We start from the raw sequence: 228,541 nt of genomic DNA on the forward strand, positions 1-228,541 counted from the left end.
CGTTCTTGACGTACTGCTGGGTGATCGTCGAACCACCCTGGGTCTGACCGCCGCGCGCCATGTTGAAGACCGCGCGGGCGATGCCGTTCGGGTCCACACCGCTGTCGGTCTCGAAGGTCTTGTTCTCCTGGGAGATGACGGCATAGCGCATCTCCGAGGGAATGTCCTCGTAATTGATGATCTGACGGTTGATCTCACCGCCGGTCGCGACCATCACCGATCCGTCGGACCAGTAGTAGACGTTGTTCTGCGCCCTCGCGGTCTTGGCCACGATAGGGACGCTCACCATCGCGTACCCGATGCCGGCGACGGCCACCAGACAGCCGATGAAGCCGATGAACATGCCTGACACGAGCTTCCAGGACGGCACCCATCGGCGCCACCCGTACTTGGCCGTGCGGGGATAGTCGATGATCCGCTTCTTGCCGGGCGGGGAGGTGTGCCCCCTGCCGCGTCCGGGTCCGGACGGGCCGCCCGGACCGCCGCGGCGGCCCGCGGGTTCGGATCTGCGGCGTCCGCCACCGCTTCTCTGAGCCGCGCGCCGGGCCTCGGCGCGGCCGCCGTACGTCCGCCCCTCGTCTCCCGGAGAGTCGGCAGGCGATCCGCTGGCGCCTCGCGGTGCCGCGCGGCGGCCGGGGGACGAACCGGGCTGGCCGCGTCGGGCCGCGGCACGTCCGCCTCCCTGCGGCTGCGGCGGTTTGCGACGGTGCTCGCTCATCGAACGATTACTCCTCGGGCAGGCGCACCCTTGCGCGCCTGGACTGGCGGCTGGTTTCCGGTCCCCCCGACGTACGGATGTGGTCGGTCACGCATTTCACCCGTACTGCACCGGGGACGACGACGCTCCCCGGGCGTCGCATGGTTCCCGGTGGTCTGCATGCCGCACAGACTACGCACCGCCAAAACCCGCCGAGCCCCGAAGTTCACCGCAAACCAGGCAAGTTGCCTCCTAGGAATCGGTTATGTGATCCCGTTCACCACCGTCCCTCTTGTCGCATGCGAGACACCGTTCTATCGTCGTGATGTATCGAGTCGATACATCAGCGCGAGATAAAGACGCTGAGAAGGCACTGGGAGACCTGCGGTGGGAGCCGCGGGCCGGGAGGAGGCGATGATGAGCCGGCGCTCCGGCATCCTCGAGTTCGCCGTGCTCGGCCTGCTGCGCGAGTCCCCTATGCACGGTTACGAGCTGCGTAAACGACTCAACACGTCCCTGGGTGTATTCCGCGCATTCAGCTACGGGACCCTGTATCCCTGCCTCAAGACGCTGGTCATGAACGGCTGGTTGACGGAGGAACCGGGCAACACCCACGAGGACGCCCTCGCCGCTCCCCTCGCCGGACGCCGCGCCAAGATCGTCTACCGGTTGACGGCGGAAGGTAAGGAGCACTTCGAGGAACTGCTCTCGCAGACCGGTCCCGACGCGTACGAGGACGAGCACTTCGCCGCACGGTTCGCCTTCTTCGGGCAGACCTCCCGCGATGTGCGCATGCGCGTGCTGGAGGGCCGGCGCAGCCGGCTGGAGGAGCGCCTGGAGAAAATGCGCGCCTCCCTGACCCGGACGCGGGAGCGCCTGGACGACTACACACTCGAGCTCCAGCGCCACGGGATGGAGTCCGTGGAGCGCGAAGTGCGCTGGCTGAACGAGCTCATCGAGAGCGAGCGAGCCGGACGCGACCTGAGAAGTTCCGCGTCCGGGGGGCCCGCTCAACAGGACAACACCACTGGATCGACGGGCGGCCTGCCCCGTCGCGGGAGCACCTCCCGGACGGATACGCCCGGCGACACCGCCACGTGAGTCCCAGTCAGGGCCTCACTCGTACACACAGGGAGCAACCGGAATGGGTTCGGTTCGCGTAGCCATCGTCGGCGTGGGCAACTGCGCCGCGTCGCTGGTGCAGGGAGTCGAGTACTACAAGGACGCCGACCCGGCGGCCAAGGTCCCCGGCCTGATGCACGTGCAGTTCGGTGACTACCACGTGCGCGACATCGAGTTCGTGGCCGCGTTCGACGTGGACGCCAAGAAGGTCGGCCTCGACCTCGCGGACGCGATCGGCGCCTCCGAGAACAACACCATCAAGATCTGCGACGTGCCGAACAGCGGCGTCACCGTGCAGCGCGGCCACACCCTCGACGGTCTGGGCAAGTACTACCGCCAGACCATCGAGGAGTCGGAGGCCGAGCCGGTCGACGTCGTCCAGGTCCTGAAGGACAAGCAGGTCGACGTTCTGGTCTGCTACCTGCCGGTCGGCTCCGAGGACGCGGCGAAGTTCTACGCCCAGTGCGCCATCGACGCCAAGGTCGCCTTCGTCAACGCCCTTCCGGTCTTCATCGCCGGTACCAAGGAGTGGGCGGACAAGTTCACCGAGGCCGGTGTGCCCATCGTCGGTGACGACATCAAGTCCCAGGTCGGCGCCACCATCACGCACCGCGTCATGGCGAAGCTGTTCGAGGACCGCGGTGTCATCCTGGACCGCACGATGCAGCTGAACGTCGGCGGCAACATGGACTTCAAGAACATGCTCGAGCGCGAGCGCCTGGAGTCCAAGAAGATCTCCAAGACGCAGGCCGTCACCTCCCAGATCCCCGACCGGGACCTCGGTGAGAAGAACGTCCACATCGGCCCGTCCGACTACGTGGCCTGGCTGGACGACCGCAAGTGGGCCTACGTCCGCCTCGAGGGCCGCGCCTTCGGTGACGTCCCGCTGAACCTGGAGTACAAGCTCGAGGTCTGGGACTCCCCGAACTCCGCGGGTGTCATCATCGACGCCCTGCGCGCCGCGAAGATCGCCAAGGACCGCGGCATCGGCGGCCCGATCCTCTCCGCGTCCTCGTACTTCATGAAGTCCCCGCCGGTGCAGTACTTCGACGACGAGGCCCGCGAGAACGTCGAGAAGTTCATCCGCGGCGACGTCGAGCGCTAGTCCGGCACGGTGCAGGGCGCTCAAGCCCTGCACGGCGCGGGCGCTGAAGCTCGGCACCGCCTGACGGCGTGGCGCGCCGGCTCCTCGGAGCAGGGCGCGCCACGGGGAACGGCTCGTACAAAATCGCTCCTGCCAGGGCTGTGAAGGTCCCCGGGTCCCGGTCCGGGGACCTTCCGCATGTGTGAGGCTGTGCCCCATGCCCGTCGTCCGTGATCTGCGCGTCCTGTTGCGCCTGCGGCACTTCCGGCGCCTGCTGTACGTCCGTCTGCTGTCCCAGGGCGCCGACGGCGTCTACCAGGTCGCGCTCGCCGCCTACGTCGTCTTCTCCCCGGAGAAGCAGACCTCGGCGGCCGCGATCGCCTCGGCGATGGCGGTACTGCTGCTCCCCTACTCGCTCGTCGGCCCCTTCGCGGGTGTCCTGTTGGACCGCTGGCGGCGCCGCCAGGTGTTCGTCCACGGCAATCTGCTGCGCGCCCTGCTGGCCGCCGGCACCGCCGCACTGATGGCGGGCGATGTCCCGGCCTGGCTCTTTTACGCCTCCGCGCTGTGTGTCACGGCCGTCAACCGCTTCATCCTCGCCGGGCTGTCCGCGGCCCTGCCCCGCGTGGTCGACGCCGAGCGGCTGGTGATAGCCAACTCCCTGTCCCCGACGGCCGGCACCCTCGCCGCGACCGCCGGAGGCGGGCTCGCCTTCGGGGTACGCCTGCTGTCCTCGGGCTCCGACACCGCGGTGGTGCTGCTGGGCGCCCTGCTGTATCTGTGCGCGGGCCTGGTCTCCCTGAGCATGGCACCCGCCCTGCTCGGCCCCGACCAGCGGCAACTGCAACCGCACCTCATGACCGCGCTCGCCGACACGGCACGCGATCTGCTCGCCGCCCTCCGGCACCTGGCCGCTCCGCGGCGCAGGGAGGCGGCCTGGGCGCTGGCATCGATGACGCTGATGCGCTTCTCCTACGGCGCTCTGCTCGTCCTGCTGCTCATGCTGTGCCGCTACACCCTCGCGTCCGGCCCCGAAGAGGGGCTGCGGCTGCTCGGTCTGGCGCTGGCCCTGTCCGGTGCCGGGTTCTTCGTGGCGGCCGCGGTCACGCCCTGGGCGGCGGGAAGACTGGGGCCGATCCGCTGGATCGTGGTGTGCTCGGCGGCTGCCGCGGTACTGGAGCCCGTACTCGGTCTGCCGTTCAGCACCGCACCGCTGCTCGTCGCCGCCTTCGTGCTGGGCCTGATCACCCAGGGCGCCAAGATCGCCACCGACACCATCGTCCAGTCCTGCGTGGACGACGGCTTTCGCGGACGGATCTTCTCCGTCTACGACGTCCTCTTCAACGTAGCCTTCGTCGGTGCGGCCGGTGTGGCCGCTCTGATGCTTCCGCCGGACGGAAGATCGCCGCTGCTGGTTGTGCTCGTCGCCGTGCTCTACGCGTGCGTCGCCGCACTGCTGGCGTACTTCGAGCGGCTGCTCCGGGGAGCAGGGGGACGAAAAGAGGATCGATGTTTCACGTGAAACATCGATCCTCGGTGCGGTCGGCCCAGCGCATGTTTCACGTGAAACATCGGCCGGGCCGATCCCCTCACTCCTGTCCGGCCCACCACTCCTTCAGCGCGGCCACCGCGGCGTCATGCTCCATCGGGCCGTTCTCCAGCCGCAGCTCCAGCAGGTGCTTGTACGCCTTGCCGATCACCGGGCCGGGAGCGACGCCCAGGATCTCCATGATCTGGTTGCCGTCGAGGTCCGGGCGGATCGAGTCCAGCTCCTCCTGCTCCTGGAGCTGGGCAATGCGCTCCTCCAGGCCGTCGTAGGCCCGCGACAGCGCGGCCGCCTTCCGCTTGTTGCGGGTGGTGCAGTCGGAGCGGGTCAGCTTGTGCAGGCGGTCCAGCAGCGGTCCCGCGTCACGGACGTACCGGCGGACCGCCGAGTCCGTCCACTCCCCGGTGCCGTAGCCGTGGAAGCGCAGATGCAGCTCGACCAGCCGGGAGACGTCCTTCACCAGCTCGTTGGAGTACTTCAGGGCGGTCATGCGCTTCTTGGTCATCTTGGCGCCGACCACCTCGTGGTGGTGGAAGGAGACCCGGCCGTCCTTCTCGAAGCGGCGCGTGCGCGGCTTGCCGATGTCGTGCAGCAGCGCCGCCAGCCGCAGCGTCAGGTCGGGGCCGTTCTCCTCCAGCGCGATCGCCTGCTCCAGAACGATCAGCGTGTGCTCGTAGACGTCCTTGTGCCGGTGGTGCTCGTCGCTCTCCAGGCGCAGCGCCGGCAGCTCGGGCAGCACCCGGGCGGCGAGCCCGGTGTCGACAAGCAGGGTCAGCCCCTTGCGGGGGTGGTCGGAGAGGATCAGCTTGTTCAGCTCGTCCCGGACCCGCTCCGCGGAGACGATCTCGATACGCCCGGCCATGTCCGTCATGGCGGCGACGACCTCGGGGGCGACCTCGAAGTCCAGCTGGGCGGCGAACCGGGCGGCCCGCATCATCCGCAGCGGGTCGTCCGAGAAGGACTCCTCCGGCGTGCCCGGCGTCCGCAGCACACGGGCCGCGAGGTCAGCCAGGCCGCCGTGCGGATCGATGAACTCCTTCTCCGGCAGGGCCACGGCCATCGCGTTGACCGTGAAGTCCCGGCGGACCAGATCCTGCTCGATGGAGTCGCCGTAGGACACCTCGGGCTTGCGCGAGGTGCGGTCGTACGCCTCCGACCGGTAGGTCGTGATCTCGATCTGGAAGGTCATGTCGGTGTCCCCGACCCGTGCGCTCTTGTGCGCGCCCACGGTGCCGAAGGCGATCCCCACCTCCCAGACCGCGTCGGCCCAGGGCCGGACGATCTTCAGCACGTCCGCGGGACGGGCATCGGTGGTGAAGTCCAGGTCATTGCCGAGCCGGCCGAGCAGTGCGTCGCGCACCGACCCGCCGACCAGGGCGAGGGAGAACCCCGCCTCCCGGAATCGGCGGGCGAGGTCGTCGGCGACCGGCGCCACCCGCAGCAGCTCGGTGACCGCGCGCTGCTGCGCCTGGCTCAGGGCGGAGGGAGTGTCTTCGTTGGGATTCGGCACAACAGAAGAGGGTACGTGCCCCGGACGCCGCGAGGCGCCCCCATTCGGGCCGGGGCCCGGCCGCAGCGGTCCCCGGACGACTTCCGGCATACCCGTGCAAGCGCAGCTCTTGCGGCGTACGGACCCTCTCCCCTCGATACTGGATATAGAGGACGGGCCGTCGCCACCTGGCGATCTTGTGACCTGGACCGCGGCACTTCCGCTCAGCGCGTCTCGTTACCATGCGGGGACGCACATTCCGACGACCACTGAAACGACGAGGGACGGGCGAGCGCGTGGCCGAGGCGGCTGACTTCCAGGGGACCAGTGCCTCACCCGCGCGCCGGTGGCTGCGGCGCACCGGAGCGCTGCTCGCCGGGGCGCCCCTGCTGGCCGGGTTGCTCCAGTTGCCCGCCGCCGCGCCCGCCGCGGCCGCGTCCGATGAGCCGGTATCCGTGGCCCTGGACTCGCTGACCCCCAACGCCCCCACGGACGGCGACACCCTGACCGTCGCCGGCACGGTGACCAACAACGGCAAGCAGACCGTCACCGGCGCCCATGTGGGCCTGCGGGTCGGCCCGATGCTGAACACCCGCTCGGGGATCGACGACGTGGCCCGGCATCCCGACGACATCCGGGGCGTCAGCGGCTCCGAGGTCGGCGGCAAGTACGAGCAGAAGTTCGCCAAGCTGGCGCCGGGCGTCGCCGAGCACTTCAGCATCTCCGTGCCGGTGGACAAGCTCGACCTCGGCGGGAACGGTGTCTACGAGTTCGGGGTCGCCCTGTCCGGGCAGACCTCCGCCCAGCCCTGGCAGCAGGTGCTCGGCGGCCAGCGGACGTTCCTGCCGTGGCAGCCGTCCGACGCCGACCCCCGGACCAGGACGACGGTCCTGTGGCCGCTGCTGTCCTCCGTCCACATGACGGCCAAGACGGGCGCCGGCGAGCTTCAGACTCCGGTGTTCCTCGACGACGAGCTGGCCAAGGAGCTGGCGCCGGGCGGCCGGCTGGACCAGATGGTCAGCCTGGGCAAGGACCTGGACGTCACCTGGGTGATCGACCCGGACCTGCTGGCCTCCGTGGACGCCATGGCATCGGGCAACTACCGGCTGCAAGGCGACGGCGACACCACGGTCGCGGGGCCCAGGGAGCACCAGGCGCTGGCCAAGCAGTGGCTGGCGAACCTCCAGAAGGCGGTGGTCGGCAAGGAGGTCGTCGCCCTGCCCTTCGCCGACCCCGACCTGGCCTCCCTCGCCCACCGCGGCACCAGCGTCACCGGCTCCCTCAGCCATCTCAAGGACGCGACCGACGTCGCCGCCACCACTGTGAAGACCGTGCTCCACGTCACGCCGAGCACGGACTACGCGTGGCCGGTGGACGGTGCCGTGGATCCGTCGATCATGCGGGTCGCGACCTCCGCCGGGGCGGACCGGGTGATCGCCCGCAGCGACAGCCTCCAGGAGACGGCCGGGCTGTCGTACACGCCCTCCGCCGCCCGCCCGGTCGGCGGCGGCACCACGGCGGTCGTCGCGGACGCCAAGCTGTCCACGGCCTTCGAGGGCGATCTGACGAAGGCGGACTCCGCCACGCTCGCCGTGCAGGAGTTCCTGGCCCAGAGCCTTGAGATCAACGCGCAGACGGATCAGCAGCGCAGCATCGTGGTCGCCCCGCAGCGGCTGCCCTCGGCGGCCCAGGCGAAGGCGATGGCCGCGGCCGTACGGGCGCTCCAGGGCGGTACCTGGTCGCAGGCGCAGGATCTGACGGCGGCGGCCAAGGCCAAGCCCGATCCGGACGCCACCACGCGCATCCCGTCGACCTCCGCCTATCCCTCGTACCTGCGCCGGCAGGAGCTGCCGGCCTCGGCCTTCCAGCAGATCGCCCGGACCCAGGACAAGCTCGACGACTTCCAGGTGATCCTCTCCGACCAGTCCCGCGTGGTCACCCCCTTCGGGCGGGCCATAAACCGCGGGATGTCCACCTCGTGGCGCGGCCAGTCCGAGGCCGGGGACAGCTTCCGCAGCGGTGTCGAGTCCTGGCTGGACGACCTGGCCGGACAGGTCCGGCTGATCGACAAGTCCGAGACCAAGCTCTCCGGACGCAGCGCGACCATCCCGGTGACCGTCCAGAACAACCTGGTCCAGCCGGTCGGCCACCTGGTGCTGCGCCTCACCTCGACCCAGCCGACCCGACTGAAGATCGGCGGAAAGGCGTACTACGAGCAGCCCGTCGACATCGCCGGCGGCCACGCCCAGTCCGTGAAGTTCACCACCTCGGCCAACGCCAACGGCCGGGCCACGGTGATCGCCCAGCTGTACACCGAGGACGGCCAGGAGTACGGCGCCCCCGTCAGCTTCGATGTGAAGGTCACCGAGGTCACCCCCACGGTGATGCTGGTCATCGGCGGCGGTGTGCTGCTCCTCGTTCTCGCCGGCTTCCGCATGTACACCCAGCGCAAGCGCGCCGCCGCCCGCCAGGCCGGAGACGACGGCGACGGCACGGCCGGGGAACCCTCCGACGAGCCGGGGAACCCCGGCACACCCGGAGAACGTCTCCCGGAAGAGTCCGACTCCGCCGCCGGGGCAGACGACCCGGAGCAGCCGAGTGACCCTGCGCCGGACACCGCACCGGAAAACACCGACCCGTCCGGGACGGGTGAGAGAGTGGACCGTTGAGCGATGTCGTGGCCGGTGGGCCCGGGACGATGAGGTGGGGTAAGGCATGAACGCGCCGTACGACGGTGACCGCGGCCAGGGCGCGGCCGGCTCGGGCTACCCCGAGACGCCGCCCGAGCCCGGCCAGGTACCGCCGCAGCAAGCGGCGGACATGTACCTCCAGGACGCTTACGACCAGGATCCCTACCGGGCACACGACCTGACCGCCCAGGACCCGGTCGCCGAGGCGCTCTACGACCGCGCCGCGCACCCACCGCCGCCTCCGGGTGCCCACGAGCAGCCGCTGTACGGGCAGCCCGCCCAGTCGCCGTACGCACCCGACCCGCGGGTGTGGGCGCAGACCCCGCCGCCCGAGCCGGAGGGCGCGGCACCCTACCTGCCCTACGGCGACGACCCGCGCACCACCCAGTTCGTGGGCGTGGACGACCTGGTGTCGAACTCCGGCGAGGAGTACCACGAGCCGGACGCCTTCGCGCATCTCTTCAAGGACCAGCAGCACAGCGGCGGGCACGCGCCGCTGGACCCGCCGGGCGTTCCGGGCCCGGCCGCCGCGCCGGGCATGGGAGGGGCGCCCGCCGACCCGTACCCGCCCGCCTACGACCGGCACCCGCAGCAGCAGAATCCGTACGCCGGGCAGGGATACCCGGCCGCGTCCGCCGCGCCCTACGCCTCCGCCCAGAACCCGGTGCAGCCCCCGGCGCCCGCACCGGCTCCGGCTCCTGGTGCCCCGTCCGGGTCCGGGCCGGCCGAGACGGTCATGGCGCCCGCGGTCTCCGTGGCGACCGCCGCGCCCGCCAAGAAGGGCGGCAAGGTCGGCGGACTGATGAAGTCCAGCGCCGTGATGGCGGCGGGCACCCTCGTCTCCCGGCTCACCGGCTTCGTCCGCTCCGCGCTGATCGTCTCCGCGCTCGGGCTCGGCTTCCTCGGCGACTCCTTCCAGGTCGCCTACCAGCTGCCCACCATGATCTACATCCTCACCGTCGGCGGCGGCCTCAACTCGGTCTTCGTGCCGCAACTGGTCCGCTCGATGAAGGAGGACGAGGACGGCGGCGAGGCCTTCGCCAACCGGCTGCTGACCCTCGTGATGGTCGCACTGGCCGCGCTGACCGCCCTCGCGATGTTCGCGGCCCCCCTGCTGGTCCGCTTGATCTCCAACCCGGTCGCCAGCAACCCGGCGGCCAACGAGGTCGCCGTCACCTTCACCCGCTACTTCCTGCCCTCGATCTTCTTCATGGGCATCCATGTGGTGATGGGGCAGGTGCTCAACGCGCGCGGCAAGTTCGGCGCGATGATGTGGACCCCGGTCCTGAACAACATCGTCATCATCGTGACGCTGGGCATGTTCATCTGGGTCTACGGCACCGCGGCCCACTCCCACATGACGGTCACGAACATCCCGCCGCAGGGCCAGCGCCTGCTCGGCGTCGGTGTGCTGCTCGGCCTGGTCGTACAGGCGCTGGCGATGATCCCCTATCTGCGCGAGACCGGGTTCCGGATCCGGCCTCGGTTCGACTGGCGCGGCCACGGTCTGGGCAAGGCGGCGGCGCTCGCCAAGTGGACGTTCCTGTTCGTCCTCGCCAACCAGGCCGGCGCCATGATCGTCACCCAGCTGTCCACCGCGGCCGGCAAGGACTCCGGTGTCTCGGGCACCGGCTTCGCCGCCTACGCCAACGCCCAGCTGATCTGGGGCCTGCCGCAGGCCATCATCACGGTCTCCCTGATGGCCGCGCTGCTGCCGCGCATCTCCCGCTCGGCCTCCGAGGGCGACGGCGGCGCCGTACGCGACGACATCTCCCAGGGCCTGCGGACCACCGCGGTCGCCATCGTCCCGGTCGCCTTCGGCTTCGTGTCGCTGGGCATCCCGATGTGCACCCTGATCTTCGGCAGCTCCGGCGTCGGCTCGGCCACCAACATGGGCTACATGCTGATGGCCTTCGGCCTCGGCCTGATCCCGTTCTCGGTGCAGTACGTCGTCCTGCGCGCCTTCTACGCCTATGAAGACACCCGCACCCCCTTCTACAACACCGTCATCGTCGCCGCGGTCAACGCGGGCGCCTCGGCGCTGTGCTTCTTCCTGCTGCCGGCCCGCTGGGCGGTCGCCGGCATGGCGGCCGCGTACGGCATCGCCTACGCGATCGGCGTCATCGTCGCCTGGCGGCGGCTGCGCAAGCGCCTCGGCGGCGACCTGGACGGCGCGCGGGTGCTGCGCACGTACGCCCGGCTGTGCATCGCCTCGGTACCGGCGGCCCTGCTCAGCGGCGCGGCCTGCTACGGCATCGGGCATACCCTCGGCCAGGGCGTCATCGGCTCCTTCGCGGCGCTGGTCGCCGGCGGGGCCGTACTGCTCGGTGTCTTCTTCGTCGCCGCCCGCCGGATGCGGATCGACGAACTGAACTCGCTCGTGGGCATGGTGCGCGGGCGGCTGGGCCGCTGAGGCGGGGGTAAGCGCACAACCATCGTCCGCCGCCGTGTGTCGTGCATAGCGGCCGACTGTGGGCACAATTGGTTTCGGCGTCGGACAGCGCGCAACGGATGGGGAGGCAGGGACGACGGTGGCGGAACGGAGCACGGCTGCCGTCGACGTGGCAGACAACAGCGGCGAGCAGCCGCTGACCGCGAAGGCGGACCAGTCCACGGCCGACGGGGTGGCCAAGAACCCGCAGCGGGACACGGACGGCGACGGGGGGCGGGGGAGCGACGCGAAGGGTTCTCTCCAGCAGACCTCGCCGCCCGAACTGCACAGCGGTCACAAGCTCGCCAGACGCTACCGGCTGGAGGAGTGCGTCACCCGACTGGACGGATTCAGCAGCTGGCGTGCGGTCGACGAGAAGCTGCGCCGCGCCGTCGGCGTCCACGTCCTGCCGGCGGACCACACGCGGGCCCGTTCGGTCCTCGCCGCGGCCCGTGCCTCCGCACTGCTCGGCGACCCGCGCTTCGTCCAGGTCCTCGACGCGGTCGAGGAGAACGATCTCGTCTACGTCGTCCACGAATGGCTGCCCGACGCGACCGAACTGACCACGCTGCTCACGGCCGGACCGCTGGAGCCGCACGACGCGTACCAGATGGTCAGTCAGGTCGCCTCCGCCATGGCCGCCGCACACCGCGAGGGCCTCGCCCATCTGCGGCTGAACCCCAACGCCGTGCTGCGCGCCTCGACCGGCCAGTGGCGCATCCGCGGCCTCGCGGTGAACGCCGCGCTGCGCGGCATCAGCTCCGACACCCCGCAGCGCACCGACACCGAGGCGATCGGCGCCCTGCTGTACGCGGCGCTGACCCAGCGCTGGCCCTACGAGGACGACGCCTACGGTCTGTCGGGCCTCCCCAAGGACATCGGCCTCATCGCGCCGGACCAGGTGCGGGCCGGAGTCCACCGCGGTCTGTCCGAACTGGCCATGCGGGCGCTCGTCAACGACGGGGCCACCGCCTCCCGGCACGAGGCGCCGTGCACCACGCCGGAGGAGCTGGTGAAGGCGATCGGCGAGATGCCGCGCATCCGCCCGCCGGAGCCGGCGTTCACCGCACCGCCCGAGTACCAGCGCACGACCTACCAGCAGGGCACCTACGGCCGTCCGGCGCCGCACTCCGGCGCCCCCCAGCCGGTCGCCGCTCCGCCGCCCCCGCTCCAGAGCCGTACCGGCAAGGCCCTGAAGTGGGCGGTCTCCGCCCTCCTCATCGCCGCTCTGGGCCTGGGCAGCTGGCAGTTGGCGGATGCCCTGATGGACCGGGGCGGCAAGTCGAACGAGACCAACAAGAGCCACACCACGGACGGCGGCGACAAGACCGCCAATCAGCCGCCGGCGCCGATAAAGATCCAGGGCAGCCAGGAGTTCGTCGCCGAGGGCGATGCGCAGAGCGCCGCCAACGTCGACAAGACGTACGACGGCAATCCCTCGACCTACTGGAAGACCAAGTCATTCAACGACGGTCCGTCCATCGCGCCGCTGAAGCCGGGCGTCGGCATCGTCTACGACCTCGGTTCGGCCACCCAGCTCGACGCGGCCACGCTCAGCCTGCGCTACGGCGGCGACCACACCACGGTCGAGCTGTACGCCGCGGACTCGCTGAACCCGTCGTCGCTGGACTCGATGACCAAGATCGGCAGTGTCACCACCACCGGCACCACCGCCGATGTGAAGGTCACCAAGCAGCTGAAGACGCGGTACGTCCTCGTCTGGCTGACTGCCCTGCCGAAGTCCGACTATGACTCCGAGCTCTACTCCAGAGCGGGTTACAAGCAGGCCATCGGCGAAGTGAAGTTCACGGGCTGACGTCTCACCCGGACCGGAGGGGCAGATGGCGGAGGGCGCCGGATACGACGGGGTGAGCGACCAGGAGTTGCTCGCCCGCCATGTGCGGGGCGAGCCCGATGCCTTCGGCGAGATCGTCCGACGGCACCGGGACCGGCTCTGGGCGGTCGCGTTGCGCACGCTGGGGGACCGCGAGGAGGCCGCCGACGCGGTGCAGGACGCCCTGGTGTCGGCCTACCGGGCCGCGGGCACCTTCCGGGGCCAGTCGGCGGTGACGACCTGGCTGCACCGGATCACGGTCAACGCCTGCCTGGACCGTGCCCGCAAGGCGGCCACGCGCAAGACCGCACCGGTGGACGACACCGAGCGGCTGGAGCAGCTGCTGGAGCCGCACGAGTCCGCGTCCGCTCCGGCCGAGCGCAATGATCTGCACCGCCAGCTCATCGAGGCGATGGGCACCCTGGCGCCGGAGCAGCGGGCCGCGCTGGTCCTGGTGGACATGCAGGGCTACCCGGTCGCCGAAGCGGCCCGGATCCTCGATGTGCCGACGGGCACGGTGAAGAGTCGGTGCGCCCGTGGCAGGGCCCGGTTGCTGCCCCTGCTCGCCCATCTGCGTCCCGGCGGGAACCGGGTGCAAGGGACATCCGTCCCATCCGCGACGGGGGCTTGTGACACGAGCCTCCCGGAGACGGGACCGACCGATTCAGCCGTAGCGAAGGGCGGAGGTGGGCGAGCGTGACATCGACGACGGACACGGCCGGGCACCCGGACGTCACCGAGATCTCCGACCTCGCCGAGGGTCTTCTCCCGCCCGACCGCAGCACGGACGTGCGGCGCCATCTGGACGCCTGCGAGCCCTGCGCGGACGTCTACGCCTCCCTGGAGGAGATCCGCGGGCTGCTGGGCTCCGCGCGGGCGACGGAGCCCATGCCGGTCGAAGTGGCCCAGCGCATCGATGCCGCCCTGGCCGCCGAGGCGCCGCTCAACGCTTCCCGGCCGGAGACCGCAGTCGATGTTTCACGTGAAACATCGACCACCGCCGCACACGGAGCAACCGCTCCCGCCGACCGACTCACTGACCGGCCCGCCGACCGCTCCACCGACCGCCCCGTGGGCCGCCCGCAGGCCGCGACCGGGCCGGGCCGGAAGAAGAACGGGCCCGGCCGCCGCCGCAGGACCGCCGTGCTGGGCGGTGTGCTGGCCGCCGCCGTCCTGGGAGCCGGCGCGCTGGTGCTCCAGTCGTTCGGCGGCGGTACGTCCTCCCCGGCGGCCCACGGCAGGCCGAGCGCGTCCACTGACGCGTTTTCGGGCAGCAGCGTCCAGAACCAGGTACGGGAGCTGCTGACCGCGAAGAAGAGTCCCCAGCGGGAGGGAGGTCAGCAGCCGGGAGCCGGCCAGAACACCCCGCAGACGGGCGAGAGCGCGAACACCCTCCTCCAGCCCCAGGTCGCCGTTCCCGACTGCGTCCGGCTCGCGGTCCCGCGGGGCGGACAGGCCCTGGCCGCGAAGGCCGGTACCTACGACGGGAAGCGTGCCTATCTGGTCGTCCTCCCCGACACTCAGGACAGCGCGCGCGTCACGGCCTACGTGGTCGACGCCGCCTGCCTCGGACAGCGGTCCGTCTCCGCCGGCAAGGTTCTGCTGAAACAGCCCGTCGCCCGTCCCTGACCCGCGTCGACCCGCGTCTCGGTCGGGCATCTCGCGCACGCGTGTGCGCGGACACAGCGGGAATGCGCGCCCCGTAGGATCCGTTGGGTGGGGTGAGAGCCCCGAAAGGGACTTCCACCGGTCGACTGACGCAGACCAGAGACGAGGAATAAAGCCGTGAGCGATGTCCGTAACGTGATCATCATCGGCTCCGGGCCCGCAGGCTACACGTCGGCGCTCTACACCGCCCGTGCGTCGCTGAAGCCCCTGGTGTTCGAGGGCGCCGTCACCGCCGGTGGCGCGCTGATGAACACCACCGAGGTGGAGAACTTCCCGGGCTTCCGTGACGGCATCATGGGCCCCGACCTCATGGACAACATGCGGGCGCAGGCCGAGCGCTTCGGTGCCGAGCTGATCCCGGACGACATCGTCTCGGTCGACCTCACCGGGGAGATCAAGACCGTCACCGACACCGCGGGCACGGTCCACAAGGCGAAGGCGGTCATCGTCACCACCGGCTCCCAGCACCGCAAGCTCGGCCTCCCGAACGAGGACGCGCTGTCCGGCCGCGGTGTCTCCTGGTGCGCCACCTGCGACGGGTTCTTCTTCAAGGACCAGGACATCGCCGTGATCGGCGGCGGCGACACCGCGATGGAGGAGGCCACCTTCCTCTCGCGCTTCGCCAAGTCCGTGACGATCGTCCACCGCCGGGACACCCTGCGCGCCTCCAAGGCGATGCAGGAGCGCGCCTTCGGCGACCCGAAGATCAAGTTTGTGTGGGACAGCGAGGTCGCCGAGATCCAGGGCGAGCAGAAGCTCTCCGGCCTGAAGCTGCGCAACCTCAAGACCGGTGAGCTGTCCGAGCTGCCCGTGACGGGCCTGTTCATCGCGATCGGCCACGACCCGCGCACCGAGCTGTTCAAGGGCCAGCTGGACCTCGACGAGGAGGGCTACCTGAAGGTCGCCTCTCCGTCCACCCGCACCAATGTGACCGGTGTCTTCGCCGCCGGTGACGTGGTCGACCACACCTACCGCCAGGCGATCACGGCGGCCGGCACCGGCTGCTCCGCCGCCCTGGACGCCGAGCGCTACCTCGCCGCCCTGGCGGACGAGGACCAGGCCGAGCCCGAGAAGACCGCCGCGGTCTGACACTCCTCTCAGCTTCCTTCCCTCTCCCCACCCCACGATCAAGTTAAGGAGCCCAGCGTGGCCGCCCTGAAGAACGTGACCGACGCCTCCTTCGACGAGGATGTCCTCAAGAACGACAAGCCCGTCCTGGTGGACTTCTGGGCCGCCTGGTGCGGTCCCTGCCGCCAGATCGCCCCCTCCCTGGAGGCGATCGCGGCCGAACACGGCGACAAGATCGAGATCGTCAAGCTCAACATCGACGAGAACCCGGCCACGGCCGCCAAGTACGGCGTCATGTCCATCCCGACCCTGAACGTCTACCAGGGTGGCGAGGTCGCCAAGACCATCGTCGGCGCCAAGCCCAAGGCCGCGATCGTTCGCGACCTCGAGGACTTCATCGCCGAGTGATGTTTCACGTGAAACACGAAGGGGCCGACCTCCAGGGGTCGGCCCCTTCGTTTTGTGTCCGTCCAGGAATGGCCACTACAACGGCCGCAGCGCCGGCTCCTTCTGCACCGCGCCCAGCAGCCGGTCGATCGCCATCTCGACGTCTTCCTTCCAGGAGAGCGTCGACCGCAGCTCCAGCCGCAGCCGGGGATGCGCCGGATGCTGCCGTACCGTCTTGAAACCCACGGCCAGCAGATGGTCCGCCGGCAGCAGACAGGCGGGCTCCTTCCAGCGGGCGTCACCGAATGCCTCTATGGCCTTAAAGCCCCGGCGCAGCAGATCCTTGGCCACCGTCTGCACCAGCACCCGGCCGAGCCCCTGGCCCTGATAGCCGGGCTTGATGAAAGCCGTGATCAGCTGAACGGCGTCCGGTGAGACCGGGCTCGTCGGGAAGGCGGACGAACGCGGGACATAGGCGGGAGGGGCGTAGAGCACATAGCCCACCGGTGCGTCATCGACGTAGACCACGCGGCCGCAGGAGCCCCAGTCGAGCAGAACGGCGGAGATCCAGGATTCCTTCTCCTCGTCGGCCGTACCGGACTTGACCGCCGCCTCCCCGCTGACGGGGTCCAGCTCCCAGAAGACACAGGAGCGGCAGCGCTGCGGAAGATCCTGAAGGTTGTCCAGTGTGAGCGGCACCAGCCGACGCCCCATGAAGGCCCTTTCTCGCTTCCCTCACCGGCCGCCGCGGTGCGAACGGCCGTCCGAGCACTGCGCTCCCTGAACACTCGCATCGTATCCATGATGCGATTCACTCGATACTGCCGCACAGCAAAGAGCGGGCCGTGTTCCGGTACCCACCGGACACGCCCGCTCGTCGCATGATCCCCGTGGATCGAAGCGTCCAGGGATCAGTCGTCCTGGTCGTCCTCGGCGCTCCCCTGGAGATCGTTCGGCAGGACCCGGCCCTCGCCGGGGGCGAGGGTGCCCAGGATCCTCTGGAGGTCCTCCATGGAGGCGAACTCCACGGTGATCTTGCCCTTCTTCTGCCCCAGGTCGACCTTCACGCGGGTCTCGAAGCGGTCCGAGAGCCGGGTCGCCAGCTCGTTCAGCGCCGGGGAGAGCCGGGAGCCGGCTCGCGGCCCCTTGGGACGCTGCGGCTTCTGCGGCCGGGAGCCCATGAGGGTGACGATCTCCTCGACGGCCCGCACCGACAGCCCCTCGGCCACGATCCGATGGGCCAGCCGGTCCTGCTCCTCCGAGTCCGCCACGGACAGCAGCGCCCGTGCGTGCCCGGCGGAGAGCACTCCGGCGGCGACCCTCTTCTGCACCGTCGGGGAGAGCTTCAGCAGCCGCAGGGTGTTGGAGACCTGGGGGCGGGAGCGCCCGATCCGGTCGGCCAGCTGGTCGTGCGTGCAGTTGAAGTCCTTCAGCAACTGGTCGTAGGCGGCGGCCTCTTCCAGCGGGTTCAGCTGCGCGCGGTGCAGGTTCTCCAGCAGCGCGTCCAGGAGGAGCTTCTCGTCCTCCGTGGCCCGGACGATCGCCGGAATGGCCTCAAGGCCCGCCTCACGGCAGGCGCGCCAGCGGCGCTCGCCCATGATCAGCTCGTAGCGGCCGGGACCCAGCTGCCGTACGACGACCGGCTGGAGCAGACCGACCTCCCGGATGGAGGTGATCAGCTCGTGCAGGGCGTCCTCGTCGAAGACCTCGCGGGGCTGGCGCGGGTTCGGCGTGATCGCGTCCAGGGGGATCTCGGCGAAGTGGGCGCCCAGCGGAGGCGTCGGCGTCTCCGCATCCGGGCCGGCCGGTCGCTCCTCGTCTTCCTGGGCAGGCGACGGCAGCGTGGCCACCTTCGCCGCGGCCACTCCGCGCTCCGCCGTCAGGACCGGGACGCCCGCGGGAGAGGCGGACGCACCGCCGCCCAACGCGGCCGGCACCGGGTTCTTCTCGACCGGGGCAGCAGGGATCAACGCGCCCAGACCTCGGCCCAACCCCCTCCGTCGCTCACTCACTGGATCCCCTCCACCATGCTCGGGTCGCTCTGGGCGCCGACATGGGCCTGGCTCGCGTCATAGCTGATGCCAACGCCCCTCAGCGCGATTTCTCGGGCCGCCTCAAGATACGAGAGGGCGCCGCTCGATCCAGGATCGTAAGTCAGCACCGTCTGTCCGTAGCTCGGCGCCTCGGAGATACGGACCGAGCGGGGAATGCTCGTCCGCAGCACCTCTTCGCCGAAGTGGCTGCGCACCTCTTCCGCGACCTGGGAGGCGAGACGCGTCCGGCCGTCGTACATGGTGAGCAGGATGGTCGATACATGCAGGGCGGGGTTGAGGTGCCCCCGCACCAGATCGACGTTGCGCAGCAGCTGGCCCAGGCCCTCCAGCGCGTAGTACTCGCACTGGATCGGGATGAGGACCTCTTGGCCCGCGACCAGCGCATTGACCGTCAGCAGGCCGAGCGAGGGCGGGCAGTCGATGAGGATGTAGTCCAACGGCTGCTCATACGCCTGGATCGCGCGGTCCAGGCGGCTTTCGCGGGCCACCAGGGACACCAGCTCGATCTCCGCACCGGCGAGATCGATGGTGGCCGGGGCGCAGAAGAGTCCTTCGACGTCCGGTACCGGCTGGACGACCTCGGCGAGCGGTTTGCTCTCCACCAACACGTCGTAGATCGACGGAACTTCGGCGTGGTGGTCGATCCCGAGGGCCGTGGATGCGTTGCCCTGCGGGTCCAGGTCGATCACCAGCACACGGGCACCGTGCAGAGCCAGCGAGGCGGCAAGGTTGACGGTCGTCGTCGTCTTGCCCACGCCACCCTTCTGGTTGGCGACCACCATGACCCGCGTCTGCTCCGGTCGCGGCAGACCTTCGCCGGCGCGGCCGAGAGCCTCGACGGCCAGTTGGGCCGCACGACCGATGGGGGTGTCGTCCATCGGGGGCGGTGTTTCACGTGAAACATCCGTCCCCATCGACTCGGTTCGGGGACCGGGGACCGGATCGGTCATCGGTCCCGCGATGTTGGCGTCGGACCGCAAGGATTCACTCTCCTCGACTTCAGGCTCGCAATGAACAGAGCCTCCCATGCCTCCGGGGTCATGAACCAGTGAGGCCGGGTCTTCTGTGGAGAAATCCACCTCTGTGGACAACTCCGTGCCCTCTGCGGGGGACGGAGCCGACTTGGCAGAGGGGCCCGAGCCTCCTCCGAGAGAACCGAGGGGTTTCCGGTCGCGGGGTTCGGCCGCGCGGCCGCGACTGATGATGCCGTGCAACAGTGAGCGACGTTTCACGTGAAACAACGATGCACAGCACCGGCGACCGGGACCCCGCGACACTCCGTCGTGCGTGGGCGGGCAGCTTGTGTGGAGTACGTCCGGTCGGCTCAGCGACGCCGGCGGGCCCGGCCCGTGCGCGCAGCCTTCGCCCGCTTGGCGGCGAAGCGCACACCGCCGGGGCTCTCCCCGACCTCGACCCGGACCACCGTGGAAAGGGGGTCCACGATGCCCTCGCCCACATGGAGGATCGAGGTCTCCACCGCACCGAGCTTGCTCAGCGCAGTGGCCGATGCCTTCAGCTCCTCCTCGGCGGTGTCACCCTTGAGAGCCAGCATCTCGCCGTACGGGCGCAGCAGCGGAATCCCCCAGGTGGCCAGGCGGTCCAGCGGGGCCACGGCGCGGGCGGTCACCACGTGGACCGGCGCCAGCTTGCCCAGGACCTCCTCGGCGCGTCCCCGCACGACGGTGACATGGTCCAGGCCGAGCAGTTCGACGACCTCGGTGAGGAAGTTGGTGCGCCGCAGCAGAGGCTCCAGCAGGGTGATGTTGAGGTCCTCGCGGACCAGGGCCAGCGGGATGCCCGGCAGCCCGGCGCCGGAGCCCACATCGCAGACCGTCACTCCCTCGGGGACGGCCTCGGAGAGCACCGCGCAGTTCAGGATGTGCCGCTCCCACAGGCGGGGCACTTCCCGCGGGCCGATCAGACCTCGCTGCACGCCCGCCTCCGCGAGCAGCTCCGCGTAGCGCACGGCATCGGCGAAGCGATCGCCGAATACTTCGCGCGCCTGCTCGGGCGCGGGGGGAAGCTCCGCTGCCTCCGTCACGGGGACCGTCCTTCCGTACAGCGCCGGTGCTTCGCGCACCGGCCACCAGAACTACCAGGCTGACAAAGTTCGGCCCCGCCTGCTCAACAGACGGGGCCGGTGTAACAAGGGGGACCGATCAGGCGGGCAGCACGACGACGAACCGCTGCGGTTCCTCGCCCTCGGACTCGCTGCGCAGCCCGGCGGCCTTGACCGCGTCGTGCACGACCTTGCGCTCGAACGGGGTCATGGGCCGCAGCTTCACGGGCTCACCGGAACTCTTCACGTCGGCGGCGGCCTGGGCGCCCAGTTCGGACAGCTCGGCCCGCTTGGTGGCCCGGTACTCGGCGATGTCCAGCATCAGCCGGCTGCGGTCACCGGTCTCCCGGTGCACGGCCAGACGCGTCAGCTCCTGAAGGGCCTCCAGCACCTCGCCGTCCCGGCCGACCAGCTTCTGCAGATCCCGGCTGCCGCTGTCGCTGATGATCGACACGGAGGCCCGGTCGGCCTCGACGTCCATGTCGATGTCGCCGTCGAGGTCGGCGATGTCCAGCAGACCCTCCAGGTAGTCCGCCGCGATCTCACCCTCCTGCTCCAGGCGGGAGAGGGTGTCTGCACCCTCGGCAGCGGCGGAGGTGGTGCCTTCCGTCACGGGCTGGGCTCCTTCTTACTTCTTGGACGGGGACTTGGGCCGCTGCGGACCGCCCTTGCGCTGGCCGCTCTGGGCCTTGCTGCGGGCGCCCGTGCCGGGCTTCGATGCCTGCTGGGCAGCGGCGGGCTTGCTGTCCTGCGGCTCGTCGGACTTCTCCGACGAGTCGGGCTGACCGGCGGAGTCGGGCTTCTCCAGGGACGGGGAGTCGCCCGCCTGCTTGGTCGCGCCGGACTGGCGCTGGGCCTTGCTCTGGCGCTTGGGCTGCTGGCGCCGCTGGGCGGCACCGGCGGTGGTGATCGCGCCGTCCTCGGTCCCCGCCTCGGTCTCGGCCGCCACGCTCTTGACCACGGTGCCGTCCGCCTGGGCGGCGAGGCCGGCCTTGTTCAGGGCGTTGATGAACTTGCGCTCGAACTCGTTGCGCTCGCGGCCCTTGGCGACGATCGCCTTGATGATCGCCTTCTCGCTGCGGCGGCCGACCTTGCCGTGGTGCGTGACGTGCTTGGTCAGGCGCTCCAGGTACGCGGCCTGGGCCTTGGAGCCCGGAGTCGGGTTGTTGCGGATGACGTACATCTGCTGGCCCATGGTCCACACGTTGGTGGTCAGCCAGTAGACGAGGACACCGACGGGGAAGCGGATACCGAAGAAGGCGAACATGATCGGGAAGACGTACATCAGCATCTTCTGCTGCTGCATGAACGGCGTCTTCACCGTGGTGTCGACGTTCTTCGTCATCAGCTGGCGCTGCGTGTAGAACTGCGACGCCGACATCAGGACGATCATGATCGCGGTGACGACGCGGACGTCGGTCAGCGAGGCGCCGAGCTTCTGCACCGTGTCGGCGCCGTCCAGGAACTTCGCGGCCAGCGGGGCCCCGAAGATGTGCGCCTGGCGGGCGCTGGCGAGCAGGTCCGAGTTGATGTAACCGATCTTGGTGCCCGACGCGATGCCGTTGAGCACGTGGTACAGGGCGAAGAAGAACGGCGACTGCGCCAGGATGGGAAGGCACGAGGAGAGCGGGTTGGTACCCGCCTCCTTGTACAGCTTCATCATCTCTTCGGACTGACGCTGCTTGTCGTTCTTGTAGCGCTCCTGGATCTTCTTCATCTCCGGCTGGAGCGTCTGCATCGCGCGAGTCGCCTTGATCTGCTTCACGAAAAGCGGGATCAGGCAGATGCGGATCAGGATCACCAGGGACACGATGGACAGGCCCCAGGCCCACCCGGTGTCAGGTCCGAAGATCGCCCCGTACACCGTGTGGAACTGGACGATGACCCAGGAGACGGGCCAGGTGATGAAACTGAAGAGGCTGGCAATCGTGTCCACTAATCATGCTCCTTGGGCATGGGACGAGGTCTCTGCGGCCGGGCTCGGAGGAAGCTCGGAGACAAAGTCCTCGGGCTTCGCTTCGGTGGCCGGTTCGGCGGCGGAGGGCCCGCCCCGGCGTGCGCGCCAGGCGTCGCGCAGCAATTCGTGCCACCGCGGACGCTTGCGCGGCGGGACATGGTCCACGCCGCCCAGCGACCACGGATTGCACCGGAGGATGCGCCAGGCGGTGAGTGCCGTGCCCTTGATCGCACCATGCCGGTCGATGGCCGTGTAGCCGTAATGGGAGCACGACGGGTAGTACTTGCACACCGGCCCGAGCAGCGGACTGATCGTCCACTGGTACAGCTTGATCAGAGCCAGCAGCGGGTACTTCATCGCGTGCCCCCTCCCAGCAGCCGCCGTAGGGCGGCATCCAGGTCTTGGGCCAGCTGTGCATGGTCGGCGTCGCCCGCTCCGGGCAGCGCTCGTACCACTACCAGGCTACCGGGAGGGAAAAGTGCGACTCGGTCACGCATCAGATGACGCAGTCTGCGCTTCACTTTGTTGCGCACGACCGCGCCACCCACGGCCTTGCTGACGACGAAACCCGCACGCGTCGGAGGAGCGCTCTCCCCAGGCGCGTGCGGGTCCGTGGCACCGCTACGAAGGTGGACGACGAGCGTCGGGCGACCAGCCCGGCGACCTCGTCGTACAGCGGTCGCGAAGTCCTCGCGCCGCCTCAGCCGGTTCTCGGTGGGCAGCACGATGTCATGACCTGACCGGGATCAGGCGGACAGACGGGCGCGACCCTTGCTACGGCGGGACGCGAGAATCGCGCGGCCGGCACGGGTGCGCATACGCAGCCGGAAGCCGTGGGTCTTCGCGCGACGACGGTTGTTCGGCTGGAAGGTGCGCTTGCTCACTCGGGGGCTCCAGAAAGAATCGGTAGTGGCGGGGTGCCGTCCTGGCTGTCACCGTGCGCCCACGAGTAGCTCGCGTCACGCCCGATTGCACCGCTTCCCGATCACCTGACGCGATCTGTGCCCATCGGAGGCAGGCGGCAGCAGCCATCGACAACTCGACCTGGTTACGGTACGCGGGGCTACGCCATCCGGTCAAACCGAGTGCCGCTGGGAGACACTGTCCACAGGCTGGGGACAACAACTTGAATGCTACCGGCCGCGCTGACTACCGTGGCTGGACCCCGATTCGTTCTTTTGTCCCCCGCCCCGGCGGGTTTGCCCCGCCGACCACCCGAAATTCACCCCGTGAGAGAGCGTGCCCTGTGGCTGACGTACCTGCCGATCTTGCCGCAGTGTGGCCACGCGTACTGGAGCAGCTCCTCGGGGAGGGCCGCGGACAGGGTGTCGAGGTCAAGGACGAACACTGGATCCGCCGCTGCCAGCCGCTCGCGCTGGTCGCGGACACCGCCCTGCTCGCCGTACCGAACGAATTCGCGAAGGGCGTACTGGAGGGCCGTCTCGCGCCGATCGTCAGCGAGACGCTGAGCCGGGAGTGCGGCCGCCCCATCCGCATCGCGATCACCGTCGACGACTCCGCGGGCGAGCCCCCGGCGCCGAGCACGCCGCAGCCGGCCGCCCCTGCCCGCTACGAGGAGCCTGAGCTGCCGTCCGGGCCGTCGTACGAGAGCTACGGCCGCCACCGCGCGGAGCAGCAGCCGGGCGGCGAACCGTCCTCGCGCGGCGACCAGTTGCCCACCGCGCGCCCCGCCTACCCCGCCGAGTACCAGCGTCCGGAGCCCGGCGCCTGGCCGCGCGGCGGGCAGGACGACTACGGCTGGCAGCAGCAGCGGCTCGGCTTCCCCGAGCGTGACCCGTACGCCTCGCCGTCCTCCCGCTCCCACCCGCAGGACCCCTACGGGCCGCCGGTCCACGACTACCGGGACCGCCCCTCCTACGAGCAGCAGCGCGGTGAGTACGACGGCCCGCGCGAGCGCGGGGAGCGGGGCGAGCGCCAGGAGTACGAGCCGTCGCGCCCGGACTACGACAAGCCGCGCGCCGAGTACGAACGGCCGGACTACGACCGCTCCGACTACGGGTCCTCGCGCACCGAGTACGACCAGCGCGATCCCGTCCGCCGCGAGCTGCCCGAGCAGCCGATGGGCGGCGGGCCCGCGCACCGGGGCGGGACCGGGCGGCCGGACGGCTCCTCCGCGGGGGCGTCCGGGCCGATGGCCGCCAAGCCGTCGCCCGCGGGCGGCCCCGGCGAGCCGACGGCGCGGCTGAACCCGAAGTACCTCTTCGACACCTTCGTCATCGGTGCGTCCAACCGGTTCGCGCACGCGGCCGCGGTGGCGGTCGCGGAGGCACCGGCGAAGGCGTACAACCCCCTGTTCATCTATGGGGAGTCGGGGCTCGGCAAGACCCACCTGCTGCACGCCATCGGGCACTACGCGCGCAGTCTCTATCCGGGCACGCGGGTGCGGTACGTCAGCTCGGAGGAGTTCACCAACGAGTTCATCAACTCCATCCGCGACGGCAAGGGCGACAGTTTCCGCAAGCGCTACCGCGAGATGGACATCCTGCTCGTCGACGACATCCAGTTCCTCGCGGACAAGGAGTCGACGCAGGAGGAGTTCTTCCACACCTTCAACACGCTCCACAACGCCAACAAGCAGATCGTGCTCTCCAGCGACCGGCCGCCCAAGCAGCTGGTCACGCTGGAGGACCGGCTGCGCAACCGCTTCGAGTGGGGCCTGATCACCGACGTCCAGCCGCCCGAGCTGGAGACGCGGATCGCGATCCTGCGCAAGAAGGCGGTGCAGGAGCAGCTCAACGCGCCGCCGGAGGTGCTCGAGTTCATCGCGTCCCGGATCTCGCGGAACATCCGTGAGCTGGAGGGCGCGCTGATCCGGGTGACGGCGTTCGCCTCGCTCAACCGGCAGCCGGTGGACCTGGGGCTCACCGAGATCGTGCTCAAGGACCTGATTCCGGGCGGGGAGGACTCCGCTCCGGAGATCACGGCGACGGCGATCATGGCGGCGACCGCGGACTACTTCGGGCTGACCGTCGAGGATCTGTGCGGGACGTCGCGGGGGCGGGCGCTGGTGACGGCCCGGCAGATCGCGATGTATCTGTGCCGGGAGCTCACGGATCTGTCGCTGCCGAAGATCGGCGCGCAGTTCGGGGGGCGGGACCATACGACGGTCATGCACGCCGACCGGAAGATCCGGGCGCTGATGGCCGAGCGGCGGTCGATCTACAACCAGGTGACGGAGCTGACGAACCGGATCAAGAACGGGTAGCTTGCCGCCGGCTTCCGAGCGGACCGACACCCATGGGGCCGGCCGGGAGCGGGACGCTTACCGGCGCTGGCTGGATGCCCGCCCCCGTGGGAGGGGAGCCTCTGCGGCGCGCGACCATCGGGAACCGCCAGTAGAGGCCCCTGTCGTCAGTAGAGGCCCCTGTCGTCAGTAGAGGCCCCTGTCGCCTCTTTCCCAGATGCCATCGTGCCGGACGTATCCGCCGTCGGTGACAAGGCGGCCTTCGCCGGTGACCGGGGCCGGTCACCGGGTCCGTCGTCACCTTCCACCCCCGCCCGGACCACCGCCCGACGGAGTCCGGGCCCCAGGAGACCGCCGGCTGGTCCCGGCTGATGCCGTCGCCGTCGGCTCCGAGGTCGCCCGCGCAGGACGCGCTGATGGCGGGCGGACCGGTCTGCTCCGAGGCGGAGTTCCTGGAGCACGTACGCGAGCCACCCCAACGCCGCCGCCATCGGGACCGTCGGCACCGTCGCTCTCCTCGGTTTCCGTACTCAGAACGGCCGGAGAGCAGCCTCCTGACAGCCCGGAGCGGCGGTCCGCTCGCCACCGCGGTCATCCGCGGTCGTCGCCGGCTGTTCGATTTCTCGGCGGGTTACGGCCTCCCTCCACAGATTCGGGGACTTTCTTTCTTCCACACGGTGGGGATGGTGAAGTTGTCCCGAGGCGTGTCCACAGGGAAGGCGGAGAGATCGCGTCGGTGCAGCTCAGATGGCTGTGGAATCGTGGACGACGGTGATCCACAGGCTGTGGACGGAGAGATCGTCCACAGGGTGTGCATGAAGTTGTCCACCGGCAACCCACAGGCTGGGGGCGGTTGTCCCCAGTGTGGCGTGGCTTCTCCACATGGCTGTCCACTGTTCGGCAATGCGACGCACCCTCTCACCGCGTCGAGTGAAAGGCGTCACACAAAGGTGCCGGGTTGGGGTGTGGGAAACCCGGGTATTCCTGGGGACACAGCTGGGGAGAACTGCCCTCGTCCTGTGGGCGAGGTGTGCAGAACTTTCCGTTCTCCACAGACACCCGCAGTTGTCCACCGCCTCCACCCACAGGCCCGGTGGACAAAAAACCTGCGCTGAGCTGGGCAAACGTGGTTATCCACGGTATCCACAGGCCCTACTACTACTCCCGACTAGAGAGAGTTCGGCAATCGCTTTGAAGCGGGGGCTGTGCACAACTCGCTGTTTCGAGCCCGGCTGCCGCCCGGCCCGACTTGACCCCGACGGGCACCTACTGTCAGTGCGGTGCGTCAGACTGGTCCCCGGTGTCCTTCCCTTCGCAGTGGGCGGTGACACCGAGTCGGAGGACTCAGAAGCAACAGCAGGAGGCGGCTTACGGTGAAGATCCGGGTGGAACGCGACGTACTGGCGGAGGCAGTGGCCTGGGCGGCACGCAGCCTGCCTGCCCGTCCGCCGGCGCCTGTGCTCGCCGGCCTGCTGCTGAAGGCCGAGGACGGCCAGCTGAGCCTGTCGAGCTTCGACTACGAGGTCTCCGCGCGGGTGAGCGTCGACGCCGAGGTCGAGGAAGAGGGCACCGTCCTGGTCTCCGGCCGGCTGCTCGCCGACATCTCCCGTGCGCTGCCCAACCGCCCGGTGGAGATTTCCACAGACGGTGTACGGGCGACCGTGGTCTGTGGATCGTCCCGCTTCACGCTGCACACCCTCCCGGTGGAGGAGTACCCGGCGCTGCCGCAGATGCCGAACGCGACCGGCACCGTGCCCGGCGAGGTCTTCGCCGCCGCCGTGTCCCAGGTGGCCATCGCCGCCGGCCGTGACGACACGCTGCCCGTGCTCACCGGTGTCCGCATCGAGATCGAGGGCGACACGGTGACCCTGGCGTCCACCGACCGCTACCGGTTCGCGGTCCGCGAGTTCCTGTGGAAGCCGGAGAACCCGGAGGCCTCCGCGGTCGCCCTGGTGCCCGCCAAGACGCTGCTGGACACCGCGAAGTCGCTCGGCGCCGGGGACAGCGTGACGCTGGCCCTGTCGGGCTCCGGCGCGGGCGAGGGCCTCATCGGCTTCGAGGGCGCGGGGCGGCGTACGACCACCCGCCTGCTGGAAGGCGACCTGCCCAAGTACCGGACGCTGTTCCCGACGGAGTTCAACTCGGTCGCGGTGATCGAGACGGCGCCGTTCGTGGAGGCCGTCAAGCGTGTGGCGCTGGTGGCCGAGCGCAACACCCCGGTGCGGCTGAGTTTCGAGCAGGGTGTGCTGATCCTGGAGGCCGGTTCCAGCGACGACGCACAGGCTGTGGAGCGGGTCGACGCGCAGCTGGAGGGCGACGACATCTCGATCGCCTTCAACCCGACCTTCCTGCTGGACGGCCTGAGCGCGATCGACTCGCCGGTCGCGCAGCTGTCGTTCACCACGTCCACCAAGCCCGCGCTGCTCAGCGGCAAGCCGGCGCTGGACGCGGAGGCCGACGAGGCCTACAAGTACCTGATCATGCCGGTGCGGCTCAGCGGCTGACCGCTGCCGGCCGCCGTCCACAGGTGTGCACGGAGCCGGGCGTCCCCGAGGGCGCCCGGCACCCCGCCGGATGAGCGCCGGAGCCCACAACTGTGCGTGAACGGGGCCGTTTAGGCTCGGGGCGGCACTCTCGTGCCCCAGACGCCAGCAGCGACCCTAAGGAACACAACAGATGGAGCTCGGTCTCGTCGGCCTCGGCAAGATGGGCGGCAACATGCGCGAGCGGATCCGCCGCGCGGGCCACACCGTCGTCGGATACGACCGCAACCCCGACGTCGCGGATGTCCACAGCCTGGAAGAACTCGTGGACAAGCTCAGCGCTCCGCGGGTGGTGTGGGTGATGGTCCCGGCGGGCGAGGCCACCCAGTCCACCGTCGACCGGCTCGCCGAGCTGCTGGAGCCCGGCGACGTCGTCGTGGACGGCGGCAACTCCCGCTGGACGGACGACGAGAAGCACGCCGGGGAGCTGGCCGCCAAGGGCATAGGCTTCGTGGACTGCGGTGTCTCCGGCGGCGTCTGGGGCCTGGAGAACGGGTACGCGCTGATGTACGGCGGCGACGCCGAGCACGTCGCGCGGGTGCAGCCCGTCTTCGACGCGCTCAAGCCGGAGGGCGACTTCGGCGCGGTGCACGCCGGCAAGGTCGGCGCGGGCCATTTCGCGAAGATGGTCCACAACGGCATCGAGTACGCCATGATGCAGGCCTACGCCGAGGGCTGGGAGCTGCTGGAGAAGGTCGACTCCGTCACGGACGTCCGTGAGGTCTTCCGCTCCTGGCAGGAGGGCACCGTCATCCGCTCCTGGCTGCTCGACCTCGCGGTCAACGCCCTGGACGAGGACGAGCACCTGGACGGCCTGCGCGGTTACGCACAGGACTCCGGCGAGGGACGCTGGACGGTGGAGGCCGCGATCGACAACGCGGTGCCGCTGCCCGCGATCACCGCGTCGCTGTTCGCCCGGTTCGCCTCCCGCCAGGAGGACTCGCCGCAGATGAAGATGATCGCCGCGCTGCGCAACCAGTTCGGCGGCCACGCCGTAGAGAAGAAGTAGTCCACAGGGTCGCCCGGCGATCCACAGCCCGTTCGTCAGCCCGTACGCCTCATCGGCTCGTACGTCGCGCGGAAGGAGGTCGGCGCACCGACCATGCACGTCACGCATCTCTCGCTGGCCGACTTCCGCTCGTACGCGCGGGCCGAGGTGCCGCTCGGGCAGGGCGTCACGGCCTTCGTCGGGCCCAACGGCCAGGGCAAGACCAACCTGGTGGAGGCGGTCGGCTACCTGGCGACCCTGGGCAGCCACCGGGTCGCCACCGACGCGCCGCTGGTGCGCATGGGCGCCGAGCGCGCCGTCATCCGGGCGCAGGTCCGCCAGGGCGACCGGCAGCAGCTGATCGAGCTGGAGCTGAACCCCGGCCGCGCCAACCGCGCCCGCGTCAACCGGTCCCCGCAGGGCAGACCCCGTGACGTGCTGGGCATCGTACGGACCGTGCTGTTCGCGCCCGAGGACCTCGCCCTGGTGAAGGGGGACCCCGGAGAGCGGCGCCGGTTCCTGGACGAGCTGATCACCGCGCGGTCCCCGCGGATGGCCGGGGTGCGCTCCGACTACGAGCGGGTGCTCAAGCAGCGCAACACGCTCCTGAAGACCGCGGCCCTCGCGCGCAGGCACGGCGGCCGGTCCATGGACCTGTCCACCCTCGACATCTGGGACCAGCACCTCGCGCGCGCCGGTGCCGAGCTGCTCGCCCAGCGGCTCGACCTGATCGCCGCGCTGCGTCCGCTGGCCGACAAGGCGTACGAGCAACTGGCCCCCGGCGGCGGCCCGCTCGCGCTGGAGTACAAGCCGTCCGCGCCCGGCGAGGCCCAAAGCCGCGAGGACCTGTACGCGCAGCTGCTGGCCGCCCTGGCCGAGGCGCGCAAGCAGGAGATCGAGCGGGGCGTCACCCTCGTGGGCCCGCACCGCGACGATCTGGTGCTGAAACTCGGCCGGCTGCCCGCCAAGGGGTACGCCTCGCACGGCGAGTCCTGGTCGTACGCCCTCGCCCTGCGCCTCGCCTCGTACGAGCTGCTGCGCACCGAGGGCAACGAGCCCGTCCTCGTCCTGGACGACGTCTTCGCCGAGCTGGACGCGCGCCGCCGCGAGCGGCTGGCCGAGCTGGTGGCGCCCGGCGAGCAGGTGCTGGTCACCGCCGCCGTGGCCGACGACGTCCCCCAGGTGCTGGCCGGGGCGCGGTACGCGGTCTCCGGCGGGACGGTGGAACCCGTATGAGCGGCGAGCAGGACATCCCCGCGAAGAACGCCGGGCCCTCCGGTGTGGACCTCGCGCGCGTGGCGCTGCGCGCGGCGAAGGAGCAGGCCCGCGCGCGCGGCGACGCGGCCCGGCAGAAGAAGCAGGCCCGGCGGGGCGGCGGGCTGCGCTCCGGGGCGCGGGCCGACGGCCGCGACCCGATGGCGCTCGGTTCGGCGATCAACCGGCTGATCACCGAACGCGGCTGGGAGACCCCGGCGGCCGTGGGCGGGGTGATGGGCCGCTGGCCGCAGATCGTCGGCGAGGACCTGGCCAAGCACTGTGTGCCGCAGCGCTACGACGAGGACGAGCGGGTGCTCGTGGTGGCCTGCGACTCCACGGCCTGGGCGACCCAGCTGCGGCTGCTCGCGCCGGCCCTGGTCGCGCGGCTCAACGAGGATCTCGGCCATGGCACGGTCCGGCTGATCAAGGTGCTCGGCCCCGGCGGCCCGGTCCGCCGCTACGGCCCGCTGCGGGCGCCGGGAAGCACGGGTCCGGGCGACACCTACGGGTGACGTACCTCACGTGCCGGCGCCTCGCCCTCCCCCTCTGTCCTGCGGTTTCGCCCCTCGCGCACCCTGGCGCGCAGGGGGCCGGGAGGCGTACCGACCCCGGAGTAGCCAAGGGTTGACGGCTCGAAGCTCTGAGTGCCGCTGTGAGGCTCTTGGAGCCCCCTTCCGCATATCGGTACCCGCCCGAGACCGGTTCAGGGCGGCACATGGGGACTCAGGTACCGGCAAACCCCCATCGATGTCAGCGCTACCGGTAGACTGGAAGACAATCCCGCCCCAACGTGGGGACCGCCCGGGAAAAGCTGAGCAACGCTGATCAAGGCTTACCAACGCAACATGCCGCAGCCGCTCCGGCAGCCTTCCCCCCGCAGGGGGTGCCCCCAGGAGCCCGGCTCGTGCTGTGCCAGTGCCAGAAAGGGCGCTTCGTGGCCGATTCCGGCAACCCCAACGAGAACATCCCGTCCACCGACGCCGGCGTGCACGCCGAGGCCCCGGCGGCCTCGTACGACGCCAGCGCCATTACCGTGCTCGAAGGGCTGGACGCGGTCCGCAAGCGGCCCGGCATGTACATCGGCTCCACGGGCGAGCGCGGACTGCACCACCTGGTGTACGAGGTCGTCGACAACTCGGTCGACGAGGCGCTGGCGGGTTACGCGACCTTCATCGACGTGACGATCCTCGCCGACGGCGGCGTCCGTGTCGTCGACAACGGCCGCGGCATCCCGGTCGGCATCGTGCCCTCCGAGGGCAAGCCGGCCCTGGAGGTCGTGCTGACCGTGCTGCACGCGGGCGGCAAGTTCGGCGGCGGCGGCTACGCCGTCTCCGGCGGTCTGCACGGCGTCGGCGTATCCGTCGTGAACGCCCTGTCCGGCAAGGTCTCCGTCGAGGTCAAGACCGACGGGTACCGGTGGACGCAGGACTACAAGATGGGCGTGCCCACCGCCCCGCTGGCCCGGCACGAGGCCACCGAGGAGACCGGTACGTCGGTCACCTTCTGGGCCGACCCGGAGATCTTCGAGACCACCGAGTACTCCTTCGAGACGCTGTCCCGGCGCTTCCAGGAGATGGCCTTCCTCAACAAGGGCCTGAACATCAGGCTCACCGACGAGCGCGAGTCGGCGAAGGCCACCAGCGGCGCGGACGAGGCGGGCGCGGACGAGAAGGCCGAGGTCAAGTCGGTCACGTACCACTACGAGGGCGGCATCGTCGACTTCGTGAAGTACCTCAACTCCCGCAAGGGAGAGGTGGTGCACCCCACCATCATCGACCTGGAGGCGGAGGACAAGGACAAGAGCCTGTCCCTCGAGGTCGCGATGCAGTGGAACAGCGGCTACAGCGAGGGCGTGTACTCCTTCGCCAACATCATCCACACGCATGAGGGCGGCACCCACGAGGAGGGCTTCCGCGCCGCGCTGACGTCGCTGATCAACAAGTACGCGCGCGACAAGAAGCTGCTGCGGGAGAAGGACGACAACCTCACCGGCGACGACATCCGCGAGGGTCTGACCGCGATCATCTCGGTCAAGCTCAGCGAGCCGCAGTTCGAGGGCCAGACCAAGACCAAGCTGGGCAACACGGAGGCCAAGACCTTCGTGCAGAAGGCGGTCTACGAGCACCTGAACGACTGGCTGGACCGCAACCCGAACGAGGCCGCGGACATCATCCGCAAGGGCATCCAGGCCGCCACCGCGCGGGTCGCCGCCCGCAAGGCCCGCGACCTCACCCGCCGCAAGGGCCTGCTGGAGTCGGCGTCCCTGCCGGGCAAGCTGTCCGACTGCCAGTCGAACGACCCCACCAAGTGCGAGATCTTCATCGTCGAGGGCGACTCCGCCGGCGGCTCGGCCAAGTCCGGCCGCAACCCGCAGTACCAGGCGATCCTCCCGATCCGCGGCAAGATCCTCAACGTCGAGAAGGCCCGGATCGACAAGATCCTGCAGAACCAGGAGATCCAGGCGCTGATCTCCGCCTTCGGCACCGGTGTGCACGAGGACTTCGACATCGAGAAGCTCCGCTATCACAAGATCATCTTGATGGCGGACGCCGACGTCGACGGCCAGCACATCAGCACCCTGCTGCTGACCTTCCTGTTCCGCTTCATGCGGCCGCTGGTCGAGGCCGGGCACGTGTACCTCTCCCGTCCGCCGCTCTACAAGATCAAGTGGGGCCGGGACGACGTCGAGTACGCGTACTCGGACCGCGAGCGCGACGCGCTGATCGAGATGGGGCGCCAGCGCGGCAAGCGCGTCCGCGAGGACTCCATCCAGCGCTTCAAGGGTCTCGGCGAGATGAACGCCGAGGAACTGCGCGTGACCACCATGGACCAGGAGCACCGCGTGCTCGGCCAGGTCACCCTGGACGACGCCGCCCAGGCCGACGACCTCTTCTCGGTACTGATGGGCGAGGACGTCGAGGCACGCCGCCAGTTCATCCAGCGCAACGCCAAGGACGTCCGCTTCCTCGACATCTGAGTCGGTCTCAGCTGACCGCACAGGGAAGGATCTTCACCAGCAATGGCCGACGAGAACACTCCAGTCACCCCCGAAGAGGGCGGCGAACTCGCCATGCGTGTCGAGCCCGTCGGGCTCGAGACCGAGATGCAGCGCTCGTACCTGGACTACGCGATGTCCGTCATCGTGTCCCGTGCGCTGCCCGACGTCCGGGACGGCCTCAAGCCCGTCCACCGGCGCGTGCTCTACGCGATGTACGACGGCGGCTACCGCCCCGAGCGCGGCTTCTACAAGTGCGCCCGTGTCGTCGGCGATGTCATGGGCAACTACCACCCGCACGGCGACTCCTCCATCTACGACGCCCTGGTGCGCCTCGCCCAGCCGTGGTCGATGCGGATGCCGCTGGTGGACTCCAACGGCAACTTCGGCTCGCCGGGCAACGACCCGGCGGCGGCCATGCGGTACACCGAGTGCAAGCTCGCGCCGCTGTCGATGGAGATGGTCCGCGACATCGACGAGGAGACCGTCGACTTCACGGACAACTACGACGGCCGCTCCCAGGAGCCGACCGTCCTGCCCGCCCGCTTCCCGAACCTGCTGATCAACGGCTCGGCCGGCATCGCGGTCGGCATGGCGACCAACATCCCGCCGCACAACCTGCGCGAGGTCGCGGCCGGCGCCCAGTGGTACCTGGAGAACCCCGACGCCTCGCACGAGGAGCTGCTGGACGCGCTCATGGAGCGCATCAAGGGCCCCGACTTCCCGACCGGCGCCCTGGTGGTGGGCCGCAAGGGCATCGAGGAGGCGTACCGCACCGGGCGCGGCTCGATCACGATGCGCGCGGTGGTCGAGGTCGAGGAGATCCAGGGCCGGCAGTGCCTGGTGGTGACCGAGCTGCCGTACCAGGTGAACCCGGACAACCTGGCGCAGAAGATCGCCGACCTGGTGAAGGACGGCAAGATCGGCGGCATCGCGGACGTCCGCGACGAGACGTCGTCCCGTACCGGCCAGCGACTGGTGATCGTCCTGAAGCGGGACGCGGTCGCCAAGGTCGTGCTGAACAACCTGTACAAGCACACCGACCTGCAGACGAACTTCGGCGCCAACATGCTGGCGCTGGTCGACGGCGTGCCGCGCACGCTGTCCCTGGACGCGTTCATCCGGCACTGGGTGACGCACCAGATCGAGGTCATCGTGCGCCGGACCCGGTTCCGGCTGCGCAAGGCGGAGGAGCGCGCGCACATCCTGCGCGGTCTGCTGAAGGCGCTGGACGCGATCGACGAGGTCATCGCGCTGATCCGGCGCAGCGACACCGTCGACGTCGCGCGCACCGGCCTGATGGGCCTGCTGGAGATCGACGAGATCCAGGCGAACGCGATCCTGGAGATGCAGCTGCGGCGCCTGGCGGCCCTGGAGCGGCAGAAGATCGTCCAGGAGCACGACGAGCTCCAGGCGAAGATCAACGAGTACAACGAGATCCTGGCCTCCCCGGTGCGCCAGCGCGGCATCGTCAGCGAGGAGCTGGCCGCGATCGTCGAGAAGTACGGCGACGACCGCAAGACCAAGCTGATCCCGTACGAGGGCGACATGTCCATCGAGGACCTGATCGCCGAGGAGGACATCGTCGTCACCGTCACGCGCGGCGGTTACGTCAAGCGGACCAAGACGGACGACTACCGGGCGCAGAAGCGCGGCGGCAAGGGCGTGCGGGGCACGAAGCTGAAGGAAGACGACATCGTCGACCACTTCTTCGTCTCCACCACGCACCACTGGCTGCTGTTCTTCACCAACAAGGGCCGGGTGTACCGGGCGAAGGCGTACGAGCTGCCCGAGGCGGGCCGGGAGGCGCGCGGCCAGCACGTGGCGAACCTGCTGGCCTTCCAGCCGGACGAGGCGATCGCCGAGATCCTCGCCATCCGGGACTACGAGGCGGCGCCGTACCTGGTGCTGGCCACCAAGTCCGGCCTGGTCAAGAAGACGCCTCTGAAGGATTACGATTCGCCCCGCTCCGGCGGCGTGATCGCGATCAATCTGCGGGAGCGGGAGGACGGCAGCGACGACGAGCTGATCGGCGCCGAGCTGGTCTCCGCCGACGACGACCTGCTGCTGATCAGCAGGAAGGCGCAGTCGATCCGGTTCACCGCCACTGACGAGTCCCTTCGCCCGATGGGCCGCGCCACCTCCGGCGTCAAGGGGATGAGTTTCCGCGAGGGCGACGAGCTTCTCTCGATGAATGTGGTGCGACCCGGTACGTTCGTGTTCACTGCCACCGACGGCGGGTACGCGAAGCGGACCCTCGTCGACGAGTACCGCGTCCAGGGCCGCGGCGGCCTCGGCATCAAGGCCGCCAAGATCGTGGAGGACCGCGGTTCGCTCGTCGGGGCGCTGGTCGTGGAGGAGACCGACGAGATCCTCGCGATCACTTTGTCCGGTGGTGTGATTCGCACGCGAGTCAACGAGGTCAGGGAGACGGGCCGTGACACCATGGGCGTCCAACTGATCAACCTGGGCAAGCGCGATGCCGTGGTGGGTATCGCACGTAACGCCGAGGCGGGGCGCGAGGCGGAGGAGGTCGACGGCGAGGATGCCGACGACATCGCCGCCGAGGCCGCTCAGGCCACCGGCACGGACGAGGGTGAGGCGCCCTCGGCCGAGTAGCACGAGGAGTGAGTCATCGTGAGCGGAGCCACGGGCGCCGGATCGGCCGGTACCTCCACGGGTACGGAGACGGACGGCGGCGGCCGTGGCTCCGCCGCGCATGCGGGGGCGGCCGGCGACCCGCAGACGACCAATCTGAAGCCGGTGCGGGCGTCCGCGGCGGACGCCTCCGGCACGTCTGCACCCCAGGGGGGAACTGTGACGGACACCCGAGGCCCGGCCGCGGCCGGCGAGGCGCAGTCGTCGTCTCCGCTCCCCGGCGAGCGGCGCCCGGAGCAGCCGGCCGGGCCGTACCACCCGCCGCAGGCCTACCCGGCGCAGCCGACGGCCGGCGGGGTACGGCGCCCGCGCACCGGGGTGCGTACGGCGCCGCGCACCCGCAAGGCGCGGCTGCGGGTGGCCAAGGCCGACCCGTGGTCGGTGATGAAGGTCAGCTTCCTGCTCTCCATCGCGCTCGGCATCTGCACGATCGTGGCCGCGGCGGTGCTGTGGATGGTCATGGACGCGATGGGCGTGTTCTCCACGGTCGGCGGGACGATCTCGGAGGCGACGGGCGCGACCGAGGCGAGCGGCTTCGACCTCCAGTCCTTCCTCTCGCTCCCGCACGTCCTGATGTTCACGACGATCATCGCGGCCATCGACGTCGTCCTGGCCACCGCGCTCGCCACCCTCGGGGCCTTCATCTACAACCTCTCCGCGGGCTTCGCGGGGGGCATCGAACTGACCCTGGCCGAGGACGAGTGACGCCCGCCGGGAACCGATTTTGGGACTGACGTGGTCGTGCGCTAATCTTCAGGAGTCAGCGCGCGGGACACACACCGCAAAGCGCGGCGGGGCTATAGCTCAGTTGGTTAGAGCGCATCCCTGATAAGGATGAGGCCACAGGTTCAAATCCTGTTAGCCCCACCAGCGAGAAGACCCCCAGTCGATACCGGCTGGGGGTCTTCTGCATGTGCGGCTGATTCCCCGGCCGGCATTCGAGTGCCGGCGCGGACGGGAACGCGAAAGGCCCGATCGCTGGCGACGGGGGATGCACCAGCGATCGGGCTATGGCCAAGGGTAACAAGGTTGTCGCCGCTGTGGTGCCAAGTCAGCGGGAAAAAGCGGAAGTTGGCCGATCAGTTGTCACACGGAGGGTCGTAGGACAGGCGGGGGAGGTACTCGTGCCACTTGTCGGGGGTGAGGACGCCGCGGGTGACCGAGCAGATGTGGTCGATGGCCGGGCCGGCGTCCAGGTTCCACAGCCGGACCGTGTCGGGGCCGCTGGAGACGCCGAGGACGCGGCTGCCGGGGCTGAAGGACAGGAAGGTGCCGGTCTTGGCGTTGGGCGTCATGGACTGGCCGATGGGCCGGGCCGCGGCGGGGTCGGTGACGTTCCACAGCCGGACCGTGTTGTCGTCGCCGCCGCTGGCCAGCGTGTTGCCGTCCGCGTCGAAGGTCAGTGAGGTGACCGCCTCGGTGTGGCCGGTGAGCGGATCGCCGATGGGCCGGGCCGCGGCGGGGTCGGTGACGTTCCACAGCCGGACGGTGTCGTCGTCGCTGCCGCTGGCCAGCGTCCGCCCGTCCGGGGTGAAGACGAGCGCGTTGACCGGGCCGGTGTGCCCGGTGAGCGGGGCGCCGAGGGGTTTCACCGCACCCGGCCGGGACACGTCCCACAGCCGTATGGTGCTGTCCGCGCTGCCGCTGGCCAGGGTGTGCCCGTCCGGGCTGAAGGCGAGCGCGTTGATGTAGCCGTGGTGGCCGGTGAGCGGGTCGCCCAGCGGGGCCGGGCGAGCCGGGTCGGACACGTTCCACAGCCGTATGGTCCGGTCGTCGTTGGCCGTGGCCAGGGTGTGCCCGTCGGCGCTGAAGGCGAGCGCGTCGGGGCCCATGAAGCGGGTCCGCAGCGGCAGGGCCGGGCCGGGCCGGAAGGGGTGGGCCGGGTCGGCGACGTTCCACAGGTACACCTTCTGCTCGGCCGTGAGCACGGCGAGGGTGCGGCCGTCCGGCGAGAAGACCATGGTGTCGGCGCCCTCGCCGCTGCGGAACGGCGGGCCCAGCGCCACCGGCCGCCCCGGACGCGCCACGTTCCACAGCCGCAGCCGCCCGTCGCGCGCGGTGGTGGCCAGCAGCCGCCCGTTCGGGCTGAAAGCCCCGCTGCGGCCGATCATGTCCGAGGTCGGGATCGACCACAGCCGCACCTTGGCGTCCCCGCTGCCGGTGGCGAGGGTACGGCCGTCGGGGCTGAAGCCCAGCGCGTACATCTCGCCGCTGCTGCCCGCGAGGGGCTCGCCGATCTGCGAGGGGGAGTCCGGGTCGCTGACGTTCCACAGGCTGGCCGTGCTGTCCGCGCTCGCGGCGGCGAGCCGCCCGCCGTCGGGGCTGAACGCCACCGACCAGACGGGCCCGGTGTGCCCGGTCAGGGGCGCGGCGAGCGGTCTCGCGGCGGCCGGGTCAGCGATGTTCCACAGCCGTACGGTGTCGTCCGCGCTGCCGCTGGCCAGGGTGCGCCCGTCCGGGCTGAAGGCGACCGAGTGCACGATGTCCGTGTGGCCGCGCAGCACGCCCAGCGCGGCCGGCCGGCGCGGCTCGGTCACCTTCCACAGCCGGATCTTGCGGTCGTCGCCGCCCGCCGCCAGAGTGCGCCCGTCGGGGCTGAAGGCGACGCTGCGCACGGCCGCGGTGGGCCCGTGCAGCACGGCGAGCGCGCTGGGGTGCGCCGGGTCGGTGACGTTCCACAGCCGTACCGTGCCGTCCTCCCCGGCGGAGGCGAGGGTGCGCCCGTCGGGACTGAAGGCGACCAGGTAGATGGTGCCCGAGTGGCCGGCCAGCGGGGCGCCGAGCGCGGCCGGGCGGGCCGGGTCGCGCACGTTCCACAGCCGGATCATGCCGTCGTCGCCCGCGCTGGCCAGCACCCGCCCGTCGGGACGGAACACCGCGCTGCTCACCCAACTGGCGTGCCCCGTCAGGGGCTTGCCGAGGGAGCGGGGCCGGGTCGGGTCGGACACGTTCCACAGCCGTACGGTCCGGTCGTAGCTGGCCGTGGCCAGGGTGCGGCCGTCGGGGCTGAAAGAGGTCAGGTAGACGGCCCCGGTGTGGCCGGACAGCGGGGTGGCCAGCGGCGCGTTCACGATGGAGATCAGACGGCTGTAGGTGCCCTCGTCACCGGGGCGCAGTTCGTGGGCGACCAGGTCCAGCTGGGCGGCGAGGGACGGGTCGGTGTGCTGCACCCGGTCCGCCTCGGCGAGCACCTGTTCGAACACGGCGTCGTCGCGCTGCTGCCAGGCGATCACCGCGGAGCCGCCCGCGACCAGCGCGAGCACCACCAGGGCCGCCACCGCCGCCCGGCTCAGCCACACCGTGCGCTTGCGCAACCGTACCGAGGCGGCCAGGAACTCCACCGCGCTGCGGGTCAGATAGGTGTCCCCCGCCGAGCGCGCCCAGGCGCGGGCCTGTTCCAGCCGGGAGCCCCGGTAGAGCAGTGAGCTGTCCCGCTCCGAGTCCTCCCAGGCCCGGCCGTCCTCCTCCAGGCGCTGGCGCAGCAGATGGTCGTTGCGGTTGTCGTCGATCCAGTGCCGCAGCCGGGGCCAGGCGTGCAGCAGCGCCTCGTGGGTGATCTCCACGGTCTCCGCGTCCAGCGTCACCAGCCGGGCCCGGACCAGCGCCTCCAGGGACTCCTCGGTCTTGCCGGGGTCCGCCGACTCCTGGGACAGCTGCCGCCGGGTGCCGCGCCGCCGGGTGGCCACGGTGTCCTCGCCGAGCCGCACCAGGCGCAGCAGGAGCAGCCGGGCCGCCGTACGGGCGGCGGGGTCCAGGCGCGACCAGGCGCGTTCGGCGGTCGCGGCGACGGCGCCCTGGATGCCGCCCGCCGCGCGGTAGCCGGCCAGCGTCAGCTTGCCGGCCTTGCGGCGCTGCCAGGTGGCCAGCAGGGCGTGCGAGAGCAGCGGGAGCACGCCCGCGTCGTGCGCCCCGCGCGGGCCGTCGGCGCTCACCTCGCGCACGATCAGCTCGGCGAGGCCCGGTTCCAGCTCCAGGCCCACCGCCTTGGCCGGCCCGGTCACCGCGTCGCGCAGTTCGCCGCTGGTCAGCGGGGGGAGCACCATGTGCCGGTGCTGGAGCGCGTCGGCCAGCTCCGGATAGCCGAGGCACTGCTCGTAGAAGTCGGCCCGGATGCCGAGCACGACCAGCACGGGCGCGGGCCCGGACGCGCCGAAGGGCGGCGTGCAGGAGGCGTGCAGCAGTTGGATGAAGGTACGGCGGTCCGCCTCGTCCGGGCAGAGGGTGAAGGCCTCCTCGAACTGGTCCACGATGACCACCGGCCGGACCCCCGGCGGTGCCTCCCGGCGCGCCCACTCCGCGACCGCCGCGCGGGCGCCGCGCACGATCCGGGGCGCCTCGGCGCCCGTCACCGCGGCGGCGCCTTCCTCGCGGGCCGCCGCCCGCTCGGCCGCCCGCGCCTCGGCGGCCACGGGCGCGAGGTCGGGGATACGGCGGACCAGTTCGGCGAGCGGGTCGGCGCCGGGCACGAGCTGGACGACGGTGGGCCGCAGCCCGGTGCCGTCGTCCGGCTGCGCGGCGAGCCCCGCGCCGGCCAGGGCACCGCCCGCGATCGCCGGGACCAGGCCGGCGTTCAGCAGCGAGGACTTGCCCGCGCCCGAAGCGCCGACGAGCATCACCAGGCCGCCGGTACGGCCCGCGGTGCGCAGTTGGGCGATGATCGCCTCGGTGCTGCGCTCCCGGCCGAAGAACCAGCGCGCGTCCTCCTCCCGGTACGGCGCGAGACCCCGGTAGGGGCACACACCGCCGGTGATCGGCGGGGCCTGGCCGGGCGGCCGGCCGCTCTCCTCGGCCGGTGCGGCGGAGGGCGCCACCCGGTCGCCCACCGGGTCGGCCAGCGCGCGCTCCCACTGCCGCTGCCAGTGGGCGAGGTCGTACAGGCCCGTGGAGACCGGCTGCGGGCGGGTGCGGCGCGCCTCCGGGATCAGGATCTGGAGCACCGCCGCGAGGGCGGTGAACTGGGCCGGCACGTTCTTGGCCCGCCGCCAGTCGCTGATCCGCTGCGCGGAGACCCGCACCGGACGGCCGCGCTCGTCGACGCGCTGGAGCCGGGCGACCGCCTCGGCGACGCTTTTCAGGGGAGGATTTCCGGCCTCCTTGTAGAGCAGCGCGAGGCGCTCGGCGAAAGCTGTGCGTGCCCCTGAGTCGGAACCCAAGGTCCCACCCCTCACTTCCCCCTGCCTGCGGACGTCCGGACCGGAAAACTCACCTTATACGGCTGACCTGCGGATAAGCCCTGCGCCGGAGACCGGGGCCTCCTCCCCGGCGGTGCCACATGGCAGGATCGCAACCCCGGTAGCGGAACCGTCACACACCGTCCGGACAGGCCAACGGCCCGGCGCTCGGAGAGAGACCTCATGGCGTTGCACATTTTCGGTCGACTTTCACCGGAGAACGCGAGCGGCCGGCGATCCGTCATCTAGCCGGGCCCGCCCGGACGACCCCCCACCCCCACCCCCACTTCCCGCCCCCACTACTTCCCATGCTTCGATCCGCGCCGCTACGCCGACGAGGCGCGGATCGACGTCCCGCACCGCCCGGCACCGGTCCCCACGAGGGGAGGGACCGGTGCCGGCGGGCAGGGGACATGTCCGGCGCCCATCACCTCTTTACCTGACGGTATGTCAGCTGCGGGGTGGTGGCGGCTTGGAGACGGCGCGGCGGCCGGTTGAGCGGCGGTCCGGCCGGGCAGTGACGTCCTGGAACCCGAACTGCCCACGGCTGGAGGACGTATGAAGGTCACCGTCGACCGCGCCGCGTGTTACGGCTCCGCGGAGTGCGCGTTCCGGGCGCCGGACGTGTTCGCCTTCGAGGACGGTTACGGCGTGGTGCTCCCCGGCAAGGAGGAGGCCGCCGGCGAACCGGGGGTCCGGGAGGCGGCGGAGCGGTGTCCCTCGCAGGCGATCGTGCTCGGGGACTAGAAGCGCCGGTACGGCCCTCATCGTGCCGGATACGTCCAGCCGAGGTCGGCCAGCGCGCGGGCCCGCGCCTCCGCGACCGCCGCGCGGGCCGTGCGCTCGGCGGGGTCGGCGTGGGAGGACTGGCCGGTGGCCTGCCCTTCCCACTTGCGGTAGAGCAGTCCGGCCTCGGCCGAGAACCAGCCGCGGCTCACCGCGTCCAGCGCCAGCAGCAGCCCGGTGTCCTCGGAGGCGGGCAGCGCCATCCAGCCGCCCAGCGCGGTCAGCAGCTCCCGGCGCACACAGAGGGTCGCCGGATGGACCGGCGGCCGGAAATCGTTCGCCTTCCAGTGCCGCAGCACGGTGCCGCGGTCCAGCGGGCCCTCGTCCGGGTCGCCGGGAAAACCGGCCGTGGAGCCGTCGGGCAGCAGGTCCAGGACCCGGCAGGTCGTCCAGCCGAGGCTCGGGTCGGCCTCCAGGACGGCGAGGTCGCGGGCGAGCGCGCCCGGCGTGAGCCGGTCGTCGGCGTCCAGGACCTTCACATACGCGCCCCGCGCGTGCGCCAGCGCGATCGTGCGGGCGACCCCCGGACCACCGGGTCTGCCCTGGTGGAAGACGACCCGCGGGTCCTCGGGGACGTACGGGCGGACCTCGTCCGTCGTGCCGTCCTCCTGGATCACCCACTCCCAGCTCGCGCCGCCGGGCAGTTCCTGCGCGCACAGCGACGCCCAGGCGTCCGGCAGGAACCGGGCCGACGGGGCGTGGACGGCGGTGATGACGGTGACAACGGTGGCGCGCCGGGTCACGGCAGCACTCACCACCTCTCAAAGACCTCTCCGGGATGTCGCGGCCATCGTCTCAGGCTCCGCCCGGGCGGTTCGTGCCCCCGTGGAACGCGCGGAACCCCCGGCCGTGGGGCCGGGGGTTCTTTCCGTGTCGACCGTGCGTACGCAAGTCGCCGAGTTGTCGAGACGTCGCGGTGCCGAAGGGGAGGAGGGGCGGTTCAGCAGTCGAGCGAGGTGGCGGAGCGCTGGCCCTCGGTCTCCTGGCCCGTCCGTTCCGTCTCCTGCGCCTCGCGGTTCTTCTGCGCCTCGCGCTCCTCCGGTGTCAGCTGGGTGTCGTCGAGGGGGCGGTGCCGGCAGCTGGGGGACTTCCCGTGGGCCTCGGCCCTGATCCGCTGCTTCATCGTGGGGGGCAGGGCCTTGGTCGCGGACCAGGTCCCATGGCGTGGTGCCGGGATCGCCGGGACCGTGCGGGGCGCGGTCTCGGAACGCGGGCTCTCGGTGTGCGGCGCGGCGGTCGCCGGGGCGGTGGCGGCGCTCATGAATCCGAGCGTCGTGCACAGTGCGAGAAAGGCGGTGACGATGGCAGTCCACAGCTTCATGACCTTGTTCCGGTCCATGGCCCCTCACTTTCGGGTTGGGCGATTTGCGTACTTTCCTCATGATGTGTATGTGGACCGCGAAGTGGTGGACCGACGCCCGTGGCGCGGCGTTGTTCTGATGAACACCACCCGGATGGCCGTAAGAAGGTCGGAAAACCCCTAAATCCCGGTCAGTACGCGCGAAGAGGCAGCAAAGTGACCGTCCGTGGAGGCACGCTCACCCTCTGGTCGGGAGCGCTCCCGACCTGGGCTATTGCGCTGGCAGGAGCCGGAGTTGGGGCCGGACGCAGGTCACCGATCGATATCGGCCGGTGTGTATAGTCGGGCGCCAGAGGTCCCCTACGTCAAGGAAAGACGAGGTCGCGCGGTGAAGAAGCTGCTCCTGGTCGCACTGGCCGCCATCGGCGGACTCCTCGTGTACCGCCAGATTCAGGCGGATCGCGCCGAGCAGGACCTGTGGACGGAGGCGACTGACTCCGTGCCCACGGGTTCGTGAGTCCGATTCGAGATTTCAGCAGGCCCCGGTCGCAGCAAGCGGCCGGGGTCTTTGCATGGGGTTGCGGCTCCCCGCGGGGTGCGGTAGGCGTGGCCGCACCGGGCGGACGCCGGGCGATGCCTTTCGGACGGCTGCGCGCATCGCCCTGATGGCGCTGCGGCCGCCGGGGCAGGATGGGCCGCGAGGAACATGACGTCACAGGGGGTGGGCGCGTGCGGGGCCGCAGGGATGGGGCGTGGGGACGCCGGAGTAAAGCGGAGCGGCACCGGCATACGGCGAGGCGGCGGCATACGGCGGGGCGGCGGCATACGGCGGGGCGGTGGGACCGCGGGCGCCCGGCCGCCGTGCTGCTGGCCGTGGGGCTGTGCGGTACGGGCCTGCTGCCGGCCGGTGCCGCGTCCGCCGCCACCGGCCCCGGCACCTACGCCTTCGCCCCCGGCGCCCGGCCCGTCCGGGGCACGGCCGCCGCGGACGGCGCCCCGCGCCTCGACCCCGGCCGCGTCTACCGCGGTTCCCTGCCCGCGCACGGCCGGCTCACCTACCGCCTCGACCTCGCCGACGCCGCGGCCACGGCGTACGTCCCCGTCACCGCCGTACCGCCCGCGGGCGCCGATGTCACCTCCACCGACGGCATCCGGGTCACCGTCCGGGACGCGCGCGGCACGGCCTGCTCCTTCGCCACCGCCCGTTTCGGCGCCGGGCTCAGCCCGCGTCCGGTCACCGCCCTCGGCAAGCGCGAGGCGGGCAGGGCGCTGTGCCAGGGCGCGGGAACGTACTCCGTGCTGGTCGAACGCCTCGACAATGGGGGCACGTCCGCCCCCTGGGAACTGGAGCTGGCCCCCGCGACGGAACCCCGGCTCGCCTCTCCCGGCCCCACCGGCGCGCCCCGCACCGGGGACTCCGCCTCGCCCGAGCCGGTCACCGGCGAGGCCCGCGAGCGCTCCGGCGGGGCGGGCTTCGCGGCGGCCCGGCCGCTGGGGCAGGGGGTCTGGCGGACCACCCTCGTGCCCGGCCAGACCGTGTTCTACAAGGTGCCGCTCGACTGGGGCCGCCGGCTCTCCGCCGCCGCCGAACTGGGCGGCGCGGCGGGGCACGGATACATCGGCGGCGCCCTCGACCTCTCCCTGTACGACCCCGTGCGCGGCCTGGCCGACGACGTCTCCCTCGGCTACACCGGCGTCCGCAAGCCGGTCGCCCTCGCCCCGCTGCCGCCCGTCGAGTACGCCAACCGCTACGCCGCCCCCGCCGCCGTCAGCGCCCTGCGCTTCGCCGGGGACTATTACCTGGTGCTGCACCTGAGCGATCAGGTGACCTCGGCGTTCGGGCAGGGGCCGTACGACGTGACGCTGCGGGTCCGGGTGGACGGCCGGGCGCACGCCGGTCCCGGCTATGCCGGGCGCCCGGAGCCGGCCGGTGTCTTCACGCCGACGGCACGGGACGACGGGGTGCTGCCGGTGGGCGGCGACGGCGATGGCGGTGACGGGGGCACCGGGGGCGGTGGCTCGCGGGCGATGAAGGCCGTCGCGGCCGGCGGGATCGGCCTGGGGACCGCGCTGCTGCTGGTGCTCGGCGGCTGGACCCTGGCGGCCCGGCGGGCTCAGACGCGGCTCAGCGCCCAGAAGCCCACGGCGTAACAGGCCAGCGCCAGCAGCAGGATCGGGACGACGGCCCTGGCCGGGGGGCCGGTCCTGCGCCGGGCGCGGCGGCCGTGCGGGGCCGGGGTCCGCGGCGTGCCGGGCGGGGGAGCCTGGAGGACCGGCGCCTGTGTGGCCGGGGGCGTGTAGGCGGCGGTGACGCTGTCGCCGGGGCGCACGGGGTGCGGGGGCCAGGAGCCGTGGCCGGGCGTGGGGGCGGTGGCGGGCAGCGGGGGTGTGGTGGGTCGGGGCGGAGTGGGATCGGCGAGCGGGGGCGGCGGGAGGCGGAAGCTTCCGGTGTCCGGGAGGGAGCCGCCGGGGCCGGAGGGGGCGGCCGGGGGCGGGGCGGTGCCGGGGAAGGGGGCGGTGGTGGCGCCGGGTGCCGGGGGTTTCTTCAGGGGGCCGTGCGGGCCGAAGCCCGGCGGGAGGGGCGGGAGTTGGTCGAAGATCTCGATCGGCTCGTCGTCCAGGGTCGGCTCCGGCAGGAGTTCGATGACACCGGCGAGTGACTTGCGGGCCCCGGTGGCGGAGCGGTACCGCGCCTGCGGATCGGGCTGGAGCAGCGTGGCGACGACCTCCCACAGCGGTCCGGGGATGCCCTTGGGCGGACCCGGCGTGCCGTGCTCCGTGAAGTACCGGACGAGTTCCCCGGCGTCGGGCCTGGCTCCCTCCAGGAGATAGAGGGCGACGAGGCCGACGGCGAACAGGTCGGCGGCGAAGTCCGGTTCGGCCCCCGCCAGTTGTTCCGGGGCGAGGTATCCGGGTGTTCCCACCACGAGGTTGGTGTCGGTCAGGCGCGGCTCGCCGAACCGCATGGCGATGCCGAAGTCCCCGAGCCGCAGCCGGGGCCTCGCGGTACCGGTCGCCTCCAGCAGGATGTTGGCGGGCTTGATGTCCCGGTGCACGACACCCTCGGCGTGCACGGCGGCGAGCCCGGACAGCAACTGGTCGAGCAGCACGCACACGAACGCCGGCGGCAGGGGGCCGTAGTCGTTGACGAGGCGGACGAGGGAACCGCCCGCGACCAGGTCCATGGTGAACAGCACCTGGTCGTCGTCGGCGGCCCAGCTGGCCGGGGCGAGCACATGGGGGTGGTCGATCCGCAGGGCCTGCTCGCGCACGAAGCGCAGCAGGGAGTGGGCGTCGCGCTGCTGGAGCACCTTGGCGGCCACATAGCGCCGCCGCCGGTGGTCCCACACCCGCCATACGTCGCCCGCGCCGCCGCGCCCGATCGGGTCGGCCAGTTCGTACCGGCCGTTGAACACCTCGCCCATGACTGCCGCAGCTCCTCCCCCTCGGGCCCGCCCCGCCCGGCTCCCCCCGGTGCCGGGCGGGCTTTCAGTTCTGGTGCGACTGGTAGTGCGCGACCGCGTCGGAGGTGCGGCCGGCGCCGTAGACCCGCAGGAATTCGGCGAGTTCGGGCTGGGTCGGGGCGAGCGCGTCCGCGGCCTCGATGATGTCGCTCGCGGCGGCCACCGAGCGCAGCAGCGACTGGATCTCGCGGACGACCCGCTTGACGGTGGGAGCTCCCGAACCGTTCGTCGACTGCGTGGTGTTGTTCAGCACCGAGCCCCCCTGGGACTTCTTGATCTCGTCCATCCGCTCGGTCGCCTCGGCGGCGCTGACGCTGCCGTCCGCCACCTGTGCCGCCAGCTCCTGGAGCAGCTGCACGCGCTGGACCACCGCGGGGTTGCCGATCTTGGCCCGCTGACCGCTCATCAGCTGCGAGAGCATCGGAGCGGACAGCCCCAGGACCGCCGCGAGCCGGGCCTGGTTGAGCCCGAGATCGTCGATCAGCTTACGGAAAAGCGCCCCCAGCGGCTCCCCGTACCAGTTCCGCTGAAGCTCTCTCGCTCTTGCGGTGGCTTCCTGCTGTGCGGCGTCCATTGCGTCTCCCCATCGCTTCCCCTGAATACCGCGGTTCGCTGTAGCGAACCACGGTTGAGCATCTTACGGAGCGTGGTCATGCGCGGGGACCCCCAATCTTTTTGCGGGATACGGGGGGTGACCCGCTACTCTGGTCCCCGGCACCCGGCCGGGACATCCCCACCGGAGGCCACCCCCATCCTCGGGGCCTTAGCTCAGTTGGTAGAGCGCCGTCTTTGCATGGCGGATGTCAGGGGTTCGACTCCCCTAGGCTCCACTCAAGAAAATGCCCTCTGAACTGCGGAAACGCGGTTTCAGAGGGCATTTTCGCGATCTCGTCTCCCCGCGGGCCCCTGGTACCTCTCCTGTGTGTACCGCCTTTTCGTCGTCCTGCCGTCGGGCAGGTAGGCCAGCAGATGGCGCGCCGGCTCGTCCACCGCGGCGAGCTTCCCGCGCTGCTCGGCGTCCCGCTGACCGCGGACGCCGCCGTGGGCCGTGCCCGCTATCAGAGGTGACCGGCCCGCGCACGCCGGGTTCCGCCGACCGGGGGGCTTTGCCGGGGCGGCGCGGGGTGTCGGGGGGAGGGCGGCGCGGGAAATCCCCTAGCAATGGGGTCGTGAGATTTTCTTCGGATGCGATGAGACCACGACCGCGGGGCCGGGTCCGCGCCGTGCTGACGGCGCTGCTGGCGGCCCTGTTCGCGGTCCTCTGCCCGGCCGGTCTCGCCGCCCTCTCCCCGCGTACCGTCGCCCCGGCCCGGAACACCGGCGGCCGGGCGCGGCGGGGGAACGCCCCCAAGAGCGGCGGCTCCCCGGTGGCCGGGGCTCCCGTGCCCGGCCACCGCGCCCTCGCCTCGCCGCCCCGGTCACGGTCGCCGTCAGGGGCGCCGGCCCGGCAGCGCGCCGCCGCACCGCACGCCACCGGAGTGCCCCGTCACCGGCCGGTCCGCACGAGCGGGCGCCCGGTCGCAGGGCGGCCGCATTGCGGAGATCCTGTCAGGGACAGCGTGGCTGGCTCCGCACGGCCGCTGTGCGTGGCCGGCCCTGCCGCACAGGAAGGCGACGCCCATGACGGTGGCATCCGACAAGACACACCGCGGACACGGGGGCCGTACGGTCGACAGCGCTTCACTGGCAGCCGGGATCATGCTGATGCTCAGCGGGCCGCTCAGCATCCTCATGGGCGCGGCGGGCATCGCGAACGACGGACTGTTCGCCACGTCGACCGGATACGCCTACAACTTCGGCCTGACACCCTGGGGCATCATCCACCTCGTCATCGGCATGGTCCTCGTCGTGGCGGGCTTCGGCCTGCTCGCGGGCATGAGCTGGGGCCGCGGGGCCGGCGTGGTGGCGGCCGGGATCAGCCTGATCACCCAGTTCATGTTCGTGCCGTACTACCCGGCGTGGGCGATCCCCGTCATGGCCCTGGACCTGCTGATCCTGTTCGCCCTGACCAGGTCGCACATCGAACGCGCCCGGTAGGACCGCGGCCTGCCGCAGCGGACGTTTCACGTGAAACGGGCCCCTCCGGCGGAAGGAGCCCGTTTCCGGGGAGATGCTCAGGGCTGCTCCTCGCCGCCGCTCCCGTCCACCGAACCGAGGCCGCCGCCCGGCTCCGGGACCTCCGTCGCGGCGGGCGGTTCGACCAGCCACTCGGGGTTGGCCTGGCGCTCCCACCACTTCCACGCCGCGAAGGCACCGCCCGCCACCAGGGTGGCCAGCGCCAGCATCTTCGCGGCGCGGCCGGCCCGGCACCTGCGCGCGTTGCGCCGGGCCAGCTTCTGGATGTCCTGCGCGGAGACCTGGCCGCGCAGCGCGGCCAGCGCGGCGGCGCCCCGTGCCGCGGCCTCGTCCGCCACCGGCGCGGCAGCGGCCACGGCCTGTTCGATCCGGGGGCGCGAGTACTCGGCCGCCTGCCGGGCGGCCTTTCGGGTACGGCAGGCGGCCTCCTGTGCGGCGAGGTCCACCTTCGGTGGCACATAGGTGCGCCGGGCCTGTTCCAGACGCGGGGCGAGCTGGGCGTTGTACTGCGCGCGGGCCTGCTCTGCGGCCTGCGACACCACGGGCGCGAGCCGTACGCGTGCCTCCTGCGCGTAGAGCGCGGCACGCTCCTTGGCCGTGTCGGCGTAGGGCGCCACCACTTCCGCGGCGTGCAGCACGCTGTCCTTCGCCGAGCCGGTCGCGGCGCGCACGCTGTCAATGCGGGTCACGGTTTCCTCCTCCTCGGTGGCGTACGGAATTCGACTTTCCACCCTTTTACGGATCATGCCTGTCGACGCGGCATGCGGCATGCGGGACAGGCATACGGGTGCCGCTCGCTCCTTCGGTTGGCCGACTGGCGTCGCGAGCACTCACCCATGCGAGGATCGGAGCGTCACAGGAAGACGACAGAAGACGACGGAAGGCAGGATCGTGGCTGAGCAGCTTTACGCCACCCTGAAGACCAACCACGGCGACATCGAGGTCCGGCTGTTCCCGGACCACGCGCCCAAGACGGTCAAGAACTTTGTCGAGCTGGCCAAGGGCGAGCGCGAGTGGACCCACCCGAAGTCCGGCAAGACGAGCAAGGACAAGCTGTACGACGGCACGATCTTCCACCGTGTCATCAGCGGCTTCATGATCCAGGGCGGCGACCCGCTGGGCAGCGGCATCGGCGGTCCGGGCTACAAGTTCGAGGACGAGTTCCACCCGGACCTGTCCTTCAACAAGCCCTACCTGCTGGCCATGGCCAACGCCGGTCCGGGCACCAACGGCTCGCAGTTCTTCATCACCGTCGCGCCGACCACCTGGCTGACCCGCAAGCACACCATCTTCGGCGAGGTCACCGACCCCGCCAGCCAGAAGGTCGTGGACGAGATCGCGGCCGTGAAGACCGGCCGCAACGACCGTCCCGAGCAGGACGTCGTGATCGAGTCCGTCGTGGTCGAGACCCGCGAGGGCTGACCCGGACGCCCCACGGGGAACCAAACGCCCCGCTCGTCCGTAAGGATGGGCGGGGCGGGGTATGTGCCGGGGGAATGCCAGAGGAGCGAGGGGATCATGGACCACGTCGCAAGCAGCGCACCGGACGCCCGGAGCGCGCCCGTGTGCTACCGGCACCCGGACCGTGAGACCGGGGTGCGCTGCACCCGCTGCGAGCGTCCCATCTGCCCCGAGTGCATGGTCAGCGCCTCGGTCGGTTTCCAGTGCCCCGAGTGCGTCCACGGAGGGGGCCCCGGCCAGCCGCACCCGCCGGGCGGCGGCACCGCACGCACCATGGCCGCCACCCGCCCGCGCACCCTGGCCGGCGGCACCATGACGGCGGACCCCCGGCTGTGCACCAAGGTGCTGATCGGGGTGAACATCGCCCTGTTCCTGGTGCAGCTCGCCGTCGGCGAGAGCTTCACCCAGCGCTTCGAGGTGATCGGACAGGCGTACACCCCCCTGATCCCGGGGGTGCAGGGCATCGCCGAGGGGCAGTACTACCGGCTGCTGACCGCGATGTTCCTGCATGCCGGGTTCACGCATCTGCTGTTCAACATGCTCAGCCTGTGGTGGATCGGCGGTCCCCTGGAGGCGGCGCTCGGCCGCGCCCGCTATCTCGCCCTGTACTTCGTCTCGGGCCTCGCGGGCAGTGCCCTCACCTATCTGCTCGCCGCCCCGAACGCGCCCTCGCTCGGCGCCTCCGGAGCGGTCTTCGGCCTCTTCGGCGCCACCGGCGTGCTGATGCGGCGGCTCAACTACGACATGCGGCCGCTGTTCGCGCTGCTGGTGGTCAATTTGATCATCACCTTCACCCCGAGCTTCAACATCGCCTGGCAGGCACATGTCGGCGGCCTGGTGGCGGGGCTCGTCACCGGATACGCCATGGTGCACGCCCCGCGCCGCAACCGGGCGCTCGTGCAGTACGGCACCTGTGCGCTGGTGCTCGTGGTGGTGGCCGTTCTCACCCTGGTCAGAACCGCTCAGCTCACCTGATACCGAACCGTTGTCCACAGCGGGTGCCGGATCTTGTGCACGCCGTGCGGCCTCAGCTGCGCCTAGGGCCGCTCGGATGTGTTTTCGCAGGTAGCGAGGGGTGCGAACGCCTGTGTGGCCACCAGTAGTGCAGTCGTACCGGCGTCAACGCTCGATGAGTTATCCACAGATCGTAGTGTTTTCCCCAGGGGGATGTGGAAATCCTCAGGCCTGTGGATAACTCAGCGGGTGCGGGTTACTTCCACTGCGTGGAGACACCGAATCCGGCGGCGATGAAGCCGAAGCCGACCACGATGTTCCAGTTGTCCAGCGCGTCGATGGGCAGTGAGCCGCCGGTCACGTAGAAGACGACGATCCAGGCCAGGCCGATGACGAACATGGCCAGCATGACCGGGGCGACCCAGCCGTGGTTGTTCATCTTGATCGCCGCGGCCTGCTTCGCCGGCGGCGGCGTGAAGTCGGCCTTCTTGCGGATACGTGACTTCGGCACGAGGGTCTCTCCTGTCGATGCGCTGCGTGGCCGCGCAGGTAACTGGTCGGGCTCGGGCAGCGTACAAGTGGCCAACATGACGACTCTGTGTGCTCCTCCGGGCGTCCGTTAGCGTAGTGCTTCCGTGGCGCCGAAGGAGAGCAAGGGTACGTTGAGCAATTCTGCCGACTCCCCCGGTACGGGAGCAATGGGTTCCGGCCCCCGCCGCGGGCCGCGGGTGCGCCCGGTGCGGGTGCTCACCGCGGCCGTCTTCGCGCTCGCCGGCCTGATCTTCTTCACCAGCTTCGACACCGCCAAGGGCACCGACATCCGCCAGGACGGCTCGCTGCTGAAGCTGTCCGACCTCATCCAGCAGCGCAGCCGCAAGAACAAGGAGCTGGACGAGTCCAACGCCTCCCTGCGCGACGGCGTGGAGTCCCTGGCCAAGAGCGACGGCGGCAGCACCAAGGCCCAGGACCGGCGGCTGACCGGCCTGGAGAAAAGCGCGGGCACCCGGAAGCTCACCGGCAGGGCCGTCACCGTCACCCTGAACGACGCCCCGCCCAACGCCACCGCCAAGCTCCCCGGCTACCCCCCGCCGCAGCCCGACTACCTGGTCATCCACCAGCAGGACCTCCAGGCCGTGGTGAACGCCCTGTGGCAGGGCGGCGCGAAGGGCATCAAGGTCATGGACCAGCGGCTGATCTCCACCAGCGCGGTCCGCTGCGTCGGCAACACCCTGATCCTCCAGGGCCGCGTCTACTCACCGCCGTACAAGATCACGGCGATCGGGGACCCGGACCGGCTGCAGAAGTCGCTCGCGGACAGCAAGGCGATCCAGACCTACATGGTGTACGTCAACGTCTACGGCCTCGGCTGGAACGTCACCGACGACGGCACGGTGACGCTTCCCGGTTACTCCGGCGCGGTGGACCTGCACTACGCGAAGCCCGTGCAGTAGCCCTTGCCCGCGTATCGGATCGACAAAGGGCCCCACAAATCCGCCCCTGCCGGTGCCGGAGTCACCGACCCTGTGGAGTCGGGCGAACCGGACGGGCCGCGCCGCTAGTCTGGTGACGTACGGCGGATGTCTGGTGCCGTAGGGATACGGAAGGGACGGCAAGGACGGCATGTACGGCTGGATCTGGCGGCATCTGCCGGGAAACGCATGGGTGAAGTTGCTGATCTCCGTCGTCCTGGTCCTGGCCGTGGTGTACGTCCTGTTCCAGTACGTCTTCCCGTGGGCCGAGCCGCTGCTGCCCTTCAACGATGTGACGGTGGACAACCAGTGAGCGCGCGCATTCTCGTCGTGGACAACTACGACAGCTTCGTCTTCAACCTCGTCCAGTACCTGTACCAGCTGGGTGCCGAGTGCGAGGTGCTGCGCAACGACGAGGTGAGCACCGCCCATGCCCAGGACGGCTTCGACGGCGTCCTGCTCTCGCCCGGCCCCGGCACTCCCGAGCAGGCCGGCGTCTGCGTGGACATGGTCCGCCACTGCGCGGCCACCGGGGTCCCGGTCTTCGGCGTGTGCCTGGGCATGCAGTCCATGCAGGTGGCCTACGGCGGGGTGGTGGACCGGGCGCCCGAGCTGCTGCACGGCAAGACCTCCCCGGTCGAGCACGAGGGCAAGGGCGTCTTCGCCGGGCTGCCCTCCCCCTTCACCGCGACCCGCTACCACTCCCTGGCCGCCGAGCCCGCGACGGTCCCGGCCGAGCTGGAGGTCACGGCCCGTACGCACGACGGCATCATCATGGGCCTGCGCCACCGTGAACTGCCCGTCGAAGGAGTGCAGTTCCACCCGGAGTCGGTGCTGACCGAGCACGGCCACCGGATGCTGGCCAACTGGCTGGCGGAGTGCGGCGACCAGGGTGCCGTGGCGAGGTCGGCGGGGCTCGCCCCGGTGGTGGGCAGGGCCACGGCGTGACCGCCCTGCGCCCCGAACGCGAGGACGTGTACGGCGGCGGGGAACCGTACGAGTCCCACGGCGGTGCGCCCCGGCAGGCCCCCTTCGACGCGGAGACGATGGTGCTGCGGGCCGTCGGCCCGGCCTCCACAGGGCCCGGGGGGGCCTCTGGAGCCCCTGCGGCCCCTCCCGCCCCCGCGCCCGCGCCAGGTGGCCGTGCGGCCCGCAGAAGGGCGGCCAGGCGGCACGGCGGGCGCCGGGACCCGGTGGCCGCGGGCGCGTCCTCCGGTGTGCCCGCCGCCACGGCCGCCCCCGCACGGGCGGAGGACGATCCGGACCGCCCGCTGACACGGGTCGAGGCCCGGCGGCGGGCACGGCTGGCCAGACCGGGACCCGGCGTGATCGCCAGCCGGGCGATCGGCGAGGTGTTCATCACCACCGGCGTGCTGATGCTGCTGTTCGTCACCTACCAGCTGTGGTGGACCAACGTCCGCGCGCACGCGCAGGCCGGCAGCGCGACCCATCAGCTCCAGGACGACTGGGCGACCGGCAAGCGGGCCCCCGGTGTGTTCGCGCCCGGCCAGGGCTTCGCCATCCTGCACATCCCCAAGCTGGACGTGGTGGCGCCGATCGCGGAGGGCGTCAGCACCACCAGGGTCCTCGACAAGGGCATGGTCGGGCACTACGGCGAGGCGCCGCTGAAGACGGCGATGCCGGACGCCAAGACCGGCAACTTCGGGCTCGCGGCGCACCGCAACACCCACGGCGAGCCGTTCCGGTACATCAACAAGCTCACCCCCGGCGACCCCGTGGTGGTCGAGACCCAGGACACGTACTACGTCTACAAGGTGACGTCGACCCTCCCGGTCACCTCCCCGTCCAACACCAGCGTGCTGGACCCGATCCCGAAGGGCTCGGGCTTCACCAAGCCCGGCCGCTACATCACCCTGACCACCTGTACACCGGAGTTCACCAGCAAGTACCGGCTGATCGTCTGGGGCAAGATGGTCGAGGTGCGCCCCCGCAGCAAGGGCAAGCCGGACGCGCTCATCGAGTAAGGGCTAGGACACTGTGGCAGCGACCGCCGACGAGAACGAAGCGACCGAGGAAATCACTGCCGCGTCCGACCCGGAACCCGCCGAGCCGCGCCGGCGTCCGGGCCGGATCGCGCAGGCCGTCAGCGTCTTCGGTGAACTGCTCATCACCGTGGGCGTGTTGCTCGGCCTCTTCGTCGTCTACTCGCTGTGGTGGACGAACGTGCTGGCGGACCGCAAGGCCGACAAGCAGGCCGACAAGGTGCGCGAGCACTGGGCGCAGAGCGCGGGCGGCGGGCCGGGCGCGCTGGACACCAAGGACGGCATCGGCTTCCTGCACGTGCCCGCGATGAAGAACGGCTCGGTCCTGGTCGAGAAGGGCACCAGCACCGACGTCCTCAACAACGGGGTCGCCGGCTACTACACCGACCCGGTCAAGGCGATGCTCCCCATGACCGGCAAGAAGGGGAACTTCACCCTGGCCGCCCACCGCGACGGCCACGGCGCGAAGTTCCACAACATCGACAAGCTCGAGAAGGGCGACCCGATCGTCTTCGAGACACGGGACGACTGGTACGTCTACAAGGTCGCCTCGATCCTCCCGGAGACCTCGAAGTACGACGTCGGCGTCGTCGACGCGGTCCCCAAGGAGTCCGGCTGGAAGAAGCCCGGCCACTACATCACGCTGACCACCTGCACCCCCGTCTACACCTCGCGCTACCGCTACATCGTGTGGGGCGAACTGGTCCGGGTGCAGAAGGTCGACGGCAAGCGGACGCCCCCGCCGGAGCTGCGCTGAGCGTTCGCCGGGAACACGCCAGGGCCCCTGCCGGAGGATTCCGGCAGGGGCCCTGGCGTTCGTACGACGGGGGGTCAGCCGTTCATGCCGCCGAAGAGGTTCGGCCCGCCGTTGTCACCGTTGTTGCCCTGGCCGCCTCCGCCGATGGCGGTCACGTCGACGGACTGGCCCTTGTTGACCATGGTGCCGGGCGCCGGGTTCGAGTTGACGACCAGCGCGTTGTCGTCGTTGGCGCCCGTGACGTTGCCGAGCGAGAGACCCGCCTGGGCGAGCATCTGCTTCACGTCGCCGAGCTTCTTGCCCTGGATGCCCGGCACCTGGACCTGGTCGTTCTGCGCCTTGCCCACGTTGATCGCGACGGGCGTGTTCTTGGCGACCTGCTGGCCGGCCGGCGGGTTGACCGACAGGACCTTGCCGTCGTCGTCGGGGTTGTCGGTCGGCTGGTCGTTGCAGGTCGGCACCAGGCCCATGCCCTGGAGCTCGGCCTTGGCGTCGTCGCAGGACTTGCCGATGACATCGCCCGGAATGGTCACCTTCTCCTCGGCCTTGGCGACGGTGAGGGTGATCGTGGCGCCCTTCTCGACCTCCGTGCCGAGGTCCGGGTTCTGCTTGATGACGGTGCCGGCCGGCTGGGTGGAGACCTCGTCCTTGCGGTCGACCTTGAACTGGTACTTGTCCCCGGTCAGGGCCGTCTGGGCGGCATCGAAGGTCTGGCCCAGGACGTTCGGCACGGCGACCTTGGGCGCGCCCGTGGAGATCACCAGGTCGACGGTGGTGTTCTTGTCGACCTTCGTGCCCTTCGCCGGGTCCTGCGAGCACACCATGCCCTTGGGCTCGTTCTCGCAGGGCTTGCGGTCGGAGACGGCGACCTTCAGGTCCACGTTCGCCGCGGTGCTGCGGGCGTCCTTCTCGGACATGCCGACGAAATTGGGCACCGAGGGCTTGTCGTCGACACCGTGCCCGCCGAACGCGTACTTCCCGATCAGGATGGCGCCGATCAGCACCAGGACACCGGCGACGATCAGCAGGATCGTGGAGGTGTTCGACTTCTTCGGCTGCTGGCGGCGCCGGTCGGGGCGGTCGTCGTAGCCGAAGCCGCCGTCGTCCGCGTTCATCGGCGGGAGCATGGCCGTGGCGGCCGCGGGCGACTCCTGGCGCAGCGCGGTGGTCGCCTGGTCGTCGCCGTAGCCGGCGTAACCGACCGCGCCCATCGCGGCGGTGGCGCCGACCGGCTGGCCGTCCAGGCACGCCTCGATGTCGGCGCGCATCTCGTCGGCCGACTGGTAGCGGTAGTCGGGGTCCTTGACCAGCGCCTTGAGGACGATCGCGTCCATCTCGGGGGTGATCTCGGGGTCGAAGACGGAGGGCGCCTGCGGCTCCTCGCGGACGTGCTGGTAGGCCACGGCCACCGGGGAGTCGCCGACGAAGGGGGGCCGGACGGTCAGCAGCTCGTACAGCAGGCAGCCCGTGGAGTACAGGTCGGAGCGGGCGTCGACCTGTTCGCCCTTGGCCTGCTCGGGGGAGAGGTACTGGGCCGTGCCGATGACCGCCGCGGTCTGCGTCATCGTCATGCCGGAGTCGCCCATCGCACGGGCGATGCCGAAGTCCATCACCTTGACCTGGCCGCCCCGCGTCAGCATGACGTTGGCCGGCTTGATGTCGCGGTGGACGATGCCGTTGCGGTGGGCGTACTCCAGGCCCTGGAGGATGCCGATGGTCATCTCCATGGCGCGCTCCGGCAGCAGCTTGCGGCCGGAGTGGAGCAGCTCGCGCAGGGTGGAACCGTCGACGTACTCCATCACGATGTACGGGATGGAGACCCCGTCGATGTAGTCCTCGCCCGTGTCGTAGACCGCGACGATCGCGGGATGGTTGAGCGAGGCGGCCGACTGGGCCTCCCGGCGGAACCGGGCCTGGAAGGACGGATCGCGCGCGAGGTCCGCGCGCAGCGTCTTCACCGCCACGGTGCGGCCGAGCCGGGTGTCATGCGCGAGGTAGACCTCGGCCATGCCACCACGGCCGAGCACGTGGCCCAGCTCGTACCGGCCGCCGAGGCGACGCGGCTCATCCATAGCTACCTACCAGCCCTCTCCGTCGGTCCCGGCCGTCACATCGCTGTGCGCCGAGGCTGCCGTCCGGGCCTACGGTACCCGGCTCGCTTTGTATGACCTGGCCAAGCTCGGATCCCGATACCGGACCGGTACCGCAACGTGCGTCGTTGGGAAAGCGATGTGATGCTCGTCACTTCTTGGAGTCGATGACCGCCTTCATCACGTTCTTCGCGATGGGCGCCGCCAGACCGCCGCCGGAGATGTCGTCGCGGTTGGCGTGCTCGTCCTCGACGACCACGGCCACGGCCACCGGGGAGCTGCCGTCGGGGAGCTTGGCGTAGGAGATGAACCACGCGTACGGGTTGGCGCTGTTGGCCACACCGTGCTGGGCGGTACCGGTCTTGCCGCCGACCTTGACGCCGGGAATCCGGGCGTTGGTGCCGGTGCCCTTGTCGACCACGGTCTCCATCATCGACTGGAGGATCTGCGCGTTCTGCGGCGACAGCGGCCGGCTCATCTCCTGCGGCTTCGTCTTCTCCACCGGGTCGAGGTTGGAGGCCTCCAGCTCGTCCACCATGTACGGCTTCATCAGCTTGCCGTCGTCGGCGACCGCCGAGGCGACCATGGCCATCTGGAGCGGGGTCGCGGCGGTGTTGTACTGGCCGATGGAGGACAGCGCGGTCTGCGAGGGGTTCATGTTGTCCGAGAACACCGAGGCGTTGGAGCGGACCGGGGTGAACTGCTCCGCGTCGAAGCCGAACTTCTTCGCCTCGGCCAGCATCTTGGCGTTGCCGAGGTCGGCGCCGATCTTGCCGAAGACGGTGTTGCAGGAGTACTGGAGCGCGATCCGCATCGTGGCGTTCTTGCAGGGCAGGTTGCCCTCGTTGGGCAGCGGCGTCGTGGTGCCCGGCATGATGTACGGCAGCGGCGAGTCGGTCGGCTGGTCGGCCGAGGTGTACTTGCCGTTCTCCAGCGCGGCCGCCGCGGTGACCACCTTGAAGGTGGAGCCCGGCGGGTAGGTCTCGCGCAGCGCCCGGTTGAGCGTCGGGTCGGCCGGGTCGTTCTTCTTCTGGAGCTTGTTCCAGGCCTTGGCGTCCTCGTCGGTGTTCCCCGCGAACGTCGAGGGGTCGTACGACGGGTACGAGGCCAGCGCCAGGATCTTGCCGGTGGCCGGGTCGAGCGCGGCGACCGCGCCCTTGCCGCCGACGGACTTCAGCCCGTTGTACGCGGCCTTCTGCGCGGCGGCGTTGAGGGTGGTGACGACGTTGCCGCCCTGCTTCGGCTTGCCCGTGATCATGTCCAGGGTGTTGCGGAAGAACAGCCGGTCGTCGTTGCCGGTGAGGATGCCGTCCTCCAGCTTCTCCAGCTGGCTGCCGTCGAAGGCCTGGGAGGAGTAGCCGGTCACCGGGGCCCACATGGGCCCGTTCTTGTAGGTGCGCTTGTACTTGAAGTCGCCGTGCTCGACCTCGGCCGAGCCGGTGATCGGGTTGCCGTCCACGATGATGTCGCCGCGCGGCGCGGAGTAGCGCTCGATGGCGACCCGGCGGTTGTTCGGGTCGCTGCGCAGGCTGTCGGCCTTGACGTACTGGAGGTAGTTGTCGCGGACGAGCAGGGCCAGCACGAGCAGGCCGCAGAAGATCGCGATCCGGCGCAGGGGCTTGTTCATGACGGGCGGACCACCTGGGTCATCTCGGCGTCGGGGTTGGCCGCGGGGGCGGGTGCGGGGCGGCGGGCGGTGTCGCTGATGCGGATCAGGATGCCGATGAGCGCCCAGTTGGCGATCACGGACGAACCACCGTACGCGAGGAACGGCATGGTCATACCGGTCAGCGGGATGAGGCCCATCACACCGCCGGCCACGACGAACACCTGGAGCGCGAAGGCACCGGAGAGGCCGACGGCGAGCAGCTTGCCGAACGGGTCGCGGGCGGCGAGGGCGGTGCGCACGCCGCGTTCCGCGATCAGGCCGTAGATCAGCAGGATCGCCATGAGGCCGGCCAGGCCCAGCTCCTCGCCGAAGGTGGCGAGGATGAAGTCGGAGTTGGCGGCGAACTTGATCAGCTCGGAGTGGCCCTGGCCCCAGCCGGTGCCGAGGGTGCCGCCGGAGCCGAACGCCCACAGCGCCTGCTGGAGCTGGTCGGAGTGGGCGATGCCGTCGTGGGTCACCATCCGGCTGAGCCGGTACTCGCGCATCGGGTTCAGCCAGGCCTGCACACGGGTCTGGATGTGCGGCTCGAAGCTCGCCACGCCGACCGCGCCGACCGCGGACATCAGCAGACCGAAGACGATCCAGCTGGTCCGCTCGGTGGCGACGTACAGCATGATCACGAACATGCCGAAGAACAGCAGCGACGTACCGAGGTCGGTCTCGAAGACCAGGATCAGGATGGACATCGCCCAGACCACGAGGATCGGACCGAGGTCCCGGCCGCGCGGCAGGTAGAGGCCCATGACACGGCGGCTGGCGAGGGCCAGCGCGTCGCGCTTCACCATCAGGTAGCCGGCGAAGAAGATCGCCAGCACGATCTTGGCGAACTCGCCGGGCTGGATGCTGAAGCTGCCGACGTGGATCCAGATCTTGGCGCCGAAGACGTTGGTGCCCAGGCCCGGCACCAGCGGCAGCAGCAGCAGGACCAGCGCGGACACCATGGAGATGTACGTGTAGCGCTGGAGCGTGCGGTGGTCCTTGAGGAAGTACAGCACCGCGACGAACAGGGCGATGCCCATCGCCGTGTACATCAGCTGGTTGGTCGCCTTGCCGCCCGCGACATGGATCTGCTGGAGCGCCTTGGACTGGTCGAGCCGCCAGATGGCGACGAGCCCGAGCCCGTTGAGCAGGGTGGCCAGCGGCAGCAGCAGCGGGTCGGCGTACGGGGCGAACTTCCGTACGACGAGATGGGCCACGCCGGCCAGCAGGCCGAGGCCCAGGCCGTAGCTGAGCAGGCCGGCGGGTACGTGGTCGTCGATGGCCAGGCCCACGTTGGCGTAGGCGAACACCGGGATCAGCACCGCGAAGACCAGCAGGGCCAGCTCGGTGTTGCGGCGGCTCGGCGCGCCGATCGCGCCGATGGTGGACGTGTGGTGTGTCGGCGAGTTAGTCGTACTGCTCATCGTGTGACAGGGCCTCTCACGGCTTGCCTACTGCTTACCGCACAGCGAGACGACCTTCTGCTCATCCTCCGAGAGGGTGGGGCCGGGGCTGGGGGTCGCGGACTGGGTCGTGGACGGAGACTTCGAAGGTCCCGGTGTACCCGCGGACGGGCCCGACGTGGGGTTCGCGGTCGCGGTCGTCCGGGTGAAGGCGGCGGTGGACATGGTGCCGGTGGCGCCGTTCGCGGTGGACTTGCTCCCGCTGGACTTGCCGGTGTGCGGCTTGTCCTGCTGGGTGCGCTCGGCGTCCTGGCGCTCCGCCTCCTTCTTGCAGGCGGAGGCCTGCACGGCCAGCTCCTGGATCTTCGACTGGGCGTCCTTGAGGCCGTCCTCGGCGATCGTGGCCCTGACCTGCTTCTGCTGGTACGACGGCAGGTACTTGAGTTCGATCTCCGGGTGGTCCTGCTGCATCTTCGACAGCGACACCCAGGCCAGGTCCTGGCTGATCCCGCGGTACAGCGCGACGTGCTCCTCGCTGGCGCCGACGTAGTACTGCGTCTGCGTCCAGCGGTAGCCGCCGTACAGGCCGCCGCCGATGACCGCGAGGGCGAGGGCGCTGTACAGCGACGCCTTCAGCCATCTGCGGCTCTTTCGCTTGGTGAAGTCGCCGTCGGCGTAGTCGTCGAAGCTGCCCGCCGGGATGTATCCGGTGGTGTCACCGGAGCCGGGCGGGCCGAACTCGCCGCCGCCGTGTCCCTGGCGGCCCAGGTGGGAGGCGCGGCCGGCCGGGGTCTGCATGATCCCGTTGTCGTGCAGGTGGCTCTGGTTCTCGGCGACCGCGCCGACCACGACCGGCTGGTCGGACAGCCGGCCCGCGAGGGTGTCGCCGGTGTCCAGGTCGAGGACGTCGGCCACGATGACGGTGATGTTGTCCGGGCCGCCGCCGCGCAGCGCGAGCTGGATCAGCTCCTGCACGGTCTCCTGCGGGCCCTGGTAGCTGGCGAGGGTCTCCTCCATCGTCTGGTGGGAGACGACGCCGGACAGGCCGTCGGAGCAGATCAGGTACCGGTCGCCGGCGCGGACCTCGCGGATGGACAGGTCGGGCTCGACGTGGTCGCCGCTGCCGAGGGCGCGCATCAGCAGCGAGCGCTGCGGGTGGGTGGTGGCCTCTTCCTCGGTGATCCGGCCCTCGTCCACGAGCCGCTGCACCCAGGTGTGGTCCTGGGTGATCTGGGTGAGTACCCCGTCGCGCAGCAGGTAGGCGCGCGAGTCGCCGACGTGCACCATGCCGAGCCGCTGCCCCGTCCACAGCAGCGCGGTGAGCGTGGTGCCCATGCCCTCCAGCTGGGGGTCGTCCTCGACCATGGAGCGCAGCTGGTCGTTGGCGCGCTGCACGGCCACGCCGAGGGAGGTGAGGATGTCGGAGCCGGGCACGTCGTCGTCGAGGGTGACCAGCGTGGAGATGACCTCGGAGGAGGCGACCTCGCCGGCCGCCTGGCCGCCCATGCCGTCGGCGATCGCGAGCAGGCGGGGGCCGGCGTAACCGGAGTCCTCGTTGCCCTCGCGGATCATGCCCTTGTGCGAACCGGCGGCAAAGCGCAGTGACAGACTCATGCGCACCTCGCCCGTCGGCTCCGAATGCAGCCGGTCGTGTCGAGCCACACTGCCCACCCTCCGGTCGGGAGCGCGCCGGGGACCGGAAGACGGTCCCCCGCCGCGTGCTCGCTCCGCTCGCGCTCACTCATGATGTAGCACTACTTCCGCAGCTCGATGACGGTCTTGCCGATGCGGATCGGCGCGCCCAGCGAGATCGGCGTGGGGGTCGTCAGCCGGGACCGGTCCAGGTAGGTGCCGTTCGTCGACCCCAGGTCCTCGACGATCCACTGGCCGTCGCGGTCGGGGTAGATCCTGGCATGGCGGCTGGAGGCGTAGTCGTCGTCCAGCACGATGGTGGAGTCGTGTGCCCGGCCCAGCGTGATGGTCTGGCCCTGGAGCGCGACGGTGGTGCCGGCCAGTGTGCCCTCGGTCACGACGAGCTTGCTGGGGGCGTTGCGCCCGCGCCGGCCGCCGCCGGTGGCCTGCTGGCCGCGCTGCTGCGGGGGCGCGGCCTGCTGCCGGGCCTGGCGGCCGCCCGCGGGCTGGGCCCGCCCGGCCTCCCTACGCGATCCGCGCTGAGTGACGCGCGTACCGAACAGGTCGCTGCGGATGACCTGCACGGCCACGATCACGAACAGCCACAGTACGGCCAGGAAACCCAGCCGCATGACCGTGAGGGTCAGCTCTGACATTGCCCCCGCTTCACCCTTCGGCTTGCCTATAGATAACGGTGGTGCTGCCCACGACGATCCGCGAGCCGTCGCGGAGCGTAGCGCGGGTGGTGTGCTGCCCGTCCACCACGATGCCGTTGGTGGAACCGAGGTCCTGGATCGTGGAGGGCGAACCGGTGCGGATCTCGCAGTGCCGGCGGGAGACGCCGGGGTCGTCGATCCGTACGTCGGCCTCGGTGCTGCGGCCCAGCACCAGGGTGGCGCGGGAGATCTGGTGGCGGGTGCCGTTGATCTCGATCCAGTAGCGGGTGCGTCCGCCGCTCATCGGGGCGGCCGCGGGGCGCTGGGTGGCGGGCTGCGGGTAGCCGTAGCCGCCGGGGCGGGTGCCGGGCGGCGGGGCGGCGGGCATGGGGGGCGCGCCCGCGGGCATGGCGGGCGGATAGCCGTAACCGCCCTGGCCCGGTGCGCCGGATCCGGCGCCGCCCGGCCGGCCCGAGGCCGCGGAGGGGCCCGGTCCGTGCGCGGGGGCCTGCTGGTCGCTGGAGGAGGCGAGGGTGCGCGAACGCACCCGGTAGAGCCCCGTGTCCAGGTCCTCGGCCTTCTCCAGGTTCACCTTGATCGGGCCCATGAAGGTGTAGCGCTGCTGCTTCGCGTAGTCGCGCACCATGCCGGCCAGTTCGTCGCCGAGCTGGCCGGAGTAGGGGCTGAGGCGCTCGTAGTCGGGCGCGCTGAGCTCCACGATGAAGTCGTTGGGTACGACGGTGCGGTCGCGGTTCCAGATCGTCGCGTTGTTGTCGCACTCGCGCTGGAGCGCGCCGGCGATCTCCACGGGCTGGACCTCGGACTTGAAGACCTTGGCGAAGGTGCCGTTCACCAGACCTTCGAGACGCTGCTCGAACTTCTTCAGGACTCCCATGGGGCACCTCCTCCGTCCCTTGTCGGTTCCTTGCCCTGCTCTGTGTGCGTGTGGTGCGTGTGGTGCTCTGTGCGTTGCCTTGCCGGTACCGCCGGTACTGCTTACTGATCGTATCCACGCCCCCGGCAAACAGCCGGTTCCCCCAGCGGCCCCGCTCGGAACTCCTCCCCGGCATGGATCGTAGAGCCGGGCGAAGACCAGTGTCCCGCACCCGGCCCCGCCCCCGCCCCTCTCCTGGGGAGATGACCGGGACCGGTACGAGGTTGATACGTGAACCAGGACTCCTTGATACGCGGTGAAGCGGCCGTGCGCTGTGCGGATGGTCACGGGTGTGGGGACGGTCACGGTGCGGAGGGGTGGGCGCGGCGGGACGGGGACGGTGCGGTCCGGGTCCGGGGCCGGATGCGGGTAGGGGGTCGCGGGGCCGGTTCCGGATGCGGCTCGGGGTTCGCGGGGCCGGGGGTTCGGTGGGCGTGCGGTGGTGGGTTGGGGCGCGTGGTGGGGGGTGGGGCGCGGCGGGGTCGTGCGGTGAGGTGCGGTGGGGCGCGGGGAGGTGCGGTGGGTTGTGCGGTGGGGCGCGGTGGGTTGCGCGGTGAGGGCGGGCGTGGCGTCGGGCGGCCGGAGCGCGCGCGGCGGCCGGAGGCGGACCGGGGCCGACCGGTCAGGGGCTGGTCAGGGGCCCTGGGGAAGGGATGTGAACCCACCCCGTACGACGTGCTAATGTTCTGCATGTCGGAAGGGGCCAGCCCGAAAGGGCCGAAGCCGGAAGACACACCCAATGCGCGGGTGGCGGAATAGGCAGACGCGCTGGATTCAGGTTCCAGTGCCCGCAAGGGCGTGGGGGTTCAACTCCCCCCTCGCGCACAGAGGCAATGGGCGGCATCGCGATGGCGATGTCGCCCATTGCCGTTTTCCGCGTTCTTGTGTGCGCCCCCTCGGCATGGCGAACGAAGCCCGGTTGGCGGTGAGTCACCGCCGGGCGGGCCGTGTGAGGAAGCTCTCAGGGGTTGATGGCGGCGGGCTCCCGGTCGCGCGCCGCCCTCCGGTTCCATCCTGTGGATGAGGCTGCTGGATTCGCCGGGGAAGACCTGGCGGTGGCGCATGGACTCGCGCCTGCCCTCCTCGGCCGGGGCGCGGCCTGGGCCTTGGAGCTCGGCAATGTCGTCGGCTCCTGGCCCGGCTCCCAACTGTCGTCCGGAGGGACCCCGTTGTATGCGTCGGCCCGGATCGGTGCGGCGTGGCCGCGGTGGCTTTCCGCCGGGGGGGGGTGCAGGGAGACGGTTCCCGGTGCGTTCGGCGGACGAGACGCGCGCTCCCGCTGTCATGATCGAGATAGGACGCTAGCCAAGTATTTCGGTGACCGATGTAATCTGGGGGCATGGGCACCGACACGCGACCGCACCCGTCCCCACGCCGTGGTCTCGCCCTGCTCGCCTCCGAGCGCCCCCGCCCCGAGGCGGTCCGCAGACGTCCGAACAGCTGGTGGCTGGCCGTGGCCGCGGTGTGCTTCGGCGCCTTCATGGGCCAGCTCGACGCCAGCATCGTCACGCTCACCTACGGCGGTCTGCGCACCGACTTCCATGCCTCACTCGCGGCCGTCGAATGGGTCTCGCTGGCCTACCTGCTGGCCCTCGTCGCGCTACTGGTGCCCGCGGGACGACTGGCCGACGCCCACGGCCGCAAACTGCTCTATCTCTACGGCTTCGCCGTCTTCACCCTCGCCTCCGCCGCCGCCGGCTTCGCGCCCTCGCTGGCGGCCCTCGTGGCGTTCCGCGCGGTCCAGGCGGCCGGCGCGGCCATGATGCAGGCCAACAGCGTGGCGCTGGTGACCACCAGCGCGCCCCGCGAGCGGATGCGCGGCGCGCTCGGGGTGCAGGCCGCCGCGCAGGCCCTGGGGCTGGCCCTGGGACCGACGGTCGGCGGCGCCCTGGTGTCGACCCTGGGCTGGCGCTGGGTGTTCTGGGTGAACGTGCCCGTCGGCGTCGTCGCGCTGCTCGGCGGCCACTATCTGCTGCCCCGCACCCGCGCCCGCACCAAGGTCACCCGCTTCGACTGGCCGGGACTCCTGCTGCTCGCCACGGCCACCACCGGCACCCTGATGGGCGTCTCCGCCGCCTCCGGACTGCCGGTGCCCGACTGGGGCGTGGCGGCGCTGTTCATGGTCGCCGCCGGCGCGGGATGGGCCTTCGTACGGCGCCAGCGGCGGGCCGCCGCGCCCCTGCTCGACCTCGCCCTGCTGCGGGTACGGGCGGTGGCGTACGGCCTGGTGGGCGCCCTCAGCGGCTACCTGGTGCTCTTCGGGCCGCTGGTGCTGGTACCGGTCGTACTCACCGCGCGCGGCGCCTCCGAGCTGACCGCCGGGCTGGTGCTCACCGCGCTCCCGGCCGGGTTCGCACTGGCCGCGACCGGGGGCGACCGGGTGCTGCCGCGCGGCTTCTCGGACCGGGGGCGGTGCCTGGCCGGGGCGGGAGTCTTCACCGCGGCGATGGCCGCGCTGCTGGTCGTGCCGCCGGGGATCGGCGAGCTGGTGCCGCTGCTCGCGGTGACCGGGCTGGGGTTGGGGATGTTCACCCCGGCCAACAACGCACTGATCATGGGCGCGATACCCGCGCGGTGCTCCGGGACGGGCGGCGGGCTCGTGAACATGACACGGGGACTGGGCACGGCGCTCGGGGTCGCGCTGGTCACGCTCGCGGTTCAGGCGGGCGGCGGGGCGGCGGCCGGGCGGGACGGCAGCCAGGTGGCCGCCGGGGCGGTCCTGGTGGCGGCATCGATGGTGGCGGTCGGGGCGGCGTGGCTCGGGGCGGGGGAGGGAACGCGCCCTGAGAAGCCTCTCCATGAACGACCCCGGAGCGCCTTGACCCCAGGTGGCCCCGAAGACCTCCGATGAGAGGCCTCTCTTACGCCCCCCGGTGAGCCCCCGCCCCTTCGTGGCCGGCGGCGGGGGTGTCCGAGCCCCGGACGGACCGGCCGTCTCCGGATGCCGCCCGGCTACGCTTTCCGCATGTCCGCGCAGCCACGCCCCGACGCCTCCGCGCCCGGCCCCGCCGCCCAGACGCGGCCCGGCCCGGCCGGTGGCATGCGGCCCGGTTCGGCCGGGGAGACGCGGCCCGGTTCGGCCGCACAGGCCCCCGAAGCCCGTCTGCTCACCGAGGCCGTCACCCGGCTGCGCCGCGCGCTGCGCTCCTCGATCCGCACCGACTACCCGTGGGAGACCCTCCCCATGGCGCAGGTCGAACTGCTCCAGGTACTCGGGGAGCACTCCCCCGCACGGATCAGCGACCTCGCCGCCCGCCGGCGCCTGGCGCCGAGCACGGTCAGCGGGCTGATCGGTCAGATGATCAGCGCGGGACTGGTGGCGCGGGACGTCGACGCCGCCGACCGCCGGGCCTCCGTCGTCACCCTCACCGACGCCGGCCGCGAGAAGCTCGCGGCCTGGACCACCGCGCACGAACGCCGCATCGACGCCGCACTCGGCGCGCTGGACGACGACGCACGCGAAGCCATCGGAAACGCCCTGCCCGCGCTGTTCCAACTCGCGGAGAACCTGGGCGGGGAGACGGGAGCGGGACCGGCGGAACAGTGAACCGGCCGCCGCGGCACCGGACTTCCCCGTGACGGGCGGGCAGGCCGGCGCGCGCGAGTTATCCACAGCCGCCGGGTTGTCCACAGGTCCCGACGCGGTTTCCCCACCGGTTGTACGGTCGTGCCGAGTCGATGTTCGTCTCGATGCGTACGGGGGAGGCGGTCACTGTGGCCGGGAGCGGTGCGGGCGTGATGGGTAAGCCGTGTCAGGAGGAGCGCGGCGAGCGGCCGAAGCAGCCCGAGGACGGGGCACGCAGGCTGCCGCGGGTGCGCGGGTTCGCCGCGTGGCCCCGGCAGGGCTCGCCCAAGGAAGAGGGCAAGGCGCTGCGGACGAGCGTGCCGCGCCGCGCCCACGGCACCTTCGAACCGGACGCCGCCCGCCCGGACGCGGTGCGCGCCGTCGTCGAGTCCAACGCCGGCCGGATAGCGGAGCTGACCCCGATCCGCGTCGGCCGGATGGCGGCCACCCCCTTCGCCTTCCTGCGGGGTTCCGCCGGACTCATGGCGTACGACCTGGCGCGCACCCCCGTGACCGGGATAGGCGCACAGCTCTGCGGCGACGCGCACGCCGCCAACTTCGGGCTGTACGGTGACGCCCGCGGCGGCCTCGTCATCGACCTCAACGACTTCGACGAGACCGTGCACGGCCCCTGGGAGTGGGACCTGAAACGGCTCGCCACCTCCCTGGTGCTGGCCGGCCGCGAAGCCGGTGCCGACGAGGACACCTGCCGCGCCGCGGCACGGGACACGGCCGGCGCCTACCGCCGCACCATGCGGCTGCTGGCGAAGCTCCCGGCGCTGGACGCGTGGAACGCCATCGCGGACGAGGAACTGGTCTCCCACGCCGACGCCCACGACCTGCTCGGCACCCTGCAACGGGTCTCGGAGAAGGCGCGGGCCAACACCAGCGGCCGGTTCGCGGCGAAGTCGACCGAACCGCATCCGGACGGCGGCCGGCGCTTCACCGACGCCCCGCCGGTGCTGCGCCGGATACCGGACGCCGAGGCCGCCGCGGTCGCCGCGTCCCTGGAGCAGTACCTGACGACCCTGCCCGAGGACCGCCGCCCCCTGCTCGCCCGGCACACGGTGCACGACGTGGCCTTCCGCGTGGTCGGCACCGGCAGCGTCGGCACCCGCTCGTACGTGGTCCTGCTCCTCGACCACCGCGAGCATCCGCTGGTCCTCCAGGTGAAGGAGGCCCGCCCCTCCGCGCTGCTCCCGCACCTTGCCGCCGCCGGCTTCGCGACCCCGCCGGTCGCGCACGAAGGACGCCGGGTCGTGCGCGGGCAGCAGCGGATGCAGGTGGTCAGCGACACCCTGCTCGGCTGGACCACGGTCAGCGGGCTGCCCTTCCAGGTACGGCAGTTCCGCAACCGCAAGGGCAGCGTCGACCCGGCCGCCCTCGCCGCCGACCAGCTCGACGACTACGCCCGCATGACCGGCGCCCTGCTGGCCCGCGCCCACTCCCACAGCGCGGACCCCCGCCTGATCGCCGGCTACTGCGGCAAGAACGAGGACCTGGACAACGCCATCGCCACCTTCGCCCTGACCTACGCCGACCTCACGGAATCCGACCACGCGACCCTGCTCACGGCGATACGGGCGGGCCGGATAGCGGCGGAGGTGGGGGTGTAGGAGGGGGTGGGGGTGAGGGGTGGGGTGGGGGTGCGTGGGGAGAGGGGAGGGAGGGGGGAGGGGGGAGGGGGCGCCCCCCGAAGCGCCGGGAATGGAGCGACCAGCCGCCACGAACCTGAACCCGTCAACCTGGCCACCCCCCGACGGTCCGCCCCGGCCCCCTCCGCGACGTCCGCCCCCGCACCCCGCCCACCCCCGCAGATCCGGCTCCGATCCGGCCGCCCCCTCTCCGTCCCCCTTTCACGCCGAGCGCAGCGACTACGCTGGCCGGGTGAGCACCCCGGAAGCCGAACAACCCCACGCCCCCCGCCCCGAGGCGCGGCTCGAGAAGGCCGTACGGGCCGCCGAGCAGGCGTTGATCGAGTACGAGATCGCCGTGGAGACCTTCCGCGTCGAGGTCGAGAACTTCTCCCGGCTGCACGAACAGCGTCTCGGCCCGCTCTACCTGCGCCTCGAGGAGCTGGATGCCGAGATCGCCGAGGCGAAGGCCGCCCGCACCGGTGACCCGGAGGATGTGCGCCGCGCCGCGGAGGCCCGTGCCAACGTCCTGCCGATTCCCGGCGTCGAGGAGCTGATGCACGGCTGGATGGACGGCCACGGCCTCTATCCCGAGGCCGCCGCCATGCTCACCGACCAGGCGGTACGCCCCCCGGAGCGGGTTCGGCCCAGCGAGGAGGCCCGCAAGCTGTACCGCGACCTCGCCCGCAAGGCCCACCCCGACCTGGCGCAGGAGGAGGACGAGCGCACCCGCCGCGAGGAGTTCCTCACCCGCGTCAACGCCGCCTACGCCCGCGGTGACGAGGCCCTGCTGAGGGAACTGGCCGAGGAATGGGCGGCCGGGCCGGTACCGCCCGAGCGGCGCCCGAGCCCCGCCGAGGAGCTGTACGCCCGCCTCGAATGGCTCTCCCAGCGCAAGGAGCTGCTCAACCTGGTCGCCCGCGAACTGGAGGACGGCGCCATCGCCGGCATGCTCCGCCTCGCCCCGGACGACCCCGACGCGCTGCTGGACGAGATCGCCGACAAGCTCCGCGCCGACATCGCCCGGCGCGAGGAGGAACTGGCGGCCCTGCTGGCGCAGGAGTGATCCGCGCCCGTCGTCGGGTAGCGTCGGAGGCATGAATTTCGGAGCTGGTGTGCCCACCGTCGGTGTCACGGACCTCAAGGACGACGACTTCCTGCTGGACGTCCGTGAGGACGACGAATGGCAGGCGGGCCACGCCGAGGGAGCGCTGCACATCCCGACCAGTGAGTTCGTGGCCCGGTACGGCGAGCTGACCGAGGCCGCCCCGCAGGACGGCCGTGTCCACGTGATCTGCCGCTCCGGCGGCCGGTCCGCCCAGGTCACCATGTATCTGGTGCAGCAGGGCATCGACGCGGTGAACATCGACGGCGGCATGCAGTCCTGGGCCGCCGCGGGCCGCCCGGTGATCACCGACGACGGCCGCCCCGGCCACGTCCTCTAGCACCGCTCGCCCCTCGCCCGCAGACCGCTCGCGTGCGGCCCGAGCAGCCGGTTGCAGGTGCTCGGGTCCGGGCGTCGTAGCGGTGCAGGAGGCGGCCGGTGTACGCGCCGAAACCCCGGTGCGTTCCGTGGCGCATCCTCAGCGGTCGAAGTCCAGCTCCACCTGTTCGGTCAGCGGATGGGACTGGCAGGCCAGTACGTACCCGGCGTCCGTCTCCTCCTCTTCCAGGGCGAAGTTGCGGTCCATGCGGACCTCGCCGGAGACCAGGAAGGCCCGGCAGGTGCCGCAGACGCCGCCCTTGCACGCATAGGGCGCGTCGGGTCGGTTGCGCAGGACGGTGTCGAGCAGGGACTCGCCCTCCTGCGCCGGCCAGCTGCCGCCGCGTCCGTCGAGCCGTGCGGTGACCCTGCTGTGCGCGGCTCCCGGCGCGGTGCCCGCCGCGGCCGGTCCCGAGTCCACGTGGAAGATCTCCTGGTGGATCCGGGCGCGGTCCGCACCCAGCCCGCGCAGCGCGCTCTCGGCGCCTTGCACCAGCCCGTAGGGGCCGCACAGGAACCATCCCGCCACCCGCTCCAACGGGAGCAGTGCGGGCAGGAGTTGGGTGAGACGCGCCTGGTCGAGCCGGCCGGACGGCAGACCCGCCTGCTGCTCCTCGCGGGAGAGCACGGTCACCAGCTGAAGCCGCTCGGGATAGCGGTCCTTCAGGTCGGCGACCTCCTCCAGGAACATCGTGGACGCCGCCGTACGGTCGCTCCGGATCAGACAGAACCGGGCCTCCGGCTCCCGCGCCAGCAGGGTGGAGACGATGGACAGCACCGGGGTGATGCCGCTGCCGCCGACGATCGCCGCGTACAGGCCGGGCGCGGGTTCCAGGGTGAAGCGGCCGGCCGGGGTCATCACCTCCAGTTCGTCCCCGAGGTTGATCTCCTTCAGTGCGTAGGTGGAGAAGGCGCCGCCCTCCACCAGCCGCACCCCCACGCGCAGGCTGCTCGGTCCCTCGCCGTCCGGGGCGGGCGCGGGGGAGCAGATCGAGTAGGTGCGCCGCACCTCCGTGCCGCCCACCCGGCGGCGCAGCGCGAGGTGCTGGCCGGGTGCGTGCCGGTACTCGGCGCGCAGCTCGGGGGGGACGGTGAGGGTGAGGGCGACGGAGTCGTCGGTGAGCCGGTCCACCGCGGCCACCTGGAGCGGGTGGAAGCGCGCCATCACAACTCCTTGAAGTGGTCGAACGGTTCGCGGCAGGACAGGCAGCGGCGCAGCGCCTTGCACGCGGTGGAGGAGAACCTGCTCAGCAGTTCGGTGTCGGCCGAGCCGCAGTGCGGGCAGTGGACGGGCTCGGCCTCGGTGGTGCCGACGGTCCCGGTGGTCGCGGTGTCGCCGGTGCGGGTCGGGCCGAGGGTCAGCGGTATCGGTCCGGAGGTCTTGCTGGTCCTCGGGGGAGCTATGCCGAACTCCCGGAGTTTGCGGCGGCCTTCGGGGGTGATGTCGTCGGTCGACCAGGCGGGCGTCAGTACCGTGCGTACCGAGACCTCGCGCAGGCCGTGCTCCCGCAGGACCCGTTCGATGTCGAGGGACATCGCCTCGATGGCCGGGCAGCCGGTGTAGGTCGGGGTCAGGTCGACCTCGGCGGCATCGGGGCCGTGCAGTCGCAGCGCGCGCACCACGCCCAGCTCATGGAGTGTGAGGACCGGGAGCTCGGGGTCGGGGACCGAACCGGCCAGCTCCAGGAGTTCGGCCTCCAGGGCGGTGGCGGTCACCATGACGCCCCCGGATGGCTGCGGTGCAGATGCTGCATCTCGGCGAGCATCCGGCCGAAGGACTCGGTGTGGATGCCCTGGCGGCCGGCGCCCGCCGACCAGGCTCCGGTGCGGGGCCCCTCGGGGACGGTGAGGGTGGCCCGGCCGAGTACGCGGGTGACCGATTCCAGCCAGCGGGGCTCCAGGTCCGCCCAGTCGACGTCGACTCCCTCGACGGGCTGGAACATCTCCCCGGTGAATCGCCACAGGGCGTCACAGGCGCGGCGCATCCGCTCATGGCTGGTCTCGGTGCCGTCGCCGAGGCGCAGGGTCCACTGTTCGGCGTGGTCGCGGTGGTAGGCGACCTCCTTGACCGCCTTCGCGGCCAGCGGCGCGAACGGGCCGTCACCGGCGGCGAGTTCGGTGTGCAGCAGGTGCTGGTAGGTGGAGAAGTACAGCTGGCGGGCGATGGTGTGGGCGAAGTCGCCGTTCGGCTGCTCGACCAGCTGGAGGTTGCGGAAGGACCGCTCCTCGCGCAGGAAGGCGAGTTCGTCCTCGTCGCCGGCCAGGGACAGCAGCACGCGGGCCTGGCCGAGCAGGTCGAGGGCGATGTTGGCGAGGGCGACCTCCTCCTCCAGGGCGGGGGCGTGCCCGGCCCACTCCCCCAGGCGGTGGGAGAGCACCAGGGCGTCGTCGCCGAGTGCGAGCGCGGCGGTCACCGGGACGGTGGCGGGGCCGGTGGCGGTCACAGGTGCTTCACTCCTTCCGGGATCTCGTAGAAGGTCGGGTGCCGGTACGGCTTGTCGGCGGCCGGCTCGAAGAAGGGGTCCTTCTCGTCGGGCGAGGACGCGGTGATCGCGGTGGCCGGGACGACCCAGATGGAGACGCCTTCGCCGCGGCGGGTGTACAGGTCGCGGGCATTGCGCAGCGCCAGTTCGGCGTCGGGCGCGTGCAGGCTGCCGGCGTGGGTGTGGGAGAGGCCGCGCCGCGAGCGCACGAAGACCTCCCACAGGGGCCAGTCGGTGGTGCTCATGCTCGCTCCGCTCCCGTCGTCAGGTGTTCGGTGGCCTTGGTGCCGCCGCTGTGTTTGGCCGCGTGGGCGGCGGCCGCTTCGCGTACCCACGCGCCCTCGTCGTGGGCGCGTTTGCGCTGGGTCAGGCGTTGTTCGTTGCAGGGGCCGTTGCCCTTGAGGACGTCCCAGAACTCCGCCCAGTCGATCGGGCCGAAGTCGTGGTGCCCCCGCTCCTCGTTCCACTTCAGGTCCGGGTCGGGGAGGGTGAGGCCCAGGGATTCGGCCTGGGGGACGCAGATGTCGACGAAGCGCTGGCGCAGCTCGTCGTTCGAATGGCGCTTGATCTTCCAGGCCATCGACTGGGCGGAGTGCTGGGATTCGTCGTCGGGCGGGCCGAACATCATCAGCGAGGGCCACCACCAGCGGTCCACCGCGTCCTGGGCCATGGCGTGCTGCTCCGGGGTGCCCCGACTCAGGGCGAGCAGCAGTTCGTACCCCTGGCGCTGGTGGAAGGACTCCTCTTTGCAGATCCGCACCATGGCACGGGCGTACGGGCCGTAGGAGCAGCGGCACAGCGGTACCTGGTTGGTGATCGCGGCGCCGTCCACGAGCCAGCCGATCGCGCCGACGTCGGCCCAGGTCAGCGTGGGGTAGTTGAAGATCGAGGAGTACTTCTGGCGGCCGCTGTGCAGTTTGTCGAGCAGTTCGTCCCGGCCGGTGCCGAGGGTTTCCGCGGCGCTGTACAGATACAGGCCGTGTCCCGCCTCGTCCTGGACCTTGGCCATCAGGATCGCCTTGCGGCGCAGGGAGGGCGCGCGGGTGATCCAGTTGGCCTCCGGCTGCATCCCGATGATTTCGGAGTGTGCGTGCTGGGCGATCTGGCGGACGAGGGTCGCGCGGTAGGCGTCGGGCATCCAGTCGCGTGGCTCGATGCGCTCGTCGGCGGCTACGGCCGCGTCGAAGACGCGCTGGTATTCCGCCTCGTCCCCGGCGGTGTTCCGGGCGCCGTCCGCTTCCGGGCGGGCCGTGCCCTGCGCGGCTGCTGTGGCCATGCGATCCCCCTGACCTCGGGCTCTGCGGTGGGACTCTCCCGACCGATCGTTCGGTCCGTGCGAATCAATGGTGTGCCGGGCCGCCGGACAGTGTCAACCGCTGTGGAAAACTCCGCGCGGAACCTGTGGATGGTGTCTGCGGACGAAGCGTGCGGGGTCGGGAGGGTCCGGGCCCCCTGGGGCTGCGCTCGGCGGCAGGGGCTGAGTACCGTTCCGTGCATGTGCCGCGATGGGCGCTCGTGCACCGTGCGGCGCCTGTGCCGGGCGGCCGTATCGGATGGGGCGGCTCCGCGGGGCCGGTCCGGTGGGCCGACCCACGACTGAGCCGGAATTGGGGAACGGGGCGGAATGGACGCGTACGACGAGGACTCGGGGGCCGCGCACGGCCCGGACGGGTCGGCCGGGGCGCCTCCCCCGGAGAACCCTGAGAACCGGGAGGCCCCGGAAGACCAGGCGGGACCTGAGGAACCGGCGGACTCCGAAAAGCCGGAGCGTCCGAAGCACGAGGAGCGTCTAGAGCACCCGGAACGCCCGGAGCGCGAGGAGCGTCTAGAGCACTCGGAACACCCGGAGCGCGAGGAGCACCCGCAGAGCGCGGTTCCGTGCCACGACCCGGCCCGCCGTGGTCTCGCCGCCCTCTCCCGCCGTTACCAGGTCGGCGCCGCGCTGGCGGTCGCCGTCGTCGCCGTCGGCGCCGGGGTGCATCTGCTGATGGTGTTTCTGAGCCTCGCCCCGCAGAACACGGTGTCGAAGCAGCACGGCAAGGCCGTCGAGGCGTGGGTGTTCCCGGAGTTCGAGCAGAACTGGAAGCTGTTCGCCCCCAATCCGCTGCAGCAGAACATCGCGGTGCAGGTGCGTGCCGAGGTGCGGATGAAGGACGGCAGCGTGCGTACCACCGGCTGGACCGACCTGTCCGCCCAGGACGGCGCCGCCATCGAGCACAACCCGGCGCCCAGCCACACCCAGCAGAACGAACTGCGCCGCGCCTGGGACTTCCTCACCGCGACCCACACCGCGGACAACCGGCCCGTCGGCATGCGCGGTGCCCTGTCGGAGCAGTACCTGCGCCGGATCGCGGTGATGCGCCTGTATGACACCGATCCGACCAGCCGGATCGGTGTCATACAGCGGGTGCAGGTGCGCTCCTGCACCATCAATGTGCAGCCCCCCTCATGGAGCGGTGAACAGGTGTCCGACAAGCCCTTCTACCGCGTGCTGCCCTGGTGGACGGTGAGCGCCGACGAGGCCGCCGGAGGTGTGCGGTGAACCAGCTCTCCCAGGCCCTGTCGCGCGGGCTCGCCCGTGGCACCGAGGCCGCGCTCGGGCCGTACCAGAGCGCCGTGATCCGGATCGGCTTCGCCGGCACCTGGCTGTTGTTCCTGCTGCGCGAGTTCCCCCACCGCCAGGAGCTGTACGGCCCGGACGGCCCCTGGGGCTGGAACATGGGCCGGCAGCTGATCATGGACAACCACGCCTTCACGGCCCTCATGTGGTCGAGCGGGCAGCTGTGGTTCGAGTGCTTCTACCTGCTTGCGCTCCTCGCCAGTGCCGCGTTGCTGGTGGGCTGGCGCACCCGTACGGCCTCGGTGCTGTTCATGGTGGGCGTCCTGTCGCTCCAGAACCGCAGCGTCTTCGTCGGTGACGGCGGCGACAACGTGCTGCACTTGATGGCCATCTACCTCGTGTTCACGCGCTGCGGGCAGGTGTGGTCCCTCGACGCGCGGCGCCGGGCGCGCGCCGGGCGGACCACCGCCGGCCCGATTCCCGCCGGCCGGACGGCCGCCGACGTCCGGTCCGCCCCCGATCCGGCCGCCCCCGGCCTGGCCGTCCCCGACCGGACCCCCACCGACTGGACCGGTCTCATCCTGTGGACGGTCCTCGGGATCGCGCTGGTCACGGTGACCGCGGCCGGACTGCTGTTCGAGAACTCCTGGCTGATCCCGGTCCTGCTGTGGACGGCGTGGGCGGGGCTCGGACTGTGGTGGCTGGTCCAGCGCCTGGCGCGGTCGGCCGAGCCGCGGATCCTGCTGGACGTGATCGCCAACGTCCTGCACAACGGCGCCCTCGTGGTGATCATGGCCGAGGCGTGCCTGATCTACGCCACGGCCGGCTGGTACAAGATCCAGGGCTCGCGCTGGCAGGACGGCACCGCCGTCTACTACCCGCTGCACCTCGACTACTTCTCGCCCTGGCCCGCCCTCGCCGATCTGATGTCCGTCAGCGGCACCATGCTCACGATCGTGGCGTACGGCACCGTCATCGTGCAGGTCGCCTTCCCCTTCACCCTGCTCAACCGCCGGGTCAAGAACGTGCTGCTGGTCTTCCTGATGCTGGAGCACTTCGTCATCGCGGTCGTACTCGGCCTGCCGTTCTTCTCGCTGGCGATGATCACCGCGGACGCGGTCTTCCTGCCGACCTCCTTCCTGCGCCGGATCGGCGCCCTCGCCGCTCGCGCGCGGGGACGGTTCGCCGGGAACGGCGGCGCGGACGGTACGGTGCCCGCACCCCGCTCCCCGGAGGACAGCACGCCCGGACGCGTAGGGTTCACGGCATGACCGACCCGTTGATCCGCTGGCGCGAGCACGCCGGCGGTGCCGTACTGCTCGACGGTTTCCACGCCCTCAAGCACGCCCTGCGCTTCGGCGCCGAGGTGCCGGTGGCGGTCACCACCGACCGGCGGGCCGCGCTCGCCCTGGCCGGGGAACTGGCCGGGGACGTACGGGAGGCCCTGGACGCGCTGCTCACCGAGGTGCCCGAACAGACGTACGCCGCACTCGTGGCCCGCCCCCATCCGACAGGGGTCGCCGCGCTCGCCGTACGGCCCTCACGCGAGGCCCATCTGGCCGCGCTCGCCCGGATGCCGCGCACCGCCCCCGTGGTGGTCCTCGACAACCCGCGCAACCTCGGCAACGCGGGCGCCGTGATCCGGCTGGCCGCCGGTTTCGGGGCGACCGGCGTGGTCACCACCGGCACGCTCGACCCCTGGCATCCGACGGTGGTGCGCGGCGGCGCGGGCCTGCACTTCGCGACCGCCGTGGAGCGCCTTGGCGTCGGCGAACTGCCGCCCGGCCCGCTGTTCGCCCTGGACCCGGAGGGCGAGGACATCCGGGGCATCGAACTGCCCGACGACGCCGTCCTCGCGTTCGGTTCGGAGCGCACCGGTCTCTCGGCGGAGGTACGCGCGCGTGCCGACCAGCTGCTGCGGCTGCCGATGCGCCCCCAGGTCTCCAGCTACAACCTCGCCACCAGCGTGGCGATGACGCTGTACCACTGGAGCGCCACCGCGGGCGCACCCGCCGCCTAGCCTTCGCCGCCGTCGGGAGAGGAAACCCGACGGGGAGAAACCCGAAACGGAATCCCGGCCGGGAGACGGCAGGAGAGGGACGATGCCGTCGGGGGACGCGCGCCCCCGACGGCCCTCACCCACTAGCCCTGCCGGCGCACCTCGACCACCCGGAACCGGTTGGCCACGAAGGCGCCGTCGCACAGGGCCGCGTTGGCCGCCGGGTTGCCGCCCGAGCCGTGGAAGTCGGAGAAGGCGGCCGTCTGGTTCACGAACACCCCGCCCGTGAGGTTGAAGGACAGCTGGGCGGCCTCCTCCAGGCACACCTCCTCGACGGCCCGCTCCACCTCGCCGTCGGTGGTGTACGCGCCGACCGTCATCGCGCCCTTCTCGCGGACCGTGCGCCGCAGCAGCTCCACCGCGTCGGTCACCGAGTCGACGGCGACCGCGAAGGAGACGGGGCCGAAGCACTCGCTCATGTAGGCCGCCTCGGCGTCCGGCTTGGCGCCGTCCAGCTTGACGATCACGGGGGTGCGCACCACCGCGTCCGGGAACTCCGGGTTGGTGATCTCCCGCGAGGCGAGGGCGACCTCGCCGAGACCCGCCGCGGCCTCCAGGCGCGCCTTGACGTCCGGGTTGACGATCGCGCCCAGCAGCCCGTTGGCCCGCGCGTCGTCGCCGAGCAGGCCGTCGACCGCGCGGGCGAGGTCGGCGGTGACCTCGTCGAAGGTCTTCGGGCCCTGGTCCGTGTGGATGCCCTCCCGCGGGATCAGCAGGTTCTGCGGGGTGGTGCACATCTGGCCGCTGTACAGGGACAGCGAGAACGCCAGGTTGGAGAGCATGCCCTTGTAGTCGTCCGTGGAGTGCACGATCACCGTGTTGACGCCGGCCTTCTCCGTGTAGACCTGCGCCTGGCGGGCGTTGGCCTCCAGCCAGTCGCCGAAGGACGTCGAACCGGTGTAGTCGATGATCCGGATCTCCGGGCGGGTCGCGAGCGCCTTGGCGATGCCCTCGCCGGGCCGCTCGGCGGCCAGCGCGACCAGCTCGGCGTCGAAACCGGCCTCGGAGAGCACCTCGCGGGCGATCCGCACGGTCAGCGCGAGCGGCAGCACCGCGCGCGGGTGCGGCTTGACCAGGACCGCGTTGCCGGTCGCCAGGGAGGCGAACAGGCCCGGATAGCCGTTCCACGTCGGGAAGGTGTTGCAGCCGATGACCAGACCGATGCCGCGTGGCACCGGCGTGAAGTTCTTGGCCAGCACCAGCGGATCGCGTTTGCCCTGCGGCTTGGTCCACTCGGCGGACTCGGGGGTGCGGACCTGCTCCGCGTACGCGTACGCCACCGCCTCCAGGCCGCGGTCCTGGGCGTGCGGGCCGCCCGCCTGGAACGCCATCATGAAGGCCTGGCCGCTGGTGTGCATGACCGCGTGCGCGAACTCGTGCGTCCGGTCGCTGATCCGCTTGAGGATCTCCAGGCAGACCACGGCGCGCGCCTCGGGGCCCGCGTCCCGCCAGGCCGGCTGTCCGGCCTTCATCGCGGGCAGCAGGACGTCCAGGTCCGCGTGCGGGTAGCTCACGCCCAGCTCGATGCCGTACGGCGAGATCTCACCGCCCACCCAGTCGTCCGTGCCCGCCTGGCCGAGGTCCAGGCGGGTGCCCAGCAGCGCGTCGAAGGCGGCCTTGCCCGCGGCCGCGTCCAGGCCGCCGTGTTCGCCGTACGCCTTGGGGTGTTCGGGGTGGGGGGACCAGTACGCGCGCGTGCGGATCGCTTCCAGGGCCTGGTCGAGAGTGGGCCGGTGCTTCGCGATCAGCTCGGGGACGGTCAGTTCGGCGGCCATACGGGACCAACTCCTCGTCTGGAGAACTCGCCTTCGAGTTCAGGACCTGGCGGAAAGAGCAGCGGGATGGGACGGTCAGGGCTAGAGTAACCGAACGATCGGTCGGTTCAAGGGGGTCCGCCGCATCTGTGGAAAACCCCGTGCGGGAGGATCGCGCACATGACAGCACTCGACCTCAGCAGCCCCGTGGCAGTCGTCGGCACCGGCACCATGGGCCAGGGCATCGCCCAGGTCGCACTGGTCGCCGGCCATCCGGTGCGGCTCTACGACACCGCGCCCGGCCGGGCCCGTGAGGCGGCCGCGGCGATCGGCGCCCGCCTGGACCGGCTGGTGGAGAAGGGCCGGCTCGACACCGCCGTCCGGGACGCGGCCCGTGCCCGGCTCGAACCCGCCGACGCCCTCGCGGAGCTGGACGGCTGCGGCCTCGTCGTGGAGGCCGTGCTGGAGCGGCTGGACGTCAAGCAGCAGCTGTTCGGCGAGCTGGAGGACATCGTCGCCGAGGACTGCCTGCTCGCCACCAACACCTCCTCGCTGTCGGTGACGGCGATCGGCGGCGCCCTGCGCCATCCGGGCCGCTTCCTCGGCCTGCACTTCTTCAACCCCGCGCCGCTGCTGCCGCTGGTCGAGGTCGTCTCCGGGTTCGCCACCGACGTCACCTCGGCCACGCGCGCGTACGAGACCGCCCGCGCCTGGGGCAAGACCCCGGTGGCCTGCGCGGACACCCCCGGCTTCATCGTCAACCGCATCGCCCGGCCCTTCTACGCCGAGGCGTTCGCCGTGTACGAGGCCCAGGGCGCCGACCCGGCCACCATCGACGCGATCCTGCGCGAGTCGGGCGGCTTCCGTATGGGCGCGTTCGAACTCACCGACCTGATCGGCCAGGACGTCAACGAGGCGGTGACGCAGTCGGTGTGGCAGTCCTTCTTCCAGGACGTGCGGTTCACCCCCTCGCTGGCCCAGCGCCGCCTGGTGGAGTCCGGCCGCCTGGGCCGCAAGGCCGGCCACGGCTGGTACGACTACGGGGAGGGCGCCGAGAAGCCCGAGCCGCAGACCGCCGACAAGGAGCAGCCGCCCGCCTATGTGCTCGCCGGGGGCGATCTCGGCCCCGCCGCCGAACTGCTCACGCTGATCCGCGAGGCGGGCATCGAGGTCCGCGAGGAGGACGGTGACGAGGACGGCCACCTGGAGCTGCCCGGCGGCGGCCAGCTGGTCCTCGCCGACGGCCAGACCTCGGTGGAGTTCCACGACGTCGTCTACTTCGACCTCGCCCTCGACTACCGCAAGGCCACCCGTATCGCCCTGTCCGCCTCCCAGGACACCGCGCCGGCCACCCTCGCCGAGGCCGTCGGCCTCTTCCAGGCGCTCGGCAAGGACGTCAGCGTGATCGGCGACGTGCCCGGCATGATCGTGGCGCGCACGGTCGCCCGGATCATCGACCTCGCCCATGACGCGGTCGCCAAGGGCGTCGCCACCGAGGAGGACGTCGACACCGCGATGCGCCTGGGCGTCAACTACCCGCTCGGCCCCTTCGAATGGGACCGCAGGCTGGGCGACGCGTTCGCCTACGACGTCCTGGACGCGATGCACGAACGCGACCCCTCCGGACGCTACGCACCCTCCCTCGCGCTCTACCGCCACGCCTACGCCGACGACAAGCGGGAGGGCACCTCATGACCACGCCCAGGCGCGACACGTACACCCCCGAGACACTGCTCACCGTCGCCGTCCAGGTCTTCAACCAGCGTGGCTACGACGGCACCTCCATGGAGCATCTGTCCAAGGCGGCCGGCATCTCCAAGTCGTCGATCTACCACCATGTCAGCGGCAAGGAGGAGCTGCTGAAGCGGGCCGTCAGCCGCGCCCTGGACGGCCTTTTCGCCATCCTGGAGGAGCCGGCGGCGCGGGAGGGGCGGGCGGTCGAGCGCCTGGAGCACGTCGTGCGGCGCATGGTCGAGGTGCTCATAGCCGAACTGCCCTATGTGACGCTGCTGCTGCGGGTGCGCGGCAACACCGCCACCGAGCGCTGGGCCCTGGACCGCCGCCGCGACTTCGACCACCGGGTCGCCGAGCTGCTCAAGGCGGCCGCCGCCGACGGGGACGTACGCCCCGACATGGAGGTGCGGCTGGCCACCCGGCTGGTCTTCGGCATGATCAACTCCCTGGTGGAGTGGTACCGGCCGGAGGCCCGCGGCGCCTCGGGCCGCGAGGTGGCCGACGCGGTCGTCCAGCTGGTCTTCACCGGCCTGCGCAAGGCCTGACCGGCCCCCGGCCCGCGCACCCGACCGGCCACCGGTGTGCGCGAGACGCGTTCGCCCCCCGGCCGTGCGGAACGGCGCGATCTTGCGATGATCCGCAAAAACGGCCCAGTCGAGCCGGCCTAGGCGTCCGGCTCCAGGTCCTCCTCCTCGAACACCAGCAGCGTGCGGGTGCTCAGCACCTCCGGGATCGCCTGGAGGCGGGTGAGCACCAGCTCGCGCAGCGCCCGGTTGTCGGGCGTGTGCACCAGCAGCAGGACGTCGAAGTCACCGCCCACCAGCGCGATGTGCGAGGCACCGGGCAACTGGCGCAGCTGCTCGCGCACGGTGCGCCAGGTGTTCTGGACGATCTTCAACGTGATGTACGCCGAGGTGCTGTGCCCGGCCCGCTCGTGGTCCACGCGGGCGCCGAAGCCCCGGATCACCCCGTCCTCGACCAGCCGGTTGATGCGCGCGTAGGCGTTGGCCCGCGAGACGTGGACGCGTTCGGCGACCGACCGTATCGAGGCGCGGCCGTCCGCCTGGAGGATGCGCAGGATGTCCTGATCGATGGCGTCCAGCGGCCGGGCCGGCGGCGGCAGCGCGTCCTGCGCCGCCTCGGCCATTTGTTCAGGTGCCATGTCCCCCCGCTTCATCGCCGTGGACGTCCTGCGTTCATTGCAGGCTGTGGAGAACCGTTTGTCCACAGCCTGGAGGCGCCTGTAGCCAAAATGTGCCGACGACCGAACAATCGGTAGGTGAGGCGGGTCACAGCCGACACGCCTCCCGTAGCCGCTCCCACGAGGAGGTGCCGTCATGACGGTTCTGGAGCAGCGGGGCGCGTACCGGCCATCGCCGCCGCCCGCCTGGCAGCCCCGTATGGACCCCGCGCCGCTGCTGCCCGACGCCGAGCCGTACCGCGTCCTCGGCACCGAGGCGGCCGCCAAGGCCGATCCCGATCTGCTCCGCAGGCTCCACGCCCAGCTGGTGCGCGGCCGCCGCTACAACACGCAGGCCACCGCGCTCACCAAGCAGGGCCGCCTCGCCGTCTACCCGTCCAGCACCGGTCAGGAGGCCTGCGAGGTCGCCGCCGCCCTGGCCCTCGAAGACCGCGACTGGCTCTTTCCCAGCTACCGCGACACCCTGGCCGTCGTCGCCCGCGGCGTGGACCCGGTCGAGGCCCTCACCCTGCTGCGCGGCGACTGGCACACCGGCTACGACCCCTACGCACACCGGGTCGCCCCCCTCTCCACCCCGCTGGCCACCCAGCTGCCGCACGCCGTCGGCCTCGCCCACGCCGCCCGCCTCAAGGGCGACGACGTGGTCGCGCTCGCCATGGTCGGCGACGGCGGCACCAGCGAGGGCGACTTCCACGAGGCGCTGAACTTCGCCGCCGTCTGGCAGGCACCCGTCGTTTTCCTGGTGCAGAACAACGGCTTCGCCATCTCCGTCCCGCTCGCCAAGCAGACCGCCGCGCCCTCCCTGGCCCACAAGGCCGTCGGCTACGGCATGCCCGGCCGCCTGGTCGACGGAAACGACGCGGCCGCGGTGCACGAGGTGCTCACCGACGCCGTCCGGCACGCCCGCGCGGGCGGCGGACCCACGCTGATCGAGGCGGTCACCTACCGCATCGACGCGCACACCAACGCCGACGACGCCACCCGCTACCGGGGCGACGCCGAGGTCGAGGCCTGGCGCGCGCACGACCCGGTGCGCCTGCTGGAGACCGAGCTGACCGAACGCGGCCTGCTCGACGAGGCCGGCCTGGAGGCCGTACGGGAGGACGCCGAGGCGATGGCCGCCGACCTGCGCGAGCGCATGAACCAGGACCCCGAGCTCGACCCGATGGACCTCTTCGACCACGTCTACGCCGAGACCACCGCCCAACTGCGCGAGCAGCGAGACCTGTTGCGGGCAGAGCTGGCGGCCGAGCAGGACGGGCCCGACCAGCAGGAAGGCGACCGCCGATGACCACCGTGGCCGTCAAGCCCGCCACCATGGCCCAGGCCCTCACCCGCGCGATGCGCGACGCGATGGCCGCCGACCCGTCCGTCCACGTGCTCGGCGAGGACGTCGGCACCCTCGGCGGCGTCTTCCGCGTCACCGACGGGCTCGCCAAGGAGTTCGGCGAGGACCGCTGCACCGACACCCCGCTCGCCGAGGCCGGCATCCTCGGCGCCGCCGTCGGCATGGCCATGTACGGACTGCGCCCGGTCGTGGAGATGCAGTTCGACGCGTTCGCCTACCCGGCGTTCGAGCAACTGGTCAGCCACGTCTCCCGGATGCGCAACCGCACCCGCGGCCGGATGCCCCTGCCGATCACCGTCCGCATCCCCTACGGCGGCGGCATCGGCGGCGTAGAACACCACAGCGACTCCTCCGAGGCGTACTACATGGCCACCCCCGGCCTGCACGTGGTCACGCCCGCGACCGTCGCCGACGCCTACGGCCTGCTGCGCCAGGCCATCGCCTGTGACGATCCGGTCGTCTTCCTGGAGCCCAAGCGGCTCTACTGGTCCAAGGACACCTGGAACCCCGAGGAGCCGGCCGAGGTCGAGCCGATCGGGCGCGCGGTGGTCCGGCGCACCGGCCGCAGCGCCACGCTGATCACCTACGGCCCCTCCGTGCCCGTCTGCCTGGAGGCCGCCGAAGCCGCGCGGGCCGAGGGCTGGGATCTGGAGGTGGTCGACCTGCGCTCCCTGGTGCCGTTCGACGACGAGACGGTCTGCGCCTCCGTGCGGCGCACCGGCCGCGCGGTCGTGGTGCACGAGTCGACCGGATTCGGCGGGCCGGGCGGCGAGATCGCGGCCCGCGTCACCGAGCGCTGCTTCCACCACCTGGAGGCCCCCGTGCTGCGCGTGGCCGGGTTCGACCTCCCCTACCCGCCGCCCATGCTGGAGCGGCACCATCTGCCCGGCGTGGACCGCGTCCTGGACGCCGTGGCCCGGCTCCAGTGGGAGGCCGAGGGCTGATGGCACAGGTGCTGGAGTTCAAGCTGCCCGACCTCGGCGAGGGGCTGACCGAGGCGGAGATCGTGCGCTGGCTGGTCCAGGTCGGTGACGTGGTCGCCGTCGACCAGCCGGTCGTCGAGGTCGAGACGGCCAAGGCGTCGGTGGAGGTCCCCTGCCCCTACGGCGGCGTGGTCACCGCCCGCTACGGCGACGAGGGAACCGAACTCCCGGTCGGCGCCCCCCTCCTGACGGTCGCGGTCGGCGAGCCGGACGCGGAGCCCGCGGCCGGATCGGGCAACGTCCTGGTCGGGTACGGCACGTCCGAGGCCCCCGGCCGGCGCCGCAGGGTACGGCCCGCGGCCCTGACCGGCGGTGGCGCGCGCGGAAACGGAGCCACGGACGCGAAGCCCGCGGTGAACGGCACCAGAGGCGCGAGGCCGGGCGTGAACGGCAGCGCCGCCGCGCCGGCGTCGGGACTGCCCGTCGCAGCGGTGCCGCAGGGCGGCCCCGTGCCCGTGATCTCCCCGCTGGTCCGCAGGCTCGCCCGCGAGGGCGGACTGGATCTGCGGCGCCTGGCGGGCTCGGGCCCGGACGGACTGATCCTGCGCGCCGACGTGGAGCGCGCCCTGCGGGCCGGCGCGGACCAGGACGGCGGTCGCCAGGACGGCGGTCGTACGGCCGGGGCCCCCGCCGCGGCCGCGGTCGACCGGGACGAGACGACGGTCGCGGTGACGGTCCGCAGCGAGGAGCGCATCCCCCTCAGAGGCATCCGCGGTGCCGTCGCCGACAAGCTGTCCCGCAGCCGCCGGGAGATCCCGGACGCGACCTGCTGGGTGGACGCCGACGCCACGGAACTGCTGCGCGCACGGGCCGCGATGAACGCGGCGGGAGGCACGAAGATCTCGCTCGTCGCGCTGCTCGCCCGGCTCTGCACCGCGGCCCTCGCGCGGTTCCCGGAGCTGAACTCCTCGGTCGACACCGAGGCCCGCGAGATCGTCCGGTACCCGTATGTCCACCTCGGGTTCGCGGCGCAGACCGAGCGCGGCCTGGTCGTGCCGGTCGTCCGGAACGCCCATGCCCGCGACGCGGAGTCGCTGACCGAGGAGTTCGCCCGGCTCACCGAGGCGGCCCGCGCCGGGACGCTGACCCCGGCGGAACTGACCGGCGGCACCTTCACGCTGAACAACTACGGCGTCTTCGGCGTCGACGGCTCCACGCCGATCGTCAACCACCCCGAGGCCGCCATGCTCGGCGTCGGCCGGATCATCCCCAAGCCGTGGGTGCACGAGGGCGAGCTGGCGGTGCGCCAGGTCGTCCAGCTCTCGCTCACCTTCGACCACCGGGTGTGCGACGGCGGCACGGCGGGCGGCTTCCTGCGGTACGTGGCGGACTGCGTGGAACAACCGGCGGTGCTGCTGCGCACCCTGTGACCCGCCGGGCCCCTGTACCCACCGGGCTCCCGTGAGCCCTCGGTTCCCCGCGATCGGCCCGGCCCGCATACTCGGACCGTGACCGACAACGCCGCCGCCGGGCCGACGGCCGCCACCACGGCCGGGCCGGCTGCCGCCGCCCGGACCGCGGCCGACTCCGGGATGCGCGCGGCGCCCCCGCCGTACGACGCCGTCGTGCTGGCCGGCGGTGCCGCGCGGCGGCTCGGTGGGGCCGACAAGCCCGGAGTGCGGGTCGGCGGCCGGGCCCTGCTCGACCGGGTGCTCACGGCCTGCGCGGACGCTCGGACGACCGTCGTCGTGGCCGCGCCCCGGACCACCGCCCGCCCGGTGCGCTGGGCCCGCGAGGAGCCGCCCGGCGCCGGGCCGGTCGCCGCGCTGGCGGCCGGGCTGCGGGGCACCACGGCCGAGCGCGCCGTCGTCCTCTCCGCCGACCTGCCCTTCCTGCGAGCCGCTACGCTGCACCGCCTGCTGACCGCCCTGGACGACAGCGGGGCCGACGGTGCGCTGCTCACCGACGCGGACGGCCGCGACCAACCGCTCGTCGCCGCGTACCGCACCGCCGCGCTGCGCCGCGAACTGGACGCCCTCGCCGCGCACGGCGGCCTCGCCGGGCTGCCGCTGCGCCGGCTCACCGGCGCCCTCCGCCTCACCCGCGTCCCGGACCCGCACGCGTCCTTCGACTGCGACACCTGGGACGACATCGCCGACGCCAGGGCACGCATCAGGGAGCATGGGCACGTGTTGGATGAATGGATCTCCGCAGTCAAGGACGAGCTGGGCATCGACCTGGACGTCGACACGAACGTCCTGCTCGACCTGGCCCGTGACGCCGCGCACGGCGTCGCCCGGCCTGCCGCCCCGCTGACCACCTTCCTCGTCGGCTACGCCGCGGCTCGGGGCGAGGGCGGCCCCGAAGCCGTCGCCGAGGCCGCCCGCAAGGCCGCCGCGCTGGCCCTGCGCTGGGAGGAAGAGGCGGCGGCCGGGAAAGGCGGGGGTCCGAGCGCCCCGGACGCCGGATGACCGCGCCCGGACTCCGGAACGGGGCACCCGTCGGGGACAGCGACGATCTCGACGTCGAGGAGGCCCTGGCCCTCGTGAGGGAAGCCAAGGACGACGGCACCGGCTCCGCACGGGACACGCGGCACGCCGAGACGCACCCGCACGCCCCGGCGGAACGGCACCGCGCCACCCCCTGGCCGCAGGCCCGCGAGACCGCCGCCCGAGCCGCCCGGACCGCCCGGTCCAGCCGCGTGGCCCAGCCCGCCGGGACCACCTCCGCGACCGGCCCCGCCCCCCGCCGCACCCCCGTCTCCGTCCCCCTCGGCGACGCCCTCGGCCTCGTCCTCGCCGCGCCCCTCGACGCGCTCACCGACCTGCCCTCCTTCGACACCTCCGCGATGGACGGCTGGGCGGTCGCCGGTCCCGGACCCTGGGCGGTGCGCGAGGAGGGCGTGCTCGCCGGGCATGCCCAGCCCGCGCCGCTCACCGACGGCGAGGCCGCCCGCATCGCGACCGGCGCCCGCGTCCCCGCCGACACCACCGCCGTGCTGCGCACCGAGCACGGCCGCACGGACGCCCAGGGCCGGCTGCACGCCACCCGCGAGATGGTCCACGGCCAGGACATCCGCCCGCGCGGCCAGGAGTGCCGCAGCGGCGACCAGTTGCTGCCCGTCGGCACCCAGATCACCCCGGCCGTCCTCGGTCTGGCCGCGGCCGCGGGCTATGACACCGTCACCGTCGTCCCCCGCCCCCGCGCCGAAGTCCTCGTCCTCGGGGACGAATTGCTGACCGAGGGGCTGCCGAGCGAGGGGCTGATCCGGGACGCGCTCGGCCCCATGCTGCCGCCCTGGCTGCGGGCGCTCGGCGCCGAGGTCGTCGCGGTGCGCCGGATCCGCGACGACGCCAGAGCCCTGCACAAGGCGATCACCGCCTCCGCCGCCGACCTGATCGTCACCACCGGAGGCACCGCCGCCGGGCCGCACGACCACGTCCACCCCACCCTGGAACGCATCGGCGCCGAACTCCTCGTCGACGGCGTGAAGGTGCGCCCCGGTCACCCCATGCTGCTGGCCCGCACCAGGGACGACCAGCACCTCGTCGGCCTCCCCGGCAACCCCCTCGCGGCCGTCTCCGGCCTCATCACGCTCGCCGAACCGCTGCTGCGCACCCTGGCCGCCCGCCCCGCCCCGGAGCCGTACACACTGCCGCTGACGGAGGCGGTGCACGGGCACCCGTACGACACCCGGCTCGTCCCCGTGGTGCTGCGCGGCGACCGCGCCGTACCGCTGCACTACAACGGTCCGGCCATGCTGCGCGGCATCGCCGCCGCCGACGCGCTGGCCGTCGTACCGCCGGGCGGGGCCCGGCAGGGTGAGGAGACGGAGCTGCTGGACCTGCCCTGGGCCACCGCGGGGATCGGGGTATGTTTCACGTGAAACGTGCGGACGGCGACGCACCCGACCACGCCGGGTTTCCGCAGGACGACACCCGCACGGCGGACGAACGCCCGGTCACCCACCAGGTGAAGCTGCCGGTGAAGGTGGTGGAGCGCCCGCTGCGCCAGGTCGCCAAACGGCTGCTCATCGCCCTGCTGGTGCTGGTCGTCACCGCGCTGGTCGTCTACGCCGACCGCGCGGGCTACCGCGACACCGCCGACGACTCCGTGGACCTGCTCGACTCCTTCTACTACGCCACCGTCACCCTCTCCACCACGGGATACGGCGACATCACCCCGGTCAGCGACAGCGCCCGGCTGACCAACATCTTCGTCATCACGCCCCTGCGTGTGCTGTTCCTGATCATCCTGGTCGGCACCACGCTGGAGGTCCTCACCGAGCGCACCCGCGAGGAATGGCGCCTGAAACGCTGGAGGTCCGCCTTGCGCGAGCACACCGTCGTCGTCGGCTTCGGCACGAAGGGGCGCTCGGCCGTGCAGACGGTCTGCGCGACCGGGCTGCGGAAGGAGCAGGTGGTCGTGGTCGACCCCAGCGCCAAGGTGATCGACGCGGCGACCGCCGACGGGTACGCCGGTGTCATGGGCGACGCCACCCGCAGCGACGTCCTCAAGCGGGCCGAGGTGCACAAGGCCCGGCAGATCATCGTGGCCCCGCAGCGCGACGACACCGCCGTGCTGGTCACCCTGACCGCGCGTCAGCTCAACCGCAGCGCGAAGATCGTGGCCGCGGTGCGCGAGGAGGAGAACGCCCCGCTGCTGCGGCAGTCCGGCGCCGACGCCGTCATCACCAGCGCCAGCGCCGCCGGACGGCTGCTCGGCCTGTCCGTCCTCAGCCCCGCCGCCGGCATGGTCATAGAGGACCTCATCCAGCAGGGCAGCGGCCTGGACCTCGTGGAACGGCCGGTGGTGCGGGCCGAGGCGGGCAAGGGGCCGCGCGAGATCGACGACCTCGTGGTGAGCGTCGTACGCGGCCACCGGGTGCTCGGTTACGACGACCGGTCCATCGGCACCCTCCAGCTGACCGACCGGCTCATCACCATCGTGCGGGTCAGCCCCGGCAGCCAGATCACCCCGCACCCCCGCCCCCGGCCCGGAGACTGAGGCGAGCCGTCGAGCGCCGCGATCGCCCGGCGCGCCGGGGGGAGTAGCGTCGCGCACATGCATGCGATCACGATTCCCGAACCTGGTGGTCCCGAGGCGCTGGTGTGGGACGAGGTCCCCGATCCGGTGCCCGGCGAGGGCGAGGTCCTGGTGGAGGTGGCGGCCAGCGCCGTCAACCGTGCCGACATCCTGCAACGGCAGGGCTTCTACAACCCGCCGCCCGGCGCCTCCCCCTACCCCGGCCTTGAGTGCTCCGGCCGGATCGCCGCGATCGGCCCCGGAGTGTCCGGCTGGGCCGTCGGCGACGAGGTGTGCGCGCTGCTCGCGGGCGGCGGCTACGCCCAGAAGGTCGTCGTACCGGCCGGACAGCTGCTGCCCGTGCCGGAGGGCGTCGACCTCGTACAGGCCGCCGCGCTGCCCGAGGTGGCCTGCACGGTCTGGTCCAACGTGTTCATGATCTCCCATCTGCGGCCGGGCGAGACCCTGCTGGTGCACGGCGGCTCCAGCGGCATCGGCACGATGGCGATCCAGCTGGCCAAGGCCGTCGGCGCCAAGGTCGCGGTGACCGCCGGGAGCAAGGAGAAGCTGGAGCGGTGCGCCGAACTGGGCGCGGACATCCTGGTCAACTACCGGGAGCAGGACTTCGTCGCCGTGGTCAAGGAGGCCACCGGCGGCGCGGGCGCCGACGTCATCCTCGACAACATGGGCGCCAAGTACCTCGACCGCAATGTGCAGACCCTGGCGGTCAACGGGCGTCTGGCGATCATCGGGCTCCAGGGCGGTGCCAAGGGCGAGCTGAACATCGGCACGCTGCTGCACAAGCGGGCCGCCGTCACCGCCACCTCGCTGCGGGCGCGGCCTGTGGAGGAGAAGACGGCCATCGTCGCCGCGGTGCGCGAACACGTCTGGCCGCTGCTCGCCGGGGGGCAGGTGCGCCCGGTGGTGGACCGTGAGCTGCCGATGCCGCGGGCCGCCGACGCGCACCGGGTGCTGGAGGAGAGCGGCCACATCGGCAAGGTGCTGCTGGTGGCCCCGTAGGACCGCGCCGGGGGTTTCAGCTCCTGCGCAGCCGCAGCCCCAGGAAGGCCAGGCCCAGGCCCAGGCCGATGAGGACGAGCCCGCTGCCGAGCGGCAGGATCCGCAGGGTCGGTTCGCTCGCGTCCTCGCTCGGCCGGGCGGCGTTCTGCCCGTCCGGCCGGCCCGGCGTCCCCGTGGGGTCGAGGCCCGCCTCCTGGGGCGCCGGCGAGGCCGCCGGGGTCTCCGCGGTCTCCGGCTCCGCCGGCTGCGCCGCGGCGGAGCGGGGGACGGCGTCCTCGTCGCCCTCGACCTGGGCCCAGGGCCCGTCGTCCCGCCCCGGACGCAGCTTCCCCTCCCCGGCTCCGCTCCCCGCGCGGGACGGCTCGCCGGACGGCGCGTCGTACGAGGCGGAGGCGGAGCCCGAGGGCAGGGGGACCGGTGCCGGGTGCTGGGGGCCGCTGCCGTCGTGGCCGTGGGCGGGGCGGTCCTGGTGATCGTGTCCGGGGTGGCCGGAGCCTTCGGTGTTCCCGGCCCCCGGTGCGCCCCCGGCGCCGCCCGAGCCGCCCGGGTGACCGGAGGGTGAGGGGGAGGCCGGGGACGCGGCGACGGCGGGGTGGCCCGCGGCGGGGGAGCGCGGGGGGCCGGCCTCGGCGGCGTACGCGGCGGCGGTGCCATAGGTGGGCAGGGCCGCCGTCAGCACGAACAGCAGTCGAAGACAGCGGTGGACGAGTCGCAGCCATGGAGTCACGTCGGTGACCTCCCGGAGCCCAGCTGGCGTGAGCGCGTGATCGATGATGAACCGACGCGAACAGCCTCACATCGCCGGACTCTCGGGGCATTCCGGATTGGGCCGACGGGTCTAAGCGGCGGATCCGCCCCGGCGGGGGGCACCACGATGGTGAGGTGGGCGGATGCGAGAGAATGACGGCATGGAGATGCCGAGGAACGAACGGTCGCCGGAGAATCCCCAGATCCTCGTCGTGGGCCAGGACGGGCTGGCGCTCGGCGGCAAAGGCGGCGGGGACGACGAACCCCGCGAGATTCCGGTCACCGAGCAGGTCGAGCAGCCCGCCAAGGTCATGCGGATCGGCAGCATGATCAAGCAGCTCCTGGAGGAGGTGCGCGCCGCTCCCCTCGACGAGGCCAGCCGGGTCCGGCTGAAGGAGATCCACGCCAGCTCGGTGAAGGAGCTGGAGGACGGCCTGGCGCCGGAGCTGGTCGCGGAGCTGGAGCGGCTGTCCCTGCCGTTCACCGACGACGCCACCCCGAGCGACGCCGAACTGCGGATCGCACAGGCACAGCTGGTGGGCTGGCTGGAGGGCCTCTTCCACGGCATCCAGACCACGCTGTTCGCCCAGCAGATGGCCGCGCGCGCCCAGCTGGAGCAGATGCGCCGGGCGCTCCCGCCGGGTGTGTCGGGCCCCGAGGGCGACGACCAGCACGCGGGCGGGCACGCGGGCGGCCCGTACCTGTAGGCCCGCGTACCCGTAGATCGCGAACACGCGGAAGGGGCCCGGCGGTCGGTGACCGCCGGGCCCCTTCTCATGCGCGTGTCACTGCTGCGGCGGATTGCCCGTCGACACGCTCAGCTCGATGGTGCCCGGATCCTTCGCGTTCACATCCGTGCCCTCGGACGGGAACTGGTCCAGGACGGTCCCGTCGCCCCAGGTGTTGTCGTCCACCTTCTTGACCTGCAGGGTCCAGCCCGCGGCCTGGAAGCAGGCCTTCACGGAGTTGATGTCCTTGTAGCGGAAATCGGGGAGCTGGATCTTGTGGGGGTCGTCGTAGGACTCCTCCGGCTCCGTGCACTTGGTCTTGTCGATCACTCTGCTGGTGTCCGGGCCGCGGTAGCCCGCCTGGTGGGTGGGGGCCGTCGAGGCGCCGCCGCCCCCGCCCCCGCCCGCGTGGTCGTCGCCGCCGCCGCTGTTCATGGTCAGCGCGACGACCAGGCCGACGACGGCGACGAGCGACACCCCGATCGCCCCGGTGATCACCGCTCTGCTGCTCTTGCCGCCGCCCGAGCCGGACCCCTGCACGGCCGTCTGCGACGGCTGCGCGTACGGCGGCGGGGTTCCGGGTCCGTAGCCCACCGGGGGCGTCTGGTAGCCCGCCTGCTGCGGATAACCGTAGGCCGGCGCGGGTGTGGCCGGCGCCGGGGTCTGGGGGCCGTACGGTCCCGGCTGGTACGGCGTCTGCACCGGTCCGGGGGGCGCCTGCCGGGCCTGGTCGACCGGCGGGAACACCGCGGAGCCGACGCCCGCGCCGCTCTGCCGCGGACCGGCGTCCGGCACGATGCTCGGCGCGGCCGCCTGGAGGGAGGCGGCGACCCGCAGGCATTCCTCGCGCATGGAGTCGGCGCTCGGGAAGCGCTCGTTCGGGTTCTTCCGCAGCGCGCGGGCGACCAGGGCGTCCACCGCCGGGGGCAGCGAGCGGTTGATGGAGGACGGAGCCACCGGCTCCTCCTGCACATGCGCGTACGCGATCGCCAGCGGGGAGTCCGCGTCGAACGGCAGCCGCCCGGTCACCAGCTGGAACAGCATGATGCCGACCGAATACAGGTCGGAGCGGGCGTCCACCGCGCGGCCGAGGGCCTGCTCCGGGGAGAGGTACTGCGGGGTGCCGACGACCATGCCGGTCTGCGTCATCGACGTCACCCCGGACTGCATGGCGCGCGCGATGCCGAAGTCCATGACCTTGACCACACCGCGCTTGGTCACCATCACGTTGCCAGGCTTGATGTCGCGGTGGACCAGGCCCATCTCATGGCTGATGTCCAGCGCCGCCAGCACGTCCGCGGTGACCTTCAGCGCCTTGTCGGCGGGCATGGCGCCGTGCTGCCGTATGTCCTCTTCGAGGACCGAGCCCAGCGGGCGGCCCTCGACGTACTCCATGACGATGTACGGCGTCGCCAGGCCGCCCAGGTCGTCCTCGCCGGTGTCGAAGACGGAGACGATGTTGGTGTGCGTGAGCTTCGCCACGGCCTGGGCCTCGCGGCGGAAGCGCTCGCGGAAGGCCTGCTCCCGGCCCAGCTCGGTGTGGAGTGTCTTGATCGCGACCTGGCGGTCCAGCACGGCGTCGTACGCGAGGTGCACCGAGGCCATGCCGCCCTCGCCGAGCAAGTCGCGCAGCTGGTAGCGGCCACCGGCCAGACCCTGCCCCGCATATCGGCCGTGTGTGCCGTCCTGGCTCATCTCTCCGCGTCCCCCATCGGCCGTCCGGCACCCTGACGCGTCGCACAGGCCTTGATCGAATGTGTCATTCCCGGCCAAGTCTGCCCGAGGGCACCGACACGTCAAGCTCGGTGCCCGTTCCGTGACCGTACGGGCAGGAAGCGTCGCGCAAGCGTTACAGGGGGCGCGCGACCAGCACACAGAATTTGCACGACGGCCCGTGCTGAGGGTTTCATGGCCGGTCCGGCGCAGAGTCGGTCCCGGTTCCGGTTCCGAACCGGTGGCCCCCACGGAGGCTGTAGCGTGGCCGACGGAGACCGTGACAACACCGCGCGCACCGCGGGCAGAAACGACGGCGAGGACTGATGGCACAGACGCAGCGCGCCCAGGGCCCGTCCGACCCGGAGGCGTCTGGCGGCGGCGGCATGTCGGACGGACCGGAGAACTGGGGCAACGCAGGGCTGGTCGGCGACGGCCGGTACCGGCTCACGCACCGCCTCGGCCGGGGCGGCATGGCCGAGGTCTTCGCGGCCGAGGACGTCCGTCTGGGCCGTACGGTCGCGGTCAAGCTGCTCCGCGCCGACCTGGCCGAGGACCCCGTCTCCAAGGCGCGTTTCACGCGTGAGGCACAGTCGGTCGCCGGGCTCAACCACCACGCGATCGTCGCCGTGTACGACTCCGGCGAGGACGTCGTGGGCGGCCAGTCGGTGCCGTACATCGTGATGGAGCTGGTCGAGGGCCGCACCATCCGCGATCTGCTGATGAACGCGGAGGCGCCCGGCCCCGAGCAGGCGCTGATCATCGTCTCCGGCGTCCTGGAGGCGCTCGCCTACTCGCACCAGCACGGCATCGTGCACCGCGACATCAAGCCCGCGAACGTGATCATCACCGACAGTGGCGCCGTCAAGGTGATGGACTTCGGCATCGCCCGCGCCCTGCACGGCGCGCAGTCCACGATGACCCAGACCGGCATGGTCATGGGCACGCCCCAGTACCTCTCCCCGGAGCAGGCGCTCGGCAAGGCCGTCGACCACCGCTCCGACCTGTACGCGACCGGCTGCCTGCTGTACGAGCTGCTCGCGCTGCGGCCCCCCTTCACCGGCGAGACCCCGCTGTCCGTGGTCTACCAGCACGTCCAGGACACGCCGATCGCGCCGTCCCAGGTCCTCGAGAGCTGCCCGCCGGAGCTGGACGGCCTGGTCATGCGCTCGCTCGCCAAGGAGCCGGACGACCGGTTCCAGACGGCGGAGGAGATGCGCGGCCTGGTCCAGTACGGCCTCCAGATGCTGTACGACCAGGGCGGCCACACCGGCACCTGGAACACCGGCCCGGTGGCCGCGCACGACGGCCGGCACACCCCGGCGGGCGGCTTCGCGAGCACGACCGCCATGGCGCACCCGATGGCCGGCTCCGGCACCACGCAGATCCCGCAGCCGCTGCTGCCGCAGGGCTACGGCCACGGCGACGACGGCGGCTTCGAGGGGCACGGCAACAAGGGCAGCGGGCGCGGCAAGCTGTGGATCCTCGCCGTGCTCGCGGTCATCGCCATCGCGGCGGGCGTGGCGCTGGCACTGAAGGGCGCGTCGGGGGGCGGCGGCACCGGCGGTGACACCAAGCCGCCGGCCACGCACACCAAGAGCACCCACGACGACTCCGCCAGTTCGAGCCCGAGCGACGAAAGCACCGGGCCGTCCACGGACACCTCGTCCGACAACGGGTCGAGCACCGGTTCCGGGTCCCAGTGGCCGCCGTCGTACTCGACTCCGCCGTCCACCGGCCCCACCGACCGGTCGACGGGGCCGAAGCCCTCGTCGTCGCAGTCCACGGACACGACGACCGGCGGCGACACGACCGGCGGTAACACGAACGGCGGCACCGGCAGCACGGGCGGCGGTGGCACGAACGGCGGCACCGGCACCACGGGCAGCGGCGGCACGAACGGCGGCGACACCGGCACCACGGACGGCGGCGGCACGGACGCGGGCAACACCGGCGGCACCACCACCGACGGCAACGCGGCGTCCGGCGGGGCGGCGGGACTGCCCACCGGGTGACGGGTGGCCGCCGCCTTTTGCCGGTGAGAACCCGGTAAACCCGCACACCCGCCCGCTCACCGGGTGAACGCGTCGCACACCGCGTCGTACTCCCGTGTCCACCACACCACGAGCGCCGAGGCGGCCGGGAACTGGCAGTCCGCGCGGGTGTCACCGCGCTCGTAGTGCCAGCGCAGCATCCAGAAGTCGTTCAGGCGCTCCCACCACACCCGGCGCACGGCCGCGGCCAGCTCGGTGGGCGTGACGTCGGCCGCGCGCCGGTACGCGCGGGCGTACGCCCGCACCTTCGGTAAGTCCAGGGCGCCCGCGGGGCGCAGGAAGAAGATCGCGGCGGCGCGTACGGCCTCCTCGGCGCGGGGCTGCACGCCGAGCCGGTCCCAGTCCACGATGGCCGCCGGAGCGCCGTCCTTGTAGAGCAGGTTGAACGGGTGGAAGTCGCCGTGCACCCAGCCGACCGGGCCGCCGGGCGGCGGGCGCCGGTCCGCGTGCCGCTCCAGCAGCAGCCGCCGCTCCCGCAACCGGTGCCGGGCCAGCGCGTCGAAGGCGTCGGCCGGGCGGTGCCGGCGCACCCGCAGGAGCAGCTGGTCGATGAGCGTGAACGTGTCGGCCGGGTCGGCGCTCTCCACGGGGTGCGGGCCGGCGGCCGGGCGGGTGCCTCCCTTGGGCGGCATCACGCGCTCCAGACAGGCGTGCACGGCGCCCAGCAGCGCTCCGAGGCGTGCGCTCTCCGAGCGGGTGAGCTGGCCGCCGTGGCGGTGCCCGCCGTCGATCCAGGGATGCAGGGCGTAGGCATGGCCGCCGACGACGGCGACGGTACGGCCCTCGCGGTGCGCTAGCGGCACGGCGACCGGCACGCCGAGGGCGGCCAGGCGCAGGGTGGCCCGGTGCCGGCACTCGATGGCGGCCGGGTCGGCGGTGTCGGGGTCGAAGTGGTGCTTGAGGAAGTACCGGCCGCGCGTGGTGCACAGCCGGTAGCCGCGATTGAGGAGCCCTTGGTCCACCGGTTCGCAGGCAAGGGGCGCACCGGCGGCGTCGTACAGGCGGAGCAGGGCGCTCACAGGGGGCGCGTGAGGGGTGGGGGGTGGTACACAAGGGCGCGGCACGCCGCAGATGTTAAGCCACGGGAAATACCCTGTGAGCTGGGCCTTTCACAGTCAGTCGTCGACGGTCGCAATTGGTCACAGGGTGAACCGGGCCGAACGGTGGGCATTCGCCTTGTTCGTCTCGGCCATGAAGCCTTTCCGGGGTTTCGGAGTCTTTCTCCCGCAAAAGAACGCGAGGCCGGTCTTCCCCCGGAGAACCCTTCCCGTCACCTGGGTGACCGGGATAACGTTCGGGTGCTCCGGCCTTGCCACAAGGCTGTGACCAGCGCGCTTCCGCATCACCTCGATTTACTTGGAAATCCAAGCAAAATCGCAGGTCAAGCGGGGTTTCACAGAAATGTGGAGCACTGGGTAACGTAATGGTCGCAGGGCGCTCGCCGGGGCACCTGTCACGCCTGTTCCCGGCCGAGTGGCACCCACCCCGTGCCCCGTGGTCGAAACAGGTGAGCCGCACTGGCCTACCGGCAACCCCGGGGGCCGGAACGACGGAGGAGCACACGTGACCGTGGACAGCAGTGCCGCGCGCAAGCGCAGCGCCGCAGGCAAGGCCGGCACGACCGGCAGCAAGACCGGCTCGGCCGGGACCAAGTCCGGAGCCACCGGCACCAAGCGCACCACCAGCACGACCCGAGCCCCGCGCGCCGCGCGCGCCGGCGCGCAGAAGGGCACCGAGCCCGCGCTCGTGCAGCTTCTGACGCCGGAGGGCAAGCGGGTCAAGAACGCCGAGTACGACTCCTACGTCGCCGGCATCACCCCCGACGACCTGCGCGGCCTCTACCGCGACATGGTGCTCACCCGTCGCTTCGACGCCGAGGCCACCGCCCTCCAGCGCCAGGGCGAGCTGGGCCTGTGGGCGTCCCTGCTGGGCCAGGAGGCCGCCCAGATCGGCTCCGGCCGGGCCACGCGCGAGGACGACTACGTCTTCCCGACCTACCGCGAGCACGGCGTCGCCTGGTGCCGCGGCGTCGACCCGACCAACCTGCTCGGCATGTTCCGCGGCGTGAACAACGGCGGCTGGGACCCCAACAGCAACAACTTCCACCTGTACACGATCGTCATCGGCTCCCAGGCGCTGCACGCCACCGGCTACGCGATGGGCGTGGCCAAGGACGGCGCGGACTCTGCGGTCATCGCCTACTTCGGCGACGGCGCCTCCAGCCAGGGCGACGTGGCCGAGTCGTTCACGTTCTCCGCGGTCTACAACGCGCCCGTGGTGTTCTTCTGCCAGAACAACCAGTGGGCGATCTCCGAGCCGACCGAGAAGCAGACGCGGGTGCCCCTCTACCAGCGCGCCCAGGGCTACGGTTTTCCGGGCGTGCGCGTGGACGGCAACGACGTGCTGGCCTGCCTCGCGGTCACCCGTTGGGCCCTGGAGCGCGCCCGCAACGGCGAGGGCCCCACCCTGGTCGAGGCGTTCACCTACCGCATGGGCGCCCACACCACCTCCGACGACCCCAGCCGCTACCGGGGCGACGAGGAGCGCCAGGCATGGGAGGCCAAGGACCCGATCCTGCGCCTTCGCCGGCACCTGGAGGCGTCGAACCACGCGGACGAGGGGTTCTTCGAGGAACTCGAGGCCGAGTCCGAGGCGTTGGGCAAGCGAGTGCGCGAAGCGGTCCGCGCCATGCCCGACCCGGACCACTTCGCCATCTTCGAGAACGTGTACGCGGACGGGCACGCGCTCGTCGACGAGGAGCGGGCCCAGTTCGCCGCCTACCAGGCGTCGTTCGCGGACGCAGAAGGGGGTCACTGAGATGGCCGAGAAGATGGCGATGGCCAAGGCCATCAACGAGTCGCTGCGCCGCGCCCTGGAGGCCGACCCCAAGGTCCTGGTCATGGGCGAGGACGTCGGCAAGCTCGGTGGCGTCTTCCGTGTCACGGACGGCCTCCAGAAGGACTTCGGCGACAGCCGGGTCATCGACACCCCGCTCGCCGAGTCCGGCATCGTCGGCACCGCGATCGGCCTGGCCCTGCGCGGCTACCGGCCGGTGGTGGAGATCCAGTTCGACGGCTTCGTCTTCCCGGCCTACGACCAGATCGTCACCCAGCTCGCCAAGATGCACGCGCGCTCGCTCGGCAAGGTCAAGATGCCGGTCGTCGTGCGCATCCCCTACGGCGGCGGCATCGGCGCGGTCGAGCACCACTCCGAGTCCCCCGAGGCCCTGTTCGCGCACGTCGCCGGCCTGAAGGTGGTCAGCCCGTCGAACGCGTCGGACGCCTACTGGATGATGCAGCAGGCCATCCAGAGCGACGACCCGGTGATCTACTTCGAGCCCAAGCGCCGCTACTGGGACAAGGCCGAGGTGGACGTCGAGGCGATCCCCGCGCCGTTGCACAAGGCCCAGGTGGTCCGCGAGGGCACCGACCTGACCCTCGCGGCCTACGGTCCGATGGTGAAGCTGTGTCAGGAGGTCGCCGCCGCGGCAGCCGAGGAGGGCAAGAACTTGGAGGTCCTGGACCTGCGCTCGGTCTCCCCCCTCGACTTCGACGCCATCCAGTCCTCGGTCGAGAAGACCCGCCGCCTGGTCGTGGTCCACGAGGCGCCGGTGTTCTTCGGCTCCGGCGCGGAGATCGCCGCCCGGATCACCGAGCGCTGCTTCTACCACCTGGAGGCCCCGGTGCTCCGGGTCGGCGGCTACCACGCCCCGTACCCGCCGGCCCGCCTGGAGGAGGAGTACCTGCCGGACCTGGACCGCGTGCTCGACGCCGTCGACCGCTCGCTGGCGTACTGAGGGAGAGGGTCGTGACGACGATGACGGACGCGTCCGTACGCGAGTTCAAGATGCCCGACGTGGGCGAGGGCCTGACCGAGGCCGAGATCCTCAAGTGGTACGTCCAGCCGGGTGACACGGTGACCGACGGCCAGGTGGTGTGCGAGGTCGAGACCGCCAAGGCGGCCGTCGAACTGCCCATCCCCTACGACGGCGTGGTCCGCGAGCTGCGGTTCCCCGAGGGGACCACGGTCGACGTGGGTACGGCGATCATCGCGGTGCAGGTGGCGGGCGGGGCCCCGGCTCCGGCCCCCGCGCAGCCCGAGGCGGCGCCCGCGGCACCGGAGGCTCCGGCGCCGGATGCGGAGGCTCAGGCCGGGGAAGCGAAGCCCGCGGCCCGTCAGCCGGTCCTGGTGGGCTACGGCGTGGCGACCTCCGCCACCCGGCGCCGCCCCCGCAAGAGCGCCGAGGCCACCGTCCCGGCCCCGGCCGCCGAGCCCGAGCTGAACGGCCACGCCCCGGCGGCGGACAGCCCCCGCCCGCTGGCCAAGCCCCCGGTGCGCAAGCTGGCCAAGGACCTCGGCGTCGACCTGGCCGCGATCACCCCGTCCGGCCCGGACGGGATCATCACCCGCGAGGACGTCCACGCGGCGGCCGCGCCCGCGGCCACCCCCGCCGCCGCGCCCGCGCAAACGGCGGCCCCGGCGGCTCCCGCCCCCGTGGCCACGTACGACGGCGCTCGGGAGACCCGCATTCCCGTCAAGGGTGTGCGCAAGGCGACCGCGGCGGCGATGGTCGGCTCGGCGTTCACGGCCCCGCACGTCACGGAGTTCGTGACGGTGGACGTGACCCGCACCATGAAGCTGGTCGAGGAGCTGAAGCAGGACAAGGAGATGCAGGGCCGGCGGGTCAACCCGCTGCTGCTGATCGCCAAGGCCCTGCTGGTCGCCATCAAGCGCAACCCGGACATCAACGCGGCCTGGGACGAGGCGAACCAGGAGATCGTGGTCAAGCACTACGTCAACCTGGGCATCGCGGCGGCCACCCCGCGCGGTCTGATCGTCCCGAACATCAAGGACGCGCAGGCCAAGACGCTGCCGCAACTGGCCGACGCGCTCGCCGAGCTGGTGTCCACCGCGCGCGAGGGCAAGACCTCCCCGTCCGCCATGCAGGGCGGCACGGTGACGATCACCAATGTCGGCGTCTTCGGCGTCGACACCGGCACGCCGATCATCAATCCGGGCGAGTCGGCGATCCTCGCCATCGGCGCGATCAAGCTCCAGCCGTGGGTCCACAAGGGCAAGGTCAAGCCGCGCCAGGTGACCACCCTCGCCCTGAGCTTCGACCACCGCCTGGTCGACGGCGAGCTCGGCTCCAAGGTCCTGGCCGACGTGGCCGCGATCCTGGAGCAGCCGAAGCGGCTGATCACCTGGGCGTGACCCGCCCTCGCGCGTGAACCGGAGGCCCTGTGGAGCGATCCACAGGGCCTCGGTCATGTCATGCCGCCGTCTTCGGCGACATGTCAGCGCACGTCGACGTTGTCGTAGGCGTCCGCGACGGAGGAGGTGCTGTTACCGGCGTAGTGGAAGCGCCAGGTGCCGTCCACCGAAGCGGTGACGGTGGTCTTCAGGTAGCCGGTGGACGAGCTCTTGATCGTCTTCACCGTGCTGTAGGTGCTGCTGTTCGCCGGCTTGAACTGGAGCTGCACGGACTGGCTGCCGTAGCCGTAGTACTTCAGGTACGACCAGCTGGCGCGGTTCAGGGTGCCGCTGACCGTGATGGTCTTGCCCTTGGTGACGGGCTCCGGAGCGGCGTTGAAACCGCTGAAGCTGGCGGCGCGCTTGACCCAGCGGCTCTTGTAGAAGTCCTTCTCGACGTAGTCGCCGTTGTTGGCCTCGGCGTATACGGCCACGTTCCACCGGCCGTTCAGGGCGCTGTCGTAGAGGTCGGTGCCCGCCGTGGCCGTGATGGTGATCTTGCACGTGGCGGACGTGGCGCTCCAGTTGTCGCACGTGGCGGCGTTGTCCGTGTAGAGCGCGCCGTCGAAGCCGCCCTGGTCCAGGCTGTCGCCGTGCCACAGGATCGCGTCCGCGGTGAGAATCCCGGACTGGTCGGTGGCCGTGACGTAGATGTTGAAGGTCTTCTTGCCGACGCCGACGACGACGTCCTGGTTGGCGTTGTCGGTGACCTTGGTGATGGTGATGTCGCCGTTGGTCTCGTCGGCCGGCGCGTTGCGTCCGACGGACGGCTTCGAGGTGAAGCCCTGCGGGATCTTCGGGCTGTCCGCCGCCTGCGCGGCGGGAGCGAGAAGCGCGGTGAGCGCCACGGCGCCGGACACCGTCGCGGCAGCCAGGCTGGCACGAATACGCATCTGTTTTCCCCACTGGAGAGAGCCGCGCGCAGGACGCATGGGGGGTATGCGGGCTCTGAACGATGTAGTGAGCCTGTTGGCTCGCAAGAAAGACACGTGACACTTACGAACGGTTGTACGCCTCGCAGACTCTTTCTGAACCGGATGCGGCCATCACGTCGACAGCCCTTCGGGACGTGGCCGGAGGCGGCCGGTGGTCGGGCTGCGCTGACCCCGACTCGCAGCGGGGTATGGAGCCTGATGCTTCGTCAGGGATGGCTCAGGGGTCCGCCAGGGGTGTCACGGATGGTGAGTGTGTGGTCGCGGGCGGCACGCTGGTGGCATGACGCAATCCACTGCCACCGGGACCCGCCGGACAGCGGAGCGGGCCCGCCGCTGGTTGCGACGGGCCCGGTGTGCGCGGTGGGTGTGCCGGCGTCAGTCGTCAGCCGAGCTTGGCGAAGCCGTAGTTGAGGAGCTTCGTGGCGTCCGACTCGCGATTCGGGATGGAGGTGGAGGACAGGACGGTGCCGATGACGGTCTTGCCGTGCCGGGTGGCGGCGAAGACCAGGCAGTACCCGGCCTCGGGGCCGGAGCCGGTCTTCACGCCGATGGTGCCGCTGTAGCTCTTGAGGAGCCCGTTGGTGTTGGTCCAGGGAGCCATCGTGCGGGTGCCGCCGGACTTGGTCTTCGTCTTGGCGGTGTACGACTTGGTCTTGACGACGGCGCGGAACGTGGCGTTCTTCATCGCGCTGTTGGCGATCTTCGTCAGGTCGCGCGGCGTCGAGTAGTTCTTGCCGTTGCCGATGCCGTCGAAGGAATCGAAGTGCGTGTTCTTCAGGCCCAGGCTCTTGGCGGCGCTGTTCATCTTGCCGATGAAGTTCGACACGCGGGCGGCGCGGGTGGAGCCGGAGCCGTACTTGTCGGCGAGGGCGTAGGCGGCGTCGCAGCCGGACGGCAGCATCAGGCCGTACAGCAGCTGGCGGACGGTCACCTTGTCGCCCACGATCAGGTGAGCCTGGGAGGCGTTGTTCTTGACGACGTAGTCGCTGTACGCCTTCTGGATCGTCACCGTGGAGTCGAGGTTCAGGTTTTTCTGCGCCAGCACGACCTTGGCCGTCATGATCTTGGTCGTGGAACCGGTGGACCGCTTGGTGTCCGCGGCCTTGTTGTAGAGCGTCGAGCCGGTCGCGCTGTTCATCACGTAGCCGCCCTTGGCCACGATCGAGGGCGCGGTGACGGCCTGCGCGGGCGCCGCGGTGAGGGCGCCGGTGGCGATCAGCGCACCTGAGGTGATCGCGACGGCGGTGGCTCGGCGGAGGCGGATGCCCATGATGCCGGTAATCAAAGTGAATACCCCGATTGTCTGGAATGCCCCTGGATACGGCCGAGTTGACGTAGTCAAGAGAGAAGGGCCGCATCTGTCAGACACGTAGGTAGCACAGAAGGTTGTGCGGCCATTCGCGGGAGGGGGATGTCATGTCCGCATGGTGGACGCCGGAGCGCGTTGCGTACCTGTTGTATCTATCCTGTAGGCATGAAGACGGCTACCGCCCCGCCCGCCAAGCAGCCACCCGCCGCCGACCGGGTGTACGCCCACGTCAAACAGAGCGTTCTCGACCGGAGCTACGAGGGCGGCACCCTCCTCACCGAGGGCGAGCTGGCCGACGCCGTGGGGGTGTCGCGCACGCCCGTGCGGGAGGCACTGCTGCGCCTGGAGGTCGAGGGCCTGATCCGGCTCTACCCCAAGAAGGGCGCCCTGGTCCTGCCGGTGTCCGCGCAGGAGATCTCCGACGTGGTGGAGACCCGGCTGCTGGTGGAGGAGCACGCCGCCCGCAAGGCCGTGCCCGCCCCGCCGGGTCTGGTGGAGCGGCTGGCCGAGCTGCTGGAGCGGCAGAAGGCGCAGGTCGCCGCCGGGGAGCTGGCCGAGGCCGCGGTGACCGACCGCTGCTTCCACGCCGAGATCGTCCGCAGCGGGGGCAACGAGATCCTGGCGCGCCTCTACGACCAGCTGCGCGACCGCCAGCTGCGGATGGGCGTCGCCGTCATGTACTCGCACCCCGACCGGGTGGCCACGACGCTCGCCGAGCACGAGGAGATCCTCCAGGCGCTGCGGGCCGGGGACGCGGAGGCGGCCGTCGGGGTCGTGCACCGGCACGTGAGCCGGGTCTCGCTTCTCGCGCGAGGTGAGGTGCGATGAGCAAGCCCACCCTTCCGGGTGACCCGCCGGGCGGCGTCCGGGCCGTCGGCGTGTGGTCCATAGGCGTCGCGGTCTACTTCGTCGCCGTCATCTTCCGTACCTCGCTGGGCGTGGCGGGCCTCGACGCGGCCGACCGCTTCCACGTGAACGCTTCGGCGCTGTCCACCTTCTCCATACTCCAGCTGCTGGTCTACGCCGGCATGCAGATACCCGTCGGCCTGATGGTCGACCGCCTCGGCACCAAAAAGGTGCTGACGCTGGGCGCCGTCCTGTTCACGATCGGGCAGCTGGGCTTCGCCTTCTCGCCGTCGTACGGCACCGCGCTCGCCTCACGGGCGCTGCTGGGCTGCGGTGACGCGATGACGTTCATCAGCGTCCTGCGGCTGGGCACCCGCTGGTTCCCGGCCCGGCGCGGACCGCTGGTCGCGCAGCTCGCGGCCCTGGTCGGCATGGCGGGCAACCTCGTCTCCACTCTCGTCCTGGCCCGGCTGCTGCACAGCATCGGCTGGACGCAGGCGTTCGCCGGCAGCGCGCTGGCCGGCGTGGTCGTCCTCGTCCTGACCCTGCTGTTGCTGAAGGACCACCCCGAAGGCCACGAGCCCGCGCCGTCCCGGCACCAGGGTTCCGCTTCCGTCCGCCGGCAGATCGCCGAGGCCTGGCGGGAGCCCGGCACCCGGCTCGGCATGTGGGTGCACTTCACCACCCAGTTCCCGGCGATGGTCTTCCTGCTGCTGTGGGGCCTGCCGTTCCTGGTCGAGGCGGAAGGGCTCAGCCGGGCCACGGCCGGTGAGCTGCTGACCCTCGTGGTGCTCTCCAACATGGTGGTGGGACTGGTCTACGGCCAGGTCATCGCCCGGCACCACGCCGCCCGGCTGCCGCTCGCGCTGTGCACGGTGGCGGCGACCGCGCTGCTGTGGGCGGTGACGCTGGCCTACCCCGCCCCGCACGCGCCGATGTGGCTGCTGATCGTCCTGTGCGCGGTGCTCGGCGCCTGCGGGCCCGCCTCGATGATCGGGTTCGACTTCGCCCGTCCGGCCAACCCGCCCGAGCGTCAGGGCACCGCCTCCGGCATCACCAACATGGGCGGTTTCATCGCCTCGATGACCACTCTGCTCGCGATCGGCGTGCTCCTGGACGCGACGGGCGACGACTACCGGGTGGCGTTCAGCGCGGTGTTCGTGCTCCAGGCGCTCGGTCTCAGCCAGATCCTGCGCCTGCGCGCCCGCGCCGCCCGCCGCGAACGCGAACGGCTGGTGGCCAGCCGGGTGGAGACGGTGCACGTACCGGCGTGAGCCCGGCCGCCCGTCTCAGCGCAGGTCCGGTACGAGGGTGAGGTACGCGATGCCGAGGACACCCCGGTAGCTCATCCACTGGGCGCGGTGCCGGTCCAGCCGCGCGCGGGTCTCGGCTGCCAGCGGGTGGTCCGGGTTGCCGGCGAGCCAGACCTCCAGGTCCGCCTGGTAGCCCGACTCGAACTCCTCCCATTCCCGGGGGCTCGCCGTCTCGGTCCACTCCGGGCGGAAGCCGGCCTCGACCGCGAGGTCGAGCAGCGTACCGAGGTCGTCGTGGTCGTCGAGGGCGGCGCCCGGCCACATGCCGGACAACTCGGCCCCGGTGGGCGGCCGCTGCCAGAAACCCTCGCCGACCAGCACCCGGCCCCGGTCGGTCACCAGGCGCCGCAGCGCGCGCAGGGCCTCGGCGGTCGGCGGCTGGGCCTCGCTGAGGGCATGGGTTGCGCCGAGGCAGAGCACCAGGTCGGCCGGGCCCCGCTCGGTGCCCACGGCGGACTCCTCGGCGAACTCCACCCGGTGGCCGAGCCCGCGTTCCTCCGCGTTCTTCCGGGCGCGGGCGAGATCTCGGGCGTTCAGGTCGACGCCGGTTCCCGTGGCGTCCGGTACGGCGTCCAGCACCCGGAGCAGCAACTCGGCCCAGCCGCAGCCGATGTCCAGCACGGTGCGGGGGCGGTTCGCCGCGAGCCGCTGGACCATGGCGGTCGCGCGGGCCTCGGAGAGGGGGCCGTGGAAGGTGAGCCGGGTGAGCCGGGGCAGGTCGGCGGTCATGTCGGGCAACGCTAGAAGGTCGCCCCGGCCGCGGCCACCGAATTGCCGGTGCCCTGAATTCCCCTCGGCGGAAAGGACGGCACGGCATCACAGGTTCGACGGCGTCACGGCATCACGACGTCATGGCGTCACGGTGAAGTTGCGCAGAATGGCCTCCGCCAGGTCCTGATCGCCGTCCGTCTTGACGCGGTCGGCCACCGCCTCGGGGGTCACCCGGCCGCAGGCCAGCCGGACGTAGGTCTCCCAGTCCAGGGCGAGGGAGGCCACCGGACCCAGCGCCGGGGCGGTCTCCAGGGTGCCGCGGCCCTGGATGTCGACGCGGATGGTGCGCAGGAACTCCACGGGGCCGTGCACATCGAAGACGACGGCCGAACTGCGCGGCGCGTCCGCGTCCTTCGCGACGATCTTCGGCAGCGCCCCCAGCAGGATGTCCCGCGTGACGTACGCGCCGGGTGAGTCGAGGTTGCCGGGGCGGCCGAGGGCCGTGCGCAGATCCTGCTCGTGCACCCAGACGTCGAAGGCGCGCATCCGGTAGGCGTGTTCGAGGGTGATCTCCGTGCCCAGCGGCCCGCGCACCATGTGGTCCGGCCCGCGGTTCTCGTTGCGCATCTGGCGGTTGCGGCGGATGACGGTGTACTCCAGTTCGGCCGTCATCTCCGGCGCGGTGTGGTGGCGGCGGACGTCGACCTGCATCTCCATGTAGCGCTGGTGCTCGTTGGTGACGTGGAAGAGGTCGCGCGGCAGGGAGTGGATGGGGCGCGGGTCGCCCAGCAGCTCGCAGTCCAGGCCGATGACGTGCGAGACGACATCACGTACCGACCAACCGGGGCACGGTGTACGCCGGTTCCACTCGGACTCGGCCAGTGGCTGCACCATCTCGGATATCGCGTCGACGGAGTGCGTCCAGGCGTCGGCGTAGGGCTGGAGGGTGGGATGCAGACTCACGGAACGGGACCCCTCGGCGGTCGGTACACGGGCAGGTTGCGGCGGCGGTGCCAGCGGGCGGCGGCTGCACGTCGGCGGGTGTCTGGGAAGCTAAGTTACGCTGCTGGCAGGCACCCCGGCAGTGCTTTCGCGTGACGATCGTAGGCCCGTATGGACGACTCGAATGCCAGGACGGTGGTAGTGTGCGCGCCTCTCTGATCCAGATCGCCGTCGACGAGGGTGAATCGCCCGCCTCGCGCCGACAGCGCGCGGCCGCGCTGGTCCGGGCCCAGGCCGGTGCCGATCTGGTGGTGCTGCCCGAGCTGTGGACGACCGGCGCCTTCGCCTACGAGGATTTCGGCCGCGAGGCCGAGCCGCTCGACGGGCCGACCAGCGAGACGATGGCCAAGGCGGCGGCCGACGCGGGCGTGTGGCTGCACGCCGGGTCGGTCCCCGAGCGCGCGGCGTCCGCCGACGGCGGCGGGCCGGACGACGGGACCCTCTACAACACCTCCCTCGTCTTCTCCCCCTCCGGTGAGCTGGCCGCCGCCTACCGCAAGATCCACCGCTTCGGCTTCGACCAGGGCGAGGCCGTGCTGATGGGCGCGGGGCGGGAGCCGGTCACGGTCCCGCTGCCCGGCACCACGCTCGGCCTCGGCACCTGCTACGACCTGCGCTTCCCCGAACTCTTCCGCGCCCTCGTGGATGCCGGCGCCGAGGTGCTGGTGCTCCCGGCCGGCTGGCCCGAACGGCGGCGCGCGCACTGGACGCTGCTGGCTCGGGCGCGGGCGGTGGAGAACCAGGCGTTCGTGCTCGCCTGCGGAACGGCCGGGACGCACGCCGGAGTTCCCCAGGCGGGCCACTCGATCGTGGTGGACCCCTGGGGCGAGGTGCTGGCCGAGGCCGGCGCCGGCGAGGAGGTCCTCACGGTCGACTTCGACCCGGCGAAGGTGGCGGCGACGCGCGAGCAGTTCCCCGCGCTGAAGGACCGTGTCCTGGGACTGGCCCCACCCCGTCACTAGCCGAAGCCACCCTGGGCGCTGCCGACCGCTCACGCACCGCCGACCGTCCACCCGCCCGTCGACCGCGAACGCACCGCCGACGGCCCACGCGCCGCCGACCGGGAACGCGCCGGCACCACCCGCGCGCCGCGGCCCGCCCCTGAGTCCCCCTCCCCTCAGTCCCCCTCCCGCTCCTTCTCCGCGAGATGGATCACGCACACCGCTACCGCGATGAGCAGCGCCGGGTCCGCGTCCTCGCGGACGATGTCCACACCGTAGGTCTCCCGCAGATGCATCCAGCGCCGGGAGATCACGGCCAGCACCTCCCCGTCGTACTCGACCACGAACTCGCGGTCGAGGATCTTGCCGCTGACGTCCAGTTCGGAGCCCTCGGCGAGTGCCACGCGGTAGTGGTTGCGCAGCAGGGAAAGCCGCTTGCGCCGGATGGTGGCCAGGCCCTCGCCGTCCCGTTCGATCACCATCGTGTCGCGCAGGGCGAACATCTTCTGGTGGATGTCGATCAGGACCCGGCCGCGGGCGTCCTTCAGCTCGAAGGTGTCCCGCAGCCGCATGGCCTTGCCGTCGACGAGGAACACCTTGCGGCCGTGCTCGTCCTCGATCCAATAGTCTTCGCCGATGCCGAGGATCCGGTCGCGTACCAGGAATCTCATGCCCTGAGCCCTTCCCGGATCCGGCGGATTCATCACGGCGGGCGCGGGGGTATTCGCCGTGCGCGGACCGTTTTTCCACAGGCGTTGCGAGCGGGTCGTCCAGGGTTGTCCACAGGTCGAGCGGGATGCCGGGGGCCGGTGGCACTCTTGGGCCATGACCGATTCCGCACCACCCCGACGCCCCCGCGTCCGTGCCCCCGAACTGATCGGCAAGGGCGGCTGGCTGAACACGGGCGACCGCCGGTACACCCTGGCCGACCTGCGCGGCCGCATCGTCGTCCTGGACTTCTGGACCTTCTGCTGCATCAACTGCCTGCATGTCCTGGACGAGCTGCGCGAGCTGGAGCACCGGCACCGGGACACGGTGGTGGTGATCGGCGTGCATTCCCCCAAGTTCGCGCACGAGGCGGACCACACCGCGGTCGCGGACGCGGTGGAGCGGTACGGCGTCGAACACCCCGTGCTGGACGACCCCGAGCTGGCCACCTGGAAGCAGTACGCGGTGCGCGCCTGGCCGACGCTCGTGGTGATCGACCCGGAGGGGTATGTCGTCGCCCAGCACGCGGGCGAGGGCCATGTGCACGCGATCGAGCGGCTGGTGACGGAGCTGGAGGCCGAGCACGCGGCGAAGGGCACCCTGCGCCGCGGTGACGGCCCGTACGTCCCGCCGGAGCCGGAGCCGACGACACTGCGCTTTCCGGGCAAGGCATTGGCGCTGCCCTCCGGGAATCTGCTGGTCAGCGACACCACCCGGCACCAACTGGTGGAGCTCGCGCCGGACGGGGAGACGGTCGTACGGCGCATCGGCCAGGGCGGCCGCGGAGCGACCGACGGTCTGGAGGACCGCGCCCGGTTCCAGGAGCCGCAGGGGCTCGCCCTGCTGCCCGACGGCACCGTGGTGGTGGCGGACACCGTCAATCACGCCCTGCGCCGCTTCGATCCGGAGACGGGCCGCACCACGACCCTCGCGGGCACCGGGCACCAGTGGATGCAGGGCTCCGCCACCTCCGGCCCGGCCCGCGAGGTGGACCTCTCCTCCCCCTGGGACGTCGCCTGGTGGCGGGGCAAGGTGTGGATCGCCATGGCGGGCGTCCACCAGCTGTGGACGTACGACCCCGAGGACGGCACCGTCGCCGTCGCGGCCGGCACCACCAACGAGGGCCTGGTCGACGGCCCCGCCGCCGAGGCGTGGTTCGCCCAGCCCTCCGGGCTCGCGGCCACCGCCGACCGGCTGTGGCTCGCCGACTCCGAGACCAGCGCCCTGCGCTGGGTGGACCCCGGCGGCGCGGTGCACACCGCGGTCGGCACCGGTCTGTTCGACTTCGGGCACCGGGACGGCGTGGCGGAACAGGCCCTGTTCCAGCACCCCTTGGGCGTCACCGCCCTGCCGGACGGCTCGGTCGCGGTCGCCGACACCTACAACCACGCGCTGCGCCGGTACGATCCCGCGACCGGCGAGGTGACCACGCTCGCCACCGATCTGCGCGAGCCCAGTGACGCGGTGCTGGTCGGCGAGGACGTCGTGGTGGTGGAGTCGGCCCGGCACCGGCTGACCCGGCTGCGGCTGCCGGAGGAGGCGGTGCGCGTGGAGTCGGTGGCCCACCGCACCCAGCGCGCCGCCACCGAGGTCGCCCCCGGCCGGCTGCGGCTGGACGTCATCTTCCAGGCCCCGCCCGGCCAGAAGCTGGACACCCGGTACGGCCCCTCCACCCGCCTGCTGGTCTCCTCGACCCCGCCCGAGCTGCTGCTCGAGGGCGAGGGCGCGGATACCGGTCTGAGCCGCGAGCTGGAGCTCGACGCGACCGTTCAGGAAGGGGTGTTGCACATATCCGCGATGGCCGCGTCCTGCGACGACGACCCGGCCAACCAGTACCCCGCGTGCCACGTCCACCAGCAGGACTGGGGTGTCCCGGTCCGCCTTGCCGAGGGGGCGACGGACCGTCTGCCGCTCGTCCTGGCGGGCATGGACGAGCAGGAGAGCGGGTCTCAGACGCCGTAGCCGTCGGTGTAGCCGTCACCGGTGTGGTGGTGATGGTGGTGGGGTTCCTCCTCCACGATCGGCGTCGTCGGCGGTACGACGACCCGCCTGCGCCGGGCGATACCGCTGAACGTGGCGACGCCGATCAGTCCGACGGCCATCAGGATCAGGCCGACGACCGTGAGATTGACGCCGTGCATGTGCCAGTCGGTCGCGAACGTGAGTATGGCCCCCACGGCGATGAGGATGATGCATCCGCCGAGCCCCATGAGGCTTCGCCTCCCCTTTCGGTTCCGGAATCTCCGGTCCCGTCCGGGTACCCGGCGCCGCCCCGCATAGCCCTGCGCGAGGCGGCCGTCCGAAAGACGCCTTCGCGGCAGGCCGTTCGCGACCGGCCGGAGACCGCGGGGACTAGTCCACGAGGAAGGCCGTCAGGGCGTTGGCGAGGAGGAACGGGTCGTCGGCGCCGCACAGTTCGCGGGCGCTGTGCATGGACAGGATCGCCACGCCGATGTCGACCGTGCGGATGCCGTGCCGGGCCGCGGTGATCGGGCCGATGGTGGTGCCGCAGGGCATGGAGTTGTGGGAGACGAACGACTGGAAGGGGACACCGGCCCTCTCGCAGGCGGCGGTGAACACCGCGCGGCCCGAACCGTCCGTGGCGTAGCGGTTGTTGACGTTCACCTTGAGGATCGGGCCGCCGTTGACCCGCGGGTGGTGCGTCGGGTCGTGCCGCTCCGCGTAGTTGGGGTGCACGGCGTGGCCGGTGTCGGAGGAGAGGCACACACTGCCGGCGAGGGCGCGGGCGCGGTCCTCGTAGGTGCCGCCGCGGGCGAACACCGAGCGCTCCAGGACGGAGCCGAGCAGCGGGCCGTCCGCGCCGGTGTCGGACTGCGAGCCGTTCTCCTCGTGGTCGAAGGCGGCCAGCACCGGGATGCGGCTGAGCGGGGCGCCGGACGTCACGGCGGCGGCCAGCGCGGCGGCGCCCGCGTGCACGGACAGCAGGTTGTCCATGCGCGGCCCGGCGACCAGTTCGCGGTCCCGGCCGAGATAGGCCGGCGGCTCCACCGGGTGCGTCATCAGGTCCCAGCCGGCCACCGAGTGCGGTTCCAGGCCGGCCTCCTGCTCCAGGAAGGAGATCAGATCGCCGTCGAGCACCTCGTCGCCGAGACCCCACACGGGCTGGAGGTGGCGCTGCTTGTCCAGCTTGAGGCCCTCGCTGCTGACCGAGCGGTCCAGGTGGATGGCGAGCTGCGGCACCCGCAGCAGCGGCCGGTCCACGTCGACCAGGACGCTGGAGCCGTCGCGCAGGGTCAGCCGGCCGGCCAGGCCCAGATCGCGGTCGAGCCAGGAGTTCATCAGCGGGCCGCCGTAGACCTCCACGGCGACCTGCCGCCAGCCGTGCGCTCCGCTGTCCGGGCGCGGCTTGACCCGCAGGTTCGGGGAGTCGGTGTGCGCGCCGATGATGTGGAACGGCGTGTGCGGCGCGGCGCCCTCGGGGACGTACCAGGCGATGATCGCGCCGCCGCGCAGTACGTACCGGCCCCCACTGGTGCCGTCCCACGCGTCCGTCTCGGCGACCTGCCTGAATCCGGCCTTCTCCAGCCGCTCGGCGACGTTCGCCACGGCGTGGTACGGCGACGGGCCGGCCGCCAGGAAGGTCATCAGGTCGTCGGTGTGGCCGCGGTCGAAGCGGACGGGTGCGCTCATGGGATTCACCTTAACGACGGGCACGGGCCCACTCCCGGTAAGGGGAGCGGGCCCGTGCACGGAAACGGCGGGGACGTCCGGAACGTCCGGGAGCGGCGCCGCGCGGCGACGCCGGTCCGGGTCCTAGAACGCGGCCTCGTCCAGCTCCATCAGGTCCAGCTCGACGCCCGAGGCGACCTTGCGGGCGAGGGTGACGCCCGGCAGGACGTTCGCCGCGAAGAACTTCGCCGCGGCGATCTTGCCGGTGTAGAACGCCTTGTCCTTCGCGGAGGCCGTGGCGAGCTTCTCGGCGGCGATGGCGGCGCCCTTGAGCAGCAGGTAGCCGACGATGACATCGCCGGAGGCGAGCAGCAGGCGGGTGGTGTTCAGGCCGACCTTGTAGATGTTCTTGGCGTCGTCCTGGGTGGCGGCCAGGTCGGTCAGCATCAGGCCGACGATCGCCTCCAGCTCCACGGCTGCCTTGGCCAGGTGCTCGCGGGCGCCGGCCAGCTCCTCACCGCCGGTGCCGAGCGCCAGGAACTTCTTGATGTCCTCGGCGAGCGAGTTCAGCGCGGCGCCCTGGTTGCGGACGATCTTGCGGAAGAAGAAGTCCTGGCCCTGGATCGCGGTGGTGCCCTCGTAGAGGGTGTCGATCTTGGAGTCCCGGATGTACTGCTCGATCGGGTACTCCTGGAGGAAGCCGGAGCCGCCGAAGGTCTGCAGCGACTGGGCCAGCTGCTCGTAGGCCTTCTCGGAGCCGTAGCCCTTGACGACGGGCAGCAGCAGGTCGTTGAGGGCGTGCTCGGTGGAGGCGTCCTCGCCGTTCGCCTCCTTGATCTGGATCGCGTCCTGGATCGAGGCGGTGTACATCACCAGGGCGCGCATGCCCTCCGCGTACGCCTTCTGCGTCATCAGCGAGCGGCGCACGTCGGGGTGGTGGGTGATGGTGACCTTGGGCGCGGCCTTGTCCATGAAGTTGGCCAGGTCCGGACCCTGGACGCGCTCCTTGGCGTACTCCAGGGCGTTCAGGTAGCCGGTGGACAGCGTGGAGATCGCCTTCGTGCCGACCATCATGCGGGCGAACTCGATGATGCGGAACATCTGGCGGATGCCGTCGTGCTTGTCGCCGATCAGCCAGCCCTTGGCGGGGTGCCGGTCGCCGAAGGTCATCTCGCACGTGTTGGAGGCCTTCAGGCCCATCTTGTGCTCGACGTTGGTGGCGTAGACGCCGTTGCGCTCGCCCAGCTCGCCGGTCTCGAAGTCGAACAGGTACTTCGGCACCAGGAAGAGGGACAGGCCCTTGGTGCCGGGTCCGGCGCCCTCGGGACGCGCGAGCACGTAGTGGAGGATGTTCTCCGACATGTCGTGCTCACCGGAGGTGATGAAGCGCTTCACGCCCTCGATGTGCCAGGAGCCGTCCTCCTGCTGGACCGCCTTGGTGCGGCCGGCGCCCACGTCGGAGCCCGCGTCGGGCTCGGTGAGCACCATCGTGGAGCCCCACTGCTTCTCCACGGCGATCGAGGCGATGTGCTTCTGGACCTCGTTGCCCTCCTCGAAGAGGATGCCGGCGAACGCCGGGCCCGAGGAGTACATCCACACGGCCGGGTTGGCGCCCAGGATCAGCTCGGCGTAGGCCCAGATCAGGGAGCGCGGCGAGGTGGTGCCGCCGATCTCCTCGGGCAGCCCGAGACGCCAGTACTCGGACTCCATGAAGGCCTGGTAGCTCTTTTTGAAGGAGGCCGGGACCGGCGCGGTGTTGGTCTCCGGGTCGAAGACCGGCGGGTTGCGGTCGGCGTCGGCGAAGGACTCGGCCAGCTCGTTCTCCGAGAGGCGGGTCATCTCCTCCAGGATGCTCTTGGCGGTCTCGACGTCCATCTCCTCGAACGGGCCGGTGCCGTACACCTTGTCGCGCCCGAGTACTTCGAAGAGGTTGAACTCGATGTCGCGGAGATTCGACTTGTAGTGCCCCATGGCGACGGCTCCGTTGAGGGATCGGCGAGGCACTGACTCCTCGCAGCTGTTTCACGTACCAATAAGTAGCTACGATGATGCTACCCGCCGGTAATAAGGCGCAACCCCAGCCCGGCCAAGTGTGAGATGGGTCTACTCCTGTGGGCCGTTCGGGTCCATCCCTGCGGCGGCCCGGATCTCGGTACGCTTGCGCCCATGTACGGATACGGCCAGCCCATGGACGGCGGCGCCGCGCAGCAGCAGTACACGTCGGGGCAGCAGCAGATGGCGGGCGGGGCCGGCGGATACGGCCAGCAGCCGCCGCTCTATCCGGAGCCGTCCCCGCCCTCGCTCGCGGACGCCGTGCGCGCGTTCACCACCGGTCAGATGTCCCCCGAGGACTTCCAGCAGATCTTCGCCACGTCGAAGGTGTACTGCCCGCGCGGTGACACCCCCGGCTTCCTCGCCCTGCACAACACCCAGCAGCCGGTGATCCCGATGTTCACCTCGCTCAAGGAGCTGCGGCGGTACGCGGGCAAGGAGTCCAAGTACTTCGTGATCACCGGTGCGGAGGTGATCGACCTGCTGCCGACCGGCTACGGCTTCGTCCTGGACATGGAGGGCGAGCACCGGATGGTGTTCGACGCGAAGGCGGTCGAGCAGATGGTCGATTACGCGATGCGCCGCATGTACGGCTGACAGGGCCGTACCGCTGCCGGCCGGCGCTCGTACGGCTGATCGGCTGAGAGGCGCCGCTGTGCGGGCCCGGAGGGAATTCCTTCCGGGCCCGCCCTGTTGTGGGTGGCAAGAAGTTCAACGCTCAACTAAAGTGAGCGCACGAAGGAGGCCACCATGCCCGCAGTGACCGTCGAGAACCCGTTGACGCTGCCCCGTGTGACCGCCCCCGCCGACGCGGTGGCGCGCAAGGTCCTCACCGTCACCACCGCGCCGAGCGGCTACGAGGGTGAGGGCTTCCCGGTGCGCCGGGCGTTCGCGGGGATCAATTACCGCCATCTCGACCCGTTCATCATGATGGACCAGATGGGCGAGGTGGAGTACGCGCCGGGCGAGCCCAAGGGCACCCCCTGGCATCCGCACCGCGGCTTCGAGACCGTCACCTACATCATCGACGGGATCTTCGACCACCAGGACAGCCAGGGCGGCGGCGGCACCATCACCGACGGCGACACCCAGTGGATGACCGCGGGCGCCGGGCTGCTGCACATCGAGGCGCCGCCGGAGCACCTCGTCGTCTCGGGCGGACTCTTCCACGGGCTCCAGCTGTGGGTGAACCTGCCGGCCAAGGACAAGATGATGGCCCCGCGCTACCAGGACATCCGGGCCCGCAGCGTCCAGCTGCTGACCTCGCCGGACGGCGGCGCGCTGCTGCGGGTGATCGCCGGCGAGCTGGACGGCCACGAGGGTCCCGGCATCACGCACACCCCGATCACCATGGTCCACGCGACGCTCGCGCCGGGCGCGGAGATCACGCTGCCCTGGCGGGAGGACTTCAACGGGCTCGCGTACGTGCTGGCCGGCCGTGGCAGCGCCGGTGCCGAGCGCCGACCCGTCCACACGGGCCAGACGGCCGTCTTCGGTGCCGGATCCTCGCTGACCGTGCGCGCGGACGAGCGGCAGGACGGCAACACGCCGGACCTGGAGGTCGTCCTCCTCGGCGGCCGCCCGATCCGGGAGCCGATGGCCCACTACGGCCCCTTCGTCATGAACACCAAGGACGAACTGATGCAGGCCTTCGAGGACTTCCAGAAGGGCCGCCTGGGCACGGTCCCGGCCGTCCACGGCATGACCGACGAGGGTCCCGAGGCCTGACCCGACCGGAACGGGGCGCCTTTGTGGCAGGCGAAGCCCGCGGGGGCGCCCCTGAGGCACGACGGCACTCACCCGCCCGGACCCGCGGGGCGGGACACCCGGCGGCCGGCGTGATCGGCTGGGGAACGTGCCTCTGTTGCCCGAGCCCGTCCGGCGGTTCGCCGCGTGGTGTGCCGTGCTGCTGCTGGCCGCCGGGGTCGGATGGGTCGGGGTGCGGCTGTGCGCGGAGTTCCGCACCGCCGTCACCGCGGTGCTGCTCGCCCTCCTCGGCACCGCCCTGCTCGGCCCGCTGCACCGCCGCCTGGTGCGGGCCGGCGTGCGGCGCTCGGTGTCGGCCGGGCTGACCTGCGTGGCGGTGGTGGCCGTCGTCGGCGGCGCCGTCTACATCGTCGCCGCCGCCCTCGTGGACAGCGGCGACGAGATCATGACCTCCCTGCGCAACGCCGCCAAGAGCGTCTCCCGGCACTTCGGAGCCGCCGGAACCGGCCTGGAGGACCTCACCACCAACTCCGGGGAACTGCTGCGGCGTTTCGGCGGCACGGCCGTGACCAACGTGATCAGCGGGGTGAGCGTCGTCGGCGAGAGCATCGCCCTGGCCGTCCTCGCCCTCGTCCTGGTCTTCTTCTTCCTGCGCGACTCCCACCTGGTGGCGGGCGCCCTGCGCTCCCTCGCGCCCCAGGGCACCGCCGACACCCTGGAGGCCGTCGCGCGGCGCGCCTACCAGGCAGTCGAGGGCTTCATGCGCGGCACCACCCTGATCGCCCTGATCGACGCCGCCTGCATCACCGCCGGCCTGCTCGTCCTCCGGGTGCCCGGCGCCCTCGGGCTCGGCGCGCTGGTCTTCGTCGGCGCCTACATTCCCTACCTCGGCGCGTTCATCTCCGGCGCGGTCTCGGTGCTCGTCGCCCTCGCCGACCGGGGCTTCGTCATCGCGCTGTGGACGCTCGGGGTGGTGCTGGCCGTGCAGGTACTGGAGGGGCACGTGCTCCAGCCGGTGATCCAGAGCCGTACCGTGCAGATGCATCCCGCGGTGGTCATGGTCACCATCACGGCCGGCGCCTCCGTGGCGGGCATCCTCGGCATGCTCCTGGCCGTCCCGCTGACCGCGGCCGCCTTCGGTGTCGTACAGGAACTGCGCGACCGCTACCCGCCCGCACCCGCCGGGGGCTCCCCGCCACCCGGCTCCGACGCCCCCTCGTAGAGCTCGAACCAGATGCTCTTGCCCTCGCCCTGCGGGTCCACCCCCCAGGCGTGCGCGAGGAGCCCGATCAGCAGCAACCCGCGCCCGGAGGACGCCAGTTCGCCGGGCCGGCGCTTGTGCGGCAGGTCGTCGCCGCTGTCGAACACCTCCACCCGCAGCCGCCGCCGGCCGTCCTCCTCGACGACCTCGACCAGCAGCAGCGCGTCCGCGTCGGTGTGCACCAGGACGTTGGTGACCATCTCCGAGACCAGTAGCTCCGCCGAGTCGACCTGGTCGGGACAGGACCAGTCGTGCAGCACATCGCGCACATGCCGGCGCGCCACGGCGATCCGCTCCGGCTCGTCCTGGCCCACCGACAGCAGCATGCGCCGCACCCGCGAGCGCGCCGTCGCGGTGTCGTCGCGGCCGCAGCCCGGCCCCGGCCGGCACAGGAGCAGCAGCGCGATGTCGTCCTCGCGCCGGTCGGCCAGCGGTCCCGTCGTGTGGTGCGAGGACGGTCCGTGCACGCCCTGCACCAGCGCGTCGGCCAGCGCCTCCAGATCGCCCTCGTGCTTCTCCAGGATCGCCCGCAGCCGCTGCCAGCCGCTGTCCAGGTCGTGCCCGCCGGTCTCGATCAGCCCGTCGGTGCACAGCGTCAGCGTCTCTCCGGGCTGGAGCGCGAACCGGGTCGTCGGATAGTCCGCGTCCGGGTCGATGCCCAGCGGCAGCCCGCCCGCCGTCGGCCGCAGCATCACCGTGCCGTCGGCCATCCGGATCACCGGGTCCGGATGGCCCGCGCGGGCGATCTCCAGCCGCCCGCTCACCGGGTCGACCGCCACGTACAGGCAGGTCGCGAAGCGCGGGTCGGAGATCTCCGCGTCCTGCGTCATCCCGTGCAGGAAGCGGGAGGCGCGCGAGAGCACGGCGTCCGGGCGGTGTCCCTCGGAGGCGTAGGCGCGCAGCGCGATCCGCAGCTGCCCCATCAGCCCGGCCGCCCGCACATCGTGGCCCTGCACATCCCCGATGACCAGCGCGAACCGGCCGGCGGGCAGCGGGATCATGTCGTACCAGTCGCCGCCCACCTGGAGCCCGCCGCCGGTCGGGATGTAGCGGGCGGCGATCCGCACCCCCGGTACCTCCGGGCCCAGCGAGGGCAGCATGGAGCGCTGGAGGCCCTCGGTCAGCTCCCGCTCCGACTCGGCGGTCTCCGCACGGGACAGGGCCTGCGCGAGCATCCGGGCCACCGTCGTCAGCACCGCCCGCTCGTCCGGGGTGAACGCCACCGGATAGGCGAAGCCCGCCATCCAGGCGCCCATGGTGCGCCCGCCCACGGTCAGCGGCAGGAACGCCCACGAGCTGCGCCCGAAGGGCCGGGCCAGCGGCCAGGTCACCGGATAGCGCTCCCGGTACTCCTCCGGCGACGAGAGGTAGACCGCCCGCCCGGTGCGCACCACCTCGGCCGCCGGATAGTCCAGGGCCAGCGGCATGCTGGTGAACGGGCCCATCTCCTCGGACTCGTGCCCGTGGTGGCCGATCATCGTCAGCCGGTCGCCCTCCACCCCGAACACCACCAGGCCGTTCGGCGAGAACCCCGGCATCGACAGGCCCGCCGCGACCCGCAGCACCTCCGCGGTGGACCGCGCCTCGGCCAGCGCCCGGCCCGCGTCCAGCAGGAACGCCTCCCGCGAACGCCGCCAGGGCCCCGTGACCGCGGTACGGCCGCCCACCGGGTCGGGTCCGTCCGGCCCCGGCTCGGCGACCTCCTGGAGGGTCCCGGTCAGGACATAGGCGTGCCGCCCGGCGTCGTACGACGGCTTCGAGCGGCTGCGGGCGACGCGCAGGACGGTGCCCTCCTCGTCCATGATCCGCACCCGCACCTCGGCGAGCGTGCCCTCGGCGACCGCGCGCTGCACCACCGCGGTGATCTCGTTCCAGTCGGCCGGATGCAGCCGGGCGCGGGTCTGGTCCTCGGTGAGGGTGGCCGGCGCCGCGGGCAGCCCGAGCAGCCGCGCCGCCTCCGCGTCCACGGTGACCAGCTTGTCCGCGGTGTCCCAGTGCCACAGCCCGGTCGCGAGTGCGGCGAGGACGTCTCCGACGGCCGGGAGCGGCTCACCTGTACGCATTGCCCTAATTTAAGGAGTTGCGACCGGTGTGTGCCACCGTACGGCCGGGGAGGGCTCCGGGGCCGCGAATCACGGGGAGCCGACCGTGGGGTGGCCGGTACCCTTGGACCAGCCAGGGTCGGCAACCCCGGCGGTCATCACCCGAAACCCACGAAGGACGATGAACGACGATGCATCGGTACAGGTCCCACACCTGCGGCCAGCTCCGCGCCTCTGACGTCGGCACCGACGTCCGGCTCAGCGGCTGGCTGCACAATCGGCGCGACCTGGGCGGCATCCTCTTCATCGATCTGCGCGACCACTACGGCATCACGCAGCTGGTCGCCCGCCCCGGCACCCCCGCCTACGAGGCCCTGGACAAGCTCTCCAAGGAGTCCACGGTCCGCGTCGACGGCTCCGTTGTTTCACGTGGAACCGAGAACGTGAACCCGGACCTGCCGACCGGCGAGATCGAGGTCGAGGTGACCGAGGTCGAGCTGCTCGGCGCGGCCCAGCCGCTGCCCTTCACCATCAACGCCGAGGACGGGGTCAACGAGGAGCGGCGCCTGGAGTACCGCTTCCTCGACCTGCGCCGCGAGCGCATGCACCGCAACATCATGCTGCGTACGGCGGTCATCTCCGCGATTCGCCACAAGATGACCGCGCTCGGCTTCAACGAGATGGCGACGCCGATCCTGTCCGCGACCTCCCCCGAGGGCGCCCGCGACTTCGTCGTCCCCTCCCGGCTGAACCCCGGCAAGTTCTACGCGCTGCCGCAGGCCCCGCAGCAGTTCAAGCAACTGCTGATGATCTCCGGCTTCGACCGCTACTTCCAGATCGCGCCCTGCTTCCGCGACGAGGACGCCCGCGCCGACCGTTCGCCGGGCGAGTTCTACCAGCTCGACGTCGAGATGAGCTTCGTCGAGCAGGAGGACGTCTTCCAGCCGATCGAGAAGCTCATGACCGAGCTGTTCGAGGAGTTCGGCGGCGGCCGGCACGTCACCTCCCCCTTCCCGCGGATCCCGTTCCGCGAGGCGATGCTGAAGTACGGCTCCGACAAGCCGGACCTGCGCGCCAAGCTGGAGCTGGTGGACATCACCGATGTCTTCGAGGGCTCGGAGTTCAAGGCGTTCGCGGGCAAGCACGTGCGCGCGCTGCCGGTGCCGGCGGTGCAGGACCAGCCGCGCAAGTTCTTCGACCAGCTCGGCGACTTCGCGGTGACGCTGGGCGCCAAGGGCCTGGCCTGGGTCCGCGTCGGCGAGGACGGCACGCTGACCGGCCCGATCGCGAAGTTCCTCACCGAGGAGAACGTCGCCGAGCTGACCAAGCGCCTCTCCCTCGCCCCCGGCCACGCGATCTTCTTCGGTGCCGGCGAGTACGACGAGGTCTCCAAGATCATGGGCGCGGTCCGCGTCGAGGCCGCCAAGCGCGCCGGCCAGTTCGAGGAGAACGTCTTCCGCTTCTGCTGGATCGTCGACTTCCCGATGTACGAGAAGGACGAGGAGACCGGCAAGATCGACTTCTCGCACAACCCCTTCTCGATGCCGCAGGGCGGCCTGCAGGCACTGGAGACGCAGGACCCGCTGGACATCCTGGGCTGGCAGTACGACATCGTCTGCAACGGCGTCGAGCTGTCCTCCGGCGCGATCCGGAACCACGAGCCGGAGATCATGCTGAAGGCGTTCGAGATCGCGGGCTACGACCGGGAGACCGTCGAGGAGAAGTTCGCCGGCATGCTGCGCGCGTTCCGCTTCGGCGCCCCGCCGCACGGCGGCATCGCCCCCGGTGTGGACCGTATCGTCATGCTCCTCGCGGACGAGCCCAGCATCCGCGAGACGATCGCCTTCCCGCTCAACGGCAACGCCCAGGACCTGATGATGGGCGCCCCGACCGAGCTGGAGGAGTCCCGGCTGCGCGAGCTGCACCTGAGCATCAGGAAGCCGCAGCCGAAGTAGTCCCCCCGCAGGCGCGAGACGCCCGGACCCCCTCGGGGTGCCGGGCGTCTTCGCGTCACTCGCCCTCTTCCCGCTCGGTCTCCTCCAGGTCGGGGAAGGCGCCGTCCTCCAGCAGCCGCTCGGCGATGTCGTCCGACCACCGCTGGGCCCAGGCCCGCAGCCCGGCGATCTCCGCCTCGTCGAGGCCGTACCGGGTGAAGTGGGTGTCGGGGTAGAAGTCGGTGCCGGTCAGCCGGGACTGGAGGGTGGGCAGGTCGAAGGCGTCATGGGCGTGCCGGCGGCCCAGTTCCTCCAGGTCGGGCAGGGAGAACCGGCTCGCCGCGGCCCGCGCGTCGATCAGGTCGACGGCGGCGCCCCGGTCGTAGAGCGCGCGGATCTTCGTACCGACGGCGTCCTCCAGGCACAGCGCGGGCCCGTACGCGGTGAGCTCCGGCGGCCCCCACAGGCTCTCCTTGTGCAGGCCGAGGACGCCGGGCTCGCCGGTCGGCGGGTCGGTGACGGTGAGCCGCGCGGTGCGCGCGGTCACGTCCCCGGCGCGGACGGTACGACCCCTCGCCTCCAGGGCGGCCGTGACCGCGCAGGCGATGCGCGGCATGTCCTCGGCGCTCTCGGTGGCGAGGTCGACGTCGCCGTGCGGGCGCCGCAGGAGCGCGTGCGCCTCCAGCGCGTATCCGCCGGCGAGGACCAGACCATGCGGTCCGCCCGCCGTGACGGCGTCCGCGATCAGCCGCCGGTGGGGTTCGGGAAGGTTCACGAGATCCGATCTCTGCCAGAGGAAGCGGACCCGCAGGACACGAACAGGGCCCGGAAGCCATGATGACGTTCCGGGCCCTGCGGTGCCGCACGACGACTCAGGCGGTCGGCTCCGCCTTGTCCTCGCCGCCGAAGCGCTCCTTGTAGGCGGCCAGATCGTCGTCCGTCAGCTTGGCGAACAGGACCGGCGGGACCGTGAAGGGGGTGCCGGCCGGCACCGAGGTGAGGGACTTGGCCTCGTCCCCACTCACCCAGGTGGCGGTGTCCGAGGCGAGGGCGAAGGCACCGCGCATGGCCGCTGCCGTGGCCGGGATCAGGGGCTCGGAGACGACCGCGTAGAGGTGGATGAGGTTCATCGCCGTGCGCAGGGTGAGGGCCGCGCCGTCCTTGTCGGTCTTGATCTCCAGCCAGGGGGCCTTCTCCTCCAGGTAGGAGTTGCCGGCCGACCACAGTGCGCGCAGGGCCGCCGCGGCCTTGCGGAACTGGAGGGACTCCATCTGCGACTCGTACTCCGCGAGGAGCCTCGCGATCTCCTCGCCGAGCCTCGCCTCCGCCTCGCCCGGCTCGCCGCCGGCCGGGACGTCGTCGCCGAAGCGCTTGCGGGAGAAGGACAGGACGCGGTTGACGAAGTTGCCGAGCGTGTCGGCCAGGTCCTTGTTCACCGTGGCGGTGAAGTGCTCCCAGGTGAAGGACGAGTCGTCCGACTCCGGGGCGTTGGCGATCAGGAAGTAGCGCCAGTAGTCGGCGGGCAGGATGGACAGGGCCTGGTCGGTGAACACACCCCGCTTCTGCGAGGTGGAGAACTTGCCGCCGTAGTACGTCAGCCAGTTGAAGGCCTTGACGTAGTCGACCTTCTTCCACGGCTCGCGCACGCCCAGTTCCGTGGCCGGGAACATCACCGTGTGGAACGGGACGTTGTCCTTGGCCATGAACTCCGTGTAGCGGACTTCGGTGTCGACGTCGTACCACCAGGACTTCCAGTCCCGGTTGGCCTGGTCCTGGTCCGCCCATTCCTTCGTCGCGCCGATGTACTCGATCGGGGCGTCGAACCAGACGTAGAAGACCTTGCCCTCGGCCGCCAGCTCGGGCCAGGTGTCCGCCGGGACCGGGACACCCCAGTCCAGGTCGCGGGTGATCGCCCGGTCGTGCAGACCCTCGGTCAGCCACTTGCGGGCGATGGAGGAGGCCAGCTGCGGCCAGTCGGCCTCATGCCGGGCGACCCACTCCTCGACCTCGTGCTGGAGCTTGGACTGGAGCAGGAAGAGGTGCTTGGTCTCGCGGACCTCCAGGTCGGTGGAGCCGGAGATCGCGCTGCGCGGGTTGATCAGGTCGGTCGGGTCCAGCACGCGGGTGCAGTTCTCGCACTGGTCGCCGCGGGCCTTGTCGTAGCCGCAGTGCGGGCAGGTGCCCTCGACGTAGCGGTCCGGGAGGAACCGGCCGTCGGCGGGGCTGTAGACCTGGCGGATCGCCCGCTCCTCGATGAAGCCGTTCTCGTTCAGCTTGCGGGCGAAGTGCTGGGTGATCTCGCGGTTCTCGGCGGAGGAGCTGCGGCCGAAGTAGTCGAAGGCCAGCGCGAAGCCGTCGTAGACCGCCTTCTGGGCGTCGTGCGCCTGCGCGCAGAACGCGTCCACGGGAAGGCCCTGCTCCTTGGCGGCCAGCTCGGCGGGGGTGCCGTGCTCGTCGGTGGCGCAGATGTAGAGGACGTCGTGGCCGCGCTGGCGGAGGTAGCGGGAGTAGACGTCGGCCGGGAGCATGGACCCCACCATGTTGCCCAGGTGCTTGATCCCGTTGATGTACGGAAGGGCGCTGGTGATGAGGTGTCGAGCCATCGCGGGCTGCTCCCAGGTCGGGTTGTTTTACGAACCTTGAAATGGTAGCCGAGACGGGTGGGCCGCCCGCTTCCCGTTTTACAGGGTGGGAAGGGGCGGCCGGTGACCGGGCGGGACGTCCCGCGGTTACGGGCGCCAGGTGGCGAGGACGCCCTCGTAGAGTTCCGTGTCCGTCAGTTCGCGGGGGGTGGGGCCCGCGTGGAAGAAGGCGGTGTTGGGGGTCTTCAGCTTGCGGAGGTAGTCGAAGGCCTTGTTGTCCGTGTCACCGAACGCGACGAAGGAGAAGAACACCGTGGGGTGGGACGTCGCGGCGGCGGTCAGGGCCTGGGTCGCGGGGGTCTTGGCGTCGGGGGCGCCGTCGGTCTGGAAGACGACGAGGGCCGGGGTGCCGGGGGCGACGTTGGCGTCGTAGTGGGCCAGTACGGCTTCCACGGCGGCGTGGTAGCTGGTACGGCCCATCCGGCCCAGGCCCGCGTGGGTGTCGTCGATCCGCGTCGCGTGGTCCGGGGTGAGGGTGAGGTCGGTGGTGCCGTCCACTTCGGTGGAGAAGAAGACGGTGTGGACCGTGGCCTCGGGGTCCAGGTGCGCGGCGAGGGCGAGCGTCTGGTCGGCGAGGGCCTGGGCGGAGCCGTCCTTGTAGTAGGGCCGCATGCTCGCGGAGCGGTCCAGCACCAGGTAGAGCTTGGCACGGGTGCCGGTGAGGTCGGTCTTCGCGAGGGGGTCGGTGGCGGCGGTGTAGGCGGTGGCGAGCGTGGGGGCGTTCTTCTTGAGCGCGGCGAGGGGGGTCGCGGGGGTGCGGGCGTGGTCCGCGTCTTCGCCGTCGGCGGCGTGCGGGTCGTCGGGGCCCTCGGCGAGGGCGGTGGGCGCCGCCGCCGTTGCCTCCGGCTCGGGTCCGGTGGGCTCGGTGGCCGGTGCGGGGGACTGCTCGGCGGTCTCCGTGGACGCGGCCGGGGCCGGGAGGTCCGAGGGCTCCTCGTCCGCGGGCGCGGCTGCCGGCTGCCCGTCGGTGGCCTCGTGCGTCCCTACGGCGACCGGCACAGGCTCCGGCTCCGCCGCGGGCTCAGGAGAGTCGGACTCGGTCTCCGCCGCCGGCTCCGCCTGCGCGGTGGGCTCAGCGCCGGTGTCGGTCTCCGGCTGGACATCCGCCTCGGTCTCGACCGCGGGTTCACCCCCGGCCGCTACCGCCTCGGCCCCGATCCCAGGCTCGGGTTCCGGCTCGGTCTCCGGCTGGAGGCGCGCCTCGGCCGCCGCTTCGGGCTCGGCCTCAGCCGCTGCACGCTCGGCTTCGGGTTCCGTCTCGGCTTCGCCCTCTGCCGTCGTCTCGGCGCTGGTCCCGGTTTCCAGCTCTGGCTCGGCCACGACCTCGGCCGCCACCCGCTCAGTCTCGGGTTCCGGCTCGGGCTCCGTGTCCGCCTCGGTCTCGGCCTGCACCTCGGCCACGACATCGGCGTCGGCCGCTGCCTGCTCGGCTTCGGGCTCCGGCTCGGTGGCCGGCTCGGCCTGGCCTCGCACCGTCGTCTCGTTGCCGGTCTCGGGTTCCGGCTCGGGCTCCGTGTCCGCCTCGGTCTCGGCCTGCACCTCAGCCACGGCCTCAGCCACAGCCACGGCCTCGGCCTCGGCCTCGGCCTCAGCCCCAGCCTCGATCTCCGCCTCGGCCTCAGCCGCAGCCTCGGCCTCGGTCTCCGCCACGACCTCGGGCTCCGCCCGTTCAGCCTCGGGCTCCGGGTCGGTGGTCGGTTCGGGGGCAGTCGTCGCCGGGGGCTCGGCCTCGGTTGCCGGGGGCGCCGCAGCCTCGGTCCCGGTCTCGTGTCCAGGGTTGCCGTCGGCCTCGGGCTCCCCCGCCTGCTTCGGGACCCGTACCTTGTCGAACGCGGCCGCCACCAAGTCGTGTTCCCCGGCGGTCGGGGACTCGCGGGGCTCGGGGATCACCGGGGCCGGCTCGCGGGTGTCCGGTGTGGCCGGGGCCGGTCGGGGCGTCGCACCCTCCGCCTCGGCGGCCCGGAGTTTGCGTGAGCGGCCGAACGCGTTTCGCAGGAGAGTGAGAATGCCCATGTGTGCAACCCTTCGCTGAGGTGACACCGTCAATCGCTGGCCAGGACGGACACGTAAGGTTAGCGGCCCTGGCCGCGGTGCCCGGTCCGCGTCCCTGCCTACGCGGTCCCGTCCACGCGGGGGAGGAAGGCCGCCAGCGCGCGGTTGAACTCCTCGGGGCGTTCCAGATTCGGCAGATGCGCCGCGCCCTCGACCACCTCGACGACGGAGTCCGGCAGCACGGCGCCCAGGGCCTCGGCGTCCGGGACGGGCGTGTAGGTGTCGTCGGCGCCGACCAGGATCAGCGCCGGAGCGGAGACGCGCGCCAGCACCGGCCGGTAGTCGGGGCGTTCGGCACGGCCGCGCAGGGAGGCCGCGGCGCCCTCCGGCGGCGTGGCCGTCATCATGCCGTGCACCTGCGCCTTCACCCGCGCGTCGGCGTAGGGCGCGACCATCCGTTCCAGCACCTCGTCGGCGTACCCCCGCATCCCCTCGGCGAGCAGCCGGTCCGCCATCGCGCGCCGGACCCGCTTCCCCTCGGCCGTCTCCGGAGCGGCGGAGGTGTCGGCCAGGACCAGGCCCCGGACCCGGTCGCCGAACCGGTCGCAGCACTCCATCGCGATCTGGCCGCCCATCGACAGCCCCACCGCCACGAACGCGTCCACACCCAGGAAGCCCAGGAGTTCCGCCAGGTCGGCGGCGTGGCGGGCGAAGGGGACCGTGCCCGGCGTCACCGGTGAGGCGCCGTAGCCGCGCAGGTCCGGGGCGATCACCCGACGCCCGGCCGAGAACCGCGCCACCTGCGGGTCCCACATCGTGCGGTCGAAGGGGTGGCCGTGGAGGAGGAGAAGAGGGAGCCGGTGCGTGGTTCGTGGGCCTTTGTCGGTGTAAGCGAGGGAAGGGAGCATGCGGGTGACCCTAGGGGCCCCAACTCCTCGGTGCAATAAGATCTTTGCCCTCGGTGCAATCCGGGACGGGAGCGACAGGGGGATCCGTGAACGACTTCCGGCGTATCGCCGACCGGATAGCCGCCGACATCGCGAGCGGGCGGCTGCGGCCGGGCCAGCGGCTGCCCCCGCAGCGGGCGTTCGCGCGGCGGCACGGGCTGGCCCCCTCCACCGCGGGGCGGGTGTACGCCGAACTCGTGCGCCGGGGGCTGGTGGTGGGCGAGGTCGGCCGCGGCACGTTCGTACGGGCCGGTGCGCCGGACGGGCAGCCGGGGCGCGCCCTGACCGAGGCGGCGGGCGCCGAGCCCGTGAACCTGGAGCTCAACTATCCCTACCTTCCCGGGCAGTCGGAGATGCTGAGCCCGGTCCTCGCCTCGCTCGCGCGGTCCGACGCGCTCGGGGACACGCTGCGGCCCGCCGCGGTCGCGGGCACGCCGGCCGCGCGGGAGGCGGTCGCCGGGCTGCTCGCCCGAGACGGGGTGCGCGCCGAGCCGGAGCGGATCCTGTTCACCGGCAACGCCCGGCAGGCGATCGCCGCCACGCTCGTCTCCCTGGTCCGGCCCGGCGGCCGTGTCGGCGTCGAACCGCTGACGTATCCGATGGTCAAGGAGATCGGTGTCCGGCTCGGCCACACCCTGGTGCCGATCGGCACGGACGAGGAGGGCCCCCGGCCGGACGCCCTCGCCGCCGCCCACCGCGCCGCGCCCCTGTCCGCCCTCTACCTCCAGCCCACCCTGCACAACCCGACCACGCTGACCATGAGCGCGGGCCGCCGGGCCGAGCTGGCGGACGCCGTCCACAGGCTGGGGATACCGGTGGTCGAGGACCGCGTCTGGTCCTTCCTCCACCCGCCGGGCCGCACGAGCGCACCCCCGCTCGCGGCCCTCGCCCCCGGCCACGTCCACCTGGTCGACGGTCTCTCCAAGCGGGTCGCGCCCGGACTCACCGCCGGCTTCGTCGTCGTACCCGAGGACCGGACCGAGGCCGTGGCGCGGGCGATCAGGGCCGGGGGGTGGAACGCGGGCGGGTTCGCGCTGGAGGCGGCGGTGCGGTGGATCGGCGACGGAACCGTGGAGCGGCTGGTGGCGGCCAAGCGGCGGGACGCCGCGCGGCGCCGGCGGCTGCTGGCCGGGGAACTGGACGGATTCGCCGTCCGGTCGGACCCGGCCGCGTACTTCGCCTGGTGGCAGCTGCCGGCGCCGTGGCGGGCCGACACCTTCGCGGCGGCGGCGCGGGAGCGGGGGATCGCCGTCACGCCGGGGACGGCGTTCGCGGTGGGGCCCGGCGGGGCGCCGGACGCGGTCAGGCTTGGACTCGGGTCGGTTCCTGAGCCGGAGCTGGCGCGGGCTCTTTCGGTCCTCGCAGCCGTCGCACGAGGCGGCCGGGGCGCAGGTTCCGGGTCAGCCAGGTGGTGAGGGCCACCGTGAGGCCGAGGCCGAGCAGCAGCCAGGAGACGGTGCGCAGGGTGCCGGTCAGGGCGTCGTAGACGGCTCCCGCGGCCGGGCGGGGCACGTCGGCGGGCAGGCCGGCGATGGTCAGGGTGCGGCCGACGGCGACCGCGAGCCCGAGCAGCGCGCCGCCGAGAGCGGTGCCCAGCGCGGTCGCGGCGATGGCCCGGCGGCGGCGCACGGCCAGGGCGATCCCCGCGGCGGCGAAGACCACGGCCGCGAGCGGCAGCCAGAATCCGGCGACTTCGAGCACGTGGAACCCCTTTCGGAGCGAGGACAGTTCGTCGGCCGGGAGCACGGCGACCGCCGTGTGCTGCACCGGGATACGGGTGGCGAGCGGTATGTGCTCGTCGCTGAGCTGCTGTTTGACCTGGGCGGTGACGGGGGCGAAGTCCACGGTGACCGGCTCGGCGGCCGCCTCGTCGCGGTCGTCGCGCAGGGCCCGCAGCACCGCGTCGTGGGTGACCCGGTTGCCCGCGTCCCAGGCGAGCCGGAAGGCCCGTGTCTGGGTGAAGGAACGCACGGCGTCGTGCACGAAGGGGCGTACGGGATCTTGCAGCGGGCCGGCGTCCAGCCGGTGGCCGGCCTCGCGGAGCAGGCTGTCGCCGACGGCGTCCGCGACCGCCTCCCGCACGTCCGGGTCGGTGGCGAGCGGGGCCATCGTGGTGACGTACCGGCCCGTGTCGGTGAGCCCGTACGTCGCCCACAGCGCCAGCGCGCCGAACGGCACGAGCAGGCAGGACAGGGTGATCAGTACGGCCGACAGGGCGCTCCTCATACGTGGCGGCACCCTCTCAGGCAACGGCCCGCGGGGCCGGTGCGCGAGCGGAGTGCGTCCGCTCGGGCGATGGCGGCGGAGCGCGCCCGGCCTCAGCGGACCCGCCGTCCGAAGGCGTCCTCGCGGGTGTAGTACCGGTAGAAGAAGGCGATGAAGGTGGCCCCGGCGATCAGCAGGGACATCAGGAGGGACCGCACGATCGAGTGGTCGCTCTGGCTGTAGATGAAGCCGAAGGCGATGCCGACGAACGCCGTCCACAGCAGTGCGTGCACCTCCCGGATCATCCGGGGGGCCAGCGCCAGCAGGGCGATGCAGACCACGGCGAAGACGAGGGCGCTGGCGAAGCCGAGCAGCAGGTTCCAGCCGGTGACGGGGCCGCCCGCGCGGTTGATGGCCGCGACCCAGTAGCCGTAGATCAGGGCCAGGACGACGGGGACCGCGATCCGGGCGATGCGATGGGTGCGGGCGCCGAGGACGTCGGGTGTCGGGCGCCGGTCCGGGGAGGTGCCGGCCCGCACCTCGGGCGCCGGGGCGCGCCGGGGGATTCCGCCGGATGTGGGTGCCGCATGAGCCATGGGAGCACTCCTTCCTCCTCGCCCCCGTTCCGCTATCCAATGCACACCCGGCCGAAGGCCCCGGCAAGTCGGCCGGGGCTCCGGGCCCGGAATCCCGGCGTTTTCGGCGGTTCCGGGCCGGCCGAGGCGCACATACGGGCCACGGGTGCGCGTGTGCCGACGGCGAAGCTGGAGACTCGGACCCCGTGACCGGCACGAGGTACCAGCGGTTGCGTCCGCCGCGGATCTGCGGACGGGGCTACGCGTGGCTGCTGCCTTCGCTGACGCTCGTCGGCATCGCGGTGCTGGACCTCAACACCGGCGCGCACTTCCGGTTCGTCTCCTGGGTGGTCCTGGTGCCCGGCATCGCCTCCGCGGTCTGCGGGGTGTGGACGACGGCCGGGTTCGCGGCGCTGTCCCTGGTGACGTACGTCCTCGTGGACAACGCCTGGCCCGACCAGTACCGGGCGGGCCTGCCCGACTTCCTGCTGGTCGCCCTCGGCGGCGTGCTGGCCGTGTTCGCGGCGGTGGTGCGCACCCGGCGGGAGCGGCGCGTGCTGCACATGCAGGACATCGCGGAGACCACGGTACGGGCGGTGCTGCGGCCGCTGCCCAGGCGCTGGGCCGGTGTGGAACAGGCGGGCGTGTACCTCGCCGCGGACGTGGAGGCGCAGGTCGGAGGCGACTTCTACGACATCCAGCCCGGTCCGTACGGCACCCGTGTGCTCGTCGGCGATGTGCAGGGCAAGGGCCTCGGCGCGGTGGAGGCGGCGGCCGCGCTGCTCGGCAGCTTCCGGGAGGCCGGCTATTTCGAGGAGGACCTGCGGACCGTCGCCGAGCACCTGGAGACCCGGATCGTCCGGCACCGCATGCACACCGCCGTGGTCGGCAGCCAGGACGGGGAGCGGTTCGCCACGGCGGTGCTGGCCGCCTTCTCCCGCGAGGCCCCCGGCATGGTCGACATCATCAACTTCGGGCACGAGGCGCCGCTCGCGGTCGGACCGCACGGGGTGCGGGAGCTGCCCTGCGGTGACGGGGTGCCGCTCGGCCTGAGCGATCTGACCGGGGGGCTGCCGCCGACGCACCGGGTGCCGCTCGCGCCGGACGAGACGCTGCTGCTGGTCACCGACGGGGTGACGGAGGCCCGCGACCGCAAGGGCGAGTTCTACGACGTGGTCCGCGACGTCGGCGAGGCGGTCGCCGCCGACCCCGCCTGCGCCGAGCCCGGCCGCCTGGTCCGCCGGGTCCGCGACGGCGTGCTCCGGCACAGCCGTGGACAGCTGGCCGACGACACCACCGCTTTCGCGGTCCGCCGCCTTCCGGAGGACGAGGAGCCCCGGGACCCCGCGCTCCTGCCGGCGGCGGAGGCGCAGCGGCTTCCTGGCTTGGGCCGCGGATGGGGTGCGTGGGGGACGGGCAGGCCCTCCGAACGGGGTTGATCCACCGCCTGCGGCGCGGCCCGCGGGTCACAGCGGCTACGGTGCTGACGGGAGAGAGCGGATCCGCAGGGACCGCAGCGCCTACAGGGGGAGGGACCATGCCCGGAACCGTGCTGCTGCTCGCGGCCTCGCCGCTGGGCCGGGGGCGCCTGGTGGACGCGGCCGCGGTGCTGCCGGTGCTGGCCGCCGTCGCCCCCACCGTGCTGTCCGGCACCGACACCGCCAACGTCGTGGAGCTCGCGGACCCCGTGGACCCCCAGGGCGTCCTCACCCGGCTGCGCGCCGCCGCGGCCGCGCCGGGACCGCTCACCGTGTTCCTCACCGGCCAGCTGCATCTGGACCGCCGGCAGCGGCTGCCGCATCTGGGACTGGCCCGCACCACCCCGGCCACGGTCCGCTACACCGCGCTGCCCTGGCACTGGATCCGCGAGGAACTGCGGCTGCGCGCCCCCGGCCAGACGGCCCTGCTGGTCGACCTGCACGCGGACCCGGAGACCTGGCGGCACCTGCACGAACACCCGCTGGACTGCGGTCGCGCCACCGCGGTCTACGGCCGGATCGCCCCGCCGCACGGGCGCCGGGGGCCGGCCGAGCCGTCGTACATGAAGACGGTGGCCACCCTGCTGCGCAGCGGCCACCGCCCCCCGCTGGACGACCTCCACCAGCAGGCCCTCGCCCGCATCCCGGAGGAGACCGCGACCAACATCCTGCTGGCCCCCGCCCAGGCTCCGGCCCAGGCCCCGCAGCCGTACCCGGCGATCCCGCACCCCGCGCCCGGCGGGACGTTCGGGGCCGGGCCGGTCGCGGGCGGGCGGCAGACGTACGGCGGCCCCGTCGGCACGGGTACGGCCCCGGCGACGGCACCGGGTGCGGCGACGGAACCGGGCGCGGCGACGGAACCGGCCGCGGTCGTGGAGCCGGGCACCCCCCTGAGCATCCCCCCGCAGCCCGGCACCCCCGCCCCCCGGACCCCCCTCCCCGAAACCGCCGCCCCCGCCGCCGACCCCCATGCCGCGATCAGCACCGCCGTGCGGGCCGGGCGGCACGAGGAGGCGGACGCCATCGCCGCCCGGTACCAGGAGGCCGCCGCGGACGAGCAGGGGCCGGCCTCCGAGGACGCCCTGCACTGGGCCGAGGTGCGCGCCGATCTCGCGATGTTCGCCGGGGACCCGGTGCGCAGCTGCCGGGGGTGGCTGGAGGTCGCCGAGCACCGCCTCGCGGCCGGGCAGCCGGCGGACGCGCCCGCGGTGGAGGCCGCGGTGGACCGGGCGCACCACCAGTGGGGGCGGATCGAGGAGGCGGCGCACGCCCGCGAACTCGGGCTCGCGCTCGCCCGGTTGCGCGCCCGCGTGCCGGGCCGCCGGCAGGGCGCGCTGGAGGACGTACGGCGGCAGCTCAGTCAGCTCCGGCAGTCCTGAACCGCCGCCGCTCGCGGGCTACTTGGTGACGACGAGGGCCCGCGAGCGGCGGCGTGATCCACACGAGAGGGCCCAGGTCATGCCTGCGGCAAGAGTGTCAGCGCCCCGGACACCAGGGTGCGCACGCCGGGGGCGACGGTGGCCAGGTCCGGGGCGAAGTGGGGGCTGTGGTTGCTGGGAACGCCGGTGAGCTTCTCCGGGAGGGTGTCGCCGGGGGCCTCGTCCCAGACGTCGTGGGGCGTGGTGGTGATGAACCAGTACGCGTAGGGGATGGCGCCGTCCAGGGCGAGCTCGGGGAAGTCCTCGCTGCCCATCGCCGGGCCGGGGTCGAACACCGTTTCCGCGCCGAAGAGTTCGCGGTGCACGGCGGCCACGGCGGTGTCGGTGGCCGCGTCGTTCAGCGTCAGCGGGAAGGAGGTGGCGATGGTCACCTCGGGCTCGCGGGGGCAGCCGGCGGCCAGGCACTCGCCCCGCGCGATCCGGCGGATGGCGGTCAGCATCCGCTGCCGTACCGCCTCGGACTGGGTGCGCAGGTTCAGGGCGATGCGCGCCTCGTCGGGGATGATGTTGTGCCGGGTGCCCGCCTCGATGCGGCCCACCGTGAGGACCGCGGACTCGCCCGCGGCGACCTCGCGCGAGACCACGGTCTGGAGCCGGGTGACGAGGTAGGCGGCGGTCACCACCGGGTCCACGGTCGCCTCGGGGCGCGAGCCGTGGCCGCCCCGGCCGTACACCACGATGTCCACGTCCGTCGCCGCTGACATGATCAGTCCCGGCACGTGCGGGTACGCGCCCGCCGGGCCGGGTACGGCGTGCTGGCCGAGCAGCGCGTCGGGCCGGCCGAAGCGCTCGTACAGGCCGTCGGCGAGCATCCCGCGGGCGCCCTGTCCGCTCTCCTCGGCGGGCTGCCCGACCAGCAGCAGGGTGCCGCGCCAGGTGTCCCGGCCCGCGGCGAGGGCGGCGGCGGCCCCGGCCAGCCAGGTGACGTGCAGGTCGTGCCCGCAGGCGTGCATCACACCGTCGACGGTGGAGGCGTACGGCAGCCCGGTCGCCTCGGTGACGGGCAGCGCGTCCATGTCGGCGCGCAGCAGCACGGTGGGTCCGTCGCCGTTGGCCAGCCGTCCGACGACACCGGTGCCGCCGATGCCCTCGGCCGTCTCGAACCCGGCGTCCCTGAGCCGCCCGGCGAGCTTCCCGGCGGTGCGGTGTTCGCGCAGGGACAGTTCGGGATGCCGGTGCAGGTCCCGGTAGAAGTCCTCCAGACCGGTGAGCGGGAGGTCGGCGGTGAGGTCCCGCGCGGTGCGGGCGGCGGCGGAGGCGGGGGTGGCGGAGGTCATGCGGGCAGGCTAGGCCGGTGGTGGGATTTGCGGTACCGGTGCTTCCCGCGAGTCTTGTGGCCTCCGTCACCCGGAGCCGCTCGTTCGGATCTTGCCGGGCTGGTCCGAACGAAACACCCTGGCCGACGAGGTGATCCGGAGTCAGCGGCCGTCCGCCGCCGGGGCCGAGGCGCTGATCCGGGTGTCGGGGACCGCGGGGGCCGTGGCGCGGGCGGGACCGGCGTTGGCCGCGAGTATCAGGGACGAGGCGGCAGCCACGGCGGCGGCGAGGGCCCTCCGCGCGGGGGAGTGTCCGTAAGCAGCGGATGGACGTCCGTACACGGCGACCTCGCAACACGACAGCGACGTATTAAGCGGATTCGACCCACCGTCAACCTAGAGGCAACGCACATCGAACGGCAAGGTCCGATGGGGCAGCCGGGGGCAGCCGCGGTGTACGGGAGGGAGGTCGCCGGGGAAGTCCGAGCCGCCCCGCCCGCGCCCTGTCCCTACACCTCCGCCCGCCCCTGTCTGCGCACGTCCGCGAGGCGCAGTGCGCCCACCTGGACGGCGGCCTGGGTGGCGTCGTTGGGGACGTCGCCCAGGCCGCCGTTGGTGAAGGCGAAGGCGTCGTCGCCGACGCGGACCGTGGCGAGGTCCAGGGTGAGGCGGATGTCCTGGTCGTCCTTCGTGGTGGCGGAGACGGTGATGTGCAGGCCCTGGCGGGCATCGCCGACCTCGGGCAGGGCCAGCTCCGTGACCTGGACGTCCTCCTGGATGTCCTGCTGGGTGACGGCCGTGAAGCGGGCGCAGTCCGCCGGCATCGTGTGCAGCCAGTCCAGCGTGGCGTCCACGTCGGACGGGCGGCGGGCGCCGATCTGGTAGCGGAGCTGGGCGCCGGCGCCGGGATCGTCCAGGCCGACGGCCACGCGGGCCGGGCCGCCGAGGAGCTGGTCGCTGTAGAGGGCGTCGAGGAGCTTCTGGCACTCACCGGCCGACGTGCTCGCCTTCAGCATCCCGTCCCGCCAGGTCGCCGCGCCGCTCGTCGCGGTCCAGGCGGCACCCAGGTCGCTCTGGCCGATCAGCGCGGCCTGCGCCTGCGCGTCGGTGAGCGAGGAGCCGTCGGGCCGGGCGGGGGCTTTCGAACTCGCGGCCGGCCGGTCGATCGTCGGCAGCGGCTGCCGCGCCGTCTCCGGCTGCTTCAGCGTCAGCGCCGCGCACCCCCCGATCCCGAGCAGCCCGAGCCCGGTCAGGAACCTCGGCAGGCGTCCGCGCGGGCGTATCCCCTCGTACCTCACGCTGCCTCCCGTCCCTGGTGCCTCCTCCCACGGCACCACCACCCCGGCGGCCCCACCAGCGCGGGGAGCCGGACGGGTGAGGGCGGAACGCCCTGGGTGAGGCGGGTGGCAGCGCTTGGGCGGGGCCCGGAAATCCCGTCGCGCGGGCGGGGCGGTGTCGCTAGCCTTCCGGCCATGCAGCACGCCCAGCAGTGCCCCGTTTCGTGCCCGTGCGGCACGACGACGCCGGAGACCGTCCCGGCGCGCTGACATCCGATCTGTTGTCCGAAGCTCCGGGGCGAACGCCCCGGAGCTTCGGCGTGTCACGGGGTGTCGCCCCCTCCCACGGAGGAGCCCCCGTGAACGACCCCCTGAACCATCAGGTGCACGACCGCCTGGACGACCACTCGGGCGACCGGCTGCCCGACCACCGCCGCCTCGGCCGCGAACTCGGCCTGTTCGGCACCGATCCGCTGATGGGCGCGGGCCTGCCGTACTGGCTGCCGGACGGCGCGGTGGTGCGGCACACCCTGGAGGAGTACATCCGCGAGACCGAACGCCGGGCCGGGTACCGGCACGTGTACTCGCCCGCGCTCGGCAAACGCGAGCTGTACGAGGTCTCCGGGCACTGGGACCACTACCGCGAGGACATGTACCCGCCGATGCGGCTGGGCTCCGAGGAGGTCGTGCTGCGGCCCAGCCTCTGCCCCCACCACGCCCTGGTCTACCGCTCCCGCTCCCGCAGCTACCGCGAACTGCCGCTCCGCATCGCCGAGTTGGGCACCATGTACCGCGCGGAGCCGTCCGGCGTCCTCGGTGGACTGACCCGCGTGCGCGCCATCCAGCTCAACGACGCCCATGTCTTCTGCACCCTGGACCAGGCGGTCGGGGAGGCCCGCGCCGCTCTGGAGCTGATCGCCCGCGCCCACGCCGACCTCGGCATCCGCGCCCTACGCCACCGGCTCTCCCTGCCCGGCGAGGGGGGCAAGTACATCGCCGATCCGGAGCTGTGGCGCCGGGCCACCGGGCTGCTGCGCGAGGCGCTGGAGGCGTCGGGCGTGGCGTACGAGGAGGCGCCGGGCGAGGCCGCCTTCTACGGGCCCAAGATCGATGTGCAGATCGCCGACCCTGCGGGGCGCGAGTCCACCCTCTCCACTGTGCAGATCGACCTCCACCAGCCCGCCCGCTTCGGCCTGCGCTACACCGGGCCCGACGGCGCGAAGCACCGCCCCGTGATGGTCCACCGCAGCGTCATCGGCAGCGTGGAGCGGGCCGTGGCCCACCTGGTCGAGGCGCACGCCGGTGCCCTCCCCGCCTGGCTGGCGCCGGTGCAGCTGGTGGTGCTGCCGGTCGGCGCGGAGCAGGAGGAGCGGGCGGCGGCCGTCGTACGGGAGGCCCTGGCGCGGGGCCTGCGCGCCGAACCGCCCGGACCCGGTCAGGGCACCCTGGGCGCCAGGATCCGCGCCGCGCGCCTGGTGCCGTACCAGGCGGTGGTCGGCGCCCGAGAGGCGGCCGCGGACCGGGCCGCCGTACGGCTGCGGGACGGGCGGCGGCCCGGAGAGCTGCCGGTGGCGGAGCTGCTGGACCGGATCGCCGGGCGGGTCGCGGCCAGGGGAACCGAACTGTGGGACGAGCCGGAGACCGCTCCGCCTGCCTGAACTAGTGTCTGGTCCCGGCGCGCCCCCGCGCCTGCTGCCCGCCGTCCCGAGCCGCGCCCCTGCGCCCCGAAGGAGCCCCCATGCCCGGCCGCCCCGTGCCCGTGATCATGGACTGCGACACCGGAGTCGACGACGCCCTCGCGCTGCTGTTCGCCGTGCGCCACCCCGGCATCGAGCTGCGGGCGGTGACCTGTGTGGCCGGGAACACCGATGTGGACGGGGTGGTGCGGAACACGCTGACCGTGCTGGACCAGGCCGGCGCGCCCGAGATCCCCGTGGCGCGCGGGGCCGAGCGGCCGCTGCTGGAGCCCGCCCGGCCGGCCACGCATGTGCACGGCAGGGACGGCATGGGGGACCTGGGGCTGCCCGCCCCGGCCCGCCGGGCCGCCGGCGTGGACGCGGTCACCCTGCTGCGCCGCGAGATCCTCGCCTCGCCCCGGCCGGTCACCCTGGTCCCCACCGCGCCGCTGACCAACATCGCGCTGCTGCTGCGCACCCACCCCGAGGTGACCCGCAACATCGAGCGGATCGTCTTCATGGGCGGTGCCGTCGGGACCGGGAACGCCACGCCCGCCGCCGAGTTCAACGTCTGGCACGACCCGGAGGCGGCGGCCGTGCTGCTCACCGCCCAGGTGCCGATCACGATGTACGGCCTGGACGTGTTCCGGCAGGTGATCGTGGACGCCGGGGAGGTGGAGCGGCTGCGGGCGAGCGGGGACCGCGGGGCGCGGCTGGCCGGGGAACTGCTCGCCCACCGCCCGGCCGCCCAGGGCGAGCCGCCCGAGGCGGAGGAGGCGGGCGGGCTCGGGGACGCGGGAGCGATGTGCGCGGTCGCCGATCCGGGCGGCCTGACCACCCGTGCGCTGCCCGTCGAGGTGAGCCTCGCGCCCGGCCCGGCACGCGGGCAGACGATCGTCGACCGGCGGCCGAGGCCGGGCGAGGCGGAGATCCATCACGGGCAGCGCGAACGGCCCCTGATCGACGTGGCGTTGGACGTGGACGCGCGCCGGTACGCGCGGCTGTACCTGGAGACGGTCGGGCGGCCCTGACGCCGGACCCGGTTTCCAAGGTTCGCTTTCCGGGCAATGTGGACAGATTCTCTACGTCGCGTCCGTCGCGTCCGCTTCGTCCGTCGTACCGAAGGGAACCCGTATGGCAGACCTCTCCTCCAGGAACCCCGACTGGTGGCGGCAGGCCGTCATCTACCAGGTGTATCCGCGCAGCTTCGCCGACGCCGACGGGGACGGGCTCGGGGACCTCAAGGGCATCACCCGGCGCCTGGACCACCTCGCGGCGCTCGGCGTGGACGCCCTGTGGCTGAGCCCGTTCTATCCGTCCGAACTCGCCGACGGCGGCTACGACGTCGCCGACCACCGGGACGTCGATCCGCGCCTGGGCAGCCTGGACGACTTCGACGCCCTGGTCGCCGAGGCGCACCGGCTGGGCCTGAAGGTCGTGGTGGACCTCGTGCCCAACCACACCTCGCACCAGCACCCGTGGTTCCAGGAGGCGTTGCGGGCCGGGCCCGGATCAGCCGCCCGCGAGCGGTACGTCTTCCGCCCCGGACGCGGCACCCACGGCGAACTCCCGCCCTCCGACTGGCAGTCCGTCTTCGGTGGCAGCGCCTGGCGGCGGGTGCCGGACGGCGAGTGGTACCTGCATCTGTTCGCCGCCGAACAGCCCGACCTCAACTGGGACAACGAGGAGGTGCGCGCCGACTTCCGCACCACCCTGCGGTTCTGGGCCGACCGGGGCGTGGACGGCTTCCGCGTGGACGTGGCGCACGGCCTGGCCAAGGAGCTGACCGAGCCGCTGCGCGATCTCGGCGACCTCGGCGCCACCGGGGAGACCGCCCTGCTCCGCGTCGCGCCGGGCGACCACCCCTACTGGGACCGCGACGAGGTGCACGAGATCTACCGCGATTGGCGCAAGATCTTCGACGCCTACCGGCCACCGCGCAGCGCCGTCGCCGAGGCCTGGGTCCCCGGTCCCCGCCGCGCCCTGTACGCCCGCCCGGACGAACTCGGGCAGGCGTTCAACTTCGAATACCTGGAGACCGGTTGGGACGCGGATGAGCTGCGCCGTGTGATCACCGAGGAGCTGGCCACCGCGCGGACCGCCGGTGCCGCCGCCACCTGGGTGCTCTCCAACCACGACGTCGTACGCCACCACTCCCGGCTGATGCTCCCGCCCGGCACCGACCCCGGCGCCTGGCTGCTGTCCGGCGGACGGGCGCCCGAGATCGACACGGAGGCCGGACTGCGCCGGGGGCGGGCCGCGACCCTGCTGATGCTGGCGCTGCCCGGTGCCTCCTACCTCTACCAGGGGGAGGAACTGGGCCTGCCCGAGGTCGCCGATCTGCCCACCGAGGTGCTCCAGGACCCGATCTGGGAGCAGACCGGGCATGTCCGCAAGGGCCGGGACGGATGCCGGGTGCCGCTGCCGTGGACGGTGGACGGCCCGTCGTACGGCTTCGGGCCCGGCGGTGCCTGGCTGCCGCAGCCGTCGGGCTTCGCGGCGTACGCCGTCGAGGCGCAGCAGGGAGTCGAGGGCTCGACGCTGGAGCTGTACCGCACCGCGCTGCGACTGCGCCGCAAGCTGCTCGACGGGGAATCGCTCACGTGGACGGCGAACTCCCCCGAGGGAGTACTGGACTTCAGCCGCCGCGATGGCTGGCGGTGCGTCACCAACCTGGGGGCACAGCCGGTGGAGCTGCCGGCCGGCGAGGTGCTGCTGAGCAGCGGACCGCTGCCGGGGGACGGGCGGCTGCCGCCGGACACGACGGTCTGGCTCGGCTGACCGGCGGGGCGAAGGGGCCGGTCGCCGGCCCCTTCGCCGGACGGCCCGGTTCCGTCGCCGTCGCGTCGAACCGGTCCCGTTGCCGGACTTTGGTGTACATGACACACGGTTGGGGAAACGTTGACCCGTCCTCGGGAGATGGCGGGGAGAACGCGGGCCTAGATTCGCGGCATGCCCCCACAGCCACCTTCCGGGATGCCCGCGGCCCGCACGCCGGGCGCGCTGCCCGTGCTGCCCTACCGCAAACCCACCAAGGGCCGCGACTACTGGGTCCTGGACGACGTCCTGCCCGACGTGGACGCCGTCCGCGCCCGGTGCCTGGCCAAGGACGACTGGGTCGAGGGCTACCCGTACACCTCCGAGACCTGGCCGGGGCTGCGCGCCATGCCGGGGCTCGAACCCGCCGAACTCGCCGTCATCGAGCGGCTGGTGAGGAAGGCGACCGGCGCCAAGGAGCTGTGGGTGCAGAAGGCGCCCGGCGGCGGCACGCTCAACCACAACTGCGTGCAGGTCGTCGGCGCGGGCGAGAGCGAACCACGTCCGCACACCGACTCGCGTGCGCTGTGCCGGTACGCGGCCGTGCTGTACCTCAACCCGAGCGTCCCCAAGGACTGCGGCACCAGCTTCTACCGCCAGCACCTGCCCGGCGGCCGGCTCGGCGGCAACGTCGTGCAGGCCCCGCACACCAACCTGGTCGAGGCCCTGGGCACCCGCTTCGTCGCCCCGGACGCCTTCGAGGAGGACGTGCGCGTCCCGCACAAGTACAACCGCCTGCTGCTCTACAACGCCAACCTGGTGCACAGCGCGACCGGTTACACCGGCACCACGCTGGCGGAGAAGCGCATGACGGCCGTCTTCTTCTGGATGGCCTGACCGGCGCGGGATGCGGCCGGGCCCGGCGTGCGGTACGGATGGTGGACGTGAGCGTTGTCGCCATCGTGGGCGCCGGACCGGGTCTCGGCGCCGCCGTCGCCCGGCGGTTCGGGCGCGAAGGGTACGACATCGCCCTCGTCGCCCGCGACCGCGACCGGCTGGACGCGCTGGCCGGGGAGCTGGCCGGGGGCGGCGTGACCGCGCGCGCCTTCCCCGCCGACGTCCGCGAACCGGACCGGCTCACCCGCGCCCTCGCCGACGCCGCGCGGGAGCTGGGCCCCGTCGAGGTGCTCCAGTACAGCCCGGTGCCGCACCGGGACTTCATGCGGCCCGTCCTGGAGACCGGGCCCCGGCAGCTGACCGGGCCGGTCGAATTCTCGGTGTACGGGCCCGTGGCCGCCGTCCAGGAGGTGCTGCCCGGAATGCGGGAGCTGGGGCGCGGAACCATACTGTTCGTGAACGGGGGCACCGCCGCCGTGCCGCACGTCGAGCGCGCCGGCACCTCCGTCGCGTTCGCCGCGCAGAGCGCCTACGGGCATCTGCTGCACGAACGCCTCGCCGCCGAGGGCATCCACGTCGCGCAACTCGTCGTGCCCGGCGCCATCACCCCCGGCCACGCCCGCAAGGACCCCGCCGTACTCGCCGAGATGCTCTGGGGCATGCACCGGGAGCGGCGCGGGTTCCGGCACTTCGCGGACGACCTCGACAGCCGGTGACGGCTCACGCGAAGGGATGACGGCCTTTCGGCTCACCCTGCGCCTGCGGCTTTTGTGGGCCAATATGGGGACGTTGGCAGTTTTGCTCCTCTCCAAGGGGTCCATTCATGGCTGTCGAGAATCCGTCGCTGATCAAACCCTCCACACTGCGGGCCAGAGGCGGCCTGCTGGGCGAGTGCCTGGCGGAGTTCCTCGGGACGTTCGTCCTCATCTGCTTCGGCTGCGGCGTCGTCGCGATGGCCGTCGCCGCGCTGCCCGGCTCGGGCCGCGCCGCCACCCCCACCACGATCTTCCTCGCGGCCGGCGACTGGCTGCTGGTCACCTGGGGCTGGGCGATGGCCGTCACCTTCGGCGTCTACGTGGCCGGCGGCGTCAGCGGCGCTCACATCAATCCCGCCGTGACGCTCGCGATGGCGGTGCGCCGGGGCTTCCCCTGGGTCAAGGTGCTGCCGTACTGGTGCGCGCAGGTGGTCGGCGCCTTCACCGGCGCGGCGCTGGTGTACCTGGTCTACCACCAGGCGATCGGCGCGTACGACGCCGCCGCGACCGGGCCCAAGGTGAACGGGCACACGAACGCCACGTTCTCCATCTTCGCGACCTTCCCCGCCCAGTACTTCCACGGCGGGATCTGGGGTCCGCTGATCGACCAGATCGTCGGTACGGCGTTCCTGGTGATGTTCGTCGTGGCCATCATCGACCTGCGCAACCAGGCCGTGCAGTCCAACCTCGCCCCGCTGATCACCGGCTTCATCGTGGCCGCCATCGGCATGTCCTTCGGCGCCAACGCGGGCTACGCCATCAACCCGGCCCGCGACTTCGGCCCCCGCCTGCTCACCTACGCGGAGGGCTGGGGGAGCCTGGCCTTTCCGGGCAGCCTGGCCGGGGTGTTCAGCGACTACTGGTGGATTCCCATCGTGGGTCCGCTGGTCGGCGGCGTCATCGGGGTCCTGGTGTACGACCTGTTCATCGGCGACGTCCTCGTGGCCCGCGCCGCTCGGGACCAGCTCCCCGAGCCGGGCAGGGCGCGCCCGGAACCGCCGCGCTAGAAGCTCTCGTCACAGCGGCTGGTCGGGCCAGCCCAGCAGGCGGGCGCCGATCACCGCGGTCTGGAGCATGTAGCGGTGTGCCGGGTCGGCCGGGTCGGCGGCAGTGAGCTGGCGGATGCGCTCCAGACGGTAGGTGAGCGCGCGCACGCTCAGGGAGAGCCGGCGCGCTGCCTCGGCGGCCACGCAGCCGGAGTCGAAGTAGGCCACCAGGGTCTCCAGCAGCGGGACCGCGCCGCCGCGGGCCGCGGTCAGCGGGCCCAGGGTGTGCTGCACCAGGTCGGCCATCGCCTGCCGGTCGCGCGCGAGCACCGGGTAGACCAGCAGGTCGGCGGAGCGCAGCACCGGCCCCGGCAGCCCGAGCCGCTCCCCCATCTCCAGCGCCGCGAGGGCCTCCTCGTACGACTGCACGACGCCGCCGGGACCGGTCTGCGGGCGCCCGATCGCCACCCGGCCGCCCTCGGTGGCGGTGGTCGCCTGCCGGGCGAAGTAGGCGAGGACCTCGTCGGTGTCGCCGGGCGCGACGCACAGCAGCCGGCCGTTCTTGGTGGTGAGCAGGATGCTGTGGGAGTCGAAGCGGGCGAGCACCGCGGCCTCCACCCGCCGGGCGATGGCGCCCCCCTCGCCGTAGGGCTGGGGGCCCTCGGCGACCGCCACCGCGTGCGCGCGCGAGAGCCGCAGCCCGAACCGTTCGGCGCGCTCGGCGAGCCGGCCCAGGTCGCTGCGGCCGTAGAGCAGGTCGTCGATGAACTCCCGGCGGGCCGCCTCCTCCCGGCGCACGGTCAGCCGCTGGGCGCGCTCGTACCCTTCCGCGAACACGTCGACGGCCTGCTCCACGGCGGCCAGCGCGGCCAGGGTGCTCTCGGTCGAACCGGGCCCGACCGGCCAGGCGCCGCGGGCGGCGGCCAGATGCGCGACGATCAGGGCCCGCAGCCCGAGCCCCTCCTCGGCGGCCTGTTCGCCAAGCGTCCGACGCGCTTTCAGCTCCTCCCTGGTCAGCCGCCGGCCGGTGCTCGCGACCTCGGCCAGCACCCCCGCGAAACCCTCCAGATAGCGCTCCGGTATCCCCTGCTCGCTCACCCTGCCCCGTTCCCCCGTGATCTTGACGCGCCGGTGACGCTTTCTTAGCGCATTTCCGGCACGCAGACAGTAGTGAACACTGCCGGAAACCGGCAATGCGTGAACGGCTGTGCGGGCCGCACCATCCTCTGCGGGGAGCACTACGGAGGGCTCCGGTGCCGGGCATCGCGGGGGGATGCCCGGCACCGGCGCCTCGGGGGAGCTCCGACCCACCGTCTGACACAAGGACGTATGCCATGGAAGCCCTCGGTGTGCTCGCCGCCGCCTGTGTGATCCTCGCCCTGCTGGTGCTGCTCGGGTTCTCCCGGCTGTACCGCAAGGTCGACCAGAGCCAGGCGCTGATCGTCTCCAGGACGCGGCGCGTGGACGTGTCCTTCACCGGACAGGTCGTGCTGCCGATCCTGCACAAGGCCGAGGTCATGGACATCTCGGTGAAGACCATCGAGATCAGCCGCTCCGGGCGGGACGGGCTGATCTGCCGGGACAACATCCGGGCCGACATACGGATCCTGTTCTTCGTCAAGGTCAACAAAACCGTCGAGGACGTCATCAAGGTCGCCCAGTCCGTGGGCACCGAGCGGGCCAGCCACCAGGACACGCTCCAGGAGCTGTTCCACGCGAAGTTCTCCGAGGCGCTGAAGACCGTCGGCAAGCAGATGGACTTCACCGACCTGTACACCAAGCGCGAGGAACTGCGGTACCACATCATCGAGTTGATCGGCGTCGACCTCAACGGCTACCACCTGGAGGACGCGGCGATCGACTACCTGGAGCAGACGCCGCTGACCCAGCTCGATCCGGCCAACGTCCTCGACGCGCAGGGCATCCGCAAGATCACCGAGCTGACCGCCGTCGAGCACGTGCGCACCAACGAGGCCAAGCGCACCGAGCAGAAGGAGATCACCCGGCAGGACGTCGACGCCCGCGAGGCCATCCTGGAGCTGGAGCGCCGGCAGGCGGACGCCGAGATCAAGCAGAAGCGGGAGATCGAGACGTCCCGCGCCCGCGAGGAGGCCGAGACCGCACGGGTGATGGAGGAGGAACGGCTGCGCGCGCAGACCGCCTTCCTGCGCACCGAGGAGCAGTTGGGCGTGCAGCGGGAGAACCAGGCCCGCGAGATCGCGGTCGCCGCGAAGAACCGCGAGCGGGTCATCGCCGTCGAGAACGAGCGCATCGAGAAGGACCGGCTGCTGGAGGTCATCGCCCGCGAGCGGGAGACGCGGCTGACCCAGATCTCCGCCGAGAAGGAGGTCGAGGCGGAGAAGCGGGAGATCGCCGAGGTCATCCGGGAGCGGGTCGCGGTGGACCGCACGGTCGCCGAGCAGGAGGAGTCCATCAAGAAGCTGCGCGTGGTCGAGGAGGCCGAGCGCGAGCGGCAGGCCCTGGTCATCGCCGCGGAGGCGGAGGCGCAGGAGAAGCTGGTCAAGGACATCAAGGCCGCGGAGGCCGGCGAGCAGGCCGCGACGCACCGGGCGGCCGAGGAACTCACCCTGGCCGAGGCCCGGCTGAAGACCGCCGACCTCGACGCGCGGGCCAAGCTGCGGCTCGCCGAGGGCGTGCAGGCCGAGTCGGCGGCCGAGGGGCTCGCCGCGGTCCAGGTCCGCGACAAGGAGGCCGAGGTCACGGTCAAGGCCGGGCGCGCGGAGGCGGAGGCCACCGAGGCGCGGCTGCGGGCGGAGGCCGAGGGCGCGCAGGCGAAGGCGCTGGCGGAGGCCGAGGGCGCGCGGGCCAGGGGTCTCGCCGAGGCCGAGAGTGCGCAGGCGGCGGCCGCGGCGACGGAGGCGCGGCTGCGGGCGGAGGCGGAGGGCGCGCGGGCGCAGGCGCTCGCGCAGGCCGAGGGCGCGAAGGCGGCGGCGCTCGCGGAGGCCGCCGGGATCGGCGAGAAGCTGAGGGCCGAGGCGGCGGGGCTCACCGAGAAGGCGGCGGCGATGGCCGCGCTGGACGAGGCGTCGCGCGGGCACGAGGAGTACCGGCTGCGGCTCCAGGCGGAGAAGGAGATCCGGCTGGCCGGGCTGGAGACGCAGCGGCAGGTGGCGCAGGCGCAGGCGACGGTGCTGGCGACGGGGCTGGAGAACGCCGACATCGACATCGTCGGCGGGGAGTCCGTCTTCTTCGACCGGCTCGTCTCGGCGGTCTCCTTCGGCAAGGGAGTCGACGGCTTCGTCGCCAACTCCCGTACGGCGCAGACCCTGGCGAAGCCGTGGCTGGACGGGTCGGGGAGCTTCACCGAGGACCTGGGCCGGGTGCTCGGTTCCGTGGGCACGGCGGACATCCAGAACCTCACGGTCTCCGCCCTGCTGATGAAACTGATGAACGGCGGCGGCGCGGACGCCTCCCAGTTCCGCCAGCTCCTGGAGAAGGCCGGGGAACTGGGCCTGGCCGACACCCCGGTCGCCTCCCTGAACGGAACCGCCCGCAACTAGAGGAGCGGAACGCCCCGTAGGGGCGCGGGTACCAACGCCCCCGCGCCCCTCACGGCGGCTCCGCACCGCACCCCCCATCCACGAAAGGCGACCATGGCCACCGAGACCGTCGACGCCGGCACCTACGACGTCCTCCGCGACCGGCTGGCCGCACACGCCGCCGAGCTGGCACGGCGAGCCGGGGAACTGAACACCCGCCGCGCGGAAGAGTTCGGCTCGACCCGGCTCGCCCTCTCCGCCACCACCACCCTCACGACCCCCCACGCCTGCCTCCGCCAGGACATCGTCGCCGCCGGCGACCGGCTCCTGTTCGGCAGCACCGGCCGCGGCGGCGAGAACGCCGGCGTCGGCGACGTACTCGCCCTCTACGACCGCGACGGCGACCGCCTCCCCGAGGGCGACGGCTTCCTCGCCGACCCCGTGTTCGTCCGCGAGTTCACCGCCCTGACCCGCTACTACCGCGACGCCCACCTCCTGCGCCTGCGCCGCACCGACGGCCGTCTCCTCGCGGTGTTCCGCACCGGCGAGAAGGCCGACGACATCCGTGCCCTGCGCTGGACCCTGACCGAGGACGGCCGCGCCGAGTTCCTGGACGCCCGCGGCGACCGCGACGACGTCGTGCCGCCCGCCCAGGACGTGACCTGGACCGACACCGGCCGCGCGGACCACGTCCTGGGCCGGGAACCGTACGTCGCCGTGCCCGGCGGCCTCGGCGTCGCGGCCCTCGGCGGCACCCTCACCGTCCGCGGCGAGGACGGCGCCCTGCTGTACGCCGAGCCCGTCGCGGAACCCCTCCAGTCCCTCGCCGACGCCGCCGTGGCCCACGCGCGGGTCGGCCCCCTCACCCTGCTGCGCGTGCGGCCGTACAAGGAGGACACCGACCGCTACCTGGTCTTCAACGCCCTGACCAGGACGGTCGTCCGCCTCGACGGCCTCGGCCAGGCGTGCCGTCGGCTGCCCGAGGAGCAGGGCGTCGTCTTCCCCGGCGGCTACTGCCTGGCGAGCGGCCGGCACAAGGTGTACGAACTCGACGTCACCGGGCTGGAGTTCGAGCAGGAGATCCGCGCACCCAACGGCGAGGACGTGCTGTACGCCTTCCGGGACCGCTCCGGCGGGGGCACGCTCCTGCTGTCGTACAACACCCTCCGCAAGGAGGTGGAGACCCCGCTGCCCTGCCAGGGCTGGGCGCTGTTCGAGGACGGCGCGCTCGCCGTGCTGCGCGCCCACGGCGACGAGCCCGCGCACGCGCACCCCCTCCAGTGGTGGACCTCGCCCTACGTCTCCGACACCCACGCCGCCGCGCTGCGCACCGGCACCGGCCCGCTCGCCCGCGTCGGCAACGCCGACCTCGTGCGCGGCCTCGCGGACTGCCTGTCCGTGGCCCGGCTGGTGGCCGACGGCATCACCACCGGCGAGGGCTACCGCGCGCTGACCGCCGCGTGCGTCCGGGCGGCCGACACCCACCACTGGCTGGCCGACCCCGAACTCGGTGAGCTGCTCGCGCCGTTGGCGGATGTGCGCGCGACCGCCGAGCAGGTGCTGGCCGAGTTCGAGACCGTACGCGAGCTGACCCGCGGCGCCGCAGAGGCGGTGGAGGAGGCCGCGGAGCGGATCGCGGCCGTGGTGCGCCGACTGCGCGGCGAGGCCCCGCGCGAGGCCGCCGCGTGGGTGCGCGGACTGACCGAACTCCGCCGCGCCCACGGCCATGTGCTCACGCTGCGCGAGCTGCGCTACGCGGACCTGGACCGGGTGGCCGCGCTCGCCGCCGAGGCGGAGTCCGACCTGGCCGCCTTCGGCAAGCGCGCGGTGACGTTCCTGTCCCGCGAGGACGCCTTCACCGCCCAACGTGCCGAAGTGGAACGGCTGGTGGCGGACGCGGACGGGATCGGCACCGCCGCGGACGCCGGCCCGGTCGCCGAGCGCCTGGACGAGCTGGCGGACGGGCTGCACACCGTCACCGAGGTGGTCACCGGCCTCGACATCGCCGACGCCACCGTGCGCACGGCCGTACTGGAGCGGATCGCGGACGTCCTGGGCGGAGTCAACCGGGCCCGCGCCACCCTCGACGCCCGCCGCCGGGCCCTCCAGGACCAGGAGGGGCGCGCCGAGTTCGCCGCCGAGACGGCCCTGCTCGCCCAGGCCGTCACCGCCGCACTGGCCGGTGCCACCAGCCCCGAGTCCTGCGACGACCAACTGGCCGCGATACTGGCCCGGTTGGAGGACCTGGACGGCCGGTTCGCGGAGTTCGACGACTTCCTCGCCGAACTCGCCGGCAAACGCACCGAGATATACGAGGCGTTCACCACGCGCAAGCAGTCCCTCGCCGATGTCCGGGCCCGCCGGGCCGAGCAACTCGCCGTGTCGGCAGGGCGGATGCTGGAGACGGTGACCCGGAGGGCGGCCGGCCTCCCCGACACCGACGCGGTCAGCGCGTACTTCGCCTCCGACCCGCTGGTCGCCAAGATCGTCCGCACCGCCGGGGAGCTGCGCGACCTCGGTGACAGCGTGCGGGCCGAGGAGCTCGACGGCCGCCTCAAGGCCGCCCGCCAGGAGGCCGCGCGCGCCCTGCGCGACCGCGCCGACCTGTACGCCGACGACGGCCGCACCCTGCTGCTCGGCGGCCACCGCTTCGCCGTCAACACCCAGCCGCTCGACCTCGCCCTCGTGCCAGCCGGCGACGGCCTCGCCCTCGCCGTCACCGGCACCGACTACCGCGCCCCGGTCACCGATCCCGAGTTCGCCGCCACTCGCCCCTACTGGGACCGGCACCTGCCCTCCGAGTCGCCCGAGGTCTACCGCGCCGAGTACCTCGCCGCCCGCATCCTGGCCGCGCACGGCCCGGCCGCCCTCGCCGCCGCGGACGACCTGGCGGGGCTGGTCCGCCGGGCGGCGCAGGAGGCGTACGACGAGGGCTACGAGCGCGGGGTCCACGACCATGACGCGACCCTGATCCTGACCGCGCTCCTCCCCCTGTACGAGGCCGCGGGCCCGCTGCGCCACGAGCCCGCCGCCCGCGCCGCCGCCCATCTCTTCTGGACCCACGGCACCACGGAGCCGGCCCGCACCGCCTGGCGCCACCGTGCCGTGTCCCTGGCCCGCGCCCGCGACACCTTCGGCCCGACGGCGGCGCTGGGGGACCTGGTGGCGGAGCTGGCGGCGGCGATCGGGGAGTGGACCGGGGAGTGCGGCGGGGAGTGCGCTGGGGGGTCGTGCGGGGAGGGGGCCGGGACCGGAGCCGGGGGAGGAGCCGGGGTGGGGGCGCGCGCCGAGGCCGCCGCCGCCTACCTCTTCGACGAGCTGACCGGTGGCCCCGACGGCTTCGTCCTCGGCGCCGCGGCCCGCTCCCTGCTGGAGAAGTTCCGCCAGGCGTCCGCGGGTTCGGGCTACGGACGTGACCTGGAGGGGCTGACCGGGCTGCGCGCCCGCCGGCAGGTGGTCGAGGCGTGGCTCACCGCGTACGCCGGCGCGAGCGGCGGCGACGCCGCCCCCGGCGAGCTGGCGGAGGCGGTCGCCGCCGAACTGTGCCCCGCGCTGCCCCGCTACGACGGCGACGCCCGGCTCGGCACGACCGTGGAGGGCCTCCTCGGCGCCCATCCCCGCGTGCCGGGCGGCCGGCTGGAGCTGCGGCTGGACGAGTTCCTGGCCCGTACCGCCCGTCACACCGCCCACGACGTGCCCGGATTCCGCGCCTACCAGCGCCGCCGGAGCGCCCTGCTGGCCGCCGAGCGCGAACGGCTGCGCCTGGACGACCACCGCCCGCGCGTGATGCCGGCGTTCGTCCGCAACCGCCTCGTGGACGAGGTCTACCTGCCGCTGATCGGCGACAGCCTCGCCCGCCAGCTGGGCACCACCGGAACCACCAGGCGCACCGACACCGGCGGCCTGCTCCTGCTGATCTCGCCGCCCGGCTACGGCAAGACGACGCTCATGGAGTACGTCGCCGACCGGCTCGGCCTGATGCTGGTCAAGATCAGCGGCCCGGCGCTCGGCCGCGACGTCACCTCGCTGGACCCGGCCGACGCCCCGAACGCCACCGCGCGCCGGGAGATCGAGAAGATCGACTTCGCGCTGGCGGCGGGCAACAACACGCTGCTGTACCTGGACGACATCCAGCACACCTCGCCCGAACTCCTCCAGAAGTTCATCCCGTTGTGCGATGCGACGCGGCGCGTGGACGGCTCCCGGAACGGTGAGCCGCGCACCTACGACCTGCGCGGCAAGCGGTTCGCGGTGTGCATGGCGGGCAACCCGTACACGGAGTCGGGGGAGCGGTTCCGCATCCCCGACATGCTCGCCAACCGGGCCGACGTGTGGAACCTGGGCGACGTGCTGACCGGCAAGGAGGACGCGTTCGCGCTGAGCTTCGTGGAGAACGCCCTGACCGCCAACCCGGTCCTGGCGTCCCTCGCCGCCCGCGACCGCGCCGACCTGGAGCTGCTGGTCCGCCTGGCCGCGCAGGACCCGACGGCCCGCGCCGACCATCTGTCGTCTCCCTTGCCCCCTGCCGAACTCGACGCCGTCCTTGCGCTGTTGGGCCATCTCCTCGCCGTCCGCGACACGATCCTCACCGTCAACGCGGCCTACATCGCCTCCGCCGCCCAGTCCGCGGACGCCCGCACCGAGCCGCCGTTCCGCCTCCAGGGCTCGTACCGCGACATGAACAAGATCACCCAGCGCCTGCGCCCGGTCATGAACGCGGCCGAGCGCGAGGCCGTCGTCCAGGACCATTACACGGCCGAGGCGCAGACCCTGACCACGGGCGCCGAGGCCAACCTCCTCAAACTCGCCGAACTGCGCGGCACCCTGGACCCGGCCCGGTCCGCCCGCTGGGCCGCCGTCAAATCCGCCCACGTCCGCACCCGCACCCTCGGCGGCCCCGAGGACCACCCCCTGACCCGCGCGGTCGCCGCGCTGACCCTGCTCGCGGACCGGGTGGCCGCCGTGGAGACAGCCATCGACCGGGCCACCGGCCGCCCCTCCCCCTGAACCGGCTCGGCGCGCGGCCCGCCGGAGGACGACGTGCCCTCAAGCGTGGTGGTGGCTGTGCTCCCCGTGCTCCCCGGCGTCCGTGGGCGTTCCGCCCATCATGCGCAGCATCGCCCTCCCGCCCGTGCGCAGGAAGCGGAGGACGAGGGTGGCGGCGAGGAGGAGGAAGGCCAGGTTGAGCCAGGTCGTGTAGTTCCAGCGGATGCCTTCCTCGGGGAGCCGGGCGGTGGAGTGGCCGGGGACGAGGCCGAGTCCGCCGAAGAGGAACTCCACCGCGTAGCCGGCCACCGCGATGGCGGTGAAGAAGGTGACCAGCAGGAACGCGGCCATGCGGGGGCCGTAGTACTTCCGGTAGATGTTGAGGATCGGGAGGATCAGCAGGTCGGCGAAGATGAACGCGACGACCCCGCCGAAGCTGATGCCGCCCTTCCACAGGACCACCGCCAGCGGCACGTTGCCGATCGAGCAGACGAACGTGGCGACGGCGACGACCGGGCCGATCAGCGGTCCGGTCAGCTTGGCGGCGAGGGGGTGGCCGGCCAGGAAGAAGGTGTGCCAGAAGTCGTCGGGCACCCACGCGGCGATGGCCCCGGCGATCAGCAGCCCCGCCACCAGGTCGCGCAGGATCGCCGCCCACTCCATGACGAAGATGTGCGACACGGAGGTGAACCCGTCGCGCGAGAGGAGCCGGCGCAGGAAGCCGCCCTCGCCCTGGACCGACATGTCCATCGCCGCGTGGCCCTCCATCGACCCGGCGACGCCGCGTTCGGCCTGCTCACGGGCCTCGCGCAGCAGCCGTTCGCGCAAGAGGACGCGGAACAGCACCGCGAGTACGACGATCATGATCGGGCCGCCGGCGAACTCCGCCGCGGTGAACTGCCAGCCCATCAACAGGGCGAGGATCACGCCGAGTTCGATGACGAGGTTGGTCGAGGCGATCTCGAAGGCCATCGCGGCGGTGAAGTTCGCGCCCTTGCGGAACAGGGAGCGGGAGAGGGCGACGGCGGCGTACGAGCAGGAGGACGACGCCGCGCCGAGGCCCGCGGACAGGGCGAGCGTGCGCGGGCGGTCGTCACCGAGCAGCCGTACGACGGTCTCGCGGCGCACCACCGCCTGCACGACGGCCGAGAGCGTGAAGCCGAGGATCAGCGCCCAGGCGATCTCCCAGGCCATCGATCCGGTGATGAACAGCGCGTGCCCGATCGCGTGCATACAGCGCACTCCCTCCGCGACGGCGGGGTTCCGCCGCGCGGGGAGAGTACCCCCAAGGGGTATCAGGAAACTGGGGAAGACTCCGTCGGGGGGCGCCGGGCTGTCGATCGAGGAGGGCCCGCGCGGTACGCCGAAAGGGTCAGGACGGCTGTGACGTCAGCAGGGGGCGCAGGGCGCCCGTGCGCAGGCGGTCAACCAGTGGCGGGGCGATCCGGCGCAGCACGAGGACGGTGGCGAGGGAGACGATGCTGCCGACCAGGGCGCCGACGGCCACGTCGTGCGGGTAGTGCGCGCCGACGTACACCCGTGAGGCCCCCATCGCGATCGCGGTGACGAGGGCGAGGGCGCCCAGGCGGCGGTTGATCAGGAGGAGGGCCACCGCGAAGGCGAAGGCGACGGTGGTGTGGTTGCTGGGGAAGGCGTAGTCGTCGGGCGCGGGGCACGCCTCCAGGAGGAAGTCGTGGGGGAGCGCGCGGCACGGGCGGGGCTCGTCGAAGACGTCCTTGATCCCGCTGTTGACCACGTACGCGAGGACGACGGCGATCGGCGTCGCCAGCACGGCGGCCATGGCGGTGCTGCCCTGCCCCCTGGCCCGCCACCACGCCACCAGCAGATACACCACGAACAGACCGATGCCGAAGGCGCTGAACACCGACGCCGGCTCGTTCAGCCAGTGCGTGTGCCGGGCGAAGTCGGTGACGTCGGTGTAGAGGCCGCCGTCTATCGCCGCGCCGTCGAGCGCCTGGGCGGTCGGGGAGGAAGTCGTCATCAGGTGGGTCTCCGGGCCGTGCTGCATGTGCCACGGGCGCCGGGAAACGGGCGCGGGCACCGATCGGACGTACGGATGAAGCGCGGACGTCCCCGAGGTGAACGTCTACAAGTATGTAGACGATATCAGGTGACGGCACAGGATGCCGACTCGACCCGTGCCCCCGACCCGAACGGCCCCGCTCTGCTCGCGCCCGCGCGCGGAGAGCGGTGCGCTGGTGACCTGTACGGCGAGGAGGTGCCAGTGACGAACGGCGCGACCCCCGATCACCCCGACCCGGACCGCCCCGACCGCCCCGGCGACCCGGGCCGTCCCGACCGCCCCGGCGATCCGGGCCGTCCCGGCGACCCCGGCGATCCGGGCCGTCCCGGCGTCCCCGGCTCTCCTGGCGGCCTCGGCGGTCCTGGCGATCCCGGCCGTCCCGGTGATACCGGCCGTCCTGGCGACCCCGGCCGTCCTGGCGACCCCGGCCGTCCTGGCGACCCTGGCCGTCCCGGCGGCCCCAGTTCTCCTGGCGACCCCGGCCGTCCTGGCGACCCCGGCCGTCCCGGCGATCCGGGCCGTCCCGGCGACCTCGGCGGTCCTGGTGGCCCCGGCGGCCCCAGCCACCCTGGCCACCCCGGCGACCCCGGCGGCTCCGATCGCCCCGACCGCTCCGAGCTGGACGACCTGCGTGCCCGGCTCGCCGCCCTCGAAGCCGAGCGGCGCGCACGGCACGGCGGAGCGGTACGGGCCCGGCGCCGTCCCCTCTCCGCCCTCGCCGCCGTCCTCCTCGTCCTCGGCTGCCTCCTCGCCCCGCTCGCCGTCGTCGCCACCTGGGCCGCCGATCTGGTCGGCGACACCGACCGCTATGTCGCCACCGTCGCCCCGCTCGCTTCCGAGCCCGCCGTGCAGGACGCCGTCGCGAACCGGGCCACCGACGCGCTGATGGACCGGATCCACCTGCCCACGCTGCTCTCCGACGTGGCGCCCTCCGACCGCCCCCTGCTGGAGAAGGCGCTGGGCGGGCTGGGCGGCGGCCTGGAGAACGCCGTACGCGGGTTCGTGCACGACCAGGCCCGCGACGCCGCCGCCTCCCCGGCCTTCGCCACGGTCTGGACCGACGCCAACCGCGCGGTCCACGCCTCCCTCGACAAGGCGCTGACCGGCACCGGGGGCGGCGCGGTGCGGCTGACGGACGACACCGTGACCCTCGACCTCGCCCCGCTCATCGAGGACGTCAAGAAGCGCATGGTCGGCGCGGGGATGTCCTTCGCCAGTCATATCCCCGCCGTCCACGCCCAGTTCACACTTCTGGAGTCCCGGCAGGTGGCCGAGGTGAGGACGTACGTACGCCTGCTGCGCATCGCCGGCAACTGGCTGCCGGTGCTCGCCGTCCTGCTGATCGCCGCGGGGGTCCTGCTGTCGCTGCGCCGCCGCCGCGCCCTCGTCGCGGGCTGTCTCGGCGCGGCCGTCGCCACCGCCCTGCTCGGTATCGGGCTGCGCGTCTTCCGCGCGTTCTACCTGGACCGGCTGCCCGCCGACGTCTCCCCGGACGCGGCCGGCGCGGTCTACGACACCCTGACCCGCTTCCTGGAGACCGCGGTACGGATGGTGATCGTGCTCGGCGTCGTCATCGCGCTGGGCGCCTGGCTGAGCGGCTCCGGGCGGCGGGCCGGACTGGTGCGGGGCCTGTGGACCGAGGGCATCGGCGCGGCCCGCGGCACCGCCGGCCGCGCGGGCCTGCGCACCGGCCCGGCCGGCCCCTTCGTGCGCCGGCACCGCCCCTGGTTCACCTGGATCCTGGTCGCCGCGGCCGTGCTGGTCTGCCTGCTGTGGCCGTATCCCACGGGCTGGGTGATCCTCGGGATCGCCCTGTGCCTGCTGTTCGCCCTGGCGGTGGTCGAGTTCCTGGCGACGGGCGCCACGTGAACCATGTAAACCGTGGGCGCGTCACACAGCCCACGGGTGCCGCCTGAACCACCTGAGCCGCCCGGGCCGCGGTCCCTCACCCCCCGGACGGGCCGCTCGGCCTCCACCCCGCCTCCCTCTCCCCGCTGCGCACAGCCCTGAGGACGGGATCGCCTGCCGCGCGCCGAATTGCGGTTCGAGCCCGCCGACTTGTCCGGACACGTTTTCCCCGCCCGGCCATGGTCCGCTTCACCGGCGTTCTTCCGGGCGTACCCGCCGCCCCCTAGGGTCCCGCTGTCATGTACGCGCCCCGCTTCCGGTCGGGGGCTCACTTTCAGCAGGAGAGCGCATGGTCTCGCGTCGTACCGCTACCGCCCTCACCGCCACGGCGGCCGCCACGCTCCTCGGGTTCGCCGGATACACGGCCCCCGCGGCCAGTGCGGCGGGCACCGGCACCAGCCTGTCGGTGTTCGCCTGGAACGTCGACCTCGGCACCGCGATCGTGGACAGCACCCAGAACGAGAAGGCGGCCCAGCGCACACCGGTCATCGAGTCGATCGTCCGGGCGCACGGCGCGGACGTGGTGGTGCTGGACGAGGACTTCAACAACACCTCGACCGCCGACATCGTGGGCAAGCTGTCGGACCTGTACCCGTACCACACCCCGGTGGTCGGCCAGACCTGCTCCGGCGGCGGCTGGACCGGCATCAGCGGCGACTGCTCCAACTCGCCGTTCGTCATCAACGGCGGCACGATGATCCTGTCCAAATACCCGATCACCGCCCAGTACGCGCACGTCTTCGGCAACTCCACGTCCGGCACCTGGGACTACCACGCCAACAAGGGCGCGGCGCTGGTCCGCATCGCCAAGGGCGGCACGCAGACCTGGGTGGTCGGCACCCACCTCCAGGCCGACGAGTCCGGCACCTCCACCGACACCACCCAGTCCACCCGGCTCGCCCAGCTCCGCGAGATCCGCTCCTGGGCCGACTCCATCGCCGGTACCAGCGCCCCGGTGCTGATCGGCGGGGACATGAACGTGGAGTACTACGGCGGCCGGTCCCGCGGTGACTACGCCAACGCCCAGGCCGCGGTGAACGGCGTCCTCGGCACCCCCGCCACCGACCCGGACCAGACCCTGCGCACCATGGACTGCCCGGTCTCCGCCTGGTGCCAGTACATGTCCGGCGTCGAGACCTTCCCCAAGGACTACCGCGACGACGTCGACTACCTGGGCTACCTCAATGCCCCCGGCCGCCCGGTCCCCTCGGCGCTCTCCCCGGTGAAGACCGACTTCGACCCCCAGCCCGGCTGGACCACCGGCCAGACCGACACCAACGCCCCCAGCGACCACTACCCGATCGAGACGACGTTCCAGCTCGGCTGACGGCGGAGGGAGCCGGCCGCACCGCCCTCGGCGACGCGATATCCGGGGCGGTCGGCCGGTTCCGGCGGCTAGGATCCCGGCCATGGCCCTGACCGCGGACGACGTGGACCGGTTCGAGGCGTCCAGGCACCGTCTGGAAGCCATCGCCTATCGCCTGCTCGGCTCGGCGAGCGAGGCGGAGGACGCCGTACAGGAGACGTACCTGCGCTGGCAGGGCGCCGACACCGGGCGCATCGAGGTCCCCGAGGCCTGGCTGACCAAGGTGCTCACCAACCTGTGCCTCAACCAGCTCGCCTCCGCCCGCGCCCGCCGCGAGACCTACGTCGGCGCCTGGCTGCCCGAGCCGCTGCTCGCCGGGGACCCGATGCTGGGCCCCGCCGACACCGCCGAACAGCGCGAGTCGGTGTCGTACGCCGTCCTCACCCTGATGGAGCGGCTCACCCCGAACGAGCGCGCGGTGTACGTGCTGCGCGAGGCGTTCGACTACCCCCACCGGGAGATCGCGCGGATCCTCGACCTCACCGAGACCGCCAGCCAGCAGATCCACCACCGCGCCAGGAAGCACGTCGCCGCGGGCCGGGCGCGCGCCGAGATCGACGAGGCGGCCGCGCGGCGGATCGTGGACGAGTTCCTCGCCGCCGCCACCAGCGGCCGTACCGAACCGCTGGTACGACTGCTCACCGAGAACGCCATCGCGATCGGCGACGGCGGCGGCAAGGTGCCGGCCCGCGCCCGCGCCTTCGAGGGCGCCCGTGCCGTCGCGACCTTCATGCGGGGCCTGTTCAAGCCCGGCAAGGCCAAGCGCAACCTGGTCGGCGGCTCGCCCGACCTCCATGTCTGCCCGGTCAACGGCGCCCCCGCGCTGGTCGTGGTGCTCGACGGGCGGGTCATCGGCATCACCTGCCTGGAGATCACCCCGCAGGGCATCGCCGCCTTCCGCAGCCAGGTCAACCCGGACAAGCTGGAGCGCGCGACCCGGTGGTGGGCGGCCGGTGAGCACGGCGAGCCCGTGCTCAAGGTCTTCTGACCCACGCCGCTCCTCGCCTATGTGACGCGGATCACAGCCCGCTCCTGTCAGGAAACGGCGGGCCGCCCGGTTCAAGGGGCGAACCGCCTGGGATCCCTCCCACGAGCGACAGGAGCAGGCCATGCAGCACCGCATCATCGTCCTCGGCGCCGGATACACCGGAGCCACCGCCGCCGGCCGCCTCGCCCGCCGACTGCGCCGCGAGGACGTCGCCATCACCCTCGTCAACGCCGAACCCGACTTCGTCGAGCGCGTCCGGCTGCACCAGCTCGCCGCCGGACAGGACCTCCCGCCCCGGCCGCTCGCCGCGATGTTCGCGGGCACCGGCGTCACCCTGAAGCTCGCGCGGGTCACCGCCGTGGACGCCGACCGCAGGACCGTGACCGTCACCGGGACCGCCACCGGCGGGCGGGAGACGCGGGAGGAACTGCCGTACGACACCCTGGTGTACGCCCTCGGCAGCGGCCGGCACGACCAGGGCGTGCCGGGGGTCGCCGAGCACGCCCACGACGTCGCGAGCCGCCCCGGCGCGCTGCGGCTGCGCGCCCGCCTCGCCGAACTGGCGGCCGGTGCGCCGGTCGTCGTGGTCGGCGGCGGTCTCACCGGGCTGGAGGCCGCGACCGAACTCGCCGAGGCCCGCCCGGACCTGGACGTCGCGCTCGCCGTGCGCGGCGCCCTCGGTGAGCGGCTCTCGCCCAAGGGCCGCCGCCATCTGCGCGCCGTCTGCGACCGGCTCGGCGTCACCGTGCACGAGCACGCCGCCGTCGACGCGGTGGCCGCCGATCACGTCACCACCGCCGACGGCACCTCGATCCCGTCCGCGGCCACCGTGTGGACCACCGGGTTCGCCGTCCACCCGATCGCGCGGGCCTCCACCCTCAAGACCGGCGAGGACGGCCGGATCGCGGTCGACCGGTCGATGCGCTCGGTCTCCCACCCGGACGTGTACGCCGTCGGTGACGCGGCCCTCGCCATGGGCCCCGGTGACCAGCCGCTGCGGATGTCGTGCGCCTCGGGCGTGCCCATGGCCTGGCAGGCGGCCGACGCGATCGCGGCGCGGCTCAGCGGCCAGAAGGTGCCGGTGACGCCGGTGCGCTACTTCCAGCAGTGCGTCTCCCTGGGCCGCGGGGACGGCCTGATCCAGTTCGTCACCGCCGACGACCGCGCGGTCGACCGGGCCCTGACCGGCCGCCTCGCCGCCCGCTACAAGGAGTTGATCTGCAAGGGCGCCGCATGGGGCGTCGCCCATCCGCTGCTGGTACCGGGCCGGGCGCGCCGGGTCGTCGCGCCGGGCGGGATGCGCGCGGAGCGGCCGGGGGAGGCGGTGGCGGAGACGGCGGCCTGAACCCGCGGGGCGGGTGAACACGGTGACGGCCATCGCGACGGGAGCCGTACCTGTCGGCGTGACCCTCGGAAAGCCGTCCTTCGCAAGGGAGTTGCGCCGTGTTCACCCGCTCTTGGCGCGGCTTCACACCGGCCGCGCTCTCGCACTACGTTAGGGATTGAACGACCGGTGCCGCCGTGGGCCGAGCCGTGCAGGCGGCCGCGTGCGTTCCGTCCCGAGCGCGCAAGGAGCCGCATGCCGCCCTCGTCCTCGCCCCCGACCGCCCGCCAGACCACGGGCGCCGACCGGCTGCTGGCCGCCGCCGTACGCCTGTCCGGCACCCTTCCGGTGACGCGCGCCACCTTCGGCGTGGTCCGGGGCCGCCATCCGTCGGACCGCGAACGCGCGGGCGCGCTGCGCGCCCGGCTCACCGAACGCGGCCTGCCCTGCCTGGAGTTGGGCCCGGCGCCGGAGCCGGGCGAGCGCGCCGGCGCCCAGTACGGTCTGCCGCCCCGTTCGGTGGGCCTGCTGGTGCACACGCCGGGGGTGCGGCCGGAGCAGGCGATGCGGGCGGCGGCGTTATGGCGGCTGCCGCTGCTGATCGACCGGCCCGACGGGGTGATGGGCGGCGGCGGAGTACCGGGCACCGCGGTGGCGGGTGCGGGCGTGCCCGGTGCGGGGACCTGCCGCAGGGACGTCATCGGCATCCACCTCGCGGGCCGCGGCTACGAACTCGCCCTGAGACAGGCGGAGCTGGCACCCCTGCGCGCCGATCCGGGGCCCATCCGCCTCATCCTCGACAACGAGAAGATCACCATTCCGGACGGCCGGCGCCTCGGCGTCACGACGACCGGGACGGGGCTGCTGGAGGTACGGGGCGAGTCCTTCGGGGTCCGGCGGGTACGCCGACTGCGGTTCGAACGCGCCTGGGGCACCCACCGACTGGCCGTGGACGGCATCCCGGCCCGCGAGGTACGCGCCCCCCTGCGCATGGAGGCGGACCCGGGCAGGCTGCACTTGGTGCGGGCCTGAGCGTTCCGCCGCGGTCCGGAGCCGCAGGGGGACCAGGCAGGCTATCGCGAGCCGCCGGTGGCGGGCGCGGCCGGTCGCGCGGACATGCGGCCCGCGAACTTCTCGACGGCCGCCGGGGTCACGGGCGTGAAGAAGTTGACGAGGTTGCCGTCGGGGTCGCGCAGCAGCAGCGACCGGTTGCCCCACGGCATGGTGGTGGGCCCGGCGACGAAGTCGGTGACGAAGTCGGACAGGTCCCGGTGGACGCGGTCCACGTCGTCGACGAGGAACTCCGTGATCACGCTGTGGTTCTCCGCCGGGCGGGCGGAGCCCGGCGCGAACAGCGGGACCGTGCGGGTGCCCGCGATCGCGAGCGTGGCGCCCGCGGTGCCGACCTCCGCGAAGTCCTCGGTGGCCCAGCTCGCCGCCGTACCCAGGGCCCGTTCGTAGAAGCCGACGAGACGTGCCACGTCGTCGGTGATGATGCGGATCGAGACGAAGTCCATGGGATCTCCCTTGCCGTACCGGATGCGTTGCCGCGTCCCAGAGGCTAGGAGGAATAGAGGACAGAACCGGTCCGCTATCGGAGCTAGATTTGTGCGCATGACCCGACCCGCCGGCCGTCTGCTGACACTCCTGGAGCTGCTGCAATCGGGCGGCACCCGGACCGTGGCCGAACTCGCCGACCGGCTCGGTGTCGAGGGGCGCACCGTGCGGCGGTACGTGGAGCAGCTGGTCGACCTGGACATCCCCGTGGAGTCGGTGCGGGGCCGCTACGGCGGCTACCGGCTCGCCCCCGGATACCGCCTGCCGCCGCTCATGCTCGGCGACGACGAGGCACTGGCCGTACTGCTCGGCCTGCTCGCCGGCCGGCGTGCGGGGCTGACGACGGCGGAGCGCACGGCGAACGAGACGGCGGCGGCGAAGATCCGCCGGGTGCTGCCCCGGCACCTCGCCCGCCGTCTCGACACGCTCCAGGAAGCCCTCGCCTTCACGGACGGCACCGGCGGGTTCGACGCCCCGGACAGCGGGGTGCTGCTCACCCTCGCCGACGCGGTGCGCCACCGCCGGCCGGTCTCGATCCGCTACACCGACCGCGAGGACCGGCGGAGCGAACGCGTCCTGCACCCGTACGGGATCGTCGTCCACGCGGGCCGGTGGTACGTCACGGGCGCGGACGCCGGACGCGGTGGGGACCGTACCTTCCGCCTCGACCGCGTCGCGGACGCGCGGACCCTGCCCGGCACGTTCGAGGCGCCCGCCGGTCCCGGTCCGGCCGAGCGCGTGCTGTCGGGATTCGCCACGGCCGACTACCGGCACCAGGTCACCCTGCGGATCCGGGCCACGGCCGACGAGATCCGCGCCCACTTCCCCGCCACCATCGCGACCCTCGACGACCCCGGCCAGACGACGAGCCGGGACCCGGAGGCGGCCGGAGGCCCGGCGGCGACCCGAGGCCCGGAGGCGGACGAGGACCTGGAAGCGGCCCAGGACGTGGCAGCAGCCCAGGACCGGGCGACGGCCCAGGACCGGGCATCAGTCCGCGATCGGACGACGGCCCAGAACCCGGAGGCGGCTCAGAACCCGGCGACGCCCCAGGCCGACCCGGCGGCCGCAGGGTGGCTGCGTGTCGAGCTGCGCGCGGAGCGGCTCGACTGGCTGCCCCCGCTCCTCGCCGCCCTCGACCGCCCCTTCGTGATCGAACGCCCCGGTGAACTCCGCGACCTCGTCATCGCCCTCGCCGACCGCCTCAGGACCAGCGCCGGCCGGGTCTGACGACGAGGAGCGCTCGGGGCGTTCGCGCCTCGGGATTCCGCGGCCGTGCTCAGGAGTTGCCGGTGCTGCTCCGCCGGGTACCCCGGCGTGCCGGTGCTCCGGCGCGCGCGCTCCCACCGCGGCCGGGCGCGCCCTGGCCGCCGCCGCTCGCGCCGTCGCCACGGGCGGCGGCGCCCTGACCGCTCCTGCTCCGGCCCGCGCTCTGGCCGCCCGCGCCGCCGCGCCCGCCCCGGCCCCTGCGGCGCCGGCTGCCGGAGCCCGTGCCGCCCTCGCGCCGCTCCTCGACCACCGGTGCGGCGAGGACGACCGGTATGCCGGAGGGCGTCCGGGCACCGGTGATGCGCTGGAACTCCTCCTCGCCGGGGCGCACCCGCGCGCTGCGCGGGGTGATGTCGGCGTCGGCCATCAGCCGGTCCATCGCGCGCCGCTGCTGCGGCAGGACGAGGGTGACGACGGTGCCGGACTCGCCCGCCCGCGCGGTACGGCCGCCGCGGTGCAGATAGTCCTTGTGGTCGGCCGGGGGATCGACGTTCACGACCAGGTCCAGACCCTCGACATGGATGCCGCGGGCGGCGACATTGGTCGCCACCAGGGCCGTGACCTGCCCGTTCTTGAACTGTGCCAGCGTACGGTCGCGCTGCGGCTGGGACTTTCCGCCGTGCAGGGCCGCGGCCCGCACCCCGACGGACAGCAGGTGCTTGGCCAGCCGGTCCGCCGCGTGCTTGGTGTCCAGGAACATGATCACGCGCCCGTCGCGGGCCGCGATCTCGGTCACCGCGGTGTGCTTCTCGGTGTCCCGCACGTGCAGCAGGTGGTGCTCCATCGTGGTGACCGCCCCGGCGGACGGGTCCACCGAGTGCACGACCGGGTCGTGCAGGTAGCGCCGGACCAGGAGGTCGATGTTGCGGTCCAGGGTGGCCGAGAACAGCAGCCGCTGCCCGCGCGCCGGAACCTGGTCGAGCAGCGCGGTGACCTGCGGCATGAAGCCCATGTCGGCCATCTGGTCCGCCTCGTCCAGGACGGTGACGGCGACGTGGTCGAGACGGCAGGCGCCGCGGTCGATCAGGTCCTTGAGGCGGCCGGGCGTGGCGACCACGACCTCCGCGCCGCCGCGCAGCGCGCTCGTCTGGCGGCCGATCGACACACCGCCCACCACGGTGGCGAACCGCAGGTGCAGGGCGCGGGCGTACGGGGCGAGCGAGTCGGTGACCTGCGTGGCCAGCTCGCGGGTCGGTACGAGGACCAGGGCGAGGGGCTGCCGCGGCTGGGCTCGCTGCCCCTCCAGCCGGGCCAGGACCGGCAGGCCGAAGGCGAGCGTCTTGCCCGAGCCGGTACGGCCCCGGCCGAGGACGTCCCGGCCCGCGAGCGCGTTGGGCAGCGTGGCCGCCTGGATCGGGAAGGGCGTGGTCATGCCCTCGTTGACCAGCGCGGTCAGCAGCCGCTCGGACATGTCGAGCTCGGCGAACGCCTCGACCGCGGGCAGCGGCTCGGTGAGCGTGGCGGGCAGGGCGAACTCCTGCCGGCGCGCGGCGGGCCGGGCGCTCTGGCCGGTGCTGCGGCCGGTGTTCGGACGGGGTCGCGCGGACCTGCGGGGCGCGCGGAGGTCACCGGTGGTGCCGCCGGTGCGACGGGTGCGGTTCAGGGGGAACCCTCCTCGATGCGGCGCATCGAGGAATTCCGTCCGGGCGGTGCCGACCGCGCGAGGATTCGCAAGAATGAGCCGAAGAAATGGTGGAGAGCCGGGCCGCTCTCGGCACTGGAGTCGTCCAGGAAAAGGCGAGGGCCCGGAAAAAGACAATGAGCTGGGGCCCGCACCCCGAGAGCGCGGGCCCCAGCCTCATGATGTGCGAGCCGCTCGGCTCGCGACGACGCGGGTGAGCGTCAGGCGACCGGAACGATGTTCTCGGCCTGCGGGCCCTTCTGGCCCTGCGTGACGTCGAAGCTGACCTTCTGGCCTTCCTGAAGCTCACGGAAGCCGGAGGTGGCGATGTTCGAGTAGTGGGCGAAGACGTCAGCGCCGCCGCCGTCCTGCTCGATGAAGCCGAAACCCTTTTCCGAGTTGAACCACTTCACGGTGCCAGTTGCCATGTGAATCTCCCTTTGGGGGCAGTGCCGGACTTCGCACCTTGCGAAGCCGAGTCGCCGCTGTGATCACCCCTCCGGAAAGATCCGGAAAGCTCTGCAAAGAAAAGTCTCTGGCAACCAAAACTGCAACGCCTATCACGCTAACACACCTCGCTCGGCGGCGCTGGTGCCGTTTTCCGGCCGTCCGGCCAATTCTCGCCCGGCCACACGGGGGAATCCTGCACTGGCTGGAGCAGGTATTCGCATCGTGCCCGACCAGCTTTTGGCGGGGACGGGTGGTGGCGAGGAGACCGGTGGTCCGTCCCGTGGCGGAGGCGGGCAGTCGTCGTCTTCGAGGCCGGTGGCGTCGGGGGTGTGCTCGGTCGGCAGTACGCCTCCGTGGCGGAGCCGCGGCGCGGAGTCCGGCGCCCGCCCGGAGGCATCCGCCCCCGACCGCGGCGTGCGACCACACTGGTGCTGTCCATCGCGACTATGTGTACCGGCCGTCACAGATTTTCGGCCCGCGCGCGGCCGCGCGTGTCGCCGGCGCACGCCGGTCGCGCGTGCCGCCGTACGTTGGTGAGACGGACGAGAAAGAGGGGAAAGGAGACGGTGGCGTGCCCGAGCTCCCGGACGTCGAAGGGTTCCGCCGGGTGCTGGACTCCTGCGCGCGGGGACGGGTCGTCCGCCGTGTCGACGTGCGCGATCCGGGTGTCCTGCACGGGATCGGTGCGCGCGGGCTGGGCGACGCGCTGGAGGGGCGGCGGTTCGCCGCGCCGGAGCGGCACGGGAAGTGGCTGCTCGCCCGGACCGAGGGCCCCACCGTCCTGCTGCACTTCGGCATGACCGGCCTGCTGCGGTGCGCGGACGCGGCGGAACCGGTCGAGGCCCACGACCGCGTCCTGTTCACCCTGGACGACGGCCACCAGCTCCGCTACCGCGACCAGCGCAAACTCCGCGGCCTGTGGCTGGCCCACGACGACGCGGGCCTCGACCGGCTGCTCGCGCGCCAGGGCCCCGACGCGCTGACCGTGTCCCGCGACGACTTCGAGGCCGCGCTCGCCGCCCGCCGCGGCCGGCTCAAGACCGCCCTCACCGACCAGTCCGTCCTCGCCGGCCTCGGCAACCTGCTCGCCGACGAGATCCTGTGGCGCGCCGGACTGCGCCCCGACCGCCCGGCCCGCGACCTCACCCCGGCGGAACTCCGCCGCGTCCACACCGAGCTGCGCCGCACCCTGCGCGCCGCGGTCCCCGCGGGCCGTGTCCCGCCCCGCGCCTCCTGGCTCACCGGCCACCGCGACGACCCGGACCCGGCGTGCCCGCGCTGCGGAACCCCGCTGCGCCGGACACGCCTGGGCGGCCGGGGCACGGTGTGGTGCCCCCGGTGTCAGCCGGCCGGCGACTGAGCCGCGCCCGCCGGGCGCTCGTCGCGACCACGGGCCGCCGTACGACCGCCGGTGGCGGACAGGACACCCGGTGCCGCCTCGATCGGCCCCCTCCCCGGAGTTCCCGTGGCCGCCGGGGCTGCGCCCGGAGCGCGACAGCCCTGTTCCTCGCAGGAGCGCGGGCGGGCACCGGTCACCGCGGCGGTCGTCCGACGAGGACGCTCAGCTCACGGCGTACGCGTTGTACACCGTGGTCGTGGAGGTGTCCCCGTGCGTGTCGGTGACCGTGGAGCGCAGGCCGATACGACCGGACGCCGGGTTGTGGACGGTGGTGGTCCACCGGCCGCCGGAGAGCTTCGCCGTGCCGGCGTGCCAACTGCCGCCGCCGTCGGTGGTGTACCAGACCCGCACGGACTGCACGCCGTCCGACGGCTGGCTCACCGAGCCGTCGAGCGGCCTGTCGCGCTGCATGCCGAGGACGACGGTCGTGGTCGAGCCGGGGGCCGCCTGGTTCCTGGTGTCGAGCGAGTCCGGCCAGAACCGGGTGATGTAGTCCCGGATCTGCTGGTTCTTGTCCGGGTCCGCGTAGAAGCGCTGGGTGAGGCTGGACGTGGTCGACAGCGAACCGGACGGCAAACTGCGGTGCCCGACCTCGCTGAAGGTGTACCAGCCCGCGCTGTGGATCACCGGATGCGCGTCGGGCACGTCCGACGGGCTGAAGGAGCGCGAGTAGAGCGTCTTGCCCGCGTACGTCAGCTTCAGGGTGCCGGTGGCCAGGATCCCGCCCATGGGCAGGGTCGGATCGGCGAACGGGTCGATGGCGCCCAGGTACAGCTGGTGGTACCAGGTGTACGGCAGGTCCCCGCCGGGCCCCCAGACCGCGTGGCCGAGGGTCAGCGAGGTCGTCTTCCCGGCCGCGTAGGTGTGCTCGCCGCCGTAGACGAAGTCGTCGCCCTGCTGGCTCACGCCCCATGAACCGGCCGGCAGATGGGCGGTGAAGCTGTTCGGCAGGCTGCGCTGGAACTGGAGCGAGTTCGTACGCGTGGCGCAGTCGCTGCCGGTCGGCGACCCGTAGGCGAACCGGAACATCGCCTCGCCGTTGTCCGGACCCGAGCGGGCGGACACCTTGATGGCGGTCAGGCCGGACCCCTTCAGCGTCGCGGACACTCCCGAGGGCACGCCACCGGTGTGGGTGGCGGAGGCCAGCCAGAAGTCACCGCCCGTCGCCGCCGTCGGCTGGTACGTCGTCCCGTAGGACAGTTCGAACGCCTTGCTGCTGGACGGGATGACGTACAGGTCGCCCGCCGGTGCCGAGATTCCCATGTCGGCGGGGCCGTTGTCGGTGGCGCAGACATAGGCGCTGACCGTGTGGTCGTACCCGCGGCCCGGATTCGGGCTGAGCGAGACGCTCACCGGGCGGCCCTGACGGGCGTCGAACGTGGTCTTCGTGCTCCCGGAGACCGTCACGCCCCGGCCGCCGACCGTGGCGCCGTCGTCCCCGCCGTCGCTGAAGGAAGTGGCCAGCTCGTAGCCGCCGTTGGGCAGCGGCGTCGCCTTGTTGCTGTCGATGTAGCGGAAGTCGTTCGTCTTCGTGTTGTAGACCGCCACCTGGGCGTGGACCGGTTTGCCGGCGCGGTCCAGCGTCGTGACGGTGAGCGACCCACCGGCCGCGGCCGACGCTGCCGAGGCGCCGGCCAGGAGAAGCGGTGCGAGTACGGTGACGACGCTCGCGCCCGCTGTGATTCGCCGCATCAGACCCCCCATAGGTACGCGACAAAAAGCGAGCCACCGTAACCCACCCGACCGTGGGCTCCGTCACCGCCCCGATCCGACCGGCATCGTGGTGTCGGGCCATGCACCGGGGGTACGCGGTACCCGTACCGCCGACTCGAGTTCCAAGGAGCAGACCGGCGGGGCGAGTTCGAGCTCCGGCGCCTCGTAGGGGCGTGCGGGAGGTGTGCCTGTCGGCCGGGGTTCAGGCGGAGCCGGAGCCGCCCGCTGTCCTGCCCGCGGCGCGGCGGTACTCGGCGTTGATGCGCTGTGCTTCCTCGAGCTGGTCCTCGAGGATGACGATGCGGCACGCGGCGTCGATCGGGGTCCCCTTGTCGACGAGTTCGCGCGCGCGAGCGGCGATCCGCAGCTGGTAGCGGGAATACCGGCGGTGTCCTCCCTCCGAGCGGAGAGGAGTGATCAACCGGGCTTCGCCGATGGCCCGGAGGAAGGCAGGGGTGGTGCCGAGCATCTCGGCTGCCCGTCCCATCGTGTATGCGGGGTAGTCGTCGTCGTCCAGACGATCATTCAGTGGGTTGTCCGATGTCATGTCACCTCGCTGTGCAACGCGTCGAGGGGCCCTGGTGCCGTACGGCACCAGGGCCCCGAAGGAAATTCAACACCATCTGTCGGCCCTACTGCTGTGCCGACCTTCTCTTTTCCGCTACCCGGCCCTGCAGGGCGGAGCGGGGGATCGCAGCTGCGTGACCGGGGACCACCATCCATTCCGGGGTCTTGCGGTACCCAGACCGAGTGATTCCCGGTCCGGGCGATCCTGATGGCGTCGTTCCTCCCTTGCTCCGTCGCCGCTCCGGCGACATCCGACTCTCTCTCGTACGACAGGAAGCATATCCACGCCGGAGAAAAAATGTCTAGTGGTGACTGTAGATTTCACCCTCCGGGTGGAGGAAGGTTCGGGCGGCGGTCGGCGTTCCCCGGCCGTCCGGCAGTCCCCTGCCGCCGGACGGGTGGCTAAGCTCTGCTGCATGTCGAACCCTGATGAGCTGCTCGTCGCCATCTCCGCCGCGGTGGAGTCCGAGCGAAGCAATCAGATGGCGCTGACCGTGGTCGTCGGCGGCGCCGTTCTCACCGGCCGGCTGGCTCCCGAGGCGGTGTGGAGGGAGCGGGTGGCGGAGGTCCTGAAGGACTCCGACCGTCTCGGCGTGTTCTCCGACGTCTTCGCCCGCGGGCCGCGCGGGTACCGGCCCGGCCGCGGCGAGTCGCCCACGCATCTGCACTTCCATCTCGCCCGGATCCTGCAAGGCAGCCTCGGGATCCCGGAGACGGGCGGTATGTACCGAGTCGCGATCAAGGACGTCAGCGCCTGGACCGTGGGCGATCTCAGCTACTTCGACCAGTGAAACGCCAAGCCCCGCCGAGCCGCACGGATGCGGCTCGGCGGGGCGGTCCACGGGCTCACCCGTGACGGACTCGGCGTGAGGTGGCTCAGCGGGAGAAGGGGAGTGCGCCCGGAATCCGGTCGTACGCACCGGCGCCGCCGGCATGGGCGCCGGACGAGGGAAGCGCTCCGCTGAGGACGTCGCGCAGACGGATGCGGTCCGTGTACGCGGCACTGTCACGCAGAACGGCGAGCCGGCACCGGCTGATCGAACCCGTGCGCTGGTCGTCCTCGTCGCACACGGTCAGGTACTCGACCCGCGCACCCGCCATGACGGCCAGAGCCACCTCGACGGTCATGTCGTCCCACACCCGAGGCCCGTGCCCTTCGCCGTCGTCGGTCACCGCGACGGGGAGCGGCAGGAGGGGCGGGGGGACGGGGCGCGGACCGCGGCACTGCGGTCGCGCCGGAGTCGGGGTTCCGCGGTACTGCGTCTGCGTCCGTGCCGGCGTCAAGAGTTCTCCTCGGGTCTGGGCTGCCAGGGACTGAGGCCAGGGGTGGCTGGGGCCGGTCTAGGCGGCCGAGCCGCTGCCGGTCTCCGGCCGGGCCCCGCGCCGCGCCCGCCCGCCCGCGGGCCGTCCCTGACCGGCGCGGCCCACGCGGTCCCGGCGGTCCCGGCGGCCTTGAGGCTGGGCAGACGTACGGCGGGGGCGCTCCACGACCGGTGTGGTGATGACCACCGGAACACCGGAAGGCGCCTGCGCGCCCGTGATGCGGCTCAGCTCCGCCTCGCCGGAGCGGACGGGGGTGATGCGCGGGGCGATACCGGCCGACGCCATCAACCGGGCCATGCCGCGGCGCTGACCGGGCGTCACCAGGGTGACGACGCTGCCCGACTCGCCCGCCCGCGCGGTACGGCCGCCACGGTGCAGGTAGTCCTTGTGGTCGCTCGGCGGATCCACGTTGACGACCAGGTCGAGGCTGTCGACGTGGATGCCGCGGGCCGCGACGTTGGTGGCCACCAGGACGGTGACGTGCCCGTCCTTGAACTGGGCCAGGGTCCGGGTGCGCTGCGGCTGGGACCTGCCGCCGTGCAGGGCCGCGGCGCGGACGCCGTTGTCCAGCAGGTGCTTGGTCAGCCGGTCCACGGCGTGCTTGGTGTCCAGGAACATGATGACCCGGCCGTCCCTGGCCGCGATCTCGGTGGTCGTACGGTGCTTGTCGGCGTCGTGCACATGGAGCACGTGGTGCTCCATCGTGGTGACGGCCCCGGCCGACGGGTCGACGGAGTGGACCACCGGGTCGGTCAGGTAGCGCCGGACCAGCAGATCGACGTTGCGGTCCAGGGTGGCCGAGAACAGCAAGCGCTGGCCGTCCGGGCGCACCAGGTCGAGCAGGGCGGTGACCTGGGGCATGAAGCCCATGTCCGTCATCTGGTCGGCCTCGTCGAGAACGGTGATGCCGACGTCGTCGAGCCGGCAGTCGCCCCGTTCGACGAGGTCCCTGAGCCGGCCCGGCGTCGCGACCACCACCTCCGCGCCACCGCGCAGGGCGCCGGCCTGCCGGCCGATGGACATGCCGCCGACGACGGTGGCGAGCCTCAGCCGCACCGAGCGGGCGTAGGGAGTGAGCGCGTCCGTGACCTGCTGGGCCAATTCGCGGGTGGGCACGAGGACCAGGGCGAGCGGCCGGCGCGGCTCGGCGCGCCGGCCCGCCGTACGGGCCAGTACGGCGAGGCCGAAGGCCAGGGTCTTGCCCGACCCGGTGCGGCCACGGCCGAGTACGTCGCGACCGGCCAGCGAGTTCGGCAGGGTGGCCGCCTGGATCGGGAACGGCACGGTCACGCCCTCGTGTCCGAGCGTGGCCAGCAGCGGCGCCGGCATGGCGAGGTCGGCGAACGACCCGACAGCGGGCAACGCGGGCGTGCCGGTCTTCGGCAACGCGAACTCCCCCTGCCCGGACTGCCGCTTTCCGGAGCCGCGGGAGCCGGGGCGCGGAGCACGGGAACGGTCCGCCGCGGAATTTCCGCCGAAGCGGTCGTATGTGCGAGTGGTATGTGCGGGGGTGGAACGAGTGCCAGTGGAACGTGTGCGACTGGTACGGGTGCGGTTCATGCGGAACCTTCCTCGATGCGGGCGCGTATCAAGGAATTTCCGCAGCAGAACGAGCGGCGCAGAGAATCGCGAGAACGGGCCGGAACGGCTGGGGTCGAAATAACCCCGGAAAAAAAGCGAGCTGGGGCCCGCACCCCAAGGTGCGGGCCCCAGCTGCGAAGTATGCGTCAGTGCCGCATCGTCACGCGGGAACGATGTTCTCCGCCGTCGGGCCCTTCTGGCCCTGCGCGATGTCGAACGACACCTTCTGGCCCTCCAGGAGCTCGCGGAAGCCCTGGGTGGCGATGTTGGAGTAGTGGGCGAAGACGTCGGCGCCGCCGCCGTCCTGCTCGATGAAGCCGAAGCCCTTTTCCGCGTTGAACCACTTCACGGTGCCAGTAGCCATTTTGTTTCTCCTTCGGAACGGTGTCAGAAACACGCCCTGTGCGTATTCCTTGTCGCCGTGTTGATCTGCCGTAGGAAAAACCTGCTGGCAACCACACCTGCAACTGATGACGACAGTAGCACGTCGATGCGGGCCGTGCGTGGCAAAAAATTCGGCGCCGACCGAAGCCGCAGGAATAGTCACCGCGCGCCGCGCCGATTTCTTATCCCGCGACTACAGATTTTTTTCCCTAAAAGGGAGTGCGGGTGCCGTACCGCGAGCCCCGTCGCGTTGAACAGGCGTGAACTGGATCTTCTCGTCTGCCGAGCGCCCACTCTCGGCCGAACCCGTCCCGCGGCCGACCTCGTCATCCGCCTCGAGATCTGCTGCGGCCCGGAAAGAGCGTGCTCGTCGCGTCCACGACGTTGCCGACCGCTACCTCAACCCTTCCGCCGAGGTCAATCCGTTACATGTACTGCTCTTGGTACATGTCCATGAAGCGCACGAACGTCTACGCGGACCCCGAGGACCTGGCGATCGTCAAGGAGGCCGCCAAGCGCCGAGGCATAAGCGAGGCCGAGATCATCCGCCAGGGCATCCACCTTGCAGCCATGGCGAACCGGGTCTGGGACGAGCCGCTGTTCTCACGCACCTTCGAAGGTCCGGGGCGCACGTTGCCCAAGTCGGAAGTCCGCGACACGGTCGCCGAGGCTGTCCGGCGTGAGACCGGCTCGGGCTCCGGATCCGCCGCGTGATCATCGTCATCGCCGATACGTCCGGCCTTCTGGCAGCGCTGGACTCGGCTCACCCGGAACACCGGGCGGCGAACGAGGCCATCATGGCGGCGGGCCTGCTGGTCATGTCCCCGCTCCTGCTGGCCGAACTGGATCACGTGGCGACGCGTGAGCTCGGCAGCAAGGCCGCCCTCGGCGCTGTCGACGACCTGCGGCGCTGGATGAGCCGGGGCCGTGTCGTCCTGCCGGAGATCACGGAGGACCACCTGGGCGCGGCCCAGTCCGTCCGTGTCCGTCACCGCGCGCTGGATCTCGACCTCGCCGACGCGGTGAACGTGGCGCTTGCCGCGGACTACGACACGGACGCGATTCTCACCCTCGACCGACGAGACTTCCGGGCCATACCCCCGCTGGGCCGTCACAAGGCGTTCCGGGTACTCCCCGACGATCTCCCGCTCTGACGCAGGGCCCGGCGGTCAAGAGCCCGCCTCTACAAGGGGCTTGTGCCCGCCCACGCGGCATCGGCCCCGCAATGAACAAGCCCCAGGTCGCTGACCTGGGGCTCCAAAAGAGCGGGTGACGAGAATCGAACTCGCGCTCTCAGCTTGGGAAGCTGATGTTCTACCATTAAACTACACCCGCGTATGTACGGACAAAGCCCCCGAGAGGGCCCCCGTCCGATGCTCGATCACTGTACCTCATCGCGGGCTCCCGGTGCTCACGGCCCGGAGGGCTGAGTGGGTTTCAGGGTGGGGATCCGGCTGCGGGCGGCGGGAGTTGGGGCGTACGGTGGGGGCCTCGCGGAGGGTCTGGGCGGGGTCGGAGTGCCGCCTGGAGTGTCGTCTCTTTGATCCCGTAATGTGGCTTTTGTCGTCGGGTTGGTCGGCCCGGCGAAGCTCTTGGGGAAGGGACATAAGGGACTTGATGGAACGCACCGTCGTCCGCTGTGCCGATGGGCACGTCTTCAGCACCGCTTCGTTCCCGATGCAGCAGGCCGAGCGGCTCGGTCCCGGTCGGCTCATGCGGTGCCCTCGGTGCGCGCGGCTCCGCAGCGTCGTACCGGTCGTCCTGCAGAAGCAGGGGTAGCGGCAGACAGCAGTACCCGGCGGCGCACGCGGCGTAGCCGCGTCGTCACCATCGGCGCGCGGAGTCGTCACGATTGTCATGGCTCCGCGCGCCTTGCGTATCCTCGCTACGTGCTTCTCTCAGACAAGGACATCCGGGCCGAGATCGACGCCGGGCGGGTACGGATCGATCCCTTTGACGAATCCATGGTGCAGCCTTCGAGCGTCGATGTCCGGCTGGACCGCTACTTCCGGGTGTTCGAGAACCACCGGTACCCGCACATCGACCCCTCCGTCGAGCAGACCGATCTGACGCGGCTCGTGGAGCCGGACGGGGACGAGCCGTTCATCCTGCACCCCGGTGAGTTCGTGCTCGCGTCGACGTACGAGGTCATCTCGCTGCCCGACGACCTCGCCTCGCGGCTGGAGGGCAAGAGCTCGCTGGGCCGGCTCGGTCTGGTCACCCACTCCACCGCCGGGTTCATCGACCCCGGCTTCAGCGGTCACGTCACCCTGGAGCTGTCGAACCTCGCCACCCTGCCCATCAAGCTGTGGCCGGGGATGAAGATCGGCCAGCTGTGCCTGTTCCGGCTCTCCTCGCCCGCGGAGTTCCCGTACGGCAGTGAGCGCTACGGCTCGCGGTACCAGGGCCAGCGCGGGCCGACCGCCTCGCGGTCCTATGTCAATTTCCATCGGACCCAGGTGTGAGGGCATCCAGAACATGAGTGACGTGCGGGAGAACCTGACCTACGAGGCGTTCGGCGGCGCCATCCGCGAGCTGGCGCAGGCCATCGCGGACGACGGGTACGAGCCGGACATCGTGCTCAGCATCGCCCGAGGCGGCGTGTTCGTGGCCGGCGGGCTCGCCTACGCCCTCGACTGCAAGAACATCCACCTGGTGAACGTCGAGTTCTACACCGGTGTGGGGACCACCCTCGAAATGCCGGTCATGCTCGCGCCCGTTCCGAACGTGATCGACTTCTCCGACAAGAAGGTCCTGATCACCGACGACGTCGCCGACACCGGCAAGACGCTGAAGCTGGTCCGCGACTTCTGCCTCGACACCGTCGCCGAGGTGCGCTCCGCGGTGATCTACGAGAAGTCGCACTCCCTGGTGAAGTGCGAGTACGTCTGGAAGCGCACCGACGACTGGATCAACTTCCCGTGGAGCGTGGAGCCGCCCGTCGTGCGGCGGGAGGACCAGGTGCTCGACGCCTGAGCGGCAGCGGACACGCAGAAGGGCCCCCGGCGGCGGAAACCGCGCCGGGGGCCCTTCCGCATGGCCGGGACCGGCCTGCCGTACGACCGGGTCTAGAAGGTGCCCAGCTTCACGATCGACAGCAGTGCGATCAGCTGGATCGCCGACGCGCCCAGCGCCCTCGGCCACGGCAGGTCGTGGGAGCGGGACACCATCAGGGTGAGCAGGGCGCCCGCGCCGAGCCAGGTGGCCCAGCCGAGTATCTGGACGAAACCGGCGTTGCCGCCGGCGAACATGGCGAAGATCAGGCGGGGCGTGTCCGTGAGGGCCGTGATCAGCATGGACAGGCCCACCGTGGGCTGCCAGGCGCCGTCGCCGCCGAGCTGGCGGGCCAGGGTGTGGGTGACCACGCCGAGCACGAACAGGCCGAGCACCATCACGACCGCGGTGATCAGCACGATCGGCACCGCGTTGGACAGTGTGGCGCCGATGGCCTCCTTGCGGGCGTCGTCGAAACCGAAGACGGCGAGCAGCCCGTAGAGGAACGTCACGATCAGGGCCGGGCCCCACATCGCGTAGTCCCGCATGCGCAGGAACGTCGGGTCGGGGGAGAGGACGATCCCCCGCAGCAGCTCCTTCCAGGGCAGCGGCGGGCCCACCGGCGCGGCGGGCGCGGCGGCGGAGCCGGCCTGGTAGGTCGCGCCCTGGGTGTAGCCGGCGGCCTCGTCGATCGAGAAGGCCTGGGTGTGGCCCGGATTGTTGGCCGCGTAGGGGTCCGGCGCGCCGCCCCCGTAGCCGTCGTCGAAGTACTCCGGGCCGTCGTCCGCCGGGCCCTGGTGGCCGTACGGCCGGCCCTGCTGCGGATGCGGCCGCTGCCCGTACGGCTGCGGTGCGTGCGGCGGCTGCCCGTAAGACGGCTGCGGTGCGTGCGGCGGCTGCCCGTAAGACGGCTGCGGCGGCTGCGGCGACGGGTAGCCGTACGACGGCCGTCCCGCGCCCTGTCCCGGCGCCTGCGGGCCCTGCTGTCCGTACGACGACGGGCCGCGCCGCCCGCCCGAGGGTCCGGGGCGGCCGTACGACGGTCCCTGCGGCGCCTGCTGTCCCTGGGGGGTGCGGTCGTCCCCGCCCCCGCGTCCGATCCTGAATCCAGCCACGTCATCGAACGTACCTGGTCCCGGAGAGTGGTGTGCCGGGCCCGGCGGTCCGGGCCCGGCATTGCGGCCGACCTGTGACATCCCCTAAGGGACCGTCAGCCCTTTCACCAGGGATGGTTCCGGGTTTGAACCGTCTCGGTCCGCGAAGACGGAGCCGGACCGCGGCGCCCCGGTCGTGGACACCCGTGCGCTGACGGCAGGATGGACCCATGAGCGTAGTGAAGATCAATGTGCTGACCGTGCCCGCCGAGCAGCGGGAGGTCCTGGAGGAGCGGTTCGCCTCGCGGGCGCACGCGGTGGAGAACTCCGACGGCTTCGAGTGGTTCGAGCTGCTGCGCCCGGTCGAGGGCACCGACCAGTACCTCGTCTACACCCGCTGGCGCGACGAGGCGTCCTTCCATGCCTGGATGGAGGGCCCGATGAAGGCCGCCCACCAGGGCGGCGCCGGCGGCGAGCGCCCCAAGCCGGCCGCCTCCGGCTCCACCCTGTGGTCCTTCGACGTGGTGCAGCAGGCGGCCCCGAAGACCGCGTGACCGCCCGGTGCCGGGCCCCGGTCGTGGCCGGGGCCCGGCACCACGTCCGGCGCGCGACGCAACCCCTTGTCCCCGGACCCGGAACCGGACCCGGCGCCGCCCCCGGCCCCCGCACACGCCGGCGCCCCCTGCCTGTGCGAAGCAAGGGGCGCCGACGGGTCTCAGCGGGGCGCGGGAGCCGTTACTTGACCGGCTCCGGTTCCGGGGCGGTGGCGGATTCCGCGTCGCCCGCCGGGTCCACCGGCGTGCGCACCGAGTCCAGCAGCAGCTGGGCGACGTCGACGACCTGGATGGACTCCTTCGCCTTGCCGTCGTTCTTCTTGCCGTTGACCGAGTCGGTCAGCATGACGAGGCAGAAGGGGCAGGCCGTGGAGACGATGTCCGGGTTGAGGGAGAGGGCCTCGTCCACGCGCTCGTTGTTGATGCGCTTGCCGATCCGCTCCTCCATCCACATCCGCGCGCCGCCGGCGCCGCAGCAGAAGCCGCGCTCCTTGTGGCGGTGCATCTCCTCGTTGCGCAGGCCGGGGACCTTGCCGATGATCTCGCGCGGGGGCGTGTAGATCTTGTTGTGGCGGCCCAGGTAGCAGGGGTCGTGGTAGGTGATGATGCCCTCGACCGGCGTGACCGGGATCAGCTTGCCCTCGTCCACCAGGTGCTGGAGCAGCTGGGTGTGGTGGATGACCTCGTAGTCGCCGCCGAGCTGCGGGTACTCGTTGCCGAGCGTGTTGAGGCAGTGCGGGCAGGTGGCGACGATCTTCTTCGCCGACTTCGGCTTCCTGGACTCCGCGGTGACCTTGCCGTCGTCGTCCAGCTCCTCGCCGAACGCCGTGTTCAGGGCCATCACGTTCTCCATGCCGAGCTCCTGGAACAGGGGCTCGTTGCCCAGGCGGCGGGCGGAGTCACCGGTGCACTTCTCGTCCCCGCCCATGATCGCGAACTTGACGCCCGCGATGTGCAGGAGTTCGGCGAACGCCTTCGTCGTCTTCTTGGCGCGGTCCTCCAGCGCGCCCGCGCAGCCGACCCAGTAGAGGTACTCGACCTCGCTGAGGTCCTCGATGTCCTTGCCGACGACCGGGACCTCGAAGTCGACCTCCTTGGTCCACTCCAGGCGCTGCTTCTTGGCCAGGCCCCAGGGGTTGCCCTTCTTCTCCAGGTTCTTGAGCATCGTGCCCGCCTCGGAGGGGAAGGCCGACTCGATCATGACCTGGTAGCGGCGCATGTCCACGATGTGGTCGACGTGCTCGATGTCCACCGGGCACTGCTCGACACAGGCGCCGCAGGTGGTGCAGGACCACAGCACGTCCGGGTCGATGACGCCGTTCTCCTCGGCGGTGCCGATCAGCGGGCGCTCGGCCTCGGCCAGGGCGGCGGCCGGGACGTCCTCGAGGGCCTCGGCGGACGCCTTCTCCTCGCCCTCCATCGTCTTGCCGCCACCGGCCAGCAGGTACGGCGCCTTGGCGTGCGCGTTGTCCCGCAGCGACATGATCAGCAGCTTCGGGGACAGCGGCTTGCCGGTGTTCCAGGCGGGGCACTGCGACTGGCAGCGGCCGCACTCGGTGCAGGTGGAGAAGTCCAGCAGGCCCTTCCAGGAGAACTGCTCGACCTGGGAGACGCCGAAGACGTCGTCCTCGCCGGGGTCGGTGAAGTCGATCGGCTTGCCGCCGGAGGTCATCGGCAGCAGCGCGCCGAGCGAGGTCCCGCCGTCCGCGTTGCGCTTGAACCAGATGTTCGGGAAGGCGAGGAAGCGGTGCCACGCCACGCCCATGTCGGTCTTCAGGGCGACCGTGATCATCCAGATGAAGGAGGTCGCGATCTTCAGGCCGGCGAAGAAGTAGGTGAGGTTCTGGAGCGTGCCGACGCTCATGCCCTTGAACCAGGCGACGACCGGGTACGAGATGAAGAACGACGCCTCGTAGCCGTCGACGTGGTGCTGGGCGCCCTCCAGGGCGTGCAGCGTGAAGATGCAGACGCCGACGATCAGGATGACGGCTTCCACGAAGTACGCCTGGCCGAAGTTCGAGCCGGCGAAGCGGGACTTGCGGCCCGGCTTGTCCGGCCTGCTCAGCTGGCGGATCGCGATCAGCACCAGGATGCCGAGCGTGGTCATGGTGCCGACGAACTCGACGAAGACGTTGTACGGCGCCCAGTCGCCGATGATCGGCAGGATCCAGTCCGCCTTGAACAGCTGGCCGATCGCGTTGACGATCGTCAGCAGCAGGGAGAAGAAGCCCACCGCCACGAACCAGTGCGCCACGCCGACGATGCCCCAGCGGTTCATCCGCGTGTGGCCGAGGAACTCCCTGGCCACGGTGACGGTGCGCTGTGCGGGATCGTTGGTCCTGGTCCCGGCCGGCACGGGCTGGCCGAGGCGCATGAAGTGGTAGATCTGGAGGAGGGCGCGGCCGAACAGTGCCACGCCGACCACGATCAGGACCAGCGACACGATGATCGCGGCGAGTTGCATTGGGGCTCCTGAGGGCGGCCTCGAATTGACCGAGCGGACATTACTAAGCGGTAACTTATGTGGTTCTCTGAGACTACCCCTATCTTCCGTCGCGATGCAGGGGAGCGCGGGGTGATATGGGTCGCTGAGGGGTCGCCCATGGTGGCGCGCTGATCACCCTCAGGGCAATCTGATCGTGTTATTCATCCCGATTTGCTACTTTCACCCCTACCTTAGAGCCGTGCTCTACGGGATCGCCGCGGCCTCCGCCGCCCTGCTGCTCACCGCCGTCCTCGCGGCACTGCTCCGGCTGCCCGCCCTGCGGGCCGGGGTCGTCGACCGGCGCCGGGCCCGTCCCCTTCCGGTGCTCGGCGGCCTCGCCGTCGTCACCGTCACCTCGCTGGTCGCCTGGACGGGTGAATGGACCCATGTCGCGCCCCTGGGCGACGAAGTCGGCGGGCTGCTGCTCGCCGCCGTGGGCGTCGGCCTGCTCGGTCTGGTCGCCGATGTCTGGCGGCTGCGCGGCCGGGTGATCGTCGCCGGTACGGCGGTGGCCGCCGCCTGCGTGGTGCCGTACGACGAGACGGGGGCGGCCGGGGGCGCGCTCGCCGTGGCCGGGATCGTCGTCGTCTCGCTCGCCTTCCGGGGGCTCGACCACGCGGACGGGCTGGCCGGGACCGTCGGGGTGATCACCGCCTTCGGGGCCGGCGTCTGCGCCGCCATCGAGGTGATGGACGCGCTCGCCGTGCTGCTCAGCGTGTTCGCCGCGGCCCTCACCGGCTTCCTGATGCACAACTGGCACCCCGCGCGGGTCGGGCTCGGCGCCTGCGGCTCGCTGTTCACCGGGTTCCTGCTGTCCTCCGCGGTCGTCTTCACGCGCGCCGGGTACGCGATCGGCCCGAGCGCGGCCGTGCTGTTCTGCTTCGGTGCCGTCGCGCTCGCGGATGCCGCCCTGGTGGTCGTCGTACGGCTGCTCGGGCGCCGTCCGCTGCTGCGGCGGGGCCCCGACCACCTGGTGCACCGGCTGCGGCGGTTCGGGCTCACCCAGCCGGGAGCCGTGGTGGTGCTCGGGGTGTGCGGCTTCGGCGCGGTGCTCACCGGGGTGCTGGTGCACGCCGGGTGGGCAGGGAGGCAGGCCGGGCTGTGGGTCGCGGGAGCGGCGGCCGTTTTGGTGCTCGTCCTGCTGCGGGCGCCTGTTCGGATCCCGGTCCAGCGGCCCCGCCGCATGGCGTCTTCGCAGGTCAACGGGCGGTTGCGTGTAAGGAACGGATAAGACTTGAGTCCGGATGACTCAGGTCTGTTGACCGCGATGGCCGGCTCGTGCACACTTGAGTCCGTTGCACTCAAGTCAGCTGGAGGAATCAACCATGGCACGTGCGGTCGGCATCGACCTGGGCACGACTAACTCCGTCGTCAGCGTTCTGGAGGGCGGCGAGCCCACCGTCATCACCAACGCCGAGGGTGCCAGGACCACGCCGTCCGTCGTCGCCTTCGCGAAGAACGGCGAGGTGCTCGTCGGTGAGGTCGCCAAGCGGCAGGCCGTCACCAACGTGGACCGGACCATCCGGTCCGTGAAGCGCCACATGGGCACCGACTGGAAGATCCAGCTGGACGGGAAGGACTTCAACCCCCAGCAGATCTCCGCCTTCATCCTGCAGAAGCTGAAGCGGGACGCCGAGGCCTACCTGGGCGAGAAGGTGACCGACGCGGTCATCACCGTCCCGGCGTACTTCAACGACTCCGAGCGCCAGGCGACGAAGGAGGCCGGCGAGATCGCGGGCCTGAACGTCCTGCGCATCGTCAACGAGCCGACGGCCGCCGCGCTGGCCTACGGCCTCGACAAGGACGACCAGACGATCCTCGTCTTCGACCTCGGCGGCGGCACCTTCGACGTGTCCCTGCTGGAGATCGGCGACGGCGTCGTCGAGGTGAAGGCCACCAACGGCGACAACCACCTCGGTGGTGACGACTGGGACCAGCGCGTCGTCGACTACCTGGTCAAGCAGTTCCAGTCCGGCCACGGCGTGGACCTGTCCAAGGACAAGATGGCCCTCCAGCGCCTGCGCGAGGCCGCCGAGAAGGCCAAGATCGAGCTGTCCTCGTCCACCGAGACCTCGATCAACCTGCCCTACATCACGGCTTCCGCCGAGGGCCCGCTGCACCTGGACGAGAAGCTCACCCGCGCCCAGTTCCAGCAGCTGACGGCCGACCTGCTGGAGCGCTGCAAGACGCCGTTCCACAACGTCATCAAGGACGCCGGCATCTCCATCAACGAGATCGACCACGTCGTCCTCGTCGGTGGCTCCACCCGTATGCCCGCCGTGGCCGAGCTCGTCAAGGAGCTGACCGGCGGCAAGGAGGCCAACAAGGGCGTCAACCCGGACGAGGTCGTCGCCATCGGCGCCTCGCTCCAGGCCGGTGTCCTCAAGGGCGAGGTCAAGGACGTCCTGCTGCTCGACGTCACCCCGCTGTCCCTCGGCATCGAGACCAAGGGCGGCATCATGACCAAGCTGATCGAGCGCAACACGACGATCCCGACGAAGCGTTCGGAGATCTTCACGACGGCCGAGGACAACCAGCCGTCCGTGCAGATCCAGGTCTACCAGGGCGAGCGCGAGATCGCGGCCTACAACAAGAAGCTCGGCATGTTCGAGCTGACCGGTCTGCCGCCGGCGCCCCGCGGCGTCCCGCAGATCGAGGTCTCCTTCGACATCGACGCCAACGGCATCATGCACGTCACGGCGAAGGACCTCGGCACCGGCAAGGAGCAGAAGATGACCGTCACCGGCGGCTCCTCGCTGCCGAAGGACGAGGTCGACCGCATGCGCGAGGAGGCCGAGCGCTACGCGGAGGAGGACCACAAGCGCCGCGAGGCCGCCGAGACCCGCAACCAGGGCGAGCAGCTCGTCTACCAGACCGAGAAGTTCCTCAAGGACAACGAGGACAAGGTCCCCGGCGAGGTCAAGACCGAGGTGGAGTCCGCCATCGCCGAGCTGAAGGAGAAGCTCAAGGGCGAGGACACCGCCGAGATCCGCACCGCCACCGAGAAGGTCGCGGCCGTCTCGCAGAAGCTCGGCCAGGCGATGTACGCCGACGCCCAGGGCGCGCCGGCCGCGGACGCCGGTGACGCCGGTGCCGGCCAGGCCAAGGCCGACGACGACGTCGTGGACGCCGAGATCGTGGACGACGAGCGCAAGGACGGTGCCGCGTGACGGAGGAGACTCCGGGCTTCGAGGAGAAGCCCGACGTCCCCTCCGGCGCCACCCCTGACGACGCCGAGCCGAAGGCCGCCCCCAAGGAGGGGGCGGCCCCGGCCGGGGACGCGAACGCAGACGCCGGTCTGGTCGCCCAGCTGGACCAGGTACGCACCGCGCTGAACGAGCGCACCGCGGACCTCCAGCGCCTCCAGGCCGAGTACCAGAACTACCGCCGCCGGGTCGAGCGGGACCGGGCCACGGTCAAGGAGGTCGCCATCGCGAACCTGCTGACCGAGCTGCTGCCCGTGCTCGACGACATCGGCCGCGCGCGGGAACACGGCGAACTGGTCGGCGGCTTCAAGTCGGTGGGCGAGTCGACCGAGGCCGTCGCGGCCAAGCTGGGCCTTCAGCAGTTCGGCAAGGAGGGCGAGCCCTTCGACCCGACCATCCACGAGGCCCTGATGCACAGCTACGCACCGGACGTCACCGAGACGACCTGCGTGGCGATCCTGCAGCCCGGCTACCGCATCGGCGAGCGCACCATCCGCCCCGCGCGGGTGGCCGTGGCCGAGCCGCAGCCCGGCGCGCAGGCCGCGAAGCCGGAGAAGGCGGGCAAGGCCGAGGGCGCCGAGGAGAAGTCCGAGGCGGCCGACGACAAGGAGAACGGTGGCCCGGAGGAGGGCTGACGTAATCACAGCGGACGGGAAGGAGGGACGTCGGGGATGAGCACCAAGGACTTCATCGAGAAGGACTTCTACAAGGTCCTCGGCGTCCCCAAGGACGCCACCGAGGCCGAGATCAAGAAGGCGTACCGGAAGCTCGCGCGCGAGTTCCACCCGGACGCCAACAAGGGCAACGCCAAGGCCGAGGAGCGCTTCAAGGAGATCTCCGAGGCGAACGACATCCTCGGCGACCCCAAGAAGCGCAAGGAGTACGACGAGGCGCGCGCCCTGTTCGGGAGCGGCGGCTTCCGCCCCGGACCCGGCGCCGGCGGCGGCAACTTCAACTTCGACCTGGGCGACCTCTTCGGAGGCGGCACCGCCCAGGGCGGGGGCTTCGGCGGCGGACTCGGTGACGTCTTCGGGGGCCTGTTCAACCGGGGCGGCGCGGGCGGGGCGACCCGTACGCAGCCGCGCCGCGGCCAGGACGTGGACACCGAGGTCACCCTCAGCTTCACCGAGGCGATCGAGGGGGCCACGGTGCCGCTGCGGATGACCTCCCAGCAGCCCTGCAAGGCCTGTTCCGGCACCGGCGACAAGAACGGCACCCCTCGGGTGTGCCCGACCTGTGTCGGCACCGGCCAGATCGCGCGGGGCTCGGGCGGCGGCTTCTCGCTCACCGACCCGTGCCCCGACTGCAAGGGCCGCGGTCTGATCGCGGAGAACCCCTGCCCGGACTGCAAGGGCAGCGGGCGCGCCAAGTCCTCGCGCACCATGCAGGTCCGCATCCCGGCGGGTGTCACCGACGGGCAGCGGATCCGGCTGCGCGGCAAGGGCGCCCCCGGCGAGCGGGGCGGCCCCGCGGGCGATCTGTACGTGACCGTGCACGTGGGCGAGCACCCGGTGTTCGGCCGCAAGGGCGACAACCTCACGGTGACCGTCCCGGTCACCTTCGCCGAGGCCGCACTCGGCGGCGAGGTGCGGGTGCCGACCCTCGGCGGTCCGCCGGTCACCCTGAAGCTGCCCGCGGGCACCCCGAACGGCAGGACCATGCGGGCCCGCGGCAAGGGCGCGGTCCGCAAGGACGGCACCCGCGGCGACCTCCTGGTCACCGTCGAGGTGAGTGTTCCGCAGGACCTGTCGGGGAAGGCTCGTGACGCACTGGAGGCGTATCGCGAGGCCACCGCGGGCGAGGACCCGCGGGCGGAGCTGTTCGAGGCCGCGAAGGGAGCTTGAGAGTGATGGAAGGCCGCCGGCGCAATCCGTACGAACTGACCGAGGAGACCCCGGTCTACGTCATCTCGGTGGCGGCCCAGCTCTCCGGACTCCACCCGCAGACGCTGCGCCAGTACGACCGCCTGGGCCTGGTCTCCCCGGACCGCACCGCGGGCCGGGGCCGGCGCTACTCGGCCCGCGACATCGAACTGCTCCGCCAGGTGCAGCAGTTGTCGCAGGACGAGGGCATCAACCTGGCCGGTATCAAGCGCATCATCGAACTGGAGAACCAGGTCGCCGCGCTCCAGTCCCGCGTCGCGGAGCTGGAAGCGGCCCTGGACGGCGCGGCGGCCACCATGCGCCAGCGCGAGGCCGCCGTGCACGCCTCCTACCGCCGGGACCTGGTCCCGTATCAGGAGGTCCAGCAGACCAGCGCGCTGGTCGTGTGGCGGCCCAAGCGGTCCCCGCAGCACGGCGACTGACCGCGCGTGCCACCCCGTACGGCGAGGGGCCCGCGGACGCATCCCGTCCGCGGGCCCCTCGCCGTATCCGCCGATCCGCCGGAACCGGGCACGGCGGAGACGGGGGCCGGCCCGGACGGAGTGCACAACCCTTTCTTTGCCGCTTTCTGAACCTCCCTTGGATGGACGGTCCGTAAAGGGTGTTTGGAGAGCTTTCCCCATTGCTTTCACATGCTGGACGGTGCGTAGTGTTGCGTACTCGTTAAGCAAGGCTCCTTGACGCCGGCTGTCGGCTCCGCGTTGTCTTTTCAGACACCTGGGTCGTCTAGCAGCACCCACGTCCGAAACACACGTGAAGTGAGCCCTCGTATGCGCCGTATCGCCCTGTCCGTGGCCGCCTCCGCGGCGACCCTCTCGCTGGCCGGCTGCGGCGTCCTCAACGCGACGGGGGACAGCACGAGCGCGAGCCCGGCCAAGGGCAACGACCTCACGGTGGGCCTGCTGCTGCCGGAGACGACCAACACGCGTTACGACAAGTTCGACTACCCCATCATCAAGAGCAAGGTCGCCGATCTGACGTCCAAGCAGGGGAAGGTCGAGTACGCGAACGCGGACGCGGACGCGGCCAAGCAGGCCGGCCAGATGCAGAAGATGATCGACGACAAGGTCGATGTGATCCTGCTCGACGCCGTCGACGCGCACGCCGCCGCCGGCGAGGTGAAGAAGGCCAAGGACGCGGGCATCCCGGTCATCGCCTACGACCGCCTGGCCGAGGGCCCCATCACCGCGTACGTCTCCTTCGACAACGAACTCGTCGGCGAGGTGCAGGGCCGCTCGCTGCTGGAGGCGCTCGGCCCGAACGTGAGCACCGCCAAGAAGATCGTGATGATGAACGGCTCGCCCACCGACCCGAACGCCAAGCAGTTCAAGGAGGGCGCGCTCTCCGAGCTGAACGGCAAGGTGACCATCGCGGACAGCTACGACACCACCGACTGGAAGCCGGAGATCGCCCAGGCCAACATGGCCAAGGCGATCAGCAAGATCGGCGCGGCCGGCATCGCGGGTGTCTACGCCGCCAACGACGGCATGGCGGGCGGCGTCATCAAGGCCCTGAAGGCCGCAGGCGTCACCAGCCTGCCGCCGGTCACCGGGCAGGACGCCGAACTGGACGCCGTGCAGCGGGTGGTGGCGGGCGAGCAGTACATGAGCGTCTACAAGTCCTACCCCGACGAGGCCGAGGCCGCGGCGGAGATGGCCGTCGCCGAGGTCCAGGGCAAGGACATCCAGTTCGACGCCCTCACCGAGGACAAGGTGGACAGTCCCACCACGAAGAACATCCCGGCCAAGCTGGTCCAGGTCAGCGCGCTGACCCGCAAATCCATCAAGGACACCGTCATCGCGGACGGCATCTACACCGTGGGCGAGATCTGCACCGCCAAGTACAAGGCCGAGTGCGCCGCCATCGGGCTGAAGTAGCGGGCGGTACCGCGCCATCCCCGTGAGCGCGGTACGGCGGACCGGCGATGCCCTTGATCACGGGCATGTCGCCACCGTCATCTTGTTGCAAATGCGAGGGGCGGAGCCCGGTGGATATCCGGACGCAGTGGTCGTTAACGACCGCCGCGCCCGGCGGAGCCGTGTTGCGGAGCCGGTCGGCGCCACGCATAGTTGCGCTGCGGAAGTGGCAGCACACCGGGGGTGGAATGCGCGATGGCCGGGCGGAGGGCGGGGCAGCATCCTCACGGTGCCGACCGGCTGTGCGAGGCCGGGGACCGCGTGTACGAGCGGGCGGTGCGGCGGGGCCGGGTGCCCCGCACCGAGGCCGAGGCGGTGCCGTGCCTGCTGGAACTGGCCCTGCTGCACCCGGACCCCGACGACATGGACTGGCTGGTTCCCACCTCCCCGCAGGAGGTGCTGACCCGGCTGCTGCGCGGGGTCCACGACGAGGTCAGCGAGAGTCAGCGCCGGGTGGGCTCCGCGCTCGCCGCCTTCGAGTGGTACGCCGGGCTCGAGCAGTTGCAGGCGCTCGCCGCGCCGGCCGGGGGCAGCGCGGTGCGGGTGCTGGACGGGCTGTCCCGGATCCAGGCCGCGATGGACGAGGCGACCGGGGCGTGCACCACCGAGGTGCTCACCGTGCAGCCGGGCGGCATCCGGCGGGAGGCCGAGCTGACCGAGGGCCTGCACCGGGCGCTGGCGCTGCGCGGGCGGGGCGTGCGGATGCGCGACCTGTACACGCACGTGGCCCGGCACGGGCAGGGGCTGCTCAACTACCTGGAGCTGATGGGCGACACGGTGGAGGCCCGCTCCCTGGACGAGGTCATCGACCGGCTCATCCTCTTCGACCGCACCGTGGCCTTCATCCCCGCCAACGCGGACCGCACCATGGCCCTGGAGCTGCGCCACCCGGCGCTGGTGGAGTACCTGGTGACCGTCTTCGAGCGGCTGTGGCGGCTCGCCATCCCGCTCACCGCGCCGCTGCCGGACACCGGCATCGAGGGCATCTCGCACCGTGAGCAGTCCATCGCGGCGCTGCTCGCCGAGGGCCACCAGGACGCGGTGATCGCCGAGCGGCTCGGGATCAGCGTGCGCACCTGCCGCGCGCACATCGCCCGCCTCTCGGAGACCCTGGGCGCGGCGAGCCGTACGCAGCTCGGGGTGCGGATCGCCCAGGCGGGCCTGGACGGCAGCGGCCGGGGCCTGCCGGCGCCCGCGCGGGACGCCTCGCGATGAGCCAGGCGTCTCGTCGTCCGCGGCCCTGCCGCGCCGCTCCGCGGCACCGTGTTCCGGAGGCGGTGCCGCCGTGGCCGCCGGCTACAGGTCCCGGTCCAGCATGCCGGACTGGGCGATGAGGAAGCCCAGTTGGGCCCGGCTGCCGCTGCCCAGCGCCTGCGCCAGCTTGGCGATGTGGGCCCGGCAGGTGCGTACGTTCATCCCGAGCCGGCGCGCGATGGCCTCGTCGACGTGCCCCTCGACCAGGAGTTTGGCGATGGAGTGCTGGATCTCGGTGATGCCGTCGGGCGCGGTCTCGTACGGGGCGCCGGCGGTCAGCGGGACGGCGCGGTTCCACATGAACTCGAAGACCTTGATGAGGTAGCGGATGAGTCCGGGGTTGCGCAGTTCCAGGGCGACCTGCTGGTCGTCGCGGGTGGGGATGAAGGCGACCGACTCGTCGCAGATGATGAGCCGTTCGACCAGTTCGTCGATGGTGCGGTACTCCACCTTGCCGCTGGTGAGCTGGGAGACGTAGCCGAGCTGCTTGAGGTTGTAGCGGACGGTGTGCTGGTAGAGGGTGCGGATGTGCACGCCCCGTTCCACCAGGGCGGTGTCGCGCTCCAGGCCCTGGCGTACGTTGCGTTCGGTGAAGTGGTTGCTCGGTTGCACGGTGAGCACCGAGGACCGGCATTCGGTGGTGGCCAGGTCGAGCGCGGCGTTGATGCGGTCGTTGCCCTCCAGGACGGTGATCGAGTCGGTCGCGGAGGTCGTCTGGGTGCTCAGCGCGAGGAACGGCTCGAAGATGTCGGAGAGTTCGACGGCCCAGCGCCGCCGATCTGCTATCTCACGTTCGAGGGGCGACAGCCGCTGGGCCAGGGCCACGGCCGGGGGCACCGGGCGCAGCCAGTCGGGATCGTCCGGGTCCGGGTGGAGCAGGGCGAACTCCATCAGACACGGGACCGCCGCGACATCGGCACGTGAGACACGCCCGGTACGCAGGGCGTTGGCGTAAAGTCGGCGCCCTTCCTCGCACAGTTCGGTGACCGCATGGGGATGTACCGTATTGTGCCGATTTGAAGTCAAATCTCCACCCCCCAGGGTCCTGAACATGCAGGAACATGATGCACTGATTGTGTGGTCATGATGTGCCTGAATGAGCCATCGTCTTATCCGACGGGGGAAGAAGGGGACCTTCAAGTGAGGACGAAGTCGACCATGGGCAAGAAGATGATTCGCTCGGGGCTGGTCGCCACCTTCTCCGCCGTTGTGGCCCTTGGAGTGCTGAGTGGCCCCTTCGGCGCGAAGAGTGACCTGCGCGCGGACACGAAGTGGCCCTCGGTGGCGACGCTCGACGCGAACAGCGTGGTGCGTGCGGACACCAAGTGGCCCAGCGACACCAAGTGGCCGTCGGTGGCGAAGCTCGACGCGAACAGCGTGGTGCCCGCGGACACCAAGTGGCCCGCCGACACCAAGTGGCCGTCGGTGGCGAAGGGTGGCGTGACGAACGCCGTGCCCGCGGACACGAAGTGGCCGGCTGACACCAAGTGGCCTTCGGCAGCCGGGAGCTGATGTGACCACGCCTCCCGACGACCGCTCCTTCCGCCGTGAGATGGCCACCGCCTACCGCTCCGGCTGGCACTTCATCGATCTGGTGACCGCGATTCCCCATCCCGGTGACTCGCTGATGGTGACCGTCTTCGGTGAGCCGGTCGTCGTCACGCGCGACGACGAGGAGGACGTCCGGGCCTACCGGTGCCTGCGCAAGCCGCGCGGGGCGCCCCAGCCGGTGCGGTGTGCCATACGGTACGGAATGATCTTCGTGAACCTGGACCAGCGGGATCACCGGCTCACCGAGCCGGTGGAGTCCGACCTGAGAACCATCTCTGCCACCCCCCGCAGTGCCTGACGCGATTCCCCCGTCGTAAAAGATCGCTCAGGCGCTTCCCCCCGCAGCGGCGTCACCGTGACCTGAACACGGTGACCCCGCTGTCGTTCGTGGGGGCATATCGGGGATGTCGGGGTATGCCCCCGCCGCCACGGTGGCCGAAACCGATCGAACACGGCCGCCGTGGCGACGCTCGTCCTCCACGTCCCGTTCACCCGTGCCCCAGCGCCCTCTCCAGCGAGATCTCGATCACCACGCGGTTCGGGTTCGGCCGGGGCTCGTGCCCGTAGCGCTCGGCGTAGCGGCGCTCCGCCTCCCTGATCCGGGCCGGATCCGCGGACAGGTGCGCCCGGCCCTCCAGGGTGGCCCAGCGGCGCCCGTCGACCTGGCAGACGGCCGCCCGGGCGCCGTCCGGTCCCGCGGCGCGGACATGGGACGCCTTCGCGCTGCCTCCGTCGCAGATCACCCGTGCGAGGCGCGCCTCGGGGTCGTACGTCACCCCGACCGGCACCACGTGCGGGCTGCCGTCCGGGCGGATGGTCGTCAGGGTGCACAGATGCCGCTCGCGCCAGAAGCCGAGGTACGCGTCGTCCGGGGAACCCGGAGCCACGGAGTGGTTCGCCATGCCCGAAAACCTAGCCGCAGAGCGGTGCGCGAGCCTCCTTGAGTGGAATAGACTCAACTTTATGTACGCTGGTTAAGTCAGCAGGGATGCAGGCCGAGGTACGTCGAGGAGGAGAAGGCACACGTGGACGCCGAGCTGACCAACAAGAGCCGGGACGCGATCAACGCGGCCAGCAACCGGGCCGTGACCGAGGGGCACCCGGACCTGACCCCCGCGCATCTGCTGCTGGCGCTGCTGGAGGGTGAGGGCCCCGGACAGGCGAGCGCGAACATCGCCGACCTGCTCGCCGCCGTGGAGGCCGACCAGGCCGCCGTGCGGGCGGGCGCGGAGAAGCTCCTGGCCGCGCTGCCGAGCGTGACCGGCTCCACCGTCGCGCCCCCGCAGCCCAACCGCGACCTGCTGGCCGTGATCGCGGACGCGGGCGAGCGGGCGAAGGACCTCGGCGACGAATACCTGTCGACCGAACACCTGCTCATCGGGATCGCCGCCAAGGGCGGGGCCGCCGGTGAGCTGCTGAGGCGGCAGGGCGCCGAGGCGAAGAAGCTGCTGGAGGCCTTCAAGAAGGCCAGGGGAGGACGCCGCGTGACCACCGCCGACCCGGAGGGCCAGTACAAGGCCCTGGAGAAGTTCGGCACCGACTTCACCGCCGCCGCCCGCGAGGGCCGGCTCGACCCGGTCATCGGGCGGGACCAGGAGATCCGGCGGGTCGTGCAGGTGCTGAGCCGCCGTACGAAGAACAACCCGGTCCTCATCGGCGAGCCGGGCGTCGGCAAGACCGCCGTCGTGGAGGGGCTCGCCCAGCGGATCGTCAAGGGCGACGTGCCCGAGTCGCTGAAGGACAAGCGCCTGGTCGCGCTGGACCTCGGCGCGATGGTCGCCGGTGCCAAGTACCGCGGCGAGTTCGAGGAACGCCTCAAGGCCGTCCTCGCCGAGATCAAGGACTCCGACGGGCAGATCATCACCTTCATCGACGAGCTGCACACGGTCGTCGGCGCGGGTGCGGGGGGCGACTCCGCCATGGACGCGGGCAACATGCTCAAGCCCATGCTGGCCCGCGGTGAGTTGCGCATGGTCGGCGCCACCACGCTGGACGAGTACCGGGAGCGGATCGAGAAGGACCCCGCCCTGGAGCGCCGCTTCCAGCAGGTGCTGGTGGCCGAGCCCACGGTCGAGGACACCATCGCGATCCTGCGCGGCCTCAAGGGCCGCTACGAGGCCCACCACAAGGTGCAGATCGCGGACAGCGCGCTGGTCGCGGCGGCCACCCTGTCCGACCGCTACATCACCTCCCGCTTCCTGCCGGACAAGGCCATCGACCTGGTGGACGAGGCGGCCTCCCGGCTGCGCATGGAGATCGACTCCTCGCCGGTCGAGATCGACGAACTCCAGCGCTCCGTCGACCGGTTGAAGATGGAGGAGCTGGCGATCGGCAAGGAGACCGATCCCGCCTCGCTGGCCCGCCTGGAGAAGCTGCGCCGCGATCTGGCCGACCGCGAGGAGGAGTTGCGCGGACTGACCGCCCGCTGGGAGAAGGAGAAGCAGTCCCTCAACCGGGTCGGTGAGCTGAAGGAGAAGCTGGACGACCTGCGCGGGCAGGCCGAACGCGCCCAGCGCGACGGCGACTTCGACAAGGCCGCCAAGCTGCTCTACGGCGAGATCCCGCAGCTGGAGAAGGAGCTGGAGGCCGCCTCCGAGGCCGAGGAGGAGGCCGTCGGCGACACCATGGTCAAGGAGGAGGTCGGCGCCGACGACATCGCCGACGTGGTCGCCGCCTGGACCGGCATCCCGGCCGGCCGGCTGCTGGAGGGCGAGACCCAGAAGCTGCTGCGCATGGAGGAGGAGCTGGGCAAGCGGCTGATCGGCCAGGGCGAGGCGGTGCGCGCGGTCAGCGACGCGGTACGGCGCTCACGGGCCGGTATCGCCGACCCCGACCGGCCCACCGGGTCGTTCCTCTTCCTCGGCCCGACCGGCGTCGGCAAGACCGAACTCGCCAAGGCGCTCGCGGACTTCCTCTTCGACGACGAGCGGGCCATGATCCGCATCGACATGTCGGAGTACGGCGAGAAGCACAGCGTGGCCCGGCTGGTCGGGGCGCCCCCCGGCTACGTCGGCTACGAGGAGGGCGGTCAGCTGACCGAGGCGGTGCGCAGGCGCCCGTACAGCGTGGTGCTCCTGGACGAGGTGGAGAAGGCCCACCCGGAGGTCTTCGACATCCTGCTCCAGGTGCTGGACGACGGCCGGCTGACGGACGGCCAGGGCCGCACGGTCGACTTCCGCAACACCATCCTGGTGCTCACCTCCAACCTGGGCAGCCAGTTCCTGGTCGACCCGCTCAGGAGCGAGGAGGAGAAGCGGGAGCAGGTGCTGGAGGTCGTACGGACGTCCTTCAAGCCGGAGTTCCTCAACCGCCTGGACGACCTGGTGGTGTTCTCCGCGCTGACCAAGCCCGAGCTGGAGCGGATCGCGGGGCTGCAGATCCAGCGGCTCGGCAGGCGGCTCGCCGAGCGCCGGCTCACCCTGGACGTCACGCCCCAGGCGCTGGCCTGGCTCGCGGAGGAGGGCCTGGACCCGGCGTACGGCGCCCGGCCGCTGCGCCGCCTGGTGCAGACCGCCATCGGCGACCGGCTCGCCCGCGAGATCCTCTCCGGCGAGATCAAGGACGGCGACACGGTCCGCGTCGACCGCTTCGGCGAGGGCCTGCTGGTGGGCCCGGCGACGGGGAAGACGCTGTAGCAGGGGGGGGTGCCCTGGAGGCGGACCGGATCGCCGCCCTCGATCAGGGCCCTCTGCCCGAGCCCGGCCCGTTCCGAAAGATCGGTGTGTTACGGCCGCTCGGGCTTGCCACTCCCCTCCCCGCATGGGGGAGGATGGCGGTATCCGTACGAAGGGAAAAACACGGTGAGCATCGACCCGTCCTCGATTCCGAACTTCGGGGGCCAGCCCGAGCCGCAGCCCCAGGGACCGGGCGGCCCCGTCCTCCCGGACCAGGACCTCGTGAAGCAGCTCCTGGAGCAGATGGAGCTGAAGTACGTCGTCGACGAGGAAGGCGACCTCGCGGCCCCCTGGGAGCAGTTCCGCACCTACTTCATGTTCCGCGGGGAGGACGAGCACGCGGTCTTCTCGGTGCGGACCTTCTACGACCGGCCGCACCAGATCGAGGACAAGGCCCAGCTCCTCGAATCGGTCGACGACTGGAACCGCCGCACCCTGTGGCCCAAGGTCTACACGCACACCCACGACGACGGCACGGTCCGCCTCATCGGCGAGGCCCAGATGCTGATCGGCACCGGCGTCGACCTGAACCACTTCGTCTCCTCCACGGTCAGCTGGGTGCGCGCCGCGATCGAGTTCGACAAGTGGCTGGTCGAGCAGCTGGGCCTGGAGCAGGAGGTGGACGGCCCGGAGAAGCCGGAGGACGGCGAGGCCGGCTCCGGCGAGTGACCGGCACGGACCGCTACAGCGGCGCGCGCCCCAGCACCAGCAGGTACGCGCCGTAGAGGTACGAAAGACCGGCCAGGGCCGCGACCAGCACGGCCGCGTGCCAGGGCCGGGCTCTCGCCGTGCGCGCCAGCGCGCGGGCCGGCGGCAGCAGCAGCGGGAAGGCCGGCAGCAAAAAGCGCGGCTTGGACTCGAAGATGCCCGAGCCGCCGAGCACGACCAGCAGCAGCACCCCGCTGTAGACCAGCAGCGGCAGCGGCGGCCGGTCGAGCACCAGCAGCGCGAACAGCACCACGCCCACGGCCACCAGCAGCAGCGCCATCGGGTACACCACCCGGCCGCCGTGCAGCAGCAGGGCGCGCACGAAGCGCAGCGAGCCGCGCCCGAGGTCGAACCGCGAGCCCCAGCGTGCCTGCACGGCGAAGTAGCCGCCCAGCAGATCGCCCCGGCGGTGGCCCACCCACAGCAGGAATCCGGTCCAGCCCAGCGGGGCGAGCGCCGCGCCCGTCCACAGCCTGTGGGAAACCCGGCCGCGCCGCCGCCACACCTCGAGACCGGCCGCGGCCAGCACGGCGGCGGCCACCGCGAACCCGTTCGGGCGGGCCAGCCCCGCGAGCGCCGCCAGGCTCCCCGCCCACAGCCAGCGCCCGGTCAGCACCGCGTACAGCGACCAGGCGGCGCACGCGGCGAGCACCGGCTCGGTGTACGCCATCGACAGCACCACCGAGTGCGGCAGCAGCCCCCACAGCAGCACCAGCGCGATCCCCACCGGCCGCCCGTACAGCAGCGTCCCCACCGCGTACAGGCCCGCCGCGGCCACCAGCGCCGCCGACCAGGACACCAGCAGCCCGGCCGCGCCCCCGCCGAGCGCGCTCACCTCGGCCACCGCCCGCACCAGCGCGGGGTACAGCGGGAAGAACGCCAGATCGCTGTAGCCGTGCCGGCCCAGGGCGTGGCCGTACCCGTGCGCCGCGATGCCCAGGTACCAGACCGAGTCCCAGGAGCGGCCCAGCAGGGCCAGGGCCGGCCGGCCCGCGGCCTCGGCGAGCAGGGCGAGGACGGCGGTGCCGGCGAGCCGCGCGCCGAGGAACAGCCCTACGGCGACGCCGCTCGCCCGCAGCAGGGAGGCGCGGGCGCGTTCGCCGGGCGCGGGTTCGGGCGTGGTGACGGGCGGAGCGAGAACGGTGCTGGCGTGGGTCACACCTCCGCACCTTGCAAGGGCCGGGCCCCGGATGCGAGCAGGGCGCGGCCAACCGGCGGCGAACCGTCCCTCACATGGCCCGCAACCGCTCCGCCGCCTCGCGCAGCACGTCCTCGCGCTTGCAGAACGCGAACCGCACGAAGGGCGCGCCCGCCTCGCGGTCGTCGTAGAAGACCGCGTTGGGGATGGCCACCACACCGGCGCGTTCGGGCAGGGCGCGGCAGAAGGCGAAGCCGTCCTTCTCGCCGAGGGGGCGGATGTCGGTGGTGACGAAGTAGGTGCCCGCCGGCCGGAACACCTCGAAGCCGGCCGCCGCGAGCCCCGCCGACAGGATGTCCCGGCGCTCCCGCATGGAGCGCCGGACGTCGTCGTAGTAGGACTCGGGCAGGGCGAGGGCCTCGGCCACCGCGTACTGGAAGGGGCCCGAGGCGACGTAGGTGAGGAACTGCTTGGCCGCGCGGACCGCGCTGACCAGGGCGGGCGCGGCCGTCACCCAGCCGACCTTCCAGCCGGTGAAGGAGAACGTCTTGCCGGCCGAGCCGATGGTCACCGTGCGCTCGCGCATCCCCGGAAAGCCCGCCAGGGGGAGGTGCTCGGCGTCGTCGAACACCAGGTGCTCGTAGACCTCGTCCGTCACCACCAGCAGGTCCCGCTCCACCGCGAGCTCGGCGATCGCGGCCAGCTCGGCGCGGGTGAGGACGGTTCCGGTGGGGTTGTGCGGGGTGTTGATCAGCAGCAGCCGGGTCCTGCCGGTGACGGCGGCGCGCAGCTCGTCCAGGTCGAGCCGGAAGCTGCCCTCGTGCGGGCGCAGGGTCACCGGGACCCGGCGCCCGCCCGCCAGCGCGATGCTCGCCGCGTAGGAGTCGTAGTACGGCTCCAGGGCCACCACCTCGTCGCCCGGCTCCAGCAGCGCGAGCAGCGCGGCCGCGATGGCCTCGGTGGCGCCCGCCGTCACCAGCACCTCGGTGTCGGGGTCGTACGGCAGCCCGTACCGGCGCTGCTGGTGCGCGGCGATCGCGGTGCGCAGCTCGGGGACGCCGGGGCCCGGCGGGTACTGGTTGCCGCGCCCGTCGCGCAGCGCCCGTACGGCGGCCTCCCTGACCTCCTCGGGGCCGTCGGTGTCGGGGAAGCCCTGGCCCAGGTTGATCGACCCGGTGGCGACGGCCAGGGCGGACATCTCCGCGAAGATCGTCGTACCGAACTCGGCGAGCCTGCGATTGAGGAAGGGGCGCGCGGTGGAGGTCATGGCGGCCATCCTGCGCCCAAGCTCTGGAGTTCCTCAACTCCGCTTTGGCGGTCGTCCGGGGCGGGCATCTCCGGGGCACCGCGCGTGGCGCGGGGGAAGGGACGAGGCACCCACGGGGGGTCGCTTCGGGGGACCGGAAGAAGGTGGCGCCATGGATCCGTTCGTGATCGGCCTGGTGGGTGTGTTCGTCCTGTTCGTCGTCGGCGTGCAGGTGTTCGGCAAGGCGGGCGGCAAGGGCAGGCCGCGGGGCGGCAGCAGGAGCGGGGAGGGGGACACGGGCGCCAGCTGGTGGGCCGGTGACCCCGGCTCGTCCGGCGGGCACCACGGGCACCACGGCGGGCACGGCGGCCACGGAGGACACCACGGCGGGCACTCCTGCGGCGGTGGGCACTCCTCGTGCGGCGGTGGCTCGTCCTGCGGCGGGGGTTCCTCGTGCGGCGGGGGGTCGTCCTGCGGCGGTGGGAGCAGCTGAGGCGGGCGGGGCGGACGGCGGCGGGGAGAGGCCGCCGGGACGAGGGGTGCGGGCCTCCGTGTCCGCGCCCGGCGTGCGCCGTGGTGGAACAGTTGAGCTGTGAGCCCCCCGAGGGATGGAATGCCCCCGAAGTTGGGTAAAAACGCTGTGGCGGCGCCTCTGTTCATGATTCCCTCTAAAACGCCAATGCAGCCAACGCAGCCCCCAGGACGTCTCGCAGACGCCTCGTACCGGCCGGGCCGGCCGGGCTGACACGGCCCTCTCCCCTCATTTGCGTGTTAGCGGAGCCGATCCATGCTCACGACCCTGAACACCCGTTACAGCGATACGCGCGCTGCCGACCTCGCCTGGGCCCTGGGGCGCGAACCGCTTCCGGCCCTGGCCACCCTCGACCTCGAACTGACCGGCGCAAAGCTCCAGTTGAGACTGCTCGGCGCCTCGCACCAGGTCCTCCTGGAGGAGGAGCGCGGCCTGTGCTCCGAGACCGTGGCCTGCATCCCCGGCTCCAGCACCCCGCTGCCGCTCGGCGTCGCCAAGCGCGTCGGCGAGTGGGAGTACGAGTTCGCGGCGCGCGTCGAGATGCTCACCCCCGGCTCCTTCGCGGGCCGCGCCCAGGAGTTGCTGGCCCTCGTCTCCGAGCACCCGCACGGACTCGCGGGCGTCTTCCCCGGCAGCCCGCACGCCTTCACCGCGATGCTGGCCCAGCGGCACGAGGACCATGTGCACTGGCGCACCTGGCACGCCTACCCGCAGGACGGCCAGGTCGTCGCCACCCGCACACGGGTGGGCGCGCGGGCGCGGTGCGGGCGGCCCCGCCAGGACGCCCGCGCCGCGTAGCTCCGGGGGCGTTGGCCGCATAAACCCGGATCGGGCCGCCGGCCCCCAGATCCACACCTGCGGGTGACGAGGCGTGCCCACCGCGTGACGTAACGTCGCAGGGTGATCGAACCGCAGGCCCCCGCGCCCACGGGCCCCCCGCCCTCCCGGACCGGCCCCGCGGTGCTGCCCGTCCGGCCCGGCATCGGGCGGCTCCTGGTCCTCGCGTGCGTCTTCGTCTGCGCGGCCTGCGGACTCGTGTACGAACTCGAACTCGTCGCGTTCGCCTCGTACTTGATCGGCGACTCGGTCACCCAGGCGTCCGTGGTGCTGTCCGTGATGGTGTTCGCGATGGGCATCGGCTCGCTCGGCGCCAAACGGCTGCGCCGGCACACCGCCGTCGGCTTCGGCGCGGTCGAGACGCTGCTCGCCCTGGTCGGCGGGTGCAGCGCCATGGCCCTGTATGCCGTGTTCGCCTGGACCGGCGGCTGGGGCGGGCTCTGGGCCGAGGGCCCGCGCTGCCTGCTGGTCGCCTTCTCGCTCGCCATCGGCCTGCTCATCGGCGCCGAGGTCCCGCTGCTGATGGAGCTGATCCAGCGCATCCGCCGGCAGGACGCGCCCGCCGCCGTGGCCGACCTGTTCGCCGCGGACTACGTCGGCGCCCTCGTCGGCGGTCTCGCCTTCCCCTTCGTACTCCTGCCGTTCTTCGGCCAGTTGACCGGGGCGCTGCTCACCGGCACGGTCAACGTCGTGGCGGGCGGCGCCCTCGTCCTCGGCCTGTTCCGGCGCGACCTGACCCGCCGCGCCCGCTGGACCCTGCTCCTCGTCGGCTGCGCCGTCCTCGGCGTCCTCGCCTCCGCCGCCGCCCTCTCCGCCGACTTCGAACGCGCCGCGCGCCGGGCGGTGTACGGCGCGGACGTGCGGGTCGCCGTGCAGACCGGGGTGCAGGAGGTCGTCCTCGCGGGCGGCACCGGCGGCCGCCCCCTCGACCTCTACCTCGACGGCCGGCTGCGCGTCGGCGGCCGGGACGCCCGCCGCTACCACGAGGCCCTGGTCCACCCCGCCCTCGCCGGAGCGCACGCCCGCGTGCTGATCCTCGGCGGCGGCGACGGCCTCGCCGCGCGCGAGGTGCTGCGCCACCGGGGGGTGCGCCGCGTCGACATCGTCGAACTCGACCCGGAACTGGCCCGGTTGGCCCGCCGCGACCCCGGCCTCGCCGCCGCCAACGGCCATGTCTACGCCGACCCCCGCGTCCATCTCACCACCGCCGACGCCCTCAACTGGCTGCGCACCGCGCCCGCCGGCTCGTACGACGTCGTGATCGCGGACCTCCCCGATCCCGGCATCACCGCCAGTACCAAGCTGTACTCCGAGGAGTTCTACGGGCTCGCGCGCCGCGTGCTCGCCCCCGGCGGGCGGCTCGTCGTGCACGCCGGGTCCGCCATCACCCGCCCCCGTGTCTTCTGGACGGTCGCCGCGACTTTGCGCGCCGCCGGGTTCGCCGCCACCCCCTACCGGGTGCTCGGCCGGGACCCCGGCTTCCCGGCGGGCCCCGACCGCTCGGCGGGCGCGCCCGAGGCCCCGCACGACTGGGGCTTCCTGCTCGCCGCCCCCGGCCGCGCCGCCCCGCCGCTGCGCCTGGACCCGGCGGTTCCCGCGGGCACCCTCACCCCGGCCGCGCTCGCGGCGGACGGGAGGGCGGCCGGGCGGGGCCGGGCCGTGGGGATGCCGGTCTCCACCCTGATCCACCCGCGGTACTGAGCGGGATGCCCGCGCGGGTTCCGCCGTCCCGCCGGGGGTACGATCCGCCCGCTCCTGGGTAGGCTCAGCCGACATGGAGCACCAGGTCTTCGTCCCGGTCCCGGCCGACCGCCTCGCCGCGGCACTCGCCGACCCCGCGCGCGTCGCACGGGCCGTCCCCGGACTCCAGCAGGACGCCGGCGCCCCACCCGTCGCCGGCCGCCTCAAACTGCGCGTCGGCGGGCACTCCGTCACCTACCGGGGCCATGCGCGGGTGCGCGCCCACGAGGACGGCACCTACACCGTCGAGGGCGATGCCACCGAGGCCCGCGGCACCGGCGCGGTCAGGCTCGCCCTCACCCTGCGCCTCGCGGAGGCCGAGGGCGGTACGACGGTCACGGTCGAGGGCGGCGCGGACGCGTCCGGCCGCCTCGCGGAGCTTCCCGCGGAGGCGGTCGGCGCGGCGGCGGCCCGGCTGCTGAGCCGGTTCCTGGAGGGGCTGGGAGAGCCGGCGGGAGGGGCGAGGGAGCCGGAGGAGGCACCGGAGGCCGGGCACGCGTCCGTTTTCGACACCGAGATCCCGCCATCCTCGCTCGACCCCGACGCGGGCGACGAGGAGGGTGACGAGGGGGACGCGCGGCAGGCGGCCGAGGAGGCAAAGAGCCCCGCGGGCGACTTCGCCGACGCCGGACTGCCGCCCGCCGAGGCGGCCCACGCCCGCCGTACGATGATCGGCCGCAGCGCGGAGGAGGTCGACCATGCCCCGCCGCGCGGCCGCTATGCCCCGGTACCGGCCCCGCAGACCGTTTCGGCGAACCAGGCGCTCAAGTGGGCGGCGCCGGCCGCCGCGTTGGCGGTGGCGTCGGCGATCGTGGTGGGCCGGGCCCTGCGCAAACGCCGTTGAGCGGACGCCCCGGAAGGGGGCGCGGGGCGGTCGGCTGCGGCTCCGCCGCGTGGGCGCGACAAGCCACCGGCGACCCGAAGCCGTACATCCGGCAGGACCACCCCAGTACTGTCTTCCCGTGAGGAACGAAGACATCACGCTGACCGCGGGCGACGCGGAGGTGATCGTGCGGCCCGGCAGCGGTGGCCGCATCGGCGGACTGAGGATCGGCGGCACGGAACTGCTGCGGCAGGGCGACCGCTTCGGCTGTTTCCCCATGGTCCCCTGGGCCGGCCGCATCCGCGACGGCCGTTTCCTGGACGGCGGCACCGTCCGGCAGATGCCCCTCAACTCCCCGCCGCACGCCATCCACGGCACGGCCCGCGACGGCGCCTGGCGCACCGCGCGCGCCACGGAGAACGAGGCGGTGATCACGCACGAGCTGACCGACCCCTGGCCGCACTCCGGCCGCGTCACCCAGGTCGTCGCGCTCGCCGAGGACAGCCTGACGCTGACGATGTCCGTGGAGACGTACGACGACTCGTTCCCGGCGCAGATCGGCTGGCACCCCTGGTTCCAGCGCACCCTCGACGGCGTGGACGTGACCCTGGGGTTCGAACCCGCCTGGCAGGAGGAGCGCGGCGCCGACCACCTGCCCACCGGCAAGCGGATCGACCCCGAGCCGGGCCCCTGGGACGACTGCTTCGGAATGCCCGGCGGCGTGGACGTCACGCTCACCTGGCCGGGGCGGCTGGAGCTGAAGGTGGCCAGCCGCGAGGAGTGGGTGGTGGTCTACGACGAGCAGGCCGAGGCCGTCTGCGTGGAGCCCCAGACCGGGCCGCCGAACGGGCTGAACACCTGCCCGCGCCTGGTCACGCCCCTGGAGCCGCTGGAGGCGACCACCACCTGGAGCTGGCGGCGCCTTTAAGCTGGGCGGCATGAGCGACGTGCGTAGCGAGCTGCTTCAGCAGATCAAGGACAAGGCCGTGGTGCACGGCAAGGTGACCCTCTCCTCGGGTCTGGAGGCCGACTACTACGTCGACCTGCGCCGCGTCACCCTGGACGGCGAGGCCGCCCCGCTGGTCGGCCAGGTGCTGCTGGACCTCACCGCGGACCTGGAGTTCGACGCGGTGGGCGGCCTCACCATGGGCGCCGACCCGGTCGCCGCCGCCATGCTGCACGCCGCCGCCGCGCGCGGGCGCCGGCTGGACGCCTTCGTGGTCCGCAAGGCGGCCAAGGCGCACGGGTTGCAGCGCAGGGTCGAGGGCCCGGAGATCAAGGGCCGCCGGGTCCTGGTGGTCGAGGACACCTCCACCACCGGCGGTTCCCCGCTGACCGCAGTGGAGGCGGTGCGCGAGGCCGGTGCCGAGGTCGTCGCCGTCGCGACCATCGTGGACCGGGCGACCGGCGCCGCCGAGAAGATCGAGTCCGGCGCGGGGGTTCCGTACCGTTTCGCCTTCTCGAAGGATGAACTGGGTCTGGACTGACACGACCGTGTGACCTGGACTTGGGGGGCGTCGTGCGTCACCCCCCGTCTGGAAAGATGGGGGGCCGACGACGACGTCACCCACCAGGTCTAGGTCAGGGCCGTACGCAGAACCCACCCGCAACACAAGGAGCGGACAGATGCCCATCGCAACCCCCGAGGTCTACGCCGAGATGCTCGACCGGGCGAAGGCAGGCAAGTTCGCCTACCCGGCCATCAACGTCACCTCCAGCCAGACCCTGCACGCGGCGCTGCGCGGCTTCGCGGAGGCGGAGAGCGACGGCATCGTCCAGATCTCAACCGGTGGCGCCGAGTTCCTCGGCGGCCAGTACAGCAAGGACATGGTGACCGGCGCGGTCGCGCTCGCCGAGTTCGCGCACATCGTCGCGGAGAAGTACCCGGTCAACATCGCGCTGCACACCGACCACTGCCCGAAGGACAAGCTCGACGGGTACGTCCGTCCGCTCATCGCGCTGTCCAGGAAGCGCGTGGAGGCCGGTCTCAACCCGCTGTTCCAGTCGCACATGTGGGACGGCTCCGCCGAGACCCTCGCCGACAACCTGGAGATCGCGCAGGAGCTGCTGGAGCAGGCCCGCGCCGCCCGGATCATCCTTGAGGTGGAGATCACCCCGACCGGCGGCGAGGAGGACGGCGTCTCGCACGAGATCAACGACTCCCTGTACACCACGGTCGAGGACGCGATCCGTACCGCGGAGGCGCTCGGCCTCGGCGAGAAGGGCCGCTACCTGCTGGCCGCGTCCTTCGGCAATGTGCACGGCGTCTACAAGCCGGGCAACGTCGTGCTCCGCCCCGAGCTGCTGAAGGAGCTCAACGAGGGCGTGGCCGCGCGGTTCGGCAAGGAGTCCCCGTTCGACTTCGTCTTCCACGGCGGCTCCGGCTCCAGCGAGGAGGAGATCCGCACGGCGCTGGAGAACGGCGTGGTGAAGATGAACCTGGACACCGACACCCAGTACGCCTTCACCCGCCCCGTCGCCGGCCACATGTTCGCCAACTACGACGGCGTCCTGAAGGTCGACGGCGAGGTCGGCAACAAGAAGGCCTACGACCCGCGCACCTGGGGCAAGCTGGCCGAGGCGGGCATGGCCGCGCGCGTCGTGGAGGCCACGCAGCACCTGCGCTCCGCGGGCAACAAGATCAAGTAAGCGTTCGGGCGCCGGTCACGGCGTGCCCGGACCCGGCGTGCACGGCGGACTTGGCGGCTTTTCGAGCCGCCGGGTCCGCCGTATCGCTGTATATGTGGGGGCATGCCCGATGTCCGGATCGGCTCGTCCCGCGGTACCTGGATCCTGCTGACCACGGTGCTCGGCTCCAGCATGGCCATGCTGGACTCGACCGTCGTCAACGTGGCGCTGCCCCGCATCGGCCGCGATCTCGACGCGAGCCTCAGCGCCCTGCAGTGGACCGTCAACGCGTACATGGTCACGCTGGCCGGACTGATCCTGCTCGGCGGCTCCCTCGGCGACCGCTACGGACGGCGCCGGATCTTCGTGCTCGGGGTGGTCTGGTTCGCCACCGCCTCCCTGCTGTGCGGCATCGCGCCGAACCCCGTGCTGCTGATCGTGGCGCGCGCCCTCCAGGGCGTCGGCGGGGCGCTGCTCACCCCCGGCTCGCTCGCGCTGATCCAGGCGTCCTTCCACCCCGACGACCGCAGCCGCGCCGTCGGCCTGTGGTCCGGGTTCGGTGGGATCGGCGCCGCGGTCGGCCCCTTCCTGGGCGGCTGGCTGGTCTCCGGGCCCGGCTGGCGCTGGGTCTTCCTGCTCAATGTGCCGCTCGCCCTGCTGTGCGTGCCCGTCGCCCTGCGGCATGTGCCGGAGTCCGCCGACGAGGGCGCCCACGGCCGTTTCGACGTCCTCGGCGCGGTGCTGGGCGCGCTGGCGCTGGCGCTGCTGACGTACGCGCTCATCGAGGCGCGGGGAGGTACGGCCGCGGTGGTGGTGAGCGCGGTGCTGGGCCTCGCCGCGGCGGCCGCGTTCGTGTACGTCGAACGGCACCGGTCCGACCCCATGCTGCCCCCCGACGTCTTCGCCTCACGGCAGTTCACCGCGGTCAACCTGGTCACGCTGTGCGTGTACGCGGCCTTCGGCGGCTTCTTCTTCCTCACCGCGCTCCAGTTGCAGGTGGCGGTCGGCTGGTCGCCGCTGGTCGCGGGGACGGCGCTGCTGCCGACCACCATCCTGATGCTGCTGTTCTCCTCCGCGTCCGGCGCGCTGTCCGACCGCACGGGCCCGCGGCTGCCGCTCACCGTGGGGCCGCTGCTGTGCGCGGTCGCGATGCTGCTGATGCTGCGGGTCGGGCCGGGGGCGAGCTATCTCACCGACGTGCTGCCCGCCCTGCTGGTCATGGGCGCCGGCATGGTCACCCTCGTCGCCCCGCTCACCGCCACGGTCCTCGCCTCCGTCGACACCGCCCGCGCGGGGGTGGCCAGCGGCATCAACAACGCGGCGGCGCGGGCGGCGGGCCTGGTGGCGGTGGCGGCGCTGCCGCTGCTGGCCGGGATGGGGGCGGACGCGTACCGCTCCGCGTCGGCCTTCGACGCCTCCTTCGACCGGGCGATGCCGATCTGCGCGGGAGTTCTGGTGCTGGGCTCGATCCTCGCGTTCTTCCTGGTCACGGGCCGTCCGACAGCGGGATGCCAGCACCCGGAGCGGCATACGCACTGCTCGCTCGCGGCGCCGCCGCTGGAGGGCGAACGCAGCGGTTCGTAGCCGTCCCGCAAGGGGTTGCGCCGGACGTGGACGCGCGTACGCGAGACTGCACCCATGACCATTCACGAGAACCTGCTCGGCGGGCCGCCCCCGACCCACCTTCCCGATGACCCGGAACCCCGTGAGCAGCTGGCAGGCGGCGCCGCGCCGGCGGACGTCGCCGCGCAGCACCCCACCTCCTCCCTCGCGTGGGCCCAGCTCGCCGACGACGCCTTCGAGCGCGGCTCCGTCGTGGAGTCGTACGCCTACGCCCGTACGGGCTACCACCGCGGGCTCGACGCGCTGCGCCGCAGCGGCTGGAAGGGGCACGGGCCCGTCCCCTGGGAGCACGAGCCCAACCGCGGGTTCCTGCGCGCCCTGCACGCCCTCGCCCGCGCCGCCCAGGCCATCGGCGAGCAGGAGGAGTACGAGCGCTGCAGCCAGTTCCTGAAGGACTCCTCGCCCACCGCGGCGTCGACCCTCGGCTGACGCGCGCGCGTCACCTGTGTGGCCCGTCTGGCAACAGGCGGGCCTTGCCGTACCGGGGGTGATTGCGGAGGATGCGAGTGGGGACCGGGGCCCCCGTGCCGGCATCGGCAGGGGCGGACCGCTACCCGGAGCAACAACAGGAGACAGCGATGTCCCAACAGGCTCACCCCCACGAGGCCGCTGAGCCCGAGACCCCGCATCTCGATTTCGCGGGCACGACGCCGTACGAGGACTACGTCCGCGCGGACGTGCTCACGCACCTCCAGCACCCCCTCTCCGAGGACCCCGGCGAGATGGTCTTCCTGGTCACCACCCAGGTGATGGAGCTGTGGTTCACGGTGCTGGTGCACGAGTGGGAGACCGCCGCCAAGGCGCTGCGCTCGGACGACGTGCCCACCGCGATCGCCGCGCTGAAGCGTTCGGTGCGCGAGCTGGAGGCGCTGAACGCCTCCTGGACCCCGCTCGCCGGTCTCACCCCCGCCCAGTTCAACTCCTACCGCGCCGCCCTCGGCGAGGGCTCCGGCTTCCAGTCCGCGATGTACCGGCGCCTGGAGTTCCTGCTCGGCGAGAAGTCCGCGTCCATGCTCGTCCCGCACCGCGGCGTCCCCCGCGCCCACGCGGAGCTGGAGAAGGCGCTGCACGAACCCAGCCTCTACGACGAGGTGCTGCGGCTGCTGGCCCGCCGGGGCCACCCGGTCCCGGACGAGGTCCTGGACCGCGACGTCTCCCAGCGCCACGAGCCCGTGGCCGCCGTCGAACAGATCTGGGCCGACATCTACTCCGGCGACCAGGACGGCGAACTCGTCCGGCTGGGCGAGGCGCTGACCGACGTGGCCGAGCTGGTGTGGCGCTGGCGCAACGACCACCTGGTCGCCACCCGCCGCGCGATGGGCTCCAAGACCGGCACCGGCGGCTCCGCCGGGGTGGCCTGGCTGGAGAAGCGGGCCCGCAAGAACGTGTTCCCCGAGCTGTGGACGGCCAGGTCTTATGTCTGAACTCACCGTGCGGGCGAAGGAGTTGGACGCGGCGGACGCGCTGGCTCCGGTGCGGTCCCGCTTCGTCCTCGACGACGTCGTCTACCTCGACGGCAACTCTCTGGGCGCGCTGCCCGCGCACGTCCCGGACCGGGTCGCGGACGTCGTGCGCCGCCAGTGGGGCGAGCTGCGGATCCGCTCCTGGGAGGAGAGCGGCTGGTGGACCGCGCCCGAGCGGATCGGCGACCGGATCGCCCCGCTGGTCGGGGCGGCGCCGGGGCAGGTCGTGGTCGGCGACTCCACCAGCGTCAACGTGTTCAAGGCGGTCGTGGCCGCGGCCCGGATGGCGGGGGAGGAGCGCACCGAGATCCTGGTGGACGCCACCACGTTCCCCACGGACGGCTACATCGCGGCGTCGGCGGCCCGCCTGACCGGCCGCACCCTGCGTGCGGTCACGCCGGCCGAGGTGCCGGACGCGCTCGGGCCGCGTACGGCGGCGGTGCTGCTCAACCACGTCGACTACCGCACCGGCCGGCTGCACGGCCTGCCGTCGCTCACGGCCGCGGTCCACGCGGCGGGCGCCCTCGCGGTATGGGACCTGTGCCACAGCGCGGGCGCGCTGCCGGTGGGGCTGGACGAGCACGGTGTCGATCTCGCGGTCGGCTGCACCTACAAGTACCTGAACGGCGGCCCCGGTTCACCGGCGTTCCTGTACGTCCGCCGCGCGCTCCAGTCCCGCTTCGACTCCCCGCTGCCCGGCTGGAACTCCCACGCGGAGCCCTTCGGGATGAAGCCGTCGTACGACCCGGCGCCGGGCGCGGTGCGCGGCCGGGTCGGTACGCCGGACATCCTCTCCATGCTGTCCCTGGAGGCGGCGCTGGAGGTCTGGGAGGGCGTGGACATCGGCGCGGTCCGCGCGAAGTCGCTCGCGCTGACGGACTTCTTCCTCTCCTGCGTGGCGGAGTACGCCGGGGACCGGGTCGAGTCCGTGACACCGGCCGCCCACGCCGAGCGCGGCAGCCAGGTCTCCCTGCGCTGCGAGAACGCCGGTGACGTCATGAAGCGGCTGATCGAGGCGGGTGTCGTGGGCGACTTCCGCCCGCCGGACGTGCTGCGTTTCGGCTTCACCCCGCTGTACACGAGCTTCGCGGAGGCGGAGCGGGCGGCGCGGGTGCTCGGGGCGGTCCTGAAGGGGTGATCCCCCGCCGTCCCCGTCCGCCGGCCGCGGGCGGGGACGGCGAGCCGATGGGCGTACCCACCCCGCGTACCGGCACGTCATGTGCCTGATACCGTTCCCCGCCAACGGCCGACGATGACCCCCACCTGGTCCGCCGCACCCAGAAACGTTCCGTCGCTGAGAGGTTGGAGCATGCCGGACGACGCCGCCGCAGCCCGCGCCGCCGCCGAAGAGGAGTCGGCCTTCTCGCACGCCCCGGTCGACCCCGACGCCACCGCCTCCTACGGCACCCACCCCGACCAGGTGATCGACTTCTACGCCCCCCGCACGACGGGGGACACCCCGGCCCCGCTGGTCGTCGTCCTGCACGGCGGCGCCTGGCGCGCCCGCTACGACCGCCGGCATGTCACCCCCTTCGCCGCCTTCCTGGCCCGCAGGGGTTTCGCCGTGGCCAACGTGGAGTACCGCCGCGGCGGCGAGACCGGGGCCGGGACCGGGGACGAGGGCGGCACCCCGCTCGCCGGTCGCTGGCCCGACACCTTCGAGGACGTCACCGCCGCCTTGGACGCCCTCCCGGACCTGACCCGCACGGCGCTGCCGGGTGCCGACCTCCGCCGTACCGTCCTCACCGGCCACTCCGCCGGCGGCCACCTCGCCCTGTGGGCCGCCGCCCGGCACGTCCTGCCCGCCGACTCCCCCTGGCGCCTGCCCGCCGCCGCTCCCCTGCGCGGCGTGGTCGCCCTCGCCCCGATCGCCGACCTCACGGTCGCGGAGCGACTGGCCGTCTGCGCACACGCCTCCCTCCAACTCCTGGGCGGCGAGGCCCATTTCACCGAGCGCCTCCCGTACGCCGATCCCGCCCTGCTCCTCCCGACGGGCATCGCCACCACCGTCGTACAGGGCCGCGCGGACCTGGTCGTACCGGAGGCGGTCGGCGAGGCGTACGCGGACGCCGCGGCGAAGGCGGGGGAGACGGTGGGCCTGACCCTGCTGGCGGACGTGGGCCACTTCCCCCTGATCGACCCCGCGGCGGACGCGTGCGCGGTCGTCGCGGAGGAGATCGCCCAACTGGCTTGGTGACAAGGGGGGTTTCCGCTGGTGGCCCATTCCCGTGGCGGGCTCGGACCGGACGAACCCGACGGGATGGCCCCCCGGAGCGCCGCGGCCGGCCGTCATACCCGTCATACCTGAGAGCCACCCCGCGGGACGGCTCCCCGGTGGGACGCCGATGACGGGGCCCGCTTCCTAACGTCCTTCACAGCCAAGCCCGATGGACGGGCCGGCCGGAAGGAAGCCGTCATGGGGCGCCCCGCGCACCGTACTCGTCGTACCCTCGTCGCCGCCCTCCTCGCCGCGGCCCTCACCGTCCCCCTCTCCGCGGCGGCCCGCCCCCGTGTCCCGGCCCCCGCGCCCGCGGTCCTGCCGCCGCTCGCCCCGGCCACCCTCGCCACCGCCTACGCCGCCAACCGCGCCGACGCCGCCCGTGCCGCCCGGATGGCCGCCGCCCACGGCGACCCGCACCGGGCCGCGGCCGACCGGAGCCTGTCCTCGGCGCGGCGGCAGCTGCTCGCCTTCGACGGCCGGGGTGCGGGCCTGGCCGCCGAGGTGTTCGGCGATCTCGCCCATGCCGGGCACGTCGCGGTCCTGGTCCCCGGCTCGGACACCTCCCTCGACACCTATCCCCGCCTCCGCCGCGCGGCCGAGTCCCTGTACACGGCGGCGGGCCCGCGTACCGCCGTCGTCGCCTGGCTCGGCTACGCCACGCCCACGACGGTCAGCACCACGGTCGCCACCACCACCCGCGCCGACGAGGCGGCTCCTCGTCTCCGTGCGTTCGTGCGGCAGTTGCGGGCCGTCGTGCCCGCCCGCACGCAGCTCACCCTCGTCTGCCACTCCTACGGCTCCGTCGTCTGCGGCCGGGCCGCGCACGGGCTCGACGTGGCCGACATCGCCCTCGTCGGCAGCCCCGGCACCGGCGCGGACGACGTGTCCGGCCTCGGCACCCGCGCCCGCGTCTGGGCGGCCCGCGGCAGCGGCGACTGGATCGCCGGGGTGCCGCACGTGCGCGTCGACCTGCTCCTCGCCACCGTCGGCCTGGGCGCCGACCCCGTCTCCCCGGCCTACGGCGCCCGAGTCTTCGACGCGGGAGAGGCCGACCACAGCGGCTACTTCACTCCGGGCTCCGCCTCCCTGGCCAACCTGTCCCGGATCGTCCGCGGCGAGACCTCGCAGGTCACCCGTGGCTGACCCGAAAGGCATGTGGCGGGCGGTACGGCAGGGTGCGCGCCGTGCCGACGCCGCCACCCCCGACTCCCGCGACCGCGCCGCGGCCGCCCTGCGGGCCTGCGCGATCCTCGGGGTCGTGCTCGGCCACTGGCTGGTCACCGCGCTGGTCGCGCACGACGGCGGGCTGCACACCGCCAGCCTCTCGGGGCGGATGTCCTGGCTCGCCCCGGTCTCCTGGATCTTCCAGACGCTCGCGGTGTTCTTCCTGGTCGGTGGGCACGTGGCCACCAAGAGCCTCGCCCGCGCGCGTGCCCGCGGCCTGACGGACGCCCAGTGGCTGGGCGCCCGCCTCGGCCGTCTCGCCCGCCCGGTCCTCGCGCTCCTGTCCCTGTGGGCCGTGGTCACCGCGGGCCTGCTGCTCACCGGCGCCCCGGCCGACACCGTCCGCACCCTCGTCGGGCTCGCCCTGTCCCCGCTGTGGTTGCTGCTGGTCTTCGCCGCGCTGACCGCCGCGACCCCGCTCGTCACCCGCCTCCACCCGCTGTGGCCGCTCGCCGTCGTCCTGCACGTGGACGTGCTGCGTTTCGGCCTGCACCTCGGGACCTCCTGGGTCGGCTGGGTGAACCTGCCCGCGGGCTGGCTGGTCCCCTACACCCTCGGCGCCGCCTGGACCCGCGGCGAGCTGGACACCCGCCGTGCGGGCCGTGCCCTGCTGGTCCTCGGTACGACGGCCACGGCGGGCCTCGTCCGCTGGGCGGGCTATCCGGCCGCCATGGTCGGCGTCCCCGGCGCGGCGGTCTCCGACCTGGACCCGCCGACCCTCGCCGCCGTCACCTTCGGCCTCGCCCAGTGCGGGCTCGCGCTGCTGCTGCGCGACCGGCTGCGCCGCGCGATGCGCCGCCCGCTGCTCTGGGCGGCCGTGGCCACGGCCGACCTCTCCGCGATGACGATCTACCTGTGGCACCAGACCGCCCTGATGGCCACCACCGCCGCGACCCTCCCGGCCGGCCCTCTGCCCGGCCTGCACACCGCCCCCGACGGCCCGGCGTGGATCGCCGCCCGGCTGGTCTGGCTCCCGGTGTTCGCGCTGGTCCTCGCGGTGTGCTGGGCCGCGTTCCGGTCGTACGAGCAGGGCTGCGGCCGGGTGCGCGCGGGAGCGGCGGGGCCGGGTGGTCCGGGTGCACCGGGTGCACGGGGGGGGGGCTTGCCGGGGCAGGGAAACGGGGGCTGACCCCCGTGTCCGGCGAAGTCGCCGTGCCTAGGGTGGACGACGTGACGAGTACGGGGGGTCGCCGCGGGTTCGCGCTGTTCGCGGACCGGGGGCGGCGGATGCTGCGGGTGCTGCGCGCCGATCTGTGGACGGCGCGGCGCGATCCGCTGCCCGTCTTCGCCCGGCTGCGGTGGCTGCCGCACGGACTGGTGTGCCTGGTGGCGTTCGGGGTCGCGCTCGGCGGGGTGGCACAGCTCAGGACCAACGGGGGACTGGGTTCCGGCGCCGCCTTCGCGATCGGTCTCGCGCCGGCGGGCGCGGTCGTGCTCGCGCTGCGCCGGCCCCTTACGGCCTGGTGGCTGTCCGTGGCGGCGACGCTGGTGTGCGCCGTCGCGGTCCACGGCCACCTGGGCCGGATACCCGCAGCGGTGTTCACCTGGCCCTGGACGGTCGCCGGGATCATCGCGCACCTGCTGGTCATGCTGCTGCTCGCGCTGCGGGTGCGCGCACGGGTGGTGGTCGAGGCGCTGGCCTCGACCGTGCTGCTCACCGCCGCCCTGGAGGGCGGCTGGGGCGGGGCCCGGCACCAGCCGACCGGGGTCGTCGCGGTGGTCCTGTCCGCGGTGGTCGCGGTGGTCGGCATCGCTCTGCGCAGCCACCAGCAGGCGCGCGCGGAACTCGTGGAGCAGGCCAGCCTCACCGCCGAGGAGCGCGCCCGACGCACCCTCCTGGAGGAGCGCAGCCGGATCGCGCGGGAGCTGCACGACGTGGTCGCGCACCACATGTCGGTCATCTCCATCCAGGCCCAGGTCGCCCCGCACCTCGTGGAGCGGCCCCCGCCCGCACTGGTCGAGAACCTGGCCGGCATCCGGCAGAACGCGCTGGAGGCCCTGACCGAACTGCGCCGGGTCCTCGGGGTGCTGCGTTCCGAATACCCCGACGACCCCGAGGGCCCCTACGGGCTCGGCGAGCCCGGTACCGGCGCCGCCCCCGCCGCCCCCCAGCCCACGCTGGCCCGGCTCGGCACGCTGATCGAGAACACGCGGGCCGCGGGACTGGACGTGAGCGCGCGGGTGCGGGGTGAGGTACGGCCGTACACACCGGGGGTGGAGCTGTCGGCGTACCGGATCGTGCAGGAGGCGCTGAGCAACGCGTTGCGGCACGCGCCGGGGTCCCGCGTGCGCGTCGAGGTGGCGCACCGGGCGGACGGACTGCACCTGGAGGTCGCCAACTCCCGGCCCCGGCAGCCGGTTCCGCTCTCGCCGGGCGCCGGGCACGGACTGCTCGGCATGCGTGAGCGCGCGGCGATGCTCGGCGGCCGGGCCACCGCGACCGCGACCGCGCAGGGCGGATTCACGGTCACGGCCTTCCTGCCGTCCGACGGCACCCCGCCACCCGACGGTGCCCGGCCCGACGGCGCCCCGCCCGAGGGCCCCTCGCCCGACGCCACCCCGCCCGCACGCCTCCCGCCCGCACGCCTCCCGCCCGCACGCCTCCCGTCCGGCGGCCCCTCCCCGGCCCCCTCGCCCCCGGCCGTACGGCCGCCGACCCCGACCCCGACCCCGACGCCTGTGCCGGCGCCCTCGCCGACGCTCACGCCCACGACAGGAGAACCGACCCCATGACGCGCGGCGCCGGCTCCATCCGCGTACTCATCGCCGACGACCAGGAGATGGTCCGGCAGGGTTTCACCGTGCTGCTCAACGCCCAGCCGGGCATCGAGGTGGTCGGCCAGGCGGTGGACGGCCGGGAGGCGATCGCCAAGTCCGCCGAACTCGTCCCGGACGTCGTCCTGATGGACATCCGCATGCCCGAACTCGGCGGCATCCAGGCCACCGAGCACATCGCCGCCACCCAGCCCGCCGTCAAGGTCCTGGTGCTGACCACCTTCGACCTGGACGAGTACGTGTACGACGCGTTGCGCGCCGGCGCCTCCGGGTTCCTGCTCAAGGACGCCTCCGCCGGCAAACTCGCCGAGGCGGTCCGGGTGGTGGCGGGCGGCGACGCCCTGCTCGCCCCCGGTGTCACCCGGCGCCTGATCGCCGAGTTCTCCCGCCTCGACGGCCGCCGCCGGGCCCCGCTGCACCGGCGCGTCGGCGGCCTCACCGAGCGGGAGACGGAGGTCCTGGCGCTGATCGCGCAGGGGCTCAGCAACGCGGAGCTGGCGGGACGGCTGGTGGTGGCCGAGCAGACGGTGAAGACGCATGTGGGCCGGATCCTGGTGAAGCTCGGGCTGCGGGACCGTACCCAGGCGGCGATCTTCGCGTACGAGTCGGGGCTGATACGCCCCGGCGCGCGGTGAGCGGCGCGGAGCCGCGCGGGAGCCGGGGCTCGAGTAGTACCTGAGACGGACCCCGTGGAACCCGTCTCCAAGCTGACGACCCGCCCCGGCCCGCCGCCTACCGTTGACCGGGTGACCGAGACGACGCCCCCGCCCCCGACCTCGCCGTTCGGGCCCGGCCGCCCGCGCAGCCCGGAGCTCCGGCTGGCCGCCGACGCCCTCGCCGGACTGCGGCAGGACCTGTTCCACGACGCCTTCGCCTACCGGCCGCTGCCCCCGCTGGGCCCCGACAGCCGCCTCGTGCGCCGCCGTTCGGGCCGGCTGCGGGAGTACGCGCCCTGGGCCCCGCACGCCGTGGTGGCCCTCTTCGGCGTGCTGGCGATGTGGGTCGGTCTGGTCCGCGGCGGCACCTCCCTGGGGCCGACCCTGGTCTGCGGGCTGCTGGCCCTGGTGCCGGTCCTGCTGACCCTGGTGCGTCCGGCCGGGGCGTTCTGGCTGTCCCTCGCGGCGTGCACGGCCACCACGATCGTCGGCGGCGCCGACTGGATGAGCGGCACCTGGACGCCGGGCAGCTTCCTCTCCCACCTGGTGGTGCTCACCGTCGTGGCGATCCGCACCCGCCCGCGCACGGCGGCCTGGATGTGGGCGCTGACCGGCGTGTACGGCTTCTTCGACGCGAGCCTGTTCGGGCACGCGTACGCCGAGGACGACATAGCCCAGATGATGTTCCTGTCCGCGCTGGTCCTGCTGGTGGTCGCGGTGCGGCACGTTCGCAAGGAGGCGGCCCTGGAGGTGACCGCGCAGCAGACGGTGACCGAGCACGAGCGTTCGCGGCGCACCCTGCTGGAGGAGCGCACCACGATCGCGCGGGAGCTGCACGACGTGGTCGCCCACCACATGTCGGTGGTCGCCATCCAGGCGGAGGCGGCGCCGTACCGGGTGGAGAATCCGCCACCGGAGCTGGAGAAGGCGTTCGCCACCATCCGGGAGAACGCGGTCGCGGCCCTGACCGAGCTGCGCCGGGTCCTCGGGGTCGTCCGCGCGGAGGACTACGCGGCACCGGACGCCCCGCAGCCCACGCTCGCCGACCTGGACGGGCTGCTCGCCAATGTGCGCGAGGCCGGGCTCGCCGTGGACAAGGCGGTGACCGGCGCGGTGCGGGAGCTGCCGCAGGGGGTGGAGCTGTCCGCCTACCGGATCGTGCAGGAGGCGCTGAGCAACACCCTGCGGCACGCGCCGGGCGCGAGCGCACGGGTGGAGGTGTCCTACGTCCTCGGCGGGCTCGGCCTGCGCGTGGTCAACGGCCCGCCGCCCGCGCCGGGCCTGCTGAAGCCGTCACCGGGCGCCGGGCACGGCATCACCGGCATGCGGGAGCGGGTCACCATGCTGGACGGCGAGATGACGGCGGGCCGCACGGCCGAGGGAGGCTACGAGGTGGCGGTGTTCCTCCCCGTGGCGACCCCGGCGGACCCGGCGGGCCCGGCGGGCCCGGCGGCCGGAGCCGGGGGCGGCGCATGACGATCCGCGTCCTGATAGCGGACGACCAGATGATGGTCCGCGAGGGCTTCTCCGTCCTGCTGAACGCGATGCCGGACATCGAGGTCGTCGGCGAGGCCGTCAACGGCCGCGAGGCGGTGGCACGGGTACGGGAACTCGCCCCGGACGTCGTGCTGATGGACATCCGCATGCCCGAGCTGAACGGCATCGAGGCGACCCGCGAGATCGTCGCGGCCGACGCCGCGGCGAAGGTCCTGGTGCTGACCACCTTCGACCTGGACGAGTACGTCTACCAGGCGCTGCGCGCGGGCGCCTCCGGCTTCCTCCTCAAGGACGCCTCGGCCCGCCAACTGGCGGACGGTGTACGGGTGGTGGCCGCCGGTGAGGCACTGCTCGCCCCCTCCGTCACCAAACGCCTGATCTCCGAGTTCTCCCGCCTCCCGGATGCCCGCCGCCCGCTGCCCACCGCCCCGGCCGCGTACGGCGACCTCACCGACCGCGAGACCGAGGTCCTCGTGCTCATCGCCCAGGGTCTGTCCAACGCGGAGATCGCCGAACGCCTGATGGTGGCCGAGTCCACGACGAAGACCCACGTCAGCCGCATCCTGGTCAAACTGGGCCTGCGCGACCGCACCCAGGCGGCGGTGTTCGCGTACGAGGCCCGCCTGGTGACGCCGGGATGAGCACGGAAGCGGGCAGGGCGCGGGAGCCGGATCAGGGGCTGGAGCTGGAACTCGTACCGCATGCCGGCGTCGGTCCCTTCCGGCTCGGCATGTCGGTGGGGGAGGCGCGGGACGCGGTGGCCGCGTGCGGGAGCCACCCGTTCGGCCTGGCCGCCGAGGAACCGGGGCTGCTCCATCTCACGCACGCCGCCTCGGGGCTGGGGATCTCCCTCGGGTTCACCAGGGGGGAGCTGAGCGACGTGGAGGTCTTCCGGTTCCGGACGGCTGACGCGGGGGCGCGGGTGCTGCTCGACGGGCTCGACGTCTTCCGCACACCGAGCGAGGACCTGCGCGCGCGGCTCGCGGAACGGGGCCACGCCCTCGGCGCGGGCGACCACCTCGGGGGCGGTGACTTCGAGGGCGGCGACCTCGGTGGCGGCGACGTCGGGGACGACGACTTCGAGGGCGGCGACCTCGGCTTCGACGCCCTGCCGGAACTCGACGTGATCCTGGCGAACGAGAGCAGCCGCGAACTCCCGGCGGACGGGGACGGCCGGCCCCTCTACTACGACTACGTCCTCCTCGCCGGGCGCATCCGCTGATCTGGTCGGACCGGGGGCCGGTGGGTTAGCGTCCGGGCATGGCAGGCTCCCGCGATCTCGCTTTCGACCCCTGGGACCCGGCGTTCGTGGCCGACCCGTACCCGGCCTACGCCGAGCTGCGGGCCCGCGGACGGGTGATCCGGTACGAGCCCACGGACCAGTGGCTGGTGCCGCACCACGCCGACGTCTCGGCGCTGCTGCGGGACCGGCGGCTCGGGCGGACGTACCGGCACCGCTACACGCACGAGGAGTTCGGCCGGACCGCGCCGCCGCCCGCGCACGAGCCGTTCCACACGCTCAACGACCACGGGATGCTGGACCTGGAGCCGCCGGACCACACCCGGATCCGGCGGCTGGTGTCGAAGGCGTTCACCCCGCGCACGGTGGAGCGGCTGAAGCCGTATGTGCACGGCCTGGCCGACGAACTGGTCGCGGCCCTCGTCCGGGAGGGCGGTGGTGATCTGCTGACGGACGTCGCCGAGCCGCTGCCGGTCGCGGTGATCGCCGAGATGCTGGGCATCCCGGAGGCCGACCGGTACCGGCTGCGGCCCTGGTCCGCGGCGATCTGCGGGATGTACGAACTGAACCCCGCCGCGGACACGGCGGCACGCGCGGTCCGGGCGTCGGTCGAATTCTCCGACTACCTGCGGGAGTTGATCGCCGAGCGGCGCAAGCGCCCCGGCGACGACCTGATCTCCGGGCTGATCGCCGCGCAGGACGGTGACGGCGGGGCCGGCGGCCGGCTGACCGAGCAGGAGGTGATCTCCACCGCCGTCCTGCTGCTCAACGCGGGCCACGAGGCCACCGTCAACGCCACGGTCAACGGCTGGTGGGCCCTGTTCCGCAACCCCGCCCAGCTCGCCGCCCTGCGCGCCGACCACTCCCTGGTCCCGGCCGCGATCGAGGAGCTGATGCGTTACGACACCCCGCTCCAGCTTTTCGAGCGCTGGGTGCTGGACGACATCGAGATCGACGGCACGGTGATCCCGCGCGGTGCCGAGATCGCCATGATCTTCGGCTCCGCCAACCACGACCCCGCCGTCTTCGCCGACCCCGGCCGCCTGGACCTCGCCCGCGCCGACAATCCGCACATCTCCTTCAGCGCCGGCATCCACTACTGCATCGGCGCCCCGCTGGCCCGGCTCGAACTGACCGCCTCCATGACCTCCCTGCTCCGCCAGGCCCCGACCCTCGCCCTGGTGAAGGAACCGGCCCGCAAACCGAACTTCGTGATCCGCGGGCTGGAGGGGCTGAGCGTGCAGATGCGCTGACCACCCGTCGGGCCTGCCGGGACGAGAGTGGGCCCGCTGAAGACGCTCTAGCGTTCCTTCGTCTCCTCCAGCACGGTCCTGCCCACCAGCGCGTACCGCTTCGGCGCCCGCCGCTTCAGATACTGCGCGTAGGCCACCCCCGTCACCGCGACCGCCCCCACCAGCCACGGCGTGGCCCGCAGCACCAGCGATCCCGACTCGCTGCCCGCCGCCGCTCCCATGTTGGACACCAGCAGCACCACGACCCCGAGCATCGCCACGCCCCCCACCAGCGGCGCGGCGAAGGTGCGGAACCAGTGCCGGCTCTCGGGGTGGTGCGAGCGGAAGTACGCCAGCACGGCGAAGGAGCACACGGCCTGGACGACGAGGATCGCCATCGTCCCGAGGATCGCGAGCAGCACGTACGTCCCGGTGTACGGGTCCTTCCCCGCGATCCAGAACGCGCCGATCAGGACCGCCGCCACCACCGTCTGCACCAGCCCGGCGATGTGCGGCGAGCCGTGCCGCGGGTGCGTGCGGCCGATGGTGCGCTTCAGCGAGGGCAGTACGCCCTCGCGGCCCAGTGCGTACAGGTAGCGCGCGGCGCAGTTGTGGAAGGCCATCCCGCAGGCCAGCGACCCGGTGATCATCAGCCACTGCATGACGTCGACGGCCCAGTGGCCGACGTAGCGCTCGGTGGGAGCGAAGAACATCGAGAGCGGGTTCGCGGAGGACGCGGCCTTCACCGCCGCCGCCTCGCCGTTGCCGCAGATGGCCATCCAGGAGACGAAGACGTAGAAGACGCCGACGCCCAGGACGCTGACCATCGTCGCCTTGGGGATGATCCGCTTGGGGTCGCGGGACTCCTCGCCGTACATCGCGGTCGACTCGAAGCCGACCCAGGACCAGAAGGCGAAGAAGAGGCCGAGCCCGGCGGAGGTGCCCTTGAACGCGTTGACCGGATCGATCGGCGCGAGGCTGAAGCCGTGCGGCCCGCCGCCGTGCAGGGCGACGGACACGGCCATCGCGGCGAGCACCGTGACCTCGGTCGCCAGCAGCACCACCAGCAGTTTCTCGGCGACGCTGACCCCGAACCAGGTGCCGGTGGCGTTGATCGCCAGCATCAGGATCGCGAACGACCACCAGGGCAGGTGCACCCCGGTCTGGTCCCGCAGGGTGGTCGTGGCGAAGGTGGAGAAGATCCCGATGAGCGCGGGCTCGAAGACGACGTAGGCGAAGGTGGCGAGCAGTCCGGAGGCGAGGCCGATCGTGCGGCCGAGGCCGTAGGAGATGAATCCGTAGAAGGCGCCCGTGGACGTGATGTGCTTCGCCATCGAGGTGAATCCGACGGAAAAGATTGCCAGTACGACCATTGCGACGAGATAGCTTGCGGGCGCCCCGATGCCATTGCCGGACGAGACCATGAACGGCACGTTCCCGGTCATCGCGGTGATCGGCGCGGCCGTCGCCACCGCCATGAACACCACGCCGAGCAGCCCGACGGCGTTGGGTTTCAGCCGGTGAATCGTTTCATCGCCGCCGGTCTCCGCCGCCGGGACGACGCCCTCGTCCACTGCCATGAATGATCCCCTCCGGGTCCGGTCCCTGGGTCCTGATGGAGCAGGATGCTGGACGAGAAGGGGGCACGGGAAGGGGTCCGCACGGTTAAATATTTGTCACTAGACCATTGAGGTGACGCGTGCGGGGTCATCTGCCGGCGGGCAGCACCAGCCCCCACGCCCCTTCCAGCACCCGCCAGGTCCGCCGCCGTACCGGGCCCGTCACCCGTGCGTCGGCGCGGTAGTGGAAGTCGGGGCCGGTGACCGTGATCGCCCGCCCCGAGGCCCGCAGGGGCTTCGCCTCGGCGCCCACGGAGAGGGGATGGACCTCCAGTTCGGCGAGCCCGCCGGTGGCCGGGGCCAGGGAGAGGGACTCCACCGGCTGGTCGAGGTCCACCAGCGCCTCGCCGTCGACCTCCACCCGCAGCCGGGTGGGGCCGGGCGAGGGTATCGCGGTCAGCCGGGTGGGACGCGGGTTCAGGGTGCGCGCCAGGGACCGGTACCAGGGGCGGGCGCCGGCCGCCAGCGGCGCGGGCGCGGGTACCCGCACCGGGGCCGGGGGTATGGCGAGGCCGCCGAGCACCAGGCCCCCGCTGTCGTCGGCCAGCAGGTCCAGGCGCCGCTCCGCACCGTCCAGCACCGCCCGCGCCGCCGCCACCGCCCCGGTCGGCACTCCGAGGGTCGCCGCGAGGGTGAGGGACTCGCCCACCGGCACCACCGACAGCACACATCCGGCCAGTCCCCGCTCCCGGTGCAGCAGGGTCACCGCCCGCGTCAGGGCGGCGTCGTCGCCCACCACCACCGGCCGGCGCGAACCCCTGCGGCCCAGTGCGCGGGCGAATTCCTCCGGGCCCTGAGGAAGACACACCTTGGCCGCCGCACCCGCGCTGAGCACGTCTTTCGCGATCCGTACGGACTCCCCGTCCGTCTGCCGTGCCCCCGGATCGATGATCACCAGCAGCTGATCGGACATCGCGAAGGTCGCCACCTCGGTCCTGCCTCGCTTCCTCGGGTAGCATCTTTGTGCAAGAGCCCCTTGCGCTATTGCGCCAGGGGCTTCGTCTATTCCGGGGCATCCGGTCCGACGGTTGTGCGGCCAACGACGGTCGCGGTGGCACGCGGCGGTGAACCTTACGCCCGCGCCCCTGACCTTGGACATGCCCCGCCCGGAAGGGGTGTACGCGCGTGCCCGCACTTGTGCTGCTCGGTGCTCAGTGGGGTGACGAGGGCAAGGGGAAGGCCACCGACCTGCTCGGTGGATCGGTGGATTATGTGGTGCGGTACCAGGGCGGCAACAACGCCGGCCACACGGTCGTCGTCGGCGACCAGAAGTACGCCCTCCACCTCCTGCCCTCCGGCATCCTCTCTCCCGGATGCACGCCGGTCATCGGCAACGGTGTCGTCGTCGACCCCTCGGTCCTGCTCTCCGAGCTGAGCGGTCTGAACGAGCGTGGCGTCGACACGTCCAAGCTGCTCATCAGCGGCAACGCGCACGTCATCACGCCGTACAACGTGACGGTCGACAAGGTGACGGAACGCTTCCTCGGCAAGCGGAAGATCGGCACGACCGGGCGCGGTATCGGCCCCACCTACGCGGACAAGATCAACCGCGTGGGCATCCGGGTCCAGGACCTGTACGACGAGTCGATCCTCCAGCAGAAGGTGGAGGCCGCGCTCGACGTCAAGAACCAGGTCCTCACCAAGCTGTACAACCGCCGCGCCATCGCCGCCGACCAGGTGGTCGAGGAGCTGCTGGGCTACGCCGAGCAGATCAAGCCGTACGTCGCCGACACCGTGCTGGTCCTCAACCAGGCCCTGGAGCAGGACAAGGTCGTGCTGTTCGAGGGCGGCCAGGGCACGCTGCTCGACATCGACCACGGCACGTACCCCTTCGTCACCTCCTCCAACCCGACCGCCGGCGGCGCCTGCACCGGCGCGGGCGTGGGTCCGACGAAGATCAGCCGGGTCATCGGCATCCTCAAGGCGTACACCACCCGCGTGGGCGCCGGCCCGTTCCCGACCGAGCTGTTCGACGAGGACGGCGAGGCGCTGCGCCGGATCGGCGGCGAGCGCGGTGTGACCACCGGCCGGGACCGCCGCTGCGGCTGGTTCGACGCGGTGATCGCGCGCTACGCGACGCGGGTGAACGGCCTGACCGACTTCTTCCTCACCAAGCTGGACGTGCTCACCGGCTGGGAGCAGATCCCGGTGTGCGTGGCGTACGAGATCGACGGCAAGCGCGTCGAGGAACTGCCCTACTCCCAGACCGACTTCCACCACGCGAAGCCGATCTACGAGAACCTGCCGGGCTGGTCCGAGGACATCACCAAGGCCAAGACCTTCGCCGACCTGCCGAAGAACGCGCAGAACTACGTCAAGGCGCTGGAGGAGATGTCCGGCGCCCCGATCTCCGCGATCGGCGTGGGCCCCGGCCGGGACGAGACGATCGAGATCAATTCCTTCCTCTGATCTCTTCCGGCAAGCCGGAGTTCGACCCGGCTTCACCTGCGGCAGCGCCCGCCGGATCCGCCTTCGGGCGGAACCGGCGGGCGCTTGCGCGTTCCGCCCCGCCTGACCCATCCTTGACCTGGACATGGTCATTTCCTGGTTTGCGGCGGTGAGGGGCGCGAGCACGATCTACGCGGGTAGCCTCCGCACGGAATGACCCCCCGCTCGCGCCAACTCCAGTCTCAGGAGCCTTGAATGACCCACAGCCCGATGAACCGCCGGGAGTTCGTGAAGAAGTCGGCCGTCACCGGCGCCGCCGTCGCCGCGGCGGGCGCGGTGGGCAGCGGCACCGCGGAGGCGGCCGACCGCGGTCACCACCCCGGAAAGGCCCCGCGCACCTGGTCGTTCTCCATCCTGGGCACCACCGACCTGCACGGCCACGTCTTCGACTGGGACTACTACGCCGACGCGCCCTACGCCGACAAGGCCGGCAACTCGGTCGGCGTGGCCCGCGTCGCCACCCTCATCAAGCAGCAGCGCGAGGCCAAGGGCGAGCACCGCGTGCTGCTCGTCGACGCCGGCGACATCATCCAGGGCACCTCCCTCGCCTACTACTTCGCCCGTGTCGACCCGATCACCGGCACCGGCGGCAAGCACGGCCCCAGGCACCCCATGGCCACCGCCATGAACCACATGCGCTACGACGCCGCCGCCCTCGGCAACCACGAGTTCAACTACGGCATCGACACGCTGCGCAAGTTCGAGGAGCAGTGCGACTTCCCGCTGCTCGGCGCGAACGCCCTGCACGCCAAGACGCTGCGACCGGCCTTCGAGCCGTACACCGTCAAGCGCATCAAGGTCCCCGGCGCCCCCGACATCAAGGTCGGCATCCTCGGTCTGACCAACCCCGGCATCGCGATCTGGGACAAGGACAACGTCGGCGGCAAGCTGGTCTTCCCCGGCCTGGTCGAGCAGGCGAAGAAGTACGTGCCGCGGCTGCGCGCCCTCGGCTGCGACGTGGTCTTCCTGACCGACCACTCCGGCCTGGACGGCTCCTCCTCCTGGGGCGACGAACTCCCCTACGTCGAGAACGCGTCCAACCTGGTCGCCGAGCAGGTGCCGGGCATCGACGCGATCCTCGTGGGCCACACCCACGTCGAGGTGCCGTCGTACACCGTCAAGAACGAGCAGACCGGCGAGGACGTCCTGCTGTCCGAGCCGTACTGCTGGGGCTACCGGCTCAGCGTCTTCGACTTCGAGCTCGAACTCCACCACGGCCAGTGGAAGGTCACGGGCAAGAAGGCGGGGACCCTCAACCCCAACGGGGTGGAAGAGGACCCGCAGATCAAGAAGCTGCTGGAGGCCGACCACGAGCTGGTGGTGAAGTACGTCAACACCCCGGTCGGCACCTGCACGGCGAACCTCTCGGCGGCGGAGTCCTGCTGGAAGGACGTGCCGATCATGGACTTCATCCACAAGGTGCAGATGGAGACGGTCAAGACGGGCCTGTCCGCCGCCGACGCCGCCCTCCCGCTGATCTCGGTCGCCGCGCCCTTCAGCCGTACGGCCGACATCCCGCAGGGCAACGTCACCATCAAGGACATCGCCGGCCTCTACATCTACGACAACACGCTCTACGCCAAGAAGCTCACCGGCGCCCAGCTCAAGGACTACCTGGAGTACGCGGCCAAGTACTACGTCCGGGTCCCGGCAGGCACGAAGGTCGACACCGCGACGCTGACCAACGCCAACAGCTTCTGGGACTACATGTACGACACCGCCGCGGGTGTCGACTACGAGATCGACATCGCCCAGCCCGAGGGCTCCCGCATCAAGAACCTCAGCTATGCCGGCGCCCCCGTCGCCGACGACCAGGTCTTCGTGGTGGCCGTCAACAACTACCGGGCCAACGGCGGTTCGGGTTACCCGCACATCGCCTCGGCGGAGATCGCGTACAGCTCCACCAACGAGATCCGCGACATGATGATCGACTACGTCACCGCGACGAAGACCCTCGACCCGGCCGACTTCGCGGTCACCAACTGGAAGCTGACCCAGGCGGGCACGCCGGTCTTCTAGCCTGTGGCCGTGCCGGGTCCACCGGCGGGGCGCCGCGTCGTCCCGCCGGTGTCCGCCACGACTCGGGAGCCGGAGCGGAAGGAGGGGGCGGCCGGTGTCCATGCTCATGCGCGCGCCGCGGGCCTGCGCGTCCTGGTTCTGGGATCTGGAGGATCACGCGCCGCCGGGGCTGCGATCGGCGCTCGGTGTCGCGGCCCGGATGTCCGCCGTCCTGCGGGAGCACGAGCTGCTGCGGCCCGGTGCCCTGGAGTGGCACTGGGCCGTGCCCGGAAAGGGGTCGGTCGCGAAGACGCGGGTGCAGCTCCCGAGCGCCTTCGACGGCGGACAACTCGCGGCGCGGGTGGAGGAGCTGCGGCCCGTGGCGTTCCCGCGGGCCGAGTTCGGCGGATTCCTGGTCACCGGGCCGGGCGGGTGGCTGGACGAACGCGGAGTGCGGCGCGAGGAGTACGGACTGGTGGAGCTGACGGTCTGTGCGGAGCCCCTCGGACTGTCGGCCGACATCGCCGTCCACCACGACATCTGGGGTCCGTTCGACTTCCGCGGCACCCCGCACCCGGACGTGCGCCGGCGGAACGCCCCGCGGCTCGCCGCCGCGATCGAGGACCTGGAAGGGCTGCTCGGGGCGCCGGCCGAGCCCGGCCGGCCGACGTGTTTCGGCTGGGCCGAGGGTTACGGGGTCGGCGGGCCGGAAGCCGTGGACGGACGCGGTCCGGACCTGACCGGTCTGCTGTGAGGGGGCAAGCGGCCCGGTGGGCCGTCGTGCCCCGGTCAGGCGCGGATCGCGGCGCCGCCGACTCGTCCGGGGACCGGCGGTCGCGCGGCACGCTCAGCTGAAGACGATCATCGAACCCTGGGCCAGCGAACGGGTCGCGGCGGCGTGCAGGCCCAGCCAGACATGGCGTTCGCGGGCGAAGGGGTTCGGGTCGTAGGGAGTGGGGGCGGCCGGTTCCTCCAGCTCGGTGGGGGCCGCGGGCGGGGCCGGCGGGGCCGGGGGGTTGGCCGGATCGATGCCGATGACCGGGGCGACGTACTGGAGTTCGCGCAGCAGCGCCTGCGCGGAGCCCAGGGGGCCGCCGCCCGCCAGGAGCTGGTCGTCGGACAGCGGATGCGGGAAGTCGACCGGGACGTACGCGCCCGCGTGGTCGTAGTGCCAGACCAGGTGCGACTGCTGGGCCGTGGACTCGAACATCTCCAGCAACTGCTCGTAGTCCCCGCCGAGTTCGTCCACCGGCGTCACCGGGAGGCCGCAGACCTGGAGGAGGTAGGCGCGGCGCAGGAAGTGCAGGGCGTCGTAGTCGAACCCGGCGACCGGCGCGACCTCGCCGGACAGGCCCGGCATGTACTGGTACACCGGCACCGGCGGCAGTCCCGCCGCGGCCAGCGCGTGGTCGTAGTGCGCGAGTTCCTCGGCGAACGGGTTGTCCGGCGTGTGGCACAAGACGTCGACGAGCGGTACCAGCCACAGGTCACAGGCCAAAGAGAGCTCCTCACACAAAGAGGTCGTCCGGGAAGCCTAATCGGTGCCTGTGTGGTCCCATACCCTCACGTCCGCTCAGCTATCGGACAGATCTTCCAGCAGCGTCAGCGAGTGGGTGTTGGCCGCGGCGACCAGGGCGCGGGCGCCCTCGGTGTCGCGCCGGGCCAGGGCCTCGACCAGCTCCGGGTGACCGGCCCACAGGCGGCCGCGCAGCTCGGGCAGGCGGCGCAGGTGCTGGACGGCGCAGACCCAGGACTGCACGCGCAGCCGGTGCAGGAAGTCGCCCAGGTAGGGGTTGCCGAACAGCACGCTCAGCTCGCGCCAGAAGCGCAGGTCGTACCCGATCAGGACGGTGAGGTCGCCCGCGGTCGCGGCGCGCTGCGCCTCCTCGCCGCGGCGGCGGACCGTCGCCAGCAGGGCGCGGGTGGCCGGGTCCTCGGGCGGAGTGCGGAAGGCGGGGTGCCCGGCGGCGAGGGCCTGGAACATGCCGTCCGTGACCAGGGCGCGGGCCTCGATCATGTGCCGGTAGTCGGCGAGCGAGTACTCCGGCACGCTGAAGCCGCGGTGCTGGTCCGCCTCCAGGATGCCCTGCGCGGACAGGTCGACCAGCGCCTCGCGCACCGGGGTGGCCGAGACGCCGTACTGGTCCGCGATCTCCTTCACGGTGAACGCCCGGCCCGGCCGCAGCCGCCCCGCCAGCACCTCGTCACGGAGCGCGTCCGCGAGCTGCTGGCGCAGGGTGCTGCGGGTGACGACGCCGTTGCCGGGCATGGCCGGATTCTCCTCACGCGTATGGGTGACGCACTCGTACCTTTGAGCGACTCTGCGGAGTCTTACGAGCACGTCACCTTACGCGTTCGGCCTGTGCCGGCGGCAGCGCCGGACCGGTTACGCCGTGTACTCGTCGGCGACGGACAGCGCGGCGTCGAGGGCGGCCAGGCCCTCCTTCAGCTCGGCCTCGCTCGTGTTGCACGGCGGCACCACATGGGTGCGGTTCATGTTCACGAACGGCCACAGGCCGTGCTTCTTGGCGGCCGCGGCGAAGGCGGCCATCGGCGCGTTCGCCTCGCCGGTCGCGTTGTACGGCACCAGGGGCTCGCGCGTCTGCCGGTCCCTGACCAGCTCCAGCGCCCAGAACATGCCCACGCCGCGGACCTCGCCCACGCTGGGGTGGCGCGCGGCCAGCTCCGCCAGACCCGGCGCGAGCACGCTCTCGCCGAGCCGCTTGGCGTTCTCGACCACGCCCTCCTCGGCCATCGCGCCGATCGTGGCGACGGCGGCGGCACAGGCCAGCGGGTGCCCGGAGTAGGTCAGGCCGCCCGGATAGGGACGCTTGCCGAAGGTCTCCGCGATCCTCCCCGAGATGGCGACGCCGCCGAGCGGCACGTAACCGGAGTTCACGCCCTTGGCGAAGGTCATCAGGTCCGGCACGACGCCGAACAGGTCGGCGGCGAACCACTCGCCGGTACGGCCGAAACCGGCCATGACCTCGTCCAGGATGAAGACGATCCCGTACTTGTCGCACAGTTCCCGCACCCCGGCGAGGTAACCCGGCGGGGGCAGCATGATCCCGGCGGTGCCGGGGATGGTCTCCAGGATGATCGCGGCGACGGTGCCGGGACCCTCGAAGGAGATCGTCGTCTCCAGGTGCTCCAGCGCTCGTGCGGTCTCCTGCTCCTCCGTCTCGGCGTAGAAGCGGGAGCGGTACAGGAACGGCGCCCAGAAGTGCACGACGCCCGCCGTGCCGCTGTCGGAGGGCCAGCGCCGCGGGTCGCCGGTGAGGTTCACGGCCTGCTGGGTGCCGCCGTGGTACGAGCGGTACGCCGAGAGCACCTTCGGGCGGCCCGTGTGCAGCCGGGCCATGCGCACCGCGTGCTCGACGGCGTCGGCGCCGCCGTTGGTGAAGAAGATCTTGTCCAGGTCGCCGGGGGTCCGCTCGGCGATCAGCCGGGCCGCCTCCGCGCGCGCCTCGATGGCGAACGCGGGCGCGAAGGTGGTCATCTTCGCCGCCTGCTCCTGGATGGCCGCGACGACCTTGGGGTGCTGGTAGCCGATGTTGGTGTAGACGAGCCCGCTGGTGAAGTCGAGGTACCGCGTGCCGTCGTAGTCCCAGAAGTACGAACCCTCGGCGCCGGCGACGGCGAGCGGGTCGATGAGGTCCTGGGCGGACCAGGAGTGGAAGACGTGCGCACGGTCCGCGGCCTGCACTGCGGCGCCGGCTGCGGGGTCGGTCTGAGGGGTCATGCGGGCGAGCGTAAATGTCCGGGATGCGGACGGGGTATCGGCGTCCTGTTCCGTGCGCGGACCCAATCCGCGACAGGTTGTCGACACCGGGCCGCACCGGGGCGCCCGGCCTGTTACGGAACCGTGGACGGCCGGGCCTCCGGCACCTGGTGCGACCGCATTATTCTCGGGCCGTTGCCAGAGCTGACGGGGCGGGAAGGGCGGGCGGTCATGGAGGAACTCGGTCCGGGGGATCCGCACCGCATCGGGGGGTACCGGCTGCTGGCGCGGCTGGGCGCGGGCGGCATGGGCAGGGTGTACCTGGCCCGCTCGGACCGGGGCCGCACGGTCGCCGTGAAGCTGGTGCGTACCGAGCTGGCCGCGCGGGAGGAGTTCCGGGCCCGGTTCCGGCGCGAGGTGGGGGCGGCGCGGCGGGTCGGCGGGTACTGGACCGCGCCGGTGCTGGACGCGGACACCGAGGCGGCCGTGCCCTGGGTGGCCACCGGGTACGTGGCCGGCCCCAGCCTCGAACAGGTCGTCGAACACGGCGACGGGGCGCTGCCCGAGCGGTCGGTACGGATCCTCGCGGCGGGGCTCGCGCACGCGCTCAAGGACATCCACGCGGCCGGGATCGTGCACCGGGACCTGAAGCCGTCCAATGTGCTGCTGACCATCGACGGACCGCGCGTGATCGACTTCGGCATCGCCCGCGCCCTGGAGACGGACACCGGGGGCGGCGAGGGGTTCACCTCGACCGGGTCGCTGGTCGGCTCGCCGGGGTTCATGGCGCCGGAGCAGGTGCGCGGCGACACGATCACCCCGGCGTGCGACGTCTTCTCGCTCGGCTCGGTGCTGGCGTACGCGGCGACCGGGCGGCTGCCGTTCGGGAACGCCGGCGGCGGGGTGCACGCGCTGATGTTCCGGATCGCCCAGGAGGAGCCGGAACTGGCGGGGGTGCCGGAGGGGATCGCCGATCTGGTGCGGGAGTGCCTGCGCAAGGACCCGGCGGCCCGGCCCTCCCCGGACGCGCTGCTGGAGCGTACGGGGGCGCAGGACACGGTGTCCGGCGGCCGCTCCCGTGACCCTTGGCTGCCGGGCGGGCTGGTGGCCCAACTGGGGCGGCAGGCGGCCGGGTTGCTGGAGGTCGAGGAGCCGGAGGCGGGTGCGGGCGGCTCCGGTGGGGCGGGGGCGCGACCGGGTGCGGCGGACACCGGGGACGCCGGTGTGCGGGGGAGTGGCGCGCGGAGCGGCGGTTCCGGGGGCTCGCCCGAGCACTCCGCCGTGCTGGACGGGGCAGGGACGGCCGCGGGGGCCGGGGCCGGGCAGCCGCCGCCGACGCGGGGGGAGCCGCTGCCGGTGACGGTCCCCGGCGCGTACGGACAGGCGCGGCAGGAGCCCCAGCCGCACTCCCGGCAGGACGTCCCGCGGCCGTACTTCGCGCAGGGCACCGCGTCCATGCCACCGGAACCGGCCGCGCCGTCCCTCGGGTACGGCCACCCCCGGCAGCCGTATCCGCCTTACGGCGCCGAGCCCGAGCCGGAGCCGGAGCGGCGCAGCGGGCGCTCCACGGCCCTGCTGGTCGTGGTCGCGCTGATCGTGGCGGTGGGCGCGGGTGGATCGGTGTACGCGCTGCTGAACAGCGGGGTGGACGGCAGGAGGAACGGCGCGGCGGGGCCCGCGCCGGTGTCGGGGTCCGTGTCGCCCACCGGAGCCGGGGAGCGCGTCCCGGATCCGGCCTCGCCCTCCGCCTCGCCCTCCTCCTCGGGCGCGGGTGCCGTCCCGGCCGCCTACCTCGGGACCTGGGCGGCGAGCATCGACACCGCGGGCGGCATCAACATCCGCCGGCTCACCATCCGGCAGGGCGAGGTGGGGGAGAACGTGCTGACGCTGGTCGCGGAGGGGCCCGCGCAGGGCGGCGGGGTGTACCACTGCGTCTTCGCGGCCGGGCTGAGCCGGGCGCCGGGCGCCGGCGGACCGCTGGAGATCGGGCCGTCGGTCGTGACCAGCGGCGAGCCCGCCTCCTCGTGCACACCGGGCGGCCCGACGGAGGTCAGCCTGCTGCCGGACGGGCGGCTGCGGCGGGCGCAGCAGGGCGGCGGGGAGAGCCTGACGTACACCCGTCAGTGACCGGTTCGTCCTCCCGTACCGCTGCTGCCCCTGATCCGGCTCGACCGCCGGACCGGGGTCCGCAGGAGGACTCCACGGTCACCGCGGCTCCGGTGGCCGCTGTCTCGGCATGTTCGGCCGCGCGCCCCCCGCCGGCGGCAGGGCGAAGCGACCGGTCTGGCCCACCGCCTCCTGCCGGGGCACGTACGCCACCGACTGCACTCCCAGCGGCACCGCGCCCGCCCGGAAGGCCACCATCCAGTCCGCCGTCTCCGCCCGGACCAGTTCCGTCATGTCCTCCGAGAAGCGGCGCAGCAGCACCACGCACCGCTCCGCCGCCTCGCTCGCCGTGCCCTCCGTGGGGCCCAGCACCTCCCGCACCCCCTCCACCGCCCAGTCGAACTGGAGCGCCTGCAGGCGCCGTTGCACCGCCTGGGCCGTCGCCACGTCCCGCATCCAGCCGGACGTCACCCCGAAGTACCGGTCCGCGCCGGCGCACGCGGCCGCGAGCAGCAGGGCCAGACAGCCCCACGGTGCCACGCCCCCGGCCACCCCCGTCAGCTCCAGCAGCGGCAGCGCCGCCCCGGTCGTCACCCCCACCGCCGCCCCGGCCCGCAGCACCCGCGCCCCGCGCCGCTTCCACACCCGGTCCCGCAGATACCAGTCCGCCGTCCGCAGCGCTCCGTGCTCCACCCACCGGTACAGCTCGTCCAGCCGCTCGCCGGGCTCGCCCCAGTCGCCGGGCGGCAGCGCCCGCCCGGTCAGATCACCCGGCCGGGGTCCGGCCGAGCCCTCGCCCCGCCCGTCCTGGGGCGGCCCCTCGGGCTGCATCTCCGGCTGACCCACCCGGCACTCCCTACTGATCGCGACCGGTCACGTAGCGTGACATCCCCTGCCGACGTGCGCCACCCTTCCTACCGTCCGAGGGATGGCCCGGTCGTGGCTTTCCCCGCTTTTCCGCCCGGAAGAGGGCCTTGATCAGCTGGAGACCCGCCCGCTGACTCACTCGAAGGAGTGGCGGTGTGATGGCCGCCCGGACCACGTAGGCTCGTGCCAAGGAGAAAGACACAGAGGAGCTGATCGTGATCCCCGGTGGTGGCCAGCCCAACATGCAGCAGTTGCTCCAGCAGGCCCAGAAGATGCAGCAGGACCTGCAGCGGGCCCAGGAGGAACTGGCGAACACGGAGGTCGACGGGCAGGCGGGCGGCGGCCTGGTCAGGGCCACCGTGACCGGCGCCGGCGAACTGCGCGGCCTGAAGATCGACCCCAAGGCGGTGGACCCGGAGGACACCGAGACCCTCGCCGACCTGATCGTGGCCGCAGTCCAGGCCGCCAACGAGAACGCGCAGGCGCTCCAGCAGCAGAAGCTCGGCCCGCTGGCGCAGGGCCTGGGCGGCGGCACGGGCATCCCCGGTCTGCCGTTCTGACCTCGGGCCAACTAGCGTACGTACCGAAAGGTCTCCAGGAAGGGCAGTCCGTTGTACGAAGGCGTGGTCCAGGACCTCATCGACGAACTGGGGCGGCTGCCCGGCGTCGGTCCCAAGAGCGCGCAGCGGATCGCCTTCCACATCCTCCAGGCCGAGCCGACGGACGTGAAGCGCCTCGCCCAGGCGCTCCTGGAGGTCAAGGCGAAGGTCCGCTTCTGCGCGATGTGCGGCAATGTCGCGCAGGAGGAGCTGTGCAACATCTGCCGTGACCCGCGCCGCGACCCCTCGGTGATCTGCGTCGTGGAGGAGCCGAAGGACGTCGTCGCGATCGAGCGCACCCGCGAGTTCCGCGGCCGCTACCACGTGCTCGGCGGGGCGATCAGCCCCATCGAGGGGGTCGGTCCCGACGACCTGCGGATACGGGAACTTCTCGCGCGGTTGGCCGACGGGACGGTCACGGAGCTCATCCTGGCCACCGACCCGAATCTCGAGGGCGAGGCGACGGCCACGTACCTCGCGCGCATGATCAAGCCCATGGGCCTGAAGGTCACCCGCCTGGCCAGCGGCCTCCCGGTGGGTGGCGACCTGGAATACGCGGACGAGGTGACCCTCGGCCGCGCCTTCGAGGGGAGAAGACTCCTAGATGTCTGACGCCACGCTGCACGCCACGTCGCAGAACCCCGACGACTTCGCGGTACAGGTCGCGGACCAGGTCGAGAGCTTCCTGGTGGCCGTCACCGAGGTGGCGCGGGGCGACGAGCCCGGCTCGACCGTCCCCTTCCTCCTCCTGGAGATCTCCCAGCTGCTGCTGGCCGGCGGCCGGCTGGGCGCCCACGAGGACATCGTCCCCGACGAGCGCTACGAGCCCGATCCGGGACCGGAGCCGGACGTGGACGAGCTGCGGGAGAACTTCGCCCGGCTGCTGGAGCCCGTCGACGTCTACTCCGAGGTCTTC

Annotated in this window: 195 protein-coding genes and 4 tRNA genes (2 of these 199 running past the window's edge); 124 read left to right on the top strand and 75 right to left on the bottom strand. The window is 72.1% G+C overall.

The genetic code is table 11. The features are described from left to right. Positions 1–718: the beginning of a transglycosylase domain-containing protein gene (locus ACZ7EC_RS14195; protein WP_471062356.1), read on the bottom strand. The gene continues 1,991 nt to the left of window position 1, outside the view; 718 of the gene's 2,709 nt are visible here — the first part of the coding sequence; it begins with the start codon at positions 716–718; its stop codon lies off the left edge, out of view. A 396-nt stretch (positions 719–1,114) separates the two neighbouring features. On the opposite strand from ACZ7EC_RS14195, the gene ACZ7EC_RS14200 reads away from it, so the two are divergent. From ACZ7EC_RS14200 to ACZ7EC_RS14210, 3 genes are all read left to right on the top strand, one after another. Continuing rightward, entirely contained in the window at positions 1,115–1,798 is a 684-nt protein-coding gene (locus tag ACZ7EC_RS14200; RefSeq protein ID WP_397987243.1) for a PadR family transcriptional regulator, read from the top strand. A gap of 43 nt (positions 1,799–1,841) precedes the next feature. Continuing rightward, on the top strand, positions 1,842–2,924 hold the full coding sequence (locus ACZ7EC_RS14205; protein WP_397985062.1) for an inositol-3-phosphate synthase: 1,083 nt from the start codon (positions 1,842–1,844) through the stop codon (positions 2,922–2,924). 196 nt (positions 2,925–3,120) lie between these two features. Next, entirely contained in the window at positions 3,121–4,425 is a 1,305-nt protein-coding gene (locus ACZ7EC_RS14210) for an MFS transporter (RefSeq protein ID WP_471062358.1), read from the top strand. Between the two features lie 67 nt (positions 4,426–4,492). On the opposite strand, the gene ACZ7EC_RS14215 is transcribed toward ACZ7EC_RS14210, so the two are convergent. Next, positions 4,493–5,959, bottom strand: coding sequence for a CCA tRNA nucleotidyltransferase (locus ACZ7EC_RS14215; RefSeq protein ID WP_471062359.1), 1,467 nt, complete (start codon positions 5,957–5,959; stop codon positions 4,493–4,495). Between the two features lie 275 nt (positions 5,960–6,234). Here ACZ7EC_RS14215 and ACZ7EC_RS14220 point away from each other — a divergent pair, with 275 nt between their 5' ends. From ACZ7EC_RS14220 to trxA, 7 genes are all read left to right on the top strand, one after another. After that, on the top strand, positions 6,235–8,607 hold the full coding sequence (locus ACZ7EC_RS14220; protein ID WP_471062361.1) for a DUF6049 family protein: 2,373 nt from the start codon (positions 6,235–6,237) through the stop codon (positions 8,605–8,607). A 46-nt stretch (positions 8,608–8,653) separates the two neighbouring features. Next, a complete protein-coding gene (murJ, locus tag ACZ7EC_RS14225) occupies positions 8,654–11,041 on the top strand; it encodes a murein biosynthesis integral membrane protein MurJ (protein WP_471062362.1) in 2,388 nt (795 codons plus the stop codon). Between the two features lie 118 nt (positions 11,042–11,159). Beyond that, positions 11,160–12,875 (top strand): serine/threonine protein kinase, encoded by a 1,716-nt coding sequence (locus ACZ7EC_RS14230; protein ID WP_471062364.1) that lies wholly within the window; start codon positions 11,160–11,162, stop codon positions 12,873–12,875. A 25-nt stretch (positions 12,876–12,900) separates the two neighbouring features. Beyond that, a complete protein-coding gene (gene sigM, locus ACZ7EC_RS14235) occupies positions 12,901–13,593 on the top strand; it encodes an RNA polymerase sigma factor SigM (protein WP_471062366.1) in 693 nt (230 codons plus the stop codon). Continuing rightward, positions 13,590–14,522: a zf-HC2 domain-containing protein gene (locus ACZ7EC_RS14240; protein ID WP_471062368.1), complete on the top strand. Its 933-nt coding sequence runs from the start codon at positions 13,590–13,592 to the stop codon at positions 14,520–14,522. Before sigM ends, ACZ7EC_RS14240 begins: the two co-directional genes overlap by 4 nt. 156 nt (positions 14,523–14,678) lie before the next feature. After that, complete coding sequence (gene trxB / locus ACZ7EC_RS14245) at positions 14,679–15,650, top strand: thioredoxin-disulfide reductase (RefSeq protein WP_471062370.1); 972 nt, start codon at positions 14,679–14,681, stop codon at positions 15,648–15,650. Positions 15,651–15,707: 57 nt separating this feature from the next. Beyond that, entirely contained in the window at positions 15,708–16,037 is a 330-nt protein-coding gene (gene trxA, locus ACZ7EC_RS14250) for a thioredoxin (RefSeq protein ID WP_037650402.1), read from the top strand. Positions 16,038–16,112: 75 nt separating this feature from the next. On the opposite strand, the gene ACZ7EC_RS14255 is transcribed toward trxA, so the two are convergent. The 9 genes from ACZ7EC_RS14255 to rpmH form a co-directional block, all read right to left on the bottom strand. Beyond that, positions 16,113–16,730, bottom strand: coding sequence for a GNAT family N-acetyltransferase (locus tag ACZ7EC_RS14255; RefSeq protein WP_471062372.1), 618 nt, complete (start codon positions 16,728–16,730; stop codon positions 16,113–16,115). Positions 16,731–16,927: 197 nt separating this feature from the next. Next, positions 16,928–18,028, bottom strand: a complete 1,101-nt coding sequence (locus ACZ7EC_RS14260; protein ID WP_471062374.1) for a ParB/RepB/Spo0J family partition protein — start codon at positions 18,026–18,028, stop codon at positions 16,928–16,930. After that, positions 18,025–19,098, bottom strand: coding sequence for a ParA family protein (locus ACZ7EC_RS14265; RefSeq protein WP_397987242.1), 1,074 nt, complete (start codon positions 19,096–19,098; stop codon positions 18,025–18,027). Before ACZ7EC_RS14265 ends, ACZ7EC_RS14260 begins: the two co-directional genes overlap by 4 nt. Positions 19,099–19,394: 296 nt before the next feature. Beyond that, positions 19,395–20,111 carry a 16S rRNA (guanine(527)-N(7))-methyltransferase RsmG gene (rsmG, locus tag ACZ7EC_RS14270; protein ID WP_397985051.1) on the bottom strand — a complete coding sequence of 239 codons (717 nt, stop codon included), beginning with the start codon at positions 20,109–20,111 and terminating at the stop codon, positions 19,395–19,397. Between the two features lie 118 nt (positions 20,112–20,229). Beyond that, positions 20,230–20,742, bottom strand: a complete 513-nt coding sequence (locus tag ACZ7EC_RS14275; protein ID WP_397985050.1) for a protein jag — start codon at positions 20,740–20,742, stop codon at positions 20,230–20,232. A 15-nt stretch (positions 20,743–20,757) separates the two neighbouring features. Continuing rightward, positions 20,758–22,065, bottom strand: a complete 1,308-nt coding sequence (yidC, locus tag ACZ7EC_RS14280; protein ID WP_471062376.1) for a membrane protein insertase YidC — start codon at positions 22,063–22,065, stop codon at positions 20,758–20,760. A 3-nt stretch (positions 22,066–22,068) separates the two neighbouring features. Further along, positions 22,069–22,443, bottom strand: a complete 375-nt coding sequence (gene yidD, locus ACZ7EC_RS14285) for a membrane protein insertion efficiency factor YidD (protein WP_471062378.1) — start codon at positions 22,441–22,443, stop codon at positions 22,069–22,071. Then, the gene (rnpA, locus tag ACZ7EC_RS14290) at positions 22,440–22,811 is read right to left on the bottom strand and encodes a ribonuclease P protein component (RefSeq protein WP_078967093.1); all 372 of its coding nucleotides are present in this window, start codon (positions 22,809–22,811) and stop codon (positions 22,440–22,442) included. The genes yidD and rnpA overlap by 4 nt, the downstream gene beginning before the upstream one ends. A 21-nt stretch (positions 22,812–22,832) precedes the next feature. Continuing rightward, a complete protein-coding gene (rpmH, locus tag ACZ7EC_RS14295; RefSeq protein ID WP_003956500.1) occupies positions 22,833–22,970 on the bottom strand; it encodes a 50S ribosomal protein L34 in 138 nt (45 codons plus the stop codon). Between the two features lie 362 nt (positions 22,971–23,332). Between rpmH and dnaA the strand changes: the two genes are divergently transcribed. The 9 genes from dnaA to ACZ7EC_RS14340 all read left to right on the top strand — a co-directional run bounded on the left by dnaA (position 23,333) and on the right by ACZ7EC_RS14340 (position 36,602). Further along, positions 23,333–25,312: a chromosomal replication initiator protein DnaA gene (gene dnaA / locus ACZ7EC_RS14300; protein ID WP_471062380.1), complete on the top strand. Its 1,980-nt coding sequence runs from the start codon at positions 23,333–23,335 to the stop codon at positions 25,310–25,312. A gap of 1,352 nt (positions 25,313–26,664) precedes the next feature. Next, positions 26,665–27,795, top strand: a complete 1,131-nt coding sequence (gene dnaN, locus ACZ7EC_RS14305; RefSeq protein WP_085565623.1) for a DNA polymerase III subunit beta — start codon at positions 26,665–26,667, stop codon at positions 27,793–27,795. A gap of 172 nt (positions 27,796–27,967) precedes the next feature. Then, positions 27,968–28,843: a phosphogluconate dehydrogenase (NAD(+)-dependent, decarboxylating) gene (gene gnd / locus ACZ7EC_RS14310; RefSeq protein ID WP_471062382.1), complete on the top strand. Its 876-nt coding sequence runs from the start codon at positions 27,968–27,970 to the stop codon at positions 28,841–28,843. 93 nt (positions 28,844–28,936) lie between these two features. Then, positions 28,937–30,058: a DNA replication/repair protein RecF gene (recF, locus tag ACZ7EC_RS14315; RefSeq protein WP_471062384.1), complete on the top strand. Its 1,122-nt coding sequence runs from the start codon at positions 28,937–28,939 to the stop codon at positions 30,056–30,058. Beyond that, complete coding sequence (locus ACZ7EC_RS14320; RefSeq protein WP_397985042.1) at positions 30,055–30,591, top strand: DUF721 domain-containing protein; 537 nt, start codon at positions 30,055–30,057, stop codon at positions 30,589–30,591. Before recF ends, ACZ7EC_RS14320 begins: the two co-directional genes overlap by 4 nt. Before the next feature lie 422 nt (positions 30,592–31,013). Further along, entirely contained in the window at positions 31,014–33,056 is a 2,043-nt protein-coding gene (gene gyrB, locus ACZ7EC_RS14325; RefSeq protein WP_471062386.1) for a DNA topoisomerase (ATP-hydrolyzing) subunit B, read from the top strand. A 42-nt stretch (positions 33,057–33,098) separates the two neighbouring features. After that, on the top strand, positions 33,099–35,693 hold the full coding sequence (gene gyrA, locus ACZ7EC_RS14330; protein WP_471062388.1) for a DNA gyrase subunit A: 2,595 nt from the start codon (positions 33,099–33,101) through the stop codon (positions 35,691–35,693). Between the two features lie 18 nt (positions 35,694–35,711). Further along, positions 35,712–36,437: a DUF3566 domain-containing protein gene (locus ACZ7EC_RS14335; protein WP_471062390.1), complete on the top strand. Its 726-nt coding sequence runs from the start codon at positions 35,712–35,714 to the stop codon at positions 36,435–36,437. A gap of 88 nt (positions 36,438–36,525) precedes the next feature. Next, a tRNA-Ile gene (locus ACZ7EC_RS14340) sits at positions 36,526–36,602 on the top strand. A 209-nt stretch (positions 36,603–36,811) separates the two neighbouring features. On the opposite strand, the gene ACZ7EC_RS14345 is transcribed toward ACZ7EC_RS14340, so the two are convergent. Further along, entirely contained in the window at positions 36,812–40,885 is a 4,074-nt protein-coding gene (locus ACZ7EC_RS14345) for an nSTAND1 domain-containing NTPase (RefSeq protein WP_471062391.1), read from the bottom strand. Between the two features lie 576 nt (positions 40,886–41,461). Here ACZ7EC_RS14345 and ACZ7EC_RS14350 point away from each other — a divergent pair. Beyond that, positions 41,462–41,650 carry a ferredoxin gene (locus ACZ7EC_RS14350; RefSeq protein WP_471062393.1) on the top strand — a complete coding sequence of 63 codons (189 nt, stop codon included), beginning with the start codon at positions 41,462–41,464 and terminating at the stop codon, positions 41,648–41,650. A 17-nt stretch (positions 41,651–41,667) separates the two neighbouring features. On the opposite strand, the gene ACZ7EC_RS14355 is transcribed toward ACZ7EC_RS14350, so the two are convergent. Beyond that, positions 41,668–42,444 carry a glycosyltransferase family 2 protein gene (locus ACZ7EC_RS14355; RefSeq protein ID WP_471062395.1) on the bottom strand — a complete coding sequence of 259 codons (777 nt, stop codon included), beginning with the start codon at positions 42,442–42,444 and terminating at the stop codon, positions 41,668–41,670. 185 nt (positions 42,445–42,629) lie between these two features. Further along, complete coding sequence (locus ACZ7EC_RS14360) at positions 42,630–43,028, bottom strand: DUF6344 domain-containing protein (protein WP_471062397.1); 399 nt, start codon at positions 43,026–43,028, stop codon at positions 42,630–42,632. A gap of 349 nt (positions 43,029–43,377) precedes the next feature. Between ACZ7EC_RS14360 and ACZ7EC_RS14365 the strand changes: the two genes are divergently transcribed. Together ACZ7EC_RS14365 and ACZ7EC_RS14370 are read left to right on the top strand one after the other, a co-directional pair. Next, complete coding sequence (locus tag ACZ7EC_RS14365; RefSeq protein ID WP_003999697.1) at positions 43,378–43,506, top strand: DLW-39 family protein; 129 nt, start codon at positions 43,378–43,380, stop codon at positions 43,504–43,506. A gap of 344 nt (positions 43,507–43,850) precedes the next feature. Beyond that, the gene (locus tag ACZ7EC_RS14370) at positions 43,851–45,140 is read left to right on the top strand and encodes a hypothetical protein (RefSeq protein WP_471062398.1); all 1,290 of its coding nucleotides are present in this window, start codon (positions 43,851–43,853) and stop codon (positions 45,138–45,140) included. On the opposite strand, the gene ACZ7EC_RS14375 is transcribed toward ACZ7EC_RS14370, so the two are convergent. Continuing rightward, complete coding sequence (locus tag ACZ7EC_RS14375) at positions 45,104–46,414, bottom strand: serine/threonine-protein kinase (protein WP_471062399.1); 1,311 nt, start codon at positions 46,412–46,414, stop codon at positions 45,104–45,106. The genes ACZ7EC_RS14370 and ACZ7EC_RS14375 overlap by 37 nt on opposite strands. 64 nt (positions 46,415–46,478) lie before the next feature. Then, positions 46,479–47,027 (bottom strand): helix-turn-helix domain-containing protein, encoded by a 549-nt coding sequence (locus ACZ7EC_RS14380; RefSeq protein ID WP_471062400.1) that lies wholly within the window; start codon positions 47,025–47,027, stop codon positions 46,479–46,481. A gap of 183 nt (positions 47,028–47,210) precedes the next feature. Between ACZ7EC_RS14380 and ACZ7EC_RS14385 the strand changes: the two genes are divergently transcribed. Continuing rightward, positions 47,211–47,283: transfer RNA gene (locus ACZ7EC_RS14385), tRNA-Ala, on the top strand. Positions 47,284–48,073: 790 nt separating this feature from the next. Further along, entirely contained in the window at positions 48,074–48,490 is a 417-nt protein-coding gene (locus ACZ7EC_RS14390; protein WP_471062402.1) for a DUF7144 family membrane protein, read from the top strand. A 77-nt stretch (positions 48,491–48,567) separates the two neighbouring features. Here ACZ7EC_RS14390 and ACZ7EC_RS14395 read toward each other — a convergent pair whose 3' ends face one another. Further along, positions 48,568–49,218 carry a DUF5324 family protein gene (locus ACZ7EC_RS14395; RefSeq protein WP_471062403.1) on the bottom strand — a complete coding sequence of 217 codons (651 nt, stop codon included), beginning with the start codon at positions 49,216–49,218 and terminating at the stop codon, positions 48,568–48,570. Between the two features lie 202 nt (positions 49,219–49,420). On the opposite strand from ACZ7EC_RS14395, the gene ACZ7EC_RS14400 reads away from it, so the two are divergent. Continuing rightward, on the top strand, positions 49,421–49,951 hold the full coding sequence (locus ACZ7EC_RS14400; RefSeq protein ID WP_471062405.1) for a peptidylprolyl isomerase: 531 nt from the start codon (positions 49,421–49,423) through the stop codon (positions 49,949–49,951). Between the two features lie 96 nt (positions 49,952–50,047). After that, the gene (locus tag ACZ7EC_RS14405) at positions 50,048–50,965 is read left to right on the top strand and encodes a rhomboid family intramembrane serine protease (protein WP_471062407.1); all 918 of its coding nucleotides are present in this window, start codon (positions 50,048–50,050) and stop codon (positions 50,963–50,965) included. Between the two features lie 235 nt (positions 50,966–51,200). On the opposite strand, the gene crgA is transcribed toward ACZ7EC_RS14405, so the two are convergent. Beyond that, entirely contained in the window at positions 51,201–51,455 is a 255-nt protein-coding gene (crgA, locus tag ACZ7EC_RS14410; RefSeq protein ID WP_397985004.1) for a cell division protein CrgA, read from the bottom strand. Between the two features lie 151 nt (positions 51,456–51,606). Between crgA and ACZ7EC_RS14415 the strand changes: the two genes are divergently transcribed. From ACZ7EC_RS14415 to ACZ7EC_RS14435, 5 genes are all read left to right on the top strand, one after another. After that, positions 51,607–52,395: a DUF881 domain-containing protein gene (locus ACZ7EC_RS14415; RefSeq protein ID WP_471062408.1), complete on the top strand. Its 789-nt coding sequence runs from the start codon at positions 51,607–51,609 to the stop codon at positions 52,393–52,395. A gap of 169 nt (positions 52,396–52,564) precedes the next feature. Then, on the top strand, positions 52,565–52,726 hold the full coding sequence (locus ACZ7EC_RS14420) for a hypothetical protein (protein ID WP_471062410.1): 162 nt from the start codon (positions 52,565–52,567) through the stop codon (positions 52,724–52,726). Beyond that, on the top strand, positions 52,723–53,361 hold the full coding sequence (locus tag ACZ7EC_RS14425; RefSeq protein ID WP_471062412.1) for an aminodeoxychorismate/anthranilate synthase component II: 639 nt from the start codon (positions 52,723–52,725) through the stop codon (positions 53,359–53,361). The genes ACZ7EC_RS14420 and ACZ7EC_RS14425 overlap by 4 nt, the downstream gene beginning before the upstream one ends. Then, positions 53,358–54,398, top strand: coding sequence for a class E sortase (locus ACZ7EC_RS14430; RefSeq protein ID WP_471062414.1), 1,041 nt, complete (start codon positions 53,358–53,360; stop codon positions 54,396–54,398). The genes ACZ7EC_RS14425 and ACZ7EC_RS14430 overlap by 4 nt, the downstream gene beginning before the upstream one ends. A 13-nt stretch (positions 54,399–54,411) precedes the next feature. Further along, entirely contained in the window at positions 54,412–55,173 is a 762-nt protein-coding gene (locus ACZ7EC_RS14435) for a class E sortase (RefSeq protein ID WP_471062416.1), read from the top strand. Between the two features lie 74 nt (positions 55,174–55,247). On the opposite strand, the gene pknB is transcribed toward ACZ7EC_RS14435, so the two are convergent. The 6 genes from pknB to ACZ7EC_RS14465 form a co-directional block, all read right to left on the bottom strand. Then, positions 55,248–57,245 carry a Stk1 family PASTA domain-containing Ser/Thr kinase gene (gene pknB, locus ACZ7EC_RS14440; protein WP_471062417.1) on the bottom strand — a complete coding sequence of 666 codons (1,998 nt, stop codon included), beginning with the start codon at positions 57,243–57,245 and terminating at the stop codon, positions 55,248–55,250. A gap of 169 nt (positions 57,246–57,414) precedes the next feature. After that, positions 57,415–58,890, bottom strand: coding sequence for a peptidoglycan D,D-transpeptidase FtsI family protein (locus tag ACZ7EC_RS14445; RefSeq protein WP_471062419.1), 1,476 nt, complete (start codon positions 58,888–58,890; stop codon positions 57,415–57,417). After that, positions 58,887–60,335, bottom strand: coding sequence for an FtsW/RodA/SpoVE family cell cycle protein (locus ACZ7EC_RS14450; RefSeq protein ID WP_471062421.1), 1,449 nt, complete (start codon positions 60,333–60,335; stop codon positions 58,887–58,889). The genes ACZ7EC_RS14445 and ACZ7EC_RS14450 overlap by 4 nt, the downstream gene beginning before the upstream one ends. A 27-nt stretch (positions 60,336–60,362) precedes the next feature. Continuing rightward, positions 60,363–61,928 (bottom strand): Stp1/IreP family PP2C-type Ser/Thr phosphatase, encoded by a 1,566-nt coding sequence (locus ACZ7EC_RS14455; protein WP_471062423.1) that lies wholly within the window; start codon positions 61,926–61,928, stop codon positions 60,363–60,365. A 140-nt stretch (positions 61,929–62,068) separates the two neighbouring features. Next, a complete protein-coding gene (locus tag ACZ7EC_RS14460; RefSeq protein ID WP_471062425.1) occupies positions 62,069–62,602 on the bottom strand; it encodes an FHA domain-containing protein FhaB/FipA in 534 nt (177 codons plus the stop codon). Between the two features lie 10 nt (positions 62,603–62,612). Further along, on the bottom strand, positions 62,613–63,497 hold the full coding sequence (locus ACZ7EC_RS14465; protein WP_471062427.1) for an FhaA domain-containing protein: 885 nt from the start codon (positions 63,495–63,497) through the stop codon (positions 62,613–62,615). Positions 63,498–64,277: 780 nt separating this feature from the next. Between ACZ7EC_RS14465 and ACZ7EC_RS14470 the strand changes: the two genes are divergently transcribed. From ACZ7EC_RS14470 to ACZ7EC_RS14495, 6 genes are all read left to right on the top strand, one after another. Continuing rightward, positions 64,278–64,361: transfer RNA gene (locus ACZ7EC_RS14470), tRNA-Leu, on the top strand. A gap of 514 nt (positions 64,362–64,875) precedes the next feature. Continuing rightward, the gene (locus ACZ7EC_RS14475; RefSeq protein ID WP_471062429.1) at positions 64,876–66,387 is read left to right on the top strand and encodes an MFS transporter; all 1,512 of its coding nucleotides are present in this window, start codon (positions 64,876–64,878) and stop codon (positions 66,385–66,387) included. Positions 66,388–66,576: 189 nt separating this feature from the next. Then, a complete protein-coding gene (locus ACZ7EC_RS14480) occupies positions 66,577–67,083 on the top strand; it encodes a MarR family winged helix-turn-helix transcriptional regulator (protein WP_471062875.1) in 507 nt (168 codons plus the stop codon). A 191-nt stretch (positions 67,084–67,274) separates the two neighbouring features. Further along, a complete protein-coding gene (locus ACZ7EC_RS14485) occupies positions 67,275–68,717 on the top strand; it encodes a DUF2252 domain-containing protein (RefSeq protein WP_471062431.1) in 1,443 nt (480 codons plus the stop codon). A 271-nt stretch (positions 68,718–68,988) separates the two neighbouring features. Next, positions 68,989–69,801 carry a hypothetical protein gene (locus ACZ7EC_RS14490; RefSeq protein WP_471062433.1) on the top strand — a complete coding sequence of 271 codons (813 nt, stop codon included), beginning with the start codon at positions 68,989–68,991 and terminating at the stop codon, positions 69,799–69,801. Positions 69,802–69,850: 49 nt separating this feature from the next. Next, complete coding sequence (locus ACZ7EC_RS14495; RefSeq protein ID WP_397987240.1) at positions 69,851–70,180, top strand: rhodanese-like domain-containing protein; 330 nt, start codon at positions 69,851–69,853, stop codon at positions 70,178–70,180. A 138-nt stretch (positions 70,181–70,318) separates the two neighbouring features. On the opposite strand, the gene ACZ7EC_RS14500 is transcribed toward ACZ7EC_RS14495, so the two are convergent. Genes ACZ7EC_RS14500 through paaA form a run of 5 tightly spaced genes read right to left on the bottom strand, consistent with a single transcriptional unit; the run spans position 70,319 to position 73,977 of the window. After that, on the bottom strand, positions 70,319–71,383 hold the full coding sequence (locus tag ACZ7EC_RS14500; protein WP_471062435.1) for a 2Fe-2S iron-sulfur cluster-binding protein: 1,065 nt from the start codon (positions 71,381–71,383) through the stop codon (positions 70,319–70,321). After that, positions 71,383–71,937, bottom strand: coding sequence for a 1,2-phenylacetyl-CoA epoxidase subunit PaaD (paaD, locus tag ACZ7EC_RS14505; RefSeq protein ID WP_471062437.1), 555 nt, complete (start codon positions 71,935–71,937; stop codon positions 71,383–71,385). Before paaD ends, ACZ7EC_RS14500 begins: the two co-directional genes overlap by 1 nt. Next, a complete protein-coding gene (paaC, locus tag ACZ7EC_RS14510; protein WP_471062877.1) occupies positions 71,931–72,632 on the bottom strand; it encodes a 1,2-phenylacetyl-CoA epoxidase subunit PaaC in 702 nt (233 codons plus the stop codon). Before paaC ends, paaD begins: the two co-directional genes overlap by 7 nt. Before the next feature lie 26 nt (positions 72,633–72,658). Beyond that, a complete protein-coding gene (gene paaB, locus ACZ7EC_RS14515; RefSeq protein ID WP_190016117.1) occupies positions 72,659–72,946 on the bottom strand; it encodes a 1,2-phenylacetyl-CoA epoxidase subunit PaaB in 288 nt (95 codons plus the stop codon). Next, a complete protein-coding gene (gene paaA, locus ACZ7EC_RS14520; RefSeq protein ID WP_471062439.1) occupies positions 72,943–73,977 on the bottom strand; it encodes a 1,2-phenylacetyl-CoA epoxidase subunit PaaA in 1,035 nt (344 codons plus the stop codon). The genes paaB and paaA overlap by 4 nt, the downstream gene beginning before the upstream one ends. 348 nt (positions 73,978–74,325) lie before the next feature. Between paaA and ACZ7EC_RS14525 the strand changes: the two genes are divergently transcribed. The 3 genes from ACZ7EC_RS14525 to ACZ7EC_RS14535 are packed head-to-tail and all read left to right on the top strand — an operon-like array spanning position 74,326 to position 77,281. Then, entirely contained in the window at positions 74,326–75,243 is a 918-nt protein-coding gene (locus ACZ7EC_RS14525) for a DUF5819 family protein (protein ID WP_471062440.1), read from the top strand. Further along, the gene (locus ACZ7EC_RS14530) at positions 75,240–76,532 is read left to right on the top strand and encodes an HTTM domain-containing protein (RefSeq protein ID WP_471062442.1); all 1,293 of its coding nucleotides are present in this window, start codon (positions 75,240–75,242) and stop codon (positions 76,530–76,532) included. The genes ACZ7EC_RS14525 and ACZ7EC_RS14530 overlap by 4 nt, the downstream gene beginning before the upstream one ends. After that, positions 76,529–77,281: a TrmH family RNA methyltransferase gene (locus tag ACZ7EC_RS14535; RefSeq protein WP_471062444.1), complete on the top strand. Its 753-nt coding sequence runs from the start codon at positions 76,529–76,531 to the stop codon at positions 77,279–77,281. Before ACZ7EC_RS14530 ends, ACZ7EC_RS14535 begins: the two co-directional genes overlap by 4 nt. Positions 77,282–77,403: 122 nt before the next feature. On the opposite strand, the gene paaN is transcribed toward ACZ7EC_RS14535, so the two are convergent. After that, positions 77,404–79,095, bottom strand: a complete 1,692-nt coding sequence (gene paaN / locus ACZ7EC_RS14540; RefSeq protein WP_471062446.1) for a phenylacetic acid degradation protein PaaN — start codon at positions 79,093–79,095, stop codon at positions 77,404–77,406. A gap of 159 nt (positions 79,096–79,254) precedes the next feature. Here paaN and ACZ7EC_RS14545 point away from each other — a divergent pair, with 159 nt between their 5' ends. Then, entirely contained in the window at positions 79,255–80,769 is a 1,515-nt protein-coding gene (locus ACZ7EC_RS14545; protein WP_471062448.1) for a 3-hydroxyacyl-CoA dehydrogenase, read from the top strand. Next, positions 80,766–81,353: a TetR/AcrR family transcriptional regulator gene (locus tag ACZ7EC_RS14550; protein ID WP_471062450.1), complete on the top strand. Its 588-nt coding sequence runs from the start codon at positions 80,766–80,768 to the stop codon at positions 81,351–81,353. The genes ACZ7EC_RS14545 and ACZ7EC_RS14550 overlap by 4 nt, the downstream gene beginning before the upstream one ends. Positions 81,354–81,472: 119 nt before the next feature. Here ACZ7EC_RS14550 and ACZ7EC_RS14555 read toward each other — a convergent pair whose 3' ends face one another. Next, complete coding sequence (locus ACZ7EC_RS14555) at positions 81,473–81,970, bottom strand: Lrp/AsnC family transcriptional regulator (protein ID WP_471062452.1); 498 nt, start codon at positions 81,968–81,970, stop codon at positions 81,473–81,475. Between the two features lie 175 nt (positions 81,971–82,145). Between ACZ7EC_RS14555 and pdhA (ACZ7EC_RS14560) the strand changes: the two genes are divergently transcribed. From pdhA (ACZ7EC_RS14560) to ACZ7EC_RS14590, 7 genes are all read left to right on the top strand, one after another. Then, positions 82,146–83,300, top strand: coding sequence for a pyruvate dehydrogenase (acetyl-transferring) E1 component subunit alpha (pdhA, locus tag ACZ7EC_RS14560; RefSeq protein WP_471062454.1), 1,155 nt, complete (start codon positions 82,146–82,148; stop codon positions 83,298–83,300). After that, a complete protein-coding gene (locus ACZ7EC_RS14565) occupies positions 83,297–84,301 on the top strand; it encodes an alpha-ketoacid dehydrogenase subunit beta (RefSeq protein WP_471062456.1) in 1,005 nt (334 codons plus the stop codon). The genes pdhA (ACZ7EC_RS14560) and ACZ7EC_RS14565 overlap by 4 nt, the downstream gene beginning before the upstream one ends. Next, a complete protein-coding gene (locus ACZ7EC_RS14570; protein ID WP_471062458.1) occupies positions 84,301–85,710 on the top strand; it encodes a dihydrolipoamide acetyltransferase family protein in 1,410 nt (469 codons plus the stop codon). The genes ACZ7EC_RS14565 and ACZ7EC_RS14570 overlap by 1 nt, the downstream gene beginning before the upstream one ends. A 162-nt stretch (positions 85,711–85,872) precedes the next feature. Further along, complete coding sequence (locus ACZ7EC_RS14575) at positions 85,873–86,751, top strand: NTP transferase domain-containing protein (RefSeq protein ID WP_471062879.1); 879 nt, start codon at positions 85,873–85,875, stop codon at positions 86,749–86,751. Continuing rightward, the gene (locus tag ACZ7EC_RS14580) at positions 86,748–88,166 is read left to right on the top strand and encodes a molybdopterin molybdotransferase MoeA (protein WP_471062460.1); all 1,419 of its coding nucleotides are present in this window, start codon (positions 86,748–86,750) and stop codon (positions 88,164–88,166) included. Before ACZ7EC_RS14575 ends, ACZ7EC_RS14580 begins: the two co-directional genes overlap by 4 nt. Beyond that, complete coding sequence (locus tag ACZ7EC_RS14585) at positions 88,154–89,287, top strand: potassium channel family protein (protein ID WP_471062462.1); 1,134 nt, start codon at positions 88,154–88,156, stop codon at positions 89,285–89,287. The genes ACZ7EC_RS14580 and ACZ7EC_RS14585 overlap by 13 nt, the downstream gene beginning before the upstream one ends. A 57-nt stretch (positions 89,288–89,344) precedes the next feature. Continuing rightward, the gene (locus tag ACZ7EC_RS14590) at positions 89,345–90,325 is read left to right on the top strand and encodes an NAD(P)H-quinone oxidoreductase (protein ID WP_471062464.1); all 981 of its coding nucleotides are present in this window, start codon (positions 89,345–89,347) and stop codon (positions 90,323–90,325) included. A gap of 16 nt (positions 90,326–90,341) precedes the next feature. On the opposite strand, the gene ACZ7EC_RS14595 is transcribed toward ACZ7EC_RS14590, so the two are convergent. After that, the gene (locus ACZ7EC_RS14595) at positions 90,342–91,052 is read right to left on the bottom strand and encodes a hypothetical protein (protein ID WP_471062466.1); all 711 of its coding nucleotides are present in this window, start codon (positions 91,050–91,052) and stop codon (positions 90,342–90,344) included. Positions 91,053–91,233: 181 nt separating this feature from the next. On the opposite strand from ACZ7EC_RS14595, the gene ACZ7EC_RS14600 reads away from it, so the two are divergent. Then, on the top strand, positions 91,234–91,779 hold the full coding sequence (locus tag ACZ7EC_RS14600) for a bacterial proteasome activator family protein (RefSeq protein WP_471062881.1): 546 nt from the start codon (positions 91,234–91,236) through the stop codon (positions 91,777–91,779). Positions 91,780–91,857: 78 nt separating this feature from the next. On the opposite strand, the gene ACZ7EC_RS14605 is transcribed toward ACZ7EC_RS14600, so the two are convergent. After that, positions 91,858–93,495, bottom strand: coding sequence for a Stk1 family PASTA domain-containing Ser/Thr kinase (locus ACZ7EC_RS14605; RefSeq protein WP_471062468.1), 1,638 nt, complete (start codon positions 93,493–93,495; stop codon positions 91,858–91,860). Between the two features lie 344 nt (positions 93,496–93,839). Here ACZ7EC_RS14605 and ACZ7EC_RS14610 point away from each other — a divergent pair, with 344 nt between their 5' ends. Then, the gene (locus ACZ7EC_RS14610; RefSeq protein ID WP_471062470.1) at positions 93,840–95,528 is read left to right on the top strand and encodes a protein kinase domain-containing protein; all 1,689 of its coding nucleotides are present in this window, start codon (positions 93,840–93,842) and stop codon (positions 95,526–95,528) included. Positions 95,529–95,584: 56 nt separating this feature from the next. Here ACZ7EC_RS14610 and ACZ7EC_RS14615 read toward each other — a convergent pair whose 3' ends face one another. Further along, on the bottom strand, positions 95,585–96,586 hold the full coding sequence (locus ACZ7EC_RS14615; RefSeq protein WP_471062472.1) for a phosphotransferase: 1,002 nt from the start codon (positions 96,584–96,586) through the stop codon (positions 95,585–95,587). Between the two features lie 544 nt (positions 96,587–97,130). On the opposite strand from ACZ7EC_RS14615, the gene pdhA (ACZ7EC_RS14620) reads away from it, so the two are divergent. The 3 genes from pdhA (ACZ7EC_RS14620) to ACZ7EC_RS14630 are packed head-to-tail and all read left to right on the top strand — an operon-like array spanning position 97,131 to position 100,781. Further along, positions 97,131–98,384, top strand: coding sequence for a pyruvate dehydrogenase (acetyl-transferring) E1 component subunit alpha (gene pdhA / locus ACZ7EC_RS14620; protein ID WP_471062474.1), 1,254 nt, complete (start codon positions 97,131–97,133; stop codon positions 98,382–98,384). Position 98,385: 1 nt separating this feature from the next. Further along, positions 98,386–99,363 (top strand): alpha-ketoacid dehydrogenase subunit beta, encoded by a 978-nt coding sequence (locus ACZ7EC_RS14625; RefSeq protein ID WP_471062476.1) that lies wholly within the window; start codon positions 98,386–98,388, stop codon positions 99,361–99,363. Positions 99,364–99,374: 11 nt separating this feature from the next. Further along, on the top strand, positions 99,375–100,781 hold the full coding sequence (locus tag ACZ7EC_RS14630) for a dihydrolipoamide acetyltransferase family protein (RefSeq protein WP_471062478.1): 1,407 nt from the start codon (positions 99,375–99,377) through the stop codon (positions 100,779–100,781). 83 nt (positions 100,782–100,864) lie between these two features. Here ACZ7EC_RS14630 and ACZ7EC_RS14635 read toward each other — a convergent pair whose 3' ends face one another. Beyond that, positions 100,865–101,713 (bottom strand): DUF5707 domain-containing protein, encoded by an 849-nt coding sequence (locus ACZ7EC_RS14635; RefSeq protein WP_471062480.1) that lies wholly within the window; start codon positions 101,711–101,713, stop codon positions 100,865–100,867. A gap of 424 nt (positions 101,714–102,137) precedes the next feature. After that, positions 102,138–103,040: a D-alanyl-D-alanine carboxypeptidase family protein gene (locus ACZ7EC_RS14640; protein ID WP_471062482.1), complete on the bottom strand. Its 903-nt coding sequence runs from the start codon at positions 103,038–103,040 to the stop codon at positions 102,138–102,140. A 189-nt stretch (positions 103,041–103,229) separates the two neighbouring features. Here ACZ7EC_RS14640 and ACZ7EC_RS14645 point away from each other — a divergent pair, with 189 nt between their 5' ends. Together ACZ7EC_RS14645 and ACZ7EC_RS14650 are read left to right on the top strand one after the other, a co-directional pair. Then, the gene (locus ACZ7EC_RS14645; protein WP_471062483.1) at positions 103,230–103,892 is read left to right on the top strand and encodes a GntR family transcriptional regulator; all 663 of its coding nucleotides are present in this window, start codon (positions 103,230–103,232) and stop codon (positions 103,890–103,892) included. After that, entirely contained in the window at positions 103,889–105,184 is a 1,296-nt protein-coding gene (locus tag ACZ7EC_RS14650; RefSeq protein WP_471062484.1) for an MFS transporter, read from the top strand. Before ACZ7EC_RS14645 ends, ACZ7EC_RS14650 begins: the two co-directional genes overlap by 4 nt. Before the next feature lie 15 nt (positions 105,185–105,199). Here the strand turns inward: ACZ7EC_RS14650 and ACZ7EC_RS14655 are convergent, their stop codons facing one another. Further along, positions 105,200–105,952, bottom strand: coding sequence for an SAM-dependent methyltransferase (locus tag ACZ7EC_RS14655; RefSeq protein WP_471062486.1), 753 nt, complete (start codon positions 105,950–105,952; stop codon positions 105,200–105,202). A 120-nt stretch (positions 105,953–106,072) separates the two neighbouring features. Further along, positions 106,073–106,897 carry a maleylpyruvate isomerase family mycothiol-dependent enzyme gene (locus ACZ7EC_RS14660; RefSeq protein ID WP_471062488.1) on the bottom strand — a complete coding sequence of 275 codons (825 nt, stop codon included), beginning with the start codon at positions 106,895–106,897 and terminating at the stop codon, positions 106,073–106,075. Between the two features lie 182 nt (positions 106,898–107,079). Here ACZ7EC_RS14660 and ACZ7EC_RS14665 point away from each other — a divergent pair, with 182 nt between their 5' ends. Further along, positions 107,080–107,898 (top strand): carbon-nitrogen family hydrolase, encoded by an 819-nt coding sequence (locus ACZ7EC_RS14665; RefSeq protein WP_471062489.1) that lies wholly within the window; start codon positions 107,080–107,082, stop codon positions 107,896–107,898. 155 nt (positions 107,899–108,053) lie between these two features. Here the strand turns inward: ACZ7EC_RS14665 and ACZ7EC_RS14670 are convergent, their stop codons facing one another. Next, entirely contained in the window at positions 108,054–108,548 is a 495-nt protein-coding gene (locus ACZ7EC_RS14670; RefSeq protein ID WP_471062490.1) for an LURP-one-related/scramblase family protein, read from the bottom strand. A gap of 154 nt (positions 108,549–108,702) precedes the next feature. On the opposite strand from ACZ7EC_RS14670, the gene ACZ7EC_RS14675 reads away from it, so the two are divergent. Then, on the top strand, positions 108,703–110,547 hold the full coding sequence (locus ACZ7EC_RS14675; RefSeq protein ID WP_471062491.1) for an NHL domain-containing thioredoxin family protein: 1,845 nt from the start codon (positions 108,703–108,705) through the stop codon (positions 110,545–110,547). Here ACZ7EC_RS14675 and ACZ7EC_RS14680 read toward each other — a convergent pair. The 3 genes from ACZ7EC_RS14680 to ACZ7EC_RS14690 all read right to left on the bottom strand — a co-directional run bounded on the left by ACZ7EC_RS14680 (position 110,535) and on the right by ACZ7EC_RS14690 (position 114,186). Next, entirely contained in the window at positions 110,535–110,795 is a 261-nt protein-coding gene (locus ACZ7EC_RS14680) for a DUF6458 family protein (RefSeq protein WP_471062492.1), read from the bottom strand. The genes ACZ7EC_RS14675 and ACZ7EC_RS14680 overlap by 13 nt on opposite strands. Before the next feature lie 142 nt (positions 110,796–110,937). Next, positions 110,938–112,236, bottom strand: a complete 1,299-nt coding sequence (locus ACZ7EC_RS14685) for a M18 family aminopeptidase (RefSeq protein WP_471062494.1) — start codon at positions 112,234–112,236, stop codon at positions 110,938–110,940. Positions 112,237–112,359: 123 nt separating this feature from the next. Beyond that, positions 112,360–114,186 (bottom strand): acyl-CoA dehydrogenase, encoded by a 1,827-nt coding sequence (locus tag ACZ7EC_RS14690; RefSeq protein WP_471062496.1) that lies wholly within the window; start codon positions 114,184–114,186, stop codon positions 112,360–112,362. A gap of 195 nt (positions 114,187–114,381) precedes the next feature. Here ACZ7EC_RS14690 and ACZ7EC_RS14695 point away from each other — a divergent pair, with 195 nt between their 5' ends. The 3 genes from ACZ7EC_RS14695 (at position 114,382) to ACZ7EC_RS14705 (ending at position 117,196) form a co-directional block, all read left to right on the top strand. Further along, positions 114,382–114,864, top strand: coding sequence for an SseB family protein (locus tag ACZ7EC_RS14695; RefSeq protein WP_071828465.1), 483 nt, complete (start codon positions 114,382–114,384; stop codon positions 114,862–114,864). Positions 114,865–115,017: 153 nt separating this feature from the next. Next, complete coding sequence (locus tag ACZ7EC_RS14700) at positions 115,018–115,995, top strand: pirin family protein (protein ID WP_471062499.1); 978 nt, start codon at positions 115,018–115,020, stop codon at positions 115,993–115,995. A gap of 127 nt (positions 115,996–116,122) precedes the next feature. After that, positions 116,123–117,196 (top strand): AI-2E family transporter, encoded by a 1,074-nt coding sequence (locus ACZ7EC_RS14705; RefSeq protein WP_471062501.1) that lies wholly within the window; start codon positions 116,123–116,125, stop codon positions 117,194–117,196. Here the strand turns inward: ACZ7EC_RS14705 and ACZ7EC_RS14710 are convergent. Continuing rightward, positions 117,139–119,298: a SpoIIE family protein phosphatase gene (locus ACZ7EC_RS14710; protein ID WP_471062502.1), complete on the bottom strand. Its 2,160-nt coding sequence runs from the start codon at positions 119,296–119,298 to the stop codon at positions 117,139–117,141. The genes ACZ7EC_RS14705 and ACZ7EC_RS14710 overlap by 58 nt on opposite strands. 170 nt (positions 119,299–119,468) lie before the next feature. Between ACZ7EC_RS14710 and aspS the strand changes: the two genes are divergently transcribed. Continuing rightward, on the top strand, positions 119,469–121,232 hold the full coding sequence (gene aspS / locus ACZ7EC_RS14715; RefSeq protein WP_397984944.1) for an aspartate--tRNA ligase: 1,764 nt from the start codon (positions 119,469–119,471) through the stop codon (positions 121,230–121,232). A gap of 55 nt (positions 121,233–121,287) precedes the next feature. Here the strand turns inward: aspS and ACZ7EC_RS14720 are convergent, their stop codons facing one another. The 4 genes from ACZ7EC_RS14720 to ACZ7EC_RS14735 form a co-directional block, all read right to left on the bottom strand. Beyond that, positions 121,288–121,986: a hypothetical protein gene (locus ACZ7EC_RS14720; protein ID WP_471062504.1), complete on the bottom strand. Its 699-nt coding sequence runs from the start codon at positions 121,984–121,986 to the stop codon at positions 121,288–121,290. 97 nt (positions 121,987–122,083) lie between these two features. Continuing rightward, the gene (gene metG / locus ACZ7EC_RS14725; protein ID WP_397984942.1) at positions 122,084–123,814 is read right to left on the bottom strand and encodes a methionine--tRNA ligase; all 1,731 of its coding nucleotides are present in this window, start codon (positions 123,812–123,814) and stop codon (positions 122,084–122,086) included. Positions 123,815–123,940: 126 nt separating this feature from the next. Next, on the bottom strand, positions 123,941–125,866 hold the full coding sequence (locus ACZ7EC_RS14730) for a VWA domain-containing protein (RefSeq protein WP_471062507.1): 1,926 nt from the start codon (positions 125,864–125,866) through the stop codon (positions 123,941–123,943). A gap of 98 nt (positions 125,867–125,964) precedes the next feature. Then, positions 125,965–126,753: an alpha/beta fold hydrolase gene (locus ACZ7EC_RS14735; protein WP_471062508.1), complete on the bottom strand. Its 789-nt coding sequence runs from the start codon at positions 126,751–126,753 to the stop codon at positions 125,965–125,967. A gap of 86 nt (positions 126,754–126,839) precedes the next feature. Between ACZ7EC_RS14735 and ACZ7EC_RS14740 the strand changes: the two genes are divergently transcribed. Then, entirely contained in the window at positions 126,840–128,207 is a 1,368-nt protein-coding gene (locus ACZ7EC_RS14740) for an aminotransferase-like domain-containing protein (protein ID WP_471062510.1), read from the top strand. Here ACZ7EC_RS14740 and ACZ7EC_RS14745 read toward each other — a convergent pair. Next, positions 128,095–129,030: a hypothetical protein gene (locus ACZ7EC_RS14745; protein ID WP_471062512.1), complete on the bottom strand. Its 936-nt coding sequence runs from the start codon at positions 129,028–129,030 to the stop codon at positions 128,095–128,097. The two genes, ACZ7EC_RS14740 and ACZ7EC_RS14745, sit on opposite strands and share 113 nt — an antisense overlap. An 80-nt stretch (positions 129,031–129,110) precedes the next feature. After that, complete coding sequence (locus ACZ7EC_RS14750; RefSeq protein WP_471062514.1) at positions 129,111–129,593, bottom strand: hypothetical protein; 483 nt, start codon at positions 129,591–129,593, stop codon at positions 129,111–129,113. A gap of 185 nt (positions 129,594–129,778) precedes the next feature. Between ACZ7EC_RS14750 and ACZ7EC_RS14755 the strand changes: the two genes are divergently transcribed. Next, entirely contained in the window at positions 129,779–131,011 is a 1,233-nt protein-coding gene (locus ACZ7EC_RS14755) for a PP2C family protein-serine/threonine phosphatase (protein WP_471062515.1), read from the top strand. Between the two features lie 98 nt (positions 131,012–131,109). Beyond that, positions 131,110–132,429, top strand: coding sequence for a hypothetical protein (locus ACZ7EC_RS14760; protein ID WP_471062517.1), 1,320 nt, complete (start codon positions 131,110–131,112; stop codon positions 132,427–132,429). Between the two features lie 77 nt (positions 132,430–132,506). Here the strand turns inward: ACZ7EC_RS14760 and ACZ7EC_RS14765 are convergent, their stop codons facing one another. Together ACZ7EC_RS14765 and ACZ7EC_RS14770 are read right to left on the bottom strand one after the other, a co-directional pair. Further along, positions 132,507–133,766, bottom strand: coding sequence for an amidohydrolase (locus ACZ7EC_RS14765; protein ID WP_471062519.1), 1,260 nt, complete (start codon positions 133,764–133,766; stop codon positions 132,507–132,509). Positions 133,767–134,254: 488 nt separating this feature from the next. Next, complete coding sequence (locus ACZ7EC_RS14770; protein ID WP_471062521.1) at positions 134,255–135,043, bottom strand: hypothetical protein; 789 nt, start codon at positions 135,041–135,043, stop codon at positions 134,255–134,257. 398 nt (positions 135,044–135,441) lie between these two features. On the opposite strand from ACZ7EC_RS14770, the gene thrS reads away from it, so the two are divergent. The 6 genes from thrS to ACZ7EC_RS14800 all read left to right on the top strand — a co-directional run bounded on the left by thrS (position 135,442) and on the right by ACZ7EC_RS14800 (position 142,114). Continuing rightward, positions 135,442–136,680, top strand: a complete 1,239-nt coding sequence (gene thrS / locus ACZ7EC_RS14775; RefSeq protein WP_471062883.1) for a threonine--tRNA ligase — start codon at positions 135,442–135,444, stop codon at positions 136,678–136,680. Positions 136,681–136,760: 80 nt separating this feature from the next. Continuing rightward, positions 136,761–137,729, top strand: coding sequence for a nucleoside hydrolase (locus tag ACZ7EC_RS14780; RefSeq protein ID WP_471062523.1), 969 nt, complete (start codon positions 136,761–136,763; stop codon positions 137,727–137,729). Positions 137,730–137,832: 103 nt separating this feature from the next. Beyond that, positions 137,833–139,479, top strand: coding sequence for a glycoside hydrolase family 13 protein (locus ACZ7EC_RS14785; protein WP_471062525.1), 1,647 nt, complete (start codon positions 137,833–137,835; stop codon positions 139,477–139,479). Positions 139,480–139,650: 171 nt separating this feature from the next. Then, on the top strand, positions 139,651–140,352 hold the full coding sequence (locus ACZ7EC_RS14790) for a DUF6445 family protein (protein WP_471062527.1): 702 nt from the start codon (positions 139,651–139,653) through the stop codon (positions 140,350–140,352). A 38-nt stretch (positions 140,353–140,390) separates the two neighbouring features. Then, positions 140,391–141,068, top strand: a complete 678-nt coding sequence (locus ACZ7EC_RS14795; RefSeq protein ID WP_471062529.1) for an SDR family NAD(P)-dependent oxidoreductase — start codon at positions 140,391–140,393, stop codon at positions 141,066–141,068. A 107-nt stretch (positions 141,069–141,175) separates the two neighbouring features. Beyond that, positions 141,176–142,114, top strand: a complete 939-nt coding sequence (locus tag ACZ7EC_RS14800) for an MIP/aquaporin family protein (protein ID WP_471062530.1) — start codon at positions 141,176–141,178, stop codon at positions 142,112–142,114. Between the two features lie 9 nt (positions 142,115–142,123). On the opposite strand, the gene ACZ7EC_RS14805 is transcribed toward ACZ7EC_RS14800, so the two are convergent. After that, positions 142,124–143,191 carry a PucR family transcriptional regulator gene (locus ACZ7EC_RS14805; RefSeq protein WP_471062532.1) on the bottom strand — a complete coding sequence of 356 codons (1,068 nt, stop codon included), beginning with the start codon at positions 143,189–143,191 and terminating at the stop codon, positions 142,124–142,126. Between the two features lie 236 nt (positions 143,192–143,427). Between ACZ7EC_RS14805 and ACZ7EC_RS14810 the strand changes: the two genes are divergently transcribed. Beyond that, positions 143,428–145,614: a flotillin family protein gene (locus ACZ7EC_RS14810; RefSeq protein WP_471062534.1), complete on the top strand. Its 2,187-nt coding sequence runs from the start codon at positions 143,428–143,430 to the stop codon at positions 145,612–145,614. A gap of 93 nt (positions 145,615–145,707) precedes the next feature. After that, positions 145,708–150,600: a DNA repair ATPase gene (locus tag ACZ7EC_RS14815; protein ID WP_471062535.1), complete on the top strand. Its 4,893-nt coding sequence runs from the start codon at positions 145,708–145,710 to the stop codon at positions 150,598–150,600. Positions 150,601–150,639: 39 nt separating this feature from the next. On the opposite strand, the gene ACZ7EC_RS14820 is transcribed toward ACZ7EC_RS14815, so the two are convergent. Together ACZ7EC_RS14820 and ACZ7EC_RS14825 are read right to left on the bottom strand one after the other, a co-directional pair. Continuing rightward, positions 150,640–151,812 carry a permease gene (locus ACZ7EC_RS14820; protein ID WP_471062537.1) on the bottom strand — a complete coding sequence of 391 codons (1,173 nt, stop codon included), beginning with the start codon at positions 151,810–151,812 and terminating at the stop codon, positions 150,640–150,642. A gap of 139 nt (positions 151,813–151,951) precedes the next feature. Further along, on the bottom strand, positions 151,952–152,581 hold the full coding sequence (locus ACZ7EC_RS14825; protein WP_471062539.1) for a phosphatase PAP2 family protein: 630 nt from the start codon (positions 152,579–152,581) through the stop codon (positions 151,952–151,954). A 129-nt stretch (positions 152,582–152,710) separates the two neighbouring features. Between ACZ7EC_RS14825 and ACZ7EC_RS14830 the strand changes: the two genes are divergently transcribed. The 5 genes from ACZ7EC_RS14830 (at position 152,711) to ACZ7EC_RS14850 (ending at position 159,241) form a co-directional block, all read left to right on the top strand. Continuing rightward, on the top strand, positions 152,711–154,492 hold the full coding sequence (locus ACZ7EC_RS14830) for a hypothetical protein (protein WP_471062541.1): 1,782 nt from the start codon (positions 152,711–152,713) through the stop codon (positions 154,490–154,492). A gap of 328 nt (positions 154,493–154,820) precedes the next feature. Continuing rightward, positions 154,821–155,858 (top strand): sphingomyelin phosphodiesterase, encoded by a 1,038-nt coding sequence (locus ACZ7EC_RS14835; RefSeq protein WP_471062543.1) that lies wholly within the window; start codon positions 154,821–154,823, stop codon positions 155,856–155,858. An 82-nt stretch (positions 155,859–155,940) separates the two neighbouring features. Further along, the gene (gene sigJ / locus ACZ7EC_RS14840; RefSeq protein ID WP_471062545.1) at positions 155,941–156,885 is read left to right on the top strand and encodes an RNA polymerase sigma factor SigJ; all 945 of its coding nucleotides are present in this window, start codon (positions 155,941–155,943) and stop codon (positions 156,883–156,885) included. A gap of 121 nt (positions 156,886–157,006) precedes the next feature. Next, positions 157,007–158,230, top strand: coding sequence for an NAD(P)/FAD-dependent oxidoreductase (locus tag ACZ7EC_RS14845; protein ID WP_471062546.1), 1,224 nt, complete (start codon positions 157,007–157,009; stop codon positions 158,228–158,230). A 234-nt stretch (positions 158,231–158,464) separates the two neighbouring features. Then, positions 158,465–159,241, top strand: a complete 777-nt coding sequence (locus ACZ7EC_RS14850) for a hypothetical protein (RefSeq protein ID WP_471062548.1) — start codon at positions 158,465–158,467, stop codon at positions 159,239–159,241. Positions 159,242–159,282: 41 nt separating this feature from the next. On the opposite strand, the gene ACZ7EC_RS14855 is transcribed toward ACZ7EC_RS14850, so the two are convergent. Then, positions 159,283–159,726, bottom strand: a complete 444-nt coding sequence (locus ACZ7EC_RS14855) for a VOC family protein (protein WP_471062549.1) — start codon at positions 159,724–159,726, stop codon at positions 159,283–159,285. A gap of 97 nt (positions 159,727–159,823) precedes the next feature. On the opposite strand from ACZ7EC_RS14855, the gene ACZ7EC_RS14860 reads away from it, so the two are divergent. Then, entirely contained in the window at positions 159,824–160,996 is a 1,173-nt protein-coding gene (locus tag ACZ7EC_RS14860; protein ID WP_471062550.1) for a helix-turn-helix transcriptional regulator, read from the top strand. 49 nt (positions 160,997–161,045) lie between these two features. Here ACZ7EC_RS14860 and ACZ7EC_RS14865 read toward each other — a convergent pair whose 3' ends face one another. After that, entirely contained in the window at positions 161,046–162,638 is a 1,593-nt protein-coding gene (locus tag ACZ7EC_RS14865) for a DEAD/DEAH box helicase (RefSeq protein WP_471062885.1), read from the bottom strand. A 239-nt stretch (positions 162,639–162,877) separates the two neighbouring features. Next, positions 162,878–163,084: a cold-shock protein gene (locus ACZ7EC_RS14870; RefSeq protein WP_111583233.1), complete on the bottom strand. Its 207-nt coding sequence runs from the start codon at positions 163,082–163,084 to the stop codon at positions 162,878–162,880. A gap of 593 nt (positions 163,085–163,677) precedes the next feature. Here ACZ7EC_RS14870 and ACZ7EC_RS14875 point away from each other — a divergent pair. Further along, on the top strand, positions 163,678–164,466 hold the full coding sequence (locus ACZ7EC_RS14875; protein WP_471062552.1) for an Fpg/Nei family DNA glycosylase: 789 nt from the start codon (positions 163,678–163,680) through the stop codon (positions 164,464–164,466). A 201-nt stretch (positions 164,467–164,667) separates the two neighbouring features. Here ACZ7EC_RS14875 and ACZ7EC_RS14880 read toward each other — a convergent pair whose 3' ends face one another. Together ACZ7EC_RS14880 and ACZ7EC_RS14885 are read right to left on the bottom strand one after the other, a co-directional pair. Then, the gene (locus ACZ7EC_RS14880) at positions 164,668–166,197 is read right to left on the bottom strand and encodes a hypothetical protein (protein ID WP_471062554.1); all 1,530 of its coding nucleotides are present in this window, start codon (positions 166,195–166,197) and stop codon (positions 164,668–164,670) included. Positions 166,198–166,420: 223 nt separating this feature from the next. Further along, positions 166,421–166,765, bottom strand: a complete 345-nt coding sequence (locus ACZ7EC_RS14885; RefSeq protein ID WP_471062556.1) for a MerR family transcriptional regulator — start codon at positions 166,763–166,765, stop codon at positions 166,421–166,423. Positions 166,766–167,201: 436 nt separating this feature from the next. On the opposite strand from ACZ7EC_RS14885, the gene ACZ7EC_RS14890 reads away from it, so the two are divergent. Next, the gene (locus ACZ7EC_RS14890; protein WP_397984899.1) at positions 167,202–167,576 is read left to right on the top strand and encodes a hypothetical protein; all 375 of its coding nucleotides are present in this window, start codon (positions 167,202–167,204) and stop codon (positions 167,574–167,576) included. Between the two features lie 85 nt (positions 167,577–167,661). Here the strand turns inward: ACZ7EC_RS14890 and ACZ7EC_RS14895 are convergent, their stop codons facing one another. From ACZ7EC_RS14895 to ACZ7EC_RS14905, 3 genes are all read right to left on the bottom strand, one after another. After that, positions 167,662–167,913: a CBS domain-containing protein gene (locus ACZ7EC_RS14895; protein ID WP_471062558.1), complete on the bottom strand. Its 252-nt coding sequence runs from the start codon at positions 167,911–167,913 to the stop codon at positions 167,662–167,664. Positions 167,914–168,126: 213 nt separating this feature from the next. Further along, a complete protein-coding gene (locus ACZ7EC_RS14900) occupies positions 168,127–169,668 on the bottom strand; it encodes a DEAD/DEAH box helicase (RefSeq protein ID WP_471062560.1) in 1,542 nt (513 codons plus the stop codon). 181 nt (positions 169,669–169,849) lie between these two features. Continuing rightward, on the bottom strand, positions 169,850–170,053 hold the full coding sequence (locus tag ACZ7EC_RS14905) for a cold-shock protein (protein ID WP_028799214.1): 204 nt from the start codon (positions 170,051–170,053) through the stop codon (positions 169,850–169,852). 467 nt (positions 170,054–170,520) lie between these two features. Here ACZ7EC_RS14905 and ACZ7EC_RS14910 point away from each other — a divergent pair, with 467 nt between their 5' ends. Together ACZ7EC_RS14910 and ACZ7EC_RS14915 are read left to right on the top strand one after the other, a co-directional pair. Further along, positions 170,521–170,787 carry a ribbon-helix-helix domain-containing protein gene (locus tag ACZ7EC_RS14910; protein WP_471062562.1) on the top strand — a complete coding sequence of 89 codons (267 nt, stop codon included), beginning with the start codon at positions 170,521–170,523 and terminating at the stop codon, positions 170,785–170,787. Further along, positions 170,784–171,227, top strand: coding sequence for a PIN domain-containing protein (locus ACZ7EC_RS14915; RefSeq protein WP_471062564.1), 444 nt, complete (start codon positions 170,784–170,786; stop codon positions 171,225–171,227). The genes ACZ7EC_RS14910 and ACZ7EC_RS14915 overlap by 4 nt, the downstream gene beginning before the upstream one ends. Before the next feature lie 110 nt (positions 171,228–171,337). Here ACZ7EC_RS14915 and ACZ7EC_RS14920 read toward each other — a convergent pair. Further along, positions 171,338–171,408: transfer RNA gene (locus ACZ7EC_RS14920), tRNA-Gly, on the bottom strand. Positions 171,409–171,962: 554 nt separating this feature from the next. On the opposite strand from ACZ7EC_RS14920, the gene dcd reads away from it, so the two are divergent. Both dcd and ACZ7EC_RS14930 read left to right on the top strand, forming a co-directional pair. Further along, positions 171,963–172,538: a dCTP deaminase gene (gene dcd, locus ACZ7EC_RS14925; RefSeq protein ID WP_085565772.1), complete on the top strand. Its 576-nt coding sequence runs from the start codon at positions 171,963–171,965 to the stop codon at positions 172,536–172,538. A gap of 13 nt (positions 172,539–172,551) precedes the next feature. Then, on the top strand, positions 172,552–173,049 hold the full coding sequence (locus ACZ7EC_RS14930) for a phosphoribosyltransferase (RefSeq protein ID WP_471062566.1): 498 nt from the start codon (positions 172,552–172,554) through the stop codon (positions 173,047–173,049). A 92-nt stretch (positions 173,050–173,141) separates the two neighbouring features. On the opposite strand, the gene ACZ7EC_RS14935 is transcribed toward ACZ7EC_RS14930, so the two are convergent. Beyond that, positions 173,142–174,263, bottom strand: coding sequence for a Yip1 family protein (locus tag ACZ7EC_RS14935; RefSeq protein WP_471062567.1), 1,122 nt, complete (start codon positions 174,261–174,263; stop codon positions 173,142–173,144). Positions 174,264–174,391: 128 nt separating this feature from the next. On the opposite strand from ACZ7EC_RS14935, the gene ACZ7EC_RS14940 reads away from it, so the two are divergent. Next, positions 174,392–174,715 carry an antibiotic biosynthesis monooxygenase family protein gene (locus ACZ7EC_RS14940; protein ID WP_471062569.1) on the top strand — a complete coding sequence of 108 codons (324 nt, stop codon included), beginning with the start codon at positions 174,392–174,394 and terminating at the stop codon, positions 174,713–174,715. Between the two features lie 181 nt (positions 174,716–174,896). Here the strand turns inward: ACZ7EC_RS14940 and ACZ7EC_RS14945 are convergent, their stop codons facing one another. After that, positions 174,897–177,179 (bottom strand): (Fe-S)-binding protein, encoded by a 2,283-nt coding sequence (locus tag ACZ7EC_RS14945; RefSeq protein WP_471062571.1) that lies wholly within the window; start codon positions 177,177–177,179, stop codon positions 174,897–174,899. A 220-nt stretch (positions 177,180–177,399) separates the two neighbouring features. Here ACZ7EC_RS14945 and ACZ7EC_RS14950 point away from each other — a divergent pair, with 220 nt between their 5' ends. The 7 genes from ACZ7EC_RS14950 to ACZ7EC_RS14980 all read left to right on the top strand — a co-directional run bounded on the left by ACZ7EC_RS14950 (position 177,400) and on the right by ACZ7EC_RS14980 (position 185,420). Further along, positions 177,400–178,431: an MraY family glycosyltransferase gene (locus tag ACZ7EC_RS14950; RefSeq protein ID WP_471062573.1), complete on the top strand. Its 1,032-nt coding sequence runs from the start codon at positions 177,400–177,402 to the stop codon at positions 178,429–178,431. A 94-nt stretch (positions 178,432–178,525) separates the two neighbouring features. Beyond that, complete coding sequence (dnaK, locus tag ACZ7EC_RS14955; RefSeq protein WP_471062574.1) at positions 178,526–180,370, top strand: molecular chaperone DnaK; 1,845 nt, start codon at positions 178,526–178,528, stop codon at positions 180,368–180,370. Next, positions 180,367–181,041, top strand: coding sequence for a nucleotide exchange factor GrpE (gene grpE, locus ACZ7EC_RS14960; protein ID WP_471062576.1), 675 nt, complete (start codon positions 180,367–180,369; stop codon positions 181,039–181,041). Before dnaK ends, grpE begins: the two co-directional genes overlap by 4 nt. A gap of 36 nt (positions 181,042–181,077) precedes the next feature. Then, complete coding sequence (dnaJ, locus tag ACZ7EC_RS14965) at positions 181,078–182,250, top strand: molecular chaperone DnaJ (protein WP_471062577.1); 1,173 nt, start codon at positions 181,078–181,080, stop codon at positions 182,248–182,250. 5 nt (positions 182,251–182,255) lie between these two features. Beyond that, on the top strand, positions 182,256–182,711 hold the full coding sequence (locus tag ACZ7EC_RS14970; protein ID WP_471062579.1) for a heat shock protein transcriptional repressor HspR: 456 nt from the start codon (positions 182,256–182,258) through the stop codon (positions 182,709–182,711). A 348-nt stretch (positions 182,712–183,059) separates the two neighbouring features. Next, positions 183,060–184,166 (top strand): sugar ABC transporter substrate-binding protein, encoded by a 1,107-nt coding sequence (locus ACZ7EC_RS14975; RefSeq protein WP_471062581.1) that lies wholly within the window; start codon positions 183,060–183,062, stop codon positions 184,164–184,166. 234 nt (positions 184,167–184,400) lie between these two features. Beyond that, complete coding sequence (locus tag ACZ7EC_RS14980; protein WP_471062583.1) at positions 184,401–185,420, top strand: helix-turn-helix transcriptional regulator; 1,020 nt, start codon at positions 184,401–184,403, stop codon at positions 185,418–185,420. An 81-nt stretch (positions 185,421–185,501) separates the two neighbouring features. Here ACZ7EC_RS14980 and ACZ7EC_RS14985 read toward each other — a convergent pair whose 3' ends face one another. Further along, entirely contained in the window at positions 185,502–186,512 is a 1,011-nt protein-coding gene (locus ACZ7EC_RS14985; protein ID WP_471062585.1) for a helix-turn-helix transcriptional regulator, read from the bottom strand. A gap of 105 nt (positions 186,513–186,617) precedes the next feature. On the opposite strand from ACZ7EC_RS14985, the gene ACZ7EC_RS14990 reads away from it, so the two are divergent. Both ACZ7EC_RS14990 and ACZ7EC_RS14995 read left to right on the top strand, forming a co-directional pair. Further along, positions 186,618–186,971 carry a hypothetical protein gene (locus tag ACZ7EC_RS14990; protein ID WP_471062587.1) on the top strand — a complete coding sequence of 118 codons (354 nt, stop codon included), beginning with the start codon at positions 186,618–186,620 and terminating at the stop codon, positions 186,969–186,971. Between the two features lies 1 nt (position 186,972). Further along, a complete protein-coding gene (locus ACZ7EC_RS14995; protein WP_085565785.1) occupies positions 186,973–187,308 on the top strand; it encodes a Rieske (2Fe-2S) protein in 336 nt (111 codons plus the stop codon). 190 nt (positions 187,309–187,498) lie between these two features. Here the strand turns inward: ACZ7EC_RS14995 and ACZ7EC_RS15000 are convergent, their stop codons facing one another. Further along, positions 187,499–187,912: a pyridoxamine 5'-phosphate oxidase family protein gene (locus ACZ7EC_RS15000; RefSeq protein WP_471062589.1), complete on the bottom strand. Its 414-nt coding sequence runs from the start codon at positions 187,910–187,912 to the stop codon at positions 187,499–187,501. Positions 187,913–188,035: 123 nt separating this feature from the next. Here ACZ7EC_RS15000 and clpB point away from each other — a divergent pair, with 123 nt between their 5' ends. Both clpB and ACZ7EC_RS15010 read left to right on the top strand, forming a co-directional pair. Continuing rightward, positions 188,036–190,645, top strand: a complete 2,610-nt coding sequence (gene clpB / locus ACZ7EC_RS15005; RefSeq protein ID WP_471062591.1) for an ATP-dependent chaperone ClpB — start codon at positions 188,036–188,038, stop codon at positions 190,643–190,645. Positions 190,646–190,810: 165 nt separating this feature from the next. Continuing rightward, positions 190,811–191,353, top strand: coding sequence for a type III secretion system chaperone family protein (locus ACZ7EC_RS15010; RefSeq protein WP_471062592.1), 543 nt, complete (start codon positions 190,811–190,813; stop codon positions 191,351–191,353). Between the two features lie 13 nt (positions 191,354–191,366). On the opposite strand, the gene ACZ7EC_RS15015 is transcribed toward ACZ7EC_RS15010, so the two are convergent. Together ACZ7EC_RS15015 and ACZ7EC_RS15020 are read right to left on the bottom strand one after the other, a co-directional pair. After that, the gene (locus tag ACZ7EC_RS15015; RefSeq protein WP_471062593.1) at positions 191,367–192,551 is read right to left on the bottom strand and encodes a hypothetical protein; all 1,185 of its coding nucleotides are present in this window, start codon (positions 192,549–192,551) and stop codon (positions 191,367–191,369) included. Positions 192,552–192,621: 70 nt separating this feature from the next. Beyond that, a complete protein-coding gene (locus tag ACZ7EC_RS15020; protein WP_471062595.1) occupies positions 192,622–193,806 on the bottom strand; it encodes a pyridoxal phosphate-dependent aminotransferase in 1,185 nt (394 codons plus the stop codon). A 142-nt stretch (positions 193,807–193,948) separates the two neighbouring features. Between ACZ7EC_RS15020 and ACZ7EC_RS15025 the strand changes: the two genes are divergently transcribed. The 20 genes from ACZ7EC_RS15025 to ACZ7EC_RS15120 all read left to right on the top strand — a co-directional run bounded on the left by ACZ7EC_RS15025 (position 193,949) and on the right by ACZ7EC_RS15120 (position 214,288). Continuing rightward, the gene (locus ACZ7EC_RS15025; protein ID WP_471062596.1) at positions 193,949–194,269 is read left to right on the top strand and encodes a hypothetical protein; all 321 of its coding nucleotides are present in this window, start codon (positions 193,949–193,951) and stop codon (positions 194,267–194,269) included. Positions 194,270–194,563: 294 nt separating this feature from the next. Next, entirely contained in the window at positions 194,564–195,106 is a 543-nt protein-coding gene (locus ACZ7EC_RS15030) for a DUF2617 family protein (RefSeq protein ID WP_471062597.1), read from the top strand. Between the two features lie 102 nt (positions 195,107–195,208). Continuing rightward, the gene (locus ACZ7EC_RS15035) at positions 195,209–196,846 is read left to right on the top strand and encodes a polyamine aminopropyltransferase (protein ID WP_471062599.1); all 1,638 of its coding nucleotides are present in this window, start codon (positions 195,209–195,211) and stop codon (positions 196,844–196,846) included. Positions 196,847–196,919: 73 nt separating this feature from the next. Next, positions 196,920–197,729 (top strand): SRPBCC family protein, encoded by an 810-nt coding sequence (locus ACZ7EC_RS15040; RefSeq protein WP_471062601.1) that lies wholly within the window; start codon positions 196,920–196,922, stop codon positions 197,727–197,729. Between the two features lie 118 nt (positions 197,730–197,847). Next, entirely contained in the window at positions 197,848–198,636 is a 789-nt protein-coding gene (locus ACZ7EC_RS15045) for an aldose epimerase family protein (protein WP_471062602.1), read from the top strand. Between the two features lie 10 nt (positions 198,637–198,646). Continuing rightward, positions 198,647–199,195 carry an orotate phosphoribosyltransferase gene (gene pyrE / locus ACZ7EC_RS15050; RefSeq protein ID WP_471062604.1) on the top strand — a complete coding sequence of 183 codons (549 nt, stop codon included), beginning with the start codon at positions 198,647–198,649 and terminating at the stop codon, positions 199,193–199,195. A 139-nt stretch (positions 199,196–199,334) separates the two neighbouring features. Continuing rightward, entirely contained in the window at positions 199,335–200,357 is a 1,023-nt protein-coding gene (fbaA, locus tag ACZ7EC_RS15055) for a class II fructose-bisphosphate aldolase (RefSeq protein WP_471062606.1), read from the top strand. Between the two features lie 102 nt (positions 200,358–200,459). Beyond that, positions 200,460–201,920 (top strand): MFS transporter, encoded by a 1,461-nt coding sequence (locus tag ACZ7EC_RS15060; protein WP_471062608.1) that lies wholly within the window; start codon positions 200,460–200,462, stop codon positions 201,918–201,920. A gap of 54 nt (positions 201,921–201,974) precedes the next feature. Next, on the top strand, positions 201,975–202,388 hold the full coding sequence (locus ACZ7EC_RS15065; protein WP_397984854.1) for a DUF3151 domain-containing protein: 414 nt from the start codon (positions 201,975–201,977) through the stop codon (positions 202,386–202,388). Positions 202,389–202,537: 149 nt separating this feature from the next. Further along, positions 202,538–203,383, top strand: a complete 846-nt coding sequence (locus ACZ7EC_RS15070) for a tryptophan 2,3-dioxygenase family protein (protein WP_471062611.1) — start codon at positions 202,538–202,540, stop codon at positions 203,381–203,383. Then, complete coding sequence (gene kynU, locus ACZ7EC_RS15075; protein ID WP_471062613.1) at positions 203,376–204,560, top strand: kynureninase; 1,185 nt, start codon at positions 203,376–203,378, stop codon at positions 204,558–204,560. The genes ACZ7EC_RS15070 and kynU overlap by 8 nt, the downstream gene beginning before the upstream one ends. A 171-nt stretch (positions 204,561–204,731) precedes the next feature. After that, entirely contained in the window at positions 204,732–205,619 is an 888-nt protein-coding gene (locus ACZ7EC_RS15080; protein WP_471062615.1) for an alpha/beta hydrolase, read from the top strand. Between the two features lie 219 nt (positions 205,620–205,838). After that, the gene (locus tag ACZ7EC_RS15085) at positions 205,839–206,786 is read left to right on the top strand and encodes an alpha/beta hydrolase (protein ID WP_471062617.1); all 948 of its coding nucleotides are present in this window, start codon (positions 205,839–205,841) and stop codon (positions 206,784–206,786) included. A 10-nt stretch (positions 206,787–206,796) separates the two neighbouring features. Continuing rightward, on the top strand, positions 206,797–207,996 hold the full coding sequence (locus ACZ7EC_RS15090) for an acyltransferase family protein (RefSeq protein WP_471062886.1): 1,200 nt from the start codon (positions 206,797–206,799) through the stop codon (positions 207,994–207,996). A gap of 98 nt (positions 207,997–208,094) precedes the next feature. Next, positions 208,095–209,600, top strand: a complete 1,506-nt coding sequence (locus tag ACZ7EC_RS15095) for a sensor histidine kinase (protein ID WP_471062887.1) — start codon at positions 208,095–208,097, stop codon at positions 209,598–209,600. After that, the gene (locus tag ACZ7EC_RS15100; protein ID WP_471062618.1) at positions 209,597–210,277 is read left to right on the top strand and encodes a response regulator; all 681 of its coding nucleotides are present in this window, start codon (positions 209,597–209,599) and stop codon (positions 210,275–210,277) included. Before ACZ7EC_RS15095 ends, ACZ7EC_RS15100 begins: the two co-directional genes overlap by 4 nt. Before the next feature lie 111 nt (positions 210,278–210,388). After that, a complete protein-coding gene (locus tag ACZ7EC_RS15105; protein WP_471062619.1) occupies positions 210,389–211,774 on the top strand; it encodes a sensor histidine kinase in 1,386 nt (461 codons plus the stop codon). Further along, a complete protein-coding gene (locus ACZ7EC_RS15110; protein WP_471062621.1) occupies positions 211,771–212,436 on the top strand; it encodes a response regulator in 666 nt (221 codons plus the stop codon). Before ACZ7EC_RS15105 ends, ACZ7EC_RS15110 begins: the two co-directional genes overlap by 4 nt. Further along, entirely contained in the window at positions 212,433–213,017 is a 585-nt protein-coding gene (locus ACZ7EC_RS15115) for a hypothetical protein (RefSeq protein ID WP_471062623.1), read from the top strand. The genes ACZ7EC_RS15110 and ACZ7EC_RS15115 overlap by 4 nt, the downstream gene beginning before the upstream one ends. A 38-nt stretch (positions 213,018–213,055) precedes the next feature. Continuing rightward, the gene (locus ACZ7EC_RS15120) at positions 213,056–214,288 is read left to right on the top strand and encodes a cytochrome P450 (protein WP_471062625.1); all 1,233 of its coding nucleotides are present in this window, start codon (positions 213,056–213,058) and stop codon (positions 214,286–214,288) included. Between the two features lie 47 nt (positions 214,289–214,335). On the opposite strand, the gene ACZ7EC_RS15125 is transcribed toward ACZ7EC_RS15120, so the two are convergent. Next, positions 214,336–215,847: an APC family permease gene (locus ACZ7EC_RS15125; RefSeq protein ID WP_471062627.1), complete on the bottom strand. Its 1,512-nt coding sequence runs from the start codon at positions 215,845–215,847 to the stop codon at positions 214,336–214,338. Between the two features lie 127 nt (positions 215,848–215,974). Further along, positions 215,975–216,799 carry a diacylglycerol kinase family protein gene (locus tag ACZ7EC_RS15130; protein ID WP_471062629.1) on the bottom strand — a complete coding sequence of 275 codons (825 nt, stop codon included), beginning with the start codon at positions 216,797–216,799 and terminating at the stop codon, positions 215,975–215,977. A 212-nt stretch (positions 216,800–217,011) separates the two neighbouring features. Between ACZ7EC_RS15130 and ACZ7EC_RS15135 the strand changes: the two genes are divergently transcribed. From ACZ7EC_RS15135 to ACZ7EC_RS15145, 3 genes are all read left to right on the top strand, one after another. Then, positions 217,012–218,295 carry an adenylosuccinate synthase gene (locus tag ACZ7EC_RS15135; protein WP_471062631.1) on the top strand — a complete coding sequence of 428 codons (1,284 nt, stop codon included), beginning with the start codon at positions 217,012–217,014 and terminating at the stop codon, positions 218,293–218,295. Between the two features lie 234 nt (positions 218,296–218,529). Continuing rightward, on the top strand, positions 218,530–220,353 hold the full coding sequence (locus ACZ7EC_RS15140) for a bifunctional metallophosphatase/5'-nucleotidase (protein ID WP_471062633.1): 1,824 nt from the start codon (positions 218,530–218,532) through the stop codon (positions 220,351–220,353). A gap of 100 nt (positions 220,354–220,453) precedes the next feature. Next, the gene (locus tag ACZ7EC_RS15145; protein WP_471062889.1) at positions 220,454–221,086 is read left to right on the top strand and encodes a hypothetical protein; all 633 of its coding nucleotides are present in this window, start codon (positions 220,454–220,456) and stop codon (positions 221,084–221,086) included. A 93-nt stretch (positions 221,087–221,179) separates the two neighbouring features. Here ACZ7EC_RS15145 and ACZ7EC_RS15150 read toward each other — a convergent pair whose 3' ends face one another. The 3 genes from ACZ7EC_RS15150 to ACZ7EC_RS15160 all read right to left on the bottom strand — a co-directional run bounded on the left by ACZ7EC_RS15150 (position 221,180) and on the right by ACZ7EC_RS15160 (position 224,074). Beyond that, positions 221,180–221,830: a hypothetical protein gene (locus ACZ7EC_RS15150; protein ID WP_471062635.1), complete on the bottom strand. Its 651-nt coding sequence runs from the start codon at positions 221,828–221,830 to the stop codon at positions 221,180–221,182. 75 nt (positions 221,831–221,905) lie between these two features. Continuing rightward, the gene (locus tag ACZ7EC_RS15155) at positions 221,906–222,601 is read right to left on the bottom strand and encodes a GntR family transcriptional regulator (RefSeq protein ID WP_471062637.1); all 696 of its coding nucleotides are present in this window, start codon (positions 222,599–222,601) and stop codon (positions 221,906–221,908) included. 117 nt (positions 222,602–222,718) lie between these two features. Continuing rightward, on the bottom strand, positions 222,719–224,074 hold the full coding sequence (locus ACZ7EC_RS15160; RefSeq protein WP_471062639.1) for an aminotransferase class III-fold pyridoxal phosphate-dependent enzyme: 1,356 nt from the start codon (positions 224,072–224,074) through the stop codon (positions 222,719–222,721). Positions 224,075–224,284: 210 nt separating this feature from the next. Here ACZ7EC_RS15160 and ACZ7EC_RS15165 point away from each other — a divergent pair, with 210 nt between their 5' ends. Continuing rightward, on the top strand, positions 224,285–226,180 hold the full coding sequence (locus tag ACZ7EC_RS15165) for a serine/threonine-protein kinase (RefSeq protein ID WP_471062891.1): 1,896 nt from the start codon (positions 224,285–224,287) through the stop codon (positions 226,178–226,180). A gap of 78 nt (positions 226,181–226,258) precedes the next feature. Here the strand turns inward: ACZ7EC_RS15165 and ACZ7EC_RS15170 are convergent, their stop codons facing one another. Continuing rightward, a complete protein-coding gene (locus tag ACZ7EC_RS15170) occupies positions 226,259–227,005 on the bottom strand; it encodes an SLATT domain-containing protein (protein WP_471062641.1) in 747 nt (248 codons plus the stop codon). Between the two features lie 236 nt (positions 227,006–227,241). Here ACZ7EC_RS15170 and ACZ7EC_RS15175 point away from each other — a divergent pair, with 236 nt between their 5' ends. The 3 genes in view from ACZ7EC_RS15175 to ACZ7EC_RS15185 are tightly spaced (at most 51 nt apart) and all read left to right on the top strand, a layout consistent with a single transcriptional unit that may run on beyond the window. Next, positions 227,242–227,586, top strand: a complete 345-nt coding sequence (locus ACZ7EC_RS15175; protein WP_397984835.1) for a YbaB/EbfC family nucleoid-associated protein — start codon at positions 227,242–227,244, stop codon at positions 227,584–227,586. 51 nt (positions 227,587–227,637) lie between these two features. Further along, positions 227,638–228,237 (top strand): recombination mediator RecR, encoded by a 600-nt coding sequence (gene recR / locus ACZ7EC_RS15180; protein ID WP_069779610.1) that lies wholly within the window; start codon positions 227,638–227,640, stop codon positions 228,235–228,237. Further along, positions 228,230–228,541 carry the start of a DUF5063 domain-containing protein gene (locus ACZ7EC_RS15185; protein WP_397984834.1) on the top strand. 351 nt of this gene lie beyond the right edge of the window, so only the first 312 of its 663 coding nucleotides appear in the window; its start codon is at positions 228,230–228,232; the stop codon falls past the right edge of the window. The genes recR and ACZ7EC_RS15185 overlap by 8 nt, the downstream gene beginning before the upstream one ends.

This window comes from Streptomyces sp. NPDC037203 (assembly GCF_055605065.1).

What these genes read in the sequence shown, in the direction of transcription:
- ACZ7EC_RS14200 (WP_397987243.1), top strand. Translation starts at nt 1,115, where the DNA reads ATGAGCCGGCGCTCCGGCATCCTCGAGTTCGCCGTGCTCGGCCTGCTG.
- ACZ7EC_RS14205 (WP_397985062.1), top strand. Translation starts at nt 1,842, where the DNA reads ATGGGTTCGGTTCGCGTAGCCATCGTCGGCGTGGGCAACTGCGCCGCG.
- ACZ7EC_RS14210 (WP_471062358.1), top strand. Translation starts at nt 3,121, where the DNA reads ATGCCCGTCGTCCGTGATCTGCGCGTCCTGTTGCGCCTGCGGCACTTC.
- murJ (WP_471062362.1), top strand. Translation starts at nt 8,654, where the DNA reads ATGAACGCGCCGTACGACGGTGACCGCGGCCAGGGCGCGGCCGGCTCG.
- sigM (WP_471062366.1), top strand. Translation starts at nt 12,901, where the DNA reads ATGGCGGAGGGCGCCGGATACGACGGGGTGAGCGACCAGGAGTTGCTC.
- ACZ7EC_RS14255 (WP_471062372.1), bottom strand. Translation starts at nt 16,730, where the DNA reads ATGGGGCGTCGGCTGGTGCCGCTCACACTGGACAACCTTCAGGATCTT.
- ACZ7EC_RS14265 (WP_397987242.1), bottom strand. Translation starts at nt 19,098, where the DNA reads ATGGGAGGCTCTGTTCATTGCGAGCCTGAAGTCGAGGAGAGTGAATCC.
- yidD (WP_471062378.1), bottom strand. Translation starts at nt 22,443, where the DNA reads ATGAAGTACCCGCTGCTGGCTCTGATCAAGCTGTACCAGTGGACGATC.
- gnd (WP_471062382.1), top strand. Translation starts at nt 27,968, where the DNA reads ATGGAGCTCGGTCTCGTCGGCCTCGGCAAGATGGGCGGCAACATGCGC.
- recF (WP_471062384.1), top strand. Translation starts at nt 28,937, where the DNA reads ATGCACGTCACGCATCTCTCGCTGGCCGACTTCCGCTCGTACGCGCGG.
- ACZ7EC_RS14320 (WP_397985042.1), top strand. Translation starts at nt 30,055, where the DNA reads ATGAGCGGCGAGCAGGACATCCCCGCGAAGAACGCCGGGCCCTCCGGT.
- gyrA (WP_471062388.1), top strand. Translation starts at nt 33,099, where the DNA reads ATGGCCGACGAGAACACTCCAGTCACCCCCGAAGAGGGCGGCGAACTC.
- ACZ7EC_RS14350 (WP_471062393.1), top strand. Translation starts at nt 41,462, where the DNA reads ATGAAGGTCACCGTCGACCGCGCCGCGTGTTACGGCTCCGCGGAGTGC.
- ACZ7EC_RS14360 (WP_471062397.1), bottom strand. Translation starts at nt 43,028, where the DNA reads ATGGACCGGAACAAGGTCATGAAGCTGTGGACTGCCATCGTCACCGCC.
- ACZ7EC_RS14375 (WP_471062399.1), bottom strand. Translation starts at nt 46,414, where the DNA reads ATGGGCGAGGTGTTCAACGGCCGGTACGAACTGGCCGACCCGATCGGG.
- ACZ7EC_RS14380 (WP_471062400.1), bottom strand. Translation starts at nt 47,027, where the DNA reads ATGGACGCCGCACAGCAGGAAGCCACCGCAAGAGCGAGAGAGCTTCAG.
- ACZ7EC_RS14390 (WP_471062402.1), top strand. Translation starts at nt 48,074, where the DNA reads ATGACGGTGGCATCCGACAAGACACACCGCGGACACGGGGGCCGTACG.
- ACZ7EC_RS14405 (WP_471062407.1), top strand. Translation starts at nt 50,048, where the DNA reads ATGGACCACGTCGCAAGCAGCGCACCGGACGCCCGGAGCGCGCCCGTG.
- ACZ7EC_RS14420 (WP_471062410.1), top strand. Translation starts at nt 52,565, where the DNA reads ATGTACGGCTGGATCTGGCGGCATCTGCCGGGAAACGCATGGGTGAAG.
- pknB (WP_471062417.1), bottom strand. Translation starts at nt 57,245, where the DNA reads ATGGATGAGCCGCGTCGCCTCGGCGGCCGGTACGAGCTGGGCCACGTG.
- ACZ7EC_RS14445 (WP_471062419.1), bottom strand. Translation starts at nt 58,890, where the DNA reads ATGAACAAGCCCCTGCGCCGGATCGCGATCTTCTGCGGCCTGCTCGTG.
- ACZ7EC_RS14450 (WP_471062421.1), bottom strand. Translation starts at nt 60,335, where the DNA reads ATGAGCAGTACGACTAACTCGCCGACACACCACACGTCCACCATCGGC.
- ACZ7EC_RS14455 (WP_471062423.1), bottom strand. Translation starts at nt 61,928, where the DNA reads ATGAGTCTGTCACTGCGCTTTGCCGCCGGTTCGCACAAGGGCATGATC.
- ACZ7EC_RS14460 (WP_471062425.1), bottom strand. Translation starts at nt 62,602, where the DNA reads ATGTCAGAGCTGACCCTCACGGTCATGCGGCTGGGTTTCCTGGCCGTA.
- ACZ7EC_RS14465 (WP_471062427.1), bottom strand. Translation starts at nt 63,497, where the DNA reads ATGGGAGTCCTGAAGAAGTTCGAGCAGCGTCTCGAAGGTCTGGTGAAC.
- ACZ7EC_RS14475 (WP_471062429.1), top strand. Translation starts at nt 64,876, where the DNA reads ATGGGCACCGACACGCGACCGCACCCGTCCCCACGCCGTGGTCTCGCC.
- ACZ7EC_RS14480 (WP_471062875.1), top strand. Translation starts at nt 66,577, where the DNA reads ATGCGGCCCGGTTCGGCCGGGGAGACGCGGCCCGGTTCGGCCGCACAG.
- ACZ7EC_RS14485 (WP_471062431.1), top strand. Translation starts at nt 67,275, where the DNA reads ATGGGTAAGCCGTGTCAGGAGGAGCGCGGCGAGCGGCCGAAGCAGCCC.
- ACZ7EC_RS14500 (WP_471062435.1), bottom strand. Translation starts at nt 71,383, where the DNA reads ATGGCGCGCTTCCACCCGCTCCAGGTGGCCGCGGTGGACCGGCTCACC.
- paaD (WP_471062437.1), bottom strand. Translation starts at nt 71,937, where the DNA reads ATGGTGACCGCCACCGCCCTGGAGGCCGAACTCCTGGAGCTGGCCGGT.
- paaB (WP_190016117.1), bottom strand. Translation starts at nt 72,946, where the DNA reads ATGAGCACCACCGACTGGCCCCTGTGGGAGGTCTTCGTGCGCTCGCGG.
- paaA (WP_471062439.1), bottom strand. Translation starts at nt 73,977, where the DNA reads ATGGCCACAGCAGCCGCGCAGGGCACGGCCCGCCCGGAAGCGGACGGC.
- ACZ7EC_RS14525 (WP_471062440.1), top strand. Translation starts at nt 74,326, where the DNA reads ATGGACGCGTACGACGAGGACTCGGGGGCCGCGCACGGCCCGGACGGG.
- ACZ7EC_RS14535 (WP_471062444.1), top strand. Translation starts at nt 76,529, where the DNA reads ATGACCGACCCGTTGATCCGCTGGCGCGAGCACGCCGGCGGTGCCGTA.
- paaN (WP_471062446.1), bottom strand. Translation starts at nt 79,095, where the DNA reads ATGGCCGCCGAACTGACCGTCCCCGAGCTGATCGCGAAGCACCGGCCC.
- ACZ7EC_RS14545 (WP_471062448.1), top strand. Translation starts at nt 79,255, where the DNA reads ATGACAGCACTCGACCTCAGCAGCCCCGTGGCAGTCGTCGGCACCGGC.
- ACZ7EC_RS14550 (WP_471062450.1), top strand. Translation starts at nt 80,766, where the DNA reads ATGACCACGCCCAGGCGCGACACGTACACCCCCGAGACACTGCTCACC.
- ACZ7EC_RS14555 (WP_471062452.1), bottom strand. Translation starts at nt 81,970, where the DNA reads ATGGCACCTGAACAAATGGCCGAGGCGGCGCAGGACGCGCTGCCGCCG.
- pdhA (WP_471062454.1), top strand. Translation starts at nt 82,146, where the DNA reads ATGACGGTTCTGGAGCAGCGGGGCGCGTACCGGCCATCGCCGCCGCCC.
- ACZ7EC_RS14565 (WP_471062456.1), top strand. Translation starts at nt 83,297, where the DNA reads ATGACCACCGTGGCCGTCAAGCCCGCCACCATGGCCCAGGCCCTCACC.
- ACZ7EC_RS14570 (WP_471062458.1), top strand. Translation starts at nt 84,301, where the DNA reads ATGGCACAGGTGCTGGAGTTCAAGCTGCCCGACCTCGGCGAGGGGCTG.
- ACZ7EC_RS14575 (WP_471062879.1), top strand. Translation starts at nt 85,873, where the DNA reads ATGCGCGCGGCGCCCCCGCCGTACGACGCCGTCGTGCTGGCCGGCGGT.
- ACZ7EC_RS14580 (WP_471062460.1), top strand. Translation starts at nt 86,748, where the DNA reads ATGACCGCGCCCGGACTCCGGAACGGGGCACCCGTCGGGGACAGCGAC.
- ACZ7EC_RS14585 (WP_471062462.1), top strand. Translation starts at nt 88,154, where the DNA reads ATGTTTCACGTGAAACGTGCGGACGGCGACGCACCCGACCACGCCGGG.
- ACZ7EC_RS14590 (WP_471062464.1), top strand. Translation starts at nt 89,345, where the DNA reads ATGCATGCGATCACGATTCCCGAACCTGGTGGTCCCGAGGCGCTGGTG.
- ACZ7EC_RS14600 (WP_471062881.1), top strand. Translation starts at nt 91,234, where the DNA reads ATGGAGATGCCGAGGAACGAACGGTCGCCGGAGAATCCCCAGATCCTC.
- ACZ7EC_RS14605 (WP_471062468.1), bottom strand. Translation starts at nt 93,495, where the DNA reads ATGAGCCAGGACGGCACACACGGCCGATATGCGGGGCAGGGTCTGGCC.
- ACZ7EC_RS14610 (WP_471062470.1), top strand. Translation starts at nt 93,840, where the DNA reads ATGGCACAGACGCAGCGCGCCCAGGGCCCGTCCGACCCGGAGGCGTCT.
- ACZ7EC_RS14625 (WP_471062476.1), top strand. Translation starts at nt 98,386, where the DNA reads ATGGCCGAGAAGATGGCGATGGCCAAGGCCATCAACGAGTCGCTGCGC.
- ACZ7EC_RS14635 (WP_471062480.1), bottom strand. Translation starts at nt 101,713, where the DNA reads ATGCGTATTCGTGCCAGCCTGGCTGCCGCGACGGTGTCCGGCGCCGTG.
- ACZ7EC_RS14645 (WP_471062483.1), top strand. Translation starts at nt 103,230, where the DNA reads ATGAAGACGGCTACCGCCCCGCCCGCCAAGCAGCCACCCGCCGCCGAC.
- ACZ7EC_RS14650 (WP_471062484.1), top strand. Translation starts at nt 103,889, where the DNA reads ATGAGCAAGCCCACCCTTCCGGGTGACCCGCCGGGCGGCGTCCGGGCC.
- ACZ7EC_RS14655 (WP_471062486.1), bottom strand. Translation starts at nt 105,952, where the DNA reads ATGACCGCCGACCTGCCCCGGCTCACCCGGCTCACCTTCCACGGCCCC.
- ACZ7EC_RS14670 (WP_471062490.1), bottom strand. Translation starts at nt 108,548, where the DNA reads ATGAGATTCCTGGTACGCGACCGGATCCTCGGCATCGGCGAAGACTAT.
- ACZ7EC_RS14675 (WP_471062491.1), top strand. Translation starts at nt 108,703, where the DNA reads ATGACCGATTCCGCACCACCCCGACGCCCCCGCGTCCGTGCCCCCGAA.
- ACZ7EC_RS14680 (WP_471062492.1), bottom strand. Translation starts at nt 110,795, where the DNA reads ATGGGGCTCGGCGGATGCATCATCCTCATCGCCGTGGGGGCCATACTC.
- ACZ7EC_RS14685 (WP_471062494.1), bottom strand. Translation starts at nt 112,236, where the DNA reads ATGAGCGCACCCGTCCGCTTCGACCGCGGCCACACCGACGACCTGATG.
- ACZ7EC_RS14690 (WP_471062496.1), bottom strand. Translation starts at nt 114,186, where the DNA reads ATGGGGCACTACAAGTCGAATCTCCGCGACATCGAGTTCAACCTCTTC.
- ACZ7EC_RS14695 (WP_071828465.1), top strand. Translation starts at nt 114,382, where the DNA reads ATGTACGGATACGGCCAGCCCATGGACGGCGGCGCCGCGCAGCAGCAG.
- ACZ7EC_RS14700 (WP_471062499.1), top strand. Translation starts at nt 115,018, where the DNA reads ATGCCCGCAGTGACCGTCGAGAACCCGTTGACGCTGCCCCGTGTGACC.
- ACZ7EC_RS14710 (WP_471062502.1), bottom strand. Translation starts at nt 119,298, where the DNA reads ATGCGTACAGGTGAGCCGCTCCCGGCCGTCGGAGACGTCCTCGCCGCA.
- aspS (WP_397984944.1), top strand. Translation starts at nt 119,469, where the DNA reads ATGCATCGGTACAGGTCCCACACCTGCGGCCAGCTCCGCGCCTCTGAC.
- metG (WP_397984942.1), bottom strand. Translation starts at nt 123,814, where the DNA reads ATGGCTCGACACCTCATCACCAGCGCCCTTCCGTACATCAACGGGATC.
- ACZ7EC_RS14730 (WP_471062507.1), bottom strand. Translation starts at nt 125,866, where the DNA reads ATGGGCATTCTCACTCTCCTGCGAAACGCGTTCGGCCGCTCACGCAAA.
- ACZ7EC_RS14735 (WP_471062508.1), bottom strand. Translation starts at nt 126,753, where the DNA reads ATGCTCCCTTCCCTCGCTTACACCGACAAAGGCCCACGAACCACGCAC.
- ACZ7EC_RS14750 (WP_471062514.1), bottom strand. Translation starts at nt 129,593, where the DNA reads ATGGCTCATGCGGCACCCACATCCGGCGGAATCCCCCGGCGCGCCCCG.
- ACZ7EC_RS14760 (WP_471062517.1), top strand. Translation starts at nt 131,110, where the DNA reads ATGCCCGGAACCGTGCTGCTGCTCGCGGCCTCGCCGCTGGGCCGGGGG.
- ACZ7EC_RS14765 (WP_471062519.1), bottom strand. Translation starts at nt 133,766, where the DNA reads ATGACCTCCGCCACCCCCGCCTCCGCCGCCGCCCGCACCGCGCGGGAC.
- ACZ7EC_RS14780 (WP_471062523.1), top strand. Translation starts at nt 136,761, where the DNA reads ATGCCCGGCCGCCCCGTGCCCGTGATCATGGACTGCGACACCGGAGTC.
- ACZ7EC_RS14785 (WP_471062525.1), top strand. Translation starts at nt 137,833, where the DNA reads ATGGCAGACCTCTCCTCCAGGAACCCCGACTGGTGGCGGCAGGCCGTC.
- ACZ7EC_RS14790 (WP_471062527.1), top strand. Translation starts at nt 139,651, where the DNA reads ATGCCCCCACAGCCACCTTCCGGGATGCCCGCGGCCCGCACGCCGGGC.
- ACZ7EC_RS14795 (WP_471062529.1), top strand. Translation starts at nt 140,391, where the DNA reads ATGGTGGACGTGAGCGTTGTCGCCATCGTGGGCGCCGGACCGGGTCTC.
- ACZ7EC_RS14800 (WP_471062530.1), top strand. Translation starts at nt 141,176, where the DNA reads ATGGCTGTCGAGAATCCGTCGCTGATCAAACCCTCCACACTGCGGGCC.
- ACZ7EC_RS14810 (WP_471062534.1), top strand. Translation starts at nt 143,428, where the DNA reads ATGGAAGCCCTCGGTGTGCTCGCCGCCGCCTGTGTGATCCTCGCCCTG.
- ACZ7EC_RS14815 (WP_471062535.1), top strand. Translation starts at nt 145,708, where the DNA reads ATGGCCACCGAGACCGTCGACGCCGGCACCTACGACGTCCTCCGCGAC.
- ACZ7EC_RS14820 (WP_471062537.1), bottom strand. Translation starts at nt 151,812, where the DNA reads ATGCACGCGATCGGGCACGCGCTGTTCATCACCGGATCGATGGCCTGG.
- ACZ7EC_RS14825 (WP_471062539.1), bottom strand. Translation starts at nt 152,581, where the DNA reads ATGACGACTTCCTCCCCGACCGCCCAGGCGCTCGACGGCGCGGCGATA.
- ACZ7EC_RS14835 (WP_471062543.1), top strand. Translation starts at nt 154,821, where the DNA reads ATGGTCTCGCGTCGTACCGCTACCGCCCTCACCGCCACGGCGGCCGCC.
- sigJ (WP_471062545.1), top strand. Translation starts at nt 155,941, where the DNA reads ATGGCCCTGACCGCGGACGACGTGGACCGGTTCGAGGCGTCCAGGCAC.
- ACZ7EC_RS14845 (WP_471062546.1), top strand. Translation starts at nt 157,007, where the DNA reads ATGCAGCACCGCATCATCGTCCTCGGCGCCGGATACACCGGAGCCACC.
- ACZ7EC_RS14850 (WP_471062548.1), top strand. Translation starts at nt 158,465, where the DNA reads ATGCCGCCCTCGTCCTCGCCCCCGACCGCCCGCCAGACCACGGGCGCC.
- ACZ7EC_RS14855 (WP_471062549.1), bottom strand. Translation starts at nt 159,726, where the DNA reads ATGGACTTCGTCTCGATCCGCATCATCACCGACGACGTGGCACGTCTC.
- ACZ7EC_RS14860 (WP_471062550.1), top strand. Translation starts at nt 159,824, where the DNA reads ATGACCCGACCCGCCGGCCGTCTGCTGACACTCCTGGAGCTGCTGCAA.
- ACZ7EC_RS14870 (WP_111583233.1), bottom strand. Translation starts at nt 163,084, where the DNA reads ATGGCAACTGGCACCGTGAAGTGGTTCAACTCGGAAAAGGGTTTCGGC.
- ACZ7EC_RS14880 (WP_471062554.1), bottom strand. Translation starts at nt 166,197, where the DNA reads ATGCGGCGAATCACAGCGGGCGCGAGCGTCGTCACCGTACTCGCACCG.
- ACZ7EC_RS14885 (WP_471062556.1), bottom strand. Translation starts at nt 166,765, where the DNA reads ATGACATCGGACAACCCACTGAATGATCGTCTGGACGACGACGACTAC.
- ACZ7EC_RS14890 (WP_397984899.1), top strand. Translation starts at nt 167,202, where the DNA reads ATGTCGAACCCTGATGAGCTGCTCGTCGCCATCTCCGCCGCGGTGGAG.
- ACZ7EC_RS14895 (WP_471062558.1), bottom strand. Translation starts at nt 167,913, where the DNA reads ATGACCGTCGAGGTGGCTCTGGCCGTCATGGCGGGTGCGCGGGTCGAG.
- ACZ7EC_RS14900 (WP_471062560.1), bottom strand. Translation starts at nt 169,668, where the DNA reads ATGAACCGCACCCGTACCAGTCGCACACGTTCCACTGGCACTCGTTCC.
- ACZ7EC_RS14905 (WP_028799214.1), bottom strand. Translation starts at nt 170,053, where the DNA reads ATGGCTACTGGCACCGTGAAGTGGTTCAACGCGGAAAAGGGCTTCGGC.
- ACZ7EC_RS14910 (WP_471062562.1), top strand. Translation starts at nt 170,521, where the DNA reads ATGTCCATGAAGCGCACGAACGTCTACGCGGACCCCGAGGACCTGGCG.
- ACZ7EC_RS14930 (WP_471062566.1), top strand. Translation starts at nt 172,552, where the DNA reads ATGAGTGACGTGCGGGAGAACCTGACCTACGAGGCGTTCGGCGGCGCC.
- ACZ7EC_RS14935 (WP_471062567.1), bottom strand. Translation starts at nt 174,263, where the DNA reads ATGTCACAGGTCGGCCGCAATGCCGGGCCCGGACCGCCGGGCCCGGCA.
- ACZ7EC_RS14940 (WP_471062569.1), top strand. Translation starts at nt 174,392, where the DNA reads ATGAGCGTAGTGAAGATCAATGTGCTGACCGTGCCCGCCGAGCAGCGG.
- ACZ7EC_RS14945 (WP_471062571.1), bottom strand. Translation starts at nt 177,179, where the DNA reads ATGCAACTCGCCGCGATCATCGTGTCGCTGGTCCTGATCGTGGTCGGC.
- dnaK (WP_471062574.1), top strand. Translation starts at nt 178,526, where the DNA reads ATGGCACGTGCGGTCGGCATCGACCTGGGCACGACTAACTCCGTCGTC.
- dnaJ (WP_471062577.1), top strand. Translation starts at nt 181,078, where the DNA reads ATGAGCACCAAGGACTTCATCGAGAAGGACTTCTACAAGGTCCTCGGC.
- ACZ7EC_RS14970 (WP_471062579.1), top strand. Translation starts at nt 182,256, where the DNA reads ATGGAAGGCCGCCGGCGCAATCCGTACGAACTGACCGAGGAGACCCCG.
- ACZ7EC_RS14975 (WP_471062581.1), top strand. Translation starts at nt 183,060, where the DNA reads ATGCGCCGTATCGCCCTGTCCGTGGCCGCCTCCGCGGCGACCCTCTCG.
- ACZ7EC_RS14980 (WP_471062583.1), top strand. Translation starts at nt 184,401, where the DNA reads ATGGCCGGGCGGAGGGCGGGGCAGCATCCTCACGGTGCCGACCGGCTG.
- ACZ7EC_RS14985 (WP_471062585.1), bottom strand. Translation starts at nt 186,512, where the DNA reads ATGTTCAGGACCCTGGGGGGTGGAGATTTGACTTCAAATCGGCACAAT.
- ACZ7EC_RS14990 (WP_471062587.1), top strand. Translation starts at nt 186,618, where the DNA reads ATGGGCAAGAAGATGATTCGCTCGGGGCTGGTCGCCACCTTCTCCGCC.
- ACZ7EC_RS15000 (WP_471062589.1), bottom strand. Translation starts at nt 187,912, where the DNA reads ATGGCGAACCACTCCGTGGCTCCGGGTTCCCCGGACGACGCGTACCTC.
- ACZ7EC_RS15020 (WP_471062595.1), bottom strand. Translation starts at nt 193,806, where the DNA reads ATGGCCGCCATGACCTCCACCGCGCGCCCCTTCCTCAATCGCAGGCTC.
- ACZ7EC_RS15025 (WP_471062596.1), top strand. Translation starts at nt 193,949, where the DNA reads ATGGATCCGTTCGTGATCGGCCTGGTGGGTGTGTTCGTCCTGTTCGTC.
- ACZ7EC_RS15030 (WP_471062597.1), top strand. Translation starts at nt 194,564, where the DNA reads ATGCTCACGACCCTGAACACCCGTTACAGCGATACGCGCGCTGCCGAC.
- ACZ7EC_RS15040 (WP_471062601.1), top strand. Translation starts at nt 196,920, where the DNA reads ATGGAGCACCAGGTCTTCGTCCCGGTCCCGGCCGACCGCCTCGCCGCG.
- pyrE (WP_471062604.1), top strand. Translation starts at nt 198,647, where the DNA reads ATGAGCGACGTGCGTAGCGAGCTGCTTCAGCAGATCAAGGACAAGGCC.
- fbaA (WP_471062606.1), top strand. Translation starts at nt 199,335, where the DNA reads ATGCCCATCGCAACCCCCGAGGTCTACGCCGAGATGCTCGACCGGGCG.
- ACZ7EC_RS15060 (WP_471062608.1), top strand. Translation starts at nt 200,460, where the DNA reads ATGCCCGATGTCCGGATCGGCTCGTCCCGCGGTACCTGGATCCTGCTG.
- ACZ7EC_RS15065 (WP_397984854.1), top strand. Translation starts at nt 201,975, where the DNA reads ATGACCATTCACGAGAACCTGCTCGGCGGGCCGCCCCCGACCCACCTT.
- ACZ7EC_RS15070 (WP_471062611.1), top strand. Translation starts at nt 202,538, where the DNA reads ATGTCCCAACAGGCTCACCCCCACGAGGCCGCTGAGCCCGAGACCCCG.
- kynU (WP_471062613.1), top strand. Translation starts at nt 203,376, where the DNA reads ATGTCTGAACTCACCGTGCGGGCGAAGGAGTTGGACGCGGCGGACGCG.
- ACZ7EC_RS15080 (WP_471062615.1), top strand. Translation starts at nt 204,732, where the DNA reads ATGCCGGACGACGCCGCCGCAGCCCGCGCCGCCGCCGAAGAGGAGTCG.
- ACZ7EC_RS15085 (WP_471062617.1), top strand. Translation starts at nt 205,839, where the DNA reads ATGGGGCGCCCCGCGCACCGTACTCGTCGTACCCTCGTCGCCGCCCTC.
- ACZ7EC_RS15090 (WP_471062886.1), top strand. Translation starts at nt 206,797, where the DNA reads ATGTGGCGGGCGGTACGGCAGGGTGCGCGCCGTGCCGACGCCGCCACC.
- ACZ7EC_RS15095 (WP_471062887.1), top strand. Translation starts at nt 208,095, where the DNA reads ATGCTGCGGGTGCTGCGCGCCGATCTGTGGACGGCGCGGCGCGATCCG.
- ACZ7EC_RS15100 (WP_471062618.1), top strand. Translation starts at nt 209,597, where the DNA reads ATGACGCGCGGCGCCGGCTCCATCCGCGTACTCATCGCCGACGACCAG.
- ACZ7EC_RS15110 (WP_471062621.1), top strand. Translation starts at nt 211,771, where the DNA reads ATGACGATCCGCGTCCTGATAGCGGACGACCAGATGATGGTCCGCGAG.
- ACZ7EC_RS15115 (WP_471062623.1), top strand. Translation starts at nt 212,433, where the DNA reads ATGAGCACGGAAGCGGGCAGGGCGCGGGAGCCGGATCAGGGGCTGGAG.
- ACZ7EC_RS15120 (WP_471062625.1), top strand. Translation starts at nt 213,056, where the DNA reads ATGGCAGGCTCCCGCGATCTCGCTTTCGACCCCTGGGACCCGGCGTTC.
- ACZ7EC_RS15125 (WP_471062627.1), bottom strand. Translation starts at nt 215,847, where the DNA reads ATGGCAGTGGACGAGGGCGTCGTCCCGGCGGCGGAGACCGGCGGCGAT.
- ACZ7EC_RS15130 (WP_471062629.1), bottom strand. Translation starts at nt 216,799, where the DNA reads ATGTCCGATCAGCTGCTGGTGATCATCGATCCGGGGGCACGGCAGACG.
- ACZ7EC_RS15140 (WP_471062633.1), top strand. Translation starts at nt 218,530, where the DNA reads ATGACCCACAGCCCGATGAACCGCCGGGAGTTCGTGAAGAAGTCGGCC.
- ACZ7EC_RS15145 (WP_471062889.1), top strand. Translation starts at nt 220,454, where the DNA reads ATGCTCATGCGCGCGCCGCGGGCCTGCGCGTCCTGGTTCTGGGATCTG.
- ACZ7EC_RS15155 (WP_471062637.1), bottom strand. Translation starts at nt 222,601, where the DNA reads ATGCCCGGCAACGGCGTCGTCACCCGCAGCACCCTGCGCCAGCAGCTC.
- ACZ7EC_RS15160 (WP_471062639.1), bottom strand. Translation starts at nt 224,074, where the DNA reads ATGACCCCTCAGACCGACCCCGCAGCCGGCGCCGCAGTGCAGGCCGCG.
- ACZ7EC_RS15165 (WP_471062891.1), top strand. Translation starts at nt 224,285, where the DNA reads ATGGAGGAACTCGGTCCGGGGGATCCGCACCGCATCGGGGGGTACCGG.